Origin of the sequence: Marininema mesophilum, from assembly GCF_900106775.1 — a bacterium.
Classification (GTDB): domain Bacteria; phylum Bacillota; class Bacilli; order Thermoactinomycetales; family DSM-45169; genus Marininema; species Marininema mesophilum.
This window is the reverse complement of record NZ_FNNQ01000003.1, coordinates 1-230686: the sequence shown is the minus strand read 5'-3', so window position 1 is coordinate 230686 and position 230686 is coordinate 1. Positions and strand designations below refer to the sequence as shown.

General features: G+C 45.5%; 215 protein-coding genes, 4 pseudogenes and 2 riboswitches (1 of these 221 cut by a window edge). Of the genes and pseudogenes, 30 read left to right on the top strand and 189 right to left on the bottom strand.

Translation table 11 applies throughout. The features are described 5' to 3' along the window. From kdpDN to BLV90_RS04515, 20 genes are all read right to left on the bottom strand, one after another. A protein-coding gene (gene kdpDN, locus BLV90_RS04610) for a KdpD-like non-kinase potassium sensor (RefSeq protein WP_281242000.1) crosses the window boundary here: on the bottom strand, positions 1-807 show its 5' portion. 342 nt of this gene lie to the left of the window's left edge; only the first 807 of its 1149 coding nucleotides appear in the window; the start codon lies at positions 805-807; the stop codon falls past the left edge of the window. Positions 808-871: 64 nt separating this feature from the next. Beyond that, complete coding sequence (gene kdpC / locus BLV90_RS04605) at positions 872-1441, bottom strand: potassium-transporting ATPase subunit KdpC (protein WP_091736889.1); 570 nt, start codon at positions 1439-1441, stop codon at positions 872-874. Between the two features lie 132 nt (positions 1442-1573). Further along, positions 1574-3649, bottom strand: a complete 2076-nt coding sequence (gene kdpB / locus BLV90_RS04600; protein ID WP_091736887.1) for a potassium-transporting ATPase subunit KdpB — start codon at positions 3647-3649, stop codon at positions 1574-1576. Between the two features lie 15 nt (positions 3650-3664). Continuing rightward, positions 3665-5350 carry a potassium-transporting ATPase subunit KdpA gene (gene kdpA, locus BLV90_RS04595; protein WP_091736885.1) on the bottom strand — a complete coding sequence of 562 codons (1686 nt, stop codon included), beginning with the start codon at positions 5348-5350 and terminating at the stop codon, positions 3665-3667. 22 nt (positions 5351-5372) lie between these two features. Beyond that, positions 5373-5450 carry a K(+)-transporting ATPase subunit F gene (gene kdpF, locus BLV90_RS16810; protein WP_143034998.1) on the bottom strand — a complete coding sequence of 26 codons (78 nt, stop codon included), beginning with the start codon at positions 5448-5450 and terminating at the stop codon, positions 5373-5375. Positions 5451-5741: 291 nt separating this feature from the next. After that, complete coding sequence (locus BLV90_RS04585; protein ID WP_091736882.1) at positions 5742-6107, bottom strand: Na-translocating system protein MpsC family protein; 366 nt, start codon at positions 6105-6107, stop codon at positions 5742-5744. A 234-nt stretch (positions 6108-6341) separates the two neighbouring features. Then, a riboswitch (cyclic di-AMP (ydaO/yuaA leader) is annotated at positions 6342-6489 on the bottom strand. Positions 6490-6602: 113 nt separating this feature from the next. After that, positions 6603-6959 (bottom strand): hypothetical protein, encoded by a 357-nt coding sequence (locus tag BLV90_RS04580; protein ID WP_143034996.1) that lies wholly within the window; start codon positions 6957-6959, stop codon positions 6603-6605. Between the two features lie 154 nt (positions 6960-7113). Then, positions 7114-7578, bottom strand: coding sequence for a CBS domain-containing protein (locus BLV90_RS04575; protein WP_177167895.1), 465 nt, complete (start codon positions 7576-7578; stop codon positions 7114-7116). A 117-nt stretch (positions 7579-7695) separates the two neighbouring features. Next, positions 7696-8025: a thioredoxin family protein gene (locus tag BLV90_RS04570; protein WP_091736873.1), complete on the bottom strand. Its 330-nt coding sequence runs from the start codon at positions 8023-8025 to the stop codon at positions 7696-7698. A 19-nt stretch (positions 8026-8044) separates the two neighbouring features. Beyond that, positions 8045-9784, bottom strand: coding sequence for a tetratricopeptide repeat protein (locus BLV90_RS04565; protein ID WP_091736858.1), 1740 nt, complete (start codon positions 9782-9784; stop codon positions 8045-8047). A 118-nt stretch (positions 9785-9902) separates the two neighbouring features. After that, on the bottom strand, positions 9903-10853 hold the full coding sequence (locus BLV90_RS04560; RefSeq protein ID WP_091736855.1) for a ribose-phosphate diphosphokinase: 951 nt from the start codon (positions 10851-10853) through the stop codon (positions 9903-9905). Between the two features lie 256 nt (positions 10854-11109). Next, a complete protein-coding gene (gene hisIE, locus BLV90_RS04555) occupies positions 11110-11742 on the bottom strand; it encodes a bifunctional phosphoribosyl-AMP cyclohydrolase/phosphoribosyl-ATP diphosphatase HisIE (RefSeq protein ID WP_091736852.1) in 633 nt (210 codons plus the stop codon). Further along, the gene (gene hisF / locus BLV90_RS04550) at positions 11739-12497 is read right to left on the bottom strand and encodes an imidazole glycerol phosphate synthase subunit HisF (RefSeq protein ID WP_091736850.1); all 759 of its coding nucleotides are present in this window, start codon (positions 12495-12497) and stop codon (positions 11739-11741) included. Before hisF ends, hisIE begins: the two co-directional genes overlap by 4 nt. A gap of 2 nt (positions 12498-12499) precedes the next feature. Beyond that, positions 12500-13234: a 1-(5-phosphoribosyl)-5-[(5-phosphoribosylamino)methylideneamino]imidazole-4-carboxamide isomerase gene (gene hisA / locus BLV90_RS04545; protein WP_091736847.1), complete on the bottom strand. Its 735-nt coding sequence runs from the start codon at positions 13232-13234 to the stop codon at positions 12500-12502. Continuing rightward, positions 13231-13857 (bottom strand): imidazole glycerol phosphate synthase subunit HisH, encoded by a 627-nt coding sequence (gene hisH / locus BLV90_RS04540; RefSeq protein ID WP_091736844.1) that lies wholly within the window; start codon positions 13855-13857, stop codon positions 13231-13233. The genes hisA and hisH overlap by 4 nt, the downstream gene beginning before the upstream one ends. A gap of 1 nt (position 13858) precedes the next feature. Further along, positions 13859-14452 carry an imidazoleglycerol-phosphate dehydratase HisB gene (hisB, locus tag BLV90_RS04535; RefSeq protein ID WP_091736832.1) on the bottom strand — a complete coding sequence of 198 codons (594 nt, stop codon included), beginning with the start codon at positions 14450-14452 and terminating at the stop codon, positions 13859-13861. Between the two features lie 2 nt (positions 14453-14454). Further along, positions 14455-15726, bottom strand: a complete 1272-nt coding sequence (gene hisD, locus BLV90_RS04530) for a histidinol dehydrogenase (RefSeq protein ID WP_091737061.1) — start codon at positions 15724-15726, stop codon at positions 14455-14457. Next, the gene (gene hisG / locus BLV90_RS04525) at positions 15726-16376 is read right to left on the bottom strand and encodes an ATP phosphoribosyltransferase (protein WP_091736829.1); all 651 of its coding nucleotides are present in this window, start codon (positions 16374-16376) and stop codon (positions 15726-15728) included. Before hisG ends, hisD begins: the two co-directional genes overlap by 1 nt. Continuing rightward, positions 16369-17529, bottom strand: coding sequence for an ATP phosphoribosyltransferase regulatory subunit (locus BLV90_RS04520; protein ID WP_091736826.1), 1161 nt, complete (start codon positions 17527-17529; stop codon positions 16369-16371). Before BLV90_RS04520 ends, hisG begins: the two co-directional genes overlap by 8 nt. 105 nt (positions 17530-17634) lie before the next feature. Next, positions 17635-18201, bottom strand: a complete 567-nt coding sequence (locus BLV90_RS04515; protein WP_177167893.1) for a non-canonical purine NTP pyrophosphatase — start codon at positions 18199-18201, stop codon at positions 17635-17637. A gap of 132 nt (positions 18202-18333) precedes the next feature. Between BLV90_RS04515 and BLV90_RS16645 the strand changes: the two genes are divergently transcribed. Together BLV90_RS16645 and BLV90_RS04510 are read left to right on the top strand one after the other, a co-directional pair. Further along, the gene (locus BLV90_RS16645) at positions 18334-18468 is read left to right on the top strand and encodes a hypothetical protein (RefSeq protein WP_281241999.1); all 135 of its coding nucleotides are present in this window, start codon (positions 18334-18336) and stop codon (positions 18466-18468) included. 731 nt (positions 18469-19199) lie between these two features. Next, on the top strand, positions 19200-20273 hold the full coding sequence (locus BLV90_RS04510) for a hypothetical protein (RefSeq protein WP_091736820.1): 1074 nt from the start codon (positions 19200-19202) through the stop codon (positions 20271-20273). Between the two features lie 300 nt (positions 20274-20573). Here BLV90_RS04510 and BLV90_RS04505 read toward each other — a convergent pair whose 3' ends face one another. Beyond that, positions 20574-21050, bottom strand: coding sequence for a hypothetical protein (locus BLV90_RS04505; RefSeq protein WP_091736818.1), 477 nt, complete (start codon positions 21048-21050; stop codon positions 20574-20576). Between the two features lie 466 nt (positions 21051-21516). Here BLV90_RS04505 and BLV90_RS04500 point away from each other — a divergent pair, with 466 nt between their 5' ends. Beyond that, positions 21517-22602, top strand: a complete 1086-nt coding sequence (locus BLV90_RS04500; protein WP_091737058.1) for a quinone-dependent dihydroorotate dehydrogenase — start codon at positions 21517-21519, stop codon at positions 22600-22602. Positions 22603-22667: 65 nt separating this feature from the next. Here BLV90_RS04500 and BLV90_RS04495 read toward each other — a convergent pair whose 3' ends face one another. The 8 genes from BLV90_RS04495 to BLV90_RS04460 all read right to left on the bottom strand — a co-directional run bounded on the left by BLV90_RS04495 (position 22668) and on the right by BLV90_RS04460 (position 28470). Continuing rightward, positions 22668-23075 carry a GNAT family N-acetyltransferase gene (locus tag BLV90_RS04495; RefSeq protein WP_091736815.1) on the bottom strand — a complete coding sequence of 136 codons (408 nt, stop codon included), beginning with the start codon at positions 23073-23075 and terminating at the stop codon, positions 22668-22670. A 104-nt stretch (positions 23076-23179) separates the two neighbouring features. Next, complete coding sequence (locus BLV90_RS04490; protein WP_091736813.1) at positions 23180-23665, bottom strand: acyltransferase; 486 nt, start codon at positions 23663-23665, stop codon at positions 23180-23182. Then, positions 23662-24336, bottom strand: coding sequence for a pyrophosphatase PpaX (gene ppaX / locus BLV90_RS04485; RefSeq protein ID WP_091736811.1), 675 nt, complete (start codon positions 24334-24336; stop codon positions 23662-23664). Before ppaX ends, BLV90_RS04490 begins: the two co-directional genes overlap by 4 nt. Beyond that, on the bottom strand, positions 24333-25241 hold the full coding sequence (lgt, locus tag BLV90_RS04480) for a prolipoprotein diacylglyceryl transferase (RefSeq protein WP_091736809.1): 909 nt from the start codon (positions 25239-25241) through the stop codon (positions 24333-24335). Before lgt ends, ppaX begins: the two co-directional genes overlap by 4 nt. A 200-nt stretch (positions 25242-25441) precedes the next feature. Next, positions 25442-26377: an HPr(Ser) kinase/phosphatase gene (hprK, locus tag BLV90_RS04475; RefSeq protein WP_091737055.1), complete on the bottom strand. Its 936-nt coding sequence runs from the start codon at positions 26375-26377 to the stop codon at positions 25442-25444. A 63-nt stretch (positions 26378-26440) separates the two neighbouring features. Beyond that, positions 26441-27553, bottom strand: coding sequence for an ABC transporter ATP-binding protein (locus BLV90_RS04470; protein ID WP_091736807.1), 1113 nt, complete (start codon positions 27551-27553; stop codon positions 26441-26443). 64 nt (positions 27554-27617) lie between these two features. Further along, entirely contained in the window at positions 27618-28016 is a 399-nt protein-coding gene (locus tag BLV90_RS04465; protein WP_091737052.1) for an NUDIX domain-containing protein, read from the bottom strand. A gap of 106 nt (positions 28017-28122) precedes the next feature. After that, positions 28123-28470: a phage holin family protein gene (locus BLV90_RS04460; RefSeq protein WP_091736805.1), complete on the bottom strand. Its 348-nt coding sequence runs from the start codon at positions 28468-28470 to the stop codon at positions 28123-28125. Between the two features lie 317 nt (positions 28471-28787). Between BLV90_RS04460 and gnd the strand changes: the two genes are divergently transcribed. Both gnd and BLV90_RS04450 read left to right on the top strand, forming a co-directional pair. Then, positions 28788-29687, top strand: coding sequence for a phosphogluconate dehydrogenase (NAD(+)-dependent, decarboxylating) (gene gnd / locus BLV90_RS04455; protein WP_091736803.1), 900 nt, complete (start codon positions 28788-28790; stop codon positions 29685-29687). 13 nt (positions 29688-29700) lie between these two features. Further along, positions 29701-30069 carry a hypothetical protein gene (locus BLV90_RS04450; protein ID WP_091736801.1) on the top strand — a complete coding sequence of 123 codons (369 nt, stop codon included), beginning with the start codon at positions 29701-29703 and terminating at the stop codon, positions 30067-30069. A 190-nt stretch (positions 30070-30259) separates the two neighbouring features. Here the strand turns inward: BLV90_RS04450 and BLV90_RS04445 are convergent, their stop codons facing one another. The 13 genes from BLV90_RS04445 to BLV90_RS04380 form a co-directional block, all read right to left on the bottom strand. After that, a complete protein-coding gene (locus BLV90_RS04445) occupies positions 30260-30553 on the bottom strand; it encodes a putative quinol monooxygenase (RefSeq protein ID WP_091736800.1) in 294 nt (97 codons plus the stop codon). Between the two features lie 428 nt (positions 30554-30981). Next, entirely contained in the window at positions 30982-31374 is a 393-nt protein-coding gene (locus tag BLV90_RS04440; RefSeq protein WP_091736798.1) for a DUF302 domain-containing protein, read from the bottom strand. Positions 31375-31712: 338 nt separating this feature from the next. Continuing rightward, positions 31713-34583, bottom strand: a complete 2871-nt coding sequence (gene uvrA / locus BLV90_RS04435; RefSeq protein ID WP_091736795.1) for an excinuclease ABC subunit UvrA — start codon at positions 34581-34583, stop codon at positions 31713-31715. Between the two features lie 3 nt (positions 34584-34586). Continuing rightward, positions 34587-36572: an excinuclease ABC subunit UvrB gene (gene uvrB, locus BLV90_RS04430; RefSeq protein ID WP_091736792.1), complete on the bottom strand. Its 1986-nt coding sequence runs from the start codon at positions 36570-36572 to the stop codon at positions 34587-34589. A 341-nt stretch (positions 36573-36913) separates the two neighbouring features. Beyond that, a complete protein-coding gene (locus BLV90_RS04425) occupies positions 36914-38050 on the bottom strand; it encodes a PDZ domain-containing protein (RefSeq protein ID WP_091736789.1) in 1137 nt (378 codons plus the stop codon). A gap of 89 nt (positions 38051-38139) precedes the next feature. Beyond that, positions 38140-39585 carry a S41 family peptidase gene (locus tag BLV90_RS04420; RefSeq protein ID WP_091737049.1) on the bottom strand — a complete coding sequence of 482 codons (1446 nt, stop codon included), beginning with the start codon at positions 39583-39585 and terminating at the stop codon, positions 38140-38142. Positions 39586-39997: 412 nt separating this feature from the next. Continuing rightward, complete coding sequence (locus tag BLV90_RS04410; protein WP_091736784.1) at positions 39998-41101, bottom strand: M23 family metallopeptidase; 1104 nt, start codon at positions 41099-41101, stop codon at positions 39998-40000. A gap of 47 nt (positions 41102-41148) precedes the next feature. Next, positions 41149-42042 (bottom strand): permease-like cell division protein FtsX, encoded by an 894-nt coding sequence (gene ftsX / locus BLV90_RS04405; RefSeq protein WP_091736782.1) that lies wholly within the window; start codon positions 42040-42042, stop codon positions 41149-41151. Next, entirely contained in the window at positions 42032-42718 is a 687-nt protein-coding gene (gene ftsE, locus BLV90_RS04400) for a cell division ATP-binding protein FtsE (RefSeq protein ID WP_091736780.1), read from the bottom strand. Before ftsE ends, ftsX begins: the two co-directional genes overlap by 11 nt. 364 nt (positions 42719-43082) lie before the next feature. Then, the gene (argH, locus tag BLV90_RS04395; protein ID WP_091736778.1) at positions 43083-44486 is read right to left on the bottom strand and encodes an argininosuccinate lyase; all 1404 of its coding nucleotides are present in this window, start codon (positions 44484-44486) and stop codon (positions 43083-43085) included. Further along, positions 44437-45702: an argininosuccinate synthase gene (locus tag BLV90_RS04390; protein WP_091736776.1), complete on the bottom strand. Its 1266-nt coding sequence runs from the start codon at positions 45700-45702 to the stop codon at positions 44437-44439. Before BLV90_RS04390 ends, argH begins: the two co-directional genes overlap by 50 nt. A gap of 151 nt (positions 45703-45853) precedes the next feature. Beyond that, on the bottom strand, positions 45854-46312 hold the full coding sequence (locus BLV90_RS04385) for a hypothetical protein (RefSeq protein WP_091736773.1): 459 nt from the start codon (positions 46310-46312) through the stop codon (positions 45854-45856). A 353-nt stretch (positions 46313-46665) separates the two neighbouring features. After that, positions 46666-47256, bottom strand: a complete 591-nt coding sequence (locus tag BLV90_RS04380; RefSeq protein WP_091736768.1) for a YdeI/OmpD-associated family protein — start codon at positions 47254-47256, stop codon at positions 46666-46668. 399 nt (positions 47257-47655) lie between these two features. Between BLV90_RS04380 and BLV90_RS04375 the strand changes: the two genes are divergently transcribed. Next, positions 47656-48174, top strand: coding sequence for an acyl-CoA thioesterase (locus BLV90_RS04375; protein WP_091736765.1), 519 nt, complete (start codon positions 47656-47658; stop codon positions 48172-48174). A 100-nt stretch (positions 48175-48274) separates the two neighbouring features. Here BLV90_RS04375 and BLV90_RS04370 read toward each other — a convergent pair whose 3' ends face one another. The 3 genes from BLV90_RS04370 to BLV90_RS04360 form a co-directional block, all read right to left on the bottom strand. After that, complete coding sequence (locus BLV90_RS04370; RefSeq protein WP_425433857.1) at positions 48275-49504, bottom strand: glutathionylspermidine synthase family protein; 1230 nt, start codon at positions 49502-49504, stop codon at positions 48275-48277. A 6-nt stretch (positions 49505-49510) separates the two neighbouring features. Then, positions 49511-49849: a hypothetical protein gene (locus BLV90_RS04365; protein ID WP_091736762.1), complete on the bottom strand. Its 339-nt coding sequence runs from the start codon at positions 49847-49849 to the stop codon at positions 49511-49513. Positions 49850-50221: 372 nt separating this feature from the next. Then, complete coding sequence (locus BLV90_RS04360) at positions 50222-51466, bottom strand: tetratricopeptide repeat protein (RefSeq protein WP_091736760.1); 1245 nt, start codon at positions 51464-51466, stop codon at positions 50222-50224. A 292-nt stretch (positions 51467-51758) separates the two neighbouring features. Between BLV90_RS04360 and BLV90_RS04355 the strand changes: the two genes are divergently transcribed. Beyond that, positions 51759-52973 carry an MFS transporter gene (locus BLV90_RS04355; protein ID WP_177167892.1) on the top strand — a complete coding sequence of 405 codons (1215 nt, stop codon included), beginning with the start codon at positions 51759-51761 and terminating at the stop codon, positions 52971-52973. Positions 52974-53068: 95 nt separating this feature from the next. On the opposite strand, the gene argF is transcribed toward BLV90_RS04355, so the two are convergent. From argF to BLV90_RS04305, 10 genes are all read right to left on the bottom strand, one after another. Continuing rightward, the gene (gene argF, locus BLV90_RS04350) at positions 53069-54016 is read right to left on the bottom strand and encodes an ornithine carbamoyltransferase (RefSeq protein WP_091737042.1); all 948 of its coding nucleotides are present in this window, start codon (positions 54014-54016) and stop codon (positions 53069-53071) included. 20 nt (positions 54017-54036) lie between these two features. Beyond that, on the bottom strand, positions 54037-57270 hold the full coding sequence (gene carB, locus BLV90_RS04345; RefSeq protein ID WP_091736758.1) for a carbamoyl-phosphate synthase (glutamine-hydrolyzing) large subunit: 3234 nt from the start codon (positions 57268-57270) through the stop codon (positions 54037-54039). Then, complete coding sequence (locus tag BLV90_RS04340; RefSeq protein ID WP_091736757.1) at positions 57263-58327, bottom strand: carbamoyl phosphate synthase small subunit; 1065 nt, start codon at positions 58325-58327, stop codon at positions 57263-57265. Before BLV90_RS04340 ends, carB begins: the two co-directional genes overlap by 8 nt. Continuing rightward, the gene (locus tag BLV90_RS04335; RefSeq protein ID WP_091736756.1) at positions 58305-59489 is read right to left on the bottom strand and encodes an acetylornithine transaminase; all 1185 of its coding nucleotides are present in this window, start codon (positions 59487-59489) and stop codon (positions 58305-58307) included. The genes BLV90_RS04340 and BLV90_RS04335 overlap by 23 nt, the downstream gene beginning before the upstream one ends. Next, positions 59458-60264 (bottom strand): acetylglutamate kinase, encoded by an 807-nt coding sequence (argB, locus tag BLV90_RS04330; RefSeq protein ID WP_091736746.1) that lies wholly within the window; start codon positions 60262-60264, stop codon positions 59458-59460. Before argB ends, BLV90_RS04335 begins: the two co-directional genes overlap by 32 nt. Positions 60265-60293: 29 nt before the next feature. Then, complete coding sequence (gene argJ / locus BLV90_RS04325) at positions 60294-61478, bottom strand: bifunctional glutamate N-acetyltransferase/amino-acid acetyltransferase ArgJ (protein ID WP_091737039.1); 1185 nt, start codon at positions 61476-61478, stop codon at positions 60294-60296. Positions 61479-61577: 99 nt separating this feature from the next. Further along, a complete protein-coding gene (gene argC / locus BLV90_RS04320; protein WP_091736744.1) occupies positions 61578-62609 on the bottom strand; it encodes an N-acetyl-gamma-glutamyl-phosphate reductase in 1032 nt (343 codons plus the stop codon). A gap of 281 nt (positions 62610-62890) precedes the next feature. Continuing rightward, positions 62891-63217 (bottom strand): c-type cytochrome, encoded by a 327-nt coding sequence (locus BLV90_RS04315; protein WP_177167890.1) that lies wholly within the window; start codon positions 63215-63217, stop codon positions 62891-62893. Between the two features lie 467 nt (positions 63218-63684). Then, the gene (locus BLV90_RS04310) at positions 63685-64476 is read right to left on the bottom strand and encodes an enoyl-CoA hydratase-related protein (RefSeq protein ID WP_091736729.1); all 792 of its coding nucleotides are present in this window, start codon (positions 64474-64476) and stop codon (positions 63685-63687) included. Between the two features lie 311 nt (positions 64477-64787). Beyond that, positions 64788-65927 (bottom strand): conserved virulence factor C family protein, encoded by a 1140-nt coding sequence (locus BLV90_RS04305; RefSeq protein ID WP_091736726.1) that lies wholly within the window; start codon positions 65925-65927, stop codon positions 64788-64790. Between the two features lie 161 nt (positions 65928-66088). Here BLV90_RS04305 and BLV90_RS04300 point away from each other — a divergent pair, with 161 nt between their 5' ends. Beyond that, positions 66089-66874 carry a DUF1963 domain-containing protein gene (locus BLV90_RS04300; RefSeq protein ID WP_091736724.1) on the top strand — a complete coding sequence of 262 codons (786 nt, stop codon included), beginning with the start codon at positions 66089-66091 and terminating at the stop codon, positions 66872-66874. 380 nt (positions 66875-67254) lie between these two features. Here the strand turns inward: BLV90_RS04300 and prfB are convergent. The 17 genes and pseudogenes from prfB to BLV90_RS04215 form a co-directional block, all read right to left on the bottom strand. After that, a protein-coding gene (gene prfB / locus BLV90_RS04295) for a peptide chain release factor 2 (protein ID WP_143034995.1) occupies positions 67255-68362 on the bottom strand; the annotation gives its coding sequence in 2 pieces (ribosomal slippage) (positions 67255-68289 and positions 68291-68362; 1107 coding nt in all). A gap of 102 nt (positions 68363-68464) precedes the next feature. After that, positions 68465-71014, bottom strand: a complete 2550-nt coding sequence (secA, locus tag BLV90_RS04290; RefSeq protein ID WP_091736720.1) for a preprotein translocase subunit SecA — start codon at positions 71012-71014, stop codon at positions 68465-68467. 208 nt (positions 71015-71222) lie between these two features. Further along, positions 71223-71780, bottom strand: a complete 558-nt coding sequence (hpf, locus tag BLV90_RS04285) for a ribosome hibernation-promoting factor, HPF/YfiA family (RefSeq protein WP_091736718.1) — start codon at positions 71778-71780, stop codon at positions 71223-71225. 221 nt (positions 71781-72001) lie between these two features. Then, the gene (locus tag BLV90_RS04280) at positions 72002-72202 is read right to left on the bottom strand and encodes a cold shock domain-containing protein (protein WP_091736715.1); all 201 of its coding nucleotides are present in this window, start codon (positions 72200-72202) and stop codon (positions 72002-72004) included. A gap of 125 nt (positions 72203-72327) precedes the next feature. Then, entirely contained in the window at positions 72328-73050 is a 723-nt protein-coding gene (locus tag BLV90_RS04275; protein ID WP_091737036.1) for an amino acid ABC transporter ATP-binding protein, read from the bottom strand. Positions 73051-73055: 5 nt separating this feature from the next. Beyond that, entirely contained in the window at positions 73056-73733 is a 678-nt protein-coding gene (locus BLV90_RS04270) for an amino acid ABC transporter permease (RefSeq protein WP_091736701.1), read from the bottom strand. Positions 73734-74017: 284 nt separating this feature from the next. Beyond that, entirely contained in the window at positions 74018-74788 is a 771-nt protein-coding gene (locus BLV90_RS04265) for a basic amino acid ABC transporter substrate-binding protein (RefSeq protein ID WP_091736699.1), read from the bottom strand. 289 nt (positions 74789-75077) lie between these two features. Beyond that, positions 75078-75350 (bottom strand): HU family DNA-binding protein, encoded by a 273-nt coding sequence (locus BLV90_RS04260; RefSeq protein ID WP_091736697.1) that lies wholly within the window; start codon positions 75348-75350, stop codon positions 75078-75080. A gap of 138 nt (positions 75351-75488) precedes the next feature. After that, positions 75489-76196 carry a ComF family protein gene (locus BLV90_RS04255; RefSeq protein WP_091736694.1) on the bottom strand — a complete coding sequence of 236 codons (708 nt, stop codon included), beginning with the start codon at positions 76194-76196 and terminating at the stop codon, positions 75489-75491. Next, complete coding sequence (locus tag BLV90_RS04250) at positions 76193-77887, bottom strand: helicase-related protein (RefSeq protein WP_091736691.1); 1695 nt, start codon at positions 77885-77887, stop codon at positions 76193-76195. The genes BLV90_RS04255 and BLV90_RS04250 overlap by 4 nt, the downstream gene beginning before the upstream one ends. Before the next feature lie 34 nt (positions 77888-77921). Further along, positions 77922-78311 carry a glycosyltransferase family protein gene (locus BLV90_RS04245; RefSeq protein ID WP_091736688.1) on the bottom strand — a complete coding sequence of 130 codons (390 nt, stop codon included), beginning with the start codon at positions 78309-78311 and terminating at the stop codon, positions 77922-77924. A gap of 120 nt (positions 78312-78431) precedes the next feature. Then, complete coding sequence (metK, locus tag BLV90_RS04240) at positions 78432-79631, bottom strand: methionine adenosyltransferase (protein ID WP_091736686.1); 1200 nt, start codon at positions 79629-79631, stop codon at positions 78432-78434. Positions 79632-80100: 469 nt separating this feature from the next. Next, positions 80101-80514 (bottom strand): annotated as a pseudogene (locus BLV90_RS04235) (5-methyltetrahydropteroyltriglutamate--homocysteine S-methyltransferase); the annotation flags it as partial. A gap of 25 nt (positions 80515-80539) precedes the next feature. Further along, the gene (locus BLV90_RS04230) at positions 80540-80920 is read right to left on the bottom strand and encodes a hypothetical protein (RefSeq protein WP_091736682.1); all 381 of its coding nucleotides are present in this window, start codon (positions 80918-80920) and stop codon (positions 80540-80542) included. A gap of 104 nt (positions 80921-81024) precedes the next feature. After that, positions 81025-81807 (bottom strand): FkbM family methyltransferase, encoded by a 783-nt coding sequence (locus BLV90_RS04225; protein ID WP_091736680.1) that lies wholly within the window; start codon positions 81805-81807, stop codon positions 81025-81027. A 174-nt stretch (positions 81808-81981) separates the two neighbouring features. Further along, positions 81982-83280 (bottom strand): class I SAM-dependent methyltransferase, encoded by a 1299-nt coding sequence (locus BLV90_RS04220; RefSeq protein ID WP_091736678.1) that lies wholly within the window; start codon positions 83278-83280, stop codon positions 81982-81984. A gap of 99 nt (positions 83281-83379) precedes the next feature. Next, entirely contained in the window at positions 83380-84000 is a 621-nt protein-coding gene (locus tag BLV90_RS04215; protein ID WP_245726248.1) for a glycosyltransferase family A protein, read from the bottom strand. Positions 84001-84124: 124 nt separating this feature from the next. Between BLV90_RS04215 and BLV90_RS16500 the strand changes: the two are divergent. After that, positions 84125-84374 (top strand): annotated as a pseudogene (locus BLV90_RS16500) (DDE-type integrase/transposase/recombinase); the annotation flags it as partial. A gap of 3 nt (positions 84375-84377) precedes the next feature. Here BLV90_RS16500 and BLV90_RS04210 read toward each other — a convergent pair. The 3 genes from BLV90_RS04210 to BLV90_RS16390 all read right to left on the bottom strand — a co-directional run bounded on the left by BLV90_RS04210 (position 84378) and on the right by BLV90_RS16390 (position 89248). Further along, positions 84378-85727, bottom strand: coding sequence for a glycosyltransferase (locus tag BLV90_RS04210; protein ID WP_091736676.1), 1350 nt, complete (start codon positions 85725-85727; stop codon positions 84378-84380). Between the two features lie 292 nt (positions 85728-86019). Next, positions 86020-87075: a glycosyltransferase gene (locus BLV90_RS04205; protein WP_091737029.1), complete on the bottom strand. Its 1056-nt coding sequence runs from the start codon at positions 87073-87075 to the stop codon at positions 86020-86022. Between the two features lie 505 nt (positions 87076-87580). After that, a complete protein-coding gene (locus tag BLV90_RS16390; RefSeq protein WP_218142282.1) occupies positions 87581-89248 on the bottom strand; it encodes a hypothetical protein in 1668 nt (555 codons plus the stop codon). A gap of 1424 nt (positions 89249-90672) precedes the next feature. Here BLV90_RS16390 and BLV90_RS04195 point away from each other — a divergent pair. Then, positions 90673-91713, top strand: a complete 1041-nt coding sequence (locus tag BLV90_RS04195; RefSeq protein ID WP_091736674.1) for an LCP family protein — start codon at positions 90673-90675, stop codon at positions 91711-91713. A 130-nt stretch (positions 91714-91843) separates the two neighbouring features. Here BLV90_RS04195 and BLV90_RS04190 read toward each other — a convergent pair whose 3' ends face one another. Then, on the bottom strand, positions 91844-92116 hold the full coding sequence (locus tag BLV90_RS04190) for a hypothetical protein (protein ID WP_091736668.1): 273 nt from the start codon (positions 92114-92116) through the stop codon (positions 91844-91846). 169 nt (positions 92117-92285) lie between these two features. Between BLV90_RS04190 and BLV90_RS04185 the strand changes: the two genes are divergently transcribed. Further along, positions 92286-92933 (top strand): YigZ family protein, encoded by a 648-nt coding sequence (locus BLV90_RS04185; RefSeq protein WP_245726247.1) that lies wholly within the window; start codon positions 92286-92288, stop codon positions 92931-92933. An 83-nt stretch (positions 92934-93016) separates the two neighbouring features. Here the strand turns inward: BLV90_RS04185 and BLV90_RS04180 are convergent, their stop codons facing one another. The 16 genes from BLV90_RS04180 to wecB form a co-directional block, all read right to left on the bottom strand. Next, positions 93017-93811 (bottom strand): MetQ/NlpA family ABC transporter substrate-binding protein, encoded by a 795-nt coding sequence (locus tag BLV90_RS04180; protein ID WP_091736659.1) that lies wholly within the window; start codon positions 93809-93811, stop codon positions 93017-93019. Positions 93812-93876: 65 nt separating this feature from the next. After that, complete coding sequence (locus tag BLV90_RS04175) at positions 93877-94533, bottom strand: methionine ABC transporter permease (RefSeq protein WP_091736650.1); 657 nt, start codon at positions 94531-94533, stop codon at positions 93877-93879. After that, positions 94523-95518 (bottom strand): methionine ABC transporter ATP-binding protein, encoded by a 996-nt coding sequence (locus tag BLV90_RS04170; protein WP_091737023.1) that lies wholly within the window; start codon positions 95516-95518, stop codon positions 94523-94525. Before BLV90_RS04170 ends, BLV90_RS04175 begins: the two co-directional genes overlap by 11 nt. 70 nt (positions 95519-95588) lie before the next feature. After that, positions 95589-95702, bottom strand: a riboswitch (SAM riboswitch). A 516-nt stretch (positions 95703-96218) separates the two neighbouring features. Beyond that, the gene (locus tag BLV90_RS04165; protein ID WP_091736649.1) at positions 96219-96869 is read right to left on the bottom strand and encodes a sugar transferase; all 651 of its coding nucleotides are present in this window, start codon (positions 96867-96869) and stop codon (positions 96219-96221) included. Positions 96870-97092: 223 nt separating this feature from the next. Then, positions 97093-98016: an NAD-dependent epimerase/dehydratase family protein gene (locus BLV90_RS04160; protein ID WP_091736637.1), complete on the bottom strand. Its 924-nt coding sequence runs from the start codon at positions 98014-98016 to the stop codon at positions 97093-97095. 551 nt (positions 98017-98567) lie between these two features. Then, the gene (locus BLV90_RS04155; RefSeq protein WP_091736634.1) at positions 98568-100022 is read right to left on the bottom strand and encodes an NAD-dependent succinate-semialdehyde dehydrogenase; all 1455 of its coding nucleotides are present in this window, start codon (positions 100020-100022) and stop codon (positions 98568-98570) included. A gap of 100 nt (positions 100023-100122) precedes the next feature. Next, a complete protein-coding gene (locus tag BLV90_RS04150) occupies positions 100123-101400 on the bottom strand; it encodes a glycosyltransferase family 4 protein (protein WP_177167887.1) in 1278 nt (425 codons plus the stop codon). Between the two features lie 41 nt (positions 101401-101441). Continuing rightward, positions 101442-102593, bottom strand: coding sequence for a glycosyltransferase family 4 protein (locus tag BLV90_RS04145; RefSeq protein ID WP_091736628.1), 1152 nt, complete (start codon positions 102591-102593; stop codon positions 101442-101444). Continuing rightward, positions 102590-103981, bottom strand: a complete 1392-nt coding sequence (locus BLV90_RS04140) for an O-antigen ligase family protein (RefSeq protein ID WP_091736625.1) — start codon at positions 103979-103981, stop codon at positions 102590-102592. Before BLV90_RS04140 ends, BLV90_RS04145 begins: the two co-directional genes overlap by 4 nt. A 6-nt stretch (positions 103982-103987) precedes the next feature. Beyond that, positions 103988-105451, bottom strand: coding sequence for an oligosaccharide flippase family protein (locus BLV90_RS04135; protein WP_091736622.1), 1464 nt, complete (start codon positions 105449-105451; stop codon positions 103988-103990). A gap of 20 nt (positions 105452-105471) precedes the next feature. Continuing rightward, complete coding sequence (locus BLV90_RS04130) at positions 105472-106212, bottom strand: acyltransferase (protein WP_091736619.1); 741 nt, start codon at positions 106210-106212, stop codon at positions 105472-105474. Between the two features lie 72 nt (positions 106213-106284). Beyond that, on the bottom strand, positions 106285-107592 hold the full coding sequence (locus BLV90_RS04125; RefSeq protein ID WP_091736616.1) for a nucleotide sugar dehydrogenase: 1308 nt from the start codon (positions 107590-107592) through the stop codon (positions 106285-106287). 35 nt (positions 107593-107627) lie between these two features. Further along, the gene (locus tag BLV90_RS04120) at positions 107628-108743 is read right to left on the bottom strand and encodes a DegT/DnrJ/EryC1/StrS family aminotransferase (RefSeq protein ID WP_091736613.1); all 1116 of its coding nucleotides are present in this window, start codon (positions 108741-108743) and stop codon (positions 107628-107630) included. Then, a complete protein-coding gene (locus BLV90_RS04115; protein ID WP_091736610.1) occupies positions 108740-109780 on the bottom strand; it encodes a Gfo/Idh/MocA family protein in 1041 nt (346 codons plus the stop codon). Before BLV90_RS04115 ends, BLV90_RS04120 begins: the two co-directional genes overlap by 4 nt. A gap of 493 nt (positions 109781-110273) precedes the next feature. Then, complete coding sequence (locus BLV90_RS04110; RefSeq protein ID WP_091736607.1) at positions 110274-111470, bottom strand: glycosyltransferase family 4 protein; 1197 nt, start codon at positions 111468-111470, stop codon at positions 110274-110276. A gap of 47 nt (positions 111471-111517) precedes the next feature. Then, entirely contained in the window at positions 111518-112588 is a 1071-nt protein-coding gene (gene wecB, locus BLV90_RS04105) for a non-hydrolyzing UDP-N-acetylglucosamine 2-epimerase (RefSeq protein ID WP_091736603.1), read from the bottom strand. A gap of 186 nt (positions 112589-112774) precedes the next feature. Between wecB and BLV90_RS16640 the strand changes: the two genes are divergently transcribed. Next, complete coding sequence (locus BLV90_RS16640) at positions 112775-112906, top strand: hypothetical protein (RefSeq protein WP_281241998.1); 132 nt, start codon at positions 112775-112777, stop codon at positions 112904-112906. 79 nt (positions 112907-112985) lie between these two features. Here BLV90_RS16640 and fabZ read toward each other — a convergent pair whose 3' ends face one another. The 11 genes from fabZ to BLV90_RS04050 form a co-directional block, all read right to left on the bottom strand. After that, positions 112986-113414, bottom strand: coding sequence for a 3-hydroxyacyl-ACP dehydratase FabZ (gene fabZ, locus BLV90_RS04100; RefSeq protein ID WP_091736600.1), 429 nt, complete (start codon positions 113412-113414; stop codon positions 112986-112988). Positions 113415-113668: 254 nt separating this feature from the next. Then, positions 113669-114946 (bottom strand): NAD-dependent malic enzyme, encoded by a 1278-nt coding sequence (locus BLV90_RS04095; protein WP_425433860.1) that lies wholly within the window; start codon positions 114944-114946, stop codon positions 113669-113671. A gap of 89 nt (positions 114947-115035) precedes the next feature. Beyond that, on the bottom strand, positions 115036-115557 hold the full coding sequence (pgsA, locus tag BLV90_RS04090) for a CDP-diacylglycerol--glycerol-3-phosphate 3-phosphatidyltransferase (RefSeq protein WP_091736594.1): 522 nt from the start codon (positions 115555-115557) through the stop codon (positions 115036-115038). 106 nt (positions 115558-115663) lie between these two features. Next, entirely contained in the window at positions 115664-116590 is a 927-nt protein-coding gene (locus BLV90_RS04085) for a DNA-directed RNA polymerase subunit beta (protein WP_091736591.1), read from the bottom strand. Positions 116591-116981: 391 nt separating this feature from the next. Beyond that, complete coding sequence (spoIIID, locus tag BLV90_RS04080) at positions 116982-117275, bottom strand: sporulation transcriptional regulator SpoIIID (RefSeq protein ID WP_091736588.1); 294 nt, start codon at positions 117273-117275, stop codon at positions 116982-116984. A 177-nt stretch (positions 117276-117452) separates the two neighbouring features. Beyond that, a complete protein-coding gene (locus BLV90_RS04075) occupies positions 117453-118127 on the bottom strand; it encodes a M23 family metallopeptidase (protein ID WP_091736586.1) in 675 nt (224 codons plus the stop codon). Between the two features lie 363 nt (positions 118128-118490). Further along, positions 118491-119681, bottom strand: a complete 1191-nt coding sequence (gene fabV / locus BLV90_RS04070; RefSeq protein ID WP_091736583.1) for an enoyl-ACP reductase FabV — start codon at positions 119679-119681, stop codon at positions 118491-118493. A gap of 155 nt (positions 119682-119836) precedes the next feature. Continuing rightward, positions 119837-120874, bottom strand: coding sequence for a stage II sporulation protein D (spoIID, locus tag BLV90_RS04065; RefSeq protein WP_245726246.1), 1038 nt, complete (start codon positions 120872-120874; stop codon positions 119837-119839). 153 nt (positions 120875-121027) lie between these two features. Beyond that, complete coding sequence (gene murA / locus BLV90_RS04060) at positions 121028-122335, bottom strand: UDP-N-acetylglucosamine 1-carboxyvinyltransferase (protein ID WP_091736580.1); 1308 nt, start codon at positions 122333-122335, stop codon at positions 121028-121030. A gap of 18 nt (positions 122336-122353) precedes the next feature. Further along, complete coding sequence (locus BLV90_RS04055; RefSeq protein WP_091736577.1) at positions 122354-123091, bottom strand: YwmB family TATA-box binding protein; 738 nt, start codon at positions 123089-123091, stop codon at positions 122354-122356. An 89-nt stretch (positions 123092-123180) separates the two neighbouring features. Next, entirely contained in the window at positions 123181-123423 is a 243-nt protein-coding gene (locus tag BLV90_RS04050) for a DUF1146 domain-containing protein (RefSeq protein WP_091736574.1), read from the bottom strand. Between the two features lie 148 nt (positions 123424-123571). Here BLV90_RS04050 and BLV90_RS15940 point away from each other — a divergent pair, with 148 nt between their 5' ends. Further along, positions 123572-123919 carry a hypothetical protein gene (locus BLV90_RS15940; RefSeq protein ID WP_143034993.1) on the top strand — a complete coding sequence of 116 codons (348 nt, stop codon included), beginning with the start codon at positions 123572-123574 and terminating at the stop codon, positions 123917-123919. Between the two features lie 57 nt (positions 123920-123976). Here BLV90_RS15940 and BLV90_RS04040 read toward each other — a convergent pair whose 3' ends face one another. From BLV90_RS04040 to BLV90_RS03895, 30 genes are all read right to left on the bottom strand, one after another. Further along, positions 123977-125497 carry an NADH-quinone oxidoreductase subunit N gene (locus BLV90_RS04040; RefSeq protein WP_091736568.1) on the bottom strand — a complete coding sequence of 507 codons (1521 nt, stop codon included), beginning with the start codon at positions 125495-125497 and terminating at the stop codon, positions 123977-123979. 3 nt (positions 125498-125500) lie between these two features. After that, a complete protein-coding gene (locus tag BLV90_RS04035; protein ID WP_177167886.1) occupies positions 125501-127024 on the bottom strand; it encodes a complex I subunit 4 family protein in 1524 nt (507 codons plus the stop codon). Further along, complete coding sequence (nuoL, locus tag BLV90_RS04030; RefSeq protein WP_091736564.1) at positions 127021-128898, bottom strand: NADH-quinone oxidoreductase subunit L; 1878 nt, start codon at positions 128896-128898, stop codon at positions 127021-127023. Before nuoL ends, BLV90_RS04035 begins: the two co-directional genes overlap by 4 nt. Before the next feature lie 40 nt (positions 128899-128938). After that, a complete protein-coding gene (gene nuoK, locus BLV90_RS04025) occupies positions 128939-129244 on the bottom strand; it encodes an NADH-quinone oxidoreductase subunit NuoK (RefSeq protein WP_091736561.1) in 306 nt (101 codons plus the stop codon). Beyond that, the gene (locus tag BLV90_RS04020; RefSeq protein ID WP_091736558.1) at positions 129244-129762 is read right to left on the bottom strand and encodes an NADH-quinone oxidoreductase subunit J; all 519 of its coding nucleotides are present in this window, start codon (positions 129760-129762) and stop codon (positions 129244-129246) included. Before BLV90_RS04020 ends, nuoK begins: the two co-directional genes overlap by 1 nt. Next, complete coding sequence (gene nuoI / locus BLV90_RS04015) at positions 129762-130199, bottom strand: NADH-quinone oxidoreductase subunit NuoI (protein ID WP_091736555.1); 438 nt, start codon at positions 130197-130199, stop codon at positions 129762-129764. The genes BLV90_RS04020 and nuoI overlap by 1 nt, the downstream gene beginning before the upstream one ends. Positions 130200-130265: 66 nt before the next feature. After that, positions 130266-131231, bottom strand: coding sequence for an NADH-quinone oxidoreductase subunit NuoH (nuoH, locus tag BLV90_RS04010; RefSeq protein WP_091737018.1), 966 nt, complete (start codon positions 131229-131231; stop codon positions 130266-130268). Between the two features lie 59 nt (positions 131232-131290). Next, positions 131291-132004: an NADH-quinone oxidoreductase subunit C gene (locus BLV90_RS04005; protein ID WP_245726245.1), complete on the bottom strand. Its 714-nt coding sequence runs from the start codon at positions 132002-132004 to the stop codon at positions 131291-131293. After that, the gene (locus BLV90_RS04000; protein ID WP_091736552.1) at positions 132001-132519 is read right to left on the bottom strand and encodes a NuoB/complex I 20 kDa subunit family protein; all 519 of its coding nucleotides are present in this window, start codon (positions 132517-132519) and stop codon (positions 132001-132003) included. Before BLV90_RS04000 ends, BLV90_RS04005 begins: the two co-directional genes overlap by 4 nt. Further along, positions 132510-132884: an NADH-quinone oxidoreductase subunit A gene (locus BLV90_RS03995; protein WP_091736549.1), complete on the bottom strand. Its 375-nt coding sequence runs from the start codon at positions 132882-132884 to the stop codon at positions 132510-132512. Before BLV90_RS03995 ends, BLV90_RS04000 begins: the two co-directional genes overlap by 10 nt. Before the next feature lie 388 nt (positions 132885-133272). Further along, on the bottom strand, positions 133273-133677 hold the full coding sequence (locus BLV90_RS03990; protein ID WP_091736546.1) for a F0F1 ATP synthase subunit epsilon: 405 nt from the start codon (positions 133675-133677) through the stop codon (positions 133273-133275). A gap of 28 nt (positions 133678-133705) precedes the next feature. Then, positions 133706-135115, bottom strand: a complete 1410-nt coding sequence (gene atpD, locus BLV90_RS03985) for a F0F1 ATP synthase subunit beta (protein ID WP_091736543.1) — start codon at positions 135113-135115, stop codon at positions 133706-133708. A 143-nt stretch (positions 135116-135258) separates the two neighbouring features. After that, entirely contained in the window at positions 135259-136128 is an 870-nt protein-coding gene (gene atpG / locus BLV90_RS03980; RefSeq protein WP_091736541.1) for an ATP synthase F1 subunit gamma, read from the bottom strand. Positions 136129-136193: 65 nt separating this feature from the next. Beyond that, positions 136194-137708, bottom strand: coding sequence for a F0F1 ATP synthase subunit alpha (gene atpA / locus BLV90_RS03975; RefSeq protein WP_091736538.1), 1515 nt, complete (start codon positions 137706-137708; stop codon positions 136194-136196). Positions 137709-137736: 28 nt separating this feature from the next. Further along, on the bottom strand, positions 137737-138282 hold the full coding sequence (locus BLV90_RS03970; protein WP_091736534.1) for a F0F1 ATP synthase subunit delta: 546 nt from the start codon (positions 138280-138282) through the stop codon (positions 137737-137739). Continuing rightward, positions 138279-138767, bottom strand: coding sequence for a F0F1 ATP synthase subunit B (atpF, locus tag BLV90_RS03965; RefSeq protein WP_245726244.1), 489 nt, complete (start codon positions 138765-138767; stop codon positions 138279-138281). The genes BLV90_RS03970 and atpF overlap by 4 nt, the downstream gene beginning before the upstream one ends. A gap of 103 nt (positions 138768-138870) precedes the next feature. Beyond that, on the bottom strand, positions 138871-139104 hold the full coding sequence (gene atpE / locus BLV90_RS03960) for a F0F1 ATP synthase subunit C (protein ID WP_091736531.1): 234 nt from the start codon (positions 139102-139104) through the stop codon (positions 138871-138873). Positions 139105-139164: 60 nt separating this feature from the next. Then, entirely contained in the window at positions 139165-139914 is a 750-nt protein-coding gene (atpB, locus tag BLV90_RS03955) for a F0F1 ATP synthase subunit A (RefSeq protein ID WP_091736528.1), read from the bottom strand. A gap of 9 nt (positions 139915-139923) precedes the next feature. Beyond that, a complete protein-coding gene (locus tag BLV90_RS03950; RefSeq protein WP_091736525.1) occupies positions 139924-140316 on the bottom strand; it encodes an ATP synthase subunit I in 393 nt (130 codons plus the stop codon). A 126-nt stretch (positions 140317-140442) separates the two neighbouring features. Continuing rightward, a complete protein-coding gene (locus BLV90_RS03945; RefSeq protein ID WP_091736522.1) occupies positions 140443-140658 on the bottom strand; it encodes an AtpZ/AtpI family protein in 216 nt (71 codons plus the stop codon). A 293-nt stretch (positions 140659-140951) separates the two neighbouring features. Further along, on the bottom strand, positions 140952-141581 hold the full coding sequence (gene upp, locus BLV90_RS03940; RefSeq protein WP_091736519.1) for a uracil phosphoribosyltransferase: 630 nt from the start codon (positions 141579-141581) through the stop codon (positions 140952-140954). A 96-nt stretch (positions 141582-141677) separates the two neighbouring features. Next, entirely contained in the window at positions 141678-142925 is a 1248-nt protein-coding gene (locus BLV90_RS03935) for a serine hydroxymethyltransferase (RefSeq protein ID WP_091736516.1), read from the bottom strand. An 86-nt stretch (positions 142926-143011) separates the two neighbouring features. After that, complete coding sequence (locus tag BLV90_RS03930; protein ID WP_091736513.1) at positions 143012-143938, bottom strand: phosphotransferase family protein; 927 nt, start codon at positions 143936-143938, stop codon at positions 143012-143014. Positions 143939-143958: 20 nt separating this feature from the next. Further along, entirely contained in the window at positions 143959-144510 is a 552-nt protein-coding gene (locus BLV90_RS03925) for a TIGR01440 family protein (RefSeq protein WP_091736510.1), read from the bottom strand. Continuing rightward, positions 144507-144956 (bottom strand): ribose 5-phosphate isomerase B, encoded by a 450-nt coding sequence (gene rpiB / locus BLV90_RS03920; RefSeq protein ID WP_091736507.1) that lies wholly within the window; start codon positions 144954-144956, stop codon positions 144507-144509. The genes BLV90_RS03925 and rpiB overlap by 4 nt, the downstream gene beginning before the upstream one ends. An 83-nt stretch (positions 144957-145039) precedes the next feature. After that, complete coding sequence (locus BLV90_RS03915) at positions 145040-145672, bottom strand: low molecular weight protein arginine phosphatase (RefSeq protein ID WP_091736502.1); 633 nt, start codon at positions 145670-145672, stop codon at positions 145040-145042. A gap of 408 nt (positions 145673-146080) precedes the next feature. Next, positions 146081-146794 carry a ZIP family metal transporter gene (locus BLV90_RS03910; RefSeq protein WP_091736499.1) on the bottom strand — a complete coding sequence of 238 codons (714 nt, stop codon included), beginning with the start codon at positions 146792-146794 and terminating at the stop codon, positions 146081-146083. Between the two features lie 10 nt (positions 146795-146804). Then, positions 146805-147368: a manganese efflux pump MntP gene (locus BLV90_RS03905; RefSeq protein WP_091736496.1), complete on the bottom strand. Its 564-nt coding sequence runs from the start codon at positions 147366-147368 to the stop codon at positions 146805-146807. A 163-nt stretch (positions 147369-147531) separates the two neighbouring features. Then, entirely contained in the window at positions 147532-148584 is a 1053-nt protein-coding gene (locus BLV90_RS03900) for an L-threonylcarbamoyladenylate synthase (RefSeq protein ID WP_091737001.1), read from the bottom strand. 51 nt (positions 148585-148635) lie between these two features. Continuing rightward, a complete protein-coding gene (locus tag BLV90_RS03895) occupies positions 148636-149103 on the bottom strand; it encodes a GNAT family N-acetyltransferase (protein WP_091736493.1) in 468 nt (155 codons plus the stop codon). Between the two features lie 153 nt (positions 149104-149256). On the opposite strand from BLV90_RS03895, the gene BLV90_RS03890 reads away from it, so the two are divergent. Then, complete coding sequence (locus tag BLV90_RS03890; RefSeq protein WP_091736489.1) at positions 149257-149763, top strand: hypothetical protein; 507 nt, start codon at positions 149257-149259, stop codon at positions 149761-149763. Between the two features lie 52 nt (positions 149764-149815). Here BLV90_RS03890 and spoIIR read toward each other — a convergent pair whose 3' ends face one another. The 3 genes from spoIIR to prfA form a co-directional block, all read right to left on the bottom strand. Beyond that, positions 149816-150514 (bottom strand): stage II sporulation protein R, encoded by a 699-nt coding sequence (gene spoIIR / locus BLV90_RS03885; protein WP_091736486.1) that lies wholly within the window; start codon positions 150512-150514, stop codon positions 149816-149818. Between the two features lie 89 nt (positions 150515-150603). After that, positions 150604-151482 (bottom strand): peptide chain release factor N(5)-glutamine methyltransferase, encoded by an 879-nt coding sequence (gene prmC / locus BLV90_RS03880; RefSeq protein ID WP_245726243.1) that lies wholly within the window; start codon positions 151480-151482, stop codon positions 150604-150606. Positions 151483-151578: 96 nt separating this feature from the next. Then, the gene (gene prfA / locus BLV90_RS03875) at positions 151579-152646 is read right to left on the bottom strand and encodes a peptide chain release factor 1 (RefSeq protein ID WP_091736480.1); all 1068 of its coding nucleotides are present in this window, start codon (positions 152644-152646) and stop codon (positions 151579-151581) included. A gap of 313 nt (positions 152647-152959) precedes the next feature. On the opposite strand from prfA, the gene BLV90_RS03870 reads away from it, so the two are divergent. Further along, positions 152960-153982, top strand: coding sequence for a CPBP family intramembrane glutamic endopeptidase (locus BLV90_RS03870; RefSeq protein ID WP_091736477.1), 1023 nt, complete (start codon positions 152960-152962; stop codon positions 153980-153982). 155 nt (positions 153983-154137) lie between these two features. Here the strand turns inward: BLV90_RS03870 and BLV90_RS03865 are convergent, their stop codons facing one another. From BLV90_RS03865 to BLV90_RS03750, 24 genes are all read right to left on the bottom strand, one after another. Next, on the bottom strand, positions 154138-154623 hold the full coding sequence (locus BLV90_RS03865; protein WP_091736475.1) for a hypothetical protein: 486 nt from the start codon (positions 154621-154623) through the stop codon (positions 154138-154140). A gap of 29 nt (positions 154624-154652) precedes the next feature. Then, positions 154653-155258 (bottom strand): thymidine kinase, encoded by a 606-nt coding sequence (locus tag BLV90_RS03860; protein WP_091736472.1) that lies wholly within the window; start codon positions 155256-155258, stop codon positions 154653-154655. A 98-nt stretch (positions 155259-155356) separates the two neighbouring features. Continuing rightward, entirely contained in the window at positions 155357-155554 is a 198-nt protein-coding gene (gene rpmE, locus BLV90_RS03855; RefSeq protein ID WP_091736469.1) for a 50S ribosomal protein L31, read from the bottom strand. A gap of 159 nt (positions 155555-155713) precedes the next feature. Next, complete coding sequence (gene rho / locus BLV90_RS03850) at positions 155714-156964, bottom strand: transcription termination factor Rho (protein ID WP_425433859.1); 1251 nt, start codon at positions 156962-156964, stop codon at positions 155714-155716. A gap of 84 nt (positions 156965-157048) precedes the next feature. Next, positions 157049-158011, bottom strand: coding sequence for a class II fructose-bisphosphatase (gene glpX, locus BLV90_RS03845; protein WP_091736466.1), 963 nt, complete (start codon positions 158009-158011; stop codon positions 157049-157051). A gap of 186 nt (positions 158012-158197) precedes the next feature. Beyond that, positions 158198-159439, bottom strand: a complete 1242-nt coding sequence (locus BLV90_RS03840; protein WP_091736464.1) for a UDP-N-acetylglucosamine 1-carboxyvinyltransferase — start codon at positions 159437-159439, stop codon at positions 158198-158200. Positions 159440-159591: 152 nt separating this feature from the next. Further along, positions 159592-160245: a fructose-6-phosphate aldolase gene (gene fsa / locus BLV90_RS03835; protein ID WP_091736461.1), complete on the bottom strand. Its 654-nt coding sequence runs from the start codon at positions 160243-160245 to the stop codon at positions 159592-159594. Positions 160246-160292: 47 nt separating this feature from the next. Then, entirely contained in the window at positions 160293-161147 is an 855-nt protein-coding gene (gene fba / locus BLV90_RS03830; RefSeq protein WP_091736458.1) for a class II fructose-1,6-bisphosphate aldolase, read from the bottom strand. Positions 161148-161446: 299 nt separating this feature from the next. Further along, positions 161447-162262 (bottom strand): 3-keto-5-aminohexanoate cleavage enzyme, encoded by an 816-nt coding sequence (gene kce, locus BLV90_RS03825; RefSeq protein WP_091736455.1) that lies wholly within the window; start codon positions 162260-162262, stop codon positions 161447-161449. Positions 162263-162432: 170 nt separating this feature from the next. Further along, entirely contained in the window at positions 162433-162828 is a 396-nt protein-coding gene (kal, locus tag BLV90_RS03820; RefSeq protein WP_091736452.1) for a 3-aminobutyryl-CoA ammonia lyase, read from the bottom strand. Positions 162829-162854: 26 nt separating this feature from the next. Then, on the bottom strand, positions 162855-163229 hold the full coding sequence (locus BLV90_RS03815; RefSeq protein ID WP_091736997.1) for a response regulator: 375 nt from the start codon (positions 163227-163229) through the stop codon (positions 162855-162857). A 302-nt stretch (positions 163230-163531) separates the two neighbouring features. Further along, positions 163532-165148 (bottom strand): CTP synthase, encoded by a 1617-nt coding sequence (locus BLV90_RS03810; RefSeq protein WP_091736450.1) that lies wholly within the window; start codon positions 165146-165148, stop codon positions 163532-163534. Positions 165149-165785: 637 nt separating this feature from the next. Further along, entirely contained in the window at positions 165786-166094 is a 309-nt protein-coding gene (locus BLV90_RS03805; protein ID WP_091736447.1) for a hypothetical protein, read from the bottom strand. Positions 166095-166175: 81 nt separating this feature from the next. Then, positions 166176-166757 (bottom strand): phosphoglycerate mutase family protein, encoded by a 582-nt coding sequence (locus BLV90_RS03800; protein ID WP_091736444.1) that lies wholly within the window; start codon positions 166755-166757, stop codon positions 166176-166178. A gap of 111 nt (positions 166758-166868) precedes the next feature. Further along, the gene (gene rpoE / locus BLV90_RS03795) at positions 166869-167348 is read right to left on the bottom strand and encodes a DNA-directed RNA polymerase subunit delta (protein ID WP_091736441.1); all 480 of its coding nucleotides are present in this window, start codon (positions 167346-167348) and stop codon (positions 166869-166871) included. Between the two features lie 332 nt (positions 167349-167680). After that, entirely contained in the window at positions 167681-170938 is a 3258-nt protein-coding gene (icmF, locus tag BLV90_RS03790; RefSeq protein WP_091736438.1) for a fused isobutyryl-CoA mutase/GTPase IcmF, read from the bottom strand. A 1-nt stretch (position 170939) separates the two neighbouring features. Then, positions 170940-171584, bottom strand: coding sequence for a TetR/AcrR family transcriptional regulator (locus tag BLV90_RS03785; protein WP_091736436.1), 645 nt, complete (start codon positions 171582-171584; stop codon positions 170940-170942). After that, positions 171581-172540, bottom strand: coding sequence for a methylmalonyl Co-A mutase-associated GTPase MeaB (gene meaB / locus BLV90_RS03780; RefSeq protein ID WP_091736433.1), 960 nt, complete (start codon positions 172538-172540; stop codon positions 171581-171583). The genes BLV90_RS03785 and meaB overlap by 4 nt, the downstream gene beginning before the upstream one ends. Before the next feature lie 28 nt (positions 172541-172568). Further along, entirely contained in the window at positions 172569-173711 is a 1143-nt protein-coding gene (locus tag BLV90_RS03775) for an acyl-CoA dehydrogenase (protein WP_091736430.1), read from the bottom strand. Positions 173712-173792: 81 nt separating this feature from the next. Further along, positions 173793-174935: an acyl-CoA dehydrogenase gene (locus BLV90_RS03770; RefSeq protein ID WP_091736427.1), complete on the bottom strand. Its 1143-nt coding sequence runs from the start codon at positions 174933-174935 to the stop codon at positions 173793-173795. Positions 174936-175027: 92 nt separating this feature from the next. Then, positions 175028-175882 (bottom strand): 3-hydroxybutyryl-CoA dehydrogenase, encoded by an 855-nt coding sequence (locus BLV90_RS03765; RefSeq protein WP_281241997.1) that lies wholly within the window; start codon positions 175880-175882, stop codon positions 175028-175030. A gap of 39 nt (positions 175883-175921) precedes the next feature. Continuing rightward, positions 175922-177100 (bottom strand): acetyl-CoA C-acetyltransferase, encoded by a 1179-nt coding sequence (locus tag BLV90_RS03760; protein ID WP_091736424.1) that lies wholly within the window; start codon positions 177098-177100, stop codon positions 175922-175924. A gap of 341 nt (positions 177101-177441) precedes the next feature. Next, positions 177442-178359, bottom strand: coding sequence for a trypsin-like serine peptidase (locus BLV90_RS03755; protein WP_177167885.1), 918 nt, complete (start codon positions 178357-178359; stop codon positions 177442-177444). A gap of 752 nt (positions 178360-179111) precedes the next feature. After that, positions 179112-180584, bottom strand: coding sequence for an oligosaccharide flippase family protein (locus tag BLV90_RS03750; RefSeq protein ID WP_091736418.1), 1473 nt, complete (start codon positions 180582-180584; stop codon positions 179112-179114). Between the two features lie 264 nt (positions 180585-180848). On the opposite strand from BLV90_RS03750, the gene BLV90_RS03745 reads away from it, so the two are divergent. Then, positions 180849-181808: a trypsin-like serine peptidase gene (locus BLV90_RS03745; RefSeq protein WP_091736415.1), complete on the top strand. Its 960-nt coding sequence runs from the start codon at positions 180849-180851 to the stop codon at positions 181806-181808. Positions 181809-182099: 291 nt separating this feature from the next. Next, positions 182100-182381, top strand: a complete 282-nt coding sequence (locus BLV90_RS03740; RefSeq protein ID WP_177167884.1) for a carboxypeptidase-like regulatory domain-containing protein — start codon at positions 182100-182102, stop codon at positions 182379-182381. A gap of 11 nt (positions 182382-182392) precedes the next feature. Here BLV90_RS03740 and desA read toward each other — a convergent pair whose 3' ends face one another. The 3 genes from desA to BLV90_RS03725 all read right to left on the bottom strand — a co-directional run bounded on the left by desA (position 182393) and on the right by BLV90_RS03725 (position 185551). Next, complete coding sequence (desA, locus tag BLV90_RS03735; RefSeq protein ID WP_091736991.1) at positions 182393-183388, bottom strand: Delta(5) desaturase DesA; 996 nt, start codon at positions 183386-183388, stop codon at positions 182393-182395. 269 nt (positions 183389-183657) lie between these two features. Next, on the bottom strand, positions 183658-184629 hold the full coding sequence (locus BLV90_RS03730) for an ABC transporter permease (protein ID WP_177167899.1): 972 nt from the start codon (positions 184627-184629) through the stop codon (positions 183658-183660). Position 184630: 1 nt separating this feature from the next. Continuing rightward, positions 184631-185551, bottom strand: coding sequence for an ABC transporter ATP-binding protein (locus BLV90_RS03725; RefSeq protein WP_091736407.1), 921 nt, complete (start codon positions 185549-185551; stop codon positions 184631-184633). Positions 185552-186240: 689 nt separating this feature from the next. Here BLV90_RS03725 and BLV90_RS03715 point away from each other — a divergent pair. Genes BLV90_RS03715 through BLV90_RS03705 form a run of 3 tightly spaced genes read left to right on the top strand, consistent with a single transcriptional unit; the run spans position 186241 to position 187349 of the window. After that, complete coding sequence (locus tag BLV90_RS03715) at positions 186241-186480, top strand: spore coat associated protein CotJA (RefSeq protein WP_091736401.1); 240 nt, start codon at positions 186241-186243, stop codon at positions 186478-186480. Continuing rightward, positions 186477-186761 (top strand): spore coat protein CotJB, encoded by a 285-nt coding sequence (locus BLV90_RS03710; protein ID WP_245726242.1) that lies wholly within the window; start codon positions 186477-186479, stop codon positions 186759-186761. The genes BLV90_RS03715 and BLV90_RS03710 overlap by 4 nt, the downstream gene beginning before the upstream one ends. An 18-nt stretch (positions 186762-186779) precedes the next feature. Then, positions 186780-187349 carry a manganese catalase family protein gene (locus BLV90_RS03705; protein ID WP_091736395.1) on the top strand — a complete coding sequence of 190 codons (570 nt, stop codon included), beginning with the start codon at positions 186780-186782 and terminating at the stop codon, positions 187347-187349. A gap of 56 nt (positions 187350-187405) precedes the next feature. Here the strand turns inward: BLV90_RS03705 and BLV90_RS03700 are convergent, their stop codons facing one another. The 3 genes from BLV90_RS03700 to BLV90_RS03690 all read right to left on the bottom strand — a co-directional run bounded on the left by BLV90_RS03700 (position 187406) and on the right by BLV90_RS03690 (position 191349). Further along, a complete protein-coding gene (locus BLV90_RS03700) occupies positions 187406-188254 on the bottom strand; it encodes an aldo/keto reductase (RefSeq protein WP_091736392.1) in 849 nt (282 codons plus the stop codon). A 486-nt stretch (positions 188255-188740) separates the two neighbouring features. Continuing rightward, positions 188741-189169, bottom strand: coding sequence for a J domain-containing protein (locus BLV90_RS03695; protein WP_091736389.1), 429 nt, complete (start codon positions 189167-189169; stop codon positions 188741-188743). A 77-nt stretch (positions 189170-189246) separates the two neighbouring features. Beyond that, on the bottom strand, positions 189247-191349 hold the full coding sequence (locus BLV90_RS03690) for a (Fe-S)-binding protein (protein WP_177167883.1): 2103 nt from the start codon (positions 191347-191349) through the stop codon (positions 189247-189249). A gap of 626 nt (positions 191350-191975) precedes the next feature. Here BLV90_RS03690 and BLV90_RS03685 point away from each other — a divergent pair. The 3 genes from BLV90_RS03685 to BLV90_RS03675 all read left to right on the top strand — a co-directional run bounded on the left by BLV90_RS03685 (position 191976) and on the right by BLV90_RS03675 (position 196231). Then, positions 191976-192635: a hypothetical protein gene (locus BLV90_RS03685; protein WP_091736383.1), complete on the top strand. Its 660-nt coding sequence runs from the start codon at positions 191976-191978 to the stop codon at positions 192633-192635. A 93-nt stretch (positions 192636-192728) separates the two neighbouring features. Further along, the gene (locus BLV90_RS03680; protein ID WP_091736380.1) at positions 192729-194489 is read left to right on the top strand and encodes an ABC transporter ATP-binding protein; all 1761 of its coding nucleotides are present in this window, start codon (positions 192729-192731) and stop codon (positions 194487-194489) included. After that, the gene (locus BLV90_RS03675) at positions 194489-196231 is read left to right on the top strand and encodes an ABC transporter ATP-binding protein (RefSeq protein WP_091736988.1); all 1743 of its coding nucleotides are present in this window, start codon (positions 194489-194491) and stop codon (positions 196229-196231) included. The genes BLV90_RS03680 and BLV90_RS03675 overlap by 1 nt, the downstream gene beginning before the upstream one ends. Positions 196232-197422: 1191 nt before the next feature. On the opposite strand, the gene BLV90_RS03670 is transcribed toward BLV90_RS03675, so the two are convergent. The 8 genes and pseudogenes from BLV90_RS03670 to BLV90_RS16805 form a co-directional block, all read right to left on the bottom strand. Further along, positions 197423-198322, bottom strand: a complete 900-nt coding sequence (locus BLV90_RS03670; protein ID WP_091736377.1) for a DMT family transporter — start codon at positions 198320-198322, stop codon at positions 197423-197425. 429 nt (positions 198323-198751) lie between these two features. Then, positions 198752-198922 (bottom strand): hypothetical protein, encoded by a 171-nt coding sequence (locus tag BLV90_RS16125; RefSeq protein ID WP_177167882.1) that lies wholly within the window; start codon positions 198920-198922, stop codon positions 198752-198754. A gap of 544 nt (positions 198923-199466) precedes the next feature. After that, the gene (locus BLV90_RS03665; protein ID WP_091736374.1) at positions 199467-200495 is read right to left on the bottom strand and encodes a zinc-dependent alcohol dehydrogenase; all 1029 of its coding nucleotides are present in this window, start codon (positions 200493-200495) and stop codon (positions 199467-199469) included. Continuing rightward, positions 200492-201421, bottom strand: coding sequence for an inositol monophosphatase family protein (locus BLV90_RS03660; RefSeq protein ID WP_091736371.1), 930 nt, complete (start codon positions 201419-201421; stop codon positions 200492-200494). The genes BLV90_RS03665 and BLV90_RS03660 overlap by 4 nt, the downstream gene beginning before the upstream one ends. Beyond that, complete coding sequence (locus tag BLV90_RS03655; RefSeq protein WP_091736368.1) at positions 201421-202692, bottom strand: aspartate aminotransferase family protein; 1272 nt, start codon at positions 202690-202692, stop codon at positions 201421-201423. Before BLV90_RS03655 ends, BLV90_RS03660 begins: the two co-directional genes overlap by 1 nt. 235 nt (positions 202693-202927) lie before the next feature. Next, complete coding sequence (locus BLV90_RS03650; protein ID WP_091736365.1) at positions 202928-203581, bottom strand: DUF1349 domain-containing protein; 654 nt, start codon at positions 203579-203581, stop codon at positions 202928-202930. A 53-nt stretch (positions 203582-203634) separates the two neighbouring features. After that, entirely contained in the window at positions 203635-203781 is a 147-nt protein-coding gene (locus tag BLV90_RS16120; RefSeq protein WP_177167881.1) for a hypothetical protein, read from the bottom strand. Between the two features lie 167 nt (positions 203782-203948). Continuing rightward, positions 203949-204185, bottom strand: a pseudogene (locus BLV90_RS16805) (tyrosine-type recombinase/integrase); the annotation flags it as partial. Positions 204186-204332: 147 nt separating this feature from the next. Here BLV90_RS16805 and BLV90_RS15935 point away from each other — a divergent pair. The 3 genes and pseudogenes from BLV90_RS15935 to BLV90_RS03635 all read left to right on the top strand — a co-directional run bounded on the left by BLV90_RS15935 (position 204333) and on the right by BLV90_RS03635 (position 206741). Further along, positions 204333-204503 carry a DUF4158 domain-containing protein gene (locus BLV90_RS15935; RefSeq protein ID WP_143034992.1) on the top strand — a complete coding sequence of 57 codons (171 nt, stop codon included), beginning with the start codon at positions 204333-204335 and terminating at the stop codon, positions 204501-204503. A 136-nt stretch (positions 204504-204639) separates the two neighbouring features. Continuing rightward, positions 204640-205464, top strand: a pseudogene (locus BLV90_RS03640) (aldo/keto reductase); the annotation flags it as partial. A gap of 311 nt (positions 205465-205775) precedes the next feature. Continuing rightward, entirely contained in the window at positions 205776-206741 is a 966-nt protein-coding gene (locus BLV90_RS03635; RefSeq protein WP_091736359.1) for a DinB/UmuC family translesion DNA polymerase, read from the top strand. Between the two features lie 51 nt (positions 206742-206792). Here BLV90_RS03635 and BLV90_RS03630 read toward each other — a convergent pair whose 3' ends face one another. Together BLV90_RS03630 and BLV90_RS03625 are read right to left on the bottom strand one after the other, a co-directional pair. After that, positions 206793-207176, bottom strand: coding sequence for a DNA cytosine methyltransferase (locus BLV90_RS03630; RefSeq protein ID WP_091736356.1), 384 nt, complete (start codon positions 207174-207176; stop codon positions 206793-206795). 28 nt (positions 207177-207204) lie between these two features. Then, a complete protein-coding gene (locus tag BLV90_RS03625; protein WP_091736353.1) occupies positions 207205-207777 on the bottom strand; it encodes a site-specific integrase in 573 nt (190 codons plus the stop codon). A gap of 918 nt (positions 207778-208695) precedes the next feature. Between BLV90_RS03625 and BLV90_RS03620 the strand changes: the two genes are divergently transcribed. Further along, positions 208696-209205 carry a DinB family protein gene (locus BLV90_RS03620; protein WP_091736349.1) on the top strand — a complete coding sequence of 170 codons (510 nt, stop codon included), beginning with the start codon at positions 208696-208698 and terminating at the stop codon, positions 209203-209205. A gap of 254 nt (positions 209206-209459) precedes the next feature. Here the strand turns inward: BLV90_RS03620 and BLV90_RS03615 are convergent, their stop codons facing one another. The 8 genes from BLV90_RS03615 to BLV90_RS03575 form a co-directional block, all read right to left on the bottom strand. Continuing rightward, positions 209460-209744 carry a hypothetical protein gene (locus BLV90_RS03615; protein ID WP_091736346.1) on the bottom strand — a complete coding sequence of 95 codons (285 nt, stop codon included), beginning with the start codon at positions 209742-209744 and terminating at the stop codon, positions 209460-209462. 633 nt (positions 209745-210377) lie between these two features. Next, positions 210378-211142 carry a lysine 5,6-aminomutase subunit beta gene (kamE, locus tag BLV90_RS03605; protein ID WP_091736339.1) on the bottom strand — a complete coding sequence of 255 codons (765 nt, stop codon included), beginning with the start codon at positions 211140-211142 and terminating at the stop codon, positions 210378-210380. Then, entirely contained in the window at positions 211139-212725 is a 1587-nt protein-coding gene (gene kamD / locus BLV90_RS03600) for a lysine 5,6-aminomutase subunit alpha (protein WP_091736336.1), read from the bottom strand. The genes kamE and kamD overlap by 4 nt, the downstream gene beginning before the upstream one ends. After that, positions 212710-214386, bottom strand: coding sequence for a lysine 5,6-aminomutase reactivase ATPase KamC (gene kamC, locus BLV90_RS03595; RefSeq protein ID WP_091736333.1), 1677 nt, complete (start codon positions 214384-214386; stop codon positions 212710-212712). The genes kamD and kamC overlap by 16 nt, the downstream gene beginning before the upstream one ends. Before the next feature lie 42 nt (positions 214387-214428). Next, positions 214429-215469 (bottom strand): lysine 5,6-aminomutase reactivase subunit KamB, encoded by a 1041-nt coding sequence (gene kamB / locus BLV90_RS03590; protein ID WP_091736330.1) that lies wholly within the window; start codon positions 215467-215469, stop codon positions 214429-214431. A gap of 1 nt (position 215470) precedes the next feature. Beyond that, positions 215471-216796: a lysine 2,3-aminomutase gene (kamA, locus tag BLV90_RS03585; protein WP_091736328.1), complete on the bottom strand. Its 1326-nt coding sequence runs from the start codon at positions 216794-216796 to the stop codon at positions 215471-215473. A gap of 60 nt (positions 216797-216856) precedes the next feature. After that, positions 216857-217918, bottom strand: a complete 1062-nt coding sequence (kdd, locus tag BLV90_RS03580) for an L-erythro-3,5-diaminohexanoate dehydrogenase (RefSeq protein ID WP_091736985.1) — start codon at positions 217916-217918, stop codon at positions 216857-216859. A 150-nt stretch (positions 217919-218068) separates the two neighbouring features. Beyond that, positions 218069-219463: a sigma-54 interaction domain-containing protein gene (locus BLV90_RS03575; RefSeq protein ID WP_091736326.1), complete on the bottom strand. Its 1395-nt coding sequence runs from the start codon at positions 219461-219463 to the stop codon at positions 218069-218071. A gap of 385 nt (positions 219464-219848) precedes the next feature. On the opposite strand from BLV90_RS03575, the gene BLV90_RS03570 reads away from it, so the two are divergent. Continuing rightward, the gene (locus BLV90_RS03570; RefSeq protein WP_091736324.1) at positions 219849-220484 is read left to right on the top strand and encodes an NUDIX hydrolase; all 636 of its coding nucleotides are present in this window, start codon (positions 219849-219851) and stop codon (positions 220482-220484) included. Between the two features lie 336 nt (positions 220485-220820). Here BLV90_RS03570 and BLV90_RS16635 read toward each other — a convergent pair whose 3' ends face one another. From BLV90_RS16635 to BLV90_RS03550, 4 genes are all read right to left on the bottom strand, one after another. Beyond that, positions 220821-220943 carry a hypothetical protein gene (locus BLV90_RS16635; RefSeq protein ID WP_281241996.1) on the bottom strand — a complete coding sequence of 41 codons (123 nt, stop codon included), beginning with the start codon at positions 220941-220943 and terminating at the stop codon, positions 220821-220823. A 131-nt stretch (positions 220944-221074) separates the two neighbouring features. Then, on the bottom strand, positions 221075-222316 hold the full coding sequence (locus BLV90_RS03565; protein ID WP_091736321.1) for an MFS transporter: 1242 nt from the start codon (positions 222314-222316) through the stop codon (positions 221075-221077). 4 nt (positions 222317-222320) lie between these two features. Beyond that, positions 222321-226436, bottom strand: a complete 4116-nt coding sequence (locus BLV90_RS03560; protein WP_091736319.1) for a non-ribosomal peptide synthetase — start codon at positions 226434-226436, stop codon at positions 222321-222323. A gap of 627 nt (positions 226437-227063) precedes the next feature. Then, a complete protein-coding gene (locus tag BLV90_RS03550) occupies positions 227064-227831 on the bottom strand; it encodes a TSUP family transporter (RefSeq protein ID WP_091736315.1) in 768 nt (255 codons plus the stop codon). A gap of 264 nt (positions 227832-228095) precedes the next feature. Between BLV90_RS03550 and BLV90_RS03545 the strand changes: the two genes are divergently transcribed. Next, positions 228096-228788: a C39 family peptidase gene (locus BLV90_RS03545; RefSeq protein ID WP_091736313.1), complete on the top strand. Its 693-nt coding sequence runs from the start codon at positions 228096-228098 to the stop codon at positions 228786-228788. 82 nt (positions 228789-228870) lie between these two features. On the opposite strand, the gene BLV90_RS03540 is transcribed toward BLV90_RS03545, so the two are convergent. After that, complete coding sequence (locus BLV90_RS03540) at positions 228871-230163, bottom strand: M14 family metallopeptidase (protein WP_091736310.1); 1293 nt, start codon at positions 230161-230163, stop codon at positions 228871-228873. A 341-nt stretch (positions 230164-230504) separates the two neighbouring features. Here BLV90_RS03540 and BLV90_RS03535 point away from each other — a divergent pair. Beyond that, on the top strand, positions 230505-230686 hold a 182-nt coding region (locus tag BLV90_RS03535), incomplete at its 3' end, for a helix-turn-helix domain-containing protein (RefSeq protein ID WP_177167880.1).

Sequence of the window (230686 nt, the reverse complement as noted above, 5' to 3'; positions counted from 1 at the left end):
CCCTGCGTTAGGACGGTACTGAACACAAACGAGAATCCTCTCTAATACCCCTGCTGGTTCATCAATCCCCTCTCCAATTCGTTCCTTTACTAACTGTTCATCGATATCATCGGCTACTTCTCTAAGCGCCAGCTCCCGTAATGCAACCAGATTCCCCTTCTTAAAAAAATGGTTCAGGGCTTGCTCAATCTTATCCGAGGTATATATAAGACCTTCCTGCAATCGTTCTCGCAGGGTTTCCGGACTCACATCCACCAGTTTTATCTCATCCGCCTCACTTAACACTGCATCAGGTACCCGCTCATTAATCCCTACACCAGTAACCTTAAGAACAATATCCCGCACGCTCTCCAGGTGCTGAATATTCATCGCTGTCCACACATGAATACCTGCTTGTAAGATGTCATGAATATCTTGGTATCGTTTGCGGTTTTTTGTGCCAGGTACATTCGTATGAGCCAGCTCATCAATGATGACGACCTCTGGATTACGAAGAAGAATTCCTTCAACATCTAACTCCTCCAGGTTAATCCCCTTGTAATGAATTTTTTTCTGGGGCAAAACTTCTAATTGACTAACCTGCTTTGCCGTCTCTTCACGACCATGAGGCTCAATCAGCCCGATAACGATATCCACCCCTTTTTCTTTTAGCTCATTCGCTTCTCGCAACATGGCATAGGTCTTTCCTACACCGGGTGCCGCACCCACATACACCTTCAAACGTCCCCTCTTCATCTTTTCAATTTTGCGCAGGATCTCTTCGGGAGTTAAGCGGCGGTATTGTTGTCCATTGCTCGATGGAGTCACCTTCTATCACTCCTCCTTGACTCATCATAACCAAAAGAGGCTGATACTCAGCCTCTTTCCGTAATTAACCCTTGTTCTTTTGCACAATAGCATCTAACGCCTGATTAAGCTTCAACACATTGACGCGTGGTTCACCAAAGACTCCTAACTCCTTTTTTTCTGTATAGAAAGAGACCAAGGATGATAGTTTTTCTTCAGATACTTTCGTCGCACGTGCTACTCGGGGAATTTGGAAGCGGGCGGCTTCCGGGGAAATCTGGGGATCAAGACCTGAGCCCGAGTTTGTGATCAGATCGAGGGGTACATCACCCTTTGTCGCACCTGGATTCTCCTTTAATCGCTTCGTCGCTTCTTTTTCTGTCCTCTCTATCATTTGCTTGTTGGAGGGGGCATAGTTTTCTGAGCCGGAGCCCGATGCATCGTAATCAATGGAAGATACTCTTCCATGAAAATAACGATCAGACGTAAATTTTTGTCCTATGATCTCAGAGCCAAGGGCCTTTCCTTTACTATCTTTCATGATACTCCCCTGGGCTTGATAAGGAAAAAGCAGCTGAGAGAGTCCCGTCATCAATAACGGATATACCAAACCGCATATGACAACCATGAGAAGGGAGATTCGTATCGCCTTCATTGTATTTACACCTCATTTCTTAGTCATCCTTCAGGGGCTTTCGCCGCAGCTTCCTCTTTTTTTCTATATGGGCACGAGAGTGAGGCTTCTGCGGAACACTTCGTAAAACCCGTCTAATTGTTGTTCTAATCCTCATAGAAACACCCCCAAAATGATATCGATCCCCTTAATCGCTATGAAAGGTACAATGACTCCACCTAAACCGTAAATTAGTAGATTTCGGCGTAGAAGTTTTACTGCGGGCATCGGTCGATAAGTGATTCCCTTCATGGCAAGTGGGATCAATAACGGAATGATAATCGCGTTAAAAATCAATGCAGAGAGAATAGCACTCGTCGGAGATTGTAGGGCCATAAAGTTGAGTGTCTTCATTTCTGGAATCGCCAGGGTAAACATCGCCGGAACAATCGCAAAGTACTTGGCCACATCATTTGCGATACTGAAAGTGGTAAGTGCCCCTCGAGTCATCAGGAGCTGCTTACCGATCCCAACTACATCGATAATTTTAGAGGGATCCGAATCCAAATCGACCATATTGGCCGCTTCCTTTGCAGCTACTGTACCGCTATTCATAGCAATTCCCACGTCCGCCTGGGCAAGGGCTGGGGCATCATTGGTACCGTCGCCTGTCATGGCCACCAATTTCCCCTTGGCTTGTTCCTCTCGGATCACACGAATCTTATCTTCTGGAGTGCTTTCAGCGATAAAGTCATCGACCCCAGCTTCATTCGCAATCGTAGCCGCAGTCAACGGGTTATCCCCTGTACACATGACTGTCCGGATACCCATCCTGCGCAATTGTTCAAAGCGCTCCCTCATTCCTGGTTTTACCGTATCCTTCAGATAAATAATCCCGAGAATCTCCTTATCTACAGCAACCGCTAGGGGAGTACCCCCCATCTCGGCAATTCGTGTTGTTTCGCTATCTAAACTCTCCGGTACAACACCACCTTGCTGAGTTACAAAACCTTTGATGGCATCGACGGCTCCTTTACGCCATGATTGACCCGATAGATCCATCCCGCTCATCCTTGTTTCCGCTGCAAAGGGGATAAACTCAGCCTCCACATATGGAGCCGGATCGATAACCACTCCTTGCTCATTAGCAAGGGTTAGGACAGAGCGTCCTTCTGGTGTCTCATCCTTCAATGAAGCCAGAACTGCCGCTTCACGAACCTCTTCCTCTCCTCTCTTACCAACGGGTACAAATTCAGAAGCCATCCGGTTTCCATAGGTTATGGTCCCTGTTTTGTCGAGAATCATCGTGTTTATATCGCCAGCAGCTTCAACCGCCTTACCCGACATGGCTAACACATTAAAGCGAGTAACACGATCCATTCCTGCAATTCCGATAGCAGAGAGTAATGCACCGATCGTCGTAGGAATTAAGCAAACCAAGAGCGCAATTAACGTAGAAAGCTCCAATTTCACCCCGACATAAGACGCAATTGGCGGTAGTGAAACAACAACCATGAGAAAAATAATGGTCAAAGTAATGAGTAGTGTATTAAGAGCAATCTCGTTAGGCGTCTTTTGTCGAGCAGCCCCTTCAACAAGGGAGATCATCCGATCCAAAAAGGATTCTCCTGGATCTGTAGTAATACGTACCTTGATCCAGTCACTCACCACCTTCGTGCCACCCGTCACTGAACTAAAATCTCCCCCCGCTTCTTTAATGACAGGAGCTGATTCACCAGTGATTGCTGACTCATCAATCGATGCCAATCCCTCTGAGATCTCTCCATCTCCAGGAACAAGATCCCCACTTTGGACGAGCACCATATCCCCTTTACGTAGTTCCGTGGAGGAAACAAGGGTCTCTTTCCCCTTATCATCCAGCTTACGGGCTTGGGTGTCTGCCTTTGTTTTTTTCAAGCTATCCGCCTGTGCTTTTCCCCGACCCTCTGCCAATGCTTCCGCAAAGTTAGCGAAGCAAACCGTAAAAAATAAAATCAGAAAAATAGTAAAGTTATACCCCACTCGTCCTTCCGCACCAAAGAAACCAGGTGCTAAAGCCATCAACAAAGTTAATAGGGTACCGATTTCTACAACGAACATAACCGGATTTTTCATCATGGTCAGGGGATTTAGCTTGATGAAACTATCAATAACCGCCTGACGAAGAATCCCCCTCTCAAACATTCCTTGTTTCGGTTTCTGCGATTCATTATTCTTCGACTCTGTATGAAGCACCTGGTCCTGAGCCATGATGTCATCTCTCCTTTATCCTATCGACAAAAACTCTGCAATCGGGCCTAGTACTAACACGGGTAAAAAGGTGAGTGCTCCGATGAGTAGCACTGTACCTGTGAGGACGACGCCAAAAGTAGCATTATCCGTCCGGAGGGTACCGATTGTCTCAGGAACGGGTTGTTTATTAGCCAGGGAACCCGCTACCGCCAACAGGGCAATGATCGAGATATACCGTCCGATCAGCATCACCACCCCTGTTGAGATATTCCAAAAGGGAGTTGCATCTCCCAATCCTTCAAAGCCTGATCCATTATTGGCCGAGGAGGAGGTGAATTCATATAGCACCTGGGTAATCCCATGAAATCCCTCATTACTAATGGCACCCATCCCCAGCGGAGTAAGAAACGCAATCGCTGTCGGGATCAATATCGCGAGCGGATGGGACAAGAGAGCCAATACAATAAATTTCATTTCACGAGATTCGATTTTTTTGCCGAGGAACTCCGGTGTCCGACCCACCATCAGCCCTGCGATAAATACGCCTAGTAACGCATACATCATCATATTGACAAACCCAACTCCCTCACCGCCAAAAACGGTGTTAAACATCATCAACATGAGGGGAACCATGCCTCCAATGGGGGTCAGCGTATCGTGCATATTATTGACCGTCCCTGTTGTAGCTGCTGTAGTAACGGCAGTGAATATAGCAGACATGGATATCCCAAAACGTGTCTCCTTCCCTTCCATACTTCCTTGAGAAGAATCGAATCCCCGTTCAACCAATGCCGGATTTCCTGCACTTTCAGCGAGATGGACGGTTAACAACATCATCAGAAAAATTGCCATCATACCACCGAAAATAACCCATCCCTGTTTAGGATTTTTCGCTATTCGTCCATAAGCAATGGGCATCGCCGCAGGGATACTCCACATCGCAAGAATTTCAAGGATGTTGGTTAATGCGGTAGGGTTTTCAAAGGGATGGGCTGAGTTAGCTCCAAAGAATCCACCACCATTGGTCCCTAAATGTTTAATCGATTCAAGGGACGCTACTGGCCCTCGAGCAATGACCTGCTTTGCTCCCTCCAGAGTTTGGACCGTAGTATTGGCATCCAGGGTTTGGGGCACTCCTGCTGCTACTAGCATCAAGGTTAAGAGAATCGCAAGGGGAAGCATCAAACGAATGTGCCCACGCACAAAATCTTGAAAAAAGTTACCGATTGTCTTCCCCTTCCGAGTGATTCCTCGAATAAACGCCATCGCAACAGACAACCCTGTCACAGAGGAGGTAAACATCATCATGGTAATCACAATAATCTGCGACAAGTTGCTAAGTCCTGACTCCCCACTATAATGTTGCAGATCTGTATTCGTCATAAAGCTTATGGCTGTATTAAAAACCGATGTGGGATCCATATTGGTAATCCCATTGGGGTTAAGGGGTAGCCCTCCCTGAAAACGCAAGATCAGATACGCAAACCCCAACAAGATACCATTGACCAGCAAAAGAGCTTTTACATATTCCCACCAGGTCATTTCTAACCGGTTATCGATGCCACTTAAGCGAAAGATGACTTTTTCCATAGGAAGGAAAAAACGATCCGTCCTATGATTCTCATTGGAAAATATGCTGGCGATATATCTCCCAAGTGGAATTGCAATCAAGATCAATAAGATGATAATTACGGTATATTGAATCAGTGCGCTTCCCACATTCCTCTCCTCCTACTATCCATCAAAATTTTTCCGGGTATATCAGTGCATATATCAAATAAACAAACACGGCAATCGCTATACCAAGAACAAGGATCATCACTTCTCACCCTCCTGATCTAATCCATTACACCATCGCGCAAAAGCGTAAAACGTAGCAAATGAGGCTATCAGTACTAGTATCATCCATACATCCATCATCAGCTCCAACCCCTTTTCGCAAAACACACATGTGCCAAAAAATAAAAATACCAACACTACCTTTGGATAAACTCATAGATGGATACGCTCACTGATCTCCATCATCCAAAGAGTGTTGGTCTAATCTCTGCCTCAGCATCGCTGTTGCAGGAGGTTCTACCGCTCTTATTTTCTATCATGTTACGTTGAGTCAATGAATCAATGAGTAGGTAACGCGAATCTCACCAGTCATTGGTCGGACATCAAATCCTATAAATTGAAGAGGATAACCAACGATCTCCTTCATTTCCTCCTCCAAGTAGCTACGGACCATTTCGTACAGATTAGAACGAATCTCGCGAATGAGATGACCCCTTTCATCAAAACGGAGCATGCTTTCCTCCTCTTTAGTTAGGACCCCTTCCTGTTCTACGATTAATAGACCTTCGCTAATGCGGCATCGAACCTGTCTGGTTCCTTTGCCAACAAGCTCTTTATGGACTCGAGTAAAAAGTTCACATACCTTGGCTTCTTGAACACCTTTACTTATTCTAGGTTCTTTCAAAGTCCCAGCCATGATGTTCCACCTTCCAATCGGTGATCTAAATTTACGTAAAGCAAACAGCCGTCGACAAACCAGGTTTTATCCAGATGCTTGTGTATTAATAACCTGATCTATCCACCGCTTATTCTACGTCCAGCATAAAACCTACGCTTTACGTCGAATCTGCCATGGTTGACTCATTTTCAAATAGAAAAACCGCCGAAGTGGTTATACTTCGACGGCTTTTGGCCATGCAAAATAAACCACCACTCCTCTTCATAACGCTTACGAGGTTAGCTGACGGATTCGGATGGTTGTGAAGAGTTCACCCTACCTGGACTATCATCCAGGATTCACCCCACTTAAATGGTTCCCCCGCTCCAACGGGACCCGTTGGATTCAGCGATTGAATGGTGCAACATATAATTGTCTTTCAGTCGATGGAGATATCATACTCCCGATAATTAATCCCGTCAATACTTTTTTTACGTTCCTGACATTTACCTTTAAATAAAGGTAGATAGGGGATTACTTCTTCAGGGAGCGGATCACATGATCCGCTTCATCGGCTTGATGATTTATCCGTGTTTCCACAATGATACCACCATGCCTGTACACCATTATTTTATCTAGTAGATGGGGATATTTTCCTTGGATCAACTGATAGGCTAGTTGATACTGATCAGTTAACCATTCGTTCTCCCATTCCTCTCCCCATACAGGTTCATCTTCATCCGGAGAGTTTGGACTCATTCTTCTAGTTCCAATTAATCCATAGAGAAAATGGCCGATTCTCTTCACTTTCATATGGCTAATAGAGTCTGCCTTTTCCCAAGCACTATACTCCAATAGATTGCTCCCCAACTCTCTCTGAATAACGAGCACGAGTATTCCTGCCTTTCTTCAACGAATACAACAAAGACCAGCTCATCCAGTGTTTATCACACGGGTTAGCTGGTCTTAAGGTCCGTCTCTTCCCGGTACGGAACTTCTACCTGCTTAGTAATTGCGGTAATCATACATCTCTAGCGCAAGATCGTCAACTATTCTTCTGGCGTTCATGTTCGATAAATTTTTGTTGAAAGTCCTCTGTCACTTTCTCCATCAAGACTTTCCTTGTCAGAATACCTTCAAAGCGATTCTCAAGATCGATGACTGGGATATAAGGGCGGTCGATCAAGACATCAAAGGCAAAGGAGAATATGGAGTTAGCGAGAATCCCCGAATGGTTTTGATTCATGACATCTTTCACCTGAGAATGGGATAGTTTCGCAAATTGAAAATCATTTCTAGTCAGCATATAATCCAGGATATGAGTTTTGCTTACAACCCCTTCGACCTTTCCTTCACTATCGATAACAGGTACCGAAGCATACCCTTTTCGCGTCAAGACGATCAGGGCCCTTTCCAACGTCCAATCGGGTTCAACGACAATTACCTGATTTGCTGGAATGACCAGCGATGAAATCTCTTCATCAAACAAGGATACTTTCTGATTGTTCATGATGGATCCAATCCTTTGCATTCATAATGAATGGTGAATGTGAAGGGTTCCCTGCCCATAATGGATATCCCCATAAACCAGTCTAGCAAAACGTGACTGCTCCCATGAAAAATCCCCTCAAGGGAGGGGAGCTGCAGACACCTCATCAAAAAAGCGAATCACATTCTCATCCTTCTTCGCTTCCTTACTTGCCAAACGAAATTCCTCCACACCATCACGAAATAAGATAAAGGTAGGAACTCCTTTCACATGAAATTCCTCAGCAATCTTACGGGACTCATCCACATCCAATTCACCGAAGTGAAAATGGGAGCCATAACGATCTTCCCATTCCGGCATAGAGAACGCGATACGCTTACAATCAAAACACCAACTAGCACTAAATTCTACCAGCTTAACACCTTCTGAGATAAAGGGTTTGAAGGTCGATTGATCCAGTCTCTCCATCGTCTCTTCCTCCTCGGCACTACGGTGAGCGCCATGAGAATTGAGAGTTTCCTTTTACGTTACACGCCTGTTCTATCAAACGAACGTGGCGTCCTACGGTGGAGGAGGAAACTTCATGTTTGCGAGCAACGCTTTTCTGAGTAAGAGAAAGCCCGTGTAACTTCGCAACCACATACTCCAAAGCCGCTGCCCAGCCCTCCACTTTTCGTATTTCCGGGAGACTAGGATGATTCTGCCGGAGGAAATCTGCCCAGATAACCTGAGCATCGTTCATATGAGCACTCTCGTATTGACCACTCATCCCTGCAAGACAACACTCGAGTACACGTTCCCAATTCTCCAACCAAGAGGGCATCTCTTGTGACAGTTCACTCGGATGAATCATCACTTCACGTCCCTCTAAAATGGCTCGAAAGGGAACCTCTGCTCCTATTCGCTTTAGAACATACAAGGTCATCCGCTTTAATTCATCCTCTTCTTCCTTACGCATCAAGAAGTTTTTAAGGACTTCCTCAGTTTCGCGATCCGCGATCCACTCCAACACTTGGATTACCTGTACCTTGGTATCAAAATCTCCGTGGTTGAGTGCCCAGAAAAAGGAGGAGCGAATCAGCGGATTTTGTTTAATCTGTTCAGGGATTTTTTCTACCTGTTGGCCCAGTTGCGAAAATTGCTCCTCAAAGGGAAGTTGATAATGATAGCTCACCGTTGGGAGATGAGGAGGGGGCGCCCCCTTCCAACTATCCATTTGATTGAGAAAAAAGGCAGGAACTTTTGAGGAAGGGTCTAGATCTTTCGCCATTCGCCAATACTTCCGAGCTTCCAAAAATCGTTTCGTATTAAATGCAGCCGCCGCTACATAGTGACACAGACTTGCTTGTGGATCTTTTTCCAGCTTGAGAATCCTACGAAACAATTGATAAGCGATATCATGTTCCCCCAGAATCCCCATCGTCGTTCCTAACTTATACGTATGTTCCATATGGTAAGGAAGCCACTTTTTTAGTGTCGTCACCAGTTTATCTCGATCTTCACGCTCCCCGTTATGCTGAGCTAACACCGCAAGGTTACAGAGTGCATGAAGATTGGATGGATCTTCTTCAAGGACTTCACCAATCACTTTTTTCGCTTTATCCAGCTCACCTGTATAGTAATAGGCAAGAGCTAAGTTATTTCGCGCCGCAGAGAAGTCAGGATACTCCGCAACTAATTTTTCCAGTGTATCCGTCGCCTGTAAAAAGCGGCCAGATTCCAATTGAATACGAGCCTCTTCATGACGCCGTAGCCATTCTTTCTTTGGCTTGTGTTCTGGCTTTCTAGGAGGTCTTCCCAATTCATAGGCGAGCATATCCAGCATCTCTACCGCCTCTTGAGCAAATTCTCCCCCTGGCTCCTCTTCTAAATAACGGATCAGATGATCCTCTGCTGTATCAAAATCGTCCATATTGGCTGCATTATTCGCCATATAAAACCAACATTCACTAAGATCGGGATCCACTTGCTCTAAAACGCGTTGCAACACTTCATTCGATTCTTCAAAATGACCCATTTCAGAAAGGATTCCGGCAAGGTTGCAAAGATTGACTGGATTATCCGGTTCCTTTTCTACAGCGAGACGAAAATATTTTAATGCTTTATCGTAACGATGCCGGTCCAAGGAGCGTACTGCCCGCTCAAAAAAGAAGCCGGCGTCTAGTCGTAATCGGACTACGTTATGCTCTCTCTTCAAATTCTTGGCACCCCATTGAGGTTTTTTCATCGTATTCCCCACCCATCAGGGTATTGAAGCTACTCTTCTCAATATCGAAAAAAGTATATCACACTTCAAGAAGATTACCTATTCTCTCATGGTTCGAGGCGATACCCGCCTTTAGCAGTCACATTCCTGCGCGAAACAACGTACTAATCGATCCACCCTCTTGAATCAATTGAATCGCTTTTGATAACAACGAAGCAACGGAGATGACATGGATTCGATCACTGGTGGACCCTGGTTGAAGAGGAATCGAATCCGTGAATAACACTTCTCGGATTCCAGGGTGGTTTAGCTTCTGCAGTCCGTCCCCAGACAAAACAGCATGGGTGGCACAAACATACGCCTCTTTTGCCCCTTTTTCCAATAAACCTTCGATCACACTAACAATCGTCCCACCTGTATCGATGATGTCTTCAATAATAATAGGGGTACGTCCAGCCACTTCCCCAATAATATGGGTTACGCTTGCTTCGTTGTGAACAGGGCGACGCTTCATCATGATAGCAAAGGGAGTATCTAAGTATGATGCCAGCTTCTCTGCCATTTTGACACGACCTGCATCTGGGGAGACAACCACCGGGTTCACTATTTCTTTATTTGCTAGATATTCAGTAATCTGATCCAGAGCAGTCAGATGATCCACAGGAATATGGAAAAATCCTTGGATAGCTGGTGCATGTAGATCCAGGGTAATTACACGATCTACCCCGACCGTATGAAGAAGGTCCGCTACCACCTTAGCTGAAATCGGTTCCCGGGGTGCGTCCTTTTTTTCTTGACGCGCATAGCAAAAGTAAGGTAACACCACCGTTACACTGCGTGCCGAAGCTCTTCGAGCCGCATCGACCATGAAGAGCGTTTCCATCAGGTGGTCATTGACCGGCTGGAAGAGGGACTGAACAAGGTATACATCCGCATTTCGCACACTCTCTTCATAGTGGATATAAATCTCTCCACTTTGGAAGCGACTGATGTGCACCTTCCCAAGGTGCATCCTCAATTCTTTAGCGATTTTCTCCGCCAAGCTCCTGTTAGACGTTCCTGAAAAGAGCATGAATCCTTTGGAATGCATCAGATCCCCCTTACCGGGTAGCACACCCTTAATTATAAGAAAAGCTCTTTTACCCTTTCCGGATATAGGGCCCAAATTCCTGTGTTTTCCTATATTGTACGAATATATAGGACTACACGTCAACGGCCCTCAATGGATTCAACGAGGAAAGGCCACATTTTGTGACTGATTCCTACACGATTCATCGAAATTTTTCGAAAGGCTAAGAAGAGGCTGATTCCAACAAGGCCCTTGCCTTCTTTGAATCAGCCCCTTCTTATTGGCCATGTCGTTTTTTTAATTCGGCTAATACAGCATCCCATGGAAGCTTTTGTTCTCGCAAAAGGACCAGGAGATGAAAAAGAAGATCAGCGGTTTCCCAGGTAAGCTCTTCATGGGAACGATTTTTGGCTGCGATAATCACTTCACCAGCCTCTTCTCCGATCTTCTTTAAAATTTTATCTACCCCTTCATTAAAAAGGTAGGTGGTATAAGAGTCCTTAGGACGTTCTGCTTCGCGTGAGGCAATTACCGTCTCTAGTTCATTAAAAATCGCGTATCGATCCGTTAATCCAGTTCCCTCAGGAAAACAAGAGGTCTTTCCTGTATGACAAGCAGGACCCTTAGGTTGCACCCGAACTAATAACGCATCCTGATCACAGTCCGCACCAATGGAGACGACATGCTGACGGTTCCCCGATGTAGCACCTTTATTCCATAACTCTTGCCGAGAGCGACTCCAAAACCAGGTTTCTCTCGTCTCTAGGGTTTTTATTATAGAATCTTTATTCATATACGCCAGGGTTAGTACTTCCTTACTCGTCGCATCTTGTATAATTGCTGGAATTAGTCCATTGGTATCAAAACGAAGGAGCTCCCAATCGAGGGTAAGAGCCTCACTTTCAATCATCGTACATGTACCCCCTCTTCTCGCAAAGTGGCTTTTAGATCCTCTAGGCTGATTTCTCGATAGTGAAAAATCGATGCCGCCAGTGCAGCCTCAACAGGCGTCTCTTGGAACACCTCTACAAAATCCTCCTCTGTACCCGCTCCACCTGAAGCAATCACAGGTACACGAACAGCAGATGTAACTGCCTGGGTAAGAGGAATATCAAACCCATTTTTCTGCCCATCCTGATCCATACTGGTAAGAAGGATTTCTCCAGCACCAAGGCTGACCGCCTCCTGGGCCCAATCGACCACACGCAATCCCGTTTTCTTGCGACCGCCATGGGTATAGACAAACCAATCATCCTCATCTTCCTCCCAGCGGGCATCAATCGCTACAACGATACATTGATTCCCAAATCGGCGTGCCCCTGCCGCAATCAGTGAGGGGTCAAGGATGGCCGCTGTATTTACCGATACCTTGTCCGCCCCTGCCCGAAGCAGTTGAAACATATCCTCAGGATCACGTATCCCCCCACCTACAGTGAAGGGAATGCGCAACTGACCAGCAGCTTGACGGACCACCTCAATCATGGTTCCTCGCCCCTCCTGGGAAGCAGAGATATCCAAGAAAACAACCTCATCCGCCCCGGATTGATCATACTGAGTAGCCAATTCTACAGGATCACCTGCATCCCTCAGATTGAGAAAGGAGACGCCCTTCACAACTCGGCCATCCTTTACATCCAAACACGGGATAATCCGTTTCCTAATCAATCCTATTCCTCCTTCAACCTAGCCAGAGCCTCTGCTAAATCTACATTCGCCGTATAGAGGGCCTTCCCAACAATCACACCCGTTACCCCTTCGTCTTGATGACGTGCGAGCTCCTGAATGTCCGCCACCGAATGGACTCCACCTGAAGCAATCACCCTTTTACCTGAGGCGAAGGCGAGGTTTCGTACCGCGGGAATGTTGGGGCCATGTAAGGTACCATCCCGGGAGATATCGGTAAAGATGAAGGTCTCCGCGCCAAAGGCTACCATCTCCTTAGCTAGATCCTCTACCAGCACCCCTGAATTCTCTTGCCATCCATGGGTAGCTACACGACCATCCCAGGCATCTAACCCAAGGGCCACTCTATCTCCGTAGGAACCTAACGCCGCTTTCACAAACTCGGGATCGTCAATAGCCGCTGAGCCGATAATGACACGGGATACGCCCCACTCTAGAAGCTCCTCCAACCTTGCCATATCCCGTACACCACCGCCCATTTGCACAGGAATTTGTAAGGTACGGGTAATTTCTCGGATCACGGGTAGGTGAATGGGATCACCGGAACGAGCACCATCTAGATCAACCACATGGAGCCACTCGGCTCCTTCATTAACCCATCGACGGGCAACAGTAAGAGGGTCCTCGTCATATACCGTCTCTGCTTCATAATCACCTTGATATAGACGGACACATTTTCCTCCACGCAAATCAATAGCTGGATAGACGACAAAGCTCATCCTATTGGCACCTCCGTTTTACAGCATAGGCGAGCAAAGTTCTCCAACAAGCGTTGCCCGGTATCTCCACTTTTTTCTGGGTGAAACTGCATGCCATATATCTGATTTCGCCCGACAATGGCTGTCACATCCCCGTAGTAGTCCGTTACTGCCAAGATATCATCTGGATTATCGGGGAAGACATGATACGAGTGCACAAAATAGACAGCCCCCTCTTCCACACTCTTTAATAAGGGGTGCGGACTATGGAAGCGTAGATCGTTCCATCCTATATGGGGAATGTTAAAGTCTCCAGAAAACCGTTTCACATGGCCCGACAAGAGATGTAGCCCCTGATGATATCCGTGTTCATCACTACTCGTAAAAAGGAGTTGCATACCCAGACAGATTCCAAGGAGTGGCTTTCCCTCACAAAGAGCAATATCGCGAATCACATCGACTAAATCCCGTCGCTTCAGCTCCAACATCGCATCGCCAAAAGTGCCTACACCGGGCAAAATGACACCATCGGCAGCTCGGATCGTCTCTTCATCTGCTGTAATGGTGTATTCGTATCCCATTCGCTGTAATGCTTGACTGACACTATATAAATTACCTACACCGTAGTCGATAATGGCGATCATGTTATAACACTCCCTTGGAAGATGGAACTGATTTTACCCGCGGATCAATTTGAATCGCTGTATCTAACGCTCTTCCCAACGCCTTGAAGAGAACTTCAATCATATGATGGGTGTTCCGTCCATAATGAAGAATAACATGCAGATTCATTCTTGCCTCCAAGGCAAGTTTCCAGAAAAATTCATGCACCAGTTCCGTATCAAAGTTTCCTACCTTCTCTCGTGGAAACTCAGCGCTAAATTCCAAATGAGGCCGATTGGAAAGATCCAATATCACTTGACCGAGGGCATCATCCATCGGTACCCAAGCATCCCCATAGCGACGAATTCCTTTTTTATCGCCCAAGGCTTCTCGGATCGCCTGCCCAAGACAAATCGCAATATCCTCCACAGTATGATGATCATCGATCTCATTATCTCCCTGGGCGACCACCTTCAAATCAAATAAGCCATGTTTCGCAAATAAATCCAGCATATGCTCCAAGAAAGGCACCCCCGTGGAGAGCTCCGTTTCACCTTGACCATCTAACTGGATGTTCAACTGAATGTTGGTCTCTTTCGTTGTACGTTGGATACTCCCGCTTCGGTGGTGACTCATACCTACTCCTCCTTCTCAATACGTGCTCGAATGGATGCTGCATGCCCCTGAAGACCCTCGGCTTCAGCAAGGGTAATCACCCCAGGGCCATCACGAAGTAACGCCCTTTGACTATAGGAAATTAAGCTCGTCTTCTTGGAAAAATCATCAACGGAAAGGGCTGAAAAAAATCGAGCTGTCCCATTGGTCGGCAATACGTGATTCGGTCCCGCCAGATAATCTCCCACCGCTTCTGGGCTCCATGGGCCAAGAAAAAGGGCCCCCGCATTCTTTATTTGACCCACCCAGAGCCAAGGATCCTCTACCATCAGCTCCAGATGCTCTGGAGCCAAGCGATTGGCCAGTTCTATCGCTTCTGCCAAATCTCGTGTTATACAAAGAGCACCATGGTTAAGTAATGACGCAGCAGCAATCTCTGCACGAGGCAAAGCTTCACATTGACGCTGAAGCTCATTGGTCACTCCTTCAGCTAAGGAAGCCGATGGGGTGAGCAAAACGGCGGAGGCCATCGGGTCATGTTCAGCCTGGGAGAGTAGATCTGCCGCAATATAGACAGGATCGGCATTCTCATCCGCGATCACCACAATTTCACTCGGCCCTGCAATCGCATCAATATCCACCTGTCCATACACCATCCGTTTTGCAAGGGCGACATAGATATTTCCTGGGCCCACGATCTTATCCACCTGGGGAATACTCTCGGTTCCATATGCAAGGGCCGCTACTGCCTGTGCTCCCCCCATTTTAAATACCCGTGTCACCCCTGCCTCACGCGCTGCAGCCAAAGTGATGGCTGGTACCTCTCCGTCAGGACCAGGCGGTGTCACCATGACCACTTCTTCTGTACCCGCGACCGATGCAGGAATGGCGGTCATCAGCACAGTAGAGGGATAGGCTGCGCGTCCCCCCGGCACATAAAGTCCTACCCGTGCCAAGGGGCGGACTAACTGACCTAAAACCGTGCCATCCTCCTCAGCTTCTATCCAGGAGTTGCTTTTTTGCCGCTCGTGGTAGCTTCGAATCCGTCTAGCCGCAAGGGCTAATGCTTCCTTCGCCCCAGGGGATATCGTTGCCACTGCCGCGTCGATTTCCGATTCCTTCACTTGGAATTGGGCCAGCTCTACACCATCCAATCGGGCTGTCAGCTCTCGTACAGCCGTATCTCCTTCTCTCTTTACACGGGAGAGAATCTCTTGTACAGCCCGTTCTTGCTTTGGACTAACAGCCTCTTCCTCCCGGCGGGTAAATAACTCTGCGGCTTTCACGATGGCAATCATCGCTTTTCTCCTTCCTGCCCGACCACATGGGCGAGTCCCTCCACGATTGCATCGATCCCTTCATTTTTTAACCGATAACTTGCCCGGTTAGCAATCAAGCGAGAGGTGATTTGGGTGATTTCCTCTAATTCAATGAGGCCATTCTCCTGCAATGTGCGACCACTGGATACAATATCGACAATACGATCTGCCAGCCCGATGAGTGGTGCCAATTCTACGGAACCATTTAAGTGAATCACCTGTACCTGCTGTCTTTGCTCCATAAACCAACGATTGGCGATGCGCGGATATTTACTAGCTACCTTTGGGTTAGCAACAGGAGTCCAGTCCGGCATCCCCGCAACTGAGATTCGGCAGGGGCTAATCTTAAGATCGAGTAGCTCATGAACATCCCGTTCCTCTTCCATCAGGACATCCTTCCCTACAACACCAAGATCAGCAACACCGTGTTCCACATAGGTAGGTACATCCATCGGTTTCACCATTAAGAAGGAGATCTTCTCACCAGGTACTTCTACAGTTAGCTTCCGTGAGTCCTCTGTCAGATCAGTCGGCACATTCAATCCGGCCGCTTTTAGGAGTTCTAATGCCTCCCCAAAAATCCGCCCCTTCGGCATCGCAATCGTTAGTGGTGTTCGCTCAGCCATCAAATCCCTCCCCCACATGAAGCACACGATCATAATCCTGGGCAGAGGAATCCATTTCCTCTTCCTTATAGAGGCCAACCACTTTACCTTGATTTCGTAATTCATGAGCCCTTTGAAAAGCTGCTCGGCGCAACTCTTCGGGATACACAAGGGCTATCCGTTCTTCCTCCATCAATCCACCAGGACTCGCCATAATAAGGCGATCCGTTTTCAAAGCGAATCCACGAGCGGGATTGTCCCGATCAAAGCGTTCTAATAAATGATCGTAGCGACCTCCAGAGAGAAGGTAATATCCTTCTGCTCCATATCCTTCAAAATAAATGCCTGTATAGTAATCTAAGCTTCCCACTAATGAAAGATCAAAAATGACATACTCAGCTACGCCCCAATCCTCCAAGGCTGTCCATATAGCACGAAGGTGATTGATCCTTTCCAAGGCACGTTCACAGGATGTCGTCGCTTCTAGCTCTGACAACACCTGATAACCGCCACGGAATCGAAGCAGTTGTAGAAGCTTTTCCCGATTGGTTGAAGGGATATTCAACTCTTTAACGTTCTCGCGGTAGGACACAATGTTTCGCGCCCCAAGGCTCTCTTTCAACTTCGCAACTGAATCACTTGATCCCGTCTGCTCAAGTAAAAGTGCATCCAACAGATCAATATGGCCTACTGCCACTTGAATCGGGGTGATGCCTAACTCTCGGAGCGACTCCACCGCTAATGCGATGATCTCAGCATCCGCTTCTGGGGATGCACCGCCTACCAGCTCTACACCAGACTGATGAAACTCGGCAAACCTTCCTGCTTCCCTATCCTGTGCTCGGAAAACATTCCCATGATAATGAAGACGCATAGGAACAGGTTCATCCCGCAGAAGAGAGGCCACAACACGCGCAATCGGCGCGGTATGATCTGGACGAAGAACTAATGTCTGTCCCTGTTTATCTAATAACTTAAAGAGTTTATCTTCTGCAATGGCACTAGCGCCACCTACCGTCTCAAAATACTCTAAGGTTGGGGTTACTACTTCACGATATCCCCACCGACGGAAGCATGCTTCCACACGGGCTTCTACCCACCGTTTCTTAGCGGTTATATCCGGCGGTAGATCACGGACGCCCGTCGGTTTTTCAAATGTACGTATGTTGGACATCCGTTCCACTCCTCATGCTTACCTTCACATTTACTTTAGTTCGCTAATGAAATGAAGGATTAGGCATTTTCCTAGTAGTGTAACACCCCGTTGATTGACCGTCAATCATATTCCCTGGTTGATTAGCCAGCTTGCTATCCTATGTAACACCTGTCCCCGGTAAGAATATGCCTCCCGTTCTTCCAGGGACATCTGGGCAAAGGTACGGGTTTCACCATCTGGCACAAAGATTCGATTAAAAGGAAATCCCGGCTCATCCGGCATATTTTGGGGAACTTTTCCCAGGAGTCTACCTGGGGTCTTGGCAGAAAAAACTGCCCTTTCACCATCCCATATGACACCCATCGCCCCTTCAAACCAGGCTTGCCTACTCTCCCCTTCCAATAGTTTTAGTATTCCTTTATATCCAATGCGATCAAAGACCCGCTTGGTCAAAATTCCAGGAAAATGAGGATAGGCGGCAAAAAAGATTCCTGCATCATCCACCATCACTCGCTCATATCCTAGTTCACAGACTTGCTTTAACTTCTCCCACGCCACCGCCTCAATACTTCCCGTATCTGGTTCCATCAAGGTGAGCCTTAGCGGAGTGACCTCGATCCCATGGGGTTTTAGTACACGTTCTGCTTCTTTTAATTTATCGTCGTTGGTTGTAGCAAAGGGCAGGATCACTTCACTTCCCTCCATTTCTCTCGTTTCATTATACCCGGTGCATCTCTAGAATACGAAGATATCATTACTTGGTTTAATTCATTATCAACGAGTGAAAAAAAGAGAACATTATCAAAAAGGAGGTCATCCGACTTGCAATCCCTATTTACCATTGTCGGTATCGGCCTGGGGATCATAGGCTTAATTACCAGGATCCGTGGTAAGACCATGGGGTTAGAACTGATCGTTCTTGGCTTGCTATGTTTATTAATCGGATTTTTAGCTTAATCCCATGGCATAATCCCAGTTATATAAAGGATTTCAGGACTTTATTCCTCGGTACCACTCCGTTACGTATCCTCTCCTTTTCCAATTCATCTTTTATGCAAAAAGGCCGCAAACCCTTGTATTATAAGGGATTTTGGCCTTTTTCAAGCGAACACATGGGATCAGATCGTTCTCCTTCCCTTACAAAAAACAGCCCCTTTTATTCATGGGTATCCTGGTAACAAAGAACAAAAGTTGTGAGATCAGCTCCAGCAAACAGCCTTTGTAAGCTCTTACGAGCTGTTAGACATCGCAAATGAAATGACAGATTGGCCAGATCTTCAGTCAAGGATTCGGAAAGTGGCCGACGACTTATTGGAAAATCAGTAATCAAGTGGCCAGAGGGTCGCTTTTTTTGTATGAGTTTGTTTTGCATATTTACTCATTACAGGGTTGCAAATTGAAAAATTTACCACTTGCATAGTGCACACGGTAAATGTTATCTTTTTCTTTGTCAGTTTTTATCCCTTTATTTTATTGTGTACTCCAATGGGCCTTTTCAGGCCTCCTTTAATGGGCCTTATCAAGGCCTTCTTTTTTTGGATCAAAAGGGCAAATATACCTTTTATGGAACCTAACGCATATATTGCCTAGAAAACCATTACTTACAGATTGAAAATTATTCCGTAATCCATTAACTTTATTTTTGTAAGACAAGGAGTACAAAAATAAAAAAAGGGGAGAGAGAAAAAATGAATAACGTAAAAAGAAAAGTGTTTACTGGTGCGTTTGCTTTACTTCTTGCTGCTAGTGTGAGTGCCGGGGCGAGCTCTAAAGCCTTTGCTGCACAAAAAAGTGAGGAGAAGGCACCCAAAAAGTATATTCAAGGGTACTTAGTAAAAGACGGTAAGAAAACACCGGTATATAGTGATAGTAATAAACAAAAAAGTGATAGTAAAACACCTATGTCAGCTGAAGATGATAGTAGTCCGTATGCAGAAGCATACCCTAAGTTACCAGAAGATCCCTATGCTCCTGCACCGCAAACAGGAAATACGATAACTCAATCGGGGGATATAGGAGAGATCATATATTTTGAAGGTGAGAGATTTCTACCAGGTGATGCGGGAGAGGGAGGGAAAAAGGGTAAATTTTATTTAGAAAAAAAAACCGATGGACAAATAGAAATTGGAGCCTATGATCCTGAGACACTTAAAATATATCCTGATGATGCTGCTAATAGCGAAAGGGCTCAGAATGGCGAAGAATGGATGGTAGAACAATATGGACCAGATTATGCTTGGAGTAAAGCTTTTGATGGAACATCCAAGCTAAAAAGAGAGACACAATTTGAATTAATTAGAACAGGCACACCGGCTAAAACAGGAAATTGGGGATTTAATGAATCGGTTAAATCGGGAGTACAAACATGGCAAATACAAAGCTTTACATCAACAATTGGATCTAAAATAACTGCTGAAGCTGGACTTCAAATCGGAGATGGTAAAGCATTTAGTCTTGGAGGAAAAGTTACTACTGAAATGAGTGCATCTCTATCAGAGACCTTTCAAGAAAATATTGTAATCACGGATGAAAAAACCGTAGGGACAGATTTTTCTATTGGACCAGTTAATAATCCAGATTATAAATATGACGTCTTTAGAGGGGCAGCGTATCAGTTAACATCCAAGTATACCCTTGTACCTGGAGATGGGTTGAAAAAATTGATGGAAGAGGCTCCTGAATTAAAAGGATTGGCTTCTCCTTCATCTAAATATAACGAAGTAGAAATGTACTATCCCGTAACACCAGGCTCCCATCAATAATTTCGAAAAACAGGTAGCATGACTCTAACAGAAAGATCTTCTTTCCAGAAGCTTTTATTAGACCATCAACACCCCCCTTTTCTTTATTGAAAAGGGGGGTGTTCTTTTAAAATAGTGCCAAGCGATTTTAAATATGCGGTTAGGGTATTTAGATAGGGCTTTCAAACCATAAAAATAGAGTAGCGGGATCTAATCTCGCTACTCGGGAGATACGATTAACCGACCCTCTAGTCTAAGGTGTCGGTTAATCATTTCGAAAATATTTACAAACGGTGTTTTTTTCTTTGGGTATGGTGGCCTCTAGAAGTACAAGCGCTTCTTTATTACCTTCATGTTGTGGTTTTTAGTTACTTGGATCTTAAATAAGACTCCTTTAACAACTTTCTTCCCATGAACGGTTCCATCAAATTCTCCATACACCTCGTACTTTTTTCCAGGGGATAGTTTCAATTTTTTAGAGGCGAAATGAAAGTACTCATTACCTGTTAATTTTTTTGAGGTGTGACTATAAAGTGGCGGTAAGTTGTATGCTTTACCTACATTGATCGTCCATTTTCCTTTTGCTTTATAAGCTTTTTGCTTACCCGCTGCTTTTTGGACTTTTTTCAAAACGAGGTGGAATGTTTTTTTCCCTTTAGCTGTTCCATCGACCTGGTAAGTGGTTTTCCCTTTAGCTGTTTTGCCATCACTTCCACTTGCAAAGGCTGCTGGGGTGGCGAGGGTGAAAAAGAGCGCAAAGGCGGTCATAATGGGTAGAATACGTCGTGCGTGTTGCATGATTATCAATCACTCCTGATATTGTTTGGTATGCCTTCTTGTCAGAGTCTACTGATTGAATGAGTCACTTACTATGGATTTACCTTACATGAACCTTACATTTTTGTAAGATGGTAAAGTGACATTAATTAAGGAAAATATTTCATTTCAGACAAACAAAAACACGTATGGCAACGATTCGGCGGAGTCAAAGTCTCCAAATGCTTAGAAATGGCCCCAAAGTTTATTGGGCCTTAATAGGCCCTCTTTTTTTGAGTATAAGGGTAAATCTACCTTGTATGGAATCACATACACATACTCCCGTTTACTTTCATAACCATAACAAAGCCCCGCTACTATGATAGAAGAAGCCCTCTCTAAAAGGCATTTTTCATACGAATTCACACTTACATTGCTTTTCATCGAAAATAATGGCGAAATTGTGGTATCCTACGAGGAAGAACGCTTATACGGAAAGGACACACCCATGGTATACCCCTTTGTAAAAAACATGCTATTCAAGATGGATGCAGAACAAGCCCATGAATGGACCATTAAGAATCTTTTACGGGCACAACGCATACCCGGTGCTCTCTCTACATTAGAGGGCAAAATGGTGGTGCGAGATCCGCGTCTTACTGTCAAATTAGGTGGGCTCACTTTTTCCAACCCTGTCGGTTTAGCTGCTGGCTTTGATAAACATGCGCAGGTTTATCCAGCCCTAGCCGCCCTGGGCTTTGGCTTCGTTGAAGTGGGCACGCTCACTCCTCAGCCTCAGAGCGGAAATCCAAAGCCGCGACTCTTTAGACTCCCTGAGGACGAAGGCATCATCAACCGCATGGGCTTTAATAATGGTGGAATCTGTGAGGCAGCCAACCATTTTGCAGAGCTTCCTCGTCCGGCAATTCCAATCGGGATTAACCTCGGAAAAAATAAGGATACTCCCCAGGAAGATGCAGCCTCCGACTACCAAAAGGGGCTATCCAAACTCTACCGGCAAGGGGATTACTTCGTTATTAACATCAGCTCTCCCAACACGCCTAATCTTCGTGATCTCCAACAAGCGAGCTCCCTCCGCGGCTTACTTGAAGCAATCATGACAGAGCGGCATCAGTTACGAGAACAAACAGGAGAGATTCGCCCTATCTTCTTAAAACTAGCCCCGGATCTCACGAAGGAACAGCTGAAAGAGATCGTTCTAGTTGCAACAGAGCAGGAGATAGACGGCTTGATTGCTACTAATACTACCCTCTCACGTGAGGGCCTTAAAAGCTCGCATCATTCCGAAACAGGAGGACTCTCGGGCCGCCCCCTCGCTCAACTATCCACAGAGATTATCCACGACCTGCGCCGGATCAGCGAGGCAAGGCTCCCTATTATCGGAGTAGGGGGGATCTTTGATGGAAAAGATGCCTATGAAAAGATTCGTGCAGGCGCTTCCCTTGTACAAGTCTATACAGGAATGATTTACCGTGGTCCAGCCATCGCACGGGATATTAACAAAGAATTGATCCAGTATCTTGATAACGATGGTTTACAGTCGATTACTGAAGCTGTTGGATTAGATGACTGATCTAACTAAAACACCCGCTCATCCATAAATAGATGAGCGGGTGTTTTATTCCTTCATTGACGGAGTCAGTACCTCTTTGCCATACCAATCGAAGGAGCCGTATCACGAAAGCCAAACTTTTGGTACAACCTTTGTCCTGGTAGATCGCCAATCAGGCTCACATAAGCACTTTTGGGTGCATGGGTATCCAAATAATTGATTACCTCCGTCATCAGAGCACTAGCAATGCCCCTCCTCTGGTAATTCGGATCAACCGCCACATCTACAACCTCAAAATTAAGCCCACCATCTCCCACAATTCGCGCCATACCGATCAACTTATCTCCCTCTGTGTAGGCACATACAGCAAATAAACTGTTGGCCAAGCCAATCTCAGCTGCTGCCCATTCTTTTTCACTTAATCCAGCAACCTTACGTAGGTGAAGATAACCTTCTATTGGCGGTACTTCTTGTCGGATCTCCCATGGGTTCATCTCCGCATCTCCTTACCAATCCTTTTAATCTATATCGAGATGAGCACAGCATGTTTTATATGAACCAAGGACGGTCATCCAAGAAACCACACCCTAAAAGTCTGCTATTTACACTCCCGAATCACCTGTACGGGATTGCCTGCAGCAAACGCTCCCGCTGGAATATCGCAATTGACGAGGGACATCGCTCCGATCACAGCTCCATCACCAATACGTACACCAGGTAGAATCGTCGTATTAGCCCCTACCAATACGTTATCGCCAATTTCTACATCCCCGATGCGGTATTCTGACACCAGGTATTCATGGGTCAAGACCGTCGTATTATAGCCAATAATCGTATTTTCACCAATACGAATCCGCTCTGGATATAGCAAATCAACAACCACTAGAAAAGCAAGTGCCGTCTGTTCACCAATTTTCATCCCCAGCAGTCGTCGATACATCCAATTTTTCAATGGAAAGGAAGGAGTATACCGGGCAATCACAGCAACTAATGTATTTCGACACACTTTTGAGAAGGGGACAATCTTGTAAAGTTGCCAAAGGGAATTACTACCGGACACAGGATACCCTTCTGTTCTTCTCATCCTGCGTTACTCCCCTCTGCCTCTATACCAAGGATAGAGAATAACCCGATCATATCATCGATAATATGATCGGGTTGATAGGGGAGCAATGAATCCCTACCATGATGGGTCCAAGCCACACCTACTGCGACGGTTCCTGCCTTTTTCGCTGCTTGAAGATCATAGCGACTATCCCCTACCATCAGTGTGTGACCTGCCGAAACCCCTAGCTGTTCCAAAGCGAGCTGGATCGGTGCAGGATGGGGCTTTGCTTCTTCTGTATCCCCTAGACAAACGACAACTTCCATATAAGGGGCTAATCCGCATAATTGAAGACCCATATCCGCTGTACCCCGGTATTTATTGGTAACCACACCGAGACGAATCCCTTTTTCATGCAAGGTTTGTATCACTTTCAACACATCAGGAAATGCCCGGACCATCTGATCATGATGCGCGATATTATGCTCTCTGTAGGTGTCCACCATCTCCTGCGCTCGTTCTTTACCACCAAAGCGGGCCATCTGTTCAAACAATGGCTCTCCCATAAAAGCCAATACTTCTTCATCGCTAACCTGCCCTGGGCAATAGAGATCCAATGTGTGACGAAACGATGAGAGAATCAAGGGAGTCGTATCTAACAATGTACCATCCAAATCAAAGAGAACTGCCTCATATCCCTTTACTTTCATCCCACTACCTTCTCTTCCTTCGACAGATACGGATCACGATCTTTTCCTCGTGATCGACGAACAATAATTAACGCCAAACCAGCCACAACCAGTCCAATGCTCATCAGCTGAGCGACGCGGATGTTCCCTGAAGCCATCACTCCTGGTTCAAAGAGAAGCTTCATTGGGGACCATAATCCATTTATCAGGGAAGCCAACCAACTCGGCCCCTCGAAGGTAAGACTGTCGGTGCGAAGCCCTTCAATAAAGAACCGTCCCATGGAATACCACATCAAATAACTGAAGAAAATTTCCCCACGACGTGGATTCAATCGGCGCAATCCCAGTAATAATAGGAAGCCCACAATGTTCCATAGGGACTCATAAAGAAACGTAGGATGATAATAGGCACCCTGGATCTGCATCTGTCCAATCAACCAGTTGGGTAGGTGAAGGTTTTCAAGAAAGGTACGGCTCACTTCGCCACCATGAGCCTCCTGATTCATAAAGTTCCCCCAGCGGCCAATCGCTTGTCCCAAAATGATACTTGGAGCAACGATATCCGCCAGTTTTAAGAACGGCATCCCCTTCCTCTTCACAAAAAACACACCCGATATCACAGCGCCTATTAATCCACCATGGATGGCTAGTCCACCCTTCCAGACAGCAATGATATCCCCAGGGTTTTGCAAATAATAATCCCACTCAAATAGCACATAGTAGAGCCTTGCCCCTACAATGGCAGCTGGAATTACCCAAATCATCATATCGAGAAACAATTCATCCTCTAATCCATGCCGTCGACCTTCCCTCATGGCAATCCACAGCCCTAACAAAGCAGCAGTACCCATGATGATGCCATACCAATGAACCTGAATCGGTCCTAGGGAAACGGCTACAGGATTAATCGCCTGTGCCAGGTTCATAACCAATAGTATCCTCCTTTTCACTCACCCGCTCTTAAGAGTCTTTCTCCATTCTAACCTACTTCCCCACCGATTGAAACGCAAGCGACGAGAGTAGCGGATGAGAAGATATAACTGTTCAGTATGAGTGCTGTTTATTATGATTCTCCATAGGGAATCAAAAAAGCCTTTCTACGGAGAAAGGCTAGTCTTGACCACTTTTAATCCAAATCATCTGGATCTAGCAAACTCTGATTTAACTTTTGGGCAAAGGTTTGGGCGGCATGATAACCCATTCGTTTTAGGCGGAAATTCATCACTGCCACTTCAATAATGACGGATAAATTTCGTCCTGGACGGACAGGGACGGTTAGAAGAGGAATTTCTGTATCAATAATCTTCATCTTTTCTTCATCTAGACCCAGTCGATCATACTGCCGATCCTCTTTCCAAGCCTCAAGATGACAAACCATGGATATCCTTTTGTACTGCCTTACAGCTCCGGCGCCGAAAAGAGTCATCACATTGATAATACCTAGACCCCGGATTTCGAGAAGATACCGAATCAACTCGGGGGCATGTCCTACGAGAGATCCTGCCTCCGATTGATGAATCTCTACCGCATCATCTGCCACCAACCGGTGACCTAGCTTGACCAACTCCAGAGCAGTCTCACTTTTACCAATCCCACTACAGCCGGTAATCAAGACTCCTACACCGTAGATATCGAGTAAGACTCCATGTAGTACCGTAGTAGGTGCCAATCGCTTTTCTAGATAGCTGGTCACCTTGGAGGTAAACCGAGTCGTCGCACTGGCCGTACGTAGCACAGGAATACCCTTCGCCTCGGTAGCAATCAGAAGCTCCTCGGGCGCCTCCTGTCCTCGGGTGATACAAAAGCAAGGTATATCCTCTGAACAAAGTTGCTCTATACGTTCCCTACGTAGATTTTTAGGGAGCCCCGAAATGAAAGTTAGTTCCGTACGCCCTAGCATCTGTAACCGCTCTCCCGGGTAGTAGGTAAAAAAACCAGCCAATTCTAAACCCGGCCGGTATAGATCACTTGTGATCAATTGCCGATCCAACCCATCCTCACCCCTGAGGATTTCTAAGTCGAACTGATCCACAATTTCTTGGACAGTCACTCTTTTACCCATCACCCACACTTCCCTCACACCAAAGTAAAAACTCATCGCCATCCTAGTTGCTTCATTTGTCGTTTAGAATACCGCTTCTTCTGTCGCCTTGTCAAAAATATGTGCTTGATTTATATCAAGTGCGAGGGTAATCTCGTCTCCTACCTCAAAAGAGGGTTGATGACGAACACGTGCGGTGATCCATTTATCTGCGATGCCTGATAAATACAACACCATCTCAGAACCCATATTCTCCGCTACTTCCACACACCCTCTAACCTGGTGAGCATGATGTAATTCCAATAACAGAGGATCGTCTTGAATATCCTCAGGACGGATTCCAAAGATCACCTCATGCCCAATATAACCTTGCTCACGCAGGTAGTCGCCCTGGACTGTAGAAAGTTTCACATGAAGACCGTTTCCCTGAAAAATAATGGCATGATCCGATTCCATCAACAGGCCCTCAGCAAAGTTCATCGAGGGTGATCCGATAAACCCTGCAACAAATAGATTGGCGGGATGCTGATAAATTTCTGCTGGGGTAGCCACTTGCTGGATCACTCCCTCCCTCATCACCACGATCCGATCTGCCATGGTCATCGCTTCGGTCTGATCATGGGTGACATAGATCATGGTGGTTTTGAGCCGTTGATGAAGCTGGATAATCTCCGTACGCATCTTTACCCGCAGCTGAGCGTCCAGATTGGACAGCGGTTCGTCCATCAAAAAAACACGTGGCTCACAGATAATGGCCCTTCCAAGGGCTACCCGCTGTCGTTCCCCCCCTGATAAAGATTCCGGTTTACGATCTAATAGATACTCAAGGCCCATCAGTTTGGCTACTTCTCTCACCCGGCAATCCATCGTATGCTTATCGCATTTCTTCATTTTCAAGGCAAAAGCGATGTTGTCGTAAACATTCAAATGAGGGTATAGGGCATATCCCTGAAAAACCATTGCAATATCCCGATCCTTCGCAGGCACATCATTCACTACCTCGTCCCCAATGATAACTTCCCCAGATGAAATCGTTTCAAGACCAACAATCATGCGCAACATCGTCGATTTACCACAACCCGAGGGACCCACTAGAACGAGAAACTCCTGGTCACGAATATGAAGATGAAAATCAGAGACCGCAGTGATCTCATCTTCATAACGTTTCGATATATGATTCAACGTCATTTGCGCCATGGTTGCGAAACCCCTTTCCGCCCCTAGTGTCATTGTAACGAAAAGGGGTTTTAACAGCAGCCAACTAGCCCGTCTCCAATTTAGCAGCGCGCAAAATTCCCCTCCGATAACCTTCAGGTAAGTCCTTTCGGTCCAGTTCACCAAGGGATATCAACGAATATTCCTGATGCTCATCACTCACTCGTAACAAGGATAAATCAAAGCATTTACAATGATAGGTAACGATAAATACCTCTCTACCAGGTAACCCTTCAAAAACCCAAGCATCCACAGGCGGGGTGGATATCACACAGGACAACTGTGTTTCCCCATGTATTTTCCGAAGCAGGCATTTCTCTGGACTCTCCCCTATTTCTAATCTTCCTCCAGGAAGCTCTAATTCCCCGCGTTCATTCCTTAATAATAGCACCTTCCCACCAACAAGAAGTACACCCTTTACCAATATAGGCCATGGGACACTCACTCCCATCATCCTTCCTTTTGATGGTTTGGTATTTATTGCTGTTAAGTAGTTACCTTATTTGTAACACAAAGACCGCACCATTTGGTACGGTCTTTTATAGTTCTTTTTAGTTGCGCAATCCACGCCATATGCCATTAAGTAACCAGGAAACGATACTAATCACAATGGAACCAAGTAGTGCCGCCCAGAAAGTATACACTTCGAATCCTGGAATAAACATACTCGTCAACTTGAATAACACGGCATTTAGAATAAAAATAAATAATCCTAACGTAAAAAAAGAGATTGGCAGTGTTAGAAAAACGAGAATCGGCCGGATAAACGTATTCACAAATCCGAGTACCAAGGCCACCAACAGAGCAGTTAAAAAGCCTTGCACATAAATTCCTGGGATTACGTTTGCCACAATGACTACAGCTAGACCGTTTAATAATAATTTAACGATCCACCCCATCAAATCACCCTTTCTCTTACTTACCTCTCTATATTACCCGCTTTAAATACCTTTCATGTCTTTCCTTTTCTCTTTTCCATCATATACTATCCACAGACATACCCCTCTTTAGCATTGGCTAGTTCACCATCCATATAAAGGGTTATTTAGTAGATATCACCGCAAACTACTCCATCCCACATAACAGATACACGATAGAACACCCATCTGCACCTTATCATTACAAATATCCACAAAGACATTTACAATACATCAAATTCTCTCGTATGAGATACCATAGGTGAACCCCATACTAATTCTAAAGGAGAGTGAGCGGGATGCAGATTGGGATGATTGGCTTAGGTAAGATGGGAGCAAGCCTTGCTCTAAATTTATTGGACCATGGCCATCAAGTAAGTGCGTATGATATCAACGTCTCCGCAATAAACATGGTGAGTAAATCCGGGGCCACACCTACAACCTCCATCGAAGAATTAGTCGCCTCTCTTCATCCTCCTCGTATCATATGGACCATGGTTCCCGCAGGGGATCTTACTGAGAAAGTCATCCATACTCTCCTCTCTTTATTAGAGCCGGGAGATATTATTATAGACGGAGGTAATTCCCATTATCGTGAATCAATCGATCGGGGAAAGCGTCTATCAGAAGGTGGCATTCATTTTATGGATGTCGGTACCTCCGGTGGTGTCTCAGGCGCACGCAAGGGAGCTTGTTTTATGGTTGGCGGTGATGCAGCCACCTTCCGACGCCTTGAACCTCTCTTTCAAGATCTCGCAGTTATTGACGGTTATTACTATGCAGGGGAAAGTGGTAGCGGACATTTTCTTAAAATGATCCACAATGGCATCGAATATGGGATGATGCAAGCGATTGCGGAGGGATTTGAAATACTCGATAAGAGTGAATTCTCCTTTGACTACGAACAAGTGGCCCGAGTCTGGTCCAATGGATCGGTCATTCGTAGCTGGTTAATGGAGTTGACAACCTCCGCATTTTCCAAGGACCCCAAACTTGCAGATATCCGTGGAGTGATGCAATCCTCTGGAGAAGGATTGTGGACAACTCTGGCAGCCCTCGACGTGAAAGCAGTCACTCCCATCATCACCCTCTCTCTTATGATGCGTTATCGCTCCCTCGAGGGAGATACCTTTCAAGGAAAAGTCGTTGCCGCTTTACGAAATGAATTTGGCGGCCATTCTGTACAAAAAAATGAATAAAGGAGGGGACTTGATGGCTGAACGAACAATTTTCGCCTTTTTCCGTACTGAACAACGAGCCATTGAAGCTGTACATAAATTAAAGGAGCATGGTTTTGACGAGGTGACCCTTTCTCGTTTTAACCCAGATCTTACCGCTGAAATAGGTAGCCTTGCTTTCACCGTTGCAGATCCTCTTATCGGACCTTCCTTGCAGATGGGATCTACCACTGATAGTAGTTACGATGCCAATATACTCCGTTCTACCGATACCAAGGCGAACGGTATGTCGGATGGTTGTGCTGAGTGGGGGGCAGAAGACCTTTCTCTAACCGTGATTGTAGATGAAACACGGGCAGAGGAGGCTGAACAATTATTAGAAGGAATGGGTGGTCGATTATAACAGATCGGCTGGAGCGATCTCAGTCAATTGAAACTTTCGTATCTCCATGAACTGAGCATCCTCTGGTGGGCTGTATTCGTCATTTTCTAAGGTAGATTCATTAGCAGGGACTGAGTGGCATAGGTCACCCCTTACAAAAAACACCCCGTTACAGGGGTGTTGAACTCGACCTCTCGACCTAAATATTTTTCTAAAGTTTTGCAGCCAAGATATCTATATTTTCAGTCGTAGGAGGTTCAGATAAAAGATCCGGGGCATGGGCAAGAAAAGCTTTAGAAACTTTACCAGATAAATGTGCTTCCCGGCCGGATTCACTGGGGAATGCATCAAATAATCCATATGTGGATAGTCCTAAGCGAAAGAAAAACCATGCTGCTGTCTCTGTCTCTTCTTCAATTAATGAATGTGCACCCAGTAGAAATTTCTCCAATTCTTCTTTTCCCGGTTTTGCTTCGAGGCGCAAGAATAGTCCAACCTTAACCACGGTATCTCTCCTCTTAACAAATATATAATACTTAGAGAAGTATAATTATTAATTTTTAATGTGTCATTAATATTTACTTATTTATCATCGAATAAAGTCCGATTCCTATAGTTAATATTATAATAAATACTAAAGAAGGTAAACCTCCTTAATCCTAGGAGAAAATATCAGTGCGACCATCATTCACTTTCAAAAAGGATTACTTGTAAAGGGATACTGACTTTGATGAAATAGAGATCGTGAATAACCGATCCAATTTATTGTCGTAAATAAATTCCTGGATAAGAAAGTGCCAACTCTCTAATCCAGGAAACATACTCGTTAATAATTAATAAAAGCCCCCTACCTTTATAGAAAGGGGGCTACCAGTATGGATAAGTACATCTACAGGAATTAACTATTCATAAGTAGAGGCGTCTTCCATTTCCTCAACGTTTAGCCTCGTTCATGATTTGAATCAACTCCGCCTCAACCTCTTCTGCGATCTGACGCAAATCATCATCTTCCGTCATCCCTAGCAAAACCGTTGGCCGTGTTAATCCAATGTGGGTCTTTAATGTTTCTTCACTTCGATAAACAACCATTTTACAAGGCAAAAAATGACCACCCTTTTGATTACGGCTGAGCACTTTTTTAGCCACATCGGGATTACACACTTCAAGAATTCGAAAATCTTGCTTCAAGGCAATGCCATACTCCATCAACTTTGTTGGGATATCCAATTTCCATAGCACACTAAAATCATGATTGGAAAGGGCCTGTTCCAATGAACGGATCGCATCATCGACATAATCAGCAGTTTCTATCGTATATTCGTACATTGCCAGCTCTCCTTTTATGCTATTCAGAATGGCCTATCATCATTTCAACCTATGATCAATCCTCTTCTCCTATACTGCCAAGTCAACAACCTAAACCATCAATCAACAGGTTCGTCACAACCCATATATATCGTTAGTTAGGTCCATACCCGTCCCATTTATAGATAAAGGTGCAAACAAGGGGTAACAGGCAAGAAAAAAGAACCCTTTATACCCAAAACCATTTTTCTCCTAAGATAGACCACAGACCCCATATATATACTCTTTATATATCCCCTATTCCAGTGAAGATTAAACAACAAAAAGAGCAAATCCCAATAGAATTTGCTCTACAACAATCAACCTGACACCTGTGCAGATAATTCATCATAGTAGGTCTCCATCCGCTCTCGATCCCGCACCAATACGGGTTTTAAATATTGACCCGTATAAGAAGCTTCTATCTCGACTACTTCCTCAGGGGTACCGGCAGCGACAATCGTCCCTCCACCTGTTCCACCTTCAGGGCCTAAGTCGATAAGATAATCGGCAGTTTTAATCACATCCAAATTATGCTCGATTACCAATACCGAATCACCATTTTCTACTAAGCGCTGGAGAACTTTGAGGAGGCGGGAGATATCGTCTACATGAAGTCCTGTAGTGGGCTCATCCAGAACATACAAGGTACGACCATTGGATCGCTTATAAAGCTCTGATGCTAATTTTACTCGCTGTGCCTCCCCACCCGATAACGTAGTAGCAGGTTGACCCAGTTTAACGTAACCCAGACCCACATCATACAGAGTCTGTACCTTCCGTTGAATGCGCGGGATATTTTTAAAGAACTCACATGCTTCTTCTACACGCATATCCAATACATCGGAGATGTTTTTTCCTTTATACCTCACTTCAAGGGTGTCACGATTGTATCGTTTGCCTTTACATTCCTCACAAGGTACATAAACATCGGGTAAAAAGTGCATCTCGATCTTGATAATCCCGTCCCCACGACAAGCCTCACATCGCCCCCCCTTCACATTAAAAGAGAAACGTCCCTTTTTATAGCCACGTACCTTTGCTTCTTGGGTAGCAGCAAATACATCCCGTACATCATCAAAGAGACTGGTGTAGGTAGCAGGGTTGGACCGGGGCGTACGACCAATCGGTGACTGATCAATAGCGATCACTTTATCCAAATAGGACAAGCCTGTAATCTCTTGATGAACTCCTGGAACAGCCTTAGCCCGGTGCAATTCCCTACTTAAAGATTTCAGCAGGATCTCATTGATCAAGGTACTTTTCCCTGAGCCAGACACTCCTGTAACGCAGGTAAATACACCCAAGGGGATCTTGGCATTTACATTGCGTAGATTGTTCTCTTTTGCTCCTTTAATCTCTATCCAGTTGCCATTGGGCTCCCTTCTTTCAACGGGGAGAGGGATAAATTTTCTCCCTGATAGATACTCACCAGTCAGGGAATGCTCCAACTCCATCACTTCTTCTGGCGTACCGCTAGCTATAATTTCCCCGCCATGAGTACCTGCCCCAGGACCCACATCGATGATATAATTCGCCGCCATCATCGTATCTTCATCATGTTCAACAACGATTAGGGTGTTCCCTAGATCCCGCATCTGTTCCAGGGTTTGAATGAGACGAGAGTTATCCCGCTGATGAAGTCCGATGCTTGGTTCATCCAGGATATAGAGGACTCCCATCAATTTGGAACCAATCTGAGTTGCCAGACGAATGCGCTGGGCTTCCCCACCGGAGAGTGTACCTGCCGCCCGATTCAAAGTAAGGTAGTTAAGCCCTACATTGATCAAAAAGCCCAAACGGCCATTAATCTCTTTTAGAATCTGGCGACCAATCGTTAACTCCTTCTCTGTCAGCTCCAAGGAGTCAAAGAAATCCATCGCTTCTTGAATCGAAAGGGAAGTTACATATGCAATTGTTTTCCCACCGACCAATACAGAAAGCGTCTCTATCCGTAACCGTGCCCCTTTGCAGGTTGGACAAGCTTTTTTGCTCATATAGCCTTCGATCTGTTCTCGGACAGCATCGGATCCGGTCTCGCGAAAGCGACGTTCTAGGTTTTTAAGCACGCCTTCAAACCGGATGTTTACTTCCCTCACACCCATGTCCGAATCATAACGAAAGGGGATCCGCTCCCCTGTTCCCTTGAGGAGAATGTCCAATTGTTTTTTGGGTAGATCCTGAATCGGCACACCCATATCGATCTCATAGTAACGACAGGCAGATTCAAGTAACTGAGGGTAGTAGGTACTCGATCTTCCCTGCCAGGCCTCAATCGCCCCATCATTTAAACTTTTGCTCCAATTGGGGATGATGAGTTGTGGATCTACCTCCATTCGACTTCCCAATCCATCACAGGTAGGACAAGCACCGAAAGGGCTATTAAATGAGAACATTCGTGGCGAAAGTTCGTCCATCGAAAATCCACATTCAGGGCAAGCCAGATTTTGGCTGAAAAGCATCTCTTCCCCATCGATCACATCGACAATCACTTTTCCCGCTGCCAATTGGAGAGCTGTTTCCATGGAGTCGGTCAAACGTGTGTCGATTCCTTCCTTTACAACGATCCGATCGACGACCACTTCAATAGAATGTTTTTTATTCTTCTCCAGTTGAATCTCATCCGATAAATCCATCACTTCACCATCGATACGAACACGGACGAAACCTTGTTTCCTGATCTCCTCCAACAGTTTCACATGTTCCCCTTTTCGTCCGCTAACCATTGGAGCCAGCACTTGAATCCGGCTCCGTTCGGGGAGTTCCAATACGTGGTCTGTCATCTGTTGTACCGTCTGGGAACTAATTTCAATCCCATGTTCTGGACAGTAAGCACGACCGACTCGGGCATAGAGAAGACGGAGATAATCATAAATTTCCGTCACTGTCCCTACAGTAGACCGGGGATTTTTGCTTGTTGTCTTCTGATCAATGGAAATCGCCGGCGACAATCCATCGATGGAATCCACGTCCGGCTTATCCATCTGACCGAGAAATTGACGAGCATAGGCAGAAAGGGATTCTACATAACGCCGTTGCCCTTCGGCATAGATCGTATCAAAGGCAAGGGATGATTTGCCCGACCCGGAAAGGCCGGTTAAAACGACAAGTTGGTCACGAGGGATTGTAACATCCACATCCTTTAAGTTGTGAACACGCGCCCCGCGAATGACGATATTTTCCTGGGTCACTCTTTACGCTCCCTCCGCTTTCAGTTCAAGAATCATATCACGCAACTCCGCTGCTCGTTCAAAATTCAATTCCTTCGCCGCTGTTTTCATCTCTTTTTCCATCCGCAGGATCATCTGCTGACGATCCCTTTTGCTCATTTTAGCCGTATTAGGTACTACCTGATACGTAGCGCCATTCTCTGCAACCTTGGTCGCCTCAATGACCTCACGGACAGCCTTCCTTACGGTTTGAGGAGTAATATTGTGCTGTTTATTATGAGCAATCTGTTTCTCCCTACGGCGTTCGGTTTCATCAATCGCACGACGCATCGAGTCTGTAATTTTATCCGCATACATGACCACTTCTCCATTGGCATTACGGGCCGCTCGACCAATGGTCTGAATCAAGGAGCGTTCTGCCCGAAGAAAGCCCTCTTTGTCTGCATCCAAAATGGCAACAAGGGATACTTCCGGCAAATCGAGCCCTTCTCGCAACAGATTAATTCCTACTAAAACATCAAATTCACCTAAGCGTAAGCTACGAAGAATTTGCATCCGTTCAATCGTTTTAATATCCGAATGAAGATACCGCACCTTGATCCCGACTTCCTTTAAGTAGTCGGTTAAATCCTCAGCCATCTTTTTGGTCAACGTGGTTACTAGGACACGCTCATTCCGCGTTAAACGAGTTTGTATCTTCCCAATCAAATCATCGATCTGTCCTTTAATCGGTCGGACATGAATCTGTGGATCCAACAAACCTGTCGGCCGAATAATCTGTTCAACCATCTCTGGAGTGCGTTCCAGCTCATAGTTTCCTGGAGTTGCCGATACATAGATCACTTGATGCATTCGCTCTTCAAACTCATTAAATTGAAGAGGGCGATTATCCATCGCTGAAGGGAGTCGAAAGCCATGCTCTACTAGCATCTCTTTACGAGCCCGATCCCCTTTATACATCGCACCGATCTGTGGCACGGATACATGGGATTCATCGATCACAATCAGAAAGTCATCGGGAAAATAATGAAGAAGGGTATAGGGGGTGTCTCCTGCTTTTTTACCTACTAAGTGACGAGAATAGTTTTCAATACCCGAACAAAAACCTACCTCCCTCATCATCTCCATATCGTAGCGGGTCCGTTGTTCTAAGCGCTGGGCCTCTAGTAACTTATCTTGGGACTTTAGCTCGGCCAGCCGCTCATCTAACTCCGCCTCGATATCCTTCAATGCACGACGCATCACCGATTCACGGGTCACATAGTGGGAGGCAGGGAAAATGGCGATATGCTCCCGATCGCCAAGAATTTCCCCCGTCAATACATCAATCTCACGAATTCGTTCTATCTCGTCACCAAAAAACTCCACCCGTACCGCTTGTTCGGAGCGAGATACCGGGAAGATTTCTACGACATCTCCCTTTACCCGAAAAGTACCCCGTACAAAGTTCATATCGTTTCGTTCATATTGAATATCGACTAGATCCCGTAAGACCGTGTTCCGATCCCTCTCCATTCCGTTACGCAGAGAGACGACCTGTTCGCGGTACTCATCCGGTGAACCCAGGCCATAGATACAAGAAACACTCGCTACGATGATGACATCCTTCCGCTCTAAGAGTGAAGAGGTAGCGGAATGGCGTAATTTATCGATTTCATCATTGATTGAAGCATCTTTCTCGATATAGGTATCCGTTTGCGGTACATAAGCTTCCGGTTGATAGTAGTCATAGTAACTAACAAAATACTCAACGGCATGATCAGGAAAAAGCTCCTTCAACTCACCACAAAGTTGAGCTGCTAGGGTTTTATTGGGAGCCATGACGAGAGTAGGTCTTCCTTCCTTTGCAATTGTATGGGCGATGGTAAAGGTTTTACCGGTTCCAGTAGCCCCGAGCAATACTTGATGTTTCTTCCCCTGACGAAGACCCTCCGTCAATTGTTGAATCGCCCTTGGTTGGTCTCCCTGGGGTGTATATTCGGATACCATGCGAAAAATAGGCTCTGCCATGGTTTATCACCTCAGATCTCTCATTCTTCCCATTATAACACAAAGTAGATCCATTATAAGAACATTTGTTCCAGATAAAAAAGGCCGGTACAAAGACACCGGCATCCATTGTATACTTTTATCTTATACGAAGTTGGAACTACCCTCAAAAGCCTACTATATTACCCGATGTCAGTACGCTCCCCCATGGTCTATTTCAGGAGATTAGACTCGTCGCTTCTCGGACAATATCGATCATCGTTCCAATAGGAAGCTAACGATCAATTACACTAATCGAAACTTCTCTGAAGTCGATGGAGATTTACCAGAGGCACTTCCTTCGGTCGCTTGAGTTATTAGCGTCATGTTTTAGACGGCAAACTCCTGTAAATTACGGAATCCTTTGGGGCTTCAACAACCCCTAAGTGAACAGGATCTCCCTGATAGAGAGCACGTTGAGCTAATTTAACCTCTCCCTGCTCATCGATCATTTCGAGCCGACAGAAGGCAGCTGAACGGGCTAACGCCTCCTCCATCTCCTCTCGATTGGCAACTGCCTCTCCATTGACACGGAGAATGCTATATCCCGGATAGATCCCCATCATAGCAGCAGGGCTATTGGGCCAAACTGCTAAAACCTTGACCCCTGTCTCTCCCGAAGCATACAGAGGTGTTCTCCTTCGTTCCCGGTATCGTCCAAGCTGATACAACCCCTCATGACCCAAAAAACAGAAACAGGCAGCTACCCACATCAAGGATGGCCAGATCATCGCTCCAACACTAAGGATCAATAAATTCCCCGCATACAGCAAAATGAGAGAAGAGGAACGCCGCTTTTGTTGTTGCATGGGACGAGAGAGATTAAGCCGCGCGAAACCGATTACGAGAGGAAGTGGAAGCCATCCTCCAGGTGTGAAAATCACCAAAGGTAGCGCCCACACCTTTTGCAACAAGGCTCCTCCTACCCTGCGCCCATCCAATGAGGTTTCGAGAGTGGGTGTACTTCCCCGATGACCATCTAATCGAACAAGTGCCCACTCCAAAAAATGAAGCAAGCTGATCAGTAACATCCAATCGGGAGTATGAAATCCAGATAAGCCAGACCATACCCCATCCTCCTCCCGCCCCTGAATCTCCCAGAGTAGGGAGAATAACGTCAACAGGCCTACAGCATAGGCTGGACAAGCAAAACGTAGTCGAAAAAGGGACAACCCTAAAATTCCGCCCCATACCCAAAAAATCGAAGACGGTTTGATATCCACCATCCATGAAGATATCCCCATTGAAAAGAATATCCCAACACCAAATCCAAGAAAAAGTGAGTACAAAAAAAGGGTTGTGGGAGGATCTAATCGACTTCCAAAGCGTCGCTCCTCTCTAATCCCCTTCCATGCATACTGCCAAGCCACCAATAGTATAGCCACTAACCAGAGCGGATGTACCCAAGTTGCCTTCCATGCATCCCAAGGTGTCTCCCAAAGGAGAAAAAGATTCTCCACTAACCACCCTCCTAATTACACGCAAGAAAAGAACATCCCACAACAAGTGTTGTGGGATGAGATTCGCTAATCGAAGGGGAATCCCTTCATCATTTTATTTTTTTCTTCAATGTCTCCAACCCTACACGCAATTGCAAATCTGCATCTGGCTTGCGAAGCATCTTAATAAAGGCTTCCTGCAACTTCGTTCCAGTCTTCTTATCCACTTTACCCGTTACAGGCAAGTTATGGGTCTTCTGGAAGGCCTTCACCGCTGTCTCGGTTTGTGAACTGAAGTAACCATCCTTCCGATCCGCCCGATAACCTAGCCCTTCCAACACAAGTTGGAGGTTTTTCACCTCAGTAGAGTTTTGGTCCCTCTTCAACGTTTTATCTGAATTGATAATGGTTGCTTTAAAGTACGCAGGCAACTTGGCTTTCACATCCGGTTTGATCCCCTTTTTGTGAATCCATTTTCCGTCCGGGGTAAGCCACTTGGCCATAGTCAGTTTCATATTGCTTCCATCTGTGAAGTTATGCGTAGTCTGTACAGTGCCCTTTCCAAAGCTGGTTACCCCAACTGATGGATAACCGGCCGCCTTCATTGCCCCGATCAAAATCTCCGACGCACTTGCAGAACCCTTATCTGTCAAAACGACAATGGGGTACTTTTTCTTCTTACCATCTTTAGCAACATATTTCGTCCGATTCCCTGCTTTATCTTCAGTCATCATAACCCCTTTACCTTTAGGGAGAAGATCCTCTGAAATTTCCAAGACGGATGGTAAGAGGCCACCTGGATTGCCACGCACATCGATAACTAAACCTTTCATTCCTTTTTTCTCGAGGGATTTCAATTGGTCCTCAAATTCGTCCGGGGTTTTTTCTGAGAACTGAGAGATATCGATTCTGCCTACCTTATCATCCAACATTTTAGATTGAACGGTCTCAATCGGGATATCATCCCGAACGACAGTCACTTTGAGCGTACGACTTTCACCGGGTCGATTAATTTCCAAATGCGCTTTGGAGCCCTTTGGCCCTTTAATTTTAGAGACGGCTTCATTTAAATCTAGCCCTTCTAGACTAGTACCGTTTACTTTAATAATCTGATCCTCCGGTTGAAGACCTGCTTTTTCTGCAGGGGAGTTCTTAAAGGGAGAAACAATGGTTACTCGTCCTCTTTTCATAGATACTTCAGCACCTATGCCCTGAAAGGATGATTTTAGAGAGGACAAAAACTGATTCGCGGTTTTCTTATCCATGTAAGAAGAATAAGGATCTTTGATCGACTGTACCATCCCACGGATAGCACCATCGACAAGTTTCTGATCATCCACGTTATGGATGTATTGGGATTTAAGCAGCCCATATGCTTGCTTTAATTTACCTAGGTTTTCATCGAGGCCCTTTGTATTCGCATTGGATACAGCTGAATTGGAGCCTGTAACTTGGGAAAGCAAATCACTTCCACCTACAACTGCAGCTGTAGTCAGGCTGGAAAGTAACACGGCAAACACGATCAATAGTGCGACAGTACGTCCTCGCAAGTACATCCCAACACCACCTTTATCATTTAAGGGAAGTTCCTGCCAGGTAAGGACGCCCTCCCAAATGGATAAAGGACACACCTCTAAAATTTACCGACAGGGTTGTTTACATCCTATGACTAGCAAGAAGAACTTAGTATTCAGATACAATCTAGCTTGAACCTCCCCTACCTACGCTAACCTAAGAGGTGGGGGATTCTTGGGAACTCCCGTCTCTTTCTTGTATTAAATTATATACGGGGATGGCCAGACTTGCGAGGAGAAAATCTCCCCCTCGTCTGTCGCGCCGATTCATCCCCCACTTGTAGAAGATAGGAGAATTCTCGGCGCAATGAAGATAAAAAAACGGATCCATCAAAGGGAAACCGACAACGATCCACGGCCTGTCTCCCTTCAATACTCTCCGTTTTAGCTTCATTTATTTCAAATAGGGCATTGGGTTAGTCACCTGTCCATTCTTTAACACTTCAAAATGCAAATGAGCCCCCGTAGACCAACCGTTGTTGCCGATTCCTGCGATTCGTTCCCCTCTGCGAACGGTATCTCCCTGCTTTACTTTCACATTCTGTGGATACATATGAGCGTATAGAGTAGAGATCCCACCTCCATGGTCAATGACCACAATATATCCATAACCATTGGCTGGGCGAGAAGCAATCACCTTACCGTCAGCTGGAGCGTGTATCGGTGTATTGATTGTCCCTGAGAAATCCACTCCACTATGTAGTTTATTCCGTTTCAATATAGGGTGGTAACGCATGCCATAAGGGGAAGTAATTTTACCATTGACCGGATAAGAGAACCGACCACCGGTGTATTTCCCACCCCCATCGTTCTGCCGAATCAAGTCGCGAATCGTCTGCTTTTCCTTCTCATTAACCTCTTCTAGGTTTTCCTTCTTGTCCCCTAGTTTTTTCAGATCCTTCTCCATTTTTGCATAATCCGCTGTTAATTTTTTATACAGCTGATTGGAGTCAGAGGCTTTCTGTTTCTGCTTTACCAGAAGACTTTTCATCTTCGTTTGAGACTGGGCCAACTCTTTCTGATCCTTTTCAAAGGTATCGAGAAGATGACGGTCTTGTTTTGTAATCTGGCGAACCAGAGCTATTCGATCCAGGAGTTCCCCCAACGACTTTGCTTCAGACAAGGCTTTTAGATAAAACATATTTCCCTGTTTATAAATCACGCGAACTCGATCATTAAACTGATTCTGCTGCCCTTTGATCTGCTCTTTTTTCTTCTTGATTTTCCGCTTGCTCGCTGCTAACTGTTGCTCAGTGCTATAAACAGATTGATTTACTTTTTGGAGTTCCTTTTTCTGTTTCTTCCACTTAGCTAACGCCTTCTGTACATCGACCTTTGTCTGCTTTTTTTCCTTCTCTAGCCGTTGAATCTCTTTATCTCGCTTTTTTATCTTCTCTTTTTTATCTTTGATATTATCTGCGAAGGAGACTCCTGGGGTGAAAAGAAGGGTTACGGCTAAGATAAAACTACTCAGGCCTGCTATCCACCGTTTTGTCACGTCTTCTCCTCCTACTCTCTGTTCACTTAACCTTGACCCTTTTGACCCTAAACTCTTAGGAAGCGACGCACGGAAATCATACTACCCCAGACTCCGATCATAATCCCAAGGATGGTGGTCATCCCTGCAACATACAAGGAGAGCGGCCACATTGGCAATAGTTTGAAGATGCCTTGCCCTCCATTAGCATCTAAGATACCGATGACAGCATTATAGGATACAAGGGTAACAGTCATCGGAACAATCGCTCCCAGGATGCCAATAATGCTTCCTTCGATAAAGAAAGGCCAGCGGATAAACCAGTTACTTGCCCCTACTAACCGCATGACCTCAATCTCTCGACGCCGGGCAAATATCGTTAATTTAATCGTATTAGAAATGAGGAACGCTGCAAGAATAGCCAACCCTAAGCCAAAAACGAATACGGCATCTCTAATCCAGGCTGACAAGTCTAGGATGTTATTGGTAACCCCTTCACCATAATCCTTGTCAGCAATTTGTGAGTACTGATCCATAGAATCCGCCAGCTGTTTGGTCTTTTGAGGGTTCTTCGCCTTGATTACCAAGGTATCTGGGAGAGGATTTCCCCTTTCTAATCCCTTTAAAATACGATCATCGTCACCCCACTGCTTCTTCATTTGACGCAAACCATCTTCTTTTGATTGAAACTTTACGCTCTTGACAGCAGGATCTTTTTTTAACTGACCAATTACCTGATCGATATCATCCGAGGTCACATTCGGTTGTAAAAATGCCCGAACATTGACCTGTTTGTCTAACTCTGACGCCATAAAACTGATGTTAAAAGCAAAAACGAGGAAGAAACCAAAGATTAATAGCGTTACACCCACTGCACTAACCGCTGCAAATGTCATCCATGTATTCCGCGTTAAACTGCGAAAGGCTTCGCGGCAATGTCGAAATAGTGTCTCAATCTTCATAACCGTATTCCCCCTGCTGCTCGTCGCGGACGATAACACCCTGTTCCACTGCGATTACTCGCTTGCGCATGGTGTTAACAATCTCTTTGTTGTGCGTAGCCATCACAACGGTGGTTCCACGAGTATTGATCTCCTCTAGCAAATACATAATATCCCAAGAATTTTCGGGATCTAAGTTCCCTGTTGGCTCATCGGCAATTAGAAAGCTTGGGTTATTGACCATTGCACGGGCAATCGAAACCCGCTGTTGTTCTCCCCCTGAAAGTTGAGAGGGAAGAGCATTCATCCGATCATAAAGGCCTACTAATTCCAAAATCTCCTGCACCCGTCGCCGGATCTTCCGCCGTGGAGTCTCCACCGCTTCCATCGCAAAGGCAACATTTTCATAGGCCGTCATGTTAGGGAGCAATTTATAATCCTGGAAAACTACCCCGATGTTGCGACGCAGGTAGGGAATCTTCCAGTCACGAACCCGTTTAATGTTTACACCGTTGATGAGAATAACACCGTGGGTAGGCTTTTCCTGTCGATACATCAACTTGATAAACGTACTTTTACCCGCACCACTTGGACCTACAACATAAACAAATTCACTCTGATCAATCTTTACATTGACTCCATTGAGAGCCTTTACTCCATTACCATATACCTTGTATACATCATGCATCTCAATCATGCGATCACCTTCATCTGCCTGGGGTATGTACCCTCGGATTTTCGAATGGGTTATTTATGATGGAGAGTATCGAATCTTCTGGAAAAAATTCCAAAACTCAAGAGGGCCTTCTACTCTATTATATCATCCTTCCGGTTTTTTCCCAGAGGAAACTTGGACTTTTGTTACTAGATCTTCTTGAACCATGGTTTAAAGACCGAATCTAGTGTTTCTCACTTACTTAACGGATTTGTTCAGAATATGTTTCGATTTAATTTCCGGGTTTAATGGATAATTATTCCTATTGATACGACAAAAAAAGATATCAGAAGAACCTCTAGTAGAGCCTCCTCTGATATCTTCCTAAATTTCTTCCCATCAAGGCTCAGGTCTGAGCGTATCCAATCCATGCAAAAGCCTCGTCGATTTCTTCTTTTTTCTTCTGGATCACTTCTACTACCCGCTCTCTAGCTGTACCACAGCCAGCTGAGCGGGCGTCAGTCACCACTTCAAGGGACAGACGGTGAAAAATATCCTCTTCTATCGCAGGGTGTGCCGCTTGATATTCTGCCAGCGTTAGATCCAGAAGGGACTGATTCGCCTCTAAACAATGGAGTACCAATTTCCCAACGACAGCATGAGCTTCTCGAAAAGGAACTCCTTTTGTAACGAGGTACTCAGCCAAATCCGTCGCATTGGTGAAGCCCCCTTCTGCATTTTCCCTCATCCGCTCTTCCTTCACCTTCAATCCTTCAACCATCGGAGCAGTAAGGGCAAGGGCACCTGCAAGGGTATCCACCGTGTCGAAGATCCCCTCTTTATCCTCCTGCATGTCCTTATTGTAAGTAAGGGGTAGCGCTTTTAGTGTAGTCAAAAGGGAAACTCCATGTCCGATAACCCGTCCTACTTTACCACGAATCAATTCAGGGACGTCCGGATTCTTCTTTTGTGGCATCATACTCGAACCTGTGCAGAAGGCATCGTCCAATTCGACATAGCCGAACTCTTCACTCGACCAAAGAATCAGTTCCTCCGAAAGGCGAGACAAGTGAACCATGATCAAGGAAGCACAGGAGAGGAATTCCACAAGGTAATCGCGGTCGCTTACCGCATCCATACTATTCTCATAGAGTCGAGAGAAACCAAGCTCATCCGCTACCAACTCCCGCTGGATTGGGAACGTACTACCTGCAATCGCTCCTGCTCCTAGAGGCATGGTATCCACTCGCTTATAGCTGTCCTGCAGTCGCTCTACATCTCGGCCAAACATCTCTACATAGGCAAGCAAATGATGACCAAAACGGACCGGTTGGGCGCGTTGAAGGTGCGTGTACCCTGGCAAAATCGTATCCACATGGGCCTCTGCTTTTGCGACCAATGCCCGTCGAAGCTCGGTTAATCCCTGGATGAGTTCTACCGTACTTCTCCGTACAAATAGATGCATATCCAGGGCCACCTGATCATTGCGGCTCCGTCCAGTGTGTAATTTTCCACCTACTGGTCCCACTTCATCAATCAAGAGTTTCTCGATATTCATATGAATATCTTCATGGGCGATGGAAAACTCCACTTCCTTAGCAAGCACTCGTTTTTGAATCTGCTCAAGGCCCTTCGTAATCGTATCCACTTCACTAGCAGTTAAGATCCCACTCGCACCTAACATGCGTACATGGGCTAAGCTACCGCGAATATCTTCCTCAACGAGCCGCTGATCAAACGGAATCGATGCGGTATATTCCTCAACGAGCTGATTGGTTGGCTTGGTAAAGCGCCCGCCCCAGAGTTTCATCGAATTTCACATCCTCCTTCTGGGCATTCACCTTGGCATTCACTTCTGTCGGTAGACCCCACAGTTGAATAAATCCAACAGCAGCATCATGGTTAAAGGTATCATCTGGTGTATACGTCGCTAACCCTTCGTTATAAAGGGAGTGGACAGATTTACGTCCTGTAACCACCGCTTGCCCTTTAAATAAGGTCACACGCACAATCCCTGTGACATTTTGTTGTGTCTCGGTTACAAAAGCATCTAATGCCGTCTTTAATGGTGAGAACCAGAGTCCATCGTATACCATTTGCGCCCATTTCTGCTCGACATTCGACTTAAATTGAGTCACCTCACGTGTATGGGTAAGAAACTCCAATTCCTTATGTGCAGTAATTAACGTAATCGCAGCCGGACATTCATAGACTTCCCGGGATTTAATCCCCACAAGCCGATTTTCTACATGGTCGATGCGACCAATGCCATGTTTTCCTGCTTGTGCATTCAATTGAGACAAAATCTGATGGAAGGGAAGTGGCTCCCCATCCAAGGCAACAGGTACCCCTTTATCAAAGGTGATCTCCACTTCCTCCGCTTCATCGGGGGCTTCGGAAACAGGCACCGTCCATTCATAGGCTCCCTCTGGAGGAGCTGCCCATGGATTCTCCAGTACACCACATTCGCAAGACCGTCCATATAAGTTTTGATCAATGCTATAGGGATTCTCCAGATCCACAGGTACTGGGATACCATGATTTTTTGCATAGATGATTTCCTCGTCTCGACTCATGGCCCACTCACGTACAGGAGCCACCACTTTCAAATCGGGATTGAGCGCTTTAACTGCAACTTCAAAGCGTACTTGATCATTTCCTTTTCCTGTACAGCCATGAGCAACAGCTACAGCTCCCTCCTCCTCCGCTACCTTCACCAATATTTGAGAGATCAATGGCCGGGATAGAGCCGAAACCAGAGGATACTTTCCTTCATATAACGCATTTGCCTTTAGTGCAGGAAGTAGAAAATTCTCGGAAAACCACTCTCGAGTATCCACGACAAGGGATTTCACCGCTCCTACTTGAATGGCTTTTTTCTGGATAAAGTCTAAATCTTTTCCTTCGCCCACATCCAACGCAACAGCGACTACATCATAGTGATAATTCTCCTTCAACCATTGAATCGCAACGGATGTATCTAACCCACCTGAGTAGGCGAGGACGATCTTTCCTTTCTTCGTCATTCCCGAACACCTCTTTATAAAAATTCATCGATGCGTATTATTATACATATCGCCGTATAAAAAGTCTACCCATAATCGGGGAAAATCGCGCAGAAAGTTCACCCAATCATTATGGAGTAACTCTATAGAAAAAAGGGCCATCAGGGCCCCTTCATTTACGCCGAAACCTTCTTTTTTCCGCCAACGACTTTAACCGTTTCAAACGTGTATACAGTAGATATCGAACCTGCAACGAACTTAAATAAGCACGCAGCTTACTCGATCCTTCTGGTACTCCAATCTCACAATCACACTGTAATAGAACGACACCTTTCCGCAAGGATAAATCAAAAAAGAGGTCCACGACCACATGGGGAAGGTGAAGGCGAATACCGAAAAGTTCTGGTTTACGATAGGCTACAACTTCACCATGGAGGATTTTACTCACCTTACGAGTGCGAAACCCTATGGATAGCAGGGAACCTTTGCAAATTTCTTCTTCATTAGTGGGCGATTCGATTTCAATTTTCTCAAGTGCGCCAAACCATTTTTTCATTTGCTCTACCGATTCAAGGTGGTTAAAAAGCTGTTCTTTTGTCGTTTTGATCTTCATTTCCTTGGTGATGGGCATCTTTCGTTTCTCCCCATTTATACAAAGTTCCCTCATTATAAACGCTATGATTCATCTTACCTTGCAGTTAGGACAGGGTAAATACCCAATCTTCCTCAAACATCCGTCACATGTGTAGCCAATCCGATCCAGGAAAAATTGGATGACATGAAATGGGCTTTGCGTAAACAACAAAACCAGCAAACACACGACAATGTGCGATTTGCTGGTTAATGATTTTATTTTATCCTTTTTTTATCAATCACTTTCCCTTTACTATTGAATGTTTTTCTTCAATACTTTTCACTTGGCCTGTCTTAGCATCAATTCTTCTCGTTTGTGATATTACCTATTTAACACTTTGGAAGTATCTTCTAATCATTTAATCCCTTTCCATCGAGAATTTTTTGCTTATATTTTTCAATTCTTGACACCCGAGTTTTGGATTGTTTGGGACTTGAAAAATAAAGAATATATGCTCTTTGCCGTCCCGGCGTCAATGCATCAAAAGCAGTTTTCAAGGCAGGGATTTCGTCTAATTTATTTTGAAATTCTTCAGGAATTGGTTCTGGATTCTTTTTAAAATTCACTTTCAAACCGGCTTTTTCCACTTCAATGGCTTCATAAATGTATGCTTTCAAGACTGGTTCAATCTCAACTATTTCCTGAACATTGGTGAACCGAACCAGACGTGCCGCCTGCGTATTCTCCCCAGCCTTTTCTAGAATACGGTGGGCATCCTTTAACAAGGCACCTTTGAAAAAACTAATCGTACAGTAATCATTAAAAGCACCTATTATAACAATATTACTTTTCTGATATGTGTAACAAGGAGCACCCCATTTCAATTCTTCTGTCAGCCCACAGTCAAGAACGATCATTCTCAATTTCTCTAATTCTTCCGGCCATTTGTAGACTTTAGTTAAATATATATCAACCTTAGGATTCATTTTACTATTTGTCATCAAGAAACACCCCTCTTTAATTTTCGATCAGCTGACGGGTTGATTCTATTATTATTGTAAATGGAATAGTTTTACTCATCAAGTAACATGGAAGGCTTTTATCATATCAATTATTGGAAATTAATATATCGAAGGGAAAAATCGAAGAATACGGCTACTCCTTCAATCTCGCTGTAGTTATCCGAGCCTCTGCGACACGATCCCGAAAATGGTACGTCAGTGTAGGTGATCCATTCAGTCAAAGTATAGAATACCCTCTTATCAACAAAGCAGATAAACGATATGCTAACAGAGGAAAGTAAACTCTTGCATCCTACGAACCCACTGCATAGTAAGCCTTAGAAAAGGGTACATTGGGGGAGAGAATGCATGACCTACGGAACTTTAGGAGGAAGCCTTATGGAATCTTTACCTGCAAGCATTTCCCGTACCATTAAAACCTCCCATGTCCTTCCACCGGACACCAACAATCATGGCACGATGTTCGGGGGAAAATTAACCGCTTATATCGACGAAGTAGCCGCTATCTGCGCAGCCCGTCACTCCCGCAAGTCTGTGGTAACCGCCTCCATGGACTCTATCGATTTTTTAAACCCCATTAAAATGGGAGATGCAGTCACTATTGAAGGTGTCGTCACATGGTGTGGAAACACGTCAATGGAGGTCTTTGTCAAAGTAACTTCTGAGCATTTAGCTACAGGAGCGCGAAATTTGACCACCACATCCTTTCTCACCTTTGTCGCCTTAGATGAAAACGGTAAGCCCACCCCTATTCCCCAGGTTGTTCCCGAAACAGAAGAGGAAAAATTCCTTCATACTACAGCACCCGAGCGCCGGGATGCCCGTAGAGAACGTAAGCAGCGCCTTGCTGCCCTCACTCGTGCCAATCAGTACCTTCCTGAGGGTCAGAAATTATAGTTATTAGTGAGAGTAGATCACCACAACAAAACATCCCCTCTATTCGGACAACGAGCGTAAATCCATGCGTCCATTAGAGGGGGTGTTGTTTTGATATATACTACGCTAAATAAGTCGGTTGATAATATGCTAGATTACCAGTGATCGGTCCATCTAAACGGGTAAGGATGGCAGAAGCTTTTCCGCCAATGAGAAAGGATCCCCATAATCGCTGACCATGAAAGGTCCCAGCTAAGGTCTCCGCTTCCACTTCCTCCATCGTCACTCGCTCCTGCCACACCATCGGTTGATCCCAGTAGTACTTCTCACCATCCCGATAATTAACCGTCCCTTCTGTATCACAAAGAAGGATTCCTCCCCCTTCACGACCAAAGATCGGCTTAACCACATGAGGAGTATGGCCTTGGAAAGTGTTCTCCAGATAAGTGGGCAACATATATCGTCCCACAGTCTGTCTCTCTTCCTCAGTTAAGAACATCTCTTCTTCATATAAGTTCCAAATCAGTGCTTGTAGTGCTTTCGTTTGGGCCATGAAGGCAGAGGGAGGATTGATCAGTGATAGACCCCCATCGGCAATAATATCAAGAACATGCTTTCCTGTGGGATAACCATCTGTATCTTTCTCTTTTGCCAACACTTCTAAGGCATGAAGACGATACCATACATCGATCCTTCGACCATCCGAAGTAGACAATCGGTCCCCTGACACCCGAAGCTCGTTCAGAGGAATAAAGTACGCGGGTAACCCTGACTGTTTCATCAAGTAACGGGTCGTGCCTGCATCTTCCTCATGCCAAGCAAGGGAACTAAATACGATCTCATCAGTTGGCTTTCCCTGCTTACGAAGCCATTGCACATGGTCTGCAAAAGCCTTTTGAAGCTTCGGTTCCTCTCCTTCATTCGGGGAAGGTAGATTCCATGCAGTACATACGCGTTGATTCACATAAAATGCTTCAACAATACCAGTAGGAGTATCGCTGTTAAACTCCAACATTTTGAGTCCAGCTTCCGTAAGAGCAAAATCAAATCTCCCTACTAAAGTGAGCGGGGCACCGTTCATCCCCATTCTAACAGCTTCCCAGGTAGTCTTAGGAAGGCCCAATTCCTGTAGAAGTTGCTTCTCACCTTGTTGGACAATTGCCGTCACTCGTGTATAAACTCTTCCTAAGGCTTCAGTGGCTTCCGCCATCTCGCGCCGTAGTTCTAATGAGATGGGAGCAGGTATTGCTAAAGCATACTCCACACCGTTATACATATCCCAGGTAAAGATCCCTTCTTGCCGCATCGGCTTGTAGATTTCCTGTCTACGTGCTTCATAGGAAGGAGACAAGGAGACTCACCCCCCGCTGCTATGCCTTGATGAACTCCCCACTCCACCTTTAGAACCTGAGGAAATCCCTGAGATTTTTTTGAATACTTTTTTGCCATTCTTATAAAAAGCTGAGCCCCCTACTCGACCATCCCCATTGTCACAATACCCATCCTCGTCCTTATCCACACAGGTTTCCTTATCACAATAGTTGTCCTTATCTTTATCAGTACACCTTGCTTCATCATCGGAACACCCTGTAGACACCACCAATATCGCTGCTGCGAAAAGGCTGGCTAGACGTTTGGAACGTCCCGTGTCCTTTTCTTCAGGATCTACTTCAAGAACGCTATTTTTTTCTTCCATATGTTTTCCTACCTTTCTATTTCTGAGGACACCTGCACATAAACCTTTTCGTCTATTACAAACCACTCACATACATGTCGCGAAGAATCCTCTTCCTTATCTACCTCATCATATGTGTAGAGAAGCGGAAACAACCCTCCACCTTACATGCTACATCCCCTCGCCCTGACATCTTCAAGATTCTTAATCAAACCATCATAAAGTAGCCTACTCACGTTACTCCCATACAAGTAATAAGGTTAAAATAGAAATTATTTCTAAATAATATCATACCAAACATGATCCATCGGTCAAGTCAACCTTTTACTAATTCTTACGATCACCAACTCAAAAAACCCCTAACCTTAGGGGTCTTTTGAAAACTTTCAGAGGTCACACTGCAATGTGTTGCTTATGATCTTCTTTCAAAATTCCTTCCTCTTCCCATCTCGTGAGATGGGATTTAAAAGTATCTTCACGATGATGGCCAATTTTTTTGGCCAGGTTGTATCCATTGATCCCTGCGGAAATATTGGAAGCATCGATCTCTAAGGTACGAATGAATTCACCAATCGCCTCTTCCTCCCGGTTCAACTCTCCAAGACAATACCCCATCATGAAATGAGTAAAGGTAATACGCGGTAACCCAACCTCTGCGGATTTGCGGAACATAGAAAGAGCCTCTTCTATCTTATTCAGTTTCATATAGACTTCTGCCATCTCATGGTAGGAGATACTCCAATGAGGATCCGTCTGGATCAGATCAAAACCTGCCCGTTCTGCCTGTTCATAGTCCTTGGAAAGATATAAGTGCTCCTTTAATTCCGATTCAAAACACGTCTTCATCGCATCCAGTTTTCTGCACTCTTCTAATCGATTGGTAGGTTTGGCTATGTTTGCAAAGTGGAGAGCATGTTCCATCTCTTCTCTTGTTTCTTTTACCAATTGTTTCGCTGCCGGCACCATCGCATAAGCACGATAAAAGGATGAGAGCCCTAATTGTTCTGATAGACCTTCCTTCTCTTTTAGTCTCTTGCAAGTATCTAGACCTTGATCAACATACCAATTAAATAATTCCTCACCTAATGCCCTTTGCTTCATTTCCCACACGATGGCCTGGGTGGAAACCTTGAGTCGAATCAAATCAGGGAGGCTATTCTCCTCAAGTAGCACCTTCATCGCCATAAAATCAGATTGAAATGGCTGACTCAGCCGATTTTTTATTAAGAACTGAATGAAGTAAAGGTAGATTTTATCCTCATGACGTAGTTGATTTGGATGAAGGGAGGAGAGTATATGCATTGCTAATTCAAAACGGGACAATGAGACGAGACAGTACACCAGATTTAACTTTTCCACAGGTGATGCATCGGATCTTTGGGTGATGCGATCTTGGATACTCTTCATTGGCCCTTCCGATTCATACCCTAGGTTGGTTAAGTGATGGTTGGAGATACGAGTCACATGGGACACTTCGTGTAAAACAGAGGGTTCTAATAGCTGGCCTAAGTGATAAGGCACTCGATTAAAATCCTGGGACTCCAAGGACCTACACACACTTTTCGTCCAGATGTTCGACTGTTGATCTACTTCTCTGACATGCAGGATCGCGGAAAGAAAAGCGTTATCGTGAACCATTTTATACAACTCCTCCATTAATAGATTGCAAGTATCTATGTACATCTATTAAGGCACACACTATTCATTTTCTATATAAACATCGTCCTGGTGCTTGTACATAATTGAATAATGAATCCCCCTTGGGGGATTCATTGGAAGATTATGCAGGGAAAGCGGCAGTCAAAATCACCATTTTATCACTGGAAAACTTGATCATTTTTATCACCTCCTAACATTTTAACTTATGATATATTATACTAGATAGGAAATATTTTGCAAGTTTGAATATTAAGAAAAGGGGATGGCTTTTTTGAGAAAATCAGAAACTAGCACTCTTCTTTGGACAAAGGAATTTATTCTTCTGGCATTGAGTAATTTTTTTATGTTTGCTAGCTTTTATATGCTATTGCCCACTTTGCCTATATTCGTAGTGAAAGTATTGCAGGGTAGTGTAGATCAAGTAGGGCTAATCATTGGTTTTTTTTCTACCGCACAAATTTTTTCTCGTCCGCTAGCAGGTAGGTGGCTAGATTCTGTGGGGAGAAAGAAGATCTTCTTATGGAGTCGATTATTATTTCTACTCGTGATGATTTGCTATCTAGGAATGACAGGGTTGTTCCTCTTCTTTGCCCTTCGCTTCCTCCATGGATTCAGTTTTGGCATGGCAACGACTGCGTCTGGCACAATGGTAGCGGATATCATTCCGGATAAACGTCGAGCGGAGGGATTGGGGTATTATAGCGGATTCGCAAGCTTAGCCATGATCCTAGGGCCTACTTTGGGCCTATGGACGATGCAATTGGCCAATTTTTCAACCATGTTTATCCTATGCTCTATCTTAGCTGGCCTCAGTGTCTTGCTCGGATCTCTTATCCACTATCCTGAACCGACAGTACAGAATACCCCATCCAAACCATTTTCTTGGCAGAGGTTCATTGAACCGAAAGCCATCCCTATTTCAATTATTTCATTGTTGTTATTCTCCTTGTATGGAGGAATCGTCTCCTTCATCTCTCTATATGCCCAGGAACTAGGGATGGCCACTCTAGCAGGCTACTTCTTTTCTGTCTACTCCCTATCCCTCCTTGTCTCTCGACCGATCACCGGGAAGATCTCAGATAGGTATGGCGCCAACTATGTTATCTATCCAGGGTTTATCATTTGTATCTCCGGGGTCCTCTTACTTAGTCAAGCCAACTCTATGGTTTTATTCCTGTTCGCTGGATTATGGATCGGCCTTGGGTTTGGTGCCATCCAGCCAAGCTTGCACGCCATGGTCATCCAATCCATCCCTACAGAACGACGGGGAGCAGCAACCGCTACCTACTTTATATCAGCGGATATCGGAATCGCCGCAGGTGCGTTTGTACTTGGTTATATCGCCCATGCAATTGGATATCGAGGGATGTTTTTATCTACCTCACTTTTTGTTGTTCTTGGCCTTTTGTGGTATTGGGTTTATACGCTAAATGGATCGAAAAAGGTGCGCGACAAGGTTGAAACGCCAGAGAAAGCCTCTGTATAGGGTTTTAGCACAGTGACATGACAAAGAGCCTTCATGAAGAAGGCTCTCTCATCCAATTATGCGAGCAATCTTCTTAAATCCAGGAGATTGCTTATTTATTGATCACCCAACAGCATCGCGAGCAATGCTTTTTGGGCATGCAATCGATTTTCTGCCTGTTGAAATACTGCAGAACGAGGACCATCAATCACATCTGCAGTCACCTCTAGCCCACGGTAAGCGGGTAAACAATGAAGAAAGGTAACGTCGTCCTTTGCATGCTTCAGGAGATCCTCATTCACCTGATAACCTGCAAATACCTCTTTCCGCTTCTCTTTTTCCTCTTCTTGCCCCATGCTCGCCCATACATCAGTATAAATGGCATCCGCATCAGCAACAGCCTCTAACGGATCATGGGTGCAGGTAATCGTTGCCCCAGTCTGCTTAGCAATTTTTTTCGCTTCTGCCACGATGGAACCATCGGGTTCATAACCAGGAGGGGTTACGGCAACGATGTGTAACCCTGTCAAGGCAGCCGCCTCAGCAAGGGAGTGAAAAACATTGTTCCCATCCCCCACATAGACAAGCTTTCTCCCCTTCAGGTTACCTTTGATCTCCTTTAGAGTCAGTAAATCAGCAAGGGCCTGACAAGGATGATGAAGATCTGTCAATCCATTGATGACTGGAATCGTCGCATGGCCTGCCAATTCTTCGACATCGGTATGACGATGGGTTCTAATGAGGATCCCATCAACAAAACCAGAGAACACCTTTGCCGTATCGGCAATCGATTCGCCTCTACCTAGCTGGAGGTTATCACGATCAAGGGCAAGGGGATGGCCACCCAACTGTGCCATTCCCGCTTCAAAGGAAACCCGTGTCCGTGTAGAAGGTTTTTCAAAGATCATGGCCAAGGTTTTACCAAGAAGAGGGCGCCAAGCTTCTCCTCTTTTTTGTTTTTCCTTCCCTTCAAGGGCAAGGGCGAGCAGAGCTTCTATACTTTCCACTGTATAGTCCGATAGTTTTAAACAATCCTGCCCAGCGAGAGAAACGGGTTCTGCCATCCAGGCGTGTGAGATACTACTCATCCGATCATCATCTCCTTTCGTTCATTGGCTATCAAGGGGTTCAATGTCCAGGTTGAAAGGCTACGCCACTTCTCTGTCTGGATGAACAACCTGAAGGTGTCTGGGGAGGTGAAACAAGGGACTTGCCACTCCATTGCCATCTGACGTAAATAGAATCCATCCCGTAATGAGTCCCCTCCCTGGGTAGGAAGATTGAAGACCAACTTTGGCATCGAAGTACGGAACCAGTCTAGCAAATCTTCTCTAGTAAGCACTGTTGCTTCAAGATCAAGTTCTTGATGAAGCCAGTTTGCTGAACCCGGTGTAGCAAACAAGGTGACTCCCTTACGCACGATTTCGGGTAACAAGGTAGCGAGATTTTCCTTTTGACTATCCGCTACAGAGAGCAACATCCCTGTCCCAGGTTGTAAAACAGGTAGTGTTGCGCCCATCGTCCAGGGGAGCACCTTTGCAACCGCTTCTTCCAAGCTGTCACCCAAGCCTAAAACCTCTCCCGTAGATTTCATCTCAGGGCCAAGAGCTGGATCCACATTGGGCAGCTTCGCACCAGAGAAAACCGATCCTTTCACGGCCCATCGCTCTGGAGCTGACATTAAGCCCACGGGAGCAAAGGAGGCGAGAGATTCACCCAATTGCACCCGCGTCGCCCAATCTACCATCGGCACACCGGTTACCTTGCTAATGACAGGAATTGTACGAGAGGCTCTTGGATTCACTTCAAGGACAAATACCTCCTCTGGAGTCACCACCAATTGAATATTGAGAAGTCCCGCATGGGGGAGGGACCGTACGAGACGGGTTGTATACTCGATTACTTTTTTCCGCTGTTCTTCATTCAAATCTGGGGTCGCCAAGATGGAAAGACTATCCCCTGAATGAACACCTGCACGCTCTACATGTTGCACCATTGTCGGGATGACGAAGTCGCGACCATCCGTCACAGCATCTACTTCGACTTCGATCCCTTCTACATATCGATCTAGCAAAAGAGGAAAGACGTCCTCTGTCCAACCATTGTCAACAGCGTTTATCAGAGTGGCTAACTGCGCAGCATTCCGTACCACCTGCATCCCCTGACCACCAATCACATAGGAGGGGCGAATCAGAATCGGGAAACCTAACTCCTCAGCTAAGTGCATTACATCCTCTGCAGTGGTAGCTGTCCGTCCAGGAATATGAGGAATAGAGCATTCACTGAGAAGTTCATAAAACCGCTCGCGATCCTCCACACGATCAATAGCCTCTGCTGAGGTGCCTAGGATTTTACACCCCGCTTCTTCCAGTCCTTGAATCAGTTTGATCGCCGTCTGTCCTCCGTACTGAACCAAAACACCGTCCACCTTCTCTTTGATCGCTACCTGATATACATCTTCTACAGTTAGCGGCTCAAAGTAGAGTCGGTCTGCGGTGGTATAGTCGGTACTTACCGTCTCCGGGTTATTATTTACCACCACAGAGAGTACACCATTTTCTAGTAAGGATTTCGCCGCATGGACGGAGCAATAATCAAACTCGATCCCCTGACCGATACGAATGGGACCCGAGCCGAGTACCATCACCCGGCGGGATGCCTCTACAAACTCTACTTCATCCTCTCCCTGCCAGGAAGAATAGTAATAGGGAGTCTCCGCCACAAATTCCCCAGCGCAGGTATCGACCCATTTATAGGAGGGAGCCCAGTTCTTTTTCTTCCACCGCTCTCGTACTGTAGACTCATCCACATCGTATAGTTGAGCTAGGAAAGCATCCGCCACTCCTAATTCCTTCGCCTTTTTCAATACCGCCTCTGATACGGTTACCCAATCAGATTCCTGAAGTTCTAACTCCAGGGAAACCATAACACACACTTTTTCTAAATAGTAGGAAGTGATCCCCGTGAGTCGCTGTACTTCATCGAGACTCCATCCCCGACGAAAGGCTTCACCAAGGGCAAAGAAACGCTGATCATCCGGCTTTGCTAGGCGAAAAACTAGATCCTCCTCTGACCATGACGCCTCCAATGGAGAAAGCAGGGCATATCTACCAACATCTAAGGAACGAATCGCTTTATATAATGCCGTTTCTAAATTCCGTCCAAGGGCCATCACTTCCCCTGTTGCTTTCATCCGTGTACCCAACCGACGGTCCCCATGGGGAAACTTATCGAAGGGCCAGCGGGGCATTTTCACAGCTACATAATCCAATGTTGGCTCAAAGCAAGCATTGGTGTGCCCGGTTACTGGGTTGGTACACTCATCCAGACGGTAGCCGATGGAAAGCTTTGTCGCTAATCGGGCAATTGGATACCCCGTGGCTTTGGATGCGAGCGCACTCGAGCGACTTACCCGAGGATTCACCTCAATAATGGCATACTCACTCGTCTTAGGATGAAGAGCCACTTGAATGTTACACCCACCTACCACCTCTAAAGCGTGGATCACCTTCACTGCCACACTGCGTAACAACTGATACTGACGATCTGTTAAGGTCTGAGAGGGAGCCGTTACGATTGAATCTCCTGTATGTGTACCTACTGGATCGATGTTTTCCATATTACAAACCGCGATACAGGTGCCTGCCGCATCCCGCATCATTTCATACTCAAGCTCTTTCCATCCCAGGATGCTCTGCTCGATGAGCACCTGAGAGATAGGACTTGCCGCCAATCCTTGCCGAGCAATGTGGGCCAATTCTTCCTCGTCCTCTGCTGTTCCCCCACCAAATCCACCCAAGGTATAGGCTGGGCGAACCACCACTGGATAGCCAATTTCTTCGGCGAAGGTCAGCGCCTCGGCTACACTTGCCACTGTAGATCCCTTAGGTACAGGTTCACCGATCTCTTCCATCATCGTCTTAAAGGCTTCCCTATCCTCCCCTTTACGGATGGTCTCTACAGGTGTCCCCAGTAGTTCCACTCCATAGTGGGAAAGCACTCCCCGTTCAGTTAGTTCTATCGCGAGGTTGAGTCCTGTCTGGCCACCCATCGTGGCTAAGAGACCATCCGGACGCTCCTTACGAATAATCTCTGTCAACACCTCTGCGTTCAGGGGTTCCATATAAATAACATCAGCCACTTCTTCATCTGTCATAATAGTAGCCGGGTTGTTATTAGCTAGGATGACTCGAATCCCTTCTTCTTTCAGAGCAAGACACGCCTGGGTACCCGCATAATCGAACTCCGCCGCCTGCCCAATGACAATTGGACCGGAACCGATCACAAGCACACTGCCCCATTTTTTCTGATCAGCCAACGACCTCCACCTCCTTCTTCGCCGTTACTTGTGTAACGAAATCGCGAAATAACCCCGCCGCATCACTTGGCCCTGGATGCGCTTCAGGATGAAATTGAACCGTCGTCACAGGATAGATCCGGTGGGCCAACCCCTCTACCGACCCATCGTTAGCATGGACATGTGTCCAAACCCACTCAGCAGGGTCTAAGCTATCCGCGGACACGGTATAGCCATGATTCTGCGAGGTAATCCACACTTCCCCAGTCAATTGATTGCGCACAGGGTGGTTACTCCCACGATGTCCAAAGGGAAGCCGCTTTGTATCTGCACCAAAGGCACTAGCCAGCACTTGATGACCAAGGCAGATACCCAGTGTCGGCAGTTGTTTCACTAGACTCTTCCACCCAGCAAGCCACGGTGTAAGGGCCTTCGGGTCTCCTGGACCATTAGAAAACAGAAGTCCATCGGGCTTAAGATCGAGGATCTCTTTCGTTGACCAATACCATGGGACGACTGTCACTTGGCAGCCCAGCTCTTGTAAGGCATGGAGAATCGATGCCTTATAACCAAAATCGATGAGGACGATATGAGGTGCATGAGGGTTGGATGAAGTATGGAAAACGGGCTCATCCACACTAACAGCCTCAACCCATTCGACCGAGTCCGGAGAAGCTACCTCCATCTCAGTAAAGATAGGGTGAGACGTAATCTGTCCCCGTAAAGCTCCCTTGGAGCGTATCTTTTTTACGACTGCGCGTGTGTCTACGCTAGCAATCCCTGGCACACCATGCTGATCAAGCCACTCACCGAGGTCTGCTTTGCTGTAACATTCACTCATGATGACCCCCGTACATGGAGGTGCGCTACTTTCACTCTCACCGATAACCGTTCCATAGTTACCAATCAGCGGATAAGTAAAGGTAACAATCTGCCCAGCATAAGAGGGGTCTGTCATTACTTCCTGATATCCTGTCATGCCAGTGGTAAAGACCACCTCACCAGCAACCATCTTCGGTGTACCAATCCATTCTCCTGGAAACACGTCCCCATCTTCAAACACGAGATACGCATTCATCCACCCTCACCTCCTTCATCGCCGCTACAATCATGTCTACTCCCTCGTTCATCTGCTCCTTGGTGATGATCAAAGGGGGTAACAAGCGCAGAACATATTCACCAGCCGTGATAACCAACAGACCCTTTTCTGCTAACCGCTTTACCAAAGGAGCCGCTGGCGTTTCAAGCTCGATGCCCCACATCATTCCTCGCCCTCTAATCTCCTTCACCCCAGCCAATGGGAGCAGTTTTTCATGGAGCTGATTAGCTAGGTATTTACCTGTCTCTTGCACCCTCTCGAGCAAGGATGTTTCTATCATTTCTGCCAATACCGCACCAGTTACAGCCATCGCCAAGGGATTTCCGCCAAAGGTTGTACCATGGCTACCGTACCCCAGATGATCCTCTAAGCCCGCACGCCCCAACATCGCACCCACAGGAAACCCATTGCCCAGTCCCTTTGCACAGGTCACCACATCGGGTTGAATCCCCATAGCTTGAAAGGCAAAGAGCGTACCCGTTCGACCCAATCCAGTTTGGATTTCATCCAACATCAGCAGAAGCCCCTGCTCACGACAAAAGGCCTCAAGCTCCTTGAGAAAACTGGGCTGAGCAGGTTGAATCCCACCTTCTCCTTGAATCACTTCCAGAAGAACAGCCACTGTCTGCTCACTCACTGCCTCCTTAACTGAGTTCATATCGTTATAGGTGGCAAAAACAAACCCCTCTGGTAGTGGGCCACAGTCCTCCTGTACTTTTGTTTGGCCTGTCGCTGTCAAGGTAGCCAGTGTCCGGCCGTGAAAGGAGGAGTGAAAGGTGAGAATTTCAGGTTTGGAGACTCCTTTAACCTGATGACCCCAACGACGGGCTAATTTGATCGCTGCTTCATTGGCCTCTGCTCCGCTATTGGAAAAAAAAGCATTGGCCAAGCCTGTCGCGCGAAGGAGCATTTCTGCTGCCTCTTCCTGCCCCGCTATAGGAAACAGATTCGAAGTATGCCACAGCTTAGAGGCTTGTTCTCCTAACGCCTCCGTAACCCGTGGGTGGGCATGCCCTAGATTACATACACCGATACCCGATGTATAATCTAGATAACGATGCCCCTCTTCGTCCCACAACCATGCGCCCTCTCCCTTTTTTAAGCGAATCTCACTTTTTCGATAGGTTGGAAATAAGCCCATCTTCTTTCTCCTCCTTCACAATCCTCGTTCCGCCTGGGATCCCCTTCTCTATCCTGCTAAATGGATAGTCTTGTCGGCCATCAGTGATCACTACTTCTTGGACATAATCTAACCCAGTTAATGCCGCTTTCACCTTAGGAATCATCCCACCATAGATCTCTTTATCCTTCACCATGGTCGCGATTCTCCCTGGAGTCACCTCGGACAATAACGATCCTTGCCGATCCAAGACTCCTGGCACATCGGTAACGAGCATCAACCTCTCAGCATGAAGAGCACCTGCAATCGCACCTGCGGCTGTATCCGCATTGACATTAAAGCGATGGCCACATCCATCTGTTCCGAGGGAGGCCACCACGGGAAGCCAGCCGCCTGCAAGCAAGGTTTCCAGTAATTGAGTGTGAACATCCTCCACTTCCCCCACCCAGCCAAGCTCTGGATCCTTTTGGCTTACTTCCAACAACGGACCATCTACCCCTGATATGCCAACTGCCTTTGCTCCTGCTTGTTGCAGGCGACTGACCAATGTTTTATTGACACTCCCACCTAGCACCATTTCCACCGTCTCCAGGCAGGCATCATCGGTAACCCGCAATCCCTTTGCAAACACAGGAGCTTGACCTAAAGACTCCTGGATACGATTGATCGATGGTCCTCCACCATGGACGATGATCGGCCACCAGCCGTGATTTACCAGGGAAGCACATTCTGTAAAAAAAGAAGCATCCAGATCCTCCATCACACTTCCTCCGATTTTAATCACTACCTTTTTCACCGATCATTCCTCCTTTTTAATGAACCCATTTAGGTACGGTAACTCGCGTTAATTCGTACATAATCATAGGTGAGATCGCATCCCCATGCGGTTGCACTCGCCGTTCCAAGACCTAGATCCACCCCGATGTGAACCAAGGGCTGATCCAGGGCCCGTCGAGCTAACTCCTCATCATAAAGGGCCGGTTGCCCTCCATCGACAACGATCACTTCGCCGATCGTCACCTGGATTTGTGCGGGATTGACTGCCGCTCCGCTGTAACCCACAGCCGATAAGATCCTCCCCCAGTTTGGATCTGCTCCATACACCGCTGTCTTTACCAGGCTAGATCCTACAATCGCCTTTGCCGCCTGCCGCGCACCTTCTAATGTACTTGCTCCCTTTACCTCCACCTCTACCAGCCTTGTTGCTCCCTCTCCATCCCGCGCAATCATCCGGGCCAATTCCTGGGATACAAAGGTAAAAGCATCTTTAAACACTAACCAGTCCGTATGTTCTCTTGTCAGAGGTTGATGATTAGACAACCCACTCGCCATCACCGCAACCATATCGTTGGTACTGGAGTCTCCATCAACGGTAATCATGTTGTATGTTTCATCGGTCACTTCCCGTAGAAGGCCCTGTAATACCGAGGGCTCAATCACCGCATCCGTTGTTACAAAAGCAAGCATCGTTGCCATATTGGGATGAATCATTCCAGATCCCTTGGCAGCACCACTGATCCGCACTTCCTTTCCATCAATGGTTAAACGAACCTCTACGGTCTTGATCCCTGTATCCGTCGTTAAAATAGCATGACAAAAATCATCGCTACCCTCTTTACTTAACTGCTCAATCAATTCAGGCACCCCACGAGTGAGTGGACCCATCGGGATTCGTTCACCAATTACACCTGTCGATGCTATGCCTACTTGATGCTCGGGCAATCCAAGCGCCACCGCGGCCGATTCCCTCATCTGGTAGGCATCTTGTAGCCCTGCCTCTCCAGTGCAAGCATTCGCTTTCCCACTATTGACGAGCAACGCTTGCATCCGTCCCTCCACTTCCATCCCTTCTTGGGTAACCATTAAGGGAGCTGCTTGAAATGCATTGGTTGTATAGACAGCTGCTGCTGCCGCAGGCACTTCGCAGCAGATCAATCCAAGATCCTTCCGTTTTCTTTTAATCCCTGCATGAAGCCCTGCGGCCGTAAAGCCACGGGGAGATGTAATCATCGGGTTGGCTATTTTTGTATAGTAGTGGGCATTCTCCTGCAAGGGTTCCGCACATAACGTAGAATCCATTCTCCTTATCTCCTCTCCCACCCTTAACATTTATGGATAGACAGGCAACATAGAAAGCCCCGTCGACTCTGGCCATTCCATCATCAAGTTAAGGTTTTGAACCGCCTGGCCAGCGGCCCCTTTCATCAAGTTATCAATCACTGCAGCTGCAATGACCATTCCCGTCCGCTCATCCACTTTTACCTGTAGATCACAAAAGTTGCTACCAGCTACATCCTTTGTTCGCGGCCACCTTCCCGACTCACAAAGGCGAATAAATGGTTTCTCACGATACGCCCTTTCAATAACTTCACGTACCTGATCAGTCCTCCAACCTGACTCCACAGGCGCATAAATCGTAGTAAGAATCCCGCGACTCATCGGCACAATCTGCGGCGTAAAGGTAACCGTACGGGGATCGCCCCCGATCATCGACAGATATCGTTCGATTTCTGGTGTATGTTGATGCTCCGCTACTTTATATGGAAAGAGGTTCCCCTCTACTTCACAGAAAAGGCTACTTTGCTTTAACCCGCGACCGGCTCCAGACACCCCAGATTTCCCATCGATCATCACAGGGCCCTTCGCGATCACTCCTGCCCGTACCAAGGGCAAGAGGGCAAGCAATGTTGCCGTTGGATAACAACCTGGGTTGGTCACCAACCTGGCTTTTTTCACTTGATCTGCTGTCCATTCACTTAGCCCATATACCGCTTCGGACAACCACTTTGACGGTGCAGGCTCTTTGCTATACCATGTCTGGTAGTCTGCTGCCTCAAGGCGGAAATCTCCTGCGAGGTCAATCGCGATCACTCCCCGTTCTACCAACTCTGGGAGCAACTCTCCACTCACCCCCGCAGGCGTTGCGGAAAAAACACCATCCACACGTTCTGCGAGTTGGTCCAAATCCAACTCTTCCAAAGAGAGTTCCCGCTGGGAAAGATGCGGAAATACACTCCCCAGCTCTTCCCCTGCTTGGGAGGAGGAGATCAGCGTCTCAAGTTCTACATAGGGATGGTTCTCCAAGATACGAATCAATTCAGCACTACCATAACCCGTTGCCCCAATCACAGCTACTCTCATCCGTTCTCTCCCCCATTTTCTCCCCATAAAATCGTTTCGTATGATTATACATTAGTATTTATATTTATTCAATGAGAAAATTGTCTCCCCTGTTGGGAAGTTATTTCCTTCTTTTCACCTAGAAGAAGAGAGATGCCTGCTTCCCACGTGAACTAATAAAAAATGACGTGATCCACAAATTCACGTCACTCACAAAAATAAAATACCCTTGGCCCCAGTAGCATCTCGGACCAAGGATTTATTGACATCCATTCCATTGAACCATTATCCTGCATTCACTCTTACTTCTTCTTCGCTAACCAATTGGCCAACTTCTTTCGACTATTTGCGTTCAGTTGTTTTTGAGGAGGCATTTGTCCTTGACCATTTTCAATAACTGCTGCGATTTCCTTGGCAGAGTAGCGGCTACCGATTTTTCTCAAGTCAGGTCCCATCCCCCCTTGCAACTGATCTCCATGGCAGCTGGAACAATTATTACTAAAAACCTGTTTCGGTGAAGCGGACACGGATGGTTTCTCCTTATCGCTTCCTTTATCCTGGGCACATGCGGTCAAAGAAACGACAATTGCTGCCCCTAACAACGTAAATTTCCACACAGAACCAGCCATCGGATATATCCCCCTATGTATTTCGGATTGTAGCTTCATTCTAGCGGTTTCTTGTCCATAGAGGTGTTACTATTTCACGAAAAAACGCCAGATATGTATCATCCGGCGTTCAAAGTCGGTTTATCGCCGGTTCATCATAAACTTTTTCGCTACTTTCCGCCAATGATCCAGAATCGATTCAACGAAATAGCCACTATGTTCACAAGGGGTAGTACACCCACAAATAAATAGGCAACACTCATCCCTTCGTTTTTCATTTTAACACCTTCTAATACCTGTCGCATACACAACCGGTTAGCTGATGCTGGATTGCCAAATGCCCGGGTGCAAAGGGGGAACTTTCGGATTCGATGTCAAATAGAGAAACCCTTCTGTCGAAGAATTCGCCCCTACTGTCACCCTTCGATTATTTCCCGGGAAACGACAGCAACACCCTCATTTTTTATGCAAGGTCCGATTAACCGTGTTTATCTGCCTTTAAAATCGGGCTTTCGCTTTTCTAGGAACGCGTCCATACCTTCTAATCGATCCTCAGTGTCGAAAACCACACCAAATTGCGAAGCTTCCAAGGCTAATCCTGCAGATAGGTGCGTTTCTAGGCCTTGATTGATGGACTTCTTAATCGCTGTCATAGCTACATGTGCCTTTGTCGCCAGTGTACTTGCTAATTTTTTGGCTTCATCCAGTAATTGATCTGCTGGGATCATCTTTTGCGCTAAACCAATGCGCAGAGCTTCCTCGGCACCGATCATTTCCCCAGTTAGCGCAAGATATTTCGCCGTTGATTTCCCTACTAATCTTGCCAACCGCTGGGTTCCGCCATAGCCAGGTAACACTCCTAGGTTGATCTCTGGCAGGCCAAAACGGGCTTTTTCAGAAGCCAACAGAATATCCCCACTCATCGCCAATTCGCATCCTCCACCTAAAGCAAAACCATTGACGGCCATGATCACAGGCTTAGGGGAGTTTTCGATCCGCGAGAATAGCGCTTGTCCACGATTAGCCAGTCGCTCCGCTTCAGCAGAGGAAGGCACATCGCGCAATTCTTTTATATCCGCCCCTGCAACGAAGGCTTTCTCCCCTTCACCAGTGAGAATCCACGCACGGATATCCTCTTCACTCTCCAGAAAATCCAACACTTGACTCAATTCAGCTAGGGTTTCCTGATTAAGAGCATTCATCATTTTCGGCCGACTAATCGTTACCAATGCCCAACCTTCACCTTTTTCGACGACAATATTCTTCCATTCCAACCGCATTCGCCTCCGTTATGTAATCTCACCAATCATCCACCTGGACAGTTAATACGATGCGCTTCTTTCCATCTCAACGAAAATATCGTCGGATCATTTCCCCTCTCCTAGTACACCCGTTAGAGAGCATCCTTCTGCACAATAGTAAATAAAACACCATTGGATCACCTCTAAAACGTACTTGATTCTTCAAAAAACTGTCAAGCCCCTCTAATCTGTACATGCTCCATGTCATAGGTTCTCTATTCTTCTTTCCAATCCTGTATTTCCTATATAAAAAAGAGATCCTTCCACATTCGGCTGGATCTCTTTTATAATCATATGTTTTCTTTGGATTGATTACGATTGGTCATTTGCCGCCAGACGGAACCACTCGCTTCTGCTCCCTTTTCAATCCGTTCCAGGGCCATACGGGCTTGCATGGCTACTTCAAATTCAGGGTCTTGCTGGGCTTCTCTAAGCGCAGCAATAGCACTTTCATCACCGGTTTCATATAAGAACATCGCCGCACGCCACCGCACTAATCGACTTTTATCTTGAAGAGATTCTATCATAGCAGGGATTGCTTTAGGATCACCAAGATCCGATAGGCAATCTCCAGCCGTCCGACGAACCGTTACGGATGAATCCTTCAACGCCTTTAGGAGGTGGGGTAGGACTTCCTTCTCTTCGATTCCGCCAAGATAGGCCACAGCCAACCGGCGGATCGTCGTCTTTTCATCGGTCAGTGCCTGGGCTAGGACTGGTAGATCATCTAGAGTAGGATTCATCTGTTCAAGTGCAGCGAAGCGCTTTTTCCAATCCGGGTCTTTCATCATCTCCACCGTCACCGGATACGAAGGTCGCATCTCCGGCGCTGGTTCTCCAGGGCCTTGAGCAAAGGCTTGTTTAATCAGCTCCTGCAAACGTTTATCATCATAGGCAGCCACCACTTCCTGCGCTGCTTCTGCACCTACTTCATCAAAATCACCGTAACGAACCCCCCGCTCCTCCCACTTCCGCTCCATCACCATGTTCGCCGAGGAGGATTGAGCTTCCATCACCGCCTTTGCAAACTGCTCTGGAAGTGGGTAGCGCTTCTCCTCTCCAGAGGAGATCAGTTTTAACTGAATGGGCAGGCTACGAAAGGTTTGCAGAAAAACCTTTACTTCACCATAGGCTTCCTCAGAGGAGGGAGTTGTTCCACGGGGCGACTCTGCTGCTGTACCCTCTCCAAAAACCTCTCTGACCCGAGGGAGGATATGTAACCATTCTACCTTCGGATCACGATCAATGGCCAAGAAGTCCGCTACCTGAAAAATGCTTTTTACCCCTTCAATTGTGAGGATTTGCTTCACATAATCGGGCGCATCCTCACATCGCTCCAGGGTGTAAGTCCCTCCCTTCGATACCTTCTGATCGAGATTAATCTTCATTGAATGAGGACTTGGTGTCGGTTCTATCGACTTAATTTGCACGATACTTCCCTCCAAACCGTTCATACGACCGGTGGTTGACTATCTGGATCTTATCACAAAATCTACTACCCTTTCACCCTCGAGCCCGATCCATGGAGTGCTCCCCTTTTTTCATGTAAAATAGATGCAAAGTTCCTAAACTGAAAGGGAGAGATCATCGGATGACCCCATCAATAGAAGATAACATTCGCCACTTACTGACTGAAAATGGGCTGGAAGAGATGGAGGATGAGATCCTTTCTACCCTTATCCCCTACATAAAGATTCACCCAGGTGATGAGGAGGATGACATCTTCATCGGTAGCTCTAAATTTGGCGGATTACCTGATTTACCAATGGATGAAACTTACCCAGAAACTCCTGGCCGAATGCTCAGTTTCCTTGCTCAGTATAACCTTGAAGAGCTTACTGCTACAGGAAGTGTCCATTCCCTACCAAAAGAAGGGATGCTTTACTTTTTTCTTGCCATCGATGACATCCAACCTCCTACTGCGCTGACTCCTGATTCATGGGTCGTTTTTTACCGCGATGTGAAGGAAGAGGAGCTTCGACCAGCCCTTTTTCCAGATGAACTGCCTCGTGAGTTGTTAATTTCGGAACGACCGATCACCTTTTCTCTGGACAAGCAACTCCCTGATGTTGAAGCTACTGAAGATATGAATGATATGTACTTCCATCTAATGGATCAACTTTATGATTTGGAAGAACGTGATGAGGGAGATCATCAAGCTTTTGGTGAACCCCTTGAAATCTCGGGAAATGTATTTCAAGAATGTGCTCTCCGTTCCGGAATCCCAACAGATGAGTGGGTGTTACTCCTACAGGTCGACACAAGCGTCTTTGAACAAGAGGGAACGGGATTGGGACTTCTCTATTTTTGCATTCCCCGGGAGGACCTTCTCACCTATCGATTTAATCGGACATGGTTAATCTCACAGCAACATTGACCGGGATGTGCATATATCCTCTTTTCTCCATAGGTTGTCCACTATTTTTGAGAAAAAAATTTATAAGGGGGATAGCATATGACGTACGATCGTTGGGGAATCTGGCACATCGCCGATCATAGTCGCTATCATCAAGCCCAGATCGCTTCTCTGAAAAAACAATCTCTTACGCAGAAATGAATTGAGTGCGCTAACTACCCGAGAATCCCATCAGCGCCCGAAGGAAGTGCCCTTGGGGTGCTTCAGCCGTGGGAGTGTCAATAAGAGTCGTATTTAGGAAAATACCCCTCAGTTAGAAGAGCCTCACAAAAACCCCTTCTAGTAGTACTTTTACAAGAAGGGGTTTTTGTGAGGCCTTGCTAATTTAGCTACCTATCCAATTATGATACATCGATCATCTTACGAAGATATGCCTCAATAAAAGCATCCAGATCTCCATCGACAACGCCTTGGACGTTGCCCGATTCCACAGAAGTCCGATGATCCTTTACCATGCTATAGGGATGGAAGACATAGGAACGAATCTGGCTACCCCAGCCAATATCCGACTGTTCTCCCTGGATATCTTGTAAGTGTTGTTTCTTCTCTTCGAGTTGCTTTTCAAATAATCGACCCTTCAGGATTTTCATCGCCCGTTCACGGTTTTTAATCTGGGAACGCTCGGACTGACAGGTCACAACGATTCCTGAAGGAAGATGAGTAATCCGTACAGCAGAGTCTGTCGTGTTGACGTGTTGTCCACCCGCACCGCTGGAGCGGTAGGTATCGATTTTCAAGTCCTCGGTCCGAATTTCGACCTCGACATCATCATCGATCTCAGGCACGACGTTAGCCGAAACAAAGGAGGTATGCCGTCGTCCCGAAGCATCAAAGGGAGAGATCCGTACCAAACGGTGCACACCTTTCTCCGCTTTCAAATAACCATAGGCATTATGTCCCTTAATAAGCAGCGTCACACTCTTTACTCCCGCTTCATCACCTGGAAGATAATCAAGCGTCTCTACTTTAAATCCACGCCGCTCTGCCCAGCGTGTGTACATACGCAGGAGAATCTCTGCCCAGTCTTGGGATTCTGTCCCACCTGCCCCTGGATGAAGCTCCAAGATGGCATTATTTTTATCGTAGGGTTCAGAAAGAAGGAGATTAAGCTCAAATTCATCCAATGTCCGTTTAAGCTCTTTCATCCCTTCTTCTGCTTCTAAAAGCATCGAATCGTCATTCTCTTCGGCGATCAGCTCTGCCATGACGGCCAAGTCCTCGTGACTGGATTCCAGATCCTTAACCCCTTGTACCTGTGTTTTTAGCCGATTGGATTCATCGATCGTTTTTTGTGCGTAGGCTTGATCATTCCAGAAGGATGGATCGGACATCTCCCGATCCAACTCTTCTACCCGTTTTTCTTTGTTAGGGAGGTCAAAGAGACCCCCTGATGTCCGCCAAACGCTGGGCTGTATTGGTAAGCTCTTGTCTTAGCTCGCTGATTAACATGTCGTACCCTCTCCTTGACCTTCAATAAATACCAACGAAATCATATCAAACAGAACGGCAAAACACCAGGGATCTAGAATCCCTGGTGAAACCATTCAGAATTTAGCCTGTTTTAACTGCCTTGCCACAGCAATGCTTATACTTCTTGCCACTACCACAAGGACAAGGGTCATTTCTTCCAACCTTATCTACTTTACGGATGGGCTTTTTTTTTGGTGCTTCGTCACTGCTTGGGGAACCACCACCCGAAGTCGTTTGCTGAGTAGCAACTTCTTCCCGCTCAAATTCTTCATCCTCTTCAAATACAGCCTTCATCACATAACGGACAACTTCCTCCTGGATATCTTTCACCAACTCTTGGAACATATCATGTCCCTCAAATTGATATTCCCGCAGAGGATCATTTTGTCCATAGGCCCGTAGGTGAATACCTTCACGCAATTGATCCATCGCATCGATGTGGTCCATCCACTTCCGGTCCACCGTACGAAGCATCACTACTCTGGTGAAATCCTCCATCCGCTCAGTGCCCAGTTCTTCTTCGCGAACCTTATAAGCACCCTCAAATTGCTCGTAAATCTCCGCAATCAGCTCTTCTTTATCGAGTCCTTCAAATTCTTCCACATCCAGCTCAGAATCCTCGTTAAAGAGCGAGTTATGGAGGAACTCAACAATCGATTCCATATCCCATTCTTCTGGTAATTCATCCTCTGAAATATGAGACTCAACCGCGTGTTGAGTCAAGCTTTTACCCATCCCCAATACAATCTCTCGTAGTTCATTATAATCCCCCGTCAACACCTGGCGCCTTTGACCATAAATGATTTCCCGTTGTTGATTCAAGACATCATCATACTGGAGTACCCAACGGCGTGCATCAAAGTTGTTCCCTTCTACACGCTTCTGAGCATTGGCAATCGCCGGGGTAATCCCAGGGCCATCAATCGGTGATCCTTCATCGATGTTCATATTGGCGATTCTCGCTTGGAAGGAATCTGGAATAAACCGACGGAGTAGATCATCCTCAAAGGAAAGGTAGAATTGGGAGGAACCTGGATCCCCTTGACGGCCTGAACGACCGCGGAGCTGGTTATCGATCCGGCGGCTCTCATGTCGCTCTGTTCCCATCACATGAAGGCCACCTATCTCATCGACCCCTTCACCCAATACAATATCTGTTCCCCGCCCGGCCATGTTTGTCGCAATCGTAACTGCGCCACGCTGACCTGCTTGGGAGATGATCTCCGCTTCCTTTGCATGGTTCTTCGCATTAAGAACTTGATGTGGAATGCCTTTCTTCTTGAGAAGCTTGGAGATCAGCTCGGATTTCTCAATGGAAACCGTACCCACCAGAAGCGGTTGACCTGTAGCATGTCGGTTCGCGATTTCATCAACAACAGACTGCAATTTACCCTTTTCTGTTTGGTAAATGACATCCTTGTGATCCTTCCGTTTCATCTCTTTATTGGTCGGAATCTGAACAACATCCATGCCATAAATCTTGCGAAGTTCTTCTTCCTCCGTCTTCGCCGTACCCGTCATCCCAGCTCGTTTTTCATACAAACGGAAATAGTTTTGCAAGGTAACTGTAGCCAGCGTCATCGACTCCCGCTGTACCTGCAAACCTTCCTTCGCCTCAATCGCTTGATGAAGACCATCACTGTAGCGGCGGCCATGCATCAATCGACCAGTGAAATCATCAACGATGATGACTCCTTCTTCGTTAACTACATAGTCATAATCCCGATGCATAATGACATGGGCTTTAAGGGCTTGTTGAATATGATGATTGACCGTGATATTTTTGGCATCAAAAAGATTCTCAATTCCAAGGAAGGATTCGGCTTTATCTGCACCCTTCTCTGTTAGAGAAACACTCTTGGTTTTGATATCCACTGTGTAATCCTCTTCTGCCTTCAGACGACTTACTACCTTATCGGCAGCATAGTATAGATCAGTCGCCTTATTCGCTTGCCCACTAATAATCAGGGGAGTTCTCGCTTCATCAATTAAAATACTATCCACTTCATCAATAAGGGCGAAGTAGAGATTTCGCTGGGCAGACTCTTCTGGATAAAGGACCATATTATCTCGCAGATAGTCAAAACCAAATTCATTATTCGTCCCGAAGGTAATATCCGCTAGATAAGCTTCACGCTTCTCCTCTGCAGAAAGTTCAGGCAGGTTGAGTCCCACCGTTAAACCGAGGAATTCAAATACTTGGCCCATCCACTCCCTATCCCGGCGAGCCAAATAATCGTTAACCGTAACCACATGAACCCCTTCACCTGCAAGGGCATTCAGATATGCTGGCAGGGTCGAAACCAAGGTTTTCCCTTCCCCAGTTTTCATCTCTGCGATATCCCCATTATGCAGGACAATGCCCCCCACTAGCTGTACATAGAAATGCCGCATCCCAAGGACACGTTTGGCTCCCTCACGCACCACCGCATAGGCTTCTGGCATGAGGTCATCCAGCGTTTCCTCGTCAGCAAATCGTTTTTTAAATTCTTCTGTTTTTCCACGAAGTTCTTCATCCGTAAGGGCAGAAAACTGCGATTCCAATTCTTCAATTTGATCTGCGATCCGATAGCATCGCTTTAACTCTCGTTCATTAGCATTGGGCATCATTTTGCGCAATAAATTTAACATCAGCCGTCATTCCTTTCATGAGGCTCAGATACTATCTTACACCCCTATGGTGTCTGGTAATATTTCCTGTATGGATATCCGAATGGAAGATACTATCTATTAGTTTAACAAAAAAAGGCCACTATTTTCACCTTTTCACAAAAAGGTTAACGAATAACACCAAAAAGTAGCGGCCGTAGCCGCTACTCATGGTTAAAAACCGTTGACCTCATTCCGGTTCGATGAGACCATACCGGCCATCATTCCGTTTGTAGACTACGTTCACCTGATCGGTGAGCGAGTTTGAAAAGACAAAGAAGTTGTGACCTAGCATATCCATCTGCATAATGGCTTCTTCCATGTCCATTGGTTTTAAATTAAATCGCTTCGTACGCACGACCTCGAACTCATTCTCCTCTTCCTCGTCAAGTAACGCCGTCTGCGCCTCAGGGGCCGCCCCATTTTCTAGGTTGCGAAGAGTGCCATCTTGCCGGAACTTTCGGTTGACCTTGGTCTTGTACTTACGGATTTGGCGTTCCAATTTTTCCAGCACATTATCAATGGAAGCGTACATATTCTCAGAAGCTTCTTCCGCTCGAACCAAAACACCTGGAAAAGGTACAGTCACCTCCACCTTATGCTCGTCCTTGAACACGCTCATCGAAACGAATGCTTCTGTCGTTTGTGTGGAGTCAAAATACTTCTCCATCCGGCTCAGCTTCTTTTCGACATACTCACGGAGAGCATCCGTCAACTCGATGTTATTCCCACGCACATTGTATTTCATTAAGCGAATCCCCCTTCTCGCTTTCTACTGTATCTATTCCCGTTTTTTCAGAAACATACCTCCCTTTTTCAACGAAATTTTTACAGAAACTTATACCAATCGCCACGATTTCGACAAATTACCCCATAAGATCCATCGGTGGATTCACCTAGAGTTCCACTTTAAAGCAAAGCAAAACCCCTCTAGGATAACTCCCAGAGGGGTTGAAATCGATGTTAGATTTAGAGGGCCTTGGTTACATTTGCAGCCTGAGGTCCACGCGGTCCATCCACGATTTCAAACTCAACGCTTTGACCTTCGTCAAGCGATTTAAATCCTTCTTCTTGGATTGCTGAGTAGTGTACGAATACGTCTTCGCCACCATCACGCTCGATGAAACCATAACCTTTCTCCGCGTTGAACCATTTAACTTTGCCCAGCATAAGAACAATCCCTTCTTAATGTGATGCACATGGTAAAGACTATGTAGCCCTCTTCATGCCATTACACTATAGCACCCGACTTTAGGGAAAGTCAAGGAAAAAACACTTTAATTGGGGATTTTTTCTCAGAGAACCTTCCCCAGAAATGACCGAGTTCTCTCTCTTTTGGGATGAGAAAATAGTTCATTTGGAGCTCCCTCCTCTTCGATTCTTCCTTCATCCATAAAGAGAACACGATCACATACCTCTCGAGCAAATCCCATTTCATGGGTAACGACCACCATCGTCATTCCTTCATTTGCCAACTCCTTCATTACCGCCAACACCTCGCCGATCATCTCCGGATCTAACGCGGAGGTTGGCTCATCAAAGAGCATCACCTTCGGGTCCATCGCCAGTGCACGAGCGATTGCGACTCGTTGCATCTGTCCTCCCGAGAGTTGACTTGGCCAGCTATCCGCTTTTTCACGCAAGCCTACCTTATCTAATAAAAGATACGCCTTCTTCTCTGCCGCCTCCCGCTCCCATTTTCTTACCTCAATCGGAGCCAACGTAATATTATCAAGCACCCGCTTATGGGGGAACAAATTAAATTGCTGAAACACCATGCCCATCTCCGTACGAACGTGATTAATATCGGTGCGCGAGTCGGTTAAATCATTCCCATCCACAATGACCTTTCCTTCACTCACTTCCTCCAACAGATTCATACAGCGAAGGAGGGTACTTTTACCCGACCCACTGGGACCAATAATGGATATAACTTCCTTTTCGCGGATGTGAAGATCAATCCCCTTCAATACTTCGCTTTGGCCAAACCGTTTTCGTAAACCCTCAATTTGTATCATCGGTGTCATCTCTCCTCCTCCGTGCTGTATCGTTTTTCAAGCCAGAAAACGACTCTCGATAACAAATAGGTAAGGATGAAGTAGAGCACACCCGCTGTAATATACGGCGCCCATCGCTCCCAGGTCACTTTGGCTGTGGTTTGGGCCGCATAGATCAGATCATTGACAGCGATCACACTGACAAGGGAAGAATCTTTCAGTAATGCGATAAACTCATTGCCTAGCGGTGGCAGCATCCGCTTAAATGCCTGGGGTAGTATGATATGGCGCATCGCTTGACTATGGGACATTCCTAAGGAACGTGCCGCTTCTGTCTGACCTTTTTCGATCGATTGGATTCCCCCACGAAAGATCTCTGCAATATATGCGCCCGCGTTTAGAGAGAGTGCTACAAAACCAGATAAAATGGCGTCTGGGCTATTAAGGCCAAGTAGGTCCTTTGTAACCGCTGGGAGGAGGGCTAAATGAATAAAGAGTATTTGGAGCAAGAGAGGCGTTCCACGAAACACATCGATATATAATTTTGCTGGGACATAGATGAGCCTCTTTTTAGATAAACGCATAAGACCGAGAGATAAGCCAATCACAAGGCCCGTGAAAACAGCTCCAATCGTCAATACAGTTGTATAGAATAGACCTCGGATGAACAAATCTTTATACTCCACGATGACTGACCAATCCATAAGAAAGCCCCTTTTCTTTGGATTTGAAACCAACAAAAACAGCATTTTCTTTTTCCAACTGGTAACTTATGCACAGAGTTATCCACATTATCCACAGTCAAAAAGAAGCAACTAAAAGTTTGCGAACATCCTCTAACTAAACACTTCTATAAAAAGTGACGTACTAGGTACATCATTTTGCCAGTTCCATCTAACATCCATCTTCACACGATATTACTGAAGCAAAGAGCTTGTCCGATGTTAAATGGCTGGGGAGTCCTTTGCACCCCTCCAGCCATTTATCCCTACTTCTTTTTGCCGAAATATTTTGTGTAAATTTTATCGTATACCCCATTACTCTGAATCGTCTTTAAACCTGAATTGATTTTCTTCAACAATTTCTTGTTCCCTTTTTTGACAATGATCCCATAATACTCAGGCTCAAATGATGGATCCTCCACCATTTTAAATTTGTTTTTCATCCGATTCTTCAGGTAGTCTTTTACCACTCCATCATCAGCAACGACAGCATCCACACGTCCGTTATACAAGTCATCAATTGCTGATGGAGTATCTTCGTAACCCTTGATACCTTGATAAGTTTTACCAAAGTTTTTTTGTACAACAGCTTCACCCGTCGTACCTGATTGAACGCCGATTTTCCTCCCTTTTAGATCCTTTAATCTCTTCGCTTTAGAGGATTTGGGCAAAAGGATCGTCTGCTTGGCATCAAAATACGATTTCGAAAAATCAAATTTCTTTTGCCGTTCGGAATTGATCGTCATCGCTGAGATTCCTGCATCCACTTTACCGCGCTTCACCGCTTCAAATAGGGGATCCCACCCTGTATGTTGGACGCTCACATCTAACCCCTCAGCTTTAGCAATCGCTTTAATAACATCGATATCAAAGCCTACGATATCCCCGTTCCCCTCTTGCTTTTCAAAGGGAGGATACGCTGCATCTGTTCCCACTTTTAGTAAATTCTTTGTTCCTCCACCATCCGATTGCCCACATCCAGAAACCAGAGCAACCATGAGTAATAAGGACAGCCAAAGCAATCTGCGTTTCTTCATGGGTAACGCCTCCTTGAAAACTGAAATGAACAGCTTACGTTACCATTGACGACTTGCTACCCAATTTCTCCCCTGGATATGATATTTGAATAGTTAATCAATTAACTCTTCAGCTCACCCCCTCTATCACAAAGAAACCTTCCAATCTGGGTCGGATGAGAATCGTGATGGATGGATGGTCATTTTTTTCATTTTCGTTTACAGGTTCTTGCTTGTCAACTCTGCGGCCACAATAAAATAAGACCGCCTTCATTTACGGCGGTCTTAGAGTAAATCAACTCATGGTTGATTAATTCACAGATTCCTTCAATTGCTTTCCTGGCTTAAATGCAGGCACTTTGCTCGCTTCAATCTGGATGGCCTCTCCAGTTTGCGGATTGCGCCCAGTCCGTGCAGCACGCTCTCTTACTTCAAAGTTACCAAACCCGATGAGGGATACTTTTTCTCCTTGGCGTAGTGCTTCTGAAATGCTATCCAATACAGCTTCCACTAATAACGTTGTCTCTTTCCTCGTCTTACCCATGGTGCTAGCGACTTGATCGATCAACTCCGTTTTATTCAAGAAAACCCACTCCTTTTTCAAAATGGTAGTTTAGGAGAACTCTATCCTCTTTCTTTCCCAAAAATCGCACCTGTATACACTTTTTCATGACCTTATCCGAAAAATGAACTAGCAATCTTCCTCATCTATCACCCTCCATCATCGAGCTAGAGTAAGAGAATATACTTTTGTTGCCCCCGCTTTTTTTAAGAGGGAAGCACATTCTTGTAAGGTAGCCCCTGTGGTATAAACATCATCGACTAGTAACCAGCACTTATCAGCTACATCCCGCTCCAAGCCTGACTTCAACACAAACGCATCGATTAGAGTTTGTTGACGAGCTCGTCTTCCTTGATGACTTTGAAAGGGGGTGACTACCCTTCGTTCCAAACAGTGGACAAGAGGGATACGTAGACGCCTAGCCACTAACCGCGCTAATAATTCTGCCTGATTAAATCCACGTTCAGTAAGTCTTGTTGCATGTAATGGGACATAAGTGATCCTATCAATATGCCACTTCGCCTGAACAAGGGTAAGAGTCATCATCTCTGCGAAGGGAGTTGCAAGACTTACTTTCCCCCGGAATTTGAAGAGGTGAATACTCTCTCTCGTATAAGATCGATAGGAAAGACTACTCCGATTCGCTTCTAGGAATGTCTGAACCATTCTCTGGCAATCTGAACAATGACCCCTTATTGACTGCGGGCGACCACATCTTGGACACACTTCCCCACGAATCGGAAAGAGACGTTCAATACAGGGAGAGCAGATTCGCTTCCAAATGGGAGCCCAGCCTGGTGCTCGATAGGGGGAACCACAGAGGCAACATGTTGGGGTTGGGAAAAAAGTTTCCCACCAGCCCATCATAACTTTTTCTCCCTCTCAACTATATAGCCACGTTCCTTCGCTAAGCGGTTACATCCATTAATCTCACGTATCGTATCCCTTTGTACATCGGTCCGAAGGGAAGAGAAGAAACATACTTCACCCGCGCGATATGATGCGGACCGTCCCACTCGTCCAGCAATTTGCACCAGGGAAGCCACATCGAAGATCGGATGATCCGCCCCGATCACTCCCACATGACACCTTGGCACCGTGATTCCTCGTTCCAATATGGTTGTCGTAACCAGCAACCATATCTTCCCCTGCCGGAATTCTTCGATCCGTTTCCCCCTCTCTCCTTCCCGTCCAGAGACCGCTTTACACCTTGTAAACATATTCGCGGCAAGAACCTTCTTCAACCAGGTAAGGAGGATCTTGATATCACTTACTCGAGGAACAAATAGAAAAGCTTGTCCCTTCGTTTGATGGACTCGATTTAGAAAACATTCTAAATCAGGAAGTGGTTTTCCTTTTTTGAGTATCCGCCAAAGATTTCTTTGCCAGATGAGTCTTGGTACAGGAAGGGGGTAGCCATGATAACGGGCAGGCAGCGTAACTACTGGTAAATTTCCTGCTTTTATTCGTCTTCGCCAGGGTTTTGCAGGGGTTGCTGTCACTGCAATTTTTTTACCATGAATGGCTGTCGCCCTTACTAAGGCCGATTCCAATCGGTCTACCCCATACAGTGGCCAAGCATCTGCCTCATCCACAACCACCAAGTCAAAATAATGGTAAAAACGGATCAACTGGTGAACCGTCGCAATATATAACTGTCCATCATGCCAAACCTCCTGGCTCTCTCCATGGAGTGTTACCTGCTTCACTTCTGGAAAGGCCTGCCTTAATCGATGGGAAAGCTCTTTAATTACATCGCGACGGGGGGCTGTCCATAAAACAACTCCACCTGATGCTATCACGTGTTGCAGAGTTGGAAAGAGCATTTCCGTCTTTCCTGAACCTGTGACTGCCCATACCAAAAGCTCTGATTTGTTCCCTATCAACCATTGAAGGCATGCGTTGGAGGCATCCATTTGAGCTGAAGTGAGGGTTGGTGTAAAAAGGAGAGGAGGTTTGATTTTCTCCCTTTTCTGAAGCAATAAAGAAGTTCTCACCAAGGGTAGACATGTCCGACTCCCGCCTAGCATTACACAGGACTCACAGAGTGCGCATGGCCCCCCGCATCGAGCGCATTCCACAAGATCAATCCCTGTTGGACCTCCTCCACACCGATGGCACCGACGATGGGAAGCCACAGGAGAGATTGCCACACCAGGTAGCAACTCCACTCGCCCAGTCAGATAAAGCCACTGAATAGTCGCTCTCAAGGCCTGCTCACTCACAGCTTCTCCTCGGTGATATTGCACAAGTCGGCTTACCTCTGGCCATAGCAGAGACCGCCCAACCATCCACTCTTGTAGCTTTTGTGCACGACGTTCTAACCGGTATATTTGCGGTTCCCTCTCTCCCCACTCCTCGATTTCCTCTGTAAGAATCATTTCGACCCGAAAGGGAGAGTTAACTTGCTCTCCTAACCTCCGATAGGCTTGTCCGATAGATGGAAGCCGCTCTTCGCCCGCGATCTCCATCCCTTGGCTACGCCAAAAAAACTTATCTGTCATTAAATCGAGTGTCATCAACAGCCTATCCATAACCTGATAAACCACGACGTCCACATATCCTCTCCTCTCTTCCCTCCATTCCTATTTATCATTTATACGTAAAACATCCTCTTTGGTTTCTACAACGCAGATCAATTACGGATGCTTCTTTTCCCCATAATGATGGATGGGTCATTGCACTACCTGTCAGCATGCGGATTTCCATCGATGGATAACGTTGTTGCAATTTCGTTAGAATCGACTGCGTATCATCCGATGATCCTGTATCTACACAGACCACCTCCGCCTTACAACCGAGCAACTGTTGACGTAGAAAATACGACCGTATCACTCCTTCGATGGAGCCTTGACTATTTTCCGTCATCAAAACCAGTCGTTTTGTATCAGAATGAGATGAATAACTGAATATTCCGCTAAAAAGGACCGATAAATACCTTAGCACACCGTAAACTACAACCGTCCACAGAATGAGTGCCATGGGATATGCCCTCCTTTTGCCCCTAGTATATGCACTGTGCCACTATGGGGTTCTGAGGGAAATCGAAACAAAAAGACCGTAGCAATGGCTACGGTCTTTCTTTTATACTCATCTAGTAAATTAAAGTGAAGATTCCTGACGCAATACCTCTGCCAAATCTGTTTTCTCCCAAGGAACTTCAATATCCGTACGCCCAAAGTGACCGTATGCCGCTGTCTGGCGGTAAATAGGGCGGCGTAAGTCCAGTTGACGAATAATACCTGCTGGACGTAGATCAAAGTGTTTCCGCACGAGGCTGACCAACTCTTGTTCTTCTACCTTCCCTGTGCCAAAGGTCTCCACCCGGATGGATACTGGACGAGCCACTCCAATTGCGTAGGCAAGCTGTACTTCACATTTATCTGCAAGGCCTGCAGCGACGATGTTTTTAGCTACATAGCGTGCAGCGTAGGCACCAGAACGATCCACTTTGGTTGGATCTTTACCCGAGAAGGCACCTCCGCCATGGCGAGCGTATCCACCATAAGTATCCACGATAATTTTCCGACCCGTCAAACCTGCATCCCCCATCGGTCCACCGATAACAAAACGTCCCGTTGGGTTGATGAAATACTTCGTGTTCTCATCCAACATCTCCTGGGGAACGACAGGTTCAATCACGTGTTTTTGAATATCTGCCTTGATTTGCTCTAGGCTGATCTCTTCTGCATGTTGGGTAGAAACAACCACTGCATCAATACGAACAGGCTTCTCCCCTTCATACTCCACAGATACTTGGGTTTTCCCATCCGGACGCAAGTAATTAAGGGTACCATCTACCCGCATCTCATGAAGGCGACGAGCTAATTGATGGGAGAGGGAGATAGGTAAAGGCATCAACTCTGGCGTCTCATTGACCGCAAAGCCAAACATTAGACCCTGATCCCCGGCACCAATCGCTTCAATTTCCTCTTCGCTCATTGACCCTTCCCGTTTCTCCAACGCTACGTCTACCCCAGCGGCAATATCCGCTGATTGTTCATCAATAGAAGTAAGAACCGCACAAGTGGCCGCATCAAATCCATATTTAGCACGGGTATAGCCGATATCACGGATTGTATCCCGAACGATACGAGGAATATCTACATAACAACTGGTCGAAATCTCTCCAGAAACCAAGACAAGACCAGTAGTTACCGAGGTTTCACAAGCAACACGAGCATTGGGGTCACGGGAAAGAATTTCATCCAAGACGGAATCGGAAATCTGATCACAGATTTTATCCGGGTGACCCGCCGTCACCGATTCCGAGGTAAATAGACTGCGACGGGTATGATCCATTAATTCAGCTCCCCCTTCAAATCTTTTTATTCCAAAGAAAAAAAGACTTCTTTATAACACCTTTATTAGTGGGCATTGTGCCCTTCAGATAAAGGGTCCGTTTCATTTGAAATCCATTCTAAGAATACATGATCCCTGTCTTCATTACAAGTAGGGAGTATGATCCTCCCATCACATATTTTCGCTTATTAACATTAGCTTTCGGTTAGGTAGATTCCTACAATTAATATACGTTCACCAAGCATACGGTGTTCATGGCTTGAAGCACAATTCGCTTCTATGAAGCGAGTGTCCGTCGATTCCAGCTAGATGGCGGGCGAAAAAGTCCCCGACCCTCAATTTTCAAGGATTTGGGGACTTTCTCACGCAGACAAATCGGAGTTGTTGATCAGCATCCATTCGAGTTTCATTAGAAATTAGTGTTCAGATCTTACTAACTTCGCTGGTTATATGGGAGAACTACCTCCCTGCTCTGAAGGGATTTTACCTCTTCCCGTAAAGCGAGTGCCACTTGACAGGCCGTTTCTGATCGCGGCAGATCATCTCGAACAAAAGACCAGTTTAAGATGGTCACAGGCCCGGTTAGCATTCCCTTGATCGGTTTCTTCGTCAAACTCTGGGCATAAACGCTCTCTGCGACTGTCATCGGGGAACAGAAGGCCACATCTCCAAAAAGAATAGGTGGTTTCACACATCGAGAACCATAGGATTGCACCCAGCCTTCACGAGTAACGGCAAATCCATCTAGCTTTTCGCCAAAGTACTCGACCATATCCGTTCGCTCAAACTCCCCATGAACTAAGACGTCCAATCCCACGTTTTCTTGTACCTGGATCCAGTCTGCCATCTCTTTTTTTACAGATTGATGCCGACTGAAAGCCCAAGAAATTGCACCAGAACTTCTTTTTTCATTCTCCAGGTAATGCTCTTTGAGAAGCGACAACATTACCCATTGAATCTTTGGTAAATACAGTGGCCACAACGTCCTCTCCAGCACCTGGATCTGGGGAAGTGGTAACTCTCACTCCAAAGATAGGCATGCTTGGATTCAATGAAAGAGGTAATGTAAAGACAGATTTATTACCAGACGGTTGCAGAGAAAATACGTTTTCTGCGAAAATAATTTGTTGCGAAAATCCACCTGAATTTCCACCTGGTATGCGATATACCTGAACGTGAGCGTTGGGATACCCTGAACCTGTATTTTCAACCCTCACAAGCAAACTGGTAGCAATCAGACTACCATCCGTATTTACATTCTGTATGGGACCTGTGTCATAAAAAGCCATTTAATTCACTCCTGTATCAGTTGATCCAAATAAAACAACTAGTTTCATTTGGTGAAACGTGCCATCCAGTGGAGATACGCAGGTGGTTCTCCCATCTGGCTAGATTACCAACGTTCATTTGTAAATATAAACTCTCCATTTTGCTCTCTACCTAGCAAAACTTCATCTTCTATAATATTGCCATAATTATCATATTTATATTTATACATATGTAGTGAATCTATCATATTTTTGGTTATTTTATTAAAATAATTTCTAATTTCGGTTTTGTCACGACATTTTCGACTGATATTTTGTTTGAGAAATAACGGATGTAGGGATAGATATAAAGTTGGTTTTTCTGTTTCTAAAAATTCTCTCAAATGTGGAATTAATAAATATTCACCACCTTCGATATCTATTTTAACAAAATTTAAATCTTTAATACTATATTTCCTAATCAAGTCAGCTATCGTAATACATTCCACAATACATGATTGATCGGAAATCGTGGGAATGAGGCTAGAGACAGAGTCACCAAAAGAATGTCTTGAATATAAATGTGTCATTCCCGTTTTTGTAGATAACGCAGAATTTATTAGGGTTATCCTTGAACTGATGGCAGAGTTTAAGCTAAAATTTGTAGTCAACTCCCCAAATGCAACCGGATCTGGTTCTACTGCATATACATGTTTAGCTATTTGTGCTGCGTACAAAACTGTAGGTCCGATCCACGCGCCTATATCCAGATAAGTATGGTCTGAACTCAAAAATCTATCAAAAATATCAAACGTATATTCCTCCCAATTATTACGATGAATATCATTCCATATCCAACTGTTCTTTGGATGGAATAATACATTAAAATGAGCATTTCTTTTAGAAATCGATACTATTTTTGGCTTCATAGCTATCCACTTCCCGTTTTATTATTTATCCCATCATTCTTGAACATCTTCTAATTGTAAGCGAACCATCCCCTGAACGTTCTGAAACAACCCATCATGTCCTCTATATTTACGGTAAGATGGTACGAAGTCATGTTCCAACCTACCCTATTTAACACAGCATATCGGACTCTACTATCTTGATTTGGCACCCGTACCTACATAAAATGTAGGTTGGAAATGTCTAGGAATGAGATTATCAGGAAATGGAGTCTGATAATGATCAATCTTTGAATCAAAAATACAACAAAATTTAACAGAGTCATGATTTAAAGCCCAAAACTCCGGACAATGATAAGTTGACCCAATTTTCGCATTCAATTGCTTAATATAATCACTATTAGCCCACCAAAAGTTTCCTGAAAAATGATACTTTGGATATTCTGAATAATTTACTCCACAAATATCTACCTCTTTTAGATATTTTAAGCAAATTTTATAATGATCAATTAATACTGTTTCCATTAAATTAATCCAATCGCATACATTAGATTCATAAGGTGTACCAAATCGCCTCACCCCTTTTGTATGGAAATATAAGACCCTCACATTATGAGTGCTTGTTTTACAGTATTGATGTAGCCATTCTAGAGTTGATCTTTCCCACCTATCGATGTCATGCGTTATACAAAATTGAATTTTGTCATATTTACGCACTAATCCCTTAGCATTCAACCTTTCTACAATATCTACATTTTTATTGACTTGATCGGTAGCAATATTAAGAAATATGGCATCTAATTTTTCATACAAGCCTGTTGAATTTAATCGTTCTAGTTGTCTTGCTAATATTTCTAACCAATTATTAATTGTACATGTGTGAATAAAACAAACGGTTTTATGATGATCGGGAAATTCCACTTCAAGATCGTATTTATTTGCTATTGTTTCAATTATTTCTTTATTTCTAGATAAAACTCCCAATCCAGCTGAATGAGAAAAATAGCAACGATACAAATTGGATTCATGATATACTTTTTTTACTTCTGGAAAAGAAACAACATCATGCATCAAAATAACCCCATTTTCTTTTACATGAGGGAACCAATGGAGAAAATCTGTTTTAACGCTGCAATAGGTATGGCCACCGTCTATGTGTAGTAAGTCAATCTTTTTTTTCCATTTTTTCGATACTTTAGTGAAATCATCCTTTATAATTTGAACCTCTATACCATATCTTTCATATAAAACTGCTTTAGTCTTCATTACCTCCCCATAAGTATCTCGGTACCCCGTATTTTGATCCCCTTGAAAAGAATCGATTCCATAAACTGTACCTATCTTGGGTAGTGCTAAGGAAAAAGTAGAAAATCCATAATCTATACCTAAATCAACTATAGTACTTGGTTGTAATTTCTTTATCAACCATATAGCGAATTTCTCATGGCCTCTCCAAGCTGTTGTCATATTCTCTATTTCTTGCGGAATTTGCATATTCGATTTTTACTCTCCTTTCAATAAAGGAATAGTTTTGGGCGGTTCTGATGCAAAAAACGTTTGTATCCTTCATAAAATGGTTTTGGTTTTGATCACTCATTCAGCGCCTAAAATGTTTTGCGACATTAACTGATTTTCCCACATTCTTAATCCTGGATTATCAGATGGTCTCTTTAATACATAATCATAATAGTATAGAACTTTATCGATTTTAATCTGTTTTTGAACTAATTTACTAGCTCTTTCTGCCCATTCATCGTCTTCTCCATAATTTATATCCATATATTTATGTTTAACAGCAATTTTTTTTGCATAACACATAATATGATTGGGTTTTCTGTAGTAATAATGATCATCCTCAGAATGTGAGTACTGAATATCATATTTACAAATCTTTTTACTGAGTCCACTTAAATTCACTTCAACATCAAATGGAATACAATCCGCATCGGGATGGTTATAAATTGTTTCTAATAAAGTATGGATATAGTCTGTCTCTACTCGATCGTCATCATCAACAAAAGTTATAAATTCCCCTTGCGCTTGGTTGAGCAGTACATTTCTCTTAACTCCTATTGAGCTTTTTTTATTGTCAATCAACACTAAAATTTCAACAGGAAGTTGCTGAGATTGTCTTTCTAACTCACTAACCATTCGAGCTAAGTGAGTCAACCTTCCAGGTATTGAAGGTATTAAAATAGACAGTTTAATTCCCAATTTGATTCTCCTCTCTTTAAAGTAAGTAATAACATTGCATTATATGCGATCAGGGCGGTCGTTAGCCGTACTTTAGGATAAAAAAGAAGCTCCATCGTGTAGAGTAGTTTTAAAGCAACCAGAGATCATTCTCCTTACCGTACGGTGGTTCTCAAGTATCAGTCAAGCTTACGAAATATTGTGTAAATGATAGTTTTAGATGGCGCATACTACGATCATGAGATCGGTGTACGCGTATGGACCTGAGCTGGGACGAAACGCCTTCGTTATTTAAAACCCACTAATGGTTCATGAGAGTGGATGAGACTTACTTGAAGATCAAGAGAGAAAAAGTATACCTCTATCGAGCAGTGTATTCCATGGGATACACCATTTTTTTACCGAAAAGCTTTTATGGAATACTGATGATTCATATAGTGTTCCTTCATCTCAGGTGAGGATAGGGCAGTTAAGGAATCAATCCATTGCTTCACTTCCTCTGAAAGATCTGGGTGGGTCAGGCCCTTCACTGAAATCCGTTGCAAGCCAGCTTTTTCGAGAATGGACTGAATCGATAACCAAGTAAACCGATGATCCGTACCCTCTAATACATGACCTTCTAATAGACGAGAAAGTGTCCCGTAGTGACAAAAGTTAGGGAATAAAGCAAACAATGCTCCATCTTTTTTTAGATAAGTTTTTATGCGTTGCAAAAACATAACTGGTTCTTTGACGTTGGTTAAACAATCGCCGAGTAGAATGTGATCGAAAAAATCCTCTGGCCAGGGTAGAGGAGCATCTAATTCCTGTTCCACAACTTCCCCTGCTCCAGAGGAAGCAATCGCAGCATTTTTATTGGATTCCACTCCATACAAACGAATCATAGGGTATTGATTTCGCAACGCTAAAAATGTCGCACCTGCACCACATCCAATTTCTAATACCTTTTGTTCCCTTTCCCACTCCAAATCCATCCACTCTATGTGCTCATACCGCGTATGAAATGCCTTAATCGGATCGAGTCTCCATTTATCCTGAAAGATGCTGCGATTACGTTCTAAAATTTGGGCGAAGAGATTCCCTGCTTGACCAAAGGAAGCACTCCCATGATGATGGACAAAGGTATCCCGACAAAGAAATAAGCGATATCCTTCCATTCGCGCTCGAAAACACCAATCATCGTCTTCGTAGTTACCCAGAGAGAAGCGCTCATCCAATTCTCCTACCTTTTCCAAAGCATCCTTTCGCATAAGTAGACAGAATCCAATGAGCTTAGCTCGCTCCTCCCATAGGGACGGGTCACTTTGGTTATGGCTTTTAGCGAAGGACTGCATCTCCTCTACATTCTGATAAGGAACGGGTATCGCGGTTCCATAAGAAGCATAATTGGTCACTGGACCTACTGCGCCAATATTCGTATGACTTTCCAGACAGTCGATTAAATTTTCTAACCACCGATATGTGACGACGGTATCATTATTTAATAGAAGAATTCGTATTCCCTTGGCCACCTGGATACCCTGATTACAAGCTCTAGGAAAACCAACGTTTTCTGGATTACTAATTAAGTAAATATCCTCTTGTTCAGCAAGCCATGCACCGATTCCATCATCAGAATCATTATCGATAACGATTAATTCGAAACTGCCCTGTGCTGTATGCTCACGGACGCTTTCGATACATTGTTTTGTATAACTCATCTGATTGCGAACAGGAATCACAATGCTCGTGATGTTAGAAAGTGTCAAGTTTGATCCCCCTCCGCTTGAGTAACTAGGGTAATCCCCTTTGCTAGAAAAGACTCCAGTTTCTTTTTATTATGGCGGATTGTAGTGTCGCACTTCATATTACAATCCGCCACTTTTCGCACCAGAAACTTTTGGCAAACTCAAGTATGAGCATCTTCATCAACCATTTACGACGAACCTCATCTGTACTCTCTCATCTGCGATTTTATTTTTCGGTACTACCATCATATTCGACCTTCCTATGGAAGCTCGATCCGCTTGATTATACTCTGTTACAATTTGCTTGACCACGTCACACGTCAGGGGGGAGATTCCTCTCCCTACTGAAGTAATCTCTATTATACTGAATACTAGGATGATCAGTAGATAAAGCTGCCAATTCATTATGATAATGTGCTTTTTCATATTGATATAACTGATCATAAATAACACATAACTGTAAGTGAGGAAGCCAAGAATAACAGGCATGATTTATTAAACCATGTGAGGGTTTTTTCGCTTCTAAAGCTTGTGTATACCAATAGATTGCTTGCGAATACTTCTTCTTATTTAAGAACAGATACCCTAACCGACAGCAATTTTCTGCTCGAGGAACATCATAATAAAGAGAACGTAGCGCTGACTCTAAACTTAGTTCCCAATTATCTAAATAATTATAGCAGTCTGATATTTTTCCGCAGGCTGCTATTTCATCTTCTATCCAACCTTTTTTACATTCTAGAAATTTACGGTAGTATTTAATAGCTTTTTTATATAAACAATGATCAGTACACTCATTGGCATAATAATAAAGATCTCGAGGAGTCAATTCTTCTCCTTTTTCCAATTTACGTTCATAGATCAATATATTACGGTTTTTATCATGTTTAATTCGTTGATGAGTTATAGCCACTTCACTTTCGATAATGTATCCACTCACAGGAAGATATTCATGAATCACTCCTTGCCACTGAAATTGTCGAATCCTTTTCACCAATCGATGACGACGTAGGCTAACAGTTGGTTTTCCTTTACTATCAAGTTCTAGGTGATAAGGCATGGAAACAGCATCAACCTCAGGTTTTAAATTATCTAGGAGTTCGATAAATTTATCTTGATCGACTTCTTTAATTACATCATCTGCATCTAACCAAAGGATATAATCCATGCGAGCTTTTTTAAATGAAAAATTTCTTGCACTAGAAAAATCATCACTCCATTTAAAATCAAATATGTTATCTGTGTAATTTTTAACAATTTTTTTAGTCATATCTTGAGATCCTGTATCTATAATAACAATCTCATCAACGAGATTCTTAACACTATTCAGGCAGCGTCCGATATTAGATTCTTCATCTTTGACTATCATACATAAACTAATGGTCATGCGATTTTTTTTGCTAGGAACCAGCTGATTATCTTGTGTAATGTCTGTTTGTGATATCAATATACTCACCTCTTAATACTGAGTCAATAAAACGTACAAAAAATGAAAGGACACATACTGATTGTTATGACGGTGTAAGCCTGACATAGCCTTTGCGGACATGAGTTCTTGGGATTGAGCAATGCAAATGAATAGTTGCATCGTGAGGCAAATCATCCTATCATGCCTGCCACTCCAAGTAAAAGCCTACGATTAACGCAACTTGGACCTGTTCGTAATACTGACATTCAAAATCGATAGGTGAACTACTAAAGCAAGGAAACATTACGATGGGTCGTTCAAAGAATAACTAATCCGTATGCATCGAGAAGAGGAACGGACGATGATGAATAGTTTAACAAAAGAATATCGATTGTCTTACGCACACGAAAACGGACTGTATATTATATACAGTCCGTTAATTGGTAATACCCAAGGAGTTAGTTAATCAATTACCTTTTCGGGAAAAAGAACTCCATCTCACCCTAGTACAGCACCCGTCGCTCCAGCAGCACCTATAATCCGGTAGCTCCGGTAGCTCCGGTGGCTCCGGTGGCTCCGGTAGCTCCTGTGGCTCCGGTGGCTCCGGTGGCTCCAGTGGCTCCAGTAGCCCCGGTAGCTCCGGTGGCTCCAGTAGCTCCTGTTTCTCCCGTTGCTCCTGTAGCACCGGTGGCTCCGGTGGCTCCGGTAGCTCCGGTGGCTCCGGTGGCTCCAGTAGCCCCGGTGGCTCCAGTAGCCCCGGTAGCTCCTGTTTCTCCCGTAGCTCCGGTGGCTCCAGTAGCCCCGGTGGCTCCGGTAGCTCCGGTGGCTCCGGTGGCTCCAGTAGCTCCTGTTTCTCCCGTTGCTCCTGTAGCTCCGGTGGCTCCGGTGGCTCCGGTAGTTCCGGTGGCTCCGGTGGCTCCAGTAGCCCCGGTGGCTCCAGTAGCCCCGGTAGCTCCTGTTTCTCCCGTAGCTCCGGTGGCTCCAGTAGCCCCGGTGGCTCCGGTAGCTCCGGTGGCTCCGGTGGCTCCAGTAGCTCCTGTTTCTCCCGTTGCTCCTGTAGCTCCGGTGGCTCCGGTGGCTCCGGTAGTTCCGGTGGCTCCGGTGGCTCCAGTAGCCCCGGTGGCTCCAGTAGCCCCGGTAGCTCCTGTTTCTCCCGTAGCTCCGGTGGCTCCAGTAGCCCCGGTGGCTCCGGTAGCTCCGGTGGCTCCAGTAGCTCCTGTTTCTCCCGTTGCTCCTGTAGCTCCGGTGGCTCCAGTGGCTCCGGTAGCTCCGGTGGCTCCAGTAGCTCCTGTTTCTCCCGTTGCTCCAGTGGCTCCGGTGGCTCCGGTAGCTCCGGTAGCTCCAGTAGCTCCGGTAGCTCCGGTAGCTCCAGTAGCTCCGGTAGCTCCTGTTTCTCCCGTTGCTCCAGTGGCTCCAGTAGCTCCGGTGGCCCCGGTAGCTCCTGTTTCTCCGGTAGCTCCGGTGACTCCGGTAGCTCCGGTGGCTCCGGTAGCTCCGGTGGCTCCGGTAGCTCCAGTAGCTCCAGTAGCCCCGGTGGCTCCGGTAGCTCCAGTAGCTCCGGTAGCTCCAGTGGCTCCAGTAGCTCCTGTAGCCCCGGTGGCTCCAGTGGCTCCGGTAGCTCCGGTGGCTCCAGTAGCTCCTGTTTCTCCCGTTGCTCCTGTAGCACCGGTGGCTCCGGTGGCTCCGGTGGCTCCGGTAGCTCCGGTGGCTCCGGTGGCTCCAGTAGCCCCGGTAGCTCCGGTGGCTCCAGTAGCTCCGGTGGCTCCGGTGGCTCCAGTAGCCCCGGTAGCTCCTGTTTCTCCCGTAGCTCCGGTGGCTCCAGTAGCCCCGGTGGCTCCAGTAGCCCCGGTAGCTCCGGTGGCTCCGGTGGCCCCGGTAGCTCCGGTGGCTCCGGTGGCCCCGGTAGCTCCGGTGGCTCCGGTGGCCCCGGTAGCTCCAGTAGCTCCGGTGGCCCCGGTGGCTCCAGTAGCTCCTGTTTCTCCCGTTGCTCCAGTGGCTCCGGTGGCTCCGGTGGCTCCGGTGGCTCCGGTGGCCCCGGTAGCTCCGGTGGCTCCGGTAGCTCCGGTAGCTCCGGTGGCTCCGGTGGCTCCGGTGGCTCCGGTGGCTCCGGTAGCACCCGTCGATCCGGTAGCACCTGTGGCTCCGGTGGGACCTTGTGGTCCCTTACCTTTTATCAGCATTTCTCCAGGTAATGCTCTTTGAGAAGCGACAACATTACCCATTGAATCTTTGGTAAATACAGTGGCCACAACGTCCTCTCCAGCACCTGGATCTGGGGAAGTGGTAACTCTCACTCCAAAGATAGGCATACTTGGATTCAATGAAAGAGGTAATGTAAAGACAGATTTATTATTAGACGGTTGCAGAGAAAATACGTTTTCTGCGAAAATAATTTGTTGCGAAAGTCCACCTGAATTTCCACCTGGTATGCGATATACCTGAATGTGAGCGGTGGGATACCCTGAACCTGTATTTTCAACCCTCACAAGCAAACGGGTAGCAATCAGACTACCATTCATATTTACATTCTGTATGGGACCTGTGTCATAAAACGCCATTTCATTCACTCCTGTATCAGTTGATTCAAATAAAACACCTGGTTTTATCTGGTGAAACGTTGCCATCCAGTGGAGAGACGCGTGCGTTTCAACGTCGGAAAGTCTATCCGGCTGTGCCCTAAAGAAGTGAAAAAACGATCCTATAGCATTGAGAATTCGATACGTATGCCTATGCCTTTATTCTGGCTTTGGTGCAAAAAAACAAAAAAAGCAGCTTAGATCCTCCTTTGAAAGAGGATCTAAGCCAGATGAAAGAGCTCAGTGATACCCGCCCTTGCTTGGTTGCGCTTCTCTAAACTGTTTACCTATACTCAGCTTAACTCAGCCCGCCTTGGGCTTTACTCAAGGCGGGCTGAGTTAAGCTGAAGTGAATTTAGGGAGGAATGTACAAATGAGACTGGTTAAAATTTTACTATTGCTTTTGCCGTGGTAGCTTTAAGTTTTTCGGGAGTAGGAATAGCAGATGCGGCAATCGCCTTCTAAAGCACCAGAGCGTGTATGGAATAACGTTCCCTTTGATGGCTACTTAATCGCTGGCGGAAATAAAACGATACCCATATATTACAAAAATATTGTGATTAATAATACTAGTGACAACACATTAAGAGTTGATTAACTTGATGGGCATGGAAATCTATTGGATATACAATATGCTAAATACAATCTCAATTTTGGCACGTTTGTAAATGACATTTTTAGTAAAAATCACAAACCTTGGCTCTAACGGTGTCTATCGGCATCAATCTGAAAAAATGATACGGATTAGGGGTCACGATACTTATCCCATTTTCGGGATAGAGTTAGTCATAACGAATCTACATACAGTGAATAGTCCATGCTAAGAAGAGGCTACAAAAAAAGGCCCCGGGGGAAGGACCTTTCTACCTTTATTACTATTGGCTATCTTTCTCTCTTGAGCACCCCCTACAGGAATAGTATCATGAAGAAAGATAATGCTGGATAGTAGGGGGAATCTCTGAATAGACAAGTGGGGATTTCGATGTCCAACAACAACACGGGGCAAAGTCACGCCAACCGTAATCAAACTCATCGTTCTCAAAGAAAGCAACGGAAAAAACGTTTGCTCAAGATCACATTACTCAGCCTTCTCCTTCTCTGTACAGTAGCGGGTGTTTTTCTCTACCAGATATGGGGAGCGATAAAGCAGTCCTATGATCCTTATCAGACGGATAAGCGGAAGCAAGCAGTCACTCTTGATGAACCCTTTTCTATTCTCCTTATTGGAGCCGATTCGCGCAAAGCCACGTCCAATTGGCGTTCGGACGTCATTTTACTTGCCGCCATTAATCCGAAAAAACACTCTGTGCGCTTAGTGAGCATTCCACGAGATACTTACGCTCCGATCGCAAATACCGGTGGAGATTATCGCAAAATTAACTCCTCTGCCTACTACGGACAGCAGGCGGTAAATCCACAGGGTCCTGGCCCTGTGAAAAATACAGCCGAAACAGTGGAACATTTCCTCAATGTTCCTATCGACTATTACGTCAAAGTAAATTTTCAAGGGTTTATAGACGTTGTGAACACCTTAGGGGGGGTAGATGTCAACGTCAAATTCCCTTTTAAACAAGAACAGATAGGTGGTAAGGTCATTTCCTTCAAGCCAGGCCCGACACGCCTTAATGGAAATGAAGCACTTGCCTATGTCCGTATGAGAAAACATGACCCACAGGGTGACGCAGGGCGAAATATCCGACAACAGGAAGTCTTGACAAAGTTATTTGACTCTGCAGTGAGCCTAAAAACCCTTACCCAGATTGGTGATCTTCTGGACAGTGTGGGCAATAATCTATCGATGAGCATCCCACCGAAGGATACTCTCCAGTTGCAATCCATTTACCGAAGCATTCCTAAAAAGCAGATTCAATCCGTGCGGTTGCGGGGGGAAAACCGCCGAATGAAGCTATGGTATTATTTTGTAGATGACGCCGAACGTCAGCGAGTGAGTGGTATTCTTCGCTCTCAGTTGGGGCTGAAAAAGGAACCTGTCCAACCTTTTCGTACGAAGCCTGCTGATTAACAGGAAATTTGTGTTGTAGGCGTACCTCTCTCACCCCAACCCGCGTAAATGCCAAATACCTGCGATGAACATTTATTAGCTTATCCTAAGCACCTCCGTCTTCCACTCTTGCCATGATGGTTATTCATGCTCAATCGGGGAGCCCAGCATCGACTGGACCCCTTTTTTCATTCGGTGGTCCTCTCCGTACCTCCGGTTGATAACCAAGAGGAGATTCCGGTGCATTTGCCTCTGTGGGATGACTCTCTAGTACAAGTGGAAAACGACCTACCAGGGAGCGTTCCATAGTACTCTTCTTTACTTGAACAGGAGTGATCCGTTCTTCTGGAGGTTGATACCGTGATGATGAAGAGCCAAGGTCCACACATTCTTGATAAATGGGTGATATTCCGATAAAGACCATTTTAGAACTCATCCTTTCACCCGGACGTGCTCGTCCGTTGGTGATTCCAAGGATAGAACAAGCTCTCTTCATGCGGCTACCCTTTCGACAAAGCTTCCTATATCCAGTGTTCCTTTTTCATCCATCGAGAGCAAGTAAGGATTTTCCGACAGAGAAAGGGGGATGGAATTTGACGAAACCAACTTCATATACCACTGTTGCAGGCTACAGTGAAGCAGAGCTCCACATTCAAAAATCTCGTTTTATCGCCTATGTTCATCGTGTCGACACAGAAGTCGAAGCGCAATCCTTCGTACAAAAGATCACAAAAATGCATCGAGAAGCGACTCATAACTGCTACGCTTATGTTGTCCGAGAACATGGCAACTTACAACGCTCCTCAGATGATGGAGAACCCGCAGGTACAGCCGGGCGCCCCATTTTAGAGGTGATCCGCAACCGCGGCCTCACAGATACCGTCATCGTAGTAACCCGCTACTTCGGCGGTATCAAACTAGGGGCTGGTGGACTCATCCGGGCATATAGCTCCTCTGCGGCCGCAGGTCTTGATCAGACACCCACATTCCTTTGGGTCCTCCACAGCTATGTAACCATCACGGTGGATTATCACGCGATGGGCAAAGTCGAACATGATCTACGTTTAAGCAGCTATGAGATGGAAGCGACTCAATATACAGATACGGTCACCTTTCCCGTGTGGATTCCTGTAGGTGAAGAACGATCTCTCTTGGATCAAATCGCTGAACACACTAGTGGTACAGCCCAGGTCGACTTTGGAAAACAAAGTTATCGTCCTCGTCAGCAATCATCGAGATAGCGGCCTCATTCTAGTTTCGTGGATTCCTACAAAAAGCCCCTGATCAGATTGATCAGGGGCTTTTTGTTGCATTGGGAAACCTATTATTTAACTGCAGGAATAATGTTTCCTTTGTATTTCTTTTTAATAAATTGCTGTGTATCTTTGGATTGCAACGCCTTCGCCAGCTTTTTAATCGCATCTTTCTTTTCATTGCCTTTTTTCACGGCAAGCACGTTCACATAAGGGGAATCTGGCCCTTCACGGAAAACAGCATCCTTTTTAGGATCCAACTTCGCTTGTAAAGCGTAGTTTGTATTAATCACCGCGAGGTCCACCTGATCCAATACACGAGGCAATGTAGCGGCTTCCATGAGCTTAAACTTCAGTTTTTTCGGGTTGGATTTGATATTTTTCAGGGTTTTATCCCCTTTGCGGTTATCCAGCTTAATTAACCCTTCTTTGTCCAAAAGAAGAAGTACCCGGCTCTGTTCGCTAGATGCATTGGTGAAGGCAACGGTAGCACCATTTTTCAGTTCAGATTTGTTCTTGATCTTTTTAGAATAGGCTCCGAGTGGCTCAATATGCACAGGGGCAACATCTTTCAAGTTCCATCCCCGCTCTTTATTGGTTTTCTCCATCCAAGGAACGTGTTGGAAGAAGTTTGCATCCAATTCCCCTTCTTGCACTGCCTTGTTGGGCAAAATATAGTCCTGGAACACCTGCACTTCCAAATTGACGCCTTCTTTCTTCAATTTGGGTTTTACATAGTTGAGAATTTCCGCATGGGGAACTTGGGAAGCCCCTACCTTCAACGTTTTCTCATTCCCCCCAGCACAAGCAGAAAGAGAAACAAGCAATGAAATACCAAGAGCGATGAGTCCAATCTTCTTTTTCATGAAATGATTCCTCCACATCTTCTGATTTTCTGTAAGTTTATCAATAAAGGCCATTTTAGGATCAGTTAACGCTTATCTAAGCGGCGGGATAACCCATCCCCGATCCATTGAACAATGAATACCAGGGCAACAAGCAGGATCCCACAAATGTATAACATGTCGTCATTGAAGGACTGGAACCCATACCGAAAGGCCGCATCCCCAAGGCCTCCCCCGCCAACGACTCCAGCCATCGCAGAAAAGCTGATCAATGTCACACAGGTAACCGTCAGCCCCGAGATTAACGCTGGGGTTGCTTCAGGTAGGAGAACCTTACGAACCACACCAAAGCGAGTGGATCCCATTGCACGAGCGGCCTCCACAACTCCCCAAGGCACCTCGCGCAGCGCTGTCTCAACGATCCGAGCATAAAAGGGGGCCGCTCCAGCAATCAAGGGAATCGTCGCTGCTGTGGCTCCTAGACTAGTTCCTACCAATAGTTTCGCTACTGGGAACAAAATCAATACCAAGATAATAAAAGGAACCGCCCGGAAAACATTAACTACAGCACCTATCACCTTTCGAAGCCAGGAATGTTGCCAGATATGTCTCTTATCCGTGATCACGAGCAGGATTCCCAAGGGAATTCCAAACAGGGCTGTGAAAAAGGAGGAAATCACTACCATATAAACGGTTTCTCCTAAAGCCTGCCACACTAAATTCCAATCCACTTCACTGAACACCAGCGATCACCTCCGTCTCCACAGCGGTCTCTTTGAGAAGATCCAGTATCTGCGCTACGTTTTCACGCCCACCTTCGAGATCAAAGGTCCAGGCTTCCGAGGGTTTTATGCTTCCAGCAAGCACACGAATATGAACCCCTCGAGCTGTGGATTCCTCACTAAGCCGCTTCCAAGCCGAGGCAAAATCACGAAACCTTACATGTACCACTGTACCGACTGTATCCGCATCAGCTACTTCTTCATTCTCTGTCTGACGCACAAATTGCTTTGTCACAGGGTGAGTTGGGTTTTTGAACACGTCGGCAACCCTTCCCTGTTCAATGATGCGACCTCCATCCATCACTGCCACCTGCTGGCAAATCGACTTTACCACGCTCATCTCGTGGGTGATCAGCAACGTGGTAATCCCGGTATCCCGATGGATATCGCGCAAAAGTTGTAAAATCGACGCGGTTGTTTCCGGATCTAAAGCGGATGTCGCTTCGTCACACAATAATACTTTTGGATTATTGGCAAGGGCACGCGCGATCCCCACCCGTTGCTTCTGCCCACCTGATAACTGGGACGGGTAGGCATGGGCACGATCCATCAATCCCACACGTTCAAGGAGTTCGCTCACTTTTTCGCGGATTTCTCCTTTTGACTTCCCTGCCACTTCTAATGAAAAAGCGACATTCTCCCAAACCGTGCGCGACCATAACAAATTAAAATGCTGAAAAATAATACCGATTTTGGTACGCGCCAATCGTAAATCCTTTTCCCCTAAGCGAGAAATCTCTTTCTCGTCCACCCATACTTCACCGGACGAGGGGGCTTCTAAGCCATTTACCAGACGAAGCAAGGTACTTTTACCCGCCCCACTACGACCAATAATGCCATAAATCTCTCCCGCTTTGATTTCAAGATCTACCTCTGTCAAAGCACTGACAGGATTTGATCCTGAACGCGATGGATAGGTCTTCTCTATCCCCTTTAGATGGATCATCATCTCACCGCCCATATAATAAAAATCCTTTCCGCAAGATGCAGAAAGGATTCGTCGATTAGATTCCTCTCCCTCATCTCCCAGAACATTTTTGTTCTGTAGGAATTGGCACCTTTACCGTTACAATATAACGGTCGGTTGCCGGGCTTCATCGGGCCAGTCCCTCCACCTCTCTTGATAAGAGAACGCGCATAAAACGCGACATATACTATTTAAACGCAATAGGTTGATTCTATACCATTGTACCTATGCTGTCAACAATAAGTAAATCCATCAGGTTGATGAAAAATGACCTTTACTTGAGATTGAGTTTGAATATCCACGTTCTTCCCTTAATGAATAACAGATCTCCAGGAGATTACATTTCCTTTACATTTGGCCCAGAGCCCACTATTTATCGCCGATCTGCCGTATAATATAGTCACTAAGAGGTATCGGAGGTGCCCCTGATGAACTACATGGTAGTTGGTAAAACCTTCTGGTTGGGCATTTTCAACGCAGCTTTTATGAGCGTTCCATTTTGGTTGCTGTTCTACCTATCCTTGCGCTGGCTTATTTCTTAATGGAGCATAGGTAGGAAGCAACTGGGGTACCTACATGACGTATGCGTATTTCCGGATGTTCCATCCTCTAGGATAAAGAAGAGGGTTGCCAAAACTGGCGACCCTCTTTTACTTAACCATCTATAGCCCTATTTCCATTAACGTGCTCCGCTTCCAGATAAAACGACCCATACGGTGCGGTAAAGAATTTTAAAGTCCAGGGATAAGGATTGACGTTCGATATAGTACATATCCATCGAGAACTTTTCCTCAGGGGTAGCATCATACCCACCATTCACCTGAGCCCAGCCTGTCAAACCTGGCTTCACCAGAAGGCGTTGTTTGAATTCAGGGATCTCCTGGCAGAATTTTTCAGTGAAAACTTGTCGTTCCGGTCGGGGACCGATCAGGCTCATATCCCCTTGCAAGACGTTAATTAACTGGGGAACTTCATCGATACGCGTTTTACGAATAAAGCGTCCCACTCCTGTGACTCGAGGGTCATCTTTAGCTGCCCATTGTGGGCCATTTTTTTCAGCATCTGTCCGCATCGAGCGAAGCTTAATAATATGGAAACGGCGGCCATTCTGCCCCACTCGTTCCTGTTTATAAAAGATCGAGCCCTTGGTTTCGATTTTAATCGCAATAGCCGTCAGAACCAACGCAGGTAAAGTAAAGAGTAATAGTCCAATTGAAAAGGCGATCTCCATCCCCCGCTTAACAAGGGAATACCAGTTTAATTTGCTACCCTGCTTAGATTCCAGTCGCGCTTGCGAATCGCTTTCGTAAGCCGTTGCTTTTGAACGCATCCGCAAACCACTCCTACCATAATGAATAGTGTTGTATTCGTCCTCAAAGTGAGGATGAAAACCGTTGCTCTATTTCAACTGCTACTCAGTATACTTGAGTTTGTTCTCTTTTACAATATGTCACTATGGCGATTTTACAACGATTTTACAATAATGCTACGCAATCTTTTCACATGCCTTTGGATGTATTTCACACCTGATATCCTATAACAAAAGGGGTAGATTAACGCACTGCCAACGCTTGAAAATAGGCAAATGTCCGCTCTAGACCTTTCTTTAGATCCACCTGTGGAGACCATCCCAATGTGTCCGTCACATACTGGATATCGAAATAGCTGTGTTTAATATCCCCTGATCTGTCCGGACCATGCACCGTTTCGATTTTTTCCCCTAATATTTCTTCCATGATAGCGATGAGATCGTTCAGAGTTGTTCTAAGACCTGTTCCCAGGTTGAAGATTTCATTATTCCCCTTCTCCAAGGCGAAGATGTTTGCCCTTGCAACATCCTCCACATCAATAAAGTCACGAGATTGGTCTCCATCCCCATCGATGGTGAAGGTTTCTCCATCAATCACTTTGTTCATCAAAGTGGGGATAACTCCTGCTTCTCCACCAGGCAATTGACGAACACCATATACATTCGCGTAGCGAAAGGCAGTGTAATGGAGACCATAGAGATCATTGTATATCTTGAGATAAGACTCTGGCGTAAACTTTGAAATACCATAGGGAGAAAGCGGTCGAACGGGGTGATTTTCATCCAAGGGAAGATACTCAGGATTTCCATAAATGGCAGCAGAGGAGGCATAGACGATCTTCTCTGCTCCATATTGTCGACACGCTTCCAATACACGTAGAGTACCAACAATATTGATATCGGCGTCCCTTATGGGATCTTCGACTGAAGTAGTCACCTTTGCATTGGCCGCATGGTGTATAACCACACGAGGCCGTTCTCTCTCAAATACCTCCATTAATCCTTCGTCCTGTATATTAAGCCGGTAAAAGGGGACTCCTGACTGTAGATAATTTTCTTTTCCTGAATGAAGGTTATCCACAACTACCGGCTGATATCCATGATTTAAGAGCTGTTCGACAATATGAGAGCCGATAAAGCCAGCTCCTCCAGTAACCAACACTTTCATCACCCGCACCACTCCCTTTCGTCCGAATACGTTAGCTTCAACAGGTGACGGACCTTAGGAAGTCCACTCTCCGCAAAAAGGTTCCTTATAAAGCTAAACGCTTCTCCTGTAAAAAAAGTTCCCACTGGTCTTTTTACCATCCCAATGGATAAATTTATCACTTAAGGCTGTCCATTTTCTCTTTAACCAACCTATGCATTTCTCATGAAAGCTAGACGGAAAACATCCGGCTTTTTAACGTTAGGGTTTACTCCCCCGTAAAGAACTCTCCTTTCACGGTACAATAAATAAATCCAGCGATATCATGGGTTTTTGACAACTTCGTGAACGAAGGCTTTTTTCAAACATAAAATTTCCTCTGTATTTTCTGATGTCATCCTGGAAAATTAACTCCTCGAAAATAAACAAACTACACGATATATGGATGGTCTACCCACAGTAAACTATTTCATACAATAGAGTAGCAGGAATCCGCTCTGATTCCTGCTACTCTATTGTATTTAGCACTGTGAAGTCATTTATCTTCAATAAGAACATCAAAGAAGTGGGTTTTATTTTATATTAACGGAGATATACTTGGTCTCTAAAAACTCTTCCACTCCGTATTTACCCCCTTCTCGTCCAAGACCACTCTCTTTAAACCCTCCAAAGGGTGCTTGGGCCGTTGAAGGTGCCCCATCATTTACACCTACAATACCAAACTCCAATCCCTCCGCTACGCGAATGGCTCGGGCTAGGTCTTGGGTGTAGAAATATGCGGCGAGTCCATAGCGATTGTTATTTGCCTTTTTAACAACTTCTTCTTCTGAGTTGAAAAATTGAATCGGTGCAACAGGTCCAAAGGTTTCTTCCTGCATGATTTCCATCTCATCGGTCACCTGAAGGAGAACCGTCGGTTCAAAGAAGTGGGCCTTCTCACCAGGATTTTTCCCTACTTTGGTATGGCGGTGACCTCCTGCGATGACCTCTGCTCCTTTATTAATCGCATCCTTCACCTGTCCCTCAACTTTATCCGCAGCATTGCCATCGATTAAGGGACCGATGCTGACATCTTTCTCCAACCCATTCCCCATTTTTAGCTTCTTAGCCCGCTGGGCCAATCGCTCAGCAAAAGCATTACCAATACTCTCCTCCACATAAATCCGATTGGCACAAACACAGGTCTGACCCGCATTGCGGAATTTGCTGGCTATCACCTCATCAGCAGCACGGTCGAGCTCGGCATCCGCAAATACGATAAAGGGAGCATGTCCACCCAACTCGAGACTTACTTTCTTCATCGTATCTGCCGCTTGTTTCATCAAAATCTTGCCAACCTCTGTCGACCCGGTAAATCCGATTTTCCTTACTCGCTCATCAGCAAGCATCGCACTCCCAACAGATGGGGCCCTTGTACTGGTGATCAAGTTGATAACCCCTTTAGGAACTCCTGCTTCTTGGAAGAGTTCTACTAAACGGCACGCTGTCAAGGGGGTCTGTTCTGCTGGTTTGATAATGACCGGACACCCTGCGGCGAGGGCAGGAGCAATCTTACGAGTAATCATCGAAGCAGGAAAATTCCACGGGGTGATCGCAGCAGCGACACCCACAGGCTGTTTATGTACCCAGATCCTTTTATCTGGGGATGAAGCGGGAATCGTTTCCCCATAGATCCGTTTGGCTTCTTCTCCACTCCACTCTACAAAATCAGCAGCATATTGCACCTCTGCATATGCTTCAGCCAGGGGTTTTCCCTGTTCTAGTGTCATGATCTCCCCTAGCTCATCTTTATGAGACACAATCAACTCATAGGAACGCCTTAGAATATCCGCCCTTTCCCTTGCTGTTCGATTGGCCCAAACAGGAAAGGCCTGATGGGCGGCAGACACAGCCCTTTCTACATCTCCTTCATCCCCATCTGCACACACACCCACAATTTCTCCTGTAGCGGGATTTGTCACCTCATAAAATTCCCCTTGAAGTGCATGCGTCCATTCCCCATTGATAAATAACCCATACCGCTTCATGCTCTATACCACCTTTTGATTACAAATTAGAGATTAACCCTTTCATTACACATCAAAACCCACGGCGCTTTAGCTCCAAGGGGTGATAGTCTATCTTTCATTACGAGCCACCACGATCCATAATCCGTCTATGCTTCCTCCAACGTCGTCTCATGTTCATGGACACCGGTGAAAAGCACAGATCCTCATAAAACTGATGAGCTAACTTTTGTCGATCACCAAACTGATCCACATATTGAAGCCCTCGCTCCTGAATTGCTTTTCTTTCTACGGCAGGCAAGTCACGTAAAAGCAGGATCCCCTCTGCAATCCCCCGAGGGTCCTCTGCACCGCAAAAGATTCCCGTTCGGCTCTCCTCAAGAATCTGGCGAACCTCTCCATCTACGGTGGTTAGAATCGGTTTACCCACAAATAAATAATCAAATAGCTTATTGGGACGCGCTCCACGAAAAATCTCATTATTGGCAAGAGAGATGATCCCACAGTCTGCCGCATCGATAAAGTCATATATTTCCTCTTTGGTGACTGGGTCCAGAAAGAAAACTTGTTCAATATTCTCCTGCTCACAAATCCGCTGTAACTTTTTCTTCTCTGGTCCATCTCCTATCAGGACAATAACACAATCTTGTGGAAGCTCCTTCCCAGCCCGCACTACATACTCCAGCGCATTAGCCGGCCCATGTGCTCCCGCATAAAGGGCAACGAACTGATTCGATGCTACCCCCATGCGACGACGAGCTGCACTTCGCTTTTCTTCACAGGATTTCCAGGAATCACGGAGGATTCCGTTGGGGATGAGAGTCACCTTACTAGGATCAATCTTCTTATCCACAATAAAGCGTCGTTGATACCCCGTCAGTACGACAATCTTATCCGCCTGTCGATAGAGAAAGGATTCAAGCCAAGTTAACGCTTTAATCATCCAGGATCGTTTGAGCCCACCCATGTTAATCAGCGTATCGGGCCATAAGTCCCTAACTTCCAATACAAAGGGGCATCCCTTAATACGAGACAATAACCATCCCGAAAAGGGGGTTAATAGATGTGGAGAGGAGGCAATGATCACATTTGGCCTCGTCCGAAATAAGCCCGCAATGAAGAAGAGGAAAGCAAAGCTGATCATATTCAGCATTCTGCGAATATCATTCCGACGATGCGGAAAAGACCACAACCACCGCAACCGGAACCCTTTTACAGGCTCCTTTTCTCCCTTGGATGCTTGATCAACGAACTGACGACGAGAATGGTTAAAAGAAGAAAGCCAAAGGGTAACCTCAGCCCCTTCTTCCTTTGCCCACTCTTCACCTAGTTCATAATGTCGAGTAATCCCCCCAAGACGAGGAGGCACGGCATAGTGGTTAGCAATCCAGATACGCAACGGCTTCACTTCCTTGTTCGACGGATAACGAACCTTTACATCTAAACCTGGCTTACGGATCCTCCTTTGTGTCTTGACAGCGGCGTCAGGTCTCGATATAGACCTAGTAATTTCTTCTCCTCTATGCACCAATTATAAACATCTCGATGAGCCTCTCTTCCGTTTTTAGCCATTTCATCACTCAGTGAGGAATCCCGCAAGATTTCCTCTACCTTACCTGCCATCTCTTTTGGATCCAAGGCGTTTACTGTTACACCTGCTCCACTTGATTCAAGAATCTGCTGCCAAAGTGGAAAATTGGTTGCTACTACGGGTAGCCCTGCTGCCATATATTCAAAAAGTTTGATCGGTAAAGACTCCCGGTAGTTTTCCACAGGGTGAAGACAAACAAGTCCTACTTTACTACGAGCTAACCAAGCCCCTACTTCTTCAAAGGGAATACGACCATGTAAGGTTACTCTCTTATTACGTAGCTCTGTCTCCTTGCGATCCTCTGGGTGGATATGTTGCAGTGGACCGACTAGATGAAGTTCCGCTTCCAGCTCTGGGGGGAGATAGTCCATCATTGCGATCATCTCTTTGTATCCCCGCAAATAGGAGATCCCTCCCACATAGACAATACAGTTGCTGTTTCTCTCCTTTACAGGAGGAGAGTCTCTAAAGGGAAGCGGATAGTTCTTCACAGTCACTACGCGTTTTGTGGTGGATGTAAAATTACTAGCGATCGGATCGGTTGCAGTCACCACTGCGGAAAGTCGACTTGCCATTCCCTTCTCTACCCAATCTGCAACACGCGCTAGGGAGTTTCGCCACTTCACTGGAATCCATGGTTTCGTACCAATCTGCTTTGGCAGATCCTCATGAGCATCATAGATAACAGGCCGACGAGTCATCTGCTGCAAGAGGACACCCAAGGGTAAAAGCTCAGGATCATGAAAATGAAAGTGATCCGCCCTACTACGTAACGCTCGCAAAAAGAGGCGCCACCCCCCTAGAAGGCGAGTACCCTTACTCTGCGGTATTGGAAGTCCAATAATACGAACTCCCTCAATCTCCCGTTCTTGAAAGTCTGCCAGGGCATGCAACTCCACTTGATAACCTGCTTCCCTTAACGAACGGGCCTGTTTGTGATAAATACGGGAATCGTTATAGCTATGAACGGAGCTCATGATCATTACTTTTCCCCCGGTCATGCAGAACCCCCTCCTTCAGCACTTCGCCTCACTCGCTCCCCGAGAAGGACTACAGCAAGGGAAAAACCGTACACGATCCACATAGGAGTAAAATGAATGGCTGTACTTGGTGACATTCCTCCAAAGAAGTAACCAATGAGAGAGATCAAACAAGCCGTCGCCCCCCAACGAATCACCCGGGGAAGATATCGATTACTCTCTCTGACTCGAGCTAAGGAAAATAATCGCCACAATAGCCAGCCATACAAGCTCATGTATAGGAGAAAGATCGGCACCCCAAAATTGACCAAAATTTCTACCCACCAGTTGTGCATGTTCACTTTGGATCCAACCCCGGAAGCGCCCTTCATATAGTTCTCAATATTACCTGCACCCACGCCCATATAATGACTATCCCTGAGGAAATGAAGCCCATGCAGGATCAAATTCTTACGAATGGATACACTTTGATCCTTCCCCATGGTGTCATCCTCGCCACTCCCTCCCTCATCCTGGGGTAGATTCCAAGACTGTAAATGTTGAATGATCCCTAGGGTACTACCCAGTTTATCCCGCGTATCCTGCGACAGAACGGAGGAAAGAAGGAGGAAAGTCACCAATACAGCCAAAAGAACTAGCCCTAGTCCCTTTACAACATTTTTTCGATGGCGATCCTTTTTTTCGACTGTCAAAGGAATGAGGATCAACCACCCGATGACGAGCAAAGGAAGAGCAAAGCCGCTATTGCTGCGTGAACCTGTAATAAACAGATCGCAAAGGGCGATGATCCCTGTGATATAGATCCAAATCTTCGTCTTACGTGTAAGGGGCAGCATATAGAGTGCTGTGATCAAAAAGGGCAGTCCTAGTGTGAGTACGGTGGCAAAGTCATTTTGGTTGGTAAAAAAGGATGTAGGGTTAGACGCATCCCTCTGCCAATAGCGAGAAGCGGGAAGATGCCAAAAAGTGAGCGCTTCGATCAACCCAAAGGCTACGATGATAAAAAAGGCTCCAAATAACACGCGTCCAGTCTTTTTTAGAGAGCCAACATCCTTTAAGAAGAATGGAAAGAAGAGGCACATAAGAACCATCATGACTAAGAATGTGGTGTACTTCAGCCCATTCCCAAGGTTCTCTACCCAGGTGAGAGAAGCTATGGCATAGCTAACCCAGAAGGCAAAAAAGGCAATTTGCCAGCGGATAGGCCCCATATGAGAAGAACCTAGATTCCTTTGCCTTGCCCAACGGATCAATACCCCTGCCATTAGCAACAGGAAGACAAGGCGAAAGAACGTCATCTTGAAACCACCCAATGGCACACCAAAAGTAGGTCCCAATACGGCGAAAATAATCATTAAGTGGAATAGTTGGTGAAGAGGTTGCTGTCTGGGGAGAGATAGAGAAGTCATCAACACTCACCTTTTACGCATGAGTTTAGAAGGCAGGGCACTAACCATTTTTATAGAGTCTTTATTAAATAATCCTGTCGCAAAGATAGCGACAATCATCAAGACAATCATGGCTAGATACCACAACCAAATGCCAGGCCAGTGATGAACCTGCATCCAAGTGATTGCTGTCATCACTCCAATGAACAGAGTGAGGTAAATCATCATCGATCCGATACGAAAATCAACAGGGTACGCTCTTTGACCTTTACGATAGATGGAGAGGAAGATATACAAATAGGTGAGTACTGTCATTGCACCTGTTCCCCAGGCTCCGATAAAAGGTACGAGGGCGAGGTTACCAATCAGATAAATCACTGCGGCAACCATAAAGGTCTTTGAAATGGTTTTGGTCAGCTTGTTAATCAATAGCCCTACACCGACAATCAAATGCATGGTATTCAGAAGGATTCCAAAGGCAAGCATCCATACATATGGATAAGCATCATAGTACTCAGGTTTCCCCGCAATGAGTTTGATAACCGGCTGAATCAAAAAAGTAAGGCCCATGATAAAAAACGTACCTAGTACAAGAAAGCCCCGAGCGAGCAAACTGTAGATCCGCTTGGAATCCTCTCGATCCTTAATGGAGACGGAAAAAGGTCGCCAAGCAAGTTGAAATGCGGAGGTAATCAAAGCAATAATGCTAGCAAATCGTACCGCTAGTCCAAATACACCCGCTGCATCCGCAGAAACCAAGTGGTAAATGATTGGCCGGCTCACGGCATTCATCACCCAAAATGCGAGGAGCGTGGGAAGCAGTGGAAAACCGTAACTTAACAAATCCCATACATGTTTTTTCTTAATATGGCGAGTAAATTGGTGGCGATAATACCAAAGAAGAATGACGGCAACAATGGATTGAACCAGGATCTGCCCATAGAAAATGCCGAGCACACCCATTTTCCCTTCAATAAGAAACCAAACACTTGCCAAGCTGGAACCAATCACAAAGGTCATGGTACCAATGATGAAGACCTTTACCTGGCGAGCAAATCGCGCGTAAGCTAAGGTCTGCTGAATGACCACGTTCGCAACGATAGTAATAATCGCCAGGGTGGGTAGATTGGCATACCCCTCTGGGTTGTTATAAAGAAGATCCACTGATGGTGCGCTGATGAAAAACGCCACCGCTAGGAAGAAGAGACTGACAACGAAGGGGAAAAAGACCGCGGCAGTAAAATATCCCTTACGATCCTCCTCATCCTTTGACTCAAAATAATAGAAGGCAAAGGCTGTATCCGTTCCTAAGATACAAAAGTAAGTGACGACCATTGCAATCGTATTGGTCATATCCCAATCCCCAAAACGTGAGGGCACGAGATAGCGAGTATAGACCGGAACCAGCAAAAAGGCCACGATCTTGTTCCCCATCAGCGCCATTGCAAAGGCGGCTGAATCTGAAAATAACTGTTTAATCTTCGCGAGCATAATTGGCCCCTTTACCGTGTCTAACCTTTGCGCATCTCCTCCTTCGGTACCGGTCTAAGGGAACGGGCAGGTACTCCGATATACACTGTAGCCGGTTCCGTATCTCGGTGAACAACCGCACCCGCAGCAATAAAGCTTTCTGCTGCGACAACGACTCCAGGGAGGAGAATCGCCCCTCCCCCCACACGAGCTCCCCGTTTTACATCAGGTCCTCTCATGTGCTGAAAGCGCTCCTCTGTCCTACCCATAAAATTATCGTTGGTAGTCGTTACACAAGGTGCGATAAAAACATCTTCTGCTAACCGAGTATAGGCGGTAATATACGCATTGGTCTGTATTTTGGTACGGGATCCGATCTCCACTTGATTCTCTACAGCAACTTGGCAACCGATCACGACTGTATCCCCAATCCGGCACTTTTCCCGGATGAGAGCCTGATCACCAACCAACACTTCATTTCCGAGGATACTTCCTCGATAGAGAACCGCATTCGCCCCGATCGTGCTCCCTTCTCCAATCCGCAACCCAGGGAGATCGGCATCCACTTGAACAGTACTCGTTTTGGCCGGACGAGGCCACCGACCAATAACGGTGTTATCAGCAATCAATGTACCGTCTCCGATGTGTGTACCTGCATGGACGGTCACATGGTTGCCAACGGTGACATTATCGCCCAAAACCACATCTTCTTCAACAACGCTAAATCGACCCACCGTCGTCCCCTTCCCTATTTTCACAGAATCATGAATCCAATGGCTCATGATACCCCTCCATTCAGTGGAACCATCTGCTATTTCTATCGGGTTATCCTATACAACTTTCGGTGTAGAAAATTAAATTTTTTCATAGTCCCCATGAATCGGTTTTGTATCCTTCAAGGCATTCCTCGTATCAAAAATAACTCGGGCATTTTCCGCAATATGGTTATAGTCATAGGCCGTATGATCCGTAGTAATGATCGCGAGATCTACTTCCTGTAGCAACTCCGTTGTCAGCTCTATACTCTCATAAAGGCGCCCCTGTACAGTAAAAGCAGGAATATGGGGGTCGTTAATAAATAATTCAGCTCCGTATTTTTCTAACTTCTCAATAATATCCAATGCAGGCGATTCCCTCATATCATCGATATCTCGTTTATAAGCCACTCCAAGAATTAAAACCTTCGCTCCCCTCATCGATTTAGCGTTCCGATTGAGGATTTTCATCGACCGTTCTACAACGAAATCCGGCATATAGTTGTTGATTTCCCCGGCTAATTCAATCAACCGGGTGTGGTATTTATACTCTCTTGCTTTCCACGTGAGATAATAGGGGTCAATCGGAATACAATGCCCTCCCAAGCCGGGACCGGGGTAAAAGGCCATAAATCCATAGGGTTTCGATTTAGCCGCCTCGATCACTTCCCAATAATCGATGCCCATCTTATTACAGAGAACAGTCATCTCATTAGCCAGGGCAATATTGATATTGCGGAAGGTGTTCTCAATGATCTTTTCCATCTCTGCCACAGCGGGGCTGGACACTTCTACAACCTCCCCTTCCAACACATTTTGGTAAAGGGCGGCTGCGACCTGGGTACAAGAAGGGGTAACACCTCCAACTACTTTCGGCGTATTTTTGGTGTTGTATACCTTATTTCCAGGGTCGACGCGTTCAGGAGAAAACGCGAGGTAAAAGTCCTCCCCTACTTTTAGCCCACCTGATTCTAGAATAGGCAAAACTACTTCCTCTGTGGTGCCTGGATAAGTGGTACTTTCTAAGACCACAAGCATACCGGGATGAAGTCGTTTTGCGATCTCCTTAGCGGAAGCTTCTACATAGGACGTATCCGGCTGCTGGTAGCGGTCAAGGGGAGTGGGGACGCAGATCGCCACGGCATCCAAATCAGCGATATCTGCATAATCCGCTGTCGCCTTTAAGCCTCCACAGCGGACTATTTCAGCAAGCTCCTCATCAATGATATCCCCGATGTAGTTAATTCCTTGGTTGACCATATCCACCCGTTTTTCCTGGATATCAAAACCAATGACATGATACCCTGCCTTGGCTTTCTCCAAGGCCAAAGGCAGTCCCACATACCCTAGACCGATCACGCCGATGACAGCATTTTTACTGTTTATTTTCTCAATGGTTTGCTCCATCTATGCTCTTCTCCTTCTCCGCTTAGATGTAAAAGCTAAATCGTCCCTTGATAAAATTCCTTCACTCCCTTAACCACTTGGTAGATCGTCTCTTCCTTTATCTCTGGGTAGAGGGGAAGGGCTAAGGTTCGTTTGGCTAGGGATTCAGCTACTGGTAGAGAGCCCTCTTGATAGCCTAGCCCATGAAATGCCTCTTGTAAGTGAAGGGGTATCGAGTAATAGGCATTAGTGGCGATCCCACGCTTTCGCAAATAGGCCATCAATTCATCCCGTTGCTCAGACTGGATGATGTATAAGTGGTACGTTGAGTTAGCTTCCTCAGAGACATAGGGGGTTGTAACAGGAAGCTCAGCTAACAGCTGATCGTAAAGTTGGGCGCTCTCTCTCCGCGCCTGGTTCCATTCATCTAAATACTTCAGCTTCACTCGTAACGCAGCTGCCTGCAATTCATCAAGTCGGCTATTGTAGCCAATTCTCCGATTGATATATTTGTTTGCCGGATCACTCCCATGAACACGTAAACTGCGGAGCTTGGTCGCAAGGTTTTCATCCGGGGTCACAATCATCCCACCATCTCCGTACCCACCTAGATTTTTTGTAGGGAAAAAGGAAAAGGTAGCAGCATCCCCCAGAGAGCCAACTCGCCGACCATTCCAATCAGCACCAATCGCCTGTGCCGCATCTTCCAGCACAAACCACTCGTGATCGCGAGCACAGGACACCACATCATCCATGTTGGCTGGTTGGCCAAAGATATGGACGGGTAGGATGGCTTTCGTCTTCGCTGTCCCCTTCAGCTCCAACTGATTGGCATCCAGGTTATACGTCTGGGGGTCTACATCCACAAAAACTGGAGTGGCTCCTACGCGTGAGATGGCCTCAGCCGTTGCAAAAAAAGTAAACGGTGTGGTCAATACTTCGTCCCCCTGGCCAACCCCCGCTGCATCCAAGGTAAGAACAAGGGCATCTGTTCCATTCGCCACACCGATCCCATGACCAGCACTCACATAGTGAGCTACTTCCTCTTCAAGTGCTCTTACCTCAGGTCCCAGGATATAGTGGCCACTTTCTAATACCCTTAGCACGGCTTGGCTGACTTCCTCTTGAATTGAACCATATTGACCCTTTAAATCCATCAAAGGGGTCTTCATCCGCTGATCCCTCCTGTAGTCAACTCATCCAATCGGATACGTTGCCCAGTTAGTGCCGCCCTTTGGCAAGCATTTACCAGTGCAAGGACACGCCGTCCATCCGCTCCAGTGATCAGCGGCTGTCGACCCCTTTGTATCGCATCGGTCATATCTTCGATCAAACACTGATGTCCAGGTTTTCCATAGGGATTTTCACCAACTTGTTGAACTATTTCCGTCGCCTCTTCTGGAGTGAGATCAGCAAATTGCCAGGTTTTAATCCAGTTCGCAGTAGGTCCCCCCACGACCGCTGTCCCTGTCTCACCAAATAGAGAGAGTGACTCCTCTAAATTACGGGGATATAGGGTAACTGCTGCTTCAATCACACCAAGGGCTCCACTTTTAAAACGGAGGATCGACACCATCACATCCTCTACTTCAATCTCTCTGAGACGGGTAGCTTGATAAGCAGATACTTCTTCCACATCCCCCATCATCCATAACAACAGATCCAAATTGTGAATAGCTTGGTTCATCAAAACCCCACCATCCATCGCCCTGGTTCCTCGCCAGGGAGCCTGATCAAAATAGTCTTGGTCCCGATTCCAGCGCACGGTCGCATTGGCATGACTAAAGGTACCAAAAGCTCCTTCCACAACTCGATGTCTCAATGCTTCCATCGCTGGTCGAAAGCGATTGGGATGGACAACGGACAATAGTACCCCTTGATTCTTACACACCTCTATCATCTTATCGGCGTCCGCTATGGTTAGCGCCATCGGTTTTTCTACGATGATATGCTTACCCGCTTGCGCCGCCTGAATCGTCATCTCCTTATGAGTGCCACTCGGTGTACATATACAAATGACATCGACGGTTGCCTCTCGCAACATCATCCCCAGGTCGGTATAACCCTTCACTCCATCTCTTGACCAGCGGGAGAGCCGAGTTTTGTCTTGATCACAAACCGCTGTCAAAAAAGCTCCCTCGGTAGCTGTAATTGCCTCTACATGTTTCCGAGCGATGTGACCACATCCAACAATTCCATAACGTATCAATCGTCTCCCCCTTTTTTTCCACCGACCATCATCTTAAAACTCGCGTCCAATGTACCATAGTGAAATTGGCTGGTGTATCATTTCCATAAACTTTTAAATCTTTCTTTACAATATCTGTACAAAAGTGATACCCCTATCCAACCCTCGTCCAATGGGTACCTCCGATAGAACCCCTCAATATAACAAATATTACATCTTACGGAACTCTATTACCCATTAGAATCATTTATAAAACAAAAAACCGCGGATCGCCGCGGCTAGTTCCTAAATAATCGAAGCTACATTATTATTAATTAATCTTTCTATACTTTAGGGTCAGGTCTTTTGATTATCTTTAGGGACTACAGGATATCCAGTGAACATCCATACAACACTTGTGAAGGGATAAGACTCCTGTTCTCCCAGTTCCAATATCAGTTAAATCCTAAGCCTAATGTACGGTATCAAAGTATGTACATAATACCAAATACTCTCTTTATTAGAGCAATCCCTTCTAAACGGGGTGTACAACCTTTTCATATAAGCTTCGGACCTGCTCAGCATTACGTTTCCAGGTAAGCGCTCCTGACTCTGTAAATGCTCGCTCTCCCATATCATAGGCGAGCCCTTCATTCTCCGCTAAAAGGATGGATAAGCATTGGGCCATCTCCTCTGGACGCTCAGGTTTCACCAAAAAGCCCGTACGACGATGCTGTAAGACTTCCGATATCCCACCAACATCTGTAGCAACAACAGGCTTGCCACACCCCATAGCCTCCATAATGATCGAGGGAAGGCCTTCACTAAGGCTAGTTAATGCCACCACATCACAACTATTGATCCACATAGGAATCTCCTCATGGGATCGCCGACCGATAAAATGGATCTGATTACTGATACCCGCCTCCCGAGCCTGGCTTTGTAACTCTCCCTGAAGAGGGCCACTCCCGACAAGATAAAGATTCACCTGATCATCCTGAGCGGCTAATCGAGCAAATGCATCAATTAACACATGGAGCCCCTTTACCTTATACAGATTGCCCACATAGAGAATGGATTTCATATCGGCTGAAATGCCTAACTTCTTCCGTGCTGCTTTCTGACTCATGGGGGAGAATCGATGGGGATCGAATCCATTATAAATCGTTGTCGCCTCTACCCCAGCCACAATCTTTTGTGTATCTCTTTTTAACTGTTCACTAACCGTGATGACATGATCGTTCTTCCGTAACGCCTCCTCAGTTCGTATATAAACACCCTTGGATTGTTGAGGATATAGGCGAATATCTGACCCATGGATCGTACTGATCACAGGAACCGAAAAAGCATCTTTTAATTTAGCACCCGCATACCCATCAGGATAAATCGTATGGCAATGAATGAGATCAAAGGAGAACTGCCTTCCTATCTCTGCCACTTCATTATGCAATGCCTGATAGTAAAAATACCCGTATGCAGAAAAAAACAACCCACCTGGCATCATAAAGGTCGGCACATAGCGGATCGAGATCCCATCCATGGTAGCCGTTCGGGGAAATCGTTGGTAATCACGCCACTTTGGATAGAAGGGGAAATGAGGAATAGGAGAAAGAACTCGACATTCGATTCCTTCATCACGTAGCGCTTTTACTTGGTTGTGAACAAATATCCCCGCCATCGGGTTGGCTGGATTTGGATATAAATGGGAAATCACCAATACGTTTAATTTCATAGTCAGCAACCCATCTTCCTTTCCCAGGCCACGGGGCGGACCGGGCCTTATCTTATTTTATAGGCCAATAGGTTCTCTACAATTCGATCTGCAGCGTATCCATCACCAAATACTGGGACTATATCGAAAAAGTCCGCTGAAAAATTCTCTATTGCGTCAATAATTCTTTCTCGATCAGCACCTGTTAGACAGTTTGCACGTTGTTCTACAGTCTCTGTCCATTCTGTCTCATCACGCATGGTGATACAGGGTATCCCCAGTACAAATGCTTCCTTCTGCACTCCACCTGAGTCTGTCAAAATCTTGGCAGCCTGGGACTCGAGATAAAGCATATCTAAATACCCGACGGGTTCGATTACTACCAGATGAGGATTATGAAAAGCTAAACCTACCTCCTCCATTCTCCCCTGTGTTCGTGGATGAAGGGGAAGAATAGCGGGTATCGACAATTGATTGAGCGCCCCTACAATCTCACTCAACCGTCTTGGATCGTCAGTATTCTCCGCTCGATGAAGCGTGACTAACACATAGGAACCTCTTTTAAGACCAAGTTGCCCCAAGATTTTTGAAGACTGACTAGCCAATTCCCGATTGTAGCGTACAGCATCCACCATCACATCCCCAACCTGCTTTACCCCAGATGTGATTCCCTCCGCTGCTAAATGACGCACCGCTGTATCTGTGGGACAGAAGAGAAGGGTAGATACATGATCCGTCAGCACACGGTTCACTTCCTCTGGCATCCGACGGTTAAAACTACGTAATCCCGCCTCCACATGTGCGACAGGGATATGAAGCTTCGCCGCAGCGAGTGCCCCTGCAATGGTGGAGTTTGTATCTCCGTACACAAGCACCCAGTCTGGTTTTTCTCTTATCAGAACTTCCTCCACCAGGGCAAGCATCTCCCCGGTTTGTGCACCGTGTCCTTTTGACCCCACACCTAGATGATAATCGGGAGCGGGTATCATTAACTCCTCAAAAAAAACATCCGACATGGCCTGATCATAATGCTGACCTGTATGAACAAGGACCTCTTCACCTTGCCTCCGTAAACTTCGAGAAACAGGTGCTGCTTTGATAAATTGGGGACGTGCTCCTACGATGGTTACCGTCTTCACAGATTTCCCTCACTTTTTCTCGCAGATGGATTAAAAAATCCTCTTCATTTTAACGAGATGAAAGGACGATAGGGTACATGATTAATCGGAAATTAACTAACTCTTTATAAACAATGAAGAGAATGGTTAGAGGATCTCTGTGTGATGCTAAGGTCATGACCTAAACTAGCGGAAGGAAGATCCACCGTGTCCGCAACCCGCAATAATCGCGCATCCGACGAACCCGATCCGTTAGATTCAATCATCGGGCTGATCAACGCTAGTCTACTCGCCTTCCTCATCTGGGGTCTTCTTTATCTTCTCGTTCGCGCCTGGTAATTCCCCCCTGAAAAAGGGGTTGACCTCTTTGCACAAGATGTGCTTTGGTCAACCCCTTCACTCGATCTATCTTTTCAGCTTAGTTGGAATCGACAATGGCAAATAGAAGCTCTCCTTCTGCAACAACCTGACCATCCACCTTGGCAATTCCTTTCCCCTTACCCATGGAAGAGCGTACCCGGAGTAACTCCACTTCTAAGGTAAGCGTATCTCCTGGTTTCACTTGACCTCGAAAACGAAAGTTATCTACACCAGCTAAAAACCCGAGCTTTCCTCGAAGATCATCCATCCCCAATACCGCATAGGCACCTACCTGAGCCAAAGCTTCAACGATAAGTACCCCAGGCATTACTGGATACCCTGGGAAGTGGCCCTGGAAAAAGGGCTCATTGATACTTACATTTTTCAATCCGACTGCTCTTTTACCCATCTCGCACTCCAAAATACGATCCACCATTAAAAAGGGGTACCGATGGGGGAGTATTTCCTGAATTTGTTGGCTATCCATTTCCCTCTTGTTCTCTCCCTTCACAATCGATGCCAGTATGTATTTTATGATACCGAACTTATTGATCGGACAATAGCCCGTCTATTGTAACACAAAGTTCCAAATCCTGATGAGTGAACGTTCTTTTTCCATGTATGAAAGGAACCAGAGGATCTTAGACTAAAGATGGTCCTTCGCTTACTAGTGGCGATGGCTTTAAATAAAAGGCACCGGGAAAACCTCTCGGTGCCCCTTCTTTGAGGCTCTATCGTATCTTAAGAATGAGCAACGGTCTCTACCGCTTCAGCAACAACTTGATGCACCCGTGCATTCAACGGGTTAGGAACAAGATACCCGGGTTTTGTACAAGCTGCGATAGCTTCAGCCGCCGCTGTCAACATCTGCGGTGTAATTTCAGTGGAACGAGCATTTAAAACCCCTCGGAAAATCCCTGGGAAGCCTAATACATTATTAACAGAACGCCCATCTGCGGCATATGCGGCACCTGCAGCTAAGGCCTCCTCTGGTTCGATCTCAGGTTTCGGATTAGACAGAGAAAGAATGACTTGTCCCTTCCGTATCCATTCTTTTTTAATCAACCCAGGTACACCCGTAGTAGCAATAACGATATCGCACCGCTCCATAAGTTCGGGCAACGAATCTACAGGTGCCCCACCATATTGAGCCAAACGTGCCTTTGCATCCTCGGAAAGATCAACTCCGACAACATCGCTTACTCCATAGGCCATACACATGCGGCAAATGGCAAGCCCTGCTGCACCAAGACCGATCTGACCCACCGAAGCATCCTTTAGATCAACCCCAGCACTTCGACAGGCGGAAATAACTGCGGCTAGTGTAACAACGGCTGTTCCATGTTGATCATCGTGCATGACAGGAATATCAAGCTCATTCTTTAGTCGCTCCTCCACTTCAAAGCAATGGGGTGAACCGATATCCTCTAACAGGATACCACCAAAGCCTGACGCGATATTTTTCACTGTACGCACAATTTCATCCGGGTCCTTCGTGTTCAAGAGAATAGGGATTCCACTAATTCCGACAAAGCGATCAAAGAGAGCCGCCTTCCCCTCCATTACTGGCATCCCTGCGACTGAACCGATATCTCCCAAACCGAGAATGGCCGTCCCATCCGTTACGATCGCCACAGAATTTCCGATACTTGTATAGATACGCGCCTTCTCTGGGTCTTTCTCGATCTCCCGACAAACCTCAGCCACCCCAGGTGTATACACCCGGCGTAGATCTGAGATCGAGTGGATATCCAGACGACTTGTCATATGTATTTTTCCACCCTCATGAGCTTGAAGCACATCGTCTGAGACAGCATGGAGAATGACTCCCTCTAGATTGCGAACCGTCTCCAGCACCTCTTGCAAATGCGTTTCGCTATCGCAAGAAACAATGATATTGCGCATCGTCCAAGTGGGGCCTACCTGAACAGTTTCAATCTCGCCAATATCTCCCCCCATCATTCCGATAGCAGACGCTACCCGACCCAAATTACCAGGCAATGATGGCGTTTGTACCATTAACGCCCGAATCACGTTTTTCTCAGCCAAACCTGACACCCCCGATAGACATTTCCAGAAAAAAAGAGCATCTCTTTAGATACCCTTCTTTACATCGTTCGCTGGTTCAACATCTTAAATTGTAGCAAATAGATCAATGATGTAATAAAGGAGAAAATAATAACGCCCCATAAGAACTCACTTCCCGATGGGTACCCAAACATCAATAAGGAAAGGGCTATGTAGTACAGTACAGTTGTCAATTTTCCCATTAAATTAGCGGGTACTGTTAGTTTCCCACGGAAGTGAAAAAATGCAGATAATGAGATCATCCCCAAATCTCGAATAAATATCGCTATTGCCGCAGTAATACTGATCATTTGAGAAACAAGTAAGGATAGGAAAACCGCTAGCATCATCAGTTTATCTGCGAGCGGATCCAACATCACCCCTAGTTGAGTGACTTGTTGATGGCGACGTGCTAAATACCCATCCAGCACATCTGTCAGACCAGCCAACAACAATACCCCAAATGCCCACACTGTTCGGTTAGGAAGTTCAGAGAAGAACAAAACTAAATATACCGGGATGAGAACGAACCGAAAAACAGTAAGCAGATTGGGCACATTCATCGGGATCCCTCCTCCCACTCAGATCAGCCCACTCTATAAACAGCACCTGCTAGACTATAAAAGACCCCGTCCTAGCTATCCGAAAGATAGCGGAGACGGGCCCTATTTACCCGTAAACCAATTTGTATAAGTGCTCCCACAAGTTCATAGTAAATACATCACCTACAGAACCTTTCCCGATCACACTATAACCGATAAGTACTCCTCCCAATAACGTTCCAAGGGAAAGTACGGGTAACCAGACAAAGGCAAACTTCATAAGCTTCCGGCGATTAAACTCGGATCTAGCAGAAGGCTCTGTCCATATTTCTAAATCCGATACCGTGGAATCGCCTTCAGTTTCTCTATGCTTCAGCTCTTGCGAAACAGCATCTTGGTTAGGAGGATCTTCAGCGTCTCCCTCCCCTTGATGAACAGGGGATACGACTTCATCTTTTTTCCACTTCAATTCACCAGCAGGCTTGGGGCGATCCTCTTCCAACTCTGGTTCTGGCTGTGCTGGTGGGACACCCCAATCCTGATCCAATCGACCTTCCCAAACCTGATCATCCTGGTTAGTTGAGGCTTGCTCTTCTTCCGAATCAGCTTTATCTTGTTCTTCTTCCGAACCAGCTGTATCTTCTTCCGAATCAGTTGTATCTTGCTCTTTCTCCGCTTTCCGATAGGTCTCATCTACTTCAAGATCATCCCAACTCTTGTCAATAGACGGATCTTCTGGAGATTTTTGATCCTCCCCAATAGTTGAATCATTCTCAGTATGATCTAATTGGGCCACCTTTGCTCCCTCCCGTTGGTCCTCATGCTCTTCCTTCTTCGATGCTTGAGGATCCTCCGTAGAAACATCAGGCTTTTCCTCTTCGACTATTTGACTTTCCTCATCCCGCTCAGTGCGTATTTCCTTCTCGGCTTCGGGGGAGTCTGTTCCCTCCCGCCGGGGAAGGTTTTTGTCCCCGACCTCATGGGAGGCCACCCTTTGCTTATACGCTTTGCCGTCTTCCCGCACCCGGGGCTGTTTGTTATCGTTCCCCTGCATGTTGATATCCTCTCCGAGCAGCAAAAAGTTAATTTACGCAAACATCGGGTAGCTCGTCCAACCGAAAAACCGCATTTTTCTCTATTTACGGCTTATTAAATCCTGTCAGTTGTACTTGCTCCATAGATAAAATATATCGCAACTATAAGTACAAGTCTACTCTCTATGTCATCTATAGATAGGTTGTTACATCATTTACCAACTCTCTAAAGTAAAAAGAAACGAGGTGGAATAAAAAATTTCCACCATCAGGACTTCCTACTCCTTGCCGGGACCGGAGAACCGGCGCCTAGGGAACCGGTTCTTACGGCAATATGTATTTCAACCGGGACCCGGAATGCATACCCAATTTTCCTAACGAGTAGGCGAGGTATTCCACATGTATTCCTTATTAAACCTTAACCGTCGTCTCCAAATCTTTTACTTCTTTCTGAGGACGAGTACGTTTATACTTGATCTTCGTGGCTTCGCCACCCCGTAGATGTCGAATTGACTTGTGATACTCTAAAATCTCTTTGACCTGATTGGCCAAATCGGCGTTTATTTCGGGTAGTCGCTCGGTCAAATCCTTGTGTACAGTGCTCTTGGAAACCCCAAACTCTTTAGCAATCGTGCGGACGGTGTTTCGGGTTTCCACGAAGTAGCGACCAATTTTTATTGTCCGCTCTTTGATGTAATCGTGCACTCCCCTCGCCTCCCTCTCTGAATGTCTGGTACATTATATGAGGCGTGTCAGCGGTTATTCTCATCTGACAGGCCGTGACAAGCCGTTTGCGCCCAAATTTTCCCGCAATTCAGCTGAATACGCCCATAAAAAAACCCCGCCTCTTTGGGAAGCAGGGGTCGAGAATGTTGGAATTCATTATTGTTTTTTTAGATATTGTGCAGGATTAACGGATTCACCATCTTTACGAATTTCAAAGTGTAAATGGGTCCCCGCCTCTTTTTCAAAGCTATTGCGACCTGCCTTCGCGATGGTATCTCCTTGGGAAATCGAATCCCCTTCTTTGACGGATACATCATCTAAGCTTTGATATACAGTCACTATCCCATCTTCATGACGCAACTCTACTTGGTTTCCAGTCAATGGATTCTCCTCAACGCGAAGCACTTTTCCGCTCATAGCGGCTAACACCGCGAAGGATTTTCCATCTTTACGGGCATAATCCAAACCAGAGTGAGGCCAATAGGTGTTTGCATATTTGACGAGTGAGGCCTCTTTTGACTTTTCAGAAGCAGCTTCATCATAGTAGCCCATCGATTCAAGCGTGTTTGAAGTCTCTTTGGTAGGAAGTTTCATGTGTTCGCTCTTGCCAACTGTGGGCTCTTCCTGTTTGAACGAATCTTCCCAGCTGGTATTGGTCTTATTAACGCCGGAATTTTGGGCGCCTTGATACCACCATACCAGGCTTAGGATGAGTGCTGCGGTAGCTAGATAGACAGCTGGGAAAAACCACTTTTTGGCGAAGAGGCGTTTCCACTTGAGACTAGAGACTTTACTGACCGGCTTTACCGGTTTATTGTCTTCGGGTTTCATTGGGTTATCACCTCAGCAACCATTCTCGACACACAATTCCCGTTTTATACCATTCCATAAGGTTTTTTCATATTTTTTTCGTCGATAACTTTGCACTTTGACATTGATTGAATGAAATCACTTCTTCGTTTTTGTTTCAAACATAGATGCATTCTTATTTGAAAGAGATGCTCATTTTCAGTCATGGAATGATACTAACAATCCGCAAAATTCGACCCTTCTTCGATGATTCAATAGAGCACTACCTCTAAAACTAGCACCCCTTCTAACTCTTAAAAATAGAAAAAAGAGGCTATCCCTAAGGAAGAGAAATCTACCTGGGATAGCCTCTTTTTTTGTTTCTACCAATTTTTTTGTTTCTACCTATTCATTAATACTAGGAATCTTCACATCCGGGTCGATGTCAGCTTTATAATCGACCCCGTCAAATTCAAAACCAAATAGACGGAAAAACTCTTCGCGATAACTTGTTAGATCGGATAATTCCTTGATGTTATCTGTACCGATCTTTTCCCATAGTCGGGTAACTTCTTCTTGGATCTCAGGCTTCATCTCCAGATCATCAATCCGTAATCGTCCATTCTCATCGACAGTGGCTTCACCGCCATATAACCGCTCGGAAAGAAGACGATAGATCTGTTCTGTACAGCCCTCGTGTGTCCCTTGTTCTTTCATCAGTTTAAAGAGTATGGATATATAGAGTGGTACGACTGGAATGGCAGAGCTTGATTGGGTCACAACCGCTTTATTGACCGAAACATACGCTCGTCCTCCCCGTTCTTTTAAACGACGATCTAACCGATGAGCAGTTTCATCTAAATCAATCTTGGCGCGACCGATCGAACCATCACGGTATATCGGCCAGGTTAGAGTAGGACCGAGATAAGAGTAGGCTAAGGTGGTGGCTCCATCTGCAAGAACACCCGCTTCACTCAAGGCCTGAACCCACATCTCCCAATCTTCCCCGCCCATCACAGCGACGGTTTGTCGAATTTCTTCGTCATTGGCAGGCTCAATGCTAACCTCGGAAACGACGCCCGTATGGAAATCGACGGTTTTACTTGCATAAGGACGCCCAATCGGCTTTAAGACAGAGGAGAAGAGTTCACCCGTCACAGGGTGTTTCCGTTTGGGTGAAGCGAGGCTATAGATGACGAGGTCCACTTGACCAAGATCTTTTTTTATCAAGTCAATGGTCTGCTGTTTTAATTCATTGGAAAAGGCATCCCCATTGATGCTTTTCGCATAGAGTCCTTCACGATGTGCCTCCTGTTCAAAGGCTGCTGAATTGTACCATCCAGCAGTGGCTGTCCGTTTTCCTGAGGCGGGTTTCTCGAAAAATACACCTATAGTGGCTGCCTTGGCACTAAAGGCGGCACTAATCCGGGATGCCAATCCGTAGCCAGTCGAAGCTCCGATGACAAGGACATTTTTCGGTCCTTGAATAGAGGGTTGTCCCTTCACATACTCGATCTGTTCACGAACATGGGTAGCACATCCTTCGGGGTGTGCTGTCGTACAGACAAATCCGCGGAATTTCGGTTGGATGATCATGTCGATTATCCTCTCTTTCATAAACGTCTATATTTCTGCCATAATGATTGTATCACAAAATTAGTACCTGATCATAATTTCATGACAGTAGTCGGATACCGAAAGAACCCATCGTAAGTACACTAACGATAGGTTCCTCGGTATTGGTCACTATTTTATTTCCAATCTTCTTTCGCTATTGCTACCCCTTGATAGTAATGCTTAATAATCGTTTGTACACTTTTTCCTTTTTGGGCCATCAAATTTGCTCCCCATTGGCTCATTCCTACACCATGCCCATTTCCCCGTGTGGTAAAGGTGATATCCTTACCTTTTACTCTCCAAGTGAAGTCCGAGGAGGAAAGCCCCAGTGCTTCTCTTACTTGGCGCCCTGTAAAATTCTGATCTCCAATTTGCAATTGGCTAATCCTTTTCCCAGGTGTGCGATTCTTCACCTGGATCATCCCGCTTCCCGTTGCAGCAGACATAGCAATTTGTTTGCCGGTATACTTCTGAATGCGCTGGGCTAACTCCGCAACACTGAGTGTTTGTTCTGCTTCATATTTTGGAGACTGACGATCCCAAGGGGAAGCAACACTTCGCAGGTAGGGCATTTTTTCTGTAAAGTAATCCTCGGAGTTTTCGGTGTACCCATTACTTGTGGAAAAAAAAGCCGCGTAAATGGGTTTTCCTTTATACTGGATCACTTCTCCTCCAGTTGCGGAGACTGCCTCATTGACCCGTTCAGAAAGTGTCTCATAATGATCTCCCCAATTGGCTCGCAACGCCCTATCCGTTAAAAATGCCTGGTGCTGAACTGTATCCGTCACTTGAGCCCCTTTTGCCCTGGCACCCCATTTGGCCATATCTGAAGAACTGCTCTTCGCCAATCGATTAGCGATAAATGTACGAGCCGTAAGCGCTTGTGCTTTCAATGCTTCCACGTGAAAGTCTGCAGGCATTTCAGCAGCTACTACCCCACGAATATACCTCTCCAATGGTAGGGTAATTTTCCGTTTCTCATTCGTTAAATAGATCGTCACTTTGGGCTCCTTGGATAAATCGACATTCGGTTTGGATTGATTGACAGCACCTTCATGCTGTGTCCCTTGTTCGACGAGAGATGGACTCTCTGCTTGATTCACCAATACCGCCGGTATCGCAATCATCACGGTAACCAGCAATAACCCTATAATAAACATTCCTTTGTGCAACCTATCCGCCTCCTCTTCGTCGCATAAGGACAACCTCCCTAACACCCTATGTCGAATAAAGAAGCACTAGAAGTAACTCAAGGAAAAATCCCTTTACAAACTTCTGAACATAAAAAAACCGCAGGCCTGCTGCGGTTTTTGGGGAAAGATCATTTATGCGTATGAGTGCTTGGCTTTCATTCGTTCCTGAAGCTCTTCTTCCGTCACCCGTTCCACATCAGCACCGAGGGCACGAAGCTTTCCTACTAGGTCTACATAGCCACGGTCAATGTGGTACAGATCAGTTACTTCTGTTTCACCATCAGCGATCAATCCGAGTAATACCAAGGCTGCACCTGCTCGTAGATCGGTAGAACGAACGGTAGTGCCTGATAGGGGATGACCACCCTCTATCATCACGGTACGGCCATCGACTTTCATTTTGGCATCCATCCGCTTCATTTCCTCGACATGCATAAAACGATTTTCAAAAACGGTCTCTGTCAATGTGCTAGTACCATTAGCAGTTAATAAGAGCGCCATCATCTGTGATTGCATATCCGTTGGAAAACCTGGATGAGGAAGTGTTTTTACGTTAACCGATTTCAATTCGCCTTCTGCTCGAACATGAATCCCGTTCTCTCCTTCCAGCACTTCAACGCCCATTTCACGCATTTTCGCGATCACGGGTTTCAAGTGATCCGAGAGAGCACCCTCTACAAAGACTTCCCCACGGGTAATCGCAGCCGCAGCCATATAAGTGCCTGCTTCTACACGATCTGGGATCACGCAATATTCAGTTCCATGCAAAAAGTCGACACCGTCGATGCGGATGGTATCCGTACCAGCACCGCGAACCCGACCACCCATCGCATTGATGAAGTTAGCCAAATCCACGTTTTCCGGTTCGCACGCTGCATTTTCAATGATGGTTCGTCCTTCTGCCAGAGCCGCAGCCATCATGATATTTTGTGTTGCACCTACACTGGCAACATCCAAATAGATCTTCGTTCCACGAAGACGATCGGGTACACGTCCTTCGATGTAGCCCTGTCCGATTTCAAACTCGACACCTAATGCTTTAAGACCCTTTAGATGTTGATCAATCGGCCGGGTTCCGATTGCACAACCACCTGGCAAGGGGATGCGGCAATGCTTTTTACGCGCAAGAAGAGGTCCCATAACCACGGAAGAAGCCCGCATTTTGCGTACCAATTCATAGGGTGCCTGCGTGCTTGTCAGGTTCTCTGCATTAATTTTAATCGAGCACTTCTCTTCATTGAGATCTGCCTTAATACCCAAACTTTCAAGTACTTGTGTAATTGTCTTAACATCCTCTAACATCGGCACATCTTGGATCACGAGATCTCCCCGAGATGGCAAGATGGAAGCAGCGATTAGAGGCAGGACAGCGTTTTTCGCACCATGTACACGGACGCGTCCTTTGAGGCGTTTGCCGCCCCGTACAATGATTTTTTCCAAAGCAATTCCCTCCGCGAACTAATATTCAATCGTGATGATCGGGGTACCCAGGGTCAATACCAGATGTCGCTCATCGGTAGCTACCTTTGCAGCCGCCTGAACATTCATCTTTCCACCCTTAGTCACAAGCCCCCCAGAAAAAAGAGGAGTATACGCGGACACACTGATCGTACGATATGTATCCATAGATTCAACTTTTCTTGCTCTCAGCTGCTGAAGCACTTGTTGGATCGTCTCGTCTTTTTGTCCATAGGAATCAGTCGGTTTGGATACAATACCTTGGATAGAAAAATGAGTGCGAGGTTGAATATGATATTGACGGAGAAGCTGGACCATATGATCCCGGGCAACAATCAACCCTTTACCGGGTCGCCCGCTCCCCTTAATTTGAATCGATAAGTAAGGTTGTACATAAGTATCCTCAGGCTTATCAACGATAACGTTACATTCTACTTTTAAGTTTCGTCCCCACGTACCTTCAGCTGTCCACCTAAGACCCTCTGCCACCGGTGTTGCATGCATCTTCCCTAAACCAAAATCCCGGGCAAGATTCTCCACTCGACGAGGCAGGCTCTTACGGGAAACTGGTTTAGCCATACGGCTACCGTGATGCAACATAAATTTCTCTGGCGTAGCACCCGTTTTTACCAGTACCTCCGTCAGAGTTGTTTCTGCCTGTGGTTGTGGAGTGGTCGCTAGCAAAAAAGCCGTCGACAGCAGGATCAGCACCCTGCGCATCCACTCTCTCGTTCTCATCGTGACCGTCTCCTATCCCTTTTTCCACCAGTCTGTACGTGGGATAAAAGAGATATACTGCAACCATCAGGGACTCCCCAGAGAAGTCCTCACCCAACCAGTTGCGGAAGAATTCTCGACCAGCTTGTGTAATCGATAATAAAGGTAGCAAGCCCATGGCCGAGCACGATGGAGAGAATGATTAACAGTGCCTTACCTTTAGCTCCTTGAGAATTACGTATAAACACATCTAAACGCAGGTTTTGCAAAACCCACCAACATAGCGCAATACAAGCAAGAGAAATTACAATATTGACGAGTGCAGTCATAGCGAAGCCCGTCGCTCCATCCATACATCATGCACTCCTTGTGTGTTTGAATTCAAGATATTCCAATGCTACCGCAAATCGAAACTAAACGCAACGGTTTCCTTTTCTTTGACATAGGTTACTTCTCCGGTGGTATACTACTTTGAAATTCCAGTAATGGAGGATATACTTGGTGATTTTCTCATTTCTCATTCGCTGGGCCAGCTCTTGGATCATCTTGTTTTTCGCTAATCGGTTAATAACCGAGATAAGCTTACCCTCTCCATATTTTTTAGTGATAACAGCACTCATCCTGGCAATCTTCGGCACGGCTCTTACTTACCTACTTACCCCCTTCCGCAGTCTTTCTACCCTGTTACTAATTGACCTCTTCTTATATGCGTTGTTGTTACTCGGACTCTCAACGGTCTTTCCCTTGTTTCTCGTTAGTAACTCCGCCGCGCTGACAGTGAGTTTGTTTTTGACAGGATTTGAGTGGTTATTTCGGAGGATTTCACAGTTGCCGTGGTCGTTGAAGTAGTGAGGAAAAAAGAGCCACTATAAGCGGCTCTCTCAACTTCCCAATCCTATTAATTCCTCACTTCACTGGCGCTAACGAAGCTCCCCAATCAACATTCCCTAATATATCAACTACCAACTGAGGCATAAGACCCAACCCCAGTGTAGCAACCGCCGCGACGCTGATCACGATCATTGCACCAACCGGAATCCGCAGTTTCTCCTCTACTTGGGAGGCACGGAAATACATCATGCGAATAATCGCAAAGTAGTAGAAATAGGAGGCAACCGTTGTCACTAGCATGATACCAGCGATGAGGTACATCGCCCAGTGTTCTGGTGAACCGGTCACTACTGCATTTGCTAGGATATAGAACTTCCCAAAGAATCCCGCAGTCACCGGAATCCCCGCTAAAGAGAGGAGGAAGAGAGTCATCGCGAGGGCTGTAAAGGGGGATCGTCGGGAAAGCCCTGCGAAGGAGGAGAGATGACTATCTCTTGATTCCCTTTCGATCAGCATTAATACGCTAAAGGCACCAACGGTCGAAAAGAGATATCCCGTTAAATAATACAGCGTACTGGGGAAGAGGAAGGGCCCCCATGATGCCAAGGGTACGAGGATCACCCCGGCTTGAGCAATGCTGGAGTAAGAAAGCAATCGCTTGGCGTCTTGCTGACGCAGGGCGATGACTGTGCCGACGATCATGGATAACCCAGCTAAGATGAGAAGAACCCTTCCCCCTGTCTTCTCATCGAGCACGGTGCCCCTACCTCCCTGAAAAAGAGGGATGAAGCCGATCAGAAACATCCGCAAAATCAGAGCAATGGCCGCTGTCTTTGAAATCGCCGCTAGGAAGGCGGTAATCGGAGTAGGTGCCCCTTGGTACACATCTGGAACCCACATATGAAAAGGAGCCGCGGCTACTTTAAAGCCAAAGCCAAACACGATTAGGAACAAAGCCAACCAAGCATAGAGATCATAACCACTCGTCAAGGCTTCCCCTAATCGATCTCGTACTGTGAAAAGGTTGGTACTCCCTGTAAGTCCATATAGGAAGGACATCCCATATAGGATAAACCCAGAGGCTACCCCACCTAAAACAACATTTTTCCAAGCTGCTTCATTGGTCATCACGCTTCGTTTTCGTATTCCTACTAGAATGTAGGTCGAAATCGACAGAAGCTCTAAGCCGACAAAGAGAGTGATTAAATCCCCAGAGGAAGCCATCACCATCCCGCCAAGAAGTGCGGTCAACAAAAGATAGTAGTACTCCCCCTCTGCAAACCCCTTCTCCTTACGAAACGCCCCATAGGACATCACGGTGATGAAAGCTGTCCCGATGAGCATGATCATTTTAAAAGCTAACGCAAAATCGTCTACCCGATACGTATCTGCAAGAATTTGATAGGCAGGCTTTCCCCAGCTCATTCCTACAAAACACATGGCACCTACAATCCCAATCAGGGTAGGCCACATGAACAACCGTCGATCTTTATTTGGATGGAGAAACAGGTCGATGACCGAAAGAAAAGCCGCCATAACTACAATCGTTAACTCTGGGGCCATTACGGTCCAATCATAGTCGATTAATGTGTTCATCCCCTACCCTCCCATCCTGGCCATAATCTGTTCTAGCGTGGTCTGGATCGGATCTCCCAGCACTGCTGGCCATACTCCGATTAATAGGATGACCCCCACCATCGTCAGCATTGGAATCGTCTCCGTCCAGCGTGCATCAGTCAACTCACGCCAGCGGGTATCCGTTGGCCCAAAGCCCACAGTTAGTACCGCTCGCAGAGTATACACCGCCGCCAATACAAGCCCCAGTGTCCCCACTGCTGCGATGATCGGTTGCGTGTGAAAGAGACCGAGGAATGCCAGGAATTCAGAGATGAAACCAGACAAGCCAGGCAATCCGAGGAGTGCCAACCCACCAACAAGGAAAATCCCAGTCATGACGGGCATCGGAGAGGCCAATCCACCTAACTCCGTAATATCCGTCGTTCGTGTCCGCTCATAGAGTCGACCGATAAAGAAGAACAGTAACGCTGAAATAAAGCCATGGGAAACTGCTTGGAATACAGCGCCAGACAAACCAGCTACATTGAGAGAAGCGATTCCAAACAAAATAATTCCCATATGGCTCACACTAGAATAAGCGAGAATCCTCCTCAGATCTTTCTGAACAAAGGCAAGGGCTGCACCTATTAAAATGTTGATCAAACCTAGTACTGCTAGTATCGTAGCAATCTCCTTCACCTGAGTCGGAAATAGCTCCACCCCAAAACGAATCAAGCCATAAGCACCCATCTTCAATAGAATCCCGGAGTGGATCATCACCACTGGAGGAGGTGCTTCTGTATGCACTTTGAGCATCCAAGTATGGAATGGGAAGACAGGAAGTTTTATCGCAAAGGCAAGGCTGATGCAAAGGAACGCCCCCATCAGTACCTTCTGTGCCATCTCATTTTGAGCTAGCATCTGCATGATCTGTGGATCGTGCATGATCCCGAGTAGTCGATCAAAATCCATTGTTTGAAAGAGCGTCAAGAGCCCGATGAATCCAAGCAACATCAACACGGACCCTGCCCCATTATAAAGAAGGAATTGATTGGCCGCTCTCTCTCGATTCACAAGGCCCCAGATCCCTATCAGGAAAAACATCGTGACCAGGGTGACTTCAAAGAAGATAAAAAAGAGAAAGAGATTCCTGGCGACAAAGACTCCTAGCATTCCCATTTCTAAAAGCAAAAAGAGGAGAAAGTATCCCTTTTCTCGTTTCTTGATCGAGAAGGAAGCAATTGCTGCCAATACAACGATGATGGCTGTCATCATCAAAAGTGGCAACGATAATCCATCCACCCCTACTTGATAGGAAAAATTCCATTTCTGTTGACCCAACGGGATGCTAAACCAAGGCAGATCCTGCCGAAATTGCACCGCTCCTCGGGTAAAGTTAAATTGGCACGCTAGGAAAAAAGCAAAAAGGAGAGGAGGTAGGGTACCCAATAATCCTGCCATACGAATCCACTGGCTTTTTTGCCTAGGCAACCAGAGGATGACCGCCACACCTATCAATGGAGAAAACAGAATGAAGGTAGGTAGCGCCTTAGCAATCTCCATCATCCAAACCACCTCCCCGCACTCAGACCCATGATCAATATCACCAATCCTAGCAGGCTAACCAGGGCATAGGTTTGGGCTTGCCCATTTTGCATAGTTGATCCGATACGCCCCAGGTTCTGAAACAACAGCCCAATTCCTTTAACAAGCCCTGCTATAACATATCGATCTAGCCAAGTAAGTGCCAAACTGATCCACCGATATGGCTTTACAAACACCCAACGGTAAAGATCATCCACATAGTATGCATGGCTTAACAGCCCGTGGATGCTGAACTCCTTCGCTGGTTCTGCCTCCACTTGTGCACTATTGACCCGCCCGCGGCCGTAGCGCAACCATGCAAGTCCGATCCCTACCACTGAAATCAACACCGTCAACAAAGGCAACCACCCCGGGGACTCTCCTTCTGGCCCTGCTGCGATCCCTGTCCCCTCAGTTAACCAATGACTAAAACCATGCTCGGGCAACCATGCCAGGAAACCCGCCCCTACTGTTGGAAGAGCTAGCACAATAATCGGCCAGATCATGATGCGAGGAACCCTGGTCTCTTCCACCTTCGCTTTCTTTCCCCCCATAAATACGAGAAAGAAGAGGCGGAACATATAAAAGGCAGTGAGAAAGGCAGTGATCACACCGAGTATAAATACATCGATCCGTCCATCTAACCACGCCGCTGTCAAAATCTCTTCCTTTGAAAAGAATCCAGAGAATGGAGGAATCCCCGCGATAGCTAGACACCCTAGTAAAAAGAGCCACCCCACTACTCGCTGAGTTTTCCACAAACCACCCATCTGGCGGATATCTTGTTCATGGTGAAGCGCTGTAATCACGGCCCCTGCCCCTAAAAAGAGGAGGGCCTTAAAACTAGCATGGGTGGTTAAATGAAAGACACCCGCCACATAACCCGATGATCCAAGTGCAAGCATCATATACCCCAGCTGACTCACCGTCGACCAAGCAAGGACTCGTTTGATGTCATGCTGCACCAACCCCACCGATGCCGCAAAAATCGCTGTAAACGCCCCCACATAGGTGACCGTATCGAGGGCAATATCTGAAGCTTCAAAAATAGGAAAGGCTCGTGCTACCAAGTAAACCCCCGCCGCCACCATCGTGGCAGCATGGATGAGGGCACTTACAGGTGTCGGTCCCTCCATCGCATCCGGTAACCAACTATGTAGTGGAAACTGACCGGATTTCCCCACTGCACCTACAAAAATCAAAAGCGCGATCAAGGTGATCATCTCGGGGGCGACCTTACCCGCTTCCACCGCAGTAAAGATCGGTCCCCAATCAAAACTCCCTACCTGCCAAAAAATTAGGATGACAGCGATAAAAAGACCAACATCCCCGATCCTTGTCAGGATAAAAGCCTTTCGAGCCGCCCTTTTTGCCTCGGGTTTAAAATACCAGAACCCGATAAGCAAGAAGGAGCACACCCCTACCAACTCCCAAAAAACGTAGAGTTGTAGTAAGTTGGGTGATAATACAAGGCCCAACATCGAAAAGGTGAAGAGCGATAGATATGCGTAAAAAGCAGGTACACGCCGATCTCCTGCCATATATCCCCGAGCATATATATGAACGAGCAAACTGACTACACTTACGACCACCAACATCAGGGCGTTTAGTTGATTCACCTCAACCCCAAAGCTAATCGATTGATCACCTAGGGAAAGCCACCGCCAGCGGAGCGTCGTGGGAGCTACCATAGACACTTTTTCTATCAGCACACCCACGGACAGACCAGCTGAAATCAATACCGCACCCGAAGCAATTAAAGAGGCCACGCCATCAGAAAAACGACGGGCACCCATCGTCAATAGAAGAAAGGCCAACAACGGAAAAAGTGGTATCAACCACGCAATATCTGACATGGAATCACCCGACCTTCGATCATAGTGAAAGCGTGGACATTCAGCCCTTCATGGAGTCAAACTCATCAGCATTCGTCGTATTGCGATTACGGTACAATGCAAACAGAATCGCGATTCCCACTGCCGCTTCTGCAGCGGCAATGGTGATTGTAAACAGGGTAAATACCTGTCCTGTCTGATTGGCATACAGCCCATATTTAGAAAAAGCGACAAGGTTGATATTGGCCGCATTTAGCATCAGCTCAATCGAAAAGAGAACAAGGACTGCATTTCGCTTGGTGAGTACTCCATATAGTCCGATACTAAAAAGAACCGCACCCAAGGCAAGGTATGAGGTGACTGGCATCAGGAATCCGCCTCCTTCTTGGCCAGGATAACGGCTCCCACCAAGGCCACGAGTAAGAGGATCGATGTAAGTTCAAAGGGAATCACATACTGCTTAAAAACCGACTTCCCTAATGCTTCTACCGTAAAAGATTTTGTCGCCGCTACTTTACCAGCAAAGGGAGTCCGATAAATCACCCCCATGACGATGGCGAAGAGAGCACCTACCCCCAAAAAACTAAGGAGCGAATGCCCAAGACGTCCTGACCATCCATCCTCCTCATCCACTTTATGCTTCGTCAACATGATCCCAAAGAGCATCAAAATCGAAATCGCACCTGTATAGATCAACACCTGCACGACTGCTAGAAACTCTGCATGCAACAAAACGTAAATCCCCGCAATACTCAACAAGCTAAATGCAAGTGCCAACACCATATGAACAACCCGTGTCGAGTTGATCATCATAATCCCGCCACCAATTGCCATCATAGAAAGAACGAAGAAGGCAATGGACTCCCCTGAGAGTGAGAGTGCCATCACTTCACCCCCTTCGCATTGAGGTTGTTCTCCTTACGAATGTGGCGATTGTTATCGTGGAGCCATTCCATATTCTTAAATAAATCGTCTCGACTATAGGCAGCCATCTCAAAATGATTAGTCATCACTATCGCTTCAGTAGGACAAACCTCTGTACAGAGATCACAAAGGATACAGATCTCAAAGTTGATATCGTAGGTATCGATGATTTTTCCTCGTTTGCTCGGATCAGGATGCTTCCGCCCCGTTAATGTTAGACAGTCTGTAGGGCATACCCGTGCACATTGGTTACAGACGATGCACTTTTCTGGATCAAAATGCTGAATTCCACGAAATCGATCAGGCAGTGGTAGCGGTTCATCGGGGTAATGATGCGTCACTTTTTTTTGTGTCATCGTTTTCAGAGTGACGCCCATCCCTTTGATCAGACCCTTCATCGCTAAACCTCCTTGCTGTTGACCATCTTCGTTGCCTTTTTTGAAAAAGTCATTCTCCCTTTGCACTTAATAAAACTGATTGATCCAGGGGATCTCTTTTAAGATCGCCGAAAGAAAAATGTTGGCTAAAGCAAGAGGAAGCAGTACTTTCCACCCCAGTTGCATCAGTTGATCAATGCGAATCCTGGGAAGTGTCGCCCGAATCCAAAAGAGGGCGAAGACAATCAGTGAGAACTTGAGAGCAAACCAGATAATTGGCGGAATAAAATCCATCCCAAAAAGCGGATTCCAGCCCCCTAAAAAGAGCACCGTCGTCAGCCCTGCCATGGCAAATACATAGACATACTCTGTCAGCATAAAGAAGGCAAAGCGAAAACCCGTATACTCTACATGATAACCAGCTACTAACTCCGACTCCGCTTCAGGTAAATCAAAGGGAGTCCGGTTTAACTCAGCCAGTGAAGAGATAAAGAAGACCACAAAACCGATAAACTGAGGAAGGATAAACCACAAATCCTTTTGCGCCTCTACAATCCTAATCAAATTGAGAGAGCCCACACTCATAACCACTCCGATCACAGCCATAACCAAGGGAATCTCATAACTGATCATCTGAGCGGCTGAACGCATTGCCCCAAGGAGGGCGTATTTGTTATTAGAGGCCCATCCCCCTGCAAGAACGCCAATTGTTGTAATGCTAGAAACCGCGATATAGTACAGCAACCCCACCCCGATATCCGCAAAAAACAACGAGGACGTATAGGGAATAACCGCAAGAACCGCAAAGGCTGGTATAAAGGCGATCACCGGTGCCCATTTAAAAAGTGACCGATCTGCCTGATGAGGAATGATATCCTCCTTAAGGAGCAACTTTAAAACATCTGCAACCGATTGCAAAACTCCCCATGGCCCTACTCGATTGGGACCATGGCGTCCCTGCATCCATCCAATCACTTTCCGTTCAAAGAGAATTGCTATCGTGACAAAACCAAGCACAATACCCAACAGGATCACCGGTCCGATGAAGGTCATGGCTTGCAAAGTGACACCCACCTCCCCTGTTCACAGGATGTGTATAACTTTTTAACCCTTCAAATCTCCTGATCATACGGTTGATAATCCTTGCGTAAGGGATGCCCTACCCAATCATCAGGCATTAGGATACGGCTCAGGTTGGGGTGATCTGAAAAATAGATACCCAAGAGATCGTAGGTTTCCCGCTCGTGCCAATCAACCGCTGGCCAAACCCCCACTACAGAGGGTACTTTTGGTGACTCTCGCTCGGTCTTTACCCGAACACACACGTTGTGCCGCTTCTCCATGGAATGAAGGTGAAGTACCACTTCCATATGAGTCTCATAGTCCACACCTGAGAGATTTTGCACATAATCAAAGGTAAAATCCTTTTCATCTCGGAGAAAGAAAGCCACTTCTAACCAGGTTGCCACTGGAACAATCAGAGTTGGCAAATGGCTATTTAATCGATTGATAAAAGCTTCTATGACGACGTCCTCTCCTAGCCCTTCCTTTAACCGACGAACAAATTCGTCTAACAAGGGTTGTTTGGGAGAGGGTTCTAGCGGTTCGGCGGGCACCGCCTTTGCAACCGGTCGTTTCCGAGCTGCCCCTGCTTTTACTTTGGAGGAAGCCGCCTCCTTTGCCGCGGTAGCCGCTTTTTTCTTAACATCAGAACTCGCTGTGGAGTCCAATTTCTTTTTCATCGAAGGCTCTGTGGCTTGGGACTCTTCTTTATCCACAGATGATTTTGATTCTTTTTCCGATGGTTTCTCTGCTTCATTCGTCACTGCTGAGTCACCCCTTGTCCTGTACGCGCCTCATAACGAATTTTCTCCTGCAATTTATTAATCCCGTAAATCAACGCCGCAGGATTCGGTGGACACCCTGGGATATACACATCCACTGGGACAATCTGGTCTACCCCTTTAATCACTGCGTAGGATTTTACATAGGGGCCTCCCGCTGTTGCACAGGAGCCCATCGCAATCACCCACTTAGGCTCTGGCATCTGATCATAGAGGCGACGAAGCAAAGGCCCCATTTTTTTCGTCACAGTTCCTGCCACAATCATCACATCAGACTGACGCGGAGAAGCGCGAAAAAAGGAGCCAAATCGATCCAAATCATAGTGAGCCGCGCCTGTCCCCATCATCTCAATCGCACAACAAGCAAGACCAAAGGTCATCGGCCAGAGGGAATTGCTTCGGGCCCAGGCTTTCACTTGATCCAGGGTAGTTGTAAACACATTTCGTTTTAATTCTGCTTCTAGTTCAGGGGAGATCCCCTCCAGTTTTAGGTCCATTCTAGCACCTTCTTCTTCCAGGCATATGCCAGACCAATCACCAGAAACATCACAAAGATCAGCATCTCCCCAAGGACAAATAACCCCATCTCTGCTCTCAGATCATCATAGACTACTGCCCAGGGGTAAAGAAAAACCGTCTCTACATCAAAGACAACAAAGAGTAGCGCAAAAAGATAGTAACGTACATTAAACTGTACCCAGCTATCCCCGGTAGGATCGACCCCACTTTCATAGGTAATCGACTTCTCCGTTGAAGGCTTATGTGGACGCAAAAAACGCCCCGCCGTCAACGCCACCACCGGTAAGGCCAGACCCAGGAGGAAAAACACAGCCACCGCCAGATAACTTGCGGTATACGTCATCGTACCCCTCCATCCTCTAGATGCACACCATCTCACCCTCCCCATAGGGGGCAGGGTGTCAGAGTAGTAGTCTCCATACTAGTCCTTTTACAGGGAGACTATTGTCTTTGGTACTACTTTTTTCGTCTAGTTCTGATTATATCAAATTATCCACCATACAACCACTTTACCAAAACGAGGGGTATATCTACCTGATAATGATTTTTCAGGTAATGATTGCGTTTGCAATATGTTTGGAATTTTCATACCGGGATTTGCACCTTTATTTCACACCTTATAAATCTGTTTACTAACTAAAATATCTTGTATAAACAAAGAGACAGACCTACAAGTGTTAGCTTGTAGGTCTGTCTCACATTTTTATTGCCAAGTCCCTTACAATAGAGATTTAACGACTCTGTCCGACGGTGATTCGAACAGCGGCCCGTTGCAGAGAAAGTTGGGCCCGTTCGAAATCCAGGTCTTCTTGTTTCTTGCCAGCGAGACGCGCTTCCGCGCGCTCTTTAGCAGCAATGGCTCGATCCACGTCGATCTCGGAGGGTAGTTCTGCCGTCTCGGCGAGGATGGTGACCTTGTTGTCGTGTACTTCCATAAATCCATCGGTAATGGCGATGAGGAAGTCCTGACCATCTTTCTTCACTTTGACAGCTGTCACTTGAAGAGGACTGATAAAGGGGGCATGGTTCGCAAGGATCCCGATATCCCCTTCAGCTGCCCGGGCGGTCACCATGTCTACCTGATCCGAGTATACTTTCTTCTCGGGTGTCACGATGTCCAATTGCGTGGTACTCATGGACACTCTCTCCTTTCAGCTCCTAGCCTCAAGCGAGCTGCTTCGCCTTTTCTACTACTTCGTCGATGCTACCAACCATGTAGAAGGCGTCTTCAGGGAGGTCATCATGTTGACCGTCCAGGATTTCTTTGAAGCTACGTACCGTTTCTTTAACGGGAACGTATTTACCAGGTTGACCGGTGAACTGTTCAGCCACGTTCATCGGCTGGGAGAGGAACTTCTCGATGCGACGAGCGCGTGCAACGCTCTGCTTATCCTCTTCAGATAGTTCATCCATCCCGAGGATGGCGATGATATCTTGCAACTCTTTGTAGCGTTGCAGGATTTGCTGTACTCCACGAGCGACGTCATAGTGCTCTTGCCCTACAACGGCTGGGGAGAGGATCCGAGAGGTCGATGCCAATGGATCCACAGCTGGGAAGATCGCTTTTGCTGCCAAGGAACGCTCCAAGTTGGTGGTTGCATCCAAGTGAGCAAAGGCGGTTGCCGGAGCTGGATCAGTGTAGTCATCCGCAGGTACGTAAATCGCCTGGATGGAGGTTACAGATCCCTTGTTGGTAGAGGTGATCCGCTCCTGGAGCTGACCCATCTCCGTTGCCAGAGTCGGCTGATAACCTACCGCGGAAGGCATCCGGCCAAGAAGCGCGGACACTTCCCCACCCGCTTGGGTGAAGCGGAAGATGTTATCTACGAAGAAGAGCACGTCTTGCCCTTCTTCATCACGGAAATACTCCGCCATGGTTAACCCAGTCAATGCTACACGCATCCGGGCACCTGGTGGCTCGTTCATCTGACCGAAGACCATGGTGGTCTTTTCAATAACACCAGAATCGCTCATTTCGTGGTAGAGGTCGTTCCCTTCACGAGTCCGCTCACCTACACCAGCAAATACGGAAAGACCGCCGTGCTCTTGTGCGATGTTGTGGATCAATTCCTGAATGAGAACGGTTTTACCTACACCCGCTCCACCGAAGAGGCCGATTTTACCACCCTTAGCATAAGGAGCTAGGAGGTCAACAACCTTAATTCCGGTTTCCAGGATCTCTTCTTGAGTAGAGAGGTTCTCGTAGCTTGGAGCAGGACGATGGATGGAGTAGTTGGTCTCCGAAGTTACATCGCCCTTCTTATCGATGGGATCACCCAATACGTTGAAAACTCGGCCCAAAGTAGAACGACCTACTGGAATCGTAATTGCTTTTCCTGTATCAACGGCTTCCGTTCCACGGACCAAACCGTCGGTGGAAGACATGGCAATACAACGTACCATGTTGTCCCCCAAGTGGAGGGCTGCTTCCACAGTCAGGTTGATATCCGATTCGTTTTCGGATTTCGCTTTTTGTTTAATGGTAATCGCGTTATTGGTATCCGGCAATTGACCACGATCGAATTCGATGTCGACGACGGGGCCCATTACCTGGCTGACGCGTCCGATGTTCATCCGTTTCCCTCCTTAAAGTCCACTAGCACAATACCACCAGCAGATATTTAAGTTCCATGCCAGGCACAGAACTGATTAATAAATCTTTAGCGTTGAGGCGAAGATTTTCTTCTCAGCAACCTTTATTTATCCAAACGGAAAGTTTAGCTTAATGCATTCGCTCCACCAACGATTTCCGCCAATTCCTGAGTGATCGCCGCTTGACGCGCTCGGTTGTATTCAAGCGTGTATTTAGCAATCATCTCCGTAGCGTTGTCGCTTGCACTGCTCATCGCTGTCATCCGCGCACCGAATTCGCTAGCCTTGGACTCCAACAGTGCACTGTATACGAGGGTTTCTGCATAGCGGGGCAGAATCGCTTCCAGTACTTCTTCTGGGGATGGCTCGTATTCGTATAGTGCTTGGATACCTGCGTCATCCTCTGTCTCCACCTCTGCTAAAGGAAGGAGACAATTTTGAACAGGGCGCTGGGTTACCGGGTTGATGAATTCGTTATAGACGAGATAGAGTTCATCAAAAGCACCCTCGGCGAACATTTGAACAGCTTGTTTTGCGATGGACTTGATATCCGCGTACTGAGGGGAGTCAGAGATACCCGTAACCTCAGCAATAATCGGATAGTCCCGCCGTTTTAAGAAATCGCGACCCTTGCGACCGACCGCAAAGATCCCGTACTCTTCGGAGCTCTGATGCCGTTCCTTAATGGTTTTCGTCAAAGAACGTAGCAAGTTGGCGTTAAACCCACCGGCTAGACCCCGGTCGGATGAAATCACCAGGTACCCCGTTTTCTTCACCGGACGGGAGACCAACATCGGATGTTGGATCCCCTTTGCACCGGCGGCGACGGATGCGATCACTTCCCGCATCTTATCGGTGTAAGGCCGGGATGCCTGCGCTTGCTCTTGAGCTCTACGCAGTTTAGCAGCGGCAACCAACTTCATCGCTTTGGTAATCTGCTTCATGTTCTGTGTGGAGCTGATCCGCCGCTTAATATCCCGCATGTTTTCTGCCATAGTTGTTCACCGCCTTTCCTCCGTCGGTTATGCCGACCCGTGTTCAGTGGGAGACGGCTAGGCCGTCAGATAGAAGGAGCAAAGCCCTTCTTGAAGTCCGCAATCGCAGCCTTGATGCCTGTTTCGATCTCTTCTGTAAGTGCTTTTTCCTCACGGATTTTGCGCAGAAGATCCGATTTTTCAGCATCGACGAAGGAAAGAAGCTCAGCTTCAAAGCGACGAACATCCTCCACAGCGATATCGTCCAAATGACCACGGGTAGCTGAATAGATCGATACGATCTGCTTTTCTACCGCTAGCGGAGCACTTTCACCCTGCTTCATGATCTCAACAAGACGCTCCCCGCGAGCCAATTTGGCTTGGGTTGATTTATCCAGATCAGAGCCAAATTGAGCAAATGCTTGCAAGTCACGGAACTGAGCAAGTTCGCCTTTTAGAGGTCCTGCTACTTTTTTCATCGCCTTGACCTGGGCATCACCACCCACCCGGGATACAGAGGTACCAACGTTTACAGCCGGACGTACACCGGAGTGGAAGAGGTCTGTTTCAAGGAAGATCTGACCGTCGGTGATGGAGATCACGTTGGTCGGAATATAAGCGGAGATGTCTCCCGCTTGGGTTTCAATAAAGGGTAGTGCGGTCAAGGAACCGCCACCTTTTTCATCGGAGAGTTTCGCTGCACGCTCAAGGAGCCGGGAGTGCAGGTAGAATACATCCCCTGGGAACGCTTCACGGCCCGGTGGACGACGGAGCAAGAGGGAAAGCTCACGGTATGCGGCGGCCTGTTTGGACAGGTCATCGTATACGACAAGCACGTGCTTGCCTTGGTACATGAAGTGCTCCCCCATTGAACAACCTGCATATGGTGCCAGGTAGAGAAGCGGAGAAGGCTCAGATGCACTAGCGGATACGACGATGGTGTAGTCCATCGCACCAGCTTTGCGCAGTTTTTCTACCACACCAACTACAGTAGATTGTTTCTGACCAATCGCAACGTAGATACAGATCATATCCTGATCTTTTTGGTTGATGATCGTGTCTACAGCAACGGTAGTCTTACCGGTTTGACGGTCACCAATAATCAATTCCCGCTGGCCACGGCCGATTGGGATGAGGGAGTCAATCGCTTTAATCCCGGTTTGCAGTGGCTCATGAACGGATTTCCGATCCATAACGCCAGGAGCAGGGGATTCCATCGGGCGGTACTGCGATGTTTCCACTGGACCTTTGCCATCAATTGGCTGACCAAGTGGATTAACAACGCGACCAAGGAGTGCTTCACCTACAGGCACCTCCATGATGCGGCCTGTCCGTTTTACCGGGTCTCCTTCACGAATGTCCGAGTATGGACCAAGGATGATCACACCAACGTGGGCCTCTTCCAAGTTTTGCGCCACACCCATGACGCCACTGTTGAACTCCAAGAGCTCACCAGCCATAACATTCGTAAGTCCATGGACACGAGCAATCCCATCACCGATCTGAATAACGGTACCCGTATCAACAACTTCGATGTCCCCTTGAAACTGTTCGATCTGCTGTTTAATCAGCGAGCTGATCTCTTCAGGTTTGATGCTCATGGTTTCACCCCTATTCTTCCGATCCGAGTTAGCCTGCGCGGGAGCTGGTTAATTGCTTTCTAAACCGCTCCAATTTGCCGGCAAGGCTACCGTCATAGAGACGATCGCCAATCTTTACAGTCACACCGCCCAACAGATCTGAATCCACACGGTTTTTTACAACCAGTGTCTTTCCAATCTGTTTTTGGAATACGGCGATTAATTCTTTTTCTTCTTCTTCCGTTAGAGCACGGGCAGTGATTACTTCTGCCTCAGCTACTCCCTTACTTTCGTTAGCCAACTTCTTATACTCTGCCCCTACCGCTTCAATCACGTCTTCACGACGACGCTCAATGAGCAAGAAGAGTAGGTTTTGAGTCAAGTCCGAATGGTTAGCAAACAATTTGCCTAAGAGAGCTTTTTTCTCCTCCGCTGCCACACGGGGATGAGCGAGCCAACCAGCTAGTTCTGGATGGTGACCTAGCGCTTCAACAACACCTTGCCACTCCTGCTCCACTTCATCGAGACGATTCTTCTCTAAGGCAATTTGAAACAATGCTTTTGCATACCGTTTTGCAACGATGGATTGGCTCATTGTAATTCGCCTACCCGTTCAAGGTAACGGTCCACCAGCTTGGCTTGCTGGCTCTCATCCATCTCCTCTTCCATCACTTTGGAAGCGAGCAAGATAGAGAGACGACCCACCTCATCACGTAGTTCAGCAAGGGCTTTCTCTTTTTCCCGGTTGATTTCCAAGGAGGCATCCTTCACCATCCGGCTAGCACGATCTTCTGCCTCACGGATGATTTCAGCAGCTTCACGGTCCTTTTGAACCTTAGAGCGCTCAATGATCTCCTTTGCTTCAACACGAGCAACTTCAAGTGCCTCACGCTGTTCGGCTAACAATTTCTCCGCTTCTTTGCGGTTGTTTTCAGCTGAAGAAATCTGTTCATCGATATGATCCTGTCGTGCTCTCATTGTGTTGAGCATCGGTTTCAACGCAAATTTGGAAACGAGTAGCATCAGGACGATTACAATCACGAGTTGAGCAATAATATTGCCCAATTCTATTTTTAACAACAGAGTTCACTCCCTTCGATCCCGTTGCTCGACGTGGTGCTTACTATCACAGCAAGCAAAGGCGGGGAACCTCACTTCCCCGCCTATAGGCGTTCGCTTCTGGTTACTTCGGTGGAACAATACCGAATAGCACCAAGATCCCAAAAGCAATAGAGATAATCGGCAGCGCTTCTACGAGACCGAGGGTAATCATAGCTTGACTAAACAATTTGCTCTGCGCTTCTGGTTGACGAGTGATACCTTCCAAATAGCGGCTGAATAAAAGACCGTTACCAATACCTGCAGCCAAAGCAGCAAGACCAATCATAATTCCACCTGCGAGAACTCCTAATTCCATTTGTTACATCCTCCTTTTTTATAAACCCATCTCTTTTCAAAACAGCGGCCCATATCGAGCTTAATGTTCGTCAGAAGTCTTCTGCGAGATATACACCGTCGCGAGTACAGTAAAGATATACGCTTGGATTGTTCCAACAAAAAGAGAAAATCCGATCCAGACTAATAAGGGTGCCCCAGTGATTAACGGTGCGCCAAAACTGAGTAGGATCACAATGAGTACTTCCCCAGCAAAGATATTTGCCCAGAGACGCATTGCATGCGTTACTGGCTTAGCCACCTCATCAATCAAGTGCAGGGGTAGCATCCAAAAATAAGGCTTTACATAGTGCGTAAAGTAACCCTTCGGGCTTTTGCGCACACCCATGATATGGGCATAAATTGTAATTGCAAACGCAAGAGCAATCGCCACATTGATATCTGCTGTCGGTGATTTAAATAGAGCTACTTTACTTTCAACAGATGACAAGGCCTCTTCTGTAAGACCTAACGCAGGAATGGGATGATGCACATCTGCTGAAATCATAAGCAGAACACCCAATTGGTTAGCGATGAAGATGTACAAGAAGAGCGTCAAGGAGAAACTTAGATAACGTTCTGCCCTTTTGGTGTTAAAGCTCATGTTGTTGACCCCACGAATAAACTCCAGGATCATCTCGACAAAGTTTTGAAACTTGCCTGGTCGCATCGCTCGTCCTCGAGTACCCAGGATCGTAATCACAAGAACGATCGCTGCTGTCAAGAGAGAAGCGAAGATCACCGTCAGATCAAAGGTGAGACCAAGAAACTCCACCTTCGGTGTTGCTTCCATTTACTTTGCTCACCCCTTTCTATTGGATAATCTTTCCTTGCCTTTGCTCCAATATTCCACAATGATCAGGAGCACATAACACATCGGCAAACCGAGCAGGAACGAACGATAGTCGAACCATTCTGGGTAGCGGAAAGTGAGGCCTACGCCGAAGACCACCAACAGGATTCGGGTGAGAAGTCCCGTTCCCGACCGAGGCTGAGAACCTGCTGCCGCCACTTCGCCGATGATGCGAATCCGTCTAGCCAGATAGAGAATATTACACAAACTGATGCCTGCACCCAAGGCTAATCCGGCAAAAAAGGGTCGATAAGGTGTAATAATCCATAGAAGCAAAAAAATAAAAAGAGGAATTATTGAGAGAGTTATCATGCGGCGTCGCCTGAGATCCAATGCTTCCATGGCTAATCATCCTTTGTCATGTCCCTTGCATCCCAGGGTATTCTAACAGAAAAGAGGGCACTTCTCTACTAACAGCCAAACGGGGCGGAACACTGTCGGGACCTTCTGGGGCAGAACGGCGCTCCTCTATTTCAAAAAGGACCGGATGGTGAGAGCCGCACCAACGAAGCTGATCACTAGCCCGCCGAGTACACCAACGGCCATGAAAATCGGCTTTGAATCAAAGTGTGCGTCTAGTGTTTTTCCCACCCAAGCACCTGCAAGTGTGAGAATGACTACCTCAATGCCAAGGGCTCCGAGAACCGCCACCATCTTCCAGGGATCGTCACCATTTTTCTTCACATCAGACACCACTCTCTACTTAGAATGGGAGATGTTCTGATTATTTGGAGCGTCTTCACTGTATAAAGTCCTTTAGCCCATAAGGGTTCCCTGTATAATACTACCGAAGGGTTCAACGCCATGTCAACGCTTTCCCGGCGCAGTATTATGAACACATTGTCACATTTTCCAGAGAAACATGGATCGATCCAAATCTCCTGCTAAATGCGACATGCTAAAAAACCCTTTACATAAAAGAAAAAACCTCTCTTCTCAGTAATTCTTTACCGAAAAAGAAGAAGGTTATTCAAAATTTACTTGGTGCCAAAGAGACGGTCTCCCGCATCTCCTAAGCCTGGGACGATATAACTCTTCTCATCTAGCTTTTCATCCACAGCAGCAACATAGATATCCACATCGGGATGATCCTCTTGTAGTCGTTCAATCCCTTCTGGAGCAGCAATCAAACACATCATACGGATGTTTTTTGCACCCATATTTTTGATCATGCGTATCGCTTCTGAGGCAGATCCTCCCGTTGCCAACATCGGATCGATGACAATCAACTCGCGTTCACCAATGTCTGAAGGCATTTTCGCGTAATACTGGATCGCTTGCAGGGTTTCCGGATCACGATATAACCCGATGTGTCCCACCTTCGCCGCGGGAATCAGACGGAGGATTCCATCAACCATACCGAGGCCTGCTCGTAGGATCGGGACAAGACCTAGCTTCTTTCCTGATAAAATCTTACATGAAGCCTCCATCACAGGGGTCTCTACCGTCACATCTTTCAGTGGCATATCCCGAGTGATCTCATAAGCCATCAAGGCCGCCACCTCATCCACCAATTCACGGAACTCCTTGGTACCCGTGTTTTCATCCCGAATATAGGTAAGCTTATGCTGGATGAGGGGGTGATCAAATACATATACATTACTCAATAAGGCCGCCTCCAATCGCCATCCATTCCATTCACTCGAAAGGAAGCACCCCAGCGCAGAAACCCTACGAGGGTGTGCTTCCTTATCTTGCTCGATTTATATATCCATATCAGCATATAAAGGGAATTTCGCTGTTAGCTCAGCTACCCGTTGACGAGCCTCTTGTTGAGCTTGATCATTCTCAGGGTTTTTCAACACTTGCGCCATGATATCAGCGATCTCTGTCATCGCACTCTTATTCATATGACGAGTGGTCACAGCCGGCGTACCGATGCGAATTCCGCTGGTAACAAAAGGACTCTCTGGATCAAATGGAATAGCGTTTTTGTTGACGGTGATTCCCGCTTCATCAAGGAGATGCTCAGCTGTTTTCCCTGTAAGGCCTGTATTCCTCACATCGATCAGGATCAAGTGATTATCCGTTCCTCCTGAAATGATGCTGAAACCCCGTTCGATGAGCGCTTCTGACAAGTAACGGGCATTATCCACAATCAGTTTGGAATAGGTTTTAAACCCTTCCCCGAGCGCTTCTTTGAAGGCGACCGCTTTTGCGGCGATCACATGCATCAAAGGACCGCCTTGGATTCCTGGAAAGATAGTCTTATCTATCGCTTTTGCATACTTCTCTTTACAGAGAATCATCCCTCCACGAGGGCCGCGCAGCGTTTTATGGGTGGTGGTTGTCACAAAGTCCGCATAGGGAACAGGATTTGGGTGATTCCCTGTGGCAGCGAGCCCTGCGATATGAGCCATATCAACCATGAGCATGGCGCCTACTTCATCAGCAATCGCCTTCATCTGTTCAAAGTCGATGGTGCGTGGATAGGCACTAGCACCCGCTACGATCATCTTCGGCTGGTGCTCTTTCGCCAATTCCCGTACCTTGTCGAAATCGATGCGATGGGAAGTTTCATCCACACCATAACTTACGAAGTTGTACAATTTACCTGAGAAGTTTACCGGGCTACCATGGGTAAGGTGACCGCCGTGCGACAAATCCATCCCTAACACGGTGTCCCCTGGCTCTAACACTGCAAAATAGACCGCCATATTTGCCTGGGCACCCGAGTGTGGCTGAACGTTCGCATGCTCCGCACCAAAAAGTTCTTTAGCACGATCTCGAGCTAAATCCTCCACCTCATCCACAAACTCACAACCACCATAGTACCGCTTTGCAGGGTATCCTTCAGCGTACTTGTTGGTCAGCACGGTACCTAAGGCTTCCAACACTGCACGGCTGACAAAATTTTCCGATGCAATCAGTTCGATTTTACCTCGTTGCCGGCCCAACTCCTGGCTGATAGCCGCTGCGACTTCTGGATCCGTCTGCCGTACATGTTCCAACAAAAATTCCCCCTCTATCAATTCAATACGAAATGATGATGTCACGCTTCATTGTAACAGATTCTCAGAAATTTTCGGGAATCTGATTATGGTTCAATCCGATGAACCATTTTACCTAGCGTTACTTCAAGGAAATGTTCCGCCCGTTCCTGAACAATCTCACCTGTTAGATCATGCACACCAAAGGCAGGCCACCCCTTATACACCCTCGGAGGCTCCTCAAACCAACTTGCCATCCCATTCATATCCCACCAGGGATCGTAGCTTATCCCCGCCTCCTGTTGATAAGCACGTAAAAAGGATTCCGCGGCATCTATCCCTCGCAATAGTGCCAGATTAAGACGACAATGTGCCACATCGGCTTCCGCTGGACCCAAGCATGCATTGACCCAATCCACCACACCGCTCACCTTCTCTCCCTCCCACAATACATTGGCAGGGTGAAAGTCTCGGTGAATAAAGGTGAGGGTTCCTTGTTTCCGCTCCGCTAGTATGCTGGATAGCCTGTCCCATTCTATCGAATGGCGTGACCAGGAAAAGGAGCTCGGCTGGGCAGGGTCGAACCAAGGATCATATTTCCAAGGAAAAGAAGTTAGCTCCATACTTTGGTGAATAGTGGCCAACGTCTTTGCTAGCTCTGTAAGCCACTTTTTCTCATCCCTAGGTTTTAACTGAACATACCCTGGTAATTCTGTCATCAGTATAGCAGAAAAACCACAGATAACTCCTGTAGGATCATTGGCAATAAACTTGGGCGTATTAATCGGTAGGGAAGTAGCTTGCTTAAGTGCTTCTTCTTCGCGTAAAGCTAGATCTGGTTGTTCACGCAACCAGCTTTCGTTTGTAAAGAGACGCAATACCCAACCTAGGCCGCCGCTCTCCTGCCCTCGTTTGGATACTCGGTAGAGCCATGAAGAAGTTGCTCCATTCAATGGTGACAAGCGTATATTATCAGGGGAACATCCCAGTGAATCAGCTACCCAGCGACCAACTTTACTCAAAGTCCCCTGCATACACGATCACCCTTTCACCTTCATACATAAACGGCCCGCGGTCCACCGATCAAGGGAGCACGTGTCCGTGCCATTGAAACCCGCGCCTCCCCCACCTGTCTCACCGTGGGACGTATCGGAATAGCCACCGGTTTCAGGTGCATCCCGATCAGCGTCTCCCCAATATCGATCCCTGCATCCGCCTGTACGGAATCCACTAACATCCCCTTAGAGAAGTCACGGAATGCTCGCGATGCCATGGCACCTCCTGCTCGATGGACAGGAATGGCACTCACTTCTGTCAAACTCAAGGCCCGAGCAACCTCTGCTTCCACAACCAGCGCACGATTCAAATGTTCACAACATTGGAAGGCGAGGTGATAGCCATGACGAGCTTGTACAGCTAACGCACCTTCCAAGATCGCTACAGCTACCTCATCACTTCCATCGGTTCCGATACGGCTTCCTACCACTTCACTGGTACTTACCCCCATCACCAACAGTTGACCGGGGCTCAAAGTCATCTCTGTAAGAAGTTCCTCTGTCACTTGGATCACGCGATCTCGGATGTCTTGAGGAAACCCGCTATTCACGCCTCTCCACTTCCCTCCAGTAGATCTATTTTTGAGATGCGTTTACTATGTCTTCCTCCTGTAAACTCGGTAGTTAGCCACGTATTTAGAATCTTAGCAGCAAGGCCTGTTCCCACGACGCGCCCACCTAATGCAAGGACATTGGCATCATTATGTTCCCGGCTCATCTGAGCGGTAAATTCGTCACTAACCACTGCGCAACGAATCCCCTGCACCTTATTAGCAGCAATCGACATACCAATTCCCGTGCCACATATCAGGACTCCTCGATCAAATTCCCCAGACGCTACCCGTTCTGCCACAGGTTGAGCATAGTCTGGATAATCGACTGAGTCCGCACAGTTACAACCAACATCTTCTACCTGTGCACCTAATTCTGTGAGTACAGACATTAACGCGTCTTTCAATTGATAGCCACCATGATCGGATCCGATAATCACTTTCATTCTTAAAACCCCCTAGGTCATTTCGTTGTCGTCAATCATTTGTCTTATCTCAATCGTACCAGAAAGGCTACGAAAATCGAAGATTATGGAGCTTGATTCTCCTGTTTCCACCGGGCGATGATTTGCATAAGCAGTTTTTCCATCTCCCCAGCACAACGGCTATACTCTGCCAAATCTCCCCCAAATGGGTCTACTACATTACCATGATCGATAGACGACGGTAACTGTTGCCAGCTTTCCCGCAATGCCTGCTCCAATTGAGCCACATCCTTCTTAAGTTCCGCTTTCCCTGGTGAGTCTTCTTTAGCGTGATTCATCAAGGCTCGCTTGGCTTCCAATTCCGCAATAAGCTGATCCATCTCAGCCAATGAAGAGCCTCCCTGCACATAACCTTTTAACGTATCTGTCTTATCCGCAACCTGTGGGAATGCGTAAACCAGCATTCGCCTATGATCACTTGTCATGGTAAAAATGTGATCAGCCCACTCCACCATCTCCTGGGTCAATCGGCTTGATCGATGAGATGTACCATCGATCCCACGTGCCCGCAACACGTCAATAGCGTGACGGGAGGCGCCTCCCCCAGACATCGCAGATACACCCGCTGAGCGCACTTCTACCGGAAAATTGACTTCTTCAGCCATTTTTTTAAATATAGCTGCTGCTATTGGACTACGACAGGTATTACCAGTACAAACGAAGAGTACCTTCTTCACATGCCATTACCTCCCCCTACTCATCAGGCAATCTTATCATGATTGTAGTTCATCTAACCTATATTTCACAAAAGCCTATGGAAGGTCAATTCATCTCCTGACTATCCAAAAGAAGACGAACCTCCTATTTCTAATAAACAACACCTAAGTGGTTCATGAAACAGGAAGATGTAACCTCAACTTTCACTTAATAAATTCAACCTCATCCATCTTCCACTCCAGTAGAATAACGGAGATTACAACACATTTTATCTAACCACATAATACCGCCTTTTACACAAATGTAAACGGCCTTTCGGCCGTCATGGTTCAACCATTCTGTTCTATTCTTTCTGAAAGGAAGCAAGTTTATTGGAGGAAGTAAAATGAATACCGAGTAATTTTTCCTTTTAAGGGCCAGGCCCCAACCTAATGGTGAAAAAGATGCAATCCCCAAGCAAGGAAGAGACCTACCCCTATGCCGCAAAAACTTGCGAAAGGATGGATCCGCCATGCTCTGGGCATCACTTCCATGATAACTACCCAGATCATCGTAGTAGCAGCAAAGAAAAGCCCAGTGGCCACTGAATTTGGGGAATCCATGAGAAACATCCCCCCAAGCCATGTACCTAAAGGCAATGCTCCCCCAGCCACTGTACTAATTCCTAAGATAGTCATCGGGGAGCGACCCGCTGCTAGTAAAGGGGCAGCCAATCCGATCCCCTCCGGGATATTATGAATAGCCATCGCCAAGGCTAACGTTATTCCTAATTCTGACTCTGCTCCATAACCGACTCCAATTACAGCACCTTCCGGTATATTATGCACAATTATAGCAATGGCAAGATATCCCCCTAAGCGAGCATAGGGATCCTCTCCCTCTCCCTGGTCCAGCAGACGATGGATACCTAGCATTGTTAACAACGCCGCACCAATCCCTAAACCCAGATGAGAGAAGCCTCCTTGTGCTTTTACAGCCGCAGGCAATAGATCAAAGAGTGCGACACTTAACATCACTGTCGCAGATAAACTTAGTGAACCAGCTATTAACCGTTCCGAGAGGTTACGCCAGATTAGTACTGCTAAAACCCCTAAAAATGCAGACAACCCAACCACCGTGCTCAGCCACAGGGACTCTGTCATAGAATCTCCCTCACATCAAGAAGCGCAATCCGAGGAAAAAAAGAATCACTCCTCCAACTGCCTCTCCGTAATCGCCGATCCATGACCCTACGTGACGTCCTAAGAGTAGTCCCATCCCTGCCATCAATGCTCCCAATACGCCAAAGAGAATGACTGCCAACCATACATCCGCCGCGAATAACCCTAGTGAAAGCCCTGCTGACAGAGAATCCAAGCTGACGCTGATTGAAAAAAGACACACCCCCGTCACTGACTTTATATCGATTAGACGAGGCTCTTCTCCACTTCGAAAAGCATTCCAGACCATATTGATTCCGAGAAAGCACAGGACTCCCCCACCTGTCATCACGGCAATATCTTTAACCATCGTTCCTAGATAGTAGCCCATTGTAATTCCCATCAATGGCATAACGACGTGAAATAGCCCAATCGTCCCACTAATCACAAGGATTTGCCACTGCAAAATGCCACGCATCCCAATCCCAATCCCCAGGGAAAAGGCATCCATCCCCAGCGCCACAGCAACCATCAACAGGGTGACAAGCTGCCCCCACTGGGGCGTGGATAATTCCATGCCACTTCCCTCCGCCCATGCTTGTCTGTGACAAGGTTATGCGCAGGATTGTCCAAAAAGAACAGGATCCTTTATCCATCTCCGTACTTGATATGTGTTCATAGCAAAGAACCCTTGGGTTAAACTCAAGAGTTCTTTGCTATATCCACTTTCAGGTAAGCCCTTATGTTACGATTCGCCCCTCCGCTGCCTTTAACAACCGATTCATCACAGAGTAATAGATCCCCTCTACAGGAAATGCCTCTGTGTAGATGACATCCACACCCAGATCATCACAAGTACGCAACGCAGCATAGAGACCACGAGCGACTGAAGCTGGATCATCCCGTCTGCCAAGAGAAATCACATGATCCACTTGGTAGGTATCACGATTTTCCTCTGTAGTAAGGACCGCTACCCGCTGCCCCTTTTGCGCGGCATCCATTGCCATTCTTGCCACTTTAGAACGTTGCTCCTCTCCATCTCCAACTACGAGCCACATTTCTCCCTGAGGAGCGTAATGACGGTACTTCATTCCTGGAGATCGGGGTACTAGTCCCTCTTGTTCGATCCCTGGATCCACCTGAACTTCGCCAGAGATGGATCGCAACTGATCCAGGGTAATTCCACCTGGCCGAAGTAAGATCGGCACCTCACCCGTCACATCCACCACGGTAGATTCCACACCCACACCTGTCACACCACCATCCACTATCCCGTCAATTCGACCCATCAAGTCCTGCCATACATGATCAGCTGTAGTAGGGCTTGGCTTTCCTGAGCGGTTGGCACTGGGGGCGGCTACCGGTACTCCAGAACATCTAAGTAAGGCTCGCGCTACAGGGTGAGAGGGAATCCGCACCCCTACGGTTGGAAGGCCTGCCGTCGTTCCAGAAGCCAATGTGCCCTTATGACGGCCAACCAATGTGAGGGGCCCTGGCCAGAAACATTTCAACAATGCTTCTCCCTGGGGTGTCATCTCCATCCATTGGTCCAATGATTCAACATCTGCAATATGGACGATTAGGGGATTATCCGATGGGCGCCCTTTCGCCGTAAAAATGGACGCCACCGCTTCTTCAGACTGAGCATTCGCTCCTAGCCCATATACGGTTTCCGTAGGAAAGGCCACGAGCCGCCTATCCCTGAGAAGGGAGGCGGCTTCTTGTATAGCTGGATCATTGATTAGTTTCGCTTCATCCATGCTTTCGTCGACACGCCAGCGTTTCGTCTCCATCCCTGTACCCTTTCCATCGTCTCGCACATAGTTTCCCCAATGATACCACAATCACTCTTCTCCAACGGATACCAACACTTTTCTTAGAACAAACAGTTCTTTCCCTGCTAATTCCGACTGATGAAGATGCTCTGAATTTCTAATATCCTCGGGAATCTCCTCCCACTCCACTGAATGAAACCCGAAGTGTTCAAAGATGCTTCCAGATATCCCTGCTAACAAATATACCTCCACCAGACCACTTTGCCTGGCAAAATTTAATACCTTTTCGACTAACTCTATCGCTGACTTTGCATTCCAGGAATTTTTCTCCATAACAAAGGACCGGAGTAAACCCCGATCTCCATATACCTCCATCCCAGCGGTCCCGACTAAACGCACAGGCTCCACCGCGGGATCTTCCACCACCAAAAAATAGGGCAAATGCTCCTCTATCCCTTGCTCATTTAATCCAGCATGTCGCAAGATCTCCTGGATTCTATCTACATCTTCAGTTACTGCTCTGCAAACGGTAAACACACAGATTCTCCCCTTTCCCTACCTACCATCAACCTATGCAAGGGTTGTCCTATACAGAACGCAAAAATTGATGGGCAGGATTTTCCTAGGGTAAGAGGCTGGCGCGCTCCCCAGACTATAAAAGCTAACGCAATCGAGGAGGTGACCCGCCCGATGTCGGTACCCGATGAATTTCGACGAGGAAACGAACGATGGTTTTTACGTGGTGGAAATTTCACGAAACAAAATATACCGATGGTACGGGTTTCCCTCTTTATTGAATTACTTGCGATCCATCGAGGAGATAACGTCCCCTCTATCCATCTCCATGGACAAGGAGCTGGAAAGTTCCACTGGGATCATCAAGCTCATCTCTTAACCTACGATGTGCGGGTTCGCCCCTCCGGCAGCCCACTTCTCCCTTCTACATGGCCCTGTGAAATTCGCTCGGGCTCCCTTGTATTAAAAACATGGATGCGGGCCAGTTTTCTTATGGATGGACAAGTTCAACTTCGCGGAACCGCGGAGCTATACCGCCAGCGCACCCTATTAGACCGCCGGGACTTCTCATTCCTAACTCAAGGAGAAGAAGTACGAACCGAAGTACTCCCTCTTGGTCAGGTGAATGGCGACCGCGGCGAAGTACGCATTCGCACAGAGGTATCAGAGGAGATAAACTAACCAACAAAGCCCCCTTCTCATCGTACTGCTGGTTCGATGAGAGGGGGGCTTATCATCCGAATAAGCCGGAGAAAAATTTCTCTAAAGAATCGATGAAAAATAGCCGAACTTCAAGCGAGTCCTCGTTTTTATTTAAGGTTTTCTCTTCTTGCACAGGAGCGGCTAATGCTTGATTGGCGGCCAAAGCCTGAGCTGTCGCTTCACTCTTTTCTTCTTTAGGAACCGCGTCACCGTTACTCATATCCACAAAACAGAGCGGCGGGAAAAGTACACACCACCAGTTATCCCCTTTTCCTTTACCGATGGTTACCAACAAGGCTTCATATTTTCCAGCCGGATATACTTGATCACCATATAATTTCGTCGGAAAAGGAACCTTTCCAAAGTCCATCTTTACTGAATAAGAATAGCCGCGCTTGTCCACTGTATTTTCAGCAATACGCTGCAGTATAGGTAGGTGATCACGTACCATCCCACGAGCTTCATTTAACGTACGCGGCTTTTTTGCCCAAGTACCCATCTCTGCTAAGATTGCATCCCGCACCTGGCGTTTGAGCCACTGATCCTGTGTACTATCGCTATTGGCCAAGATACGAAGACGGATCGCCTGTCTGGGAATCGCGGATTTCCCTTCCGCTGCTGATACGGTTACCGCTCCTTCTCCAGAAAGAAATCCTTCTCCCTGACCAACCACATAAAAAGAGAGTCCAACTGCACAAAGGATAAAGAAAAAAATAGTGCGAATGTTCATGATCAAATCCTCCCCATTCGGTCTCATCCGTCAGTATGGACAAGCAAGGAGCGGTTTAATCATAAAAAATCCATCCTTTATTGGGAAAATCACGATTGTATCGAAACCGCTACGACCCGATCTCGCCCTGCAAGATCGGGAATGATCTTTGGCTCATTAGCGCCTGGTAAGGAACGAGACATCGATGCCACTTGAACCCCTTGATCCCAACCAATCTCAAAAGCAACCAGACCGGGACGTTTCAAAATCAACGAAATTTGTTCTGTGAGAATTCGATACGGTGTTAATCCATCTTCTCCTCCATCTAAGGCAAGACGAGGCTCATAATCTCGTACTTCACGGTCCAATTGCTCCACCACTGAGGTAGGAATGTAAGGAGGATTTGAAACGAGCACGTCCAGCTTCTTCTGATCTTCGAGCATAGGATTGAGCCACTCACCCTGGCGGAAATCAATTCGCTTTTCAACCCCGTGACGTTTTGCATTCTCGCGTGCAACCACCAATGCCTGCGGCGACTGATCAATTGCAGTTATCTGCCAATGAGGCCGTTCCACTGCTAATGTAATGGCTAGAATCCCACTCCCTGTACCTACATCCGCTACTTGAAGCGGTGCATCCCCAAACAAATTCTCCGCCTCCTGGAGCACGGTTTCTACTAACCCTTCTGTTTCCGGTCGCGGAATGAGTACGTGGGGATTAACTGCAAAGGGACGGCCAAAAAATTCCTGCTCTCCTGTAAGATGCTGTAAAGGAATCCCCTGCAACCGACTTTCTACCCATTTGTTTAGTTGCTTTTCTACCTCCATCGGAAGAAGTTCTTCCATTCCAAGGAAAAACTTCGTTCGATCCCATCCAAGCAAGAAGCGAAGCATCACTTCTGCTTCAAAATCTCCCGCCCCTATCCCTCCTCCCAGCAACCGTTTACCAGCAAGTCGCCAGGCATCTTTGACACTGCTCCCCTTCTTCACCATAGGTTCCTCCATCCAAAACGGACTTATCCCCTCTAACACAAAACAAAAGAAAAACCAGGCGAAGGCCTGGATGATCCTAGGGGAATCCCTACTTTAATCTCCACTTTCTAGCAAGACAGATTGCTCTTCTAACACAAGAGCATCAATAATCTCATCTAACTCACCGTCCAACACTACGTCCAATTTATGCAGAGTCAGGCCGATCCGGTGATCTGTCACTCGACTTTGCGGGAAATTATAAGTGCGAATTCGTTCACTCCGGTCCCCAGTACCTACCTGGGTTTTGCGTGCATCAGCCACCCGAGCCGCTTCTTCCTGTTGCCTCATATCGAGGAGACGGGCTCGCAGGACGCGCATCGCCTTATCTTTATTTTTAATCTGGGATTTTTCATCCTGACAGGAGACGACAACCCCTGTAGGAATGTGCGTAATCCGTACTGCGGACTTCGTCGTATTAACACTCTGTCCACCAGGACCACTTGAACAGAAGGTATCAATCCGCAATTCCTTCTCCTGAATATCGATGTCCACTTCCTCGGCCTCTGGAAGCATGGCAACCGTTGCCGTAGAGGTATGAATCCGCCCTCCTGATTCCGTAGCAGGTATCCGTTGAACTCGGTGAGCACCACTTTCGTATTTTAGCCGGCTATAAGCGCCATGACCCTGCACAGAGAAAACGATCTCCTTAAAGCCACCCATTCCGGTCGTGTTGGCTTCCATAACCTCTGCCTTCCATCCTTGCCGCTCTCCATAACGGGTATACATCCGATACAAGTTAGCGGCAAACAATGCCGCTTCCTCTCCACCTGCTGCTCCACGAATCTCAACAATCACGTTTTTATCATCATTAGGATCTTTAGGAAGTAGCAAAATGCGGATATTTTCTTCTAGTTCATTTTTTCGCTTTTCAAGGGTATCCAACTCCGCCTTAACCATTTCCAGCATCTCAGGATCTGTCTCTTGTTCAAGCATCTCCTTCGCATCTGCAAATTGGGCACTTACTTCCTTATATTCACAATACGCCTGGTATTTTGGTTCAAGTTCTGATTGTTCCTTGGAGTATTTCCGTAACTTTTTTGAATCGGATAGTGTATCCGGGTCACTCAAAAGCCGATTCAATTCATTATAACGGCCTTGAATGGATTCTAAATGCTCTAACACACCACTTCACCCCTAAAAGGTCTTTATAAAGATCCCCGTCCATCCTTATTCTCGGTTAGTTCGTTATGTTCCTGATGGCATAGCTAATTTTATTATAGGTGAACCCCTAACCGCGGTCAAAAATACAATGTTATTATCTAGCTTGTAACATCCTTATCCATGATTCCATTTCCCGGGGAATGAAAACACATAGGTAAAAAAGGTCTGGCCTTCTATGATATGATAATTATAATTATGTGGAAGCAAACCCGGTTTCTTTCCATCATAACAATCTTTCTTCTCCAGAAAAAATTTAAACGATAAGGAGACCTCTATGATATCGGATACACTTCTAACATTCCTGCAATTTGTCCCAATAATCCTCTTACTCTGGTTTGCTAATAAAGGGGAGGCTCGTAGAGAAAGCCCAGAAGTTTCAGGTATCGGATGGGTCATTACAACATCGGTCCTCCTCAGTATTGGTTTTCTACTTTTACTTGGCGGTGGATTGATCGTCCTTCTTTTTGGAAATCTTACTTTCTCAGAGGCAATGCCCTCGGCGGATTTGAGTCAGCGAATTCCCTTCATGGGACTTAGCCTGCTCTTACCTTCCATTATAGGATTCTTATTATTTATCCCTGCGATTCGCAGAGGATTGTCTCGCCCATTTTCCCTTGATCCACACAACCGTGTCCATGCTACCTCCCTCTCCCTGCTCATGTTTGTTTTCGCTTATTTATTTGCTTTCCTCTCTCTCGGAGTAGCGAATATGGCTAAAATATCCACAGGCTCAGAGGACGGCAATCCAATCGCTCCCCTTTGGGCACAACAGATCACCTTTTTCTTTATCGCACTCTTTGGTGTAGGTTGGTTAAGTGGACGCCGTACTCTAAAACAAGGGCTAAAGCGATTGGGTATCGTAAAACTTACACTCCGTGAGGTGGGAATCGGACTGGGCGCCGGTCTCCTCTTAGTCATTGTAGGCCCCACCCTGGAATATCTTGGCCAGTTTATTGGCATTTCAGCTGATCCTAATGTGAACAAACTAACTGAGGAAATGTTAGGGCCTCTCTATGGCTCTGTTCTAGGTATTTTAACTTTAGGCCTCTCTGCGGCCCTTGGAGAAGAAACGGTCTTCCGTGGTGCCCTTCAACCACGATTTGGTCTCCTTTTTACTGCGTTGATTTTCTCTTTTGTACATAGCAACTATGGGCTTAGCCTCTCTACCGCGATCGTCTTTATCGTTGGTATCGCCCTGGGAATCCTACGCAAACGTTATAACACCACAACCACTATGATCGTTCACGCCACTTACAATATGTCCCTGGGTGTGATCGCGTACTTTGCCGCTCAATAACCAACTATCTCGCGCACTTTGCACCACACCAAATAAAGGATAAAATAATTAATATTTGATCACATTTATATTGCATCCACGACGTCCTCGGATGTCTTTTTTATGTCTCTCAACAAAAAAGCCCGAGCCTGAATCATCATCGCTCAGGCACGAGCTCATTGGTTTCCCGATTGAAGATAGGAGCGGGGATCCCACCGGCTTTTCCCTATACGGACACGGATTTCATAACGAGGTATCTCTTTTTTTACCTGGTCCAATACAACCTGACGAAGGTGTTCATATTCGGATGCGGGTACATCCGACGTAGGGGTTACACGAAAAGCCATGTGACCGCCAAAGATTCTGATGTCCACATTTTTAACCCCTTTAATCTTCATCACCGATTTTTTAGCACGCGTCTTATCATCTGCAGCAGTGGGTTGGGACCAGTCACTTGTATCTAAGTTGGGGCTCGAATTACGAATGCCAAATCGACCATCATCATGCATATAGTCATAATTATTGGTTTCAAAACGTCGATTGGATCCAGTGCCCAGCTTCTCTTTATGATCATGACTGGCTCCCTGCTCTACCTGATTGTTTGTACAAGCCACCGTACACACTAAGATTCCTGTAACAACCAGAAAAAGAAAACGCCGCATAAAAAACACCTCCCTAACGCTAGTCTGCGTCAGGAAGGTGAAAAGTTCTCCGGCAATGATTCCCGGTTGGTTTGATGGCAATGGCGACAACGGGCTTCATACTGCTCAGAAGCACCTACTTGAATGACAGGTCCCTCCACATCAGCAGGAGAATCATGGAGCAACCGTTGTGTACGGCTAGCGGCTCCACCACATTGAATGCAAATTGCCTGAAGTTTTGTAACATATTCTGCCACTGCAAGCAAAGCAGGAGTCGGGCCAAAAGGACGTCCACGAAAATCTTGGTCCAAACCCGCACAAATTACACGGGTTCCTTGGTTCGCAAGGGATTGTGCCACTTCAACTACCTTTTCATCCAAAAATTGGACTTCATCAATCGCTACCACATCGATATCGGAAGTCAGTTGCACCAAAACCTCAGTCGCTTGGCTTACCGTTTTTGCCTCAGCATGAATACCGTTATGGGAGGTGATTGCGTCCAGGCGGTAGCGATCATCAATTATAGGCTTGAAGACAGCCACATTCTGGCGAGCGATTCGTGCGCGCCGAATCCGCCGAATCAATTCTTCACTCTTTCCCGAGAACATCCCACCACAAATGATCTCGATCCAGCCTTCCCTGGCAACCATGTTCATAGGTTGTTCGGTCCTCCCCCATTATGTATGGTTCCATAAAGAGAACAGGCAAGCGGCGATGCTTGCCTGTTCTCTTCTCAAACCAACATCTATTTAGATTACATGTTGTATTTCTTTTTGAACCGATCAACACGTCCACCAGCACTCGCCCGCTTCTGTTTACCAGTGTAGAAAGGATGGCATGCAGAGCAAATATCCACGCGCAGGTTTTCTTTCGTGGAACCCGTTTCAAAGGTGTTTCCGCAAGCGCAGGTAACCGTCGTTTTTTTATATTCAGGATGAATCGCTGCTTTCATAGATTCTCACCTCTTTTCAGGGGTCCAGACTTTTGCACGCTCAAATAATGCAAACACTAATGATTATAGCATGTTATGAAGGTTGGAGCAACTGTAGTCCCTTTTATGATGAGAGGTATAATCTTTAGGAACATATGAATGATAACTAATATATGGCAATCAAACAGAAGAAGAGTGGCTAGCATCTGATTGTGATTCGAGTGTAGCGAGAAGTTCGGTATTATTTCGAGTGTCGGCTAGTTTTTTCAGGATACTTTCTGTATTCTCCTGACCATCAGCAAGTGATTGACGAAGTGACCATATTTTATCGAGCTCTTCCTCTGTCAGTAAGAGCTCTTCACGACGAGTTCCCGAGCGGCGAATATCAATCGCAGGATAAACTCTGCGCTCAGAGAGACGACGATCCAGATGAAGTTCCAGGTTGCCTGTTCCTTTAAATTCTTCGTAGATTACATCATCCATCCGGGAACCTGTATCAACTAACGCTGTTGCGAGGATCGTGATGCTTCCGCCCTCTTCAATATTGCGGGCAGACCCGAAAAAGCGCTTCGGCTTGTGGAAGGCAGCTGGGTCAATCCCCCCGGATAAGGTGCGCCCTGAGGGTGGAATGACCAAGTTGTAGGCTCGAGCTAAGCGGGTAATGGAATCCATCAGGATGACCACATCCCGCCCATGTTCCACAAGCCGTTGGGCACGCTCCAGAACGAGTTCGGCTACTTTAATATGATTTTCTGGCATTTCGTCAAAGGTAGAGCTAACTACCTCCCCTTGTACAGAACGCTGCATATCAGTTACTTCTTCAGGTCGTTCATCGATAAGGAGCACAAACAGATCAGTCTCTGGATGATTGGTACTGATACTATTGGCGATTTCCTTAAGGAGCATCGTCTTGCCAGCCTTTGGTGGAGCGACGATAAGGCCCCGCTGCCCTAGCCCAACAGGGGTGATCAGATCCATGACACGCCCAGGAAGGCGCTCTGGTTGTGTTTCCATCATCAGTCTTTTTTCCGGGTAAAGCGGCGTCAACGCGGGAAAGTGGGGTCGCTTTGCGGCTGTATCGGGTACCTCCCCATTCACTGCATCGACATGTAAGAGACCAAAGTAGCGTTCGTTCTCCTTAGGGGGACGCACCTTACCGGAGATCAGGTCTCCTGAACGGAGATCAAAGCGACGAATCTGGGAGGAAGAGATATAGATATCTTCCGTAGAGGGGAGGTAATTAATCGTGCGGAGGAATCCAAAACCCTCTGGAAGAATATCCAGAACGCCTTCCATAAATAATAATCCTGCTTTTTCAGCCTTACTTTTTAAAATAGCAAAGATTAATTCCCGTTTCTTCAATTGAGCATAGTACGGAATCCGGTATTCCTTTGCTAATTCATATAGATCAGTTAATCGTTGATATTCCATTTCACGGAGTGAAATATCCCTATGCAATTCCTTCACCACGCTCTTCTTTCCAGATAGTATTCAGCTAAAACTTCTCCATCACGATCAGAGAGAAAAGAGGCTATTTTTATCGAGACGATGCTTCCCATCAATAAAACGCACCGTTCCTGTCGCAGCTCGCATTACTACCGAGTGAGTCGTGGCATGACTTCCTTTATAACGAACCCCTTTTAAGAGTTCTCCATCAGTCACTCCTGTAGCGGCAAAGATAGCATCTTCCCCTTTAACCAGGTCATTCATGTGAAGCACCTGACTTGGATCTTCAATCCCCATCTGGCGACAGCGCTCTGCTTGTTGCTCATCCTCTGGTAAGAGACGTCCTTGTATCTCGCCCCCTAGGCATTTAAGAGCAACGGCAGACAAGACACCCTCTGGAGCACCACCCGAGCCAAGCAAAATATCTACCCCTGTATCGGAAAAAGCCGTATTGATCGCTGCAGCCACATCTCCATCGGAAATCAGTTTGATACGAGCCCCGGTTTTCCGAACGTCCTCGATCAATTTTTCATGTCGGGGACGATCTAAAATGACCGCAACAAGATCATTCACATCTTTCCCTAGTGCACGAGCGGTCGACTTTAGATTATCCTCCACAGGAGCATCGATATCAATATGTCCCACTGCACGAGGACCAACAGCAATTTTTTCCATGTACATATCAGGAGCATGCAGGAGGTTGCCCCTCTCTGCTACAGCTACAACTGCTAGCGCATTCCAGGTCCCTTTGGCCACAATGTTGGTTCCTTCTAAGGGATCCACAGCTACATCGACTTCAGGTAAATATCCAAGACCCAGTCGTTCCCCAATGTAAAGCATTGGAGCTTCATCCATTTCTCCTTCTCCAATAACCACAGTTCCTCTCATCGGAATCGTGTCAAATACCTTTCGCATCGCGCTAGTTGCGGCTTCATCTGCCTCATCTTTTTTACCAAAACCCATCCATCTGCCCGAGGCGACGGCTGCGGCTTCTGTTACTCGCACGAGTTCCAACGTTAGACTTCTTTCCATACGGATCCCTTCTTTCTTTTCCTGTATGAAAGGCCACCCCGCCTGGACGGGATCATCTACCTTAAAAGTAACATATTTCTCCTAAGCGTAGCATGTATGAAACGTTTCGTCGCTCTTCGAGACATGATCCATAATCCTTCTCCATCTTCATAGGCAAAATCCATTATACCAAGCTTCTCTCTATTCTCACCACAACTCTGCCCCAAGTAACTTTAACTTTTCTTCCAAATTTTCATATCCCCGCTCGATATGTTCAACACCGGTGATCTCGGTGACATCCTGTGCCATTAATCCTGCAACGACCAGGGCTGCTCCGGCTCTGAGATCGGTAGCACGAACCTTTGAACCATGGAGTGAAGTCCCACCTTCTACGATGGCTGTCCGTCCTTCTACCCTAATTTGCGCACCCATCTGGCATAATTCATCCACATGCTTAAATCGAGAGGAATAGATGTTATCTGTCACCAAGCTCGTCCCCTTCGCTCGTGTAAGCAACGCAGTAAGGGGTTGTTGCAAATCGGTGGGGAAGCCAGGATACGGTAGGGTTTTTACATCAATCCCCTGGTACTCACCAATGCCGCGAACTCGCAGTGCTTCATCGGACTCATCCACAGTAACTCCCATCTCACGCAACTTAGCGGTTACTGGTTCCATATGCTTAGGGATCAGATTGGTAACCGTCACCTCACCTCCAGTTGCAGCAGCTGCAATCATATATGTACCTGCTTCGATGCGATCAGGGATAATAGAATGCCGGCAACCCATCAACTGCGGGTTCCCTCGGATGCGAATCACATCCGTACCTGCTCCATGAATCTGCGCACCCATAGCAGTGAGTAGGGTAGCCACGTCAATAATCTCCGGCTCCTTCGCCGCATTTTCGATAATGGTCCTTCCCTCAGCACGGGATGCCGCCAACATAATATTAATTGTCGCTCCCACACTAACCACATCGAGATAGATTCTCGCTCCTTTAAGTCGTTTCGCATGAAGATGGATCCCACCATGGCGATGAGTTACTTTTGTCCCAAGGGCCTCAAAACCTTTGATATGTTGATCAATCGGCCGCGGACCTAGGTTACAGCCCCCAGGCAAACCGATTGACGCCTCACCAAACCTGCCCAACAATGCCCCCATCAGATAATAGGAAGCCCGAAGTTTCTTCACTTTTCCATTGGGCATGGGACGATTGGATAATTGGGAAGTATCGATGGTTAAGGTATCCACATCTCGGTTCACTTTGGCCCCAAAATCACGCAATATCTCTTCGTAAATTCCTACATCACTGATGCCTGGCAGGTTTTCAATAACCGTTTGAGATTCTCCAAGCAGTGTGGCAGGTAAAAGAGCCACCGCACTATTTTTCGCCCCACTCACATTTACCTCGCCATGGAGAGGTCTTCCTCCCTTGATCATTAACTTTTCCATGCGATCCCATCCCTCCCCCGTCCCTCTCCTTTGGTTACAGGGGAGAAGACGTATAAATGGTAATATGGAAAAATTTCTTAACAATCAAAAAAGGGAGACCAGCGAGGCTTAATGCCTCGCCGGTAACCCTCTGCTACAAAAACTGTGTCAGGTTATCCTTGATTTGCCTTGGCCCAGTCTTGTTTAAACTTATCGATCCCTTGATCTGTCAGGGGATGTTTAATCATTTGCTCCATTACTTTATAAGGCAATGTCGCAATATCTGCACCCACTTCTGCTGCTTGTGTAAAGTGAAGCGGATGACGAACACTCGCCGCAATAATCTCTGTATCGATATCATGCAGTTCGAAGATTCTTGCGATCTGTGCCACTAAATCTATTCCATCATGGCTAATGTCATCTAAACGACCAAGGAAAGGACTCACATATGAAGCCCCAGCCCGAGCCGCCATCAGGGCTTGGTTTGCAGAAAAAACGAGTGTCACATTAGTACGAATCCCGTTTTTAGCAAAATGGTTCACTGCTTTTAGCCCTTCTGTAGTCATCGGTACCTTCACCGTAATCATATCGGATATTTTTACGAGGGGTTCCGCTTCTTTAATCATTCCCTCTGCATCATCCGACATCACTTCGGCACTAATCGATTCTACATCGTGGGCAATATCACAAATCTCTTTTAGTACATCCGTAAATTCCCGTCCGGACTTAGCAACCAAGCTTGGATTGGTGGTAACACCAGAGAGGATTCCCCAGGAGTGTACTTTTTTGATCTCTTGCACGTCAGCCGTATCGATAAAAAATTTCATTAGAATCACCTCAATACGATAGTAAAAAACGCCAATCAATCAAGAAATCAAGCTTTACCTGAACTTCCGAACAAACGCATCTTTCCTTGTACCGTTTGCTGTATAGCATCACGACCAGGGCCGAGGTATTTACGAGGATCGATCATACTAGGATCGTTGCCCAGTTTTTCGCGGATCATAGCCGTACAAGAGACCTGGCTTTCGGTGTTAACATTAATCTTGCCCACACCTAAGCGAATAGATTCCTGAATCGCCTGATCCGGCACACCACTACCACCATGTAGCACGATTGGTGCATCTACTTGTTTCGCTACCTCATCGATAATGTCAAAGTGGATTTTAGGCTCCCCTTTGTACATCCCGTGGGCAGTACCTACAGCGATAGCTAGCGCATCTACCTTCGTCTCTTCCCAAAACCGAATCGCTTCATCCGGTTTTGCCATCGCTGCATCGGCTTCTTCAACGACTAGATCATCCTCTACACCGCCGATTGTGCCAAGCTCTCCTTCAACGGAAACACCAACAGCATGGGCCGCTTTTACAACTTCCTTGGTAAGTACGATGTTCTCTTCGTAAGGATGATGGGAGCCATCAAACATTACAGAGGAGAAGCCGGCTTGAATACATTTCATCACCACATCAAAGTTACTACCATGATCCAAATGGAGTGCCACAGGGACACCAGATTCTTTCGCCGCAATTTCAGCCATGGCTACAACATAGTCGATCCCCATGTAGCGCATCGCACCTTCAGAAACACCAAAGATAAAAGGAGATTGCTCTTCTTTTGCTGCTGCTGCAATCCCCTGTACAAATTCAAGGTTGTTCATATTAAACTGACCAACCGCAAACCCTTCTTTTTTTGCGCGAGGGAGAAACGCGGTCATTGGTACTAACGGCATTGGGAAATCCTCCTCAAGAAAATATTATTCCATACCCCGCACTCATCAAAATCAACTGGTACGGAATGGGATAAGCCATCTCATTCAGTCATTATATCACTCACCCTTTGAATCGGATAGTCATCTGCAATTGGAAGGTTTCTCCGATCTTCATAGTGTGTAAACTTCGTATTAATGACCACACTGCTCTTTTACCCTGTTTAACAATAAAATATGATCTTTAATGCTTTAATTCACAAAAAAAATTACTCCCCAATGCCTTTATTTCGCTTATTTATCAATATTTTCCTCATTTAGACTCATTTCTCATCCAATCCTAAAATCCTCCGTGCTTCCGTAGGAGAGGCTGTCGGTCGTTCCATTTCCGCCGCTAATCGCTTAATGCGGGCGACTAAGGAACCATTGGTCGCAAGTTCTCCCTTGCGGTAATAAAGATTATCCTCCAACCCGACGCGCACGTGCCCCCCCAAAGTGATCCCTAACGCAGCCATGGGCAACTGATGCCGCCCTACAGCAGCAACCGTCCAGGTAGCACCCTCTGGCAGTTGATCGATAAGCAGGAGCAAATTTCGCGCATCAGCCGGAATCCCACCAGGTACCCCTAAAACAAAGTCAAAATGAAGATGTCCAGTTACCAACCCTTCCTTTACCAGGGCAAGAGCCGTCTGTACCATCCCCGTATCAAATATCTCAAATTCGGGTCGTACTTGATATCTTTGTAGAGCAGCTGCGAACTTCCGAATATCAGACGGGGTATTAAGAAAAACCACATCCCCAAAATTGACGGTTCCAGTAGTCAATGTGGCCATTTCTGGAGATAAGGTAACGGGTTGCAATCGTTCCTCAGGAGTCATTCCCACGGCTCCCCCTGTGGAAACCTGGACGATAATATCGCACCGTTTTCCAATTTCATTCAGGGTCTCTTCATAAAGCTCTCTACTTTGACTCGGGCGTCCTTCCTGATCCCGTACATGGATGTGGGCAATCGAGGCTCCTGCTTCGCATACTTCTGCTGCTTGTTCTGCAATTTCCTCGGGGGTAATCGGTAAATGAGGGGTATCCTCTCGTGTCACTTCCGCACCTACCAAGGCTGCTGTAATCATTAATTTCTCCATATGTACTCGCCCCTCCACTCTTTAGCTAATGAAAAAAGAGGCCGTCAGGCCTCTGAAATGGCGAATTTCACCTGTACGCAAATGGATCAGACATGGAAAGTTTCCTATATAACGTTACTTCGTTCCTACCTATAGGGCTCCTGCCTCTATAAGATCGGCTAAACTGGCTATCACTTTTTTTGCAAACGTTGTTTCTCTTTTGGCACAACGCAGGTCCCAGATGCACGTGCTACCTCGATAGGCTCATCCAGCACACGAGCAGCGGAGGGGGCCTCTGGGTCGATATTCCCTTCGATCACCTTCACTGCTTTAAACGACATTCCTCTGGATGTATTACCCACTCGAGTGATCGTCGCAGTTGCCTCAATATAATCCCCTGCATAGACAGGTGCGAGAAATTGCACATTATCATAGGCTACAAATAATCCTTCATCCCCGTCATGACGGATTAAAAGTTCAGTTGCTAAGTCTCCAAAAAGAGTTGTCATGCGTGCACCATCTACTAAATCCCCTCCATAGTGGGCATCCGCTTGGCTCATACGAAGGCGAAGTTTTGCCTCTAACATGTTGTCCCCTCCCAGATGTAGATCACCTAACCTGCAACTAATTGACGAAGAACTTCCGCCCGTAACTCCTCAATATCAAATGGTTTCGTAAAGTGGGCAAGAGCCCCTAGTTTAGATGCTTCTTTCACCATATCTAATTCCCCATAAGCAGTCATCATAATGACTCGTGGAGAGAGTCCTTCCTGCCGTAAATGACGTAATAATTCCAAACCATCCATTCCAGGCATTTTCATATCCAAAAGGATTAAATCCGGATCTTCCGTCTGTATGATCTCAAGTGCTACATTTCCATTCGCCGCTTGTAAGACCTGGAATCCCTCTCTACTGAATACTTCCTTCAGTAATACACGAATCCCAAACTGGTCATCCACAACAAGGACTTTTTTCTCGGAAAGCGACACTGCCCCTTCATTTTCCCGCGATTCAGCCCGACCCGCTTCGATGGGAATCCCCTCCTCCACCACCAGAATTCCACCTCTTTTTTTCTATAGGAGAACCTGGCTAGATTTTGGTCTTTGGTCATCACGTAAGGACTGCTTTCATTTAACTAATTCGGACGTCCCCCGCGAATTCCTCCTCTCAACCTGAAAAAGCCTTCCAAAATGACCGGTCCTTTCCTAGTGAGGAATCCTCCCAAACCTACGGGGCTTCCTTAAACCACAACAAAAAACACCTCCAAAATGGAGGTGAAAAAAGCCATCAATCATTTTTGAGAAACTTTTAGATGCTCATTTAACGCAGCTGCGACAAAATCCCGGAACAAGGGTTGCGGACGGTTTGGACGTGAAGTGAATTCAGGATGAAACTGACAACCTACAAACCAAGGATGGTCGATGAGTTCTACTATCTCCACAAGCCGACCATCGGGGGAAGTACCTGAGAAACGATAGCCAGCTTCAATCAGCTGTTCACGGTATTCATTGTTAAATTCATATCGATGACGGTGTCGTTCATAAACAAGTCCCGTATCATATGCTTTTTGCGCAAGGCTCTCTGGTTCCAGTTTACAAGGATATAACCCAAGACGCATCGTTCCACCAAGATCTTCGATCTCTTTTTGCTCAGGGAGTAAGTCAATAAACGCATGGGCAGTTTCAGGATCGATTTCAGAACTGTTTGCCCCCTCAAGGCCAAGCAAGTTGCGGGCACCTTCAATCGTGGCCACCTGCATTCCCAGACAAATACCCAGCATTGGGATCTGTTGTTCCCGAGCAAAGCGTACCGCCGTAATTTTCCCTTCGATTCCACGATCACCAAAGCCACCTGGAACGAGAATACCGTCTGCACCAGTGAGCAACTCTGTTACGTTCTCCTCAGTTACTTCCTCAGCATTGACCCAGATGATTTCTATATCCGTATCGTTGTAGAAACCAGCATGACGAAGGGATTCCACCACACTCATATAAGCATCATGAAGAGCCACATATTTACCCACGATCGCAATTTTGATAGTATCGGAAAGGTTTTTCACCTTATCTACCAAAGCGATCCACTCGCTCATATCTGGTTCGCTTCCGCCTAGACCGAGGTGGTTCACTACGATTTCATCCAGGCCTTCTTTTTGCAACATCAACGGTACCTCATAAAGGGTCTCCGCATCTCTACACTCGATGACCGCTTCAAAGTCGATATCACAGAACAATGCCAGCTTCCGCTTCATATCTTCAGACAGGGAATGTTCCGTACGACAAACAATCACATTGGGCTGAATCCCAATCCCACGTAATTCTTTAACGCTATGCTGGGTAGGCTTGGTTTTCAGCTCTTTCGTCGCAGAGAGCTCAGGAATCAAGGTACAATGAATATACATCACCCGGTCACGACCCACTTCGCTCTTAATCTGCCGGATGGATTCAAGGAAAGGAAGGCTTTCGATATCCCCCACGGTCCCACCAATCTCAGTAATCACTACATCTGGATGGGTTTCCCGTGCGGCACGGTAAACACGATCCTTAATCTCATTTGTAATATGAGGAATCACCTGAACCGTACCACCCAGATAATCTCCCCGACGCTCCTTATTGATCACAGAAGAGTACACCTTTCCTGTGGTCACATTGGAGTTTTTCGAAAGGTTAATATCGATAAAACGCTCATAGTGGCCCAGGTCCAAGTCCGTCTCCGCCCCATCATCAGTAACAAAAACTTCCCCATGCTGATACGGGCTCATCGTACCCGGGTCTACGTTAATGTAGGGATCAAATTTTTGAATCGTAACTGTCAGCCCTCGATTTTTTAAAAGCCGACCTAGAGATGCCGCTGTGATCCCTTTACCAAGGGATGAGACAACACCGCCAGTAACAAAGATAAACTTGGTCATGGATCGACCCTCCTTTGATTATCGTACCCAAATAATGTTTCACAATGAAAAAAAGCGCCACCCTATTAGTAGGGGGCGCTTTTGCATATAACTTTCATCCGCGGATGAACACACCACGGATTCAGCTTGTCCAAAATGAACAAACTCCATTAGCCCATCGCTTAGTTTATCCTCGGAAGAGGGCTTTGTCAAGCAGGAGAAAAAGTCCTCATCAAACCACCAACCTTAAAAAATGAATCGAAGATTAGATCTTGTTGAGTATCATTTCCTGATCTACATTATTTTTTCAAGAGAATAGGGGCTGTCGAGAACAGCAAAAGAGCATTCATTTTTTATCTTACCAAGTGACACTACAAAAAACAGACACCTGTATTTACAAATTGGATTGATCTCTATCAAGCCTATCTTTCATCTTACCTTGCACTTCTTTTAACCATAAAAGTGGTGTATGACTATGACGGGGAAGTAAATTAAAGCGCAGTACTCTATAAACTCATTTTTTTCTTCGTCAGTTATATTGCTTTTCAAAGAAGCATCGAATATTTCTATATTGTCTTGAAGTGATTCTACTGAAGCGTTGGTGTCAGTTTGCTTATGATTATATATTTCCGTTTATTTCTAACGAAATCCACTCACCTTAATCATCCACATAGTTCTTTGCATACTCATCTATCACCCTTTTCCAGTGATCAAGGAAGAGGGTTTCATCACAGGTTTCTTTATTCATCCCTACTCCTGCCCTCATCGTTCCATCCCATTTGCTAATAAAGGCAATCCCTTGTGAACCACACATTTTTCCTGCAATGTATCTATCATATTCATATATGAGCTGTTGAATGGTTAAATTTTCATCCTGTACAAACATGATCATGTAGCTCCATACAACATCGACATCAATATTATCAGGTCTAATCTCCACTAAAAATGAAAGCAGACGCTGATTCATCAACGAACCTCCAAACGTATTACTTTTCTTTTTGTCACTTTCCTATTCTCATCAAATGTTAAATAGTAGATGTCATAAAATCTATATTTCTAAACTAATATATTCCCCTTCGTTAAGCATATCATCTCGAGTGAATTTTTTATTTATTATTATTTCCTTGAAATGATTAATGGTCCCATCGTGTGATACTATAAAAATACGCTCTACTTTTTGCCTACGGCACCATTCCATAAAATTTAGGGATATATTTTTATATAAATATTCTGATACATGATTAACTGAATCTAGTTTATTATCAAAAAAATCACCAATAAGAACCTTAAAATTATCATCGGTAATATAATCTATCAATTCCTTTCGACTCATAACTTTATCACAAGGAAGGGTTGTTGAACCTTCTCTATAAGGATAAATTCTAGGTCCGATGGCATAACATAGGTATTTACTACAGGCATGTTCTCTAGCAAATATGTTTGCTGTTTCAAGTGTTCTATAGGTTGGACTTACTACTACGATATCATTGTTAGTGATACGAAAATGTTTTTGTAAGTTTAGTGCTTGCTGAATCCCCTTTGGGGTTAATTTGGGATGGGTAATTTGAAACGATTCTGGCTCACTACTATTATGTTGAGCTTCACCATGACGCAGGAAAATTAATTTCATACCGTTTCCTTTCTTATCTGGCTACCACCAGATACTTATCTACTTGTAAAACAACAAAAGAAGTATCTCGTGTGAGATACTTCTTTTCGCTTTTCATTAAATTACTTACAATCAATCTTCATCCTCATCCAGTTCCTCTTCATCATCGTCATCGAAGCCTTCTTCATCTTCTTCCTCGTCGAAATCAGCTGCATCGTCATCGAAATCGTCTTCTTCGGTTTCTTCATTATCCACATTGAAGGGGGCGTCCTCATCGTAGAGTTCGTCCTCATCCTCATCGGTATAATCATCCTTCACATTTTGGGCGACAGCGGAGTCTGTCGCCTGATCGGTAGGATACCAAGCACGTATGCCCCACAAGCTTTTCCCCACACAAATAAAACGGCCATCAATATTGATTTCCGTATACAATTGAGCCATATAGTGGTTCGATTGACCCTTGCTAAAACCTTTCATCTCGGAGATCTGATCCATCAATGTGCGAAATACGATCGGTTCTCCTTTTTCACTAAATATATCGTAGGCCAGGTCGACCATGGCAGTCTCACGAATCTCCTCTGTGGAGAGATCTTTAGCCAAATTGTCAGACATGAGGACACTTCCTTCCTAATTCCATAGTGGGCGGGTAGTTAAACCGCGCCATCTAGGTACGTACACGGGGATTGTATGTCTATTTTAACCAAATAGACTATGAAGTCAACCAAGGAGGATAAAAAAACATTTCGAGAATGGCAATCAAATATAGTCCGAAAATCACGTGGTGAGGAACTATGTGATCAAATGACCATGGGGATCGGCGATCCATCAATTAGCCACACTAGAATAAACTTTGGTTAATTGTCAGCCTTGAAAGTGTACCTTCCTATCTTAATAAGACCCGCCCATATATATCAAGGCGAGTCTTATCTACTACTTACCACCAACTACATATTGCGACGATACTGTCCCCCGACATCAAAGAGGGCTTCCGTAATTTGACCAAGGCTAGCCACCTTCACTGCCTCTATCAGTTCGGAGAAGAGATTGCCGCCTTGGCGAGCCGTCTCCTGCAACTGATGGAGTGCTTTCTCTGCCTGCTCTTGATGCTGCTCTTGGAAAGCACGAAGGTTTTTAATTTGAGATTCTTTTTCCTCTGTAGTGGCACGAGTTAGCTCATACTCTACTTCTTCTACTTCCCCTTCCTTGAGGAAGGTGTTCACCCCGATGATCGGCAATTCACCCGAGTGTTTCTTCGTCTCGTAGTAAAGAGACTCCTCTTGAATCTTTCCTCGCTGATACTGGGTTTCCATCGCACCCAATACGCCTCCCCGATCAGAGATCCGTTCAAACTCCTGGAGGACGGCCTCCTCAACCAGGTCGGTCAGTTCCTCGATGATAAAGGAACCCTGCAGGGAATTTTCGTTTTTGGCAAGACCCAACTCCTTCGTAATAATCATCTGAATGGCCATCGCCCGTCGTACAGAATCCTCGGTGGGAGTGGTGATCGCCTCATCAAAGGCGTTGGTATGGAGGGAGTTACATTGATCGTTTAAGGCCATTAACGCCTGGAGCGTAGTGCGAATGTCGTTGAAGTTAACTTCTTGGGCATGAAGACTACGACCCGATGTTTGTACGTGATATTTCAACTTTTGACTACGCTCATTGGCCCCATAGAGGCGCTTCATTACAACTGCCCATATCCTTCTCGCTACTCGACCGATTACCGCATACTCCGCATCCAAGCCATTGGAGAAGAAGAAGGAGAGGTTGGGTGCAAATTGGTCGATCTTCATTCCCCGGGAAAGGTAGTATTCCACATAGGTGAAGGCATTGGCTAGTGTAAAAGCCAACTGAGAGATGGGATTGGCTCCTGCTTCTGCAATATGATAGCCACTGATACTGACCGAGTAGTAGTTTCTTACCCCATGGTCAATAAAGTATTGCTGAATATCCCCCATCATTTTCAGAGCAAATTCCGTTGAGAAGATACAGGTGTTCTGCCCCTGATCCTCCTTTAAGATATCCGCCTGCACGGTACCACGCACCGAGGCCAAGGCCTTACTACGAATCTCCTGTAAATCTTCGGAGGAGGGCTCCCGCTCTTCTTTTTCGCGGAATTTATCCACCTGCTGATCCATCGCTGTGTTAAGGAACATCGCCAGGATAATCGGTGCGGGACCATTGATCGTCATCGATACACTGGTAGAGGGAGCACACAGATCAAAGCCTGCGTACAGCTTCTTCATATCCTCTAGGGTGCAGATGCTCACCCCTGATTCACCGATCTTCCCGTAGATATCCGGCCGTTCATCTGGATCACGACCGTAGAGGGTGACACTATCAAAGGCGGTAGAGAGGCGTTTAGCAGGCTCCCCTTCAGAAAGATAATGGAACCGCCGATTAGTACGTTCGGGTGTCCCCTCCCCGGCAAACATCCGCTTAGGATCTTCATCCCCACGTTTCAATGGAAAGACACCAGCGGTGAAAGGGAATCGACCCGGTACATTCTCCTGCATCTGCCAACGGAGAATATCTCCCCAGTCCGTGTAGCGTGGTAACGAAACCTTAGGAATCTTGGTACCTGACAGCGTTTCAGTAAAGAGAGGGGTGCGAATCTCTCGATCTCGCACGTTGACGACGAGCTCTTCCTGTCGATAGGCTTCTTGGATTTCGGGCCAGGCTGCGAGAGCTTTTTTCGATTCAGGAGCGAGCGCCTCCTTGATCGCATCTTCCACTTCGGACAAGGAGGTTAACGAGGCATCTTCCTTGGTTCTTCCCTCTTCTTGCAACAATTCCTGAACCCCATGCAACTGAAACCACCGTCGGGCCAAGGTGGATTGTTCCTGGGTGTACTCCCGATATTTACGAAGGGTAGATGCGATATCCCGGAGGTAGTGGGTGCGCTCAGGCGGGATAATATACACCGCCTCGGCCTCCCCACTTGTTCCCCAACTCGATTCCCAATCAAGATTACATTTTTCCGAGAGTTTATCGATGACCGCGCGATAGAATCGATCCGTCCCTGGATCATTAAAACGACTAGCCATCGTTCCAAAGACGGGGAGCTCATTCTCGGGAACATCAAAGCGGTTATGATTGCGTCGGTATTGTTTTTTGACGTCCCGGAGAGCATCCTCAGACCCCTTGCGATCAAATTTATTGATAGCGACGAAATCTGCATAATCAAGCATCTCGATCTTTTCCAATTGAGAAGGAGCTCCAAATTCCGAGGTCATCACATAGACCGCCAGATCGCTAACTTCGATGATGTCCGCATCCCCTTGCCCTATCCCACTCGTCTCTACCAACACCAGGTCAAAACCGGCGTTTTTCAGAACGGCAATCGCATCCTTGGTAGCCGCTGAGATCTCCGAGCGAAATTTCCTCGTGGCAAGGCTCCGCATATAGACACGAGGGTGATGAACAGCATTCATCCGAATGCGGTCTCCGAGTAATGCACCACCTGTGCGTTGTTTGGAAGGGTCAATGGAAAGGATCGCAACCCGTTTCTCTGGAAAATCAGCGAGAAAGCGGCGCACCCACTCATCGGTGAGGGAGCTTTTCCCTGCTCCACCTGTACCGGTTAAACCGACGACAGGAACCCGCTTCACCTCGACTCCTGGGAGAGTGTGAGCGGCCAGCGTTGCCGCTACATCTTCCTTAGAGTCCGTTTCTTGTTCCTTTTCTGCTAGGGTGATCAGGCGGGCAACAGCCGCTGGATCACCGGTGATCGCTTTCTCTGCCTCCCAGGTCACCTCTTCCACGGTAGGGAAATCACAGGCCTGCACCATATGGTTGATCATTCCTTGTAGACCCATCATGCGGCCATCCTCAGGGGAGAAGATACGGGCTACACCATATTCATGTAGCTCCTTAATTTCCCGGGGAACGATCACGCCCCCTCCCCCAGCAAAAACCTTGATGTGCCCGCCACCTCGTTCACGAAGACGATCCACCATATATTTAAAGAATTCCATATGTCCTCCCTGATAGGAGGACACAGCGATTCCCTGTACATCTTCCTGAATCGCCGCATCGACGATGAGATCCACAGAACGATCGTGGCCAAGATGAATCACTTCCACTCCCGTCCCCTGTAGTAAACGACGGAATAAATTAATCGATGCATCATGACCATCAAAGAGACTGGCTGCTGTTACAAATCTTACCGGGTGCTGCGGTTTATATATCTCGCTCGTCATTTCACTCGCCTCCCAGATCCTCTTGGGTGCACTCACTCAACAGGAGGGCGGTCTGCCGGCGAGTATATTCCTCCAGCGTATAATGCCCTCCTAAAGCCCATCGACGAAAAGTCCACATCTGCCCCAAAACCATGATATTGTGGGCCATCAATTTTACAAATGAAGGCTCCAAGGCTAAGGTTCCATCCTGAATCCCACGTTGGAGAATCCCCTCAAATAAAGCGGTCATCTCCTTTTCCTTATCGAGGATGCGCTTTTTTGCTACTTGGGAGAGGGACTTGGTCTCCTGATAAATGAGGAGCACATAGTCGTTCATTTCTCCCATCAAGCGGAAGTGCTCAGCCACCGCTCGCTTAAGGCCCTCTTTTCCTGAACAGATGTCTGTGACCGCTTCACGCAAGCGCCTCTCCAGCTCCGTATGAATATGGTCGCAGACCAGATATAAGACATCCTCTTTGCTCTGGATATATTCATACATCGTTCCAATGGAGAGACCGCACTCCCGAGCAATCTCCCGAGTAGTCGTCTTGTGGAAGCCCTTGCGGACAAACAGGTTAAAAGCACCTTGGATAATCTGCCTTCGTCGTTCCTGTACTAAGCGCTGATTTTTGACCAAGGAAGGAATTCCACTCTCATCACTCTTCATGGGGTATCCCCTCCTTTACCTGCCAACCGTTCAAGCCAGCACCGGGCAACTTCATGGGGAACTTGCTCCCGCGCCTGTACGCGATCCAGATCACGTTGAAAGCAGGGGTCCCGCACATGTGCTTGCAGCCGTCGCGTGAGCTCCTCGCCCATAATCTCCTGAACCTCACGCCGCAAGCGGACAAAACGCCGCTTCTCCCATTCTCCACTCTCCTTCAAGTAAGCATCGTGGGCCTCCAACGTTGCCCACAAATCCTCGATACCCCGCCCATCTTTACTGACGGTCTCACAGATGGGAGGGAGCCAGGGTGCTTCGCTTTTAGCTAAATGAAGCATCTCTTCCACGTCATGGACAAGCTTCTTTGTCCCGTCCATATCCGCCTTATTAATAACAAAGAGGTCCGCTGTCTCCATAATGCCCGCTTTAAAAACCTGTACAGCATCCCCACTACCTGGGGTTAGAACTAAAGTAACCGTGTCAGCCAGATGCATGATATCAATTTCAGACTGTCCTACTCCCACCGTTTCGATAAAAATCACATCTGTCCCCGCCGCATCTAGCACACGGGTAGCCTCCTTAGCCGCGTGAGCTAACCCCCCAAGGTGACCCCGCGTACCCATACTGCGGATAAATACCCCTTCATCGAGAGCATGGCGGGTCATCCGTACACGATCCCCAAGCAACGCTCCCCCAGTAAAGGGGCTCGTCGGGTCCACAGCAATCACGGCTACCTTTTTCCCCTGGCGGCGGCGTACCTGACTGACTAGACGATCCACCAGGGTGCTCTTACCTGCCCCAGGGGCTCCCGTAATCCCGATCAGGCAAGCTTTTCCCGTATAAGGGAAAAGGGCTTCAATTAAGGGCTCTCGGCGCTCATCTCTATTTTCGATCCAACTGATCGCACGAGCCACCTTGCGCCGGTCACCACGTCGGATCGCTTCTGCCCATTCCTGCACGGAGACCCCCTCCTTCCCTCGCTCACCGTTAGTCCTTCAGTAAAAAGTTAGCAATGACTACCCGTTGAATTTCATTGGTGCCTTCATAGATCTGCGTAATTTTCGCATCGCGCATAAATCGCTCCACCGGATACTCCCGGGTATAACCATACCCACCAAAGACTTGTACCGCTTCCGTGGTGATATTCATCGCTGCATCCCCTGCGTACAATTTTGCCATCGCAGAGGCTTTCCCATAGGGAAGACCCTGGGACTCTAACCACGCTGCCTGGTAGGTTAACAGACGGGCCGCTTCAATCTGGGTCGCCATATCGGCTAATTTAAATTGAATGGCCTGAAGCTTGCCGATAGGTTGTCCGAACTGCTTCCGATCCTTCGCATAGGCAGTAGCTGCATCCAAGGCACCCTGAGCGATTCCGACGGCTTGAGCTGCGATCCCATTTCGGCCACCATCCAGGGTCATCATCGCCACTTTAAACCCTTGCCCCTCATCACCCAGACGGTTCTCTACTGGAACTCGGCAATCTTCAAAAACAATTTCCGTGGTGGGTGAGGAACGAATCCCCAGCTTCTGTTCCTTTTTCCCAATGGAAAACCCCGGTGTATCCTTCTCTACGATGAAGGCCGTGATCCCGCGATGCTTTTGGGCATGATCGGTCACAGCGAAGACGATATAGATCTCCGCTTCACCACCGTTGGTGATAAAGATCTTATTACCATTTAAAATATAATGGTCCCCATCACGCACAGCCGTTGTCTTCATCCTTGCGGAATCAGAACCAGATCCTGGCTCGGTCAATCCATAGGCACCCATCTTCTTTCCCGCAGCCAGGGGCTTCAGGAAACGTTCCTTCTGCTCCTCGTTGCCAAACTTCCACAAGGGCCAGCTTGCCAAGGAGAGGTGAGCAGAGAGAGTTACCCCTATCGATCCACAAACCCGGGAAAGTTCCTCTACTGCGATCACATAGCTTAAAAAATCAGAGTCCGCACCGCTCCATTTTTCTTCCCAGGGAATACCGGTTAGGCCAAGGGTACCCATCTTATCAAAGATCGAGCGGTCAAAGCGCTCCTCTTCATCCCGAATCGCCGCAGTGGGAGCTACCTCTTTCAAGGCAAAGTCTCGAACCATCTTCCGCATCATTTCATGTTCTTCACTCAGACGAAAATCCATTTTATAACGCCCCTTTTTCAGCCACTGATTTGTGCAGGTTCTCTTGTTGTCTCATCATGGAACAAGGAGGGTTCACTTGGCTCACCCGCGTAGAAGGTCTTCTGCAATCACTACTCGTTGGATCTCGTTGGTTCCTTCATAAATTTGGGTGATCTTCGCATCACGGAATAGACGTTCCACCGGGAATTCCCGCGTATATCCGTACCCACCAAAAATCTGTACAGCCTCCGTTGTCACAGCCATTGCTACATCAGAAGCAAACATCTTCGCCATCGAAGACTCCAGACGACAGGGTAACCCTGCTTCACGGAGCGTCGCCGCGCGGTAGATCAGAAGCCGTGCGGCCTCAACCTTGGTAGCCATGTCCGCCAATTTATACTGAATCCCCTGTAATCGGCCAATCGGGCCCCCAAACTGCTCCCGATCCTTCGCATAAAGCGTCGCGGCATCAAGGGCTGCCTGGGCGATGCCAAGGGCTTGCGCACCGATACCGATGCGACCCCCTGCAAGGTTGGAAAGAGCAATTTCGTATCCCTGCCCCTCTTCCCCTAAACGCTGAGATACGGGTACCTCTGCTTCCTCAAAGCTGAGGGAGCACGTGTTAGAACCTCCGAGGCCCATCTTTTTCTCTTTTTTTCCGACATGAAAGCCTGGTGTCTTCTTCTCCACAATAAAAGCCGTGATCCCCTTAGAACCCTGTGATGGATCCGTCACTGCAAAGGTGATATAGGTATCGGCCGCTCCAGCATTTGTGATAAACACCTTACTTCCATCAAGGATATAGGTATCCCCTTTGCGTATTGCCCGAGTGCGAATTCCCTTGGCATCTGAACCCGCATGGGGCTCCGTCAAGGCAAAGGCACCCAGGTACTGACCACTCGTTAGAGGGTGTAGATATTTTTCCTTCTGCGCCTGGGTGCCATATTGGAGAATTGGGTAGGTTCCCACTGAGGTGTGAACTGCGAGGATCACTCCTACGGTAGCACTCACCCGAGAGATCTCCTCCAGAGCGAGGATATAGGAGAGATAGTCCGCTCCCCCTCCACCCCAAGCCTCCGGAATAGGAATACCCATCAACCCCAGCCTTCCCATTTGAGTGACGGCTTCTTTGGGGAATCGATCCTCTTGATCCATGGATTCTACCCATGGATCAATCTCCTTTTTGGAAAAATCCCGCACCATTTTCTTCATCATCTGTTGCTCATCTGTCAATTGGAGTTGCATTCGTCCATCTCTCCCACTCCAAGATATCCAAGGATGCTAAACCGGATCATCATCTGCTTCATTCGATCACAAACTTTCCTTTACTCTCTCCCTTAGCTTTCGTAAACGTAGAAGCCACGACCCGATTTACGACCCAGCCAGCCTGCTTTCACATATTTACGCAGGAGTGGGCATGGACGGTATTTCGAATCCCCAAATCCTTCATGCAAGGTTTCCATAATGTAAAGACACGTGTCCAAACCGATAAAATCAGCAAGTGTGAGAGGACCCATCGGATGATTCATCCCTAGCTTCATCACTTTATCAATCGCCTCCGGCTCCGCTACTCCCTCATAGACAGCCGTGATCGCCTCATTAATCATCGGCAACAGAATCCGGTTGGAAACAAAGCCTGGGAAATCATTCACTTCAACGGGGGTTTTACCCATAGCCTTTGCTAAGTCCTCTACCCTTTGGTAGACTTCATCCTTTGTTGCCAATCCACGGATCACTTCCACCAATTCCATCACAGGCACCGGGTTCATAAAGTGCATCCCAATCACTTGCTCAGGTCGTTTTGTGGCGGCGGCAATCTCTGTAATCGGAAGCGAGGATGTATTAGTAGCTAGAATCGTATGAACAGGGCAAATTTCATCTAAGCGCCGGAAAAGATCCGTCTTGATCTCCATATTTTCTACAGCAGCTTCAATCACCAGGTCCGCCTTGGAAGCCGCCTCTGTTAGATCCGTCCTTGGCACAATGCGCCCAAGGATCTCATCCCGTTCCGCTTCGGTGAGACGCCCCTTTGTTACCTGACGTGTCAAATTCTTCTCGATCACGGCCAGCCCTTTAGCGGTAAATTCCTCTTTTAAGTCATTTAGTTTCACCTGTAAACCAGCTTGAGCCGCTACCTGAGCGATTCCGCTCCCCATTTGACCTGCACCGATCACAGTAACCTGTTGAATCACTACACTTTCCCCCTTTACTCAGCAAATAGGATTCAGCAATTAGTCCACACGAATCAATACGGCATCCCCTTGGGCTGCACCACTACAGATCCCAGCTACACCAAGACCGCCACCACGGCGACGTAATTCATGGATCAAGGTCAGGATGATCCGTGCACCACTCGCACCAATCGGATGACCGAGTGCCACCGCACCACCGTTTACATTCACCTTCTCATGATCCCAGCCAAGGATCTTACCATTGGCCAAGGCGACTGCGGCAAAGGCTTCATTCACTTCAAAGAGGTCAATCGCATCCAAGGAGAGGTTATGTTTTTGGAGCAACTTTTTAATCGCATAGGCTGGCGTGATCGGAAAATCCTTCGCAGACATTCCTACTGCGGCATGACCCAGTAGCTTAGCCATCGGCTTCACACCCAGCTCTTCTGCCTTCTGTGCCGAGGAGAGAACCATCGCACAGGCTCCATCATTCACACCTGGTGCATTACCCGCGGTTACCGTGCCATCTTTTTTAAACACAGGTTTTAACCCTATTAATTTTTCTAGCGTCGTATCCTTACGCGGAGCTTCATCCGTATCGATGATTGTCTCCCCTTTGCGGCTCTTCACAGTAACCGGTACGATCTCATCAGCCAGCCTCCCCGCTTCAATTGCCGCCGCCGCACGCTGATGGCTACGGAACGCCCACTCATCCTGTTCTTCCCGGGATACCTCATATTCCCCAGCCGTATTGCTACCATGGACGATCATATGGACATCATGGAAGGCACACCATAGACCGTCATGAATCATCAAGTCAGTCATCTGCCCGTCACCCATGCGTTGACCCCAGCGAGCCCCCTTTAATATATAAGGAGCATTGGACATGCTCTCCATCCCACCAGCAACCATCAAATCCGCATCCCCTGCACGGATGATCTGATCGGCAAGGGTCGCACTACGCATCCCGGATGCACATACCTTGTTGATCGTCTCCGTCCGTGTTTCCCAAGGGAGGCCTGCATGACGAGTCGCCTGACGTGAAGGAATCTGACCGGCTCCACCCTGGAGCACCATTCCCATGATCACTTCTTCTACTGCGTCATTTGGCACACCCGCCTTTTCTAAGGCACCACGAATCGCTACTCCTCCCAACTCCGCAGCAGATAGATCCTTGAGTGCACCGCCAAATTTTCCAAAGGGAGTCCGTGCTCCACCCAAAATCACTGTTTCCGCCATAATTAGCACCTCCGAATAAGGTAGGAAAATTCCAACCGAGCGCTCGCTCAGGTATTACTCAAAAATAAAACGCTTTCATTATCAAGATTACTCTGTTTTTTCCGGATTGGCAAATGGTTTGATCTTTCAGGCTACTAGCAACCTTTTAGCTTAACCCCACCCTCACTTCTATGGATATGCTTGTGCTCGAGTAATCAACCGTTTAGGTAACCGAAAATGCTGGATAAAATATATCATGAAAACTTTTTTTATTGTAATAGATTGCAAAGAAAAGAGACATTTGATTGTGCCCAAATGCCTCTTTTTTCTGTTTAAATCAATGTTATCATATCCAAGCTTTTTTATTGGTTTTCCCAATACACGAGGTTGTTGAAGACATCTTCGTTGATCCGTATTCCACTGTTATAGGAATTTCCGCCATCGGTATGAATACCAATGCTGTAGTTATCCCTTAGAAAGACAGGGGAGCCACTTTGGGCGTGAGTATCATTGGTGTAGTATAATTTTTTATCATCGACTTGGCTAATTCGATCATTTTGGCGCCATTGGGTTCCATAGGGTTTGTCTCCAGGATATCCACTAATGGTCTCCTCTGCACCCATTAGAGGACCGGATTGGAAGCGGAGACCGAAGTAACCCACTCTGTTTCCAATATCAGAGTTGAGCTTGATGACTGCGTAATTATAGTTGGTATCTTCATTGTTGATCCAACCCGATACCGAGTGAAAGGAATTAGAATTATAGGTACCATAGGGAGCATTGTTTCCATCCCTACCAGGGGTGACGGTGGACCAATTTGCCCACTTGTTGATGTCTGTGTTATAGACACAGTGACCAGCGGTGACTACGGTATTTGCATTAATAAACCAACCCGTGCAATCGCCGAGATCCGTAGAGATTTGTGCAATAGCACTGTAGGGATAGGAGGTGGTAGAGGTGACACGCTCTCGGTCATCGCGACCGATAATGGACTTGGCCCCGATAGAAGGAAGACCATTTTTCACGGTAGCTTTTTGGGCATTAGTTCCCTTGTAACTAGGAGTAGTAGCTCCATCCCGTTGCTTGCTGAATGTTTTGTTAGAGGGTTTGGTTGGTGGAGTAATCGTACCATCATTAGAAATCATGGTGTATGGCGACAGTTCGGACTTAGATGTTGTAGCGGCTTTTGCGTTGGAGGACCCTATCAAAGATAGGGATAATGAGACGATGACAACCAGACTAAGTAGCAGGATTCGTAAGCCTTTTTTACAATTGATCATGTGATCGCCTCCATTTTCTACTTTTTCATGAAAATTGTAAGCATTATATTGTATCTTGTCAAACATTATATATAAAATTTTATCAATTATTTTCATTGTAACTTATCTTTAAAATAATGCCCGAAGTCTTTGCTTTAAGTGGGGATTTAAGAGTACATCGAAATAAAAGCATGTTTATTTTATGTTTGTTAGAAATGCTGAATTAAATAGAGCTTTATCCAAAAAAATTGGAGATGAAGTTGTGAATAAATATCGAATCTAGTTGGAAAACTAGTCCTTATTTCTTAGAAATCTAATTTTTTAATTGAAAATTCAAACTATATATTTGGACAATCATATAAAAAACTGAACTCTAACTGAAAATAAAATATAAGCAAATATTTTTAATATTAAAACATATTATGCAAAAAGTAACTTTTTCACTGTCCTTCATCATACTTTTTAATGACCAGGATAAGTAACAGGACTGTTGATTAGCCAAGTACATTAAAAAGCTCCCTTCGTACAATGTCTTGGAAGAGCCAGACTAAAAAAACAACGCACAAAGAATCCAAGAAGAGCAACAAGAACTGGCTCGTGCTAATGAATAGCAAGGTATGTGCTAGAATCCATTGATAGAAATAAAAACCACCAAGAAGAATTTCTCTTCTTGTGGTTTTCCAGGCTGTCGAGACTTTCTCGACAGCCTATTTTTTCACACCTTTTTGTAAAAAGTGCCCACAGAGCTTCAATCCATAGGTCATACTCGTCATTCATTTTGCTATACTACTACGGAAAAATCGGATCGCCAGCCTCCTGAGAATCCTTACGGAGTCCACTTTAAATAGCCCTGTCATAAAGATCATCCCGATCATGAATGCCGTAAGGCCCAGGTCAATCATCCATTGACCCTTCCAGTGATAGATTTGCATCCAGGAGATAAAGGACATTACACCGATAAATATTGCTAGATAGGACAACATGGAGCGAATGCGAAAATCAATGGGAAAGACCTTTTGTCCTTTGCGGTATATAGAGAGAAAGATATAAAGATAGGCGACAACTGTCATGAATGCAACTCCCCAAATGCCGATGAAAGGTACAAGGGTTAGAATTCCAACGAAATAAATGACCGCGGCTTGAACAAAAGTTTTTGAAATGGTCTTTGTCCTTTTAGTGATGTATAGGCCTATTCCTACGATCAGATACATCGCATTAAGAAGTGTACCTAGGGTAAACATCCAAACGTAACGATAAGCGCTAAACAACTCAGGCTTACCAACAACTACTTTAATCAGTGGTTCAATAAAGAACGTAAGTATCAGTATAAACAAGGTACCCAATACCAAAAATACGCGGCCCAATAAACTATAGATTCGTCGTGCATCCTCCCTCTCTTTAATCGATAAAGCAAAGGGGCGCCAGGCAAGTTGAAAAGCTGCTGTGATAAGAGCAATCATACTAGCAAAACGAACCGCTATACCATAGATTGCCGCCTCTTCACGAGAAACCATATGGTAGAGAATCGGTCCACTCACAGCAGTCATGCCCCAGAAAGCTAAAAGAGCAGGCATAAGTGGTACCCCGTAACGCAATAGATCCACAAGATACCTCTTCTCAAGGGTAAGTGTAAAGTGGTGACGATAGATCCACAAAAGAACCCCTGCAACGACAAATTGAGCGACCATTTGGCCATAAAAGAATCCGACAACACCCATCTTCATACCCACAAGAAACCAGATACTAGCTAAGTTAGAACCAATGACAAAGGACATGGACCCGATAATAAATGTCGCACTTTGGCGAGCGAAACGAGCGTAAGCCAAAATTTGTTGAATAACAACATTAGCCACAATCGTTAGTACAGCTATAGTGAGAAGGTGCGTATAACCCTCAGGATGTTTATAAAGAAAGCGAGTCACGGAGGGACTCACAAAATAGGTGATCGATAAAAACCCCAGACTAAGTAGAACAGGAAAAAACACAGCCACCGTAAAATAACCGTGTCGCTCTTTTTCATTCTTGGCTTCCACAAAATAATATGCAAAAGCCGTATCGGTCCCTATTATACAAAAATAGGTGAGAATCATCACAACGGTATTTGTTTGGTCTACATCTGCGATCTTTGTACCTAGATTGCGGCTGTATAACGGTAACAAAATAAAGGCGGCAACGATCTTATTTCCCATCAGCGTAAGTGAGAAGGCCAATGAGTCTGAAAATAATTCTCTTATTTTTGTAAACACCTAACCCACCAACCTCCATTTCCTTGCTTAGTAGTTAAATATATTATATAGATTATGATAACAAATGATCAAAGAATCTTTCTATCCTTTCAACCTCTTAATTAATCCCCTCTAATTGAGGGGTGTGATCCTGAATGGGTAATTATTCTGAAGACTAATTATAACAAAAATTTTGACCAAATTTTTCCTGGAAAATAATTGACAAAACAAAACCGACTGTTTATAATTTTCACGAAATATAGAAAATTTAGGGGAGGCACGTACGTGATCAAACGAAAAAGAGGTTTGCGAATCCCGTTACTTGGTCTGGTTGTCGCCGTTTCACTCTCTTTACCGTTGATAGGACTCTCTAACGCAGAAGCTGCTCCAGCATCCAAGTCCAAACTGTCGCCAAACACCATGGTCTCTAATGATGGTAAGGTTACTGCACCAACCGCACCTTCTAGCAAAGCATTCAGCAAGCAACGGGATGGAGCTACTACCTCCAGTTACAAAGGAACTGGTAAGACCCTCGCTAAGCAACCATCCATTGTCACCAAAAAAGCCTCGGTAAAAAATGATCTTCCCTTTATCGGAATCAAGTCGATCATCGGCTCCGATAACCGTGTTCGTGTCACCCCTGCAAGCTCCTACCCCTACAGTGCCATTGCGCACATCTCTAGTGACATCGGCGGTTGCACAGGTTGGTTTATCAACGCAAATACTGTTGTCACCGCTGGACACTGTGTCTACGACACAGACACCAATAAGTGGGCAACCTGGGCGACCATCACTCCCGGTAAAGATGGAAGCAGTGCTCCCTATGGTACCGCTAGCGCTAGGTCCTTCCACTCGGTAGTGGGTTGGACCACCAATGAAGATACCAACTACGACTACGCAGCCATCAAGATCAATTCCAACGTAGGAAGCTCAACAGGTTGGTTTGGTTTCCGTTGGCAATCCGCCTCCCTAACTGGTACAGCGGAAACGATCAGTGGATATCCTGGGGACAAAACCTATGGAACCCAATGGCGCCACAGTGATCAAATTCGCCAAACCTATGATCGGAAATTACACTACGCCAATGACACCTTTGGTGGTCAAAGTGGCTCCCCTGTCTATCAAAGTAGCTACCATAGCATCGCCATCCACACCAATGGTGTTTACGGCGGCAATCCCTATAACCGCGGAACACGGATCACCGAAAATGTTTTCAACAACCTCCTATATTGGAGAGACCTCTAAAAAAACAACCCAATTAGAGAGGGGAGTCCCCTCTCTAATTGGGGTTTTAATAAGAGTGTTGCAATCGAAAACAATAGAAGCCATTCTACTTATGAAGGCTCATGAATACACAAGTAAAACACCAGCTAAAAATAGCTTGAATTAACCTCCCTAGTCACCTTATCGACCAAAGGAGATGGTTTTTTGTATTTCTCTCGAATGTGTATATCTCTCTGCTTGCTGTTATCTTTTTCATTTACTACAGGTTGTTCCGATTCCTTATCCAAACAAAAACCAACGAAGGAGTCCATTATGATTGAAGGAATAGTAACCGACCAAGAGGGAAATCCCCTCGCACAAGCCAGCGTTGTCCCTCAATCAAAGGCAAAGCCTCCAGTGGCAGTGCCAGAGAAGACGGTCTATACCGATAAAAAGGGAAAGTTTGTCTGGAATCTTAAGCCAGGCCCCTATGAACTATCTGTTTTTAAAGATGGGTATAAAAAAGCAACACGGAAGATTGAACTCTCAGGCAAACATATGAAATTATCTACAACCATCGTATTGAAAAAATTCACCACGAAGTCCCATCAATGACCCATTCCGGGTCATTTTTGTTGCATCCGAAATCGTTTGATGTACTCAAATCCCATCAGCTTCTTTCGATTCTCATCCCAAATCCGAAAGGTAAGAGAGCGAAAGCTGGATAACAGAGTCACAGGCGTCACATCCTGAAACAATGGATTTTCATGATGCGCTCGATTTAAATTGTAGTTAGGAACCCGAGGGCTTAAATGGTGAATATGGTGAAAGCCGATATTTCCAGTAAACCAATGCAAAATTCTTGGCAACCGATAAAAGGAACTCCCTTTTAGTGCCGCATCCACATAGTTCCACTGCTCACCTTTTTCAAAATAAGCGCCCTCAAATTGGTGTTGTACATAAAAGAGCCACACACCCACAATACTCGAGAGCAAAAACATGGTTCCCTGAATCAAGAGAAACGCTTTCCATCCAATCAGCCAACAAAGGGCACCAATAATTAGAACGATGGAAATATTTACAAAATACATGTTGAGACGTTCTTTTCTCTTTGCTCCCTTTCTATTAAAACGATACTCAATCAAGAATGTAAACGAGGGCCCTAGTCCAAATAACACAATCGGATTCCGATATAGGCGGTAGGCTAATCGTTTTATCCGCGGCATCGCTAGATACTCTTGCACCGTGACGGTCCAGATATCCCCTACTCCATGCCGATCCAAATTTCCGCTAGTTGCGTGATGGACGCAATGGGTATATCGCCATTGATAAAATGGGCAGAAGTTTAAAATACCAATAAGTGTCCCCACCACTTCGTTTACCCTTTGATTTGGAAAAAAGGAACCATGACAACAATCATGAAAAATAATGAAAGCCCGAACCAACATGCCTGCTGCCAACACGCAAGGGATCAAGGTTAACCAATAGGAAATCGATAAGCTCCAATACGCTGCATACCAAAGCAGAAAAAACGGTACCAATGTATTAATGATTTGCCAAATACTCCGTTTCACACTGGATTTCTCGTAGGGTGCAATAATTTTCCGCCAACTTGCCTTCATTCCAGAGTCCGACACTGAGAAAATCCCTCCATATTCAATAAATCATCTGAGTAGCTTATGACATATACCTTCCTGGATTAGAGGTAACATCTTCGTTCTCCTTTATCCAGTTAAAGGAGTATTTTTCGATTTTCCCCAGATAATAAGGTCTATATTACTGATCGTACTTCTTTTCCACTCTATTGGCAACTCATCCATTCTATCGTACTATCAAAATAGGGAGGGGTGACTAGTCACCCCTCCCTATTTTTTGTTACCCTCACCTGTAATCAATCACTTGATGCGACATCGCGCTTGTTAAATACATACCAAGAAATGGCCAAGAAAATAAGGAGGTAAACAGACAACACTGTTATCGAAAAGCCAAATGTCATTCCTTTGAAAGGGGGCTCTCCTCCATCCGTTATGTAAGGCCTAAAATTCGTGTTAGCAAAGAATAAATACTTGCCCCAGTTGATATTCATTGCGCTCATAAAACTCATTATCGTCCCACCAACAAAGGATAAGAAGATCGATAACCCAATCGCCAAGGAACTAGAGCGAAACACCGCTGAAATCATAAAGGCAAAAATAACAGTAGTCAGCATATCCACACTGCTCAACCCATAGAGGGAGAAAATATGTAAACCCATACTTTTCTCTATGACTTTACCATCTACATAAGTGAGATAAGCGGAAGAAAAACCATCGGAACCAAAGAGCACCAAACCTACTAAGAGGGAGACGATAAAGAGTAATATTATCATCCCTATAGCAAAACCGATTGTAGCCACGAATTTAGAGAAAAGGATTTTCGATCGTGAAGCGGATCGGATGAGAAGAAGCTTAATCGTCCCCCAGGTGAACTCACCTGCTACACTAATCGCCCCCACAATCGTTGTAAACAATCCGATCAGGCTTGTGAAAGCGTCTGTCTGGGCCATAAATTCCCATACCGTTCCCTTTTCAGGAGGGATATTATGATCCAAGCGATACTGATTCATAATGATATCCTCTTTTAATAGCTCACGAACATCCTTATTCTTCTCTTTCTTATACTCCTTTTTATCCTCTTTTAAGTCCTTTTCTACTTTATCTTTCCAGCCCTTTGTAATATCAGTTGAACCAAAAATGGTATCACTTTGACTATATTTAGTAAAAACCGCAAAGCCGATAGCAGCAAGCACCAAGAGACCAATCATGACGATCGTACCGATCCGGCGATAGATCTTCATATTTTCATTTTGGATAAGTCTGAGCATATTAACCAACGCTTCGTCCTCCTGTCATTTCTAGGAATCGATCTTCGAGGGTTTCACTCACTTGTGAAATTGCGTAAACCTTGATATCTTCCTTGACTAACTGGGCATTTAGAGCAGGGATCTGCTCACGATCCACCTCAACTAGAAGGTTTCCATCCTGCTCTATTGCCTCGATCCCTAGAAACTTCTCTACTACCTGCATAACTTTATCGATAGGATGGGCATCAATCAGCAATGCACCTTTCCCTTCGTTTTTAAACTCAGTCATCTCTTTTACGTCAATCAAGCGTCCATCCTGGATCACACCGATCCGGTCACACATGAGCTCCATCTCTGCTAGCAAATGGCTAGATACCATAACTGCCAAATTGTCCTCACGAGCAAGACGTCTTAGATAATCGCGAAATTCCCGGACACCAGCAGGGTCCAAACCATTGGTCGGTTCATCGAGAATCAATAACGAAGGGGAGTGAAGTAGCGCTTGGGCAATACCTAATCGTTGCCGCATCCCCAGAGAATAGGTTTTCACCTTATCGTTAATCCGTTTTTCCAACCCGACTAGGCGTGTCACCTCATCAATCCGAGATTTAGGCACACCTTTACACATCCGCCAGTAGTGAATTAAATTTTGATATCCGGTAAGAAACTTATACATCTCAGGATTTTCTACAATTCCACCTACATAGGAGATCGCTTTCTCAAAGTTTTTTGCAAGGTTGACTCCCGCAATAAACACTTCTCCCTCTGTTATAGAAGCAAGTCCAACCAACATCCGAATGGTCGACGTCTTTCCCGCTCCATTAGGTCCAAGAAAACCAAATACTTCTCCTGGGTAAATCTCTAAATCCACATGGTCGACAATCTTTTTTTTACCGATTACCTTCGTGAGATTGTGCGTGCGTAATACGGGTTCTTTTTTCATATTAGAAACCACCTATTTTATATATTTAAAAAGTAATTATAGTAAACTAATTACTTTCCCGCCTCAATGCCAGTGAAATCAATATATTTCCAAGCACCCCACATACCAATATAATATAAGCAATGGTAATGATCTCATTTGGTACTCCTTCAATCACGTACTTCGTAAGTATATGACTTATGACACCAATCATCGAAACAATATGAAATAATCTCTTCATTTTTATATTAATCAACATACTCAATATTAAATAACCTCCATCATTTTATAATAAAATCGAATAAAATTATATAAAAATACTAAATTAATTTCAAATAACATATATCATAAACATCAAAATCTATTTTAACACTTCCGTCGCCTAAATCTATACCCTTCTTTTCATCTTTTTTCCCGCATATTACTTGAACTATTCTATCATGGCTCATTCATTTGACCAAAAAGCAATAATTCCTCCCATCCAATAATTTTTTAACTCCATCACTGCCAACTCGCTTAAATTATCGAAACAAGTTCCATTGTATATAGCCATAAACCATGCGTCAACTGATTTGTAAATAATTTATATAAATGACTATTATTTTGGTTTCTATTATTTTCTTCAACAACATCCTCGCGCTTTATTGTTCTAACTACCTCACAACCCTTAATAAACTTAAGAAGAAGATTGTTTTCGAAGGAGGAGCATGATGTCCACTTATCGTAAATACTACCGGCCATTTATCGGCCCCTTCGACCCTTGTTCTCCCATACAATGGAAGAGTTATGAGACTCCACCACAACTCTATCTCGGTTTTCAACCATACAACCTCCCACAAAACTCTCCCAAGGAAGCCCTGCGAACTGGAACGCTATGGCCCGCTCTCTTTGCGCCCTATCCCGATCCATACAAGGTTTCCACCTCAGAGGAAGGAGAGGAACAAAATTGACAGAAAAACAACCTAGCAAACAAAATGAAACGACACAAGCGTACTACACCCTACTCGAACAGATCCAAGCCCTTGATTTTGTACTCGTAGAGTTGACACTCTACCTGGGTACCCACCCTGAGGACTCCCAAGCCATCCAACAGTTTAATACGACATCCCTCCAAAGCAATCAACTAAAGCAACAGTATCAACAACTATATGGACCTCTGTATCAATTTGGTGCAAGCCCATCAGGAACTCCTTGGAACTGGAAGGATGCCCCTTGGCCTTGGCAGGTTTAAATAAAGGAGGATGCTCACTTGTGGGTTTATGAAAAAAAGTTACAGTATCCTGTACGTGTTAGTAAATGTGATCCGATGATGGCAAAATACCTGATCGAACAATACGGAGGTGCCGATGGTGAATTAGCCGCCGCTCTTCGCTACTTGAACCAACGTTATACGTTACCTGAAAAGGTTATTGGATTGGTCAATGATATTGGCACTGAAGAGCTTTCCCATCTCGAAATGATCGCAACGATGGTTTATAAATTAACGAAGGATGCAACAGCAGAGCAAATGAAAGAAGCCGGTTTAGGTGCCCATTATGCTAGCCATGATAAAGCACTCTATTTTAATGATGCATCAGGTAATCCATTTTCAGCAACCTACTTTACTGCAAAGGGGGATCCTATCGCTGATTTATACGAAGATATTGCCGCTGAAGAAAAAGCGCGTGCCACTTATCAGTGGCTGATCAATATGACCGACGATACGGATCTCATCGATAGTCTCACATTCCTCCGTGAACGAGAGATTATCCATTCACAACGATTTAGAGAAGCAGTGGAAATCATCAAGGACGACCAGTCGACCAAAAAAGTTTTTTAATAATAAGAAACCGCCCTCTTTTGAAGTGGCGGTTTCTTATTATTTATTAATTGGAGTTATTCAAAGCCTCGCATATGTTCATCCGGGTCAGGACCAATGCGCTCTTCCCTGTTCAACTTGTCAATGGCAGCCATGTCCTCCGGTGAAAGAGAGAAATCAAAAATGTCCGCATTGGAACGGATCCGATGCTCTTTTACGGATTTAGGGATGGTTACTACGCCATTCTGTATATCCCAACGGAGGATAACCTGCGCCACATCTTTACCATGCTGTTCCGCGATCGTTTTCAATGTAGGATCATCGAATAGTTTTCCTTGCATGAGGGGGCTCCATGCCTCAAGACGAATATTCTTTTCCTTACAAAAAGAGGCCAATTCCTTTTGTGCCAGGCGAGGATGATATTCCACCTGATTCACCACTGGGACAATATCCGTACGGCGCATCAATTCCTGCAAGTGATGCTCTTTAAAATTACATACGCCGATGGCTCGGACTTTGCCTTCTTCATAAAGTTTCTCCAAAGCTCGCCATGTATCAATATAAAGATCCTGCCCTACCCCTGGCCAATGAACCAGATATAAGTCGATATAGTCTAAACCGAGACGAGAGAGGCTCTCATCAAAGGCATTTAAGGTCTTGTCATATCCTTGATCACTATTCCATACCTTCGTGGTAACGAAGATCTCTTCCCTAGGCACACCTGACTGACGAATACCGCGTCCTACCCCTTCTTCATTTTCATAAATCATCGCAGTATCAATACTCCGATAACCTAGACGCAGTGCTGTTGCTACCGCTTCTGCTACTTCATGTTCTTCGGCTTTCCAGACACCCAATCCAAACCAGGGCATTTGGACACCATTATTTAGAGTCACGGTATCAGAAAGTGTTTGGGGTAATGTCATATTCCCTATTCCCTCCTTATGTTATCTCATGGTGAAAGTGTAGGTACACAATCTTCCTCACTCTGTTTATACCCGACAGATATGAGGAATAAAACCCTACCAGTTTGCTATTACCACATATCGATATATATACACTTATTGCAGATAAAAAAAATATAAAGGTAAACCTTGACCATTCGATCCTTATCTCCCACGTAGAATCGCTGTCCAGCATTAATCATCCAACTAAACAACCGGATCATCCGCCATCCCTTTATACTTTGTTACAATTTTCCTTTCTTATTCTCCCTTGTCCGTTAAACACCTTCAACCATCACCTTTATACTTCTTAGCACCCTTCTTGTTCCTATCGCAGTTCACTCTGAAACGTCTGTACTTGGGTATAAGATATGATCTGATCTCCTCTTCCATATCGATTTTCGCACCAAGCACATATAATTCCTTTACACTAGTATCCTCGTGATACCACTTCTTTACTTTCTTTTGCTAAAAGAAATCTATCGGTAAAATCAACTGACCAGTCAAGCGAAAATATGCAAGGATCAAGAGGAATACTATAAAGATAGCAAGGAGACTCACTGCGAACCAACTTTTCCCCTTCTTCTTTGGCGCTACTCTATTGTGACGAGCCGCATACCGTCGCCAACCAGGGGAGGATATTTTTTGCAACTTCAACTCTATGTCTTCCCTAGTTTCCTCTTGTTCAGGCTCTGATTTTGAAACCGCAATTTCTCTTGCATAGGCATTCTGCGAAAGCCTTTCATAGGCTTTTCTCACTTGCCAAAAGTGTCGCTCTGCTGATGGAGAAGGGTTCACATCAGGGTGATACTTCCGCGCCAGACGGCGATACTTCCGCTTAATCTCAAATTGCGTCGCATCTGGAGAAACTCCCAATATCTCATAATCATCTCTCATACTGACTTCCCTCCGGGACCTTATCAGAAAAATCTCCACGGGAGTTCGTCCGTGGAGATTTTTCCTTAGATCGCGAATTAATGAACGCCAGAAGCAACCGCTGTAGGCTTCTCACCAAAATCTACGGAGAGAGCGAGAACTTCTGCCACATCCATCGTTTTCACTTCATCCTCTACTTCTTTTGCCTTCGTCCCATCACTCATCATCGTTAAGCAATAGGGGCAGGCACTTCCAATAACGCTAGGTTGGACAGCAAGGGCTTGTTCTGTTCGAGCTGTATTCACCCGGACACCGGATTGCTCCTCAACCCACATCATTCCGCCACCAGCACCACAACACATGCCGTTCTCCCGTTTCCGCTCCATCTCTACTAATTCAACACCAGGGATCGATTTTAGGATAAAGCGAGGGTTGTCAAACTCTTCATTGTAACGACCCAGGTAACAGGAGTCATGATAGGTAATACGCTCTTTCACCTCATGAACAGGCTTCAAGCGACCCTCACGCATCAGGTGCGCCAACAATTGCGTATGATGGTATACCTCGACGCCTTCTAAACCAAAGTCAGGATACTCATTTTTGAAGACATTATAGGCATGGGGGTCCGCCGTGATAATCTTCTTCACACCGTGCTTCTCAAAGGTAGCGATGTTGTCCATTGCTAGTTGTTGGAACAAAAATTCGTTACCCATCCGGCGGGCGGTATCGCCAGAGTTTTTCTCCTTTTTGCCAAGTGTAGCAAACTTCACACCAGCATGGTTAAGAAGTTTTACCAATGCACGGCTGATCTTTTGACTCCGGTTGTCGTAAGAGCCCATGGACCCTACGAAGAAGAGGTATTCAAATTCCTTCTCTTCTTTTACCGTTGGTGCAACCAGACCTTCTTCTAAGCCCTCAGTCCATTTCTCCCGATCCTTACGGCTAAGTCCCCAAGGATTCCCTTGACGTTCAATGTTGTTAAATGTCCGAGTAGCCTCGGCTGGCATCTCACCTTGGGTCATCACCAAGTGACGACGCATATCGATAATTTTATCTACATGCTCGTTAGATACAGGACAAGCATCTTCGCAGTTGCGGCAAGTAGTACAAGCCCAGAGCTCTTCTTCTGTGATGACGTCGCCAATCAAGTTGACTGGATAGTCATAGGAACCATCCTCTTCCTTCGTTACCGCTACTTCCGTTGCAGTATTTGCACCAGCAAAGGCAAAGGCAGGCATCCATGGGCTCTTAGAAGTAACAGCAGCCCCTTTTTCCGTCAAATGATCCCGCATCTTGACCAAGAGGTCCATGGGGGAGAGCATCTTCCCAGTCACCGCTGCAGGACATACATTGGTACAACGACCGCACTCTACACAGGCGTATAGGTCGATCAATTGTTTTTGATTGAACTGCTCAATTTTATTCTTACCATACTCCGTAATGGACTCATCTTCAAAGTCGATAGGAGTTAGTTTAGCTGGAGGTCCTTGACGCTTCAATAACGTGTTAAGGGGTCCAACGAGCAAGTGAAAGTGCTTCGACTGTGGAACATATACAAGGAAAGAGAATACTACCAAAGCATGAACCCACCAGAAAACATAGAATATCGCTTCTGCTGCTCCTGCTGGCATCCAACTAAAGAGCATGGACAAGGGACCCGATATCGGGGTTGCCCATGCAGGAAGGGTGTGACCCTGCCATACATGTTCAAACCCTGCGCCAAGCAAAATGGAGAACATAAGCGGAATCAAGAACAAATAAACTAAACCCGCTTTAAAGCCGCGCTTTAAGCGTGCCAACTTCTCGATATAGCGTCGATAAAAAGCATATAGTGTTGCTGCTAGAACAGAGAAAGTGGTAATCTCCTGCAACAGAGTAAAAACAGGATACGCTGGTAGCGGCAAATGATACTTGCCACCGGTTAATCCTTTAATGAAAAGATCCAGTGCACCAAATTGAATAAGAATAAAGCCATAAAACATAACAACGTGCATCCAACCGCTCTTTTTATCCTTCAAGAGCTTCTTCTGACCAAAAACATTGGTCCAAAATGATTGCCAATCCGTCTTCAAATCCGCAGGTTGTCCTAATTTGACATACATATAACGGCCATAGACCGCCCTCGCAAACAGGAAGAACCCATAACCGAAAACGGCTAGGAAGAGGATGAGGTTGATTGTTTGAAAAGTCAATGTTCCCACTCCCTTGCTCCGGAATTAATCGATGCGCGCCTTTTTTAGATCAACGCATCGGGAAGGGTTGCTACTCTACTTTTGGAACCTAGCACATAGGCCCTATCTACCAATGATAGCGGTTTCAACCCTTCGATTGATCGTTTGATTTGTCTTTGTGATTATTGTAGCACAAAATGAGTGGGCATTCATTCAATAATTTGACTTCCATCCAATTACTATATCTCTCAAGCCTCCCTCAATCACATCATACATCATCAATCCCCTTTTCGTAATCAATCATTTTGTGTAATCTCTCATCAATTAAGATTCGTCCAAACACCTTAGGTATTTAACGGTGTTTAATCTTGACTTGAATTTATGTGATCTACTTAAAGGTAGCAAGCAAGACTCTCTGTTCGAGTCTCAAACCTTTCAATTATGTAAGACAACTGTAAGTTAAATCGATAGTTACAGAGTCATCGTTCAACTACACTCGAGAAATCAATAGTTTTTCCGCGTGCCAGTAAGAGGGGATTTAATTGAAATGAAATCCTGACGGTTAATCCTTAGATTTTTCTGAACGCGTCAATTATTTGCAACAAAATTCTCAGAAACTATTGTGGTCATTATTAAAACAAGGAAGGATTGATTAGATGAACTTTGTTAACCCGGCTCATGTCAAAAATCATAATATGAGCATCCGTTTCCCTGAGTTTTCTATGTCCATAACCAAATCGCATAAGATAGAATTCTTGGATCTCCGTAAGGAAAACAAAGATCGAATACAGATTATCGCGGCTATGATACAAGACACATATTCTCGAAAAGCAGAACGTAAAAAATTGCATGTATGGACTCGTGATCAAATAGCAAAAGTGATTGAAAAATATTCAAGTTGTTGTGCAATTTTAGTAAATCATGACACGAATCAAATAGACGCTACTCAAACGATGGTTCCTCCACATGTAGTACAGGGGAACCCTTTCATAAGATTTGCATCAATTGGATTTCATACTAATTTATTAAATAACAAGAACCTGTTACCTTATGCTTTACAGCTCCATCATGCTTTAATGAAGCATTTGGCTTCATTTAATTTATGGGCGAAGATACCCTATGACGACAAAGTATTATCCTCCTTATCTATGAAAAATGGATATAAACCTGTATCTGATTCTATTTTAGTAAATGAACTGCTTCATGCTACGGGTTATTCAGCAGAAACGACAATACACGAAAGTGGTATCGTGTTGGTACACCACCCACATAAGAAGTATGTTGAAAAAGTGATTCTTCGTCAAAGGGAATTATAAAAATCGATTTACTCGATGTCATTTGCACTGAAAAATAGTAAACAAAATGGAATATATTTTTATGCTCGTTTCTTGTTGAAGGGTGGGGGAAATTTGAGTGTCTTTAAAGATTTATGGTGGTACTTTAAGTTGGAAAAATCGAATTATCTAATGGGGATAGCTATGTTTGTTGCTATTTGCCTCTTACAAGCCATCCCACCGTATGGAGTTCGGATGGTGCTAGATACCATCGCTAAGAACACGATCACTACTAAGGATTTAACGTACTGGTCATTAATTATCTTAGCATCAGGTCTGCTCACTTATGGGTTGGGATTTTACCGACGAGTCAAACTGTTTGCTTCCGCAAATCGATTAAGTAAATTACTACGGAATCGCTTATACGACCATTTTACCAAAATGTCCCCTCAATTTTTTCATAAGTATCGAACAGGCGATTTAATGGCTCGTTCTACTAATGATGTTCAAGCAGTTTCTTTAACTGCAGGTGAGGGCGTCCTTACTCTTGCAGATTCAATTATTCAGGGTGGACTCGTTATCCTCATCATGGCTTTTTTTATTGACTGGAAGTTAACCGCAGTATCTTTGTTACCTATGCCTGTTTTGGCTTTGTTAACGACCAAATATGGGCGTTTATTACATAGGCGTTTTCATGATGCCCAAAAAGCATTTTCGTCTATGAATGATAGAGTACAAGAAAATATTTCTGGGATTCGGGTGGTTAAATCATTTGGAAAAGAAGAGGCAGAAAAGAAGCAGTTTGAACAGATAGTGGAAAATGTAGTTCACAAAAATATAGCTGTAGCCCGTATAAATGCTTTATTTGATCCTACGATGATGTTTATTGTTATGTCTTCCTTTTTCCTAGCCGTTGCTTTTGGATCGACAGAAGTACTTCATGGATCGCTATCGATTGGAGAACTCACTCAGTTTATTTTATATTTAGGCCTGTTAATTTGGCCAATGCTAGCTTTTGGTTGGCTATTCAACATCGTTGAACGAGGACGTGTTTCTTATCATCGGATTGAAAATTTACTTCAAACCGAGCCTCCTATTCGCGAGAAACCAGACGCACTAATAACTGTTCCAAGTGGAGCTATTCACTTTCATATTCCGACCTTTCACTATCCTGATATAGAATCTGCTGCGTTAAAAGAGATCGATATCCATGTAGAAAAAGGCGAAACATTAGGTATAGTTGGTAAAATTGGCAGTGGTAAAACAACACTACTTCGTCTCTTATTACGTGAATTTGAATCTAAGCAAGTAAATATCTCTATCGGGGGCGTTCCGATCAGAGACTTTAAGCTATTTGCTTTACGGGAGGCGATTAGCTATGTTTCTCAAGATCCAATTCTGTTCTCAGCAACGATCGCAGAAAATATGGCATTAGGTAAGCCCGAGGCAACTCAAGATGAGATTGAAAGCGCAGCTAAAGTGGCTTGTATTCATGAAGATATTCTTAATTTTAAGGATGGCTATAACACCACCATAGGGGAGCAGGGTGTGACACTATCGGGAGGACAGAGACAACGACTGTCGATTGCCCGTGCCCTCTTGCAAGACTCTGAAATCCTCATTCTTGATGATTCTTTGTCGGCAGTAGATACAAGGACAGAGCACGCTATCTTGCAATCTCTTCGAGAAAATAGGAAAAACAAAACAACCTTGATCTCTGCCCATCGGTTAAGTTCAGTAGAAAAAGCCCATCAAATTATTGTATTAGAAGAAGGCAAGGTAAAAGCATCTGGTACCCATCATGAACTTATCCAACAAAACGAATGGTATAAACAAATGGTTGATCGTCAACAGTTGGAATCCTTGATCTTGGAAGGGGGAGGAATGTCAATTTGATGATAAAACGGCTTGTTTCCTATCTAAAACCATATCAGAAACGTGTTTGGATAGCTTGTGTTGCTTTATTAGTGGCTACTCAAGCCAAGATGATGATTCCGGTTATAGTAGCTCACTTTATTGATGATCACTTAAGACCACGAGATGTATCTGTAAAAGTAATTTGGTTGTACGGAATAGCTGTGTTGCTCATACAACTAATAGCCGTAGTGATGCAATATATCCATCTTGTTTCCTTTCAATCCATTGCTCAATGGGCAGTCAAACAATTACGAATCGATGTATTTGGAAAGGTACAATATTTAAGCCAATCTTTTTTCGATCGTACTCCAATTGGGACCCTTGTTTCACGCGTAACGAATGATACCGAAAATGTAAATAGTTTATATGTATACGTGTTATCCACCTACATAACTGGCATCATTACTGTTATTACTGTTTACATTTCCTTGTTCATGCTTGATGTCCAACTGGCAACATGGACATTGGCTCTATTGCCTATTATTTTTATCGTTATCTACTGGTACCGAAAACTAACTGCTAATCTATATCGCATCTCTCGCAGCAAACTAAGTGAGATGAATTCTAAGTTAAACGAATCCATCCAGGGAATGAACATCATTCAGGCTTTAAGACAAGAAAAGCGATTTCGTAAAGCCTTTACCACTGCAAATAATGAACATTATCATTCAACAATGATAAACATCAAGTTGGCAGGGCTTATGCTTCGACCTGCTATGCAACTACTCTGTATCTTTGCTATTGTAATTGCGTTAAACTACTTTGGATTTACCTCCCTTTCAACATCGGTCAAGATTGGCGAGGTGTTCGGCTTTATAAACCTATTGGAACGCATCTTTGAACCCATCTATAAAATGATGATTCAACTCTCGCAAGTGCAGAATGCAGTGGCATCTGCTGAAAGGGTGTTTGATTTATTAGATCAAACCAATCATTCCCCACAACAACTAGGGCACGAACAACCCAACATTAAATCAGGCAGAATTCAATTTGACAATGTTACTTTTTCTTATGACGATAAAAATACGGTCCTAAAAGATGTCTCCTTTGCTATAGAACCCGGTCAAACAGTAGCCTTGGTCGGTCATACAGGAAGTGGAAAGAGCTCAGTTATTAACCTGCTTATGCGTTTTTATTCCCCTAATCAGGGGGCCATTACTATTGATAGTCAACCGTTAGTCCAGTTTGATGAGAGGGAGTTACGAAATAAAATGGGACTTGTAATGCAAGATCCGTTTTTGTTCACAGGTGACATCTATAGCAATATCCGTTACCATGACGACATAATCACAGACCAACAAGTTCTTGAAGCTGCCCAGCTGGTACAGGCGACTCCGTTTATTAATAAAATGCCCCATCAGTTTCATGAATTGGTAGGTGAACGGGGGACTAGCTTTTCCAAGGGGCAACGGCAACTAATCTCTTTTGCCCGTACCATAGCAAAAAATCCTAAAATACTCATTCTTGACGAAGCAACTGCCAGTGTGGACACAGAAACAGAAGAATCTATCCAGGTTGCTTTAGAGAAAATGAGGGCAGGTCGGACTACCATTGTTATTGCTCACCGACTTTCAACGGTTCAGGACGCAGATGTTATTCTTGTTTTGCATCGTGGGGAAATTGTAGAGCGTGGAAATCATCAGGAATTACTGAAACAACAAGGGCTATATCATAAGATGTATTGTTTACAAAATCATGCTACCCTCCATCATGCAACCTGACCTAGTTTTGCTCTATTCCGAAGCGGGATCATATAATTGATCCTAGAAGCGTACGTAGGTCAACTCCTCATGGTGCTCTTTGGCCCATGCTTTCCGGTGCTTGTTGGAGCGAATTATGGATTAATAATCATTGCACAAATAAAAGAGACCACTGTCCAATTATTGGACAGTGGTCTCTTTTATTTTGATTAACGATGTGAATTTCCCCGCCTAGTTTAGGTTATTCATTCACGATATGATGATAATACATAATATGTAAGTCTGCGAAAGTTTTGTCTTACAGCCCCCAAATTCGTTGATTCTCGAAAAAGTATGCGGTAGGAGAGCGTCAAGTTTCTAACATCGCTTAGAAAGAGGTGCTCATCTATTCAATTGAATAAAATTACTTAGACATCCGTCTCTCCAACCCATGAACGATAATGGTAGATAGAAAAACGGTCCCATGAGGATCAGATTAGATCAATTCTTAGTTTTAAACTCAAAGTAACCTTCGTTTATCCACCACTCTCTACACATCAGTCGGGCGACCCCAAAATGAGTTTTTTGGATTTCTGGGAGATTTGGTTTTAGTAGGATTTTTGCATCGATCTATGATCCCTATGATCACTTTTCACATACCACCTTACTGGTTCTATCTACCATAAGTTTTAATAGTCTGATATACTGGGAATTGGGAATGTTTTGATTCGGAGAAATCCCCGGGCGGCGTAGGTCGATAGCCTCGAAGTTAGGAGGTGAGGCCTATGTCGGGACAAGAAGTGATTTCGTTGCTTACGTTGCTACTTCTCGCCGCAACATATATGGACAACAAAAAAAAGTAATTGCTCCCGGGGCACCAACCTAGAAGCGATTACTCTCTCTTAGCCCATCGGCCTACTTTTTGTCCGGTGGCCATCCGATTATTCCCAGCCAAGGTGCGCTAACACCTTGGCTTTACTATTGTACCCATTCCATAACTCCAGTATTACAAAAGTCACTGATTGTCTTGATACGTATATCGTATCACTTTTTTCGTTACAGTCAACCGTGATCCTGCCCTTTATTGTTCTGTATAGGGTAGAAGTTGTCTTCATCCAATTCTGGATATATTGGAAAATTGCAAATAACATTCTATTTAATTTTTCAACTTAAGTCAATATTTAAGCCGGGTTCCTTTATGCTTACCTATTATTTATTTTTAATTTCTAGTGATTAATTGTATTTTTTCTTTTTTATATAAAAATATGGGTGAAATTGAACATATATAATTGCTGCCAATATAATAATTAACGCTGAAATTTGTAAAACTGTAAGCTCTTGAGATAGGATAAATACATCCATAGTAGCTACTTGAATTAACACAAGGTTGTTAAGCACGCTACTTTCATATGCTTTTAAAGTTTTTTGCGTCAATGTCCACAAATAGAAGGCCAGAGCTCCACTTACTATTCCCAACCATATTAGTATCCAGATCAACATAAGTGAAATGTGCGGAACACCACCTCGGAAAAAACCTACTACTATCATAAAAATTGCCCCAATAAACATCGGGCCTATTACAAGATTTTCAGCTTTAACTGTTTTATTAGTAATAAAGTGTCGAGTTGCCGTAAGGTTAATGGTATAACCGATGGAGGAGAGGATGACTAATCCAATTCCGATGAGGTTACCAGCTTGGAATTGCCATGGGTAATAATAGAGCAGGATGCCAAAAACACCCAGCAAAACTCCACGATTTTTTACTTCTCGAAGCCATAACAAGTCTACTAAAATCACAAATAGATTATTACCTACACTAAGTAACATACTGGTTTGAGTAGGTGAAATAAAAAATTGGCCTGCATATTGTAGCCCCTGGGCCATTAAGTACCCAGCAATCCCCAATAGCAAATAATGTTTAAACCTCATTCTGGATCTAATAGATATAGGGGTTGAGTGTTTTTTTATAAACATGAACAACATTAACAATGTACTAGCTGCAATTGTGTACCGTAAGCCTGCCAGCATATATGGATCGATTCCTTCTCCAAAGGCAAGTTTATTTAAAATATAAGAAGCAGACCATAAAAAAGTCACAAAAATAGCAGCAATAATCGCAATAAATCGTGTCATTCACATATCACCTTTAGATTAAATTGTCTATACCAAAAAATTTTTTACAGAAAGTCTCTTCATATTATAAACGCCCACTTATCACAAAACTGGGAGCTATAAAACAACGTAAAGGGACAGCCGTTAATACAGCAGTTAGAGTATATTTTCAATTTTATCGGAGTCAACTTTGCGGGTCATGTGATTGGTAAAGGAAGAAAGCCTGAAGATATTGAACAGGATTCCAAGGCTCTCACAGCCATAAAAAACCTAAGAGCCAAGCTTGAAACTTACAATTGATTAATCCATTGAAATCTACATAACTATAGACCCTCACCTTCGGTGGGGGTCTTTATCTCATTTAGGTACAGCCTCTTGAGATAGATAAGGGCGTCCCTCATTACTAAACCCCTCTGAGTCTCAAGAGAGTGGAAATAAAAAAGCGACCGCTTATGAATTCTCCATAATTTCGTTAAGTGCTTTCAAATTCTTTTTCTTTTCTTGGTAGCGACGAAAAACCTCCTGCATAACCTTTTCATAATCACCTTGGTCATAAGCATCAATCACCCAACGATCCTTAATGGTTACCTTAAACACTTGTTGTTTATCCGAGTTTCTCATTTTCGCCTTTAAATAACGTTGTACTATTGTACGACCCTGTGAAAAATAGATTTTATAAGCTTTTTCTTCTCCTAAAATCCAATAACAACACTCCTAATTAAGAGAATTTGAAAAGTGTCCATTAATATAACCAATCAGCGTCGCGCTCAGCTGGTTCTACTATCTTTATATCATCTATCTCTGATTCAACCCAAGCTATGAATTCATCATAGTCTGAGGTTGAAAAAATGACTTTTCCCTCTGGCTCATGAAGCTTCTTAATGTACCTTTTCGGGGGGGTTGCGCAAAAACACCCAAAATGCTCTTCATGCTGGGCTTCAAATCCTTTCGAAGCACCTATCTTTTGTCCCGAGGATTGGAAGCGATGCACATGATTAAAAAACGACAGATTTCAGCCCTAGGGACCTCTGTCGTTGAAGAAGTTAATTTCATACATAATCTCTTTAATCTAGCAGCTTAGATCCTTCTGTTAAAGGGGGACAGCTGCTTTTCTTCGTTTTTCGCACCAGAACCTTCTTCACGAAGGTCATTCGTAGCCGCCTTCTTATATATAATTTGAATCAGATACCAAAATGGTTTTAATGGATTGTATGTCTACTTTTTTTGTTTGTAAATTTTCAAGGGCAATTTGAAAGTTTTCAAGGGGTATTTTATCTGTAATTAAATTTGATAATTCTGGTAAATCCATTGCGCAAGATAATGCCTTCTCCATCATATGATGTGCTTCTCCTGTACCTATAATCGTAATCCCTTTGGATAGGAGTTCAAAAGGTTTAATCGTAAACTGATAGGTATGATCAAATCCCATAGGTACCAACCTGCCTCCTTTTCCAATCAGTGGATATGCCCATTCAAGTTGATTCCCTATCGCATCAAAAATTACATCAAATTTTCTTCCCTGATTAATGCGTAGAACTTCTTCTATAGTTAAGCTTTGAGGAGGATACACATAGTTTGCTATTTTTTTTGCAGCCTCTGTTCTAAATGCCCCGATTTCTGTTGCAACTGTTATTCTAGAGAGTTTTCGAGCCATTAATTGAACTAATAACCCAATTGGTCCTGATCCTAAAACTAAAACAGATTCATCAGGTCTTATATTCGCTTTTTCTATCACGTTTAACACACACGCGAGTGGTTCAATTAAAGTGGCTCTTTCCCATTCCATAGAATCAGGCAATTTATACATAAACCGATCTTCTCCCACGTAATACTCTCCAAAAGTACCATGAGCGCCAATTCCTAATTGCCAATCATCAAACTCTTCACAATAACATGTTAACCCTTTTCTACAATAGTAACATGTCCCACAAAATTGGGTAGGGTCAATAACTACCCGATCTCCTACTGTTATATTCCTTACATTTGCTCCCACTTCTACCACTACACCAACTGATTCATGTCCCATAATCATATTGGGTGCAGCATACATTTTCCCCTGTAGTACGTTTAAATCTGTTCCACATATTCCGGTTCCATATATTTTGACTTTCACATTATTCCTTTTTTGTATTTCAGGCTCTTTTACATTTTGATATTCTAATTGTCTATTTTCAGTCCACACTAATGCTTTCATAATATGTCACCACTCCGTTTCCAATAAATTGCGTCTAAAAGTTTTTGATGTAATGTCATGCTAGAGGCTGCTATACATGATTGTTGATTCTCATAGCTAAGATCCATTAACAGTGTTTCATCTAAAGATTTTCCATATGCATCTGTAATAATGACTCCTGCTTTTTTGGCTAAAAATACACTTGCAGCTATATCATATGGAAAGAGATGTAGTACCTGACCATTGCCTACTCGCTTAAAATCTTTTAGTAGTTCTGGACGATCTTTAAGTAATCGGTTTCCAACATCCACATATGCATCCATCTGCCCTGTAATAATTCTAGAAATGGAATAGGAGGCACTATTAAATAAAAATACACCGCCCTTATTCGCTGATGCATCAATTAAATGTCCATACGTTTCTATCATTAATTGCGTAGGATGACCATTAAACTCAAAACTCCAAAACATATGTTCTATTTCTTTATCTTGACCTAGATTTGGTAATGGCATGTGATAACCTTCAAATTCTATAGAGTCTGAAAATATATCACTATACATATAATTTCCTGTTTTAAGTTCCATTAAAAGAGCGTATTCAGTATCTTTTATTTTAGCTCCATCTCTATAACTCGCTAGGACAATTGATATACATGACATTTCTAATCCTGCAGCTGCAGGGCGAGTACCATCAATTGGATCTATAATTAGGATGTAAGCTGGATTTTCTCCAAAAACTTTTAAACCACCGTCCTCTGTGTAAAGTGCAATAGGCTTTTTTTGATCTGATATATATTTTACAATTGCATGTTCTGCAACCTCATCAATATGAAATTGAGCATCTCCACCTGGAGAATAGCCATTCACTATACGATTTTTTAGTGTCCCTTTTTGGTTGTTTACTTGCGTATATACATACTTGCCTAATTCAATGATATAGTTTTTCATTATATCTCCTCCATTAATTTTTCTAATTTAAAGCATAATTCCTCTGCCTCACTAATAGTAATAGTAAGAGGCGGACGAATTTTAAATACATTCCCGTATCCATATCTGGATGTTCGAATAATGATACCGTGATCCATTGCACGCTTCGCAATATAGTTTGTTAACTCCAGATCCGGTTCAAGGTTCTCTTTCATGATTTCTACCCCGATCATTAATCCTACACCCCTAACATCTCCAATAAACCTATATTTCCCCTTCAATTTCTCTAAATATTCCATAATATAATTCCCTACTACAGTCACATTCTCTAAAAACCCAGGCCTTTGTAAAATATCAATGGTAGTACAAGCCGCTGCAGAAGCCATAATATTAGAACCATATGTAAATGAATGATGGTGACCAGGCATACCTGCATATTTTTCCTCAGCAAGGATAGCGGCTACTTGAAACCCAGTTCCACCTAATCCTTTTGCTACCGTCATCATGTTAGGTTGTACACCAAAATAATCCGCAGCAAACATTTTTCCCGTTCTACCAAATCCAGTTTGTATCTCATCAAAAATTAATGTAATATCTTGTTCTTCACATAATTTTTTGAGTGCTTGAAAATATCCTTCAGGAGGAACTATATTTCCGCCGTTTCCAGATATCGGCTCTACAATAATAGCAGCAACATTCCCAGTACTTGCATATTCAATAAAATCATGAATTCGCTCTACACATAACATGCCACAAGAATTAGGCTCTTGATTATAAAAACAACGCAAACAATATGGATCCGGTACTTGCAAGCCAAATGAAAATTGTGGTGGAAACGGCTCCCTACGAAAGGCATTCCCTGAAAGTGCTGACATCATATAAGTTTGTCCTAAATGACTACGGAACAAAGAAATCACATCCCGTTTACCAGTATTATACTGTGCCATTTTTATAGCACCTTCATTTGCAGCAGAACCGCTACTGACTTTCGGGTGCACTCTTGTCAAATTATCAGGAGAAATTTCAACAAGTTTTGTTGCTAAAGTATTTACAGCATCTGTTTGATACGAAGACGTAACATGTATCAGATTATCCATTTGATTTTTTACTACATCTATTACCTCTTTATTTCCATATCCCAAATTCAAATTAAATGTTGCCGATGCACAATCAATGTATTGTTTACCATCCTGATCGTACAAATATATTCCCTCCCCTCTTTCCATCACCACAGAATCCACTTTGTAATATAAATGATTGGGGGATACTGCATCTTTTACTTTGCTTTCCATTTTTATACGCTCTCCATTCTCTTCATTAAATAAGAACTTGACTTTAAAATAAAAGCCATCCTCATTTATGTGTATAAAGTCATATTACTTTTATATATGGTTTCAACTTTACAATTTAAAAGACACTACGAATAAGTCCACCATCGATTTGGTATTAGGTCAATAAAATGGACCCAAGAAATTGAGGCTGCAGAGGACAGTCGATCATAGTAAAGGCGTTCGTACTGCCGATTATTTATTTATTATTTATATCAATTGTGACAAAATCAAATTCAGCTATAAATCCTTTCTTTTTAGGGCTACAAGCATATATCCCGCATTGAAATGATGTATCATTTGTATCCTCTATTAAATGGGTAACACGTAATTGTTCCCACGACTGTTTAAGACTCTGTAAACTATCTTCTTTCTTTTTATCACTCTCCAAATATTCCACAAAATAATCTCCGGCTTTTCTACGAATACGTAAGTATATATCTGAATGTTGTTTTTTATATACCTGTGTGGACCAATCTGAGTATCCTTGATTCGTAACAACTACTCCCAACATACTCTTTTCAGTTGTAATATATTCGATAGATGTTTTTAACCAACAATTTTCTGAAAAGCGAATCATTAACCCCGCTTGATCGTATTGATTCATAGGAGTTGATAAAACACGAGTAGTGATTGTTATATCTTGATTGCATTCCGTATATAGAAAATGTCCATTATCTGCAGAAAATCCAACATGCGTTTTTTGCCAATAGTCTGTTTTTCCATTAGGTTCGATGTATAACTTATCAGTATTTTGATGAATCCCCCACACTTGAGGGAGATAATCCCAAGATACAGCAATGGGTTCTCTATTTTTTTGAAACTTTCTCCAAATAATCGATGAGTTTCTCATGTATATTCTGACCTTTCATGTTAAGATGCATGTTTCTTCTCAAATACATTTTTTCACGATAACACTTTTGCAGATATTAAGTCAATATCTGCTGAATCGATTAATTTCACCTCTTTTACCTCAGCTTCCACTTGCACTATGAATCCCTCATAGTCTGATGTAGAATAGATCACCATCCCATCTTGCTCATGAAGCGCCACCCAGGCAATGACCCTAACAGGATCCGCGATATACTGTGTTCACTGGTCAGGCTCAAAGAACTGCCCATCCTGAGTCCCTTCACTCTTATTTTCCAATCTAACAAGGTCATCATTTCACCCACTTCTTTTTACAAGTTTAAATTCAGGATCACATCATCCATATCGTCCTATGTAATGCCGATATATCGAAGCGTCACCGATGGTGCTGAGTGGTTAAAGATCGATTGCAACAGGAAATATCGATGCCAGCTTTGTAGGTATGGTAACCAAAACTTTTTCGTAAGCTATGCGTCCCCGATTTTCTCTTTTATCCCTATCGAACGAGCAGCCAAATTGATTATCTGGTGCGCACGTTGTCTGGTAATCGGCTTTGTCCCTTGCCTCGACTTAAACAAGTAATCATCCGGATTTTGGGCACCCAACTTCTTCTATGTACAACTCTATTGCTTTGAGTACATTCTTGCCAAAGGGAAAACGTCCCGCTATACTCAGACCGACAAAAAGTACCGACTCTGTACATTCTAGGAACTTTAGAAAGGGTTGTATCTTAGTTGAAACAACAATGGACAAAAGAAGAACTTATTCAGCATTTCGTTTTACTCGAACCAGAAAAGAAATTAGTAGAAGCAAAGCGCACTAACTCTCAACTAACATTTGCGGTTCTATTTAGATATTTCCAACAAGAAGCCTGTTTTCCTGAAAACACTAAGTCAGACAATTGAACGCTATCGATCTGACATAAGAAAAATATTTGGGTTTCGGGAGCGTATAGAAATAGGATTTTTCGAGAAAATAAGGTTAAACAAATATTGTTTTTCGAATGATTATATTTTACATACTAGGAGTGAATAAAAAATAATGAATACAGAGTTGCATTTACAAAGTACAACATCATTATATAATGGTGTTAAAATTCCTTGGCTTGGACTAGGTACATTTGCGTTAAAAGACAGTTCTCCCATAAAAAATGCCATCCAAATCGGATATCGTAGCATAGATACCGCATCCATTTATGGAAATGAACAAATTGTTGGCGAAGGCATTCGACAAGGGATAGAAACGGCTAATATATCGCGTGCGCAATTGTTTGTGGCTTCAAAGATTTGGATCACTGACCAAGGGTATGATGAAACACTGGCCGCCTATGAAAAAAGTATTCAGAAATTAGGTGTGAACTACCTAGATTTATACGTAATTCATTGGCCTGTAAAAGAAAAATACAAAGAGACATGGCGAGCACTAGAAACACTTTATAAACAAGAGCGGGTACGCGCAATAGGAATCAGTAATTTTCAAATTCATCATATAGAAGATATTATGGAAAGTTGTGAAATAAAACCTATGGTGAATCAAATTGAATATCATCCACTCTTAACACAAAAGAATCTATATAGTTTTTGTTACAAACAAGGTATTCAATTAATATCAGCATCTCCATTTATGAAAGGACAATTACTAGATAACCCGATTCTGCAAAACATTGCAGCCAAGTATAATAAAAGCGTTGCCCAAATTATTCTACGATGGAATGTACAAAATCATGTCATTCCCATTCCAAAGTCATCCTCAAAAGAAAGAATTCTTAGCAATGCGAACATATTTGATTTTCAATTAAAACAAGAGGATATGGAACTCATTTATTCTTTAAATCAAAATCATCGTATTGGCCCAGATCCAAATAATAGTCATACTTTTTTAAGTGTCTATCATGAATGGAAACAAGAAAAAATAACCGCGGAAGAAGCAATGGAACGTATAAAAATGGATCCTATTATATTTTACAAAAGAGTGAGCGAATTAGAATATTGAAATAACAGGCTCTGGTGCAAATATAACAAGAACAGGATGAATAACAAGAACAGGATGAATAACAAAAGCTTCTTACTAGGATCTTATTTTACGCGGTGAGACCTAAAAACGACATCTTTCACGCCACGAAATGGATCGGTCTGTTTCATGACTAAAAAGAGTCAGTAAAAGACGATAAAATCAAGTTGAAATGGGTAAACATCCCCGATCAAGATGGGACTTATGATGTGTATCGAAATGGTGATCTATTAGGTAAAGTGAACGGGAATGAATTTATTGATACCAATGTGAAAAAGAATGCGAAGTACCAATACAAGATTAAAGGTTCAAAAAAGATTCCAGATGCTGAAATAATAAAGAAGAAAGAACTTTTAGCAAAGAATAATGTAACCTTCTCTGAGAAGGATGAAGAAATCCTATTCTATGAAACAAAAGAGATTGGAACCATTGTAAAGTCTACGGGGATACCCTGTTCCATTGGAGTGGGCCCCAATAAACTAATGGCTAAGATGGCAGCAGGGATGAAAAAGCCACGAGGGTTAACCGTACTTGAATTGGAAGATGTTCCGGAACGAATGTGGCCACTTCCTGTAAAGAAGCTCTTTGGAATAGGAGATCGGATGGAGCGTCATTTTCATAGAATGGCAATCCGAACGATTGGTGATCTTGCTGCAACGGATCCAAATCTACTTGCTAAACGGTTTGGAGTGATTGGAAGAGTTCTTCACCAGTCAGTCAACGGGATCGATTATAGTCCAGTCGATCCTTATTCATTAGATGGCTGTAAGTCGATAGGTCACCAGTTTACGCTGCCTAAAGATTACGTCACAGAAAATGAAATCAAACTGGTGATTCGAGAGCTTGCTGAAGAGGTATGTACGCGTATGCGGCGTGCTCAGTGTATGGGACGGACGGTTTCCCTTACATTGAGAAGGGGTGACTTTCGTTCGATCCATCGGTCGATTACTTTACCGGATCCTACGAATATTGGCCGATCCATCTTTGAGGCAGCGATGATGTTGTTTCATCGCCACTGGGATCAATCCCCGGTTCGTCTCATTGGAATTACAGTAAGTCAATTGTCTTCGGATCATATCATTCAGCTCAATTTATTTCAGGATGGAGGGAGAAAAAGAGCAACGGTTAGCTGAATCGATAGACGCAATCAGAAACCGCTTTGGTACTCAGAGTATCTTTTTCGCTCAATCCCTATCGGAAGCGAGTGTATTTTCAGATCGTTTGAGTAAAATAGGTGGCCACCGAATGGGATAATTTTGATAGAATAGTAGTGAGGCACCATTTTCCCCAGCTCCTAATCCGGCCACACTGTAATCCTGACAGGGTGGTCCTCCTGCAATAACGTCTACTTCGGGAATGGACTTTATCGGTATTTTTGTAATGTCTCCTTTAACTATGTAGTTACCAAGGTTGTGCCTATAGGCTCCTACCGCATGCTTGTCAAAATCGTTGGCCCATATGATCGAAAAACCTGCTTGTTTTAAACCGACTGCCATTAATCCCCCACCCGCGAATAATTCTGCTACAGTTAATCCATTAGGTGACTTTGCTGGCGTTACGTCAAACATTTTAGCCCTCTTTTGTCCAGGATGCTACTCATAAGTTTAAATTCAGGATCACGTCATCCATGTCATCCTGGGTTATTCCGATATACCGAAGAGTAACCGATGGTGCCGAATGATTGAAAATCGATTGTAACAACGATATATCTACTCCTGACTTATAGGCGTGATAGCCAAAGGATTTCCTTAAACTGTGTGTACCGATTTTCTCTTTTATCCCGATCGAACGCGCAGCGGAATTAATTATCTGGTGGGCGCGTTGCCGAGTGATCGGCTGCGCGCCTTGTCGTGACTTAAACAAGTAGCTATCAGAATTCTGGCTACCCCCGACTTCATCTATATACAATTCGATCGCCTTGAGGACGTTTTTCCCAAACGGAAACCTCCTCCCCTTTTTCGTCTTTTGTTCCCGTAGCTCATAATATGGCTTCGGTTTTCCTCGATCCGTTATCACATCTCCTATCCGTAACTGCAAGATGTCAGAGATACGTAGTCCGCAGTTGATCCCCAATACAAACAACAAGTGATCTCGTGCAGATTGAGCAAGTAGGATCTTCTTGATCGCCTGAATTTGTTTCGGATCACGAATCGGTTGCACAAATTCCACTCTGTTTTCTTCCTTTCACCACTTTAACTAAACATATTATATCATACGATATGTAAAACTTAAATTGAACTTTACAAAAATGACCTATTAAAAAAAGACGACCACCCCAGTTATATCAAGGGATAGCGGCTTTTTAACGAGTTTTACTCAACTATATTGTGTCAAACTCATTAATAGAGCCCATCTGCTGAATCAACGATTCTTATATCTTCTATCTCTGACTCCATCTGCTGTATAAAAGCCTCATAGTCCTGGTTTGAAAAGATAACTTTACCTTCTGGGTCATGGAATGCCCATCCTTCCGTTAGACCTATGAGTATCCTAGTTATATATCCACCAGATTAGATTCAGGGCACTTCCTATTTTCAACCCTCTGTAACTCTTAGTACCAATTTTTCGGCACGTATGTACTAATTTGATTGGTACATTCGTACCGAAAAATTGGTTTTCCTCTTTATTGGGTCCTCAGGCTGATTAGATAAACCCTAAAATAGGTTACCATTTAGGCGGCTTTGTTATGATTTATCATCACTGTTGTTATTATCTGATCATAACAACAGTGATGATACTTTACATAAATGATATTAGGTAAAGTAAAAGCAATTTGGTTTTTACCTCTGGTTTGTCAGAGATACCAAGGGACATCTACAAGTAAAAGACCGCTGTCTAATAGGACAGTGGTCTTTTACTTGGGCACGATGTGGTTTCCCCGCCTGTTTACTATACTATTCATCACTATCCCATTTTATGGTTGGGTTTCCTCTCAATCGCCAGATCTTGGTCAGAAAACATACATCTACTCGAAATCGGCTAGGTGAACGTCCTAACAGGTTTGTTAGAGTTGTTATTTAAAAAAAGGATTTTGAATTATTTTGGCGAAAATTAAAAATAAATCTATAAAAGATGGGGGTTGTTGTGATGTTGAAACTGTTTCAATATAACTGGCAAGTTCGTGATGATTGGTTTACATTGTGCGAAGACATACCGGATGAAGAACTATTAAAGAAACGGGGCGGTGGGTTCCGCAGTATCCTACATAACCTATTTCACATTGTAGATGTGGAATATTATTGGATCTTAGGTTTGCGAGGTGAACCAGTGCCTGAAGAGCCATTGTTTGAGGATTATGCTAGCTTACAAAAAGTGAAAAACCTTTCAGCTCAATACCATGAGAAAGTGAAGCCATTTGTGACATCTTGGACAAATGAAATGGATTCTCGGAAACTTTCAGAAATCAATGAAGAACCAATTAGCACTAGAGACGCAGCATACAGGCGCCGAGTCATTGAATGTACACACGGAGAGATCATACGTCATGTCATTGTCCACGAAATCCACCATATTGGCCAGTTATCTATATGGGCACGTGAAATAGGAAAGGAGCCTGTTTCCGCAAATCTGAGAGGAAGAGGGCTATTCGATAATTAGACTGCCTTTGCCACACCCCTGAACTTGGGAGTTGCACGAAGCAGATTTTTATGCCCTCTGCCGCTGCTATCCGATGGATAGTAGCTCTGCTAATTTCATAGACTTGGCTAATTTCTCGGATGGTCCGATCACCACGAGCGTAAAACAACCGCTACAACACCAGAGTAGTAGTAACTGGCGTTTTTATCTCTGATGTCTGCATAAAAGGTTCCGGTTTTCATATTAGTAAAATTCGCTACATTTTTTAAATTTTTCTAAGAAGTGCAATTACCGCTGGAGGAGTTGCATAGTCTTACATCCAAAGAAGATCGGCTACCGTTACTTTTCTTTCCTGTGCTTTTCTTCACTTTTTTTATTTCATATACTGCCACTTGTACATGATTATCGAGACTAGTGGTTTTAAACTTATGATCGTATTTTCCGTCTTCTGTTTTGAAATACCTCTGGCCGTAGTCTTTATCCGCATAGGCTGGTACTGCACTCACAACCATGAAAGTAAACAGAGCCACAAATAGAATTGCCATTTTTCTTACATTCATCAAAATATCCCACCTTTTCCCAATTTTTAGTCTCGATACACCTAAATTACAGTAAAGTTGTTAATCAAAGACAATTAATTAGAATATTATGAATTATAATGCAAGAACCCTGTCACTCCCTTTTTCTTACCTTGATGGCTATGTGCGATGACCCCAATCCGAGGATAAGGTCATAAATTGTAAAATAGGTTTGTGAGATCCGATCTGATAAAAGTTGTGGCCATCGTTTTTTGCACCAATGAAAAACCCACTGGCGTATATGGGGTCACCGTTAGTTGGCCTATATCTTTTTGTGTTGCCATAAGAAAAGAACCATCGGTTGTCCACTTCGGTCCGACGGTTCTTTTCATGGATAGTTTTAAGATCGGTAGCACTTCTTTAATATGATCCTCCTGAAAGTCCTTATCCCCCGTTATTAAGACATCAGGCTCGGTCAATCTCGGATTGTTGTGGAAGAGTCACGATAGATATTTCAATAACACTGTTAAGATATACTTGAAAACGACTTAGAGCGGAAGGAAGCAACCCCTACAGCATCTTTATGAAGTGTAAGTCAAGCCGCAGTTTTCTGTTTTAAGGAAGAGGATAAGCTTCTATTATGACATAAAAGAGGTGCTCATCCATTTAAATAAATTACTTAGACATCCGTCTCTCTAGCTCATGAACGACAAAGGAAGCTACATCTGGTGCCAGTGTTCCAGGTCCAAAACCTGCATCAAAACCGAGTTCCAACGCCATCTCATGGTTAATTCGCGGGCCTCCGCAGATAAGCAACAGTTGATCCCGGATTCCTTCGGCTTCTGCTAGCTCGACTAATTCTGTGAGGTTTTGGATATGGACACCCTTTTGCGTCACCACCTGGGAGACAAGGAGAGCATCCGCCTTTAGATCCATCGCTTTAGCTAACATCTCTTCATTGGGAACTTGGCTACCAAAGTTGTAAGCGTCAACCTCTGGATACCTCTCTAAGCCGTACTCCCCGTTATACCCCTTCATATTCATAATGGCATCAATGCCAACCGTATGAGCATCGGTCCCTGTACAAGCACCGATAACGACGACCTTACGGCCGATGTGCTCGCGGATAAATTGATTCACCCCATAGAAGTCCAGCCGGGTGGAGTCCACTTTGGGAACACGAATCGTCGAGAAGTCGATGGTATGCGTACATTTACCATAGACAATAAACCAGGTGTACCCTTCTCCCAGATCCGCCATATGATACACCTGGGGTTCCTCTAATCCCATCATCGCCACGAGGCGACGCGCCGCTTCCCGTGCCTCTTCGCCGTAAGGAACAGGGAGGGAGAAGCTAAGCTGTACCGCTCCATCCCCCATGGTATCGCCATAGGGTTTGACTCGCTTCAAATCAATACTTGCCGCTTGTGGATTGTTCATGGAGATCCCACCTCCTCCCGCATGGGAAGGCCGGCTCGCTCGCGAAGCTCGATCTCAAAGGGATTCCAGTACCCCTCTTCCTTTTCCAAGACACCGGAGAGGCCCTTGCCGCCCGTGAGGCCACGCTTTACATCAGCAAACCAGCCGCGTTCCAAGGCGGTAAATAGCCCTACTTTTTCTACTTCTTCTAACATCGCAAGGGATTGATCCAGTACATCCTGGGCTCTTTTTTCAATGCGGCCACCCGGTTTATATTGGATTTCCTCGCCTAGATGACGGAGATTATTGAATACATAACGCGCATTTTCAATCGCGAGCTTTCGATCATGGATATGCGGGGTATGCATCGCCTCGGTCATCATGCCAAGAAGTTGCACCCCTTGGTTGGTCCACATCCCGATCGTGTTAAACAACGCATCTTGGATGTGTCCTTTGAAAATGTTACCCGTCATATGTTTCGTCGGCGGCATATATTTCAGGGGGGCATTCGGAAAGATCTGCCTCGCCATCTGTGCCTGGGCTAATTCAAGAAGGAATCCATCTTCCAGATCCGGATTCATCTCAAAAGCATGGCCAAGCCCCATCTGTTCCGCAGGTAATCCAGCCATCGTGGCAAATTGCTCATTGATAAATTGGGAAGCAAGAACGGTATGCGCCGCTTCCACCGCATCAGCAGTAGTCAGGTAGTTATCCTCCCCGGTATTGATCATAATGCCAGCGTAGCCGTTGATCATGCGGGAAAAAGCCTGATCGATCAGGGTACGTTGCATATTGATATCCCGGAACAAAATGCCGTAAAGCGCATCATTAAGCATCACATCGAGCCGCTCTAGTGCTCCCATCGCCGCAATCTCTGGCATACATAAACCGGAACAATAGTTACATAGGCGAATATAGCGTCCAACTTCCTCTCCCACCTCATCAAGGGCCTTGCGCATAATTCGGAAGTTTTCCTGGGTAGCGTAGGTGCCCCCAAACCCTTCCCTTGTCGCCCCATAGGGGACATAGTCGATTAAACTCTGCCCTGTACTACGAATCACCGCTACGATATCCGCCCCTTGGTGAGCGGCGGATTTCCCTTGAATCGCATCCTCATAGATATCCCCTGTCGCTACAATCACATAAAGATAAGGCTTTCGCCCTTCACCTAAGCGCTCAATACGCTTTTTTCGTTCTTGACGATTGGCCAAAATTCGATCTAAGCCCATCTGGGCCATTTCCTGTCCTTTGGCCGTGATAATTTTCTTATCAACAGGTGGTACCGTTGCTAGATCTAATGTACCCACCGCTACTCTTTCGGCCACCTGTTGAGGTGTGATCCCAAGCTGAACCACTGCATTGAGGACAGCGGTGGAGACTCCTTTGCCCAGAAGGCCCCGTTCCAGTACATGGTCTGTTACCACATTGGGAAGTGGTACCCAGTCGGCATCTACACCATCTACACCCATCAGGCGCAGGACCGTTCGTTCAACCGCTACCGTTGTCCGGGTGCCGATGAAGTGGTCGACACCTGTCGCGATATTCCCCGCCGCTTGTCGTGCACGAACGATTTTCCCCTCATCCAGCCTTAATTTGTTTTCCATCGCACATCCCCCTTCCCCGGTTTGGCCCCACCCGTGGGTATCTCCTCTGCTGAGGTTTTTGTGATTACTCTCTTCCGCGCTTCCTCGATAACCTCACTGGGTAGTCCTAAACTTGTAGCAATAGCCAATGCGTCCTGTGGGAATCCATCCCCAGGCTGCCAAGGCACCAAACGAAAATCCATCCCGTCGAGTAACCACTGTCGCGCTTTCTCTGGTTTTTGTTCCAGTGGCAACTCCCTGTGTTGACATAGTCCCCTTGTCCGATATACTCGGACACCTTTTATTTCTATGGTTTCACGATAATGAGTCGCGTGTATGGCCCAGCCCTTCCCCTTAGAAAGGTGGTAGGTAAGCGCAACGGAGAGGGCCTCTCCTTCTACTGGGTTGGTTCCCCGTCCAATCTCATCGAGTAGCAATAACCCAGCCTTCGGTTCCCCTAACCAGCTTGCTAGACGAGCGACTTCAGCGCCGAAGGTGGAAAGCCCCGCATGGACATCCTGAGCATCCCCAATCACCGCAGTCACCCAAGGTACCAGTGGCATCGTACAGTCCTGAGCAGGCACAAGGAAACCATACTGACCCAAGGAGGCAATCACCCCCACTGTCCGTAGAGCCGCCGTCTTACCTCCCATGTTGGGACCAATCAATACGGTCATCCCTCGCTCTACTCGCACATCGATAGGGGTATAGGTCCGCCCTTCTCCCTTGAGACGTTGCTCCATCACAGGGTGAACACCCCCCTGGATCACAAAGGCATCTCCCTCTGTCGGACGTACTCCTTGCCAGGACTGCGCCGCTCGCATTCGCGCCCAATCCAAATCAAGCTGAGTAATCGCAACCAATACACGGCGTAGGTCTGTGACATGAGGTAGCATGTGTTCTGCTAATCGGCCCAATACTTCCTCTGTCACTCCAGCTCGCTCTCTTTCGACTGCTGCGACCTCTTCCATGTACTTGACGATCTCAAGGGAAGGTAGCGGACGAAAAATGGCTTCAAAGGCGGTTTCCCGTGTTCGTTCTATTCGCGCATCCTGTCGCATGGCCTCTATATAAGAAGCCGCTCGATCAACGATCCATTCTCCATCCCGATTCCTTAAAAGTGGATAATCCTGCTCGACCGCTGTTGCACAACATTCTGTCTCTTCAAAGAGACGTCGCTCCAGTTGAAGCTTCCTTTTAGTTAAAGACTCTAGACGTGGATCAAGCCCACGCTCTAGGGAAAAGGACTCCTGAATACGAGAGCCTGACCCTGGATTTAAAAGGGACATAGCCTCATCCCACACAGATAAGTTTAGATCAGGCCACCTCTCCAAGGAGCAATCCTTGATCCACTTTCTCAATCGATTACCGAAACGGAGAAACTCCTGTAGTCGAAACCAATCCGTTACCCCAGGAATTCCTGCTTGCTCAAGATTGAGGAGTATTGTTTCGATGTCCGGCAATTTATTTAATGCCCCATCAATACGCGCAGTCCAATCGGGATCTTCCTGAGCCCTTTGGTAAAGGGACTCCTGGATGGCAAGCGCTTGCTGCCACTCTTTTTCTTCTCCGGGAATAAAGGGAGGCAGCGACTTTTTGGCTCGCTGCCCCATTGAGGTAAGTGGACGAAACCTCGCCCATACCTCTGGCCACAGGAGCGCTTCCTTTGTCCATTCGTCCATGTTGTCACTCCTTTATCTGCGCTCCTGATGTCCGTGCTCTTTTCAATCAGAGAAACTTTGACACTCCCGCATAACATCGATGACGGGGATATCTCCACATACACCCTCAATTCGCTCCTGCATTTCCATGGGATTAAAACTCCACCCTTCTGGAGAGATCGGATTAATCGCAACAGCTCTTAACTCTAACGACCGTAAGCAGGATATTTCTCCCCCTAATCGAGCGTAACGCTTCATCCCATCCAGAGAGACAAAACAACGAGTAGGCTCTGCCAAGCAGAGAGCAAGGGGTTTCCGCAAGGAGATCAATCGTTCCAAAACCGCATCGGTTAAAGCACCTGGAAGCGCTAATCCCTGCCAATGCTCACTGGAACTGGTTAATCGCTCCCTTAATCCATCCCATCCCGCTAATAAAGAGCGCATTGGAAAAGGTTCAACCTTTCCCTCTCCCACCCCCACGACTTTTCCCTCTGCACACGCTCTTTCCCCCGCTTGTATGAATAAAGAGTCTGTAACGATAGGAAGGGTGAGCAATTGCACAGCAGCTCGGGTCTTATCTACCACGTCATCGAGGGACTTTGCAAGGGATGCCCCTACTACACATACAGCGGCTCGGGTAACTAGAGGACTCGCGGCAGAGCGTCGATCATAGGCCCCATCAACCAAGGTCAGCTGTGTTCCATGCTCCCGAAAGATCGCTTCGGTTTCCTGTACACGACTCACTGTGGTAACCCCTGCCAGCTTCACCGTTGTGTTCCGTAACGCCTTGGCAACCGCAATAGGCCCTAAGGCAGAGTGAAGGGAGGTCACCGCTAGGATCTCCCAATCACCTGGCCTCTCTTCCAATAACGGGGATGCTGTTGCCGTCAAAAAACCACTGGGAACTCGTACAGGCGGCTTCTCTCTCCCACTCCAAACATCTCTTTCTTCACCATCCACTCCTATACTCATTAAAGCTGTGGGCATTCCTTGGCGAGAGGCTTCCATCGCCAGTGCATTTAACACCGTAGTCTTGCCCGCATTTTTTGCGAGGCCGATCACGGCGAGGGAGCAATCTCCCCCGGTCACGAGTCGGCTTAGCATATTAATTGGCTTCCGTGGATTCAGTGACGGTTTTCTTCTTTGGCTCCTTAATTCTCCGTTTGCGCCGCTCAAATTCCCCACGTCGATCTTCTCTAGACAATACCTTCGGCTCTAAATTGATCCGTTCATCCGACATCAAGGAGGCAATTCCTAGGTTCTTTCCTTCCGCTACCTGGCAGAACTCGCAGCTTTCCGAATCGTGTTCATGATAATCATCTGGCTCGGGATATGAAGTAATAACCCCTTCAAAATTACGAATCACTGTTTTCTTAGAGCTTTGGGAGATGATATAGTTTGGTGCAAGTGGGATTTTACCTCCACCACCTGGCGCATCGACTACGAAGGTGGGGACAGAGTAACCCGAGCTATGACCACGCAGGTACTCCATAATTTCCAACCCTTTGGATACAGGTGCACGGAAATGGCCGATTCCCTCGGATAAATCACATTGATAAATATAGTAGGGGCGAACGCGGATTTTTACGAGATCGTAATTTAACCGTTTCATCACATGGGGACAGTCATTGATCCCTGCCAAAATAACCGCCTGGTTCCCAAGGGGTACTCCTGCATCTGCTAACATCTCACATGATTTTATCGCCTCAGGAGTAAGCTCACAGGGATGATTAAAGTGGGTGTTCAGCCAGACAGGGTGGTACTTTTTCAGGATGTTACACAAATTTTCGGTAATTCGCTGGGGAAATACTACCGGTGCCCGGGTTCCAATACGGATAATCTCCACATGAGGAATCTCCCGCAAATTTTTCAGCACATACTCTAAAATTCGGTCATTGATGAGTAGACCATCCCCACCAGATAGGAGAACATCACGTACTTGCGGTGTATTCCGAATATATTCAATACAAGCATCCATCTGCGGCCGGGCAACTCCCATCCCTACCTGTCCGGAGAAACGACGCCTTGTACAATAACGGCAATACATGGAACACTGGTTGGTCACCAGGAAAAGAACGCGGTCTGGATAACGATGAGTCAAACCAGGTACCGGGGAATCCGTATCTTCCAAGAGGGGATCTTCCATGTCATAGATGGTGTGCTCTAACTCCGATGAAATCGGTACAGACTGCATGCGGATTGGATCTGTTGGGTCTTCTGGATCCATTTGCAAGGCATAGTAGGGGGTGATATTTAGTGGGATCGTCTTGTGGGAAATCCCAACACCACCCACCTCATGCTCCTTTAGGTTAACCACCTTTTTTAGGTCCTCTACAGTACGAATCGTATGGGTTAACTGCCATAACCAATCATTCCACTGTTCCTCGGTTACATCTTTCCACAGTTCGATCTCACGCCAATCTCGTGCCATGATCCCACTCCCTTTCGCTGATTAGAAAACTCTGTGTTGTGCTGATTCAACCACCCTTCATCACATATGTGTCGTTGCCGCATAGCGGGCTTCAAATAGACGACGGAGAGACGAAAACCTTCGCACTGTATCCAATGTCAATTCGGCATGTCCAGGAGCAAACCCATTCCCGATTTCCATGCGTACATCCTTACCTAATCCCTCCGCCCCCAATGCTGCAGAGGTAAACTTCACTGCGGTACTAAAAAAATAGGCAATACCCTGCTCTCTTGTGGCGAGAATAGCGGATAACTCTGTATCAGGAACATTGACACAGTTCACCGTTAAATCTGCCAGCTCTCCATTCGTCAGTTTTTCAACGGCCTCCAGAACTGCGACCGGATTCCGAGCATCTACCTGGGCTACATGATCTGCCCAGCCTAACTCTTCAATCTGAGTGCATGCCGCTTCATTGGATTCCAATGCGATCACACGGCCACTTGCACCTGCTTTCATCCGAGCCCGGCAGAGGGAAAGTAGCCCCGACTTACCACCTGCTCCAAGGATCACCACCGTGTCCCCTTCTTTTACTAGCCGATCCGTCTGTGCTGGAGCACCACAAACATCTAGCACTGCTAGAGATAAGGTTTCCGGTAAATCCTCCGGTAACACCGCAAAGGGACCACTTGCGAATAAGATTGCTTTTCCACGAATATGGATCTGTCCTGTTTTCATGTTGATCTCCTCGATCTCCTCCAATAACAGAGGTGTCAAGGTGAGGGAGACCAATGTAGCCACTCGATCCCCCACCTGAATCCCCTCACTAGGGAATCCAGCACCGATCTCTTCTACTCGACCGATTAGCATCCCACCTGACCCAGTGACTGGATTGTGCATTTTCCCCCGCTCTCGCACAATTTCCAAAACGCGCTCCCGGATTTGGGATGGATCCTGTTCACAACTTTCTTTCAGTTGATTAAAGGAAGCAGAATCGATATTGAGGCAAGAAACATCGATGAGCATTTCATTGTCCAGGCAGATCGGGTCCGCATCGAGCTTCCAAGCTGGCTGGGGCAAAAGCCCCTTTGGCTCCACCACACGGTGCAAACCGAATCGATGGCCTTGTTTTTCGTTACTTACCACCTTCGTTTCACCCACTTCCTCCAAACAGTAGACTTATTCTTCAAATAATAAATAATGCAAAATCCATGCCAAAACAAAAAAGCCGCTCCGACGCGACTTTCAGGGAATCCCTAATCATTAATCGCCTAATTTTCGGCACCTATAGGTTAATCAGCTCCTTAAATCCAACTTACGGAGCTTATATTGAAGCGTTTGTCTTGGAATGCCCAAACGAACAGCGGCCTGATTCACATTTCCACCACACTCCTGCAATGCCCGTTTTACCCACGTTCGCTCGACTTCGTGAAGCTTTTCTGGTAAAGGGATTTCTTCAGGAAGCTCCTCAATGGAATCGGACCTTTGCTGGGTTAACTCCATTTGCACTGGTAAATGTTCGCTTCCAATCTCTTCCCCCTCGACCAGATTCATCGCACCTTCAATCACATTTTCCAACTCTCGTACATTGCCTGGCCAGTCATAGGAAGCAAAGCGCTTCCTTACATCTGGGGATAACCCCTTCACCTTCATCCCAAAACGTTCGTTATATTTACCAATAAAATGACCAGTGAGTAGGGATACATCGCCATCCCTCTCTCGTAATGGTGGGACCTGAACTCGAACGACATGTAATCGATAATAGAGATCCTTTCTGAGTCGCCCTTCTCGCACACTGACTTCCGGGGGCTCATTGGAAGCAGCAAAAATTCGTACATCCACCACCCGTGTACGTATATCCCCCACTCTCCGTACCACGCGATCCTCCAGTGCCCGCAAAAGCTTTGCTTGCAAATCTACAGGCATCGCATGGATCTCATCCAAAAATAATGTTCCACCCGCCGCCAATTCAAACAACCCCGGCCGATCCTCTGCCCCCGTAAAGGCTCCCCGTGTCGTACCAAAAAGAATCCCTTCCAACAGAGCCGCCGGCAACGCTGCACAATTTTGCGCGATAAATGGCTGATTGCGACGGGGGGAGGCCGAATGAATCGATTGGACGAGAAGTTCTTTTCCCGTACCCGTTTCCCCAATCACGAGTACCGGAGAGCGTGTAGCCGCAGCCCTACGCGCACGCCCGATTTCCTGTAACATCCGAACATCCCCTGTAATAATCTCGTCAAAATGATAAAGGCCCCTCTCGGTCATTTCCCCTGAAGGAGATTTTCCGATGCGACTCTGTAGGTCGATGACCTTATCGGATAACTCCTGGATGCGGGTCACATCCTTGGCCACCTCAAGAGCTCCTACCTTCACCCCATCCACCAGCAATGGCAGGGTACTATTTACCGTCACTACACGCTTTCCCCGCCGATTCGTATAAGCTTGACGTTGATCGAGGAGAGGTTCTCCTGTCTCCATTACCCTCATCAGCGTACTCGTCTTTGGTGTCAAGGATGGAAACGCTTCTAAAACATGGGTTCCCATCACTTCTTTCTGAGGCAAACCATCCAAATTTGCCGCAACATGATTATAAAAAACGGTAAATCCCTCGCTGTCCACGACGTGAATGCCCTCATCGATGCAGTGCAACACTTCCCATAGCATACGCTCAGACAACGCAGGCCCCATCTTGGAATCCCCCTTGCCACAACTGCCGAAAAGTGGTCAGTTGGTGCCGAATTTCCGTCACCTCTAGTGTATACAAAAGATTCGGCATCGTCCATTTGTCCGGATTTGTTTAAATGCCATATGCCACTATTCAATTATTTAGCTCTGGATCGATCTATCCCACTTCTGCCATTGCAGTCTCAGCACTTTATTACCTCAGTAAAATCCGGTGAGGGTTGTATTTGGACGAGATCCCTCCAGCGGTGGTACCAACATTAATTCGGACAAACATCTATTCTTACGTAGAGAAAAATCTACTGAATTAATTATTTATACGGGAGGGTTACACCCAACTGATCATATATAATTCAAATATAAAAACTTGTATAGGTAAGAAGGATAGATTATGAATACCATTAACGTTAAAGAACTTACTTATCAACAACCCTTTTGCGCCGGGGTTATCATCCTAAAAAATAGACGTTTAGTTGTTGCCTTAGACTCCATCAATAAACAAAGTTACTATCGTGTTGGCGCAGTCGGCGGTGGACAAGAGATAGATGAAACTCCTATTCAATGTGCCAAACGTGAAGCGTTAGAAGAAGTAGGTCTAACTGTGAGTTTCAAAGACTCCCCCATAACCTATCTGCATAATCTTGATACAAATCATATACAAGAAGTGCAGTGTATAGATCATCCAAGTCCATTTCTATTCCAGTTTAAAAAGAACCAAGATACAAACAAACCCTACCGTGAGGGTCTACCAAGTGGTGAGTATACCTACTACATCATGTATCTAACGGACAATTCCCACGATACGATAGAACCATTAAATGAAGTACTAGGATTGATACTTATTGAACCCTCAAAGTGGTCACTTTTAGAAGAGAACCTAACTATTCAACAGCTAATGGAGCACCACATATCCATTATCAATTATGATAATCTCAACACTAATTATAGGGTGTACGCACCCAACGATGAGTCCTTCCGATGGGTTGCTAGATTACTATGTAACCACCAGGAATTAATTAATGAATAACCATTGACACTCCCACAGCTGAAGCCACCCCAAGGGCACTTCCTTCGGGCGCTGTGGGATATACCACTGGCACTTCCTTATGTATCAAGCCCATATATCCATATATCGTATAAGAATAGTCCTTCGATTTAATCGAATTTTTTGTTGTCACTTCCACAAGAAAAGCAAGGTAGTGTCAGTTATTCGGTTTACAGGGTTAAATACTTTGGGTAAAATAAACATAGAATATCAAAGACAGCCGGGCTGGCACCCGACTGTCTATGCACCAAACGCTGGCTTAGGCCGGCCGCACTAGAAGGTGTTATTACAAACGCCCCCAGCTAAGCGATCTGGCCGCTAACCGTTACGCTTAGACCGGGGGCGTTTGCTGTGTTTTCTGGAATTTCTTTCGCTTACAAAACGCCAGATTTCGAGCAAACCACGTAGCAGGGTGAAGATCAACACGATCTTCTCCAGCATAGGCCGCACCCCCTTCCATAGGGAGTTGCGACCGGCCCCCGGCCTGTCACTCGCGTTGGTTCTTTTATTATACCAATCTACCACGGAAGAAACTACCAAAAAATCCAACTAGGTTGGGCATTTATGCCTCCTTACCCAGCTAATTTCTCATCCACTCGCACTCTTTTCCTCCGCAACCAGAGGGAAAACATCACCCCATACAAAAGTCCACTTATCAATGGAAACAGCGCAACCATTAGGAGCGTCCATTTCATTGAGAGGAGGGGCAATAGCAACAAAAACTGAGGGGCTATCAACCGGCCAAGCACAAATCGCAACTGGGCCGCGGCAAAATAGGTCCCTCTTCGATCCTCGGGAGCGATTTCTGAGACAAACCCCTCCTGTACACTCACAATCATGAGCTCCGCCCAAGTAAAGAGAAAAATGCCTATCATTACGATGCTATAGGAGTAGGACTCTGCAAAGGTGATGATGGCTACTCCGTACAACAAACTAGAGATCACAAACACCCACTTTTGCGGTGTTGATTTCATCCACTTAGCCATGGCATTCGTAAATAAGACAACGAGCATCCCGTTAAGGGCGAGCATCCACGAGTAAAAGTCATTAGCATAAATCTTCCATTCTCCGATAGAACCTAGAGACAATCTTTCTTTGATCATCAGTGGAAAGAGGATTTCCAATTGCATAAAGGCTTGGGCAACAAAGACACCTGCGAGAATAAACAAAAAGAGAACCGGATCTTTACCAACCTGACGATAAGCACGAAGATTTTCCGCCCAGAAACTCCTGGGTTTCTCTTTGCTAGTTTCTCCTTGAATGCGATACGTCTCGTTTGTTTTAACATAACTAATCCATACAATCACCAAACCCAAAGCCAACGCCATCGCAAAAAAGGGCATGGGATAGCGGAAAAATAGAAGACTCCCGATGATTGGCCCCGAGATCACAGCGATATTGAAAGTGGTGTAAAAACGAGCGTAAACTTGGTTGCGCTCCTCAACTGAAATCAAATCGGATACCATCGCCCGACTCGCTGGAATGTAAAGAGTATTACACAAACTAAGCAGCGTAAAGGCAAACCAAAAGAGTACCACCGAGTGGATTCCGCTAGCCAAAAGAAACAACACCAGTGCCACCACAAACCCTAGCGATGTCAATTTGATAACGGATTTTCGCCCCCAACGATCCGCTAGAGTTCCTCCAATCAGCCCAGCTACTACCGCAAAGACCTGGGAGAGGGCAAGATACAATCCCGCACGACTTGCCCCCATCAATTGAGTCAGATAAAGAGCCATAAAGGGGAAGATACACCAGAAAATCATGTTTTGGATAAACTCCCCTGCCAAACGCCAACGCAATACCACAGCCATTCCCTTAACCCCTTTTCTCTAGCTCCTCTTTGACCAATCTACCTACTTCTCTTGCATTCTCCCCCTTATAGATCGAGAAATGATGTCCAGGGACTTCCGTAATGGAAAAATCGCCAACTAACCTCTCTTCCCACCCTTGCGTGGAATCCCTGGTATTCTCCTGTGCTCTCAAGAAAAGGGTCTTCCCATGGAACCTTGACTCCATCACATAGCTACGAATGGCTTGGTTATTCGCCTGCCACATTGCCACATCTTCCATTAACCGCTCGACTGTCGCATCATCCGGTAGATGACCACTTTCTTTACCAAGCTCAAGAAGATAAGTTAATCGATCCGATTCACTCATCTGCGTTAATTCATCCTCGGAAAGGACAGACTTCTGCCCCTCCGCACACTTTTCGGCAAAGGAAACAAGGAACTCACTTTTTCTAAAGGGCGCTGGATAACTAATATGACAGTCGATCATCGCTAATAAAGCTACCTCTTCCCCTGCTTTTTGCAGCTGACAAGCCATCTCAAAAGCTACATTTCCCCCAAAGGAGTATCCACCGATCACATAGGGACCGACTGGCTGGATCTCCTGAATATATCCCACATACAGACGAGCCAGCTCTGGTAAATCTACTGCATACTCCCCCGTTGCTTCTGCCCTTACCGATTGGATGCCATAGACAGGATGGTTTTCCTGAAAAACCTCGGCCATCTCTCGATAGCACCAGACTGCACCCCCTGCGGGATGAACAAAAAAGATCGGAGTTCCTTCATCATGTTTTTGTAGCATAACTACTGCTTCAGGTTGTCTTGCTGATGAAGACAAAGGTAAGGAGGAACGCCCTACAGCATGAGCAAATTCACCAAGGGTAGGAAACTCAAAGATGCTTTTCACTGAAAGGTTACATCCCATATCCTTATTGATCATGGCTACCAATTTCATCGCTGATAGAGAATGGCCTCCACGATCAAAAAAACGATCCTCATTCTTTAGATCATCGACCTTTAAAACCTGACTCCAGTACCCTCGTACTCTCTTTAGCACATGATCTTCACTCTCGGCCTTCACCACAGCCGTCTTTTTAAGCGGACGTTCGGATTTATTTTCTTCTATTTCACTTCCTGCTTCCATCTCTGCTAGAGTAACGACCCGTTCAGGATGGTCAATAGATAACGCAAACCCCTGCTCCCATCTATCAAGAATCGTTTCAGCGACCTCTTTCGTAAATAAATCTGTACAATACTCCAACACCAGATCCACGTGACTCTCCTCAGCATAAAACTGAAAGCTTGCATCACATTTGGTGGTGCCTAGATAACCTTCACTCCATTCAAAATGCTGAGTTTTCCCGGAAATCGGATAATCATTGTAAACAACCATCGTTTGAAAGAGTGGATGATAATTCATATCCCGTTCCACTTGCAAAGAAGTTAAGATTTTCTCAAAGGGAACCGACTCTGCTTCTCTAAGCGACGCCATATTTTGAAAGGTTTGTTGAACCAACTGACTGAAGGTAGATGGATCCTTCACCTTTAATCGATAGGGTAATAAATTCACCAGATTCCCAATGGTTCGCTGAAATCTCTCATCATCCCGATTGGCCACAGGAACACCGACGATCACATCTTGTTGTCCGCTGCATTGTGCTAAACATACCTGCGTCGCTGTTAACAAGAAGGAAAAAGGAGTTACTTCTAATTGCTTGCAAACTTGTTGCCAAGCCTCATATAACTTCCCATCAATCCTTTTCTTCACTTGAGCTCCCTGGGAAGTTTGCTGAACCCCTTCCATCCATTGTTCTGGGAAACGGGATGTTCCAGGAGCATCAGCTAAATAATCCTCCAAAATACCTACGTTCTCTTGCCCACCGCATGCTTGCTCCTGGGCAAACTGATAAAACGAGCGATCTTCTAGGGAGGAAAACTCCCCACCCTGAAGTCTCTCATCAAGTTCTTGTAAAAATAGACGAATCGACCACCCATCCATCATCAAATGATGCATACGAATAATGAGTTGGTTCGGATCTCCTTGAATAATATCAAATTGTGGCTTCACGTTATTTTCATGATCCACCAGGCTTTCATCCGAAAACTGCTCTTCGCTTTCCCATACGTTAAAAACCATGGGTGTCTCGGGATCCTGTCGTTGCCAAAACTCCCCTGGCTCCCTTTCTTCGATCACCGAGTGTAATGCCACATGCCTTTGGGTCATCTCTTGGAGAACTGAACGGATACGGTCAGGGGCCCACTCCTTATGAAACTGTAAACATAGCTGAATCTGATAAGTATCCCCCCCGCTCCACTCCGACCCAAAGTGAATTCCCAGTTGACCGAAGGATAGAGGAGATTCTACCCCCATATAGTCTCCAGTGTTCCCTTTTAGTTTCTGCGTCTCCGATAACTCACTCAAATGGCTCCCTGCTTCTAACTCCCGTGCTTGTGCACAAATGGTTGGATGATCATATACAAAGGATACAGGAACATTCATTCCTATTTGGCTAAATTCTCTTATCAAGCGCAGAGCTTTAAGAGAATCCCCTCCCACCGCAAAAAAAGAGTCAGAAATTCCAACAGATTCTATAGGAAAGATCGCTTTCCAACAGCAGAGCACTTTCTCTTCCCATTCGGTTAACGCTACCTTCGGGAGGCTATTTTCTTCTCGGAAAGGGAGGGTTTGTAGTTGTTTGCGATCCAGCTTGCCATTGGGCAACAAGGGCATCGCTTCGAGAGTGACCATAAACTGTGGCACCATATAACCTGGGAGTGAATCTTCTAGAGACCTTTTACTTTCTACCTCACTCCAAGACGGATCCACTACGACAAAGGCGACTAACCATTCTCCTTCCATCAAGCATACGGCTGTATCTTTTACAGCGGGTTGTTTTAACAAAATAGCTTCGATTTCACCCAGTTCAATCCGCAATCCACGTAACTTAATTTGCTGATCGATTCTCCCCAAAAACATCCACTCGCCAGATGGGAGCTGCCTTACCAAATCCCCTGATCGATACCCGATCTGTCCTGGATCCCAGGGGAGGTGAACAAACTTCTCAGCTTGTAAAGACTCCCGGTTATGATAACCGATAGCAAGCCCCATCCCTGTGATCAAAAGCTCCCCTTCTTCTCCAGGTGAACAGGGCTGTAGATTTTCATCGACCGCCACTACCGATACATTTTGAATCGGTCTACCGATGGGAACCACGTCACCCTCTCTTTCTTGATTCGGTTCACAAATACGAAAGGTCGTGTCGATGGTCGCCTCTGTAGGACCATACAGATTAACCAGAGGGATTGCTAACTCATGATGAAATTGGTTCACCAGCGGAATCGGTAGGGGTTCACCACCGACAAACACATAACGCAGGGTTGTACAATCCCTAAACTCACCCAAATTCACCAACAGCTTCAACACCGACGGCACAAGTTGTACCACAGTAACTCGGTGCCTACGAATGGTTTGACATATCTCCAAAGCATCCCCTGAATGTATGACCATCCTCGCCCCACACCATAGGGGAGCGAAAAATTCCCATACCGATGCATCAAAACTAGCCGATGTTTTTTGTAAAAAAACATCCCGCGGCTCCCAGCCAAATTGACTCTCCATCCACCTCATGTGATTGGAGACCGCCTGGTGGGGGATTAGTACTCCCTTCGGCTGACCGGTAGAGCCTGACGTATAAATCATGTAGGCTGGATCCAGGGGAGTAATTACATGTACCGAATCGAACTGATCCCTCGCCTCGGTTTCATGTACATGAAGCGACCTTTGGGAAAAGTACGAGATCTCACCATCCGAAATCACATAGGCCGCTCCACTATCCTGGAGACAAAAGTGGATTCGTTGCCTAGGGTACGCAGGATCTAGCGGAACATAGACACCACCTGCCTTTAACACCCCAAGCATCGCCGCCACCCATTCGATCGAGGGAGCTAATACAAGGGCGACACGTTCTCCCTTTTGCAACCCCCACTCCGTTAGCTGATGAGCAATTCCATTAGCTTTTTTATTGAGATCGGAATAGGTGATAACGCGATTACCGTCGATGATGGCTTCATATTCAGGGTGCTCCATCGCCATTTTCGCGAAGGGATGCTGAATCAACGGCATCGATTGACTAACTTTCATGATTTCACCCACTCCATTTCTAAGTAAAAAGGAATGGACATGAGTTCATGTCCATTCTCGTTTTAATGCTAGGCATTTCGATGATCTGCCTCACCCATTGACAATACACTTCGTTCCTTCTAAAAATTGGCTAAGTTGAAAAAGGTTTTGCCCAAATCTATACCGGTTAAATTAAATAACATAAGGGGGAATCCCATTGAAAAAAACGCTCCTGACCATGTTGATTACTACTATTATCGGTAAGTTGAGTGGAGGCTCTAAAAAGGGATGGAAACAGCCTACAAAATCACGAAAATCACCCTTCATTAATCTCATTAATAGCTCAATGCTGTCGTCCCAAAAAGGTCGTAAAAAAACGGTACTCGTCACCATAGCAAAATTTATTTTGAAAAAATTCCGGTCCCGATGATGGTACAAACTCAATCATTCTCATTAGTTATGTTAAATTTTAATGCTTAGGTACCTTCAGCACAGGCATGAGTTCGTTTAAACATGTCTTTAACCGTGTCTTTCGATAGATAGATTCAAACTATCAGTTTTTTTGTACAATAAAGGCTACAAGTCCTTGATGCATAAGGGTTTGTAGCCTTTATAAACGAGTAGTCCATACCTCTTGACCTAGACTGCCTACACCGAAAAGTAGTCCCAGCATTGTTTACTGATCATCAGGATAGAAACAGAAACAAATAAGGCTTTTACATAGGATGTACCTTTACTAATTGCCAGTTTGGATCCTAGTAACGCACCCAAGACCATCGCCACACCCATCGGTAAGCCATAGGCATAATTAATCGCATCCAGATAAACAAACATAACTACTGCAGCAAAGTTACTTGCAAAGTTGAGGACCTTGGCATTTCCCGCTGCCTCCACAAAGTTAAAGCCTAAGGTCAAAAAGGAAAACATCAGAAAAGAGCCTGTCCCAGCACCAAAAAATCCATCATAAAATCCAATAACAAGTGCGGCTAAAGCAATAAGAAGTCCTTTTTTCAAGGTCATTCCTGTGTACGTGGATTCCGCTCCCCAATTTTTTTTGAAGAACGTATAGAGGGTGACCAAAAGCAACAACAGGATAATCAGAGGTTTCAGAAAGTCCGAGGGGACTTGTCTCATAATAAATGCGCCACTGAGAGATCCAATTAGAGATAACGGGATCAGCATCTTAACCATCCCAAAATGAATCTTACCTGCACGCATAAAGGAAATGGTACTCGTCAGTGAACTCATCGAACTCGCCAGTTTATTGGTACCTAGGGCCATCGCCGGTGGTAGGCCAGCAAATAAAAGTGCAGGAATCGCAATCAGTCCCCCACCACCTACAACCGAATCCACAAATGCAGCAAGAAAACCTGCACATAGGAGAAATAAGAGTAACTGAAGGTTGATTTCTTCCATAGAAAGCCGTCTCCTTATCCAAAAAATAAACCGCATAGTGGCTACACTTGCAATCAAACATCTAACTGGCGACCTCTTTAATAGCTTCCCTTCTATCATCCCGGCTCGCACAAACGTTACCAATCAATGTAACAAAAATATTTGCAGTACAGTATACCACACTCCTAGCAATGAAAAGCGATTTACATATAAAGGAATTTATACTTTCCTAAATTATGTAAAATACAAACCTTTATTTTTTAATTTTGATAGCTTTTAATTTTTATGAAAAAAGGTTTACAGTATACTTTATATGAAGTAGTAAGGGAGTGGGGTAATATTGAATTCAATAAGCAATTAGCACACAATGATGGGGAATCTGTAAATCACTCTGCTCTATGCTCCACTGATGGAATGAACTATTCTCTTAACATCCCACGCTATCCACAACGGTTTGAACCTCATCAATGGCCCTCCGGTAAACTTCAGCAGGGAGAAGGACCTGAATATTGGGGTAATCGAGCTTGTGGTTTGGCTTGTCTACGCATGATCATTGCTCACTTTGGTAATCATGTCCCACCTCAGTATGAGTTGCTCACACATGCGTTAGAGCAACACGCTTACTCCTCACCACAAGGTTGGATTCATAAGGGGCTTGCAAAACTGGGGAAAAAATATGGATTAAGTGCAACCCCCATCCTAATTGAAAACAGTGAGAAATTACAGTACGTTCTAGAAACAATCGGCCCTGTGATTGCCTCCATAACCCACAAATTCCCTGAAGACGGTCGAAAAGGTGGACATCTCGTTGTGATAAGTGGTTGCCACAGAGAGTCAGAAACCATATCGTTTCGTGACCCCTCACGATGGGGAGAAAACCATAGCTCTGTTTCTGAGAAGCGATTCTTCAGTAGTTTTACTGGACGTGGTATTTGCTTTTCCTTCCATTCCAAAAAAATCTATGAATTATTACCCTAGAATCTTTTGTGTAAAGTATAATATAAAGAAATCCGCCAGTAGAAATTGCTGGCGGATTTCCTTTCTAATGACAGCTCCATATTCACTTCCTTTTTTTAGAACAATACTGCGCCCTTTTGCCGATGGTATCGTAAGGACACTCCGCTTTCTCAGCTAAATAGAAGACCGCTTCTTTATTTCGCTCTGTTTGCTCCTTAATCACTTCATCCGGCGGATAGAATCCAGGGTTCGAGGATGTTGGATACATTTCAAAGGTAAAGGCGAAGATTTTATGCTGTCCATAGGCCCAATCGGTCATATCTCCATCTGTAGTATAAAGGTCACTCGATTGTTGAGGGGTATAATCATTGGTTTTAGCCATCGCTTTTCCCATCGTTTTAAATACTTTATTATCATCCGCGGTCATGTCAGAGGGAACATCTTTGTAGGTGTAGCCATAGGGCCATAGAACCAACTCACTAAACGTATGGAAGGTTATCGCCGTTTTAATCTGCTGCTTTCCATCTACTACTCTACTATCTACAAACTTTTTCAGAGCAGCCGTTTCAGGGGCGGAAAAGGCGGATTTACCCCGATAGATCTCACTGAAAGGACTACCACTGGAACCGTTACAACAGCCCCATTTATAACCGTAGTTACGATTTAAATCGGTACCTGAAAAGGAAGAACCACTATTAGGCTGACGATTTTTCCGCCAGGAGCTATAGGAGCCCTTGCGCACATCGTATTCACTACCATCCGGATTCACATTAAATACAATGTAAATTTCCCGATCATTGACTAGATTGGTAATACGACTGTCGGAGCCATAGCCCTCCGTCAGCCATTTCATCAGATTTAATGTCATTTCAATGGTTAGATGTTCACGGGCGTGGTGCCCTCCTACATAGAGAACCTCAGGTTCATTCTCGTCTTTGGCGACATTATCACCTATTTTGACTGCCCACAAATCCTTACCCTCATAGGACTTTCCGATACTAAACTTGCTAACGATATTCGGATAGGTACTGGCCGCTTTATCTATCTCGGCCTTCATCTCAGCATAATTATGGTAGTTAGCATCCTCTGAAGGGAAATCCATGCTGTTTACTTGTTTTTTGGGATGAAAGCCCATCGATTTTAATTTTTTAATATCACGATCATTGAGAGAGGTAACCACATACTTCTTACCTACTTCATCAATGGCAAATCCAGCAGCAACGATTCGGCTCCGTTGTTCCTTTGTACTTACGCCATCAATACGATAAGGAACTTTCACTTCCTCCTTTGCTGCAGATGCTAAAAACCCGTTCATACCCCATATTCCTCCAGCCGCCACAGCCACCGCCATCAAGAGTACAAGAGATCCTACCCACCACCGAGAAATTTTCCCCATCACGATCCCTCTCCTTTCTACCGGCTGATCTCACCGGCTGGCCAACTCTAAGGTGAATTGGACTATAGTGCCATAATATAAAATTTTACAAATATTTTCAATATTGTCCACCCAAAAATTGTTACGGATTCTCTATTATTTCTACTAATCACCTGGGACTCCGAGGAGGAAAACTCGTTCCTGATAGGGAATCGCTTAGAGTATCCACCTTATAGAAAGCGCCGTAAAACCCCTGGCTTCAGCCATGGGATATAAGGTGCGTCGAACGAGGGAGGGGGAGTTTTTCCCTCTCGCAAGTTCGACTATCCCCGTATATAATTAAGTATAGGGGAGGTGAACTAATGCACAAAGCGTTTAAATTTCGTTTGTGTCCAACGAAGGAACAAACCAATCTCATCAATAAATCTATCGGTTGTAGTCGCTTCACGTTTAATCACTTTCTAGCCAGATGGAACGAATCCTATGACAGCACAGGAAAAGGTCTGACCTATGGAACCTGTTCTGCCCAACTGACTTCATTGAA

What these genes read in the sequence shown, in the direction of transcription:
- kdpC (WP_091736889.1), bottom strand. Translation starts at nt 1,441, where the DNA reads ATGAAGGCGATACGAATCTCCCTTCTCATGGTTGTCATATGCGGTTTG.
- kdpB (WP_091736887.1), bottom strand. Translation starts at nt 3,649, where the DNA reads ATGGCTCAGGACCAGGTGCTTCATACAGAGTCGAAGAATAATGAATCG.
- kdpF (WP_143034998.1), bottom strand. Translation starts at nt 5,450, where the DNA reads ATGATCCTTGTTCTTGGTATAGCGATTGCCGTGTTTGTTTATTTGATA.
- BLV90_RS04585 (WP_091736882.1), bottom strand. Translation starts at nt 6,107, where the DNA reads ATGGCTGGGACTTTGAAAGAACCTAGAATAAGTAAAGGTGTTCAAGAA.
- BLV90_RS04575 (WP_177167895.1), bottom strand. Translation starts at nt 7,578, where the DNA reads ATGAACAATCAGAAAGTATCCTTGTTTGATGAAGAGATTTCATCGCTG.
- BLV90_RS04570 (WP_091736873.1), bottom strand. Translation starts at nt 8,025, where the DNA reads ATGGAGAGACTGGATCAATCGACCTTCAAACCCTTTATCTCAGAAGGT.
- BLV90_RS04565 (WP_091736858.1), bottom strand. Translation starts at nt 9,784, where the DNA reads ATGAAAAAACCTCAATGGGGTGCCAAGAATTTGAAGAGAGAGCATAAC.
- BLV90_RS04560 (WP_091736855.1), bottom strand. Translation starts at nt 10,853, where the DNA reads ATGCATTCCAAAGGATTCATGCTCTTTTCAGGAACGTCTAACAGGAGC.
- hisIE (WP_091736852.1), bottom strand. Translation starts at nt 11,742, where the DNA reads ATGATTGAAAGTGAGGCTCTTACCCTCGATTGGGAGCTCCTTCGTTTT.
- hisA (WP_091736847.1), bottom strand. Translation starts at nt 13,234, where the DNA reads ATGAGCTTTGTCGTCTATCCAGCTATTGATTTGCGTGGAGGAAAATGT.
- hisH (WP_091736844.1), bottom strand. Translation starts at nt 13,857, where the DNA reads ATGATCGCCATTATCGACTACGGTGTAGGTAATTTATATAGTGTCAGT.
- hisB (WP_091736832.1), bottom strand. Translation starts at nt 14,452, where the DNA reads ATGAGTCACCACCGAAGCGGGAGTATCCAACGTACAACGAAAGAGACC.
- hisG (WP_091736829.1), bottom strand. Translation starts at nt 16,376, where the DNA reads ATGGCTGAGCGAACACCACTAACGATTGCGATGCCGAAGGGGCGGATT.
- BLV90_RS04520 (WP_091736826.1), bottom strand. Translation starts at nt 17,529, where the DNA reads ATGTCCAACATACGTACATTTGAAAAACCGACGGGCGTCCGTGATCTA.
- BLV90_RS04510 (WP_091736820.1), top strand. Translation starts at nt 19,200, where the DNA reads ATGAATAACGTAAAAAGAAAAGTGTTTACTGGTGCGTTTGCTTTACTT.
- BLV90_RS04505 (WP_091736818.1), bottom strand. Translation starts at nt 21,050, where the DNA reads ATGCAACACGCACGACGTATTCTACCCATTATGACCGCCTTTGCGCTC.
- BLV90_RS04500 (WP_091737058.1), top strand. Translation starts at nt 21,517, where the DNA reads ATGGTATACCCCTTTGTAAAAAACATGCTATTCAAGATGGATGCAGAA.
- BLV90_RS04495 (WP_091736815.1), bottom strand. Translation starts at nt 23,075, where the DNA reads ATGAACCCATGGGAGATCCGACAAGAAGTACCGCCAATAGAAGGTTAT.
- BLV90_RS04490 (WP_091736813.1), bottom strand. Translation starts at nt 23,665, where the DNA reads ATGAGAAGAACAGAAGGGTATCCTGTGTCCGGTAGTAATTCCCTTTGG.
- ppaX (WP_091736811.1), bottom strand. Translation starts at nt 24,336, where the DNA reads ATGAAAGTAAAGGGATATGAGGCAGTTCTCTTTGATTTGGATGGTACA.
- lgt (WP_091736809.1), bottom strand. Translation starts at nt 25,241, where the DNA reads ATGAACCTGGCACAGGCGATTAATCCTGTAGCCGTTTCCCTAGGACCG.
- hprK (WP_091737055.1), bottom strand. Translation starts at nt 26,377, where the DNA reads ATGGGTAAAAGAGTGACTGTCCAAGAAATTGTGGATCAGTTCGACTTA.
- BLV90_RS04470 (WP_091736807.1), bottom strand. Translation starts at nt 27,553, where the DNA reads ATGGCGCAAATGACGTTGAATCATATATCGAAACGTTATGAAGATGAG.
- BLV90_RS04460 (WP_091736805.1), bottom strand. Translation starts at nt 28,470, where the DNA reads ATGGGGTGGATCGTTAAATTATTATTAAACGGTCTAGCTGTAGTCATT.
- gnd (WP_091736803.1), top strand. Translation starts at nt 28,788, where the DNA reads ATGCAGATTGGGATGATTGGCTTAGGTAAGATGGGAGCAAGCCTTGCT.
- BLV90_RS04450 (WP_091736801.1), top strand. Translation starts at nt 29,701, where the DNA reads ATGGCTGAACGAACAATTTTCGCCTTTTTCCGTACTGAACAACGAGCC.
- BLV90_RS04440 (WP_091736798.1), bottom strand. Translation starts at nt 31,374, where the DNA reads ATGTACGAATATACGATAGAAACTGCTGATTATGTCGATGATGCGATC.
- uvrB (WP_091736792.1), bottom strand. Translation starts at nt 36,572, where the DNA reads ATGGCAGAGCCTATTTTTCGCATGGTATCCGAATATACACCCCAGGGA.
- BLV90_RS04420 (WP_091737049.1), bottom strand. Translation starts at nt 39,585, where the DNA reads ATGTACTTGCGAGGACGTACTGTCGCACTATTGATCGTGTTTGCCGTG.
- ftsX (WP_091736782.1), bottom strand. Translation starts at nt 42,042, where the DNA reads ATGAAGATTGAGACACTATTTCGACATTGCCGCGAAGCCTTTCGCAGT.
- ftsE (WP_091736780.1), bottom strand. Translation starts at nt 42,718, where the DNA reads ATGATTGAGATGCATGATGTATACAAGGTATATGGTAATGGAGTAAAG.
- argH (WP_091736778.1), bottom strand. Translation starts at nt 44,486, where the DNA reads ATGAAACTCTGGGGCGGGCGCTTTACCAAGCCAACCAATCAGCTCGTT.
- BLV90_RS04390 (WP_091736776.1), bottom strand. Translation starts at nt 45,702, where the DNA reads ATGACGAAGAAAGGAAAGATCGTCCTCGCCTACTCAGGTGGGTTAGAT.
- BLV90_RS04385 (WP_091736773.1), bottom strand. Translation starts at nt 46,312, where the DNA reads ATGCCCATCACCAAGGAAATGAAGATCAAAACGACAAAAGAACAGCTT.
- BLV90_RS04380 (WP_091736768.1), bottom strand. Translation starts at nt 47,256, where the DNA reads ATGACAAATAGTAAAATGAATCCTAAGGTTGATATATATTTAACTAAA.
- BLV90_RS04375 (WP_091736765.1), top strand. Translation starts at nt 47,656, where the DNA reads ATGGAATCTTTACCTGCAAGCATTTCCCGTACCATTAAAACCTCCCAT.
- BLV90_RS04365 (WP_091736762.1), bottom strand. Translation starts at nt 49,849, where the DNA reads ATGGAAGAAAAAAATAGCGTTCTTGAAGTAGATCCTGAAGAAAAGGAC.
- BLV90_RS04360 (WP_091736760.1), bottom strand. Translation starts at nt 51,466, where the DNA reads ATGGTTCACGATAACGCTTTTCTTTCCGCGATCCTGCATGTCAGAGAA.
- argF (WP_091737042.1), bottom strand. Translation starts at nt 54,016, where the DNA reads ATGGCAGAACCCGTTTCTCTCGCTGGGCAGGATTGTTTAAAACTATCG.
- BLV90_RS04340 (WP_091736757.1), bottom strand. Translation starts at nt 58,327, where the DNA reads ATGAATGCGTATCTCGTGTTTGAAGATGGGGACGTGTTTCCAGGAGAA.
- BLV90_RS04335 (WP_091736756.1), bottom strand. Translation starts at nt 59,489, where the DNA reads ATGGGCTTATTTCCAACCTATCGAAAAAGTGAGATTCGCTTAAAAAAG.
- argJ (WP_091737039.1), bottom strand. Translation starts at nt 61,478, where the DNA reads ATGATTACATCTCCCCGTGGCTTTACGGCCGCAGGGCTTCATGCAGGG.
- argC (WP_091736744.1), bottom strand. Translation starts at nt 62,609, where the DNA reads ATGAGAGTAGCTGTGATTGGGGCAACGGGTTATGGTAGTGCTGAATTG.
- BLV90_RS04315 (WP_177167890.1), bottom strand. Translation starts at nt 63,217, where the DNA reads ATGGCTGGTTCTGTGTGGAAATTTACGTTGTTAGGGGCAGCAATTGTC.
- BLV90_RS04310 (WP_091736729.1), bottom strand. Translation starts at nt 64,476, where the DNA reads ATGCGGTTGGAATGGAAGAATATTGTCGTCGAAAAAGGTGAAGGTTGG.
- BLV90_RS04300 (WP_091736724.1), top strand. Translation starts at nt 66,089, where the DNA reads ATGACCCCATCAATAGAAGATAACATTCGCCACTTACTGACTGAAAAT.
- secA (WP_091736720.1), bottom strand. Translation starts at nt 71,014, where the DNA reads ATGTTAAATTTATTGCGCAAAATGATGCCCAATGCTAATGAACGAGAG.
- hpf (WP_091736718.1), bottom strand. Translation starts at nt 71,780, where the DNA reads ATGAAATACAATGTGCGTGGGAATAACATCGAGTTGACGGATGCTCTC.
- BLV90_RS04280 (WP_091736715.1), bottom strand. Translation starts at nt 72,202, where the DNA reads ATGCTGGGCAAAGTTAAATGGTTCAACGCGGAGAAAGGTTATGGTTTC.
- BLV90_RS04275 (WP_091737036.1), bottom strand. Translation starts at nt 73,050, where the DNA reads ATGATACAAATTGAGGGTTTACGAAAACGGTTTGGCCAAAGCGAAGTA.
- BLV90_RS04270 (WP_091736701.1), bottom strand. Translation starts at nt 73,733, where the DNA reads ATGGATTGGTCAGTCATCGTGGAGTATAAAGATTTGTTCATCCGAGGT.
- BLV90_RS04265 (WP_091736699.1), bottom strand. Translation starts at nt 74,788, where the DNA reads ATGAAGAAACGCAGATTGCTTTGGCTGTCCTTATTACTCATGGTTGCT.
- BLV90_RS04255 (WP_091736694.1), bottom strand. Translation starts at nt 76,196, where the DNA reads ATGATGGGCTGGTGGGAAACTTTTTTCCCAACCCCAACATGTTGCCTC.
- BLV90_RS04245 (WP_091736688.1), bottom strand. Translation starts at nt 78,311, where the DNA reads ATGGCACTCATTCTGTGGACGGTTGTAGTTTACGGTGTGCTAAGGTAT.
- metK (WP_091736686.1), bottom strand. Translation starts at nt 79,631, where the DNA reads ATGGATCATACCCGTCGCAGTCTATTTACCTCGGAATCGGTGACGGCG.
- BLV90_RS04230 (WP_091736682.1), bottom strand. Translation starts at nt 80,920, where the DNA reads ATGGCTTTTTATGACACAGGTCCCATACAGAATGTAAATACGGATGGT.
- BLV90_RS04225 (WP_091736680.1), bottom strand. Translation starts at nt 81,807, where the DNA reads ATGAAGCCAAAAATAGTATCGATTTCTAAAAGAAATGCTCATTTTAAT.
- BLV90_RS04220 (WP_091736678.1), bottom strand. Translation starts at nt 83,280, where the DNA reads ATGCAAATTCCGCAAGAAATAGAGAATATGACAACAGCTTGGAGAGGC.
- BLV90_RS04205 (WP_091737029.1), bottom strand. Translation starts at nt 87,075, where the DNA reads ATGATAGTCAAAGATGAAGAATCTAATATCGGACGCTGCCTGAATAGT.
- BLV90_RS04195 (WP_091736674.1), top strand. Translation starts at nt 90,673, where the DNA reads ATGTCCAACAACAACACGGGGCAAAGTCACGCCAACCGTAATCAAACT.
- BLV90_RS04190 (WP_091736668.1), bottom strand. Translation starts at nt 92,116, where the DNA reads ATGGTCTTTATCGGAATATCACCCATTTATCAAGAATGTGTGGACCTT.
- BLV90_RS04180 (WP_091736659.1), bottom strand. Translation starts at nt 93,811, where the DNA reads ATGAAAAAGAAGATTGGACTCATCGCTCTTGGTATTTCATTGCTTGTT.
- BLV90_RS04170 (WP_091737023.1), bottom strand. Translation starts at nt 95,518, where the DNA reads ATGATCCATCTAAAGGGGATAGAGAAGACCTATCCATCGCGTTCAGGA.
- BLV90_RS04165 (WP_091736649.1), bottom strand. Translation starts at nt 96,869, where the DNA reads ATGCGTTCAAAAGCAACGGCTTACGAAAGCGATTCGCAAGCGCGACTG.
- BLV90_RS04160 (WP_091736637.1), bottom strand. Translation starts at nt 98,016, where the DNA reads ATGAAAGTGTTGGTTACTGGAGGAGCTGGCTTTATCGGCTCTCATATT.
- BLV90_RS04155 (WP_091736634.1), bottom strand. Translation starts at nt 100,022, where the DNA reads ATGAAGCGGTATGGGTTATTTATCAATGGGGAATGGACGCATGCACTT.
- BLV90_RS04145 (WP_091736628.1), bottom strand. Translation starts at nt 102,593, where the DNA reads ATGACCGGGGGAAAAGTAATGATCATGAGCTCCGTTCATAGCTATAAC.
- BLV90_RS04140 (WP_091736625.1), bottom strand. Translation starts at nt 103,981, where the DNA reads ATGACTTCTCTATCTCTCCCCAGACAGCAACCTCTTCACCAACTATTC.
- BLV90_RS04135 (WP_091736622.1), bottom strand. Translation starts at nt 105,451, where the DNA reads ATGCTCGCGAAGATTAAACAGTTATTTTCAGATTCAGCCGCCTTTGCA.
- BLV90_RS04130 (WP_091736619.1), bottom strand. Translation starts at nt 106,212, where the DNA reads ATGAGCCATTGGATTCATGATTCTGTGAAAATAGGGAAGGGGACGACG.
- BLV90_RS04125 (WP_091736616.1), bottom strand. Translation starts at nt 107,592, where the DNA reads ATGGAGCAAACCATTGAGAAAATAAACAGTAAAAATGCTGTCATCGGC.
- BLV90_RS04120 (WP_091736613.1), bottom strand. Translation starts at nt 108,743, where the DNA reads ATGAAGACCCCTTTGATGGATTTAAAGGGTCAATATGGTTCAATTCAA.
- BLV90_RS04110 (WP_091736607.1), bottom strand. Translation starts at nt 111,470, where the DNA reads ATGAAATTAAACGTATTGGTGATTTCCCATTTATATCCAAATCCAGCC.
- fabZ (WP_091736600.1), bottom strand. Translation starts at nt 113,414, where the DNA reads ATGGATAGCCAACAAATTCAGGAAATACTCCCCCATCGGTACCCCTTT.
- BLV90_RS04095 (WP_425433860.1), bottom strand. Translation starts at nt 114,946, where the DNA reads ATGGTACAAACGCCATCATTGCCTGGTAATTTGGGTCGGGTAGCGTCT.
- pgsA (WP_091736594.1), bottom strand. Translation starts at nt 115,557, where the DNA reads ATGAATGTGCCCAATCTGCTTACTGTTTTTCGGTTCGTTCTCATCCCG.
- BLV90_RS04085 (WP_091736591.1), bottom strand. Translation starts at nt 116,590, where the DNA reads ATGCAGGGGAACGATAACAAACAGCCCCGGGTGCGGGAAGACGGCAAA.
- BLV90_RS04075 (WP_091736586.1), bottom strand. Translation starts at nt 118,127, where the DNA reads ATGAAACCCGAAGACAATAAACCGGTAAAGCCGGTCAGTAAAGTCTCT.
- fabV (WP_091736583.1), bottom strand. Translation starts at nt 119,681, where the DNA reads ATGATCATCCAACCGAAATTCCGCGGATTTGTCTGTACGACAGCACAC.
- BLV90_RS04055 (WP_091736577.1), bottom strand. Translation starts at nt 123,091, where the DNA reads ATGAGAACGAGAGAGTGGATGCGCAGGGTGCTGATCCTGCTGTCGACG.
- BLV90_RS04050 (WP_091736574.1), bottom strand. Translation starts at nt 123,423, where the DNA reads ATGGATGGAGCGACGGGCTTCGCTATGACTGCACTCGTCAATATTGTA.
- BLV90_RS04040 (WP_091736568.1), bottom strand. Translation starts at nt 125,497, where the DNA reads ATGAACACATTAATCGACTATGATTGGACCGTAATGGCCCCAGAGTTA.
- BLV90_RS04035 (WP_177167886.1), bottom strand. Translation starts at nt 127,024, where the DNA reads ATGATGGAGATTGCTAAGGCGCTACCTACCTTCATTCTGTTTTCTCCA.
- nuoL (WP_091736564.1), bottom strand. Translation starts at nt 128,898, where the DNA reads ATGTCAGATATTGCGTGGTTGATACCACTTTTTCCGTTGTTGGCCTTT.
- nuoK (WP_091736561.1), bottom strand. Translation starts at nt 129,244, where the DNA reads ATGCCAGTCACCTCATACCTTGCCTTGGGTGCGGTTCTTTTTAGTATC.
- BLV90_RS04020 (WP_091736558.1), bottom strand. Translation starts at nt 129,762, where the DNA reads ATGGCACTCTCACTCTCAGGGGAGTCCATTGCCTTCTTCGTTCTTTCT.
- nuoI (WP_091736555.1), bottom strand. Translation starts at nt 130,199, where the DNA reads ATGAAGGGTCTGATCAAAGGGATGGGCGTCACTCTGAAAACGATGACA.
- nuoH (WP_091737018.1), bottom strand. Translation starts at nt 131,231, where the DNA reads ATGACCTTCATCGGACCGGTGATCCTGTTGGGTATTGTGCTTGGTTTT.
- BLV90_RS04000 (WP_091736552.1), bottom strand. Translation starts at nt 132,519, where the DNA reads ATGGACCTAAAACTGGAGGGGATCTCCCCTGAACTAGAAGCAGAATTA.
- BLV90_RS03995 (WP_091736549.1), bottom strand. Translation starts at nt 132,884, where the DNA reads ATGACGTATACCGCAAGTTATCTGGCGGTGGCTGTGTTTTTCCTCCTG.
- BLV90_RS03990 (WP_091736546.1), bottom strand. Translation starts at nt 133,677, where the DNA reads ATGAGTACCACGCAATTGGACATCGTGACACCCGAGAAGAAAGTATAC.
- atpD (WP_091736543.1), bottom strand. Translation starts at nt 135,115, where the DNA reads ATGAACATCGGACGCGTCAGCCAGGTAATGGGCCCCGTCGTCGACATC.
- atpG (WP_091736541.1), bottom strand. Translation starts at nt 136,128, where the DNA reads ATGGCAGAAAACATGCGGGATATTAAGCGGCGGATCAGCTCCACACAG.
- atpA (WP_091736538.1), bottom strand. Translation starts at nt 137,708, where the DNA reads ATGAGCATCAAACCTGAAGAGATCAGCTCGCTGATTAAACAGCAGATC.
- BLV90_RS03970 (WP_091736534.1), bottom strand. Translation starts at nt 138,282, where the DNA reads ATGAGCCAATCCATCGTTGCAAAACGGTATGCAAAAGCATTGTTTCAA.
- atpE (WP_091736531.1), bottom strand. Translation starts at nt 139,104, where the DNA reads ATGGAATTAGGAGTTCTCGCAGGTGGAATTATGATTGGTCTTGCTGCT.
- atpB (WP_091736528.1), bottom strand. Translation starts at nt 139,914, where the DNA reads ATGGAAGCAACACCGAAGGTGGAGTTTCTTGGTCTCACCTTTGATCTG.
- BLV90_RS03950 (WP_091736525.1), bottom strand. Translation starts at nt 140,316, where the DNA reads ATGGAAGCATTGGATCTCAGGCGACGCCGCATGATAACTCTCTCAATA.
- BLV90_RS03930 (WP_091736513.1), bottom strand. Translation starts at nt 143,938, where the DNA reads ATGCAGGGGACTTTGAGTAAAGTTGGTCGCTGGGTAGCTGATTCACTG.
- rpiB (WP_091736507.1), bottom strand. Translation starts at nt 144,956, where the DNA reads ATGAAAGTGATTATCGGATCCGATCATGGTGGCTATCAATTGAAAGAC.
- BLV90_RS03910 (WP_091736499.1), bottom strand. Translation starts at nt 146,794, where the DNA reads ATGACAGAGTCCCTGTGGCTGAGCACGGTGGTTGGGTTGTCTGCATTT.
- BLV90_RS03905 (WP_091736496.1), bottom strand. Translation starts at nt 147,368, where the DNA reads ATGGAATTATCCACGCCCCAGTGGGGGCAGCTTGTCACCCTGTTGATG.
- BLV90_RS03900 (WP_091737001.1), bottom strand. Translation starts at nt 148,584, where the DNA reads ATGGAGACGAAACGCTGGCGTGTCGACGAAAGCATGGATGAAGCGAAA.
- BLV90_RS03890 (WP_091736489.1), top strand. Translation starts at nt 149,257, where the DNA reads ATGTCGGTACCCGATGAATTTCGACGAGGAAACGAACGATGGTTTTTA.
- spoIIR (WP_091736486.1), bottom strand. Translation starts at nt 150,514, where the DNA reads ATGAACATTCGCACTATTTTTTTCTTTATCCTTTGTGCAGTTGGACTC.
- BLV90_RS03870 (WP_091736477.1), top strand. Translation starts at nt 152,960, where the DNA reads ATGATATCGGATACACTTCTAACATTCCTGCAATTTGTCCCAATAATC.
- BLV90_RS03865 (WP_091736475.1), bottom strand. Translation starts at nt 154,623, where the DNA reads ATGCGGCGTTTTCTTTTTCTGGTTGTTACAGGAATCTTAGTGTGTACG.
- BLV90_RS03860 (WP_091736472.1), bottom strand. Translation starts at nt 155,258, where the DNA reads ATGAACATGGTTGCCAGGGAAGGCTGGATCGAGATCATTTGTGGTGGG.
- rpmE (WP_091736469.1), bottom strand. Translation starts at nt 155,554, where the DNA reads ATGAAAGCAGCGATTCATCCTGAATATAAAAAAACGACGGTTACCTGC.
- rho (WP_425433859.1), bottom strand. Translation starts at nt 156,964, where the DNA reads ATGGAATATCAACGATTAACTGATCTATATGAATTAGCAAAGGAATAC.
- glpX (WP_091736466.1), bottom strand. Translation starts at nt 158,011, where the DNA reads ATGGAAAGAAGTCTAACGTTGGAACTCGTGCGAGTAACAGAAGCCGCA.
- BLV90_RS03840 (WP_091736464.1), bottom strand. Translation starts at nt 159,439, where the DNA reads ATGGAAAAGTTAATGATCAAGGGAGGAAGACCTCTCCATGGCGAGGTA.
- fsa (WP_091736461.1), bottom strand. Translation starts at nt 160,245, where the DNA reads ATGAAATTTTTTATCGATACGGCTGACGTGCAAGAGATCAAAAAAGTA.
- fba (WP_091736458.1), bottom strand. Translation starts at nt 161,147, where the DNA reads ATGCCGTTAGTACCAATGACCGCGTTTCTCCCTCGCGCAAAAAAAGAA.
- kce (WP_091736455.1), bottom strand. Translation starts at nt 162,262, where the DNA reads ATGGAGAAATTAATGATTACAGCAGCCTTGGTAGGTGCGGAAGTGACA.
- kal (WP_091736452.1), bottom strand. Translation starts at nt 162,828, where the DNA reads ATGTTAGAGGCAAAACTTCGCCTTCGTATGAGCCAAGCGGATGCCCAC.
- BLV90_RS03810 (WP_091736450.1), bottom strand. Translation starts at nt 165,148, where the DNA reads ATGACCAAGTTTATCTTTGTTACTGGCGGTGTTGTCTCATCCCTTGGT.
- BLV90_RS03805 (WP_091736447.1), bottom strand. Translation starts at nt 166,094, where the DNA reads ATGAATCAGCGTCTGCTTTCATTTTTAGTGGAGATTAGACCTGATAAT.
- BLV90_RS03800 (WP_091736444.1), bottom strand. Translation starts at nt 166,757, where the DNA reads ATGAAATTAATTTTCCTGCGTCATGGTGAAGCTCAACATAATAGTAGT.
- rpoE (WP_091736441.1), bottom strand. Translation starts at nt 167,348, where the DNA reads ATGTCTGACAATTTGGCTAAAGATCTCTCCACAGAGGAGATTCGTGAG.
- icmF (WP_091736438.1), bottom strand. Translation starts at nt 170,938, where the DNA reads ATGACGAGCGAGATATATAAACCGCAGCACCCGGTAAGATTTGTAACA.
- BLV90_RS03785 (WP_091736436.1), bottom strand. Translation starts at nt 171,584, where the DNA reads ATGAAGAGTGATGAGAGTGGAATTCCTTCCTTGGTCAAAAATCAGCGC.
- BLV90_RS03775 (WP_091736430.1), bottom strand. Translation starts at nt 173,711, where the DNA reads ATGGATTTTCGTCTGAGTGAAGAACATGAAATGATGCGGAAGATGGTT.
- BLV90_RS03770 (WP_091736427.1), bottom strand. Translation starts at nt 174,935, where the DNA reads ATGCAACTCCAATTGACAGATGAGCAACAGATGATGAAGAAAATGGTG.
- BLV90_RS03760 (WP_091736424.1), bottom strand. Translation starts at nt 177,100, where the DNA reads ATGGCGGAAACAGTGATTTTGGGTGGAGCACGGACTCCCTTTGGAAAA.
- BLV90_RS03755 (WP_177167885.1), bottom strand. Translation starts at nt 178,359, where the DNA reads ATGATCAATTGTAAAAAAGGCTTACGAATCCTGCTACTTAGTCTGGTT.
- BLV90_RS03740 (WP_177167884.1), top strand. Translation starts at nt 182,100, where the DNA reads ATGATTGAAGGAATAGTAACCGACCAAGAGGGAAATCCCCTCGCACAA.
- desA (WP_091736991.1), bottom strand. Translation starts at nt 183,388, where the DNA reads ATGAAGGCAAGTTGGCGGAAAATTATTGCACCCTACGAGAAATCCAGT.
- BLV90_RS03730 (WP_177167899.1), bottom strand. Translation starts at nt 184,629, where the DNA reads ATGCTCAGACTTATCCAAAATGAAAATATGAAGATCTATCGCCGGATC.
- BLV90_RS03725 (WP_091736407.1), bottom strand. Translation starts at nt 185,551, where the DNA reads ATGAAAAAAGAACCCGTATTACGCACGCACAATCTCACGAAGGTAATC.
- BLV90_RS03715 (WP_091736401.1), top strand. Translation starts at nt 186,241, where the DNA reads ATGTCCACTTATCGTAAATACTACCGGCCATTTATCGGCCCCTTCGAC.
- BLV90_RS03700 (WP_091736392.1), bottom strand. Translation starts at nt 188,254, where the DNA reads ATGACATTACCCCAAACACTTTCTGATACCGTGACTCTAAATAATGGT.
- BLV90_RS03695 (WP_091736389.1), bottom strand. Translation starts at nt 189,169, where the DNA reads ATGAGAGATGATTATGAGATATTGGGAGTTTCTCCAGATGCGACGCAA.
- BLV90_RS03685 (WP_091736383.1), top strand. Translation starts at nt 191,976, where the DNA reads ATGAACTTTGTTAACCCGGCTCATGTCAAAAATCATAATATGAGCATC.
- BLV90_RS03675 (WP_091736988.1), top strand. Translation starts at nt 194,489, where the DNA reads ATGATAAAACGGCTTGTTTCCTATCTAAAACCATATCAGAAACGTGTT.
- BLV90_RS03670 (WP_091736377.1), bottom strand. Translation starts at nt 198,322, where the DNA reads ATGACACGATTTATTGCGATTATTGCTGCTATTTTTGTGACTTTTTTA.
- BLV90_RS16125 (WP_177167882.1), bottom strand. Translation starts at nt 198,922, where the DNA reads ATGAGAAACTCGGATAAACAACAAGTGTTTAAGGTAACCATTAAGGAT.
- BLV90_RS03665 (WP_091736374.1), bottom strand. Translation starts at nt 200,495, where the DNA reads ATGAAAGCATTAGTGTGGACTGAAAATAGACAATTAGAATATCAAAAT.
- BLV90_RS03660 (WP_091736371.1), bottom strand. Translation starts at nt 201,421, where the DNA reads ATGAAAAACTATATCATTGAATTAGGCAAGTATGTATATACGCAAGTA.
- BLV90_RS03655 (WP_091736368.1), bottom strand. Translation starts at nt 202,692, where the DNA reads ATGGAAAGCAAAGTAAAAGATGCAGTATCCCCCAATCATTTATATTAC.
- BLV90_RS03650 (WP_091736365.1), bottom strand. Translation starts at nt 203,581, where the DNA reads ATGAGAAACTCATCGATTATTTGGAGAAAGTTTCAAAAAAATAGAGAA.
- BLV90_RS03630 (WP_091736356.1), bottom strand. Translation starts at nt 207,176, where the DNA reads ATGTTTGACGTAACGCCAGCAAAGTCACCTAATGGATTAACTGTAGCA.
- BLV90_RS03620 (WP_091736349.1), top strand. Translation starts at nt 208,696, where the DNA reads ATGTTGAAACTGTTTCAATATAACTGGCAAGTTCGTGATGATTGGTTT.
- BLV90_RS03615 (WP_091736346.1), bottom strand. Translation starts at nt 209,744, where the DNA reads ATGAATGTAAGAAAAATGGCAATTCTATTTGTGGCTCTGTTTACTTTC.
- kamE (WP_091736339.1), bottom strand. Translation starts at nt 211,142, where the DNA reads ATGAACAATCCACAAGCGGCAAGTATTGATTTGAAGCGAGTCAAACCC.
- kamD (WP_091736336.1), bottom strand. Translation starts at nt 212,725, where the DNA reads ATGGAAAACAAATTAAGGCTGGATGAGGGGAAAATCGTTCGTGCACGA.
- kamC (WP_091736333.1), bottom strand. Translation starts at nt 214,386, where the DNA reads ATGGACGAATGGACAAAGGAAGCGCTCCTGTGGCCAGAGGTATGGGCG.
- kamB (WP_091736330.1), bottom strand. Translation starts at nt 215,469, where the DNA reads ATGCTAAGCCGACTCGTGACCGGGGGAGATTGCTCCCTCGCCGTGATC.
- kamA (WP_091736328.1), bottom strand. Translation starts at nt 216,796, where the DNA reads ATGGCACGAGATTGGCGTGAGATCGAACTGTGGAAAGATGTAACCGAG.
- BLV90_RS03575 (WP_091736326.1), bottom strand. Translation starts at nt 219,463, where the DNA reads ATGGGGCCTGCGTTGTCTGAGCGTATGCTATGGGAAGTGTTGCACTGC.
- BLV90_RS03570 (WP_091736324.1), top strand. Translation starts at nt 219,849, where the DNA reads ATGAATACCATTAACGTTAAAGAACTTACTTATCAACAACCCTTTTGC.
- BLV90_RS16635 (WP_281241996.1), bottom strand. Translation starts at nt 220,943, where the DNA reads ATGCTGGAGAAGATCGTGTTGATCTTCACCCTGCTACGTGGTTTGCTC.
- BLV90_RS03565 (WP_091736321.1), bottom strand. Translation starts at nt 222,316, where the DNA reads ATGGCTGTGGTATTGCGTTGGCGTTTGGCAGGGGAGTTTATCCAAAAC.
- BLV90_RS03560 (WP_091736319.1), bottom strand. Translation starts at nt 226,436, where the DNA reads ATGAAAGTTAGTCAATCGATGCCGTTGATTCAGCATCCCTTCGCGAAA.
- BLV90_RS03550 (WP_091736315.1), bottom strand. Translation starts at nt 227,831, where the DNA reads ATGGAAGAAATCAACCTTCAGTTACTCTTATTTCTCCTATGTGCAGGT.
- BLV90_RS03545 (WP_091736313.1), top strand. Translation starts at nt 228,096, where the DNA reads ATGAAAAAAGGTTTACAGTATACTTTATATGAAGTAGTAAGGGAGTGG.
- BLV90_RS03540 (WP_091736310.1), bottom strand. Translation starts at nt 230,163, where the DNA reads ATGGGGAAAATTTCTCGGTGGTGGGTAGGATCTCTTGTACTCTTGATG.